The 230686-nt window shown below is 70.5% G+C and carries 220 protein-coding genes, 4 tRNA genes and 5 pseudogenes (2 of these 229 cut by a window edge); 155 read left to right on the top strand and 74 right to left on the bottom strand.

The window, feature by feature from the left end; genetic code table 11:
• Both NV348_RS03540 and NV348_RS03535 read right to left on the bottom strand, forming a co-directional pair.
• Nucleotides 1-861, bottom strand: partial view of a DUF7782 domain-containing protein gene (locus NV348_RS03540; protein ID WP_447145672.1) — the 5' portion only. 657 nt of this gene lie to the left of the window's left edge; only the first 861 of its 1518 coding nucleotides appear in the window; it begins with the start codon at nt 859-861; the stop codon falls past the left edge of the window.
• A 231-nt stretch (nt 862-1092) separates the two neighbouring features.
• Nucleotides 1093-1842, bottom strand: coding sequence for a VOC family protein (locus NV348_RS03535; protein WP_447145671.1), 750 nt, complete (start codon nt 1840-1842; stop codon nt 1093-1095).
• A 201-nt stretch (nt 1843-2043) separates the two neighbouring features.
• Between NV348_RS03535 and NV348_RS03530 the strand changes: the two genes are divergently transcribed.
• Nucleotides 2044-3420: an MFS transporter gene (locus tag NV348_RS03530; RefSeq protein WP_447145670.1), complete on the top strand. Its 1377-nt coding sequence runs from the start codon at nt 2044-2046 to the stop codon at nt 3418-3420.
• On the opposite strand, the gene NV348_RS03525 is transcribed toward NV348_RS03530, so the two are convergent.
• Nucleotides 3391-3750, bottom strand: coding sequence for a DUF3099 domain-containing protein (locus tag NV348_RS03525; RefSeq protein WP_218716952.1), 360 nt, complete (start codon nt 3748-3750; stop codon nt 3391-3393). The two genes, NV348_RS03530 and NV348_RS03525, sit on opposite strands and share 30 nt — an antisense overlap.
• A gap of 143 nt (nt 3751-3893) precedes the next feature.
• On the opposite strand from NV348_RS03525, the gene NV348_RS03520 reads away from it, so the two are divergent.
• Nucleotides 3894-4133, top strand: a complete 240-nt coding sequence (locus tag NV348_RS03520) for a DUF3039 domain-containing protein (protein ID WP_189024012.1) — start codon at nt 3894-3896, stop codon at nt 4131-4133.
• On the opposite strand, the gene NV348_RS03515 is transcribed toward NV348_RS03520, so the two are convergent.
• Nucleotides 4103-5080, bottom strand: coding sequence for a YihY/virulence factor BrkB family protein (locus NV348_RS03515; RefSeq protein ID WP_447150922.1), 978 nt, complete (start codon nt 5078-5080; stop codon nt 4103-4105). The genes NV348_RS03520 and NV348_RS03515 overlap by 31 nt on opposite strands.
• 445 nt (nt 5081-5525) lie before the next feature.
• On the opposite strand from NV348_RS03515, the gene NV348_RS03510 reads away from it, so the two are divergent.
• Nucleotides 5526-7169, top strand: a complete 1644-nt coding sequence (locus NV348_RS03510) for a DEAD/DEAH box helicase (RefSeq protein ID WP_495885078.1) — start codon at nt 5526-5528, stop codon at nt 7167-7169.
• A gap of 7 nt (nt 7170-7176) precedes the next feature.
• On the opposite strand, the gene NV348_RS03505 is transcribed toward NV348_RS03510, so the two are convergent.
• A complete protein-coding gene (locus NV348_RS03505; RefSeq protein WP_447145668.1) occupies nt 7177-7779 on the bottom strand; it encodes a TetR/AcrR family transcriptional regulator in 603 nt (200 codons plus the stop codon).
• Between the two features lie 146 nt (nt 7780-7925).
• Between NV348_RS03505 and NV348_RS03500 the strand changes: the two genes are divergently transcribed.
• Complete coding sequence (locus NV348_RS03500; protein WP_447145667.1) at nt 7926-8660, top strand: SDR family NAD(P)-dependent oxidoreductase; 735 nt, start codon at nt 7926-7928, stop codon at nt 8658-8660.
• A 39-nt stretch (nt 8661-8699) separates the two neighbouring features.
• Here NV348_RS03500 and NV348_RS03495 read toward each other — a convergent pair whose 3' ends face one another.
• Nucleotides 8700-9242 carry a hypothetical protein gene (locus NV348_RS03495; protein ID WP_447145666.1) on the bottom strand — a complete coding sequence of 181 codons (543 nt, stop codon included), beginning with the start codon at nt 9240-9242 and terminating at the stop codon, nt 8700-8702.
• Nucleotides 9242-10984 (bottom strand): DEAD/DEAH box helicase, encoded by a 1743-nt coding sequence (locus NV348_RS03490; RefSeq protein WP_447150921.1) that lies wholly within the window; start codon nt 10982-10984, stop codon nt 9242-9244. The genes NV348_RS03495 and NV348_RS03490 overlap by 1 nt, the downstream gene beginning before the upstream one ends.
• A gap of 125 nt (nt 10985-11109) precedes the next feature.
• Here NV348_RS03490 and NV348_RS03485 point away from each other — a divergent pair, with 125 nt between their 5' ends.
• The gene (locus NV348_RS03485) at nt 11110-11865 is read left to right on the top strand and encodes a TetR/AcrR family transcriptional regulator (RefSeq protein WP_447145665.1); all 756 of its coding nucleotides are present in this window, start codon (nt 11110-11112) and stop codon (nt 11863-11865) included.
• A gap of 94 nt (nt 11866-11959) precedes the next feature.
• Here NV348_RS03485 and NV348_RS03480 read toward each other — a convergent pair whose 3' ends face one another.
• On the bottom strand, nt 11960-12154 hold the full coding sequence (locus NV348_RS03480; protein ID WP_029903635.1) for a DUF7455 domain-containing protein: 195 nt from the start codon (nt 12152-12154) through the stop codon (nt 11960-11962).
• A gap of 402 nt (nt 12155-12556) precedes the next feature.
• On the opposite strand from NV348_RS03480, the gene NV348_RS03475 reads away from it, so the two are divergent.
• Genes NV348_RS03475 through NV348_RS03465 form a run of 3 tightly spaced genes read left to right on the top strand, consistent with a single transcriptional unit; the run spans nt 12557 to nt 14632 of the window.
• Nucleotides 12557-12928: a DUF952 domain-containing protein gene (locus NV348_RS03475; protein WP_447145664.1), complete on the top strand. Its 372-nt coding sequence runs from the start codon at nt 12557-12559 to the stop codon at nt 12926-12928.
• 37 nt (nt 12929-12965) lie between these two features.
• A complete protein-coding gene (locus tag NV348_RS03470) occupies nt 12966-13448 on the top strand; it encodes a cation:proton antiporter regulatory subunit (protein ID WP_218716935.1) in 483 nt (160 codons plus the stop codon).
• Nucleotides 13449-13453: 5 nt separating this feature from the next.
• Entirely contained in the window at nt 13454-14632 is a 1179-nt protein-coding gene (locus NV348_RS03465) for a cation:proton antiporter (RefSeq protein WP_447145663.1), read from the top strand.
• Here NV348_RS03465 and NV348_RS03460 read toward each other — a convergent pair whose 3' ends face one another.
• From NV348_RS03460 to ppgK, 3 genes are all read right to left on the bottom strand, one after another.
• Nucleotides 14633-15523 (bottom strand): MHYT domain-containing protein, encoded by an 891-nt coding sequence (locus NV348_RS03460; RefSeq protein WP_447145662.1) that lies wholly within the window; start codon nt 15521-15523, stop codon nt 14633-14635. It abuts the gene before it with no gap.
• Nucleotides 15524-15767: 244 nt separating this feature from the next.
• A complete protein-coding gene (locus NV348_RS03455) occupies nt 15768-17135 on the bottom strand; it encodes an RNA polymerase sigma factor (protein ID WP_447145661.1) in 1368 nt (455 codons plus the stop codon).
• Nucleotides 17136-17379: 244 nt separating this feature from the next.
• Entirely contained in the window at nt 17380-18138 is a 759-nt protein-coding gene (ppgK, locus tag NV348_RS03450) for a polyphosphate--glucose phosphotransferase (protein WP_447145660.1), read from the bottom strand.
• A gap of 95 nt (nt 18139-18233) precedes the next feature.
• Between ppgK and NV348_RS03445 the strand changes: the two genes are divergently transcribed.
• The gene (locus NV348_RS03445) at nt 18234-19130 is read left to right on the top strand and encodes an inositol monophosphatase family protein (protein WP_447145659.1); all 897 of its coding nucleotides are present in this window, start codon (nt 18234-18236) and stop codon (nt 19128-19130) included.
• A gap of 45 nt (nt 19131-19175) precedes the next feature.
• Here NV348_RS03445 and cei read toward each other — a convergent pair whose 3' ends face one another.
• On the bottom strand, nt 19176-19859 hold the full coding sequence (gene cei / locus NV348_RS03440; RefSeq protein ID WP_447145658.1) for an envelope integrity protein Cei: 684 nt from the start codon (nt 19857-19859) through the stop codon (nt 19176-19178).
• 374 nt (nt 19860-20233) lie between these two features.
• Between cei and NV348_RS03435 the strand changes: the two genes are divergently transcribed.
• Complete coding sequence (locus tag NV348_RS03435; protein WP_218716942.1) at nt 20234-20536, top strand: DUF4193 domain-containing protein; 303 nt, start codon at nt 20234-20236, stop codon at nt 20534-20536.
• A gap of 13 nt (nt 20537-20549) precedes the next feature.
• On the opposite strand, the gene NV348_RS03430 is transcribed toward NV348_RS03435, so the two are convergent.
• Entirely contained in the window at nt 20550-21086 is a 537-nt protein-coding gene (locus NV348_RS03430; RefSeq protein ID WP_447145657.1) for a DUF3093 domain-containing protein, read from the bottom strand.
• Between the two features lie 72 nt (nt 21087-21158).
• On the opposite strand from NV348_RS03430, the gene dut reads away from it, so the two are divergent.
• Both dut and NV348_RS03420 read left to right on the top strand, forming a co-directional pair.
• Nucleotides 21159-21629 carry a dUTP diphosphatase gene (dut, locus tag NV348_RS03425; RefSeq protein WP_447145656.1) on the top strand — a complete coding sequence of 157 codons (471 nt, stop codon included), beginning with the start codon at nt 21159-21161 and terminating at the stop codon, nt 21627-21629.
• Nucleotides 21630-21634: 5 nt separating this feature from the next.
• Entirely contained in the window at nt 21635-22540 is a 906-nt protein-coding gene (locus NV348_RS03420; RefSeq protein WP_447150920.1) for a DUF3710 domain-containing protein, read from the top strand.
• 125 nt (nt 22541-22665) lie between these two features.
• On the opposite strand, the gene NV348_RS03415 is transcribed toward NV348_RS03420, so the two are convergent.
• Nucleotides 22666-23394, bottom strand: a complete 729-nt coding sequence (locus NV348_RS03415; RefSeq protein ID WP_447145655.1) for an alpha/beta fold hydrolase — start codon at nt 23392-23394, stop codon at nt 22666-22668.
• Nucleotides 23395-23468: 74 nt separating this feature from the next.
• Between NV348_RS03415 and NV348_RS03410 the strand changes: the two genes are divergently transcribed.
• From NV348_RS03410 to NV348_RS03400, 3 genes are all read left to right on the top strand, one after another.
• Complete coding sequence (locus tag NV348_RS03410) at nt 23469-23876, top strand: OB-fold nucleic acid binding domain-containing protein (protein WP_447145654.1); 408 nt, start codon at nt 23469-23471, stop codon at nt 23874-23876.
• A 3-nt stretch (nt 23877-23879) separates the two neighbouring features.
• Nucleotides 23880-24617 (top strand): DUF3159 domain-containing protein, encoded by a 738-nt coding sequence (locus NV348_RS03405; RefSeq protein WP_447145653.1) that lies wholly within the window; start codon nt 23880-23882, stop codon nt 24615-24617.
• Nucleotides 24618-24743: 126 nt separating this feature from the next.
• Nucleotides 24744-25364, top strand: coding sequence for a sigma-70 family RNA polymerase sigma factor (locus NV348_RS03400; protein ID WP_447145652.1), 621 nt, complete (start codon nt 24744-24746; stop codon nt 25362-25364).
• Nucleotides 25365-25402: 38 nt separating this feature from the next.
• Here NV348_RS03400 and NV348_RS03395 read toward each other — a convergent pair whose 3' ends face one another.
• Nucleotides 25403-26074, bottom strand: a complete 672-nt coding sequence (locus NV348_RS03395; protein WP_316575472.1) for a potassium channel family protein — start codon at nt 26072-26074, stop codon at nt 25403-25405.
• A 5-nt stretch (nt 26075-26079) separates the two neighbouring features.
• Nucleotides 26080-26745, bottom strand: coding sequence for a potassium channel family protein (locus tag NV348_RS03390; protein WP_447145651.1), 666 nt, complete (start codon nt 26743-26745; stop codon nt 26080-26082).
• 172 nt (nt 26746-26917) lie between these two features.
• On the opposite strand from NV348_RS03390, the gene NV348_RS03385 reads away from it, so the two are divergent.
• Both NV348_RS03385 and NV348_RS03380 read left to right on the top strand, forming a co-directional pair.
• On the top strand, nt 26918-28915 hold the full coding sequence (locus NV348_RS03385; RefSeq protein WP_447145650.1) for an APC family permease: 1998 nt from the start codon (nt 26918-26920) through the stop codon (nt 28913-28915).
• The gene (locus NV348_RS03380) at nt 28912-30270 is read left to right on the top strand and encodes a class I SAM-dependent RNA methyltransferase (protein WP_447145649.1); all 1359 of its coding nucleotides are present in this window, start codon (nt 28912-28914) and stop codon (nt 30268-30270) included. The genes NV348_RS03385 and NV348_RS03380 overlap by 4 nt, the downstream gene beginning before the upstream one ends.
• Nucleotides 30271-30273: 3 nt before the next feature.
• On the opposite strand, the gene NV348_RS03375 is transcribed toward NV348_RS03380, so the two are convergent.
• Together NV348_RS03375 and glsA are read right to left on the bottom strand one after the other, a co-directional pair.
• Nucleotides 30274-30945 carry an SIMPL domain-containing protein gene (locus tag NV348_RS03375; protein WP_447145648.1) on the bottom strand — a complete coding sequence of 224 codons (672 nt, stop codon included), beginning with the start codon at nt 30943-30945 and terminating at the stop codon, nt 30274-30276.
• Nucleotides 30946-31012: 67 nt separating this feature from the next.
• Nucleotides 31013-32821 carry a glutaminase A gene (gene glsA, locus NV348_RS03370; protein ID WP_447150919.1) on the bottom strand — a complete coding sequence of 603 codons (1809 nt, stop codon included), beginning with the start codon at nt 32819-32821 and terminating at the stop codon, nt 31013-31015.
• Between the two features lie 304 nt (nt 32822-33125).
• Between glsA and dxs the strand changes: the two genes are divergently transcribed.
• Nucleotides 33126-35024, top strand: a complete 1899-nt coding sequence (gene dxs / locus NV348_RS03365; protein WP_447145647.1) for a 1-deoxy-D-xylulose-5-phosphate synthase — start codon at nt 33126-33128, stop codon at nt 35022-35024.
• Between the two features lie 49 nt (nt 35025-35073).
• On the opposite strand, the gene NV348_RS03360 is transcribed toward dxs, so the two are convergent.
• The 3 genes from NV348_RS03360 to NV348_RS03350 form a co-directional block, all read right to left on the bottom strand.
• Complete coding sequence (locus NV348_RS03360; RefSeq protein WP_447145646.1) at nt 35074-35913, bottom strand: class I SAM-dependent methyltransferase; 840 nt, start codon at nt 35911-35913, stop codon at nt 35074-35076.
• A gap of 180 nt (nt 35914-36093) precedes the next feature.
• A complete protein-coding gene (locus NV348_RS03355) occupies nt 36094-36771 on the bottom strand; it encodes a response regulator (RefSeq protein ID WP_447145645.1) in 678 nt (225 codons plus the stop codon).
• Nucleotides 36768-38696, bottom strand: a complete 1929-nt coding sequence (locus NV348_RS03350; RefSeq protein ID WP_447145644.1) for a sensor histidine kinase — start codon at nt 38694-38696, stop codon at nt 36768-36770. The genes NV348_RS03355 and NV348_RS03350 overlap by 4 nt, the downstream gene beginning before the upstream one ends.
• Nucleotides 38697-38863: 167 nt before the next feature.
• On the opposite strand from NV348_RS03350, the gene NV348_RS03345 reads away from it, so the two are divergent.
• The 3 genes from NV348_RS03345 to NV348_RS03335 are packed head-to-tail and all read left to right on the top strand — an operon-like array spanning nt 38864 to nt 41603.
• Nucleotides 38864-39670 (top strand): ABC transporter ATP-binding protein, encoded by an 807-nt coding sequence (locus NV348_RS03345; protein ID WP_447145643.1) that lies wholly within the window; start codon nt 38864-38866, stop codon nt 39668-39670.
• Nucleotides 39660-40547, top strand: a complete 888-nt coding sequence (locus tag NV348_RS03340) for an ABC transporter permease (protein WP_447145642.1) — start codon at nt 39660-39662, stop codon at nt 40545-40547. Before NV348_RS03345 ends, NV348_RS03340 begins: the two co-directional genes overlap by 11 nt.
• A 3-nt stretch (nt 40548-40550) precedes the next feature.
• Entirely contained in the window at nt 40551-41603 is a 1053-nt protein-coding gene (locus NV348_RS03335; RefSeq protein WP_447145641.1) for an ABC transporter substrate-binding protein, read from the top strand.
• 51 nt (nt 41604-41654) lie between these two features.
• Here NV348_RS03335 and NV348_RS03330 read toward each other — a convergent pair whose 3' ends face one another.
• Nucleotides 41655-42899 carry an HRDC domain-containing protein gene (locus NV348_RS03330; RefSeq protein ID WP_447145640.1) on the bottom strand — a complete coding sequence of 415 codons (1245 nt, stop codon included), beginning with the start codon at nt 42897-42899 and terminating at the stop codon, nt 41655-41657.
• Nucleotides 42900-42921: 22 nt separating this feature from the next.
• Nucleotides 42922-43473 (bottom strand): DUF3000 domain-containing protein, encoded by a 552-nt coding sequence (locus NV348_RS03325; protein WP_374104913.1) that lies wholly within the window; start codon nt 43471-43473, stop codon nt 42922-42924.
• A gap of 329 nt (nt 43474-43802) precedes the next feature.
• Between NV348_RS03325 and hemE the strand changes: the two genes are divergently transcribed.
• The 4 genes from hemE to hemQ all read left to right on the top strand — a co-directional run bounded on the left by hemE (nt 43803) and on the right by hemQ (nt 47670).
• On the top strand, nt 43803-44858 hold the full coding sequence (gene hemE, locus NV348_RS03320) for a uroporphyrinogen decarboxylase (RefSeq protein ID WP_447145639.1): 1056 nt from the start codon (nt 43803-43805) through the stop codon (nt 44856-44858).
• Nucleotides 44859-45028: 170 nt separating this feature from the next.
• The gene (locus NV348_RS03315; RefSeq protein WP_447145638.1) at nt 45029-46387 is read left to right on the top strand and encodes a protoporphyrinogen oxidase; all 1359 of its coding nucleotides are present in this window, start codon (nt 45029-45031) and stop codon (nt 46385-46387) included.
• 85 nt (nt 46388-46472) lie between these two features.
• Nucleotides 46473-46697 (top strand): hypothetical protein, encoded by a 225-nt coding sequence (locus NV348_RS03310; RefSeq protein ID WP_447145637.1) that lies wholly within the window; start codon nt 46473-46475, stop codon nt 46695-46697.
• A 277-nt stretch (nt 46698-46974) separates the two neighbouring features.
• The gene (gene hemQ / locus NV348_RS03305; protein ID WP_447150918.1) at nt 46975-47670 is read left to right on the top strand and encodes a hydrogen peroxide-dependent heme synthase; all 696 of its coding nucleotides are present in this window, start codon (nt 46975-46977) and stop codon (nt 47668-47670) included.
• Nucleotides 47671-47845: 175 nt separating this feature from the next.
• Here the strand turns inward: hemQ and msrB are convergent, their stop codons facing one another.
• The 4 genes from msrB to NV348_RS03285 form a co-directional block, all read right to left on the bottom strand.
• Nucleotides 47846-48286 carry a peptide-methionine (R)-S-oxide reductase MsrB gene (gene msrB, locus NV348_RS03300; protein WP_447145636.1) on the bottom strand — a complete coding sequence of 147 codons (441 nt, stop codon included), beginning with the start codon at nt 48284-48286 and terminating at the stop codon, nt 47846-47848.
• Between the two features lie 65 nt (nt 48287-48351).
• Entirely contained in the window at nt 48352-49758 is a 1407-nt protein-coding gene (locus NV348_RS03295; RefSeq protein ID WP_447145635.1) for a glycosyltransferase family 87 protein, read from the bottom strand.
• Nucleotides 49759-49776: 18 nt separating this feature from the next.
• Complete coding sequence (locus tag NV348_RS03290) at nt 49777-51330, bottom strand: alpha/beta hydrolase (RefSeq protein ID WP_447145634.1); 1554 nt, start codon at nt 51328-51330, stop codon at nt 49777-49779.
• A 32-nt stretch (nt 51331-51362) separates the two neighbouring features.
• Nucleotides 51363-52124, bottom strand: coding sequence for a pyrimidine reductase family protein (locus NV348_RS03285; RefSeq protein ID WP_447145633.1), 762 nt, complete (start codon nt 52122-52124; stop codon nt 51363-51365).
• 35 nt (nt 52125-52159) lie between these two features.
• Between NV348_RS03285 and zapE the strand changes: the two genes are divergently transcribed.
• On the top strand, nt 52160-53179 hold the full coding sequence (gene zapE / locus NV348_RS03280; protein ID WP_447145632.1) for a cell division protein ZapE: 1020 nt from the start codon (nt 52160-52162) through the stop codon (nt 53177-53179).
• Nucleotides 53180-53241: 62 nt separating this feature from the next.
• The gene (locus NV348_RS03275) at nt 53242-54042 is read left to right on the top strand and encodes a tyrosine-protein phosphatase (RefSeq protein ID WP_447145631.1); all 801 of its coding nucleotides are present in this window, start codon (nt 53242-53244) and stop codon (nt 54040-54042) included.
• Between the two features lie 3 nt (nt 54043-54045).
• Here the strand turns inward: NV348_RS03275 and NV348_RS03270 are convergent, their stop codons facing one another.
• Nucleotides 54046-54585 carry a GNAT family N-acetyltransferase gene (locus NV348_RS03270; RefSeq protein ID WP_447145630.1) on the bottom strand — a complete coding sequence of 180 codons (540 nt, stop codon included), beginning with the start codon at nt 54583-54585 and terminating at the stop codon, nt 54046-54048.
• Nucleotides 54586-54656: 71 nt separating this feature from the next.
• On the opposite strand from NV348_RS03270, the gene NV348_RS03265 reads away from it, so the two are divergent.
• Together NV348_RS03265 and NV348_RS03260 are read left to right on the top strand one after the other, a co-directional pair.
• Nucleotides 54657-56165 (top strand): flavin-containing monooxygenase, encoded by a 1509-nt coding sequence (locus NV348_RS03265; RefSeq protein WP_447145629.1) that lies wholly within the window; start codon nt 54657-54659, stop codon nt 56163-56165.
• A 67-nt stretch (nt 56166-56232) separates the two neighbouring features.
• Nucleotides 56233-57159 carry a LysR family transcriptional regulator gene (locus NV348_RS03260; RefSeq protein WP_447145628.1) on the top strand — a complete coding sequence of 309 codons (927 nt, stop codon included), beginning with the start codon at nt 56233-56235 and terminating at the stop codon, nt 57157-57159.
• A gap of 101 nt (nt 57160-57260) precedes the next feature.
• Here NV348_RS03260 and NV348_RS03255 read toward each other — a convergent pair whose 3' ends face one another.
• On the bottom strand, nt 57261-60269 hold the full coding sequence (locus tag NV348_RS03255; RefSeq protein ID WP_447145627.1) for a TrbL/VirB6 family protein: 3009 nt from the start codon (nt 60267-60269) through the stop codon (nt 57261-57263).
• A 383-nt stretch (nt 60270-60652) separates the two neighbouring features.
• Between NV348_RS03255 and NV348_RS03250 the strand changes: the two genes are divergently transcribed.
• Nucleotides 60653-61606, top strand: coding sequence for a hypothetical protein (locus tag NV348_RS03250; protein WP_447145626.1), 954 nt, complete (start codon nt 60653-60655; stop codon nt 61604-61606).
• Here NV348_RS03250 and NV348_RS03245 read toward each other — a convergent pair.
• The 5 genes from NV348_RS03245 to NV348_RS03225 all read right to left on the bottom strand — a co-directional run bounded on the left by NV348_RS03245 (nt 61572) and on the right by NV348_RS03225 (nt 64325).
• The gene (locus NV348_RS03245) at nt 61572-62762 is read right to left on the bottom strand and encodes a hypothetical protein (RefSeq protein ID WP_447145625.1); all 1191 of its coding nucleotides are present in this window, start codon (nt 62760-62762) and stop codon (nt 61572-61574) included. The genes NV348_RS03250 and NV348_RS03245 overlap by 35 nt on opposite strands.
• Nucleotides 62763-62824: 62 nt before the next feature.
• The gene (gene mraY, locus NV348_RS03240; RefSeq protein WP_447145624.1) at nt 62825-63898 is read right to left on the bottom strand and encodes a phospho-N-acetylmuramoyl-pentapeptide-transferase; all 1074 of its coding nucleotides are present in this window, start codon (nt 63896-63898) and stop codon (nt 62825-62827) included.
• A 168-nt stretch (nt 63899-64066) separates the two neighbouring features.
• Nucleotides 64067-64141, bottom strand: a tRNA-Val gene (locus NV348_RS03235).
• Nucleotide 64142: 1 nt separating this feature from the next.
• Nucleotides 64143-64213: transfer RNA gene (locus NV348_RS03230), tRNA-Cys, on the bottom strand.
• A gap of 40 nt (nt 64214-64253) precedes the next feature.
• Nucleotides 64254-64325, bottom strand: a tRNA-Gly gene (locus NV348_RS03225).
• A 389-nt stretch (nt 64326-64714) separates the two neighbouring features.
• On the opposite strand from NV348_RS03225, the gene NV348_RS03220 reads away from it, so the two are divergent.
• From NV348_RS03220 to NV348_RS03200, 5 genes are all read left to right on the top strand, one after another.
• Nucleotides 64715-64786, top strand: a tRNA-Val gene (locus tag NV348_RS03220).
• 142 nt (nt 64787-64928) lie between these two features.
• Complete coding sequence (locus NV348_RS03215; RefSeq protein WP_447145623.1) at nt 64929-66407, top strand: glyceraldehyde-3-phosphate dehydrogenase; 1479 nt, start codon at nt 64929-64931, stop codon at nt 66405-66407.
• Nucleotides 66408-66550: 143 nt separating this feature from the next.
• Nucleotides 66551-67981 carry a hypothetical protein gene (locus tag NV348_RS03210; protein ID WP_447145622.1) on the top strand — a complete coding sequence of 477 codons (1431 nt, stop codon included), beginning with the start codon at nt 66551-66553 and terminating at the stop codon, nt 67979-67981.
• Between the two features lie 44 nt (nt 67982-68025).
• Nucleotides 68026-69270, top strand: a complete 1245-nt coding sequence (locus NV348_RS03205) for an AAA family ATPase (protein ID WP_447145621.1) — start codon at nt 68026-68028, stop codon at nt 69268-69270.
• Entirely contained in the window at nt 69267-70481 is a 1215-nt protein-coding gene (locus NV348_RS03200; RefSeq protein ID WP_447145620.1) for a vWA domain-containing protein, read from the top strand. The genes NV348_RS03205 and NV348_RS03200 overlap by 4 nt, the downstream gene beginning before the upstream one ends.
• On the opposite strand, the gene NV348_RS03195 is transcribed toward NV348_RS03200, so the two are convergent.
• Nucleotides 70430-70915: a hypothetical protein gene (locus NV348_RS03195; RefSeq protein ID WP_447145619.1), complete on the bottom strand. Its 486-nt coding sequence runs from the start codon at nt 70913-70915 to the stop codon at nt 70430-70432. The genes NV348_RS03200 and NV348_RS03195 overlap by 52 nt on opposite strands.
• A 315-nt stretch (nt 70916-71230) precedes the next feature.
• Between NV348_RS03195 and NV348_RS03190 the strand changes: the two genes are divergently transcribed.
• The 4 genes from NV348_RS03190 to NV348_RS03175 all read left to right on the top strand — a co-directional run bounded on the left by NV348_RS03190 (nt 71231) and on the right by NV348_RS03175 (nt 77077).
• Nucleotides 71231-73462 carry a SulP family inorganic anion transporter gene (locus NV348_RS03190; protein WP_447145618.1) on the top strand — a complete coding sequence of 744 codons (2232 nt, stop codon included), beginning with the start codon at nt 71231-71233 and terminating at the stop codon, nt 73460-73462.
• Between the two features lie 246 nt (nt 73463-73708).
• Nucleotides 73709-75943, top strand: coding sequence for a SulP family inorganic anion transporter (locus tag NV348_RS03185; protein ID WP_447145617.1), 2235 nt, complete (start codon nt 73709-73711; stop codon nt 75941-75943).
• 31 nt (nt 75944-75974) lie between these two features.
• Nucleotides 75975-76451 (top strand): TIGR02611 family protein, encoded by a 477-nt coding sequence (locus tag NV348_RS03180; RefSeq protein WP_447145616.1) that lies wholly within the window; start codon nt 75975-75977, stop codon nt 76449-76451.
• Nucleotides 76448-77077: a (2Fe-2S)-binding protein gene (locus tag NV348_RS03175; RefSeq protein WP_447145615.1), complete on the top strand. Its 630-nt coding sequence runs from the start codon at nt 76448-76450 to the stop codon at nt 77075-77077. Before NV348_RS03180 ends, NV348_RS03175 begins: the two co-directional genes overlap by 4 nt.
• 73 nt (nt 77078-77150) lie before the next feature.
• On the opposite strand, the gene NV348_RS03170 is transcribed toward NV348_RS03175, so the two are convergent.
• The gene (locus NV348_RS03170) at nt 77151-77912 is read right to left on the bottom strand and encodes an HAD-IIB family hydrolase (RefSeq protein ID WP_447145614.1); all 762 of its coding nucleotides are present in this window, start codon (nt 77910-77912) and stop codon (nt 77151-77153) included.
• 745 nt (nt 77913-78657) lie between these two features.
• On the opposite strand from NV348_RS03170, the gene thrS reads away from it, so the two are divergent.
• From thrS to NV348_RS03100, 14 genes are all read left to right on the top strand, one after another.
• Nucleotides 78658-80724 carry a threonine--tRNA ligase gene (gene thrS, locus NV348_RS03165; protein ID WP_447145613.1) on the top strand — a complete coding sequence of 689 codons (2067 nt, stop codon included), beginning with the start codon at nt 78658-78660 and terminating at the stop codon, nt 80722-80724.
• Nucleotides 80721-81275 (top strand): ATP adenylyltransferase, encoded by a 555-nt coding sequence (locus tag NV348_RS03160; protein ID WP_447145612.1) that lies wholly within the window; start codon nt 80721-80723, stop codon nt 81273-81275. Before thrS ends, NV348_RS03160 begins: the two co-directional genes overlap by 4 nt.
• A 5-nt stretch (nt 81276-81280) precedes the next feature.
• Entirely contained in the window at nt 81281-81958 is a 678-nt protein-coding gene (gene pgsA, locus NV348_RS03155; RefSeq protein WP_447145611.1) for a phosphatidylinositol phosphate synthase, read from the top strand.
• Nucleotides 81955-82878 (top strand): phosphatidylinositol mannoside acyltransferase, encoded by a 924-nt coding sequence (locus NV348_RS03150; RefSeq protein ID WP_447145610.1) that lies wholly within the window; start codon nt 81955-81957, stop codon nt 82876-82878. Before pgsA ends, NV348_RS03150 begins: the two co-directional genes overlap by 4 nt.
• Nucleotides 82875-83999: a glycosyltransferase family 4 protein gene (locus NV348_RS03145; RefSeq protein WP_447145609.1), complete on the top strand. Its 1125-nt coding sequence runs from the start codon at nt 82875-82877 to the stop codon at nt 83997-83999. The genes NV348_RS03150 and NV348_RS03145 overlap by 4 nt, the downstream gene beginning before the upstream one ends.
• On the top strand, nt 83999-85045 hold the full coding sequence (locus NV348_RS03140) for an NUDIX hydrolase (protein WP_447150917.1): 1047 nt from the start codon (nt 83999-84001) through the stop codon (nt 85043-85045). The genes NV348_RS03145 and NV348_RS03140 overlap by 1 nt, the downstream gene beginning before the upstream one ends.
• 46 nt (nt 85046-85091) lie before the next feature.
• A complete protein-coding gene (locus NV348_RS03135; protein WP_447145608.1) occupies nt 85092-86291 on the top strand; it encodes a winged helix DNA-binding domain-containing protein in 1200 nt (399 codons plus the stop codon).
• Between the two features lie 337 nt (nt 86292-86628).
• Nucleotides 86629-87549 carry a pyridoxal 5'-phosphate synthase lyase subunit PdxS gene (pdxS, locus tag NV348_RS03130; RefSeq protein ID WP_447145607.1) on the top strand — a complete coding sequence of 307 codons (921 nt, stop codon included), beginning with the start codon at nt 86629-86631 and terminating at the stop codon, nt 87547-87549.
• Nucleotides 87550-87750: 201 nt separating this feature from the next.
• Nucleotides 87751-87957, top strand: a complete 207-nt coding sequence (locus NV348_RS03125) for a TetR/AcrR family transcriptional regulator (RefSeq protein WP_447145606.1) — start codon at nt 87751-87753, stop codon at nt 87955-87957.
• A gap of 42 nt (nt 87958-87999) precedes the next feature.
• Complete coding sequence (locus NV348_RS03120) at nt 88000-88734, top strand: sulfite exporter TauE/SafE family protein (RefSeq protein ID WP_447145605.1); 735 nt, start codon at nt 88000-88002, stop codon at nt 88732-88734.
• Between the two features lie 19 nt (nt 88735-88753).
• Complete coding sequence (locus tag NV348_RS03115) at nt 88754-89638, top strand: LysR family transcriptional regulator (protein ID WP_447145604.1); 885 nt, start codon at nt 88754-88756, stop codon at nt 89636-89638.
• 36 nt (nt 89639-89674) lie between these two features.
• Nucleotides 89675-90475 carry an inositol monophosphatase family protein gene (locus NV348_RS03110; protein WP_447145603.1) on the top strand — a complete coding sequence of 267 codons (801 nt, stop codon included), beginning with the start codon at nt 89675-89677 and terminating at the stop codon, nt 90473-90475.
• A 150-nt stretch (nt 90476-90625) separates the two neighbouring features.
• Nucleotides 90626-91345 (top strand): SDR family oxidoreductase, encoded by a 720-nt coding sequence (locus NV348_RS03105; protein ID WP_447145602.1) that lies wholly within the window; start codon nt 90626-90628, stop codon nt 91343-91345.
• Nucleotides 91346-91513: 168 nt separating this feature from the next.
• Nucleotides 91514-92011 carry a WKL family lipoprotein gene (locus NV348_RS03100; protein WP_447145601.1) on the top strand — a complete coding sequence of 166 codons (498 nt, stop codon included), beginning with the start codon at nt 91514-91516 and terminating at the stop codon, nt 92009-92011.
• A 75-nt stretch (nt 92012-92086) separates the two neighbouring features.
• Here NV348_RS03100 and NV348_RS03095 read toward each other — a convergent pair whose 3' ends face one another.
• Complete coding sequence (locus NV348_RS03095) at nt 92087-92584, bottom strand: nucleoside/nucleotide kinase family protein (RefSeq protein ID WP_447145600.1); 498 nt, start codon at nt 92582-92584, stop codon at nt 92087-92089.
• Nucleotides 92585-92663: 79 nt separating this feature from the next.
• On the opposite strand from NV348_RS03095, the gene NV348_RS03090 reads away from it, so the two are divergent.
• Nucleotides 92664-93485, top strand: a complete 822-nt coding sequence (locus NV348_RS03090; RefSeq protein WP_447145599.1) for an acyl-CoA thioesterase — start codon at nt 92664-92666, stop codon at nt 93483-93485.
• 108 nt (nt 93486-93593) lie between these two features.
• Here NV348_RS03090 and NV348_RS03085 read toward each other — a convergent pair whose 3' ends face one another.
• Nucleotides 93594-95084: an APC family permease gene (locus NV348_RS03085; protein WP_447145598.1), complete on the bottom strand. Its 1491-nt coding sequence runs from the start codon at nt 95082-95084 to the stop codon at nt 93594-93596.
• 106 nt (nt 95085-95190) lie between these two features.
• Here NV348_RS03085 and pdxT point away from each other — a divergent pair, with 106 nt between their 5' ends.
• Together pdxT and NV348_RS03075 are read left to right on the top strand one after the other, a co-directional pair.
• Nucleotides 95191-95811, top strand: a complete 621-nt coding sequence (pdxT, locus tag NV348_RS03080) for a pyridoxal 5'-phosphate synthase glutaminase subunit PdxT (RefSeq protein ID WP_447145597.1) — start codon at nt 95191-95193, stop codon at nt 95809-95811.
• 92 nt (nt 95812-95903) lie between these two features.
• On the top strand, nt 95904-96659 hold the full coding sequence (locus tag NV348_RS03075) for a YebC/PmpR family DNA-binding transcriptional regulator (protein ID WP_447145596.1): 756 nt from the start codon (nt 95904-95906) through the stop codon (nt 96657-96659).
• 63 nt (nt 96660-96722) lie between these two features.
• On the opposite strand, the gene NV348_RS03070 is transcribed toward NV348_RS03075, so the two are convergent.
• A complete protein-coding gene (locus tag NV348_RS03070; protein ID WP_447145595.1) occupies nt 96723-97223 on the bottom strand; it encodes an SRPBCC domain-containing protein in 501 nt (166 codons plus the stop codon).
• A gap of 105 nt (nt 97224-97328) precedes the next feature.
• Here NV348_RS03070 and NV348_RS03065 point away from each other — a divergent pair, with 105 nt between their 5' ends.
• The 6 genes from NV348_RS03065 (at nt 97329) to NV348_RS03040 (ending at nt 101314) form a co-directional block, all read left to right on the top strand.
• Nucleotides 97329-97838: an O-acetyl-ADP-ribose deacetylase gene (locus NV348_RS03065; RefSeq protein ID WP_447145594.1), complete on the top strand. Its 510-nt coding sequence runs from the start codon at nt 97329-97331 to the stop codon at nt 97836-97838.
• Between the two features lie 50 nt (nt 97839-97888).
• On the top strand, nt 97889-98380 hold the full coding sequence (locus NV348_RS03060) for an MmpS family transport accessory protein (protein WP_447145593.1): 492 nt from the start codon (nt 97889-97891) through the stop codon (nt 98378-98380).
• 112 nt (nt 98381-98492) lie between these two features.
• Nucleotides 98493-99062 (top strand): crossover junction endodeoxyribonuclease RuvC, encoded by a 570-nt coding sequence (ruvC, locus tag NV348_RS03055; protein WP_447150916.1) that lies wholly within the window; start codon nt 98493-98495, stop codon nt 99060-99062.
• Nucleotides 99059-99658 carry a Holliday junction branch migration protein RuvA gene (gene ruvA / locus NV348_RS03050; RefSeq protein WP_447145592.1) on the top strand — a complete coding sequence of 200 codons (600 nt, stop codon included), beginning with the start codon at nt 99059-99061 and terminating at the stop codon, nt 99656-99658. The genes ruvC and ruvA overlap by 4 nt, the downstream gene beginning before the upstream one ends.
• 2 nt (nt 99659-99660) lie before the next feature.
• Complete coding sequence (gene ruvB / locus NV348_RS03045) at nt 99661-100758, top strand: Holliday junction branch migration DNA helicase RuvB (RefSeq protein WP_447145591.1); 1098 nt, start codon at nt 99661-99663, stop codon at nt 100756-100758.
• A 43-nt stretch (nt 100759-100801) separates the two neighbouring features.
• Nucleotides 100802-101314, top strand: coding sequence for a GtrA family protein (locus NV348_RS03040; RefSeq protein WP_447145590.1), 513 nt, complete (start codon nt 100802-100804; stop codon nt 101312-101314).
• A 27-nt stretch (nt 101315-101341) separates the two neighbouring features.
• Here NV348_RS03040 and NV348_RS03035 read toward each other — a convergent pair whose 3' ends face one another.
• The 3 genes and pseudogenes from NV348_RS03035 to NV348_RS03025 form a co-directional block, all read right to left on the bottom strand.
• Complete coding sequence (locus NV348_RS03035; RefSeq protein ID WP_447145589.1) at nt 101342-101611, bottom strand: DivIVA domain-containing protein; 270 nt, start codon at nt 101609-101611, stop codon at nt 101342-101344.
• A gap of 113 nt (nt 101612-101724) precedes the next feature.
• A pseudogene (locus NV348_RS03030) lies at nt 101725-101874 on the bottom strand (DivIVA domain-containing protein); the annotation flags it as partial.
• Nucleotides 101875-101955: 81 nt separating this feature from the next.
• Nucleotides 101956-102399 carry a hypothetical protein gene (locus tag NV348_RS03025; RefSeq protein ID WP_447145588.1) on the bottom strand — a complete coding sequence of 148 codons (444 nt, stop codon included), beginning with the start codon at nt 102397-102399 and terminating at the stop codon, nt 101956-101958.
• Nucleotides 102400-102435: 36 nt separating this feature from the next.
• Here NV348_RS03025 and NV348_RS03020 point away from each other — a divergent pair, with 36 nt between their 5' ends.
• From NV348_RS03020 to NV348_RS02995, 6 genes are all read left to right on the top strand, one after another.
• Entirely contained in the window at nt 102436-103926 is a 1491-nt protein-coding gene (locus NV348_RS03020) for a flavin-containing monooxygenase (RefSeq protein ID WP_447145587.1), read from the top strand.
• Between the two features lie 108 nt (nt 103927-104034).
• Nucleotides 104035-104376 (top strand): preprotein translocase subunit YajC, encoded by a 342-nt coding sequence (gene yajC / locus NV348_RS03015; RefSeq protein WP_447145586.1) that lies wholly within the window; start codon nt 104035-104037, stop codon nt 104374-104376.
• A gap of 105 nt (nt 104377-104481) precedes the next feature.
• Nucleotides 104482-106191, top strand: coding sequence for a protein translocase subunit SecD (gene secD / locus NV348_RS03010; RefSeq protein ID WP_447145585.1), 1710 nt, complete (start codon nt 104482-104484; stop codon nt 106189-106191).
• Nucleotides 106188-107369 (top strand): protein translocase subunit SecF, encoded by a 1182-nt coding sequence (gene secF / locus NV348_RS03005; protein ID WP_447145584.1) that lies wholly within the window; start codon nt 106188-106190, stop codon nt 107367-107369. Before secD ends, secF begins: the two co-directional genes overlap by 4 nt.
• A 23-nt stretch (nt 107370-107392) precedes the next feature.
• On the top strand, nt 107393-109105 hold the full coding sequence (locus tag NV348_RS03000) for an ABC transporter substrate-binding protein (protein ID WP_447145583.1): 1713 nt from the start codon (nt 107393-107395) through the stop codon (nt 109103-109105).
• A gap of 47 nt (nt 109106-109152) precedes the next feature.
• Complete coding sequence (locus tag NV348_RS02995; protein ID WP_447145582.1) at nt 109153-109725, top strand: adenine phosphoribosyltransferase; 573 nt, start codon at nt 109153-109155, stop codon at nt 109723-109725.
• Here NV348_RS02995 and NV348_RS02990 read toward each other — a convergent pair.
• Nucleotides 109715-110326: a GNAT family N-acetyltransferase gene (locus tag NV348_RS02990; protein ID WP_447145581.1), complete on the bottom strand. Its 612-nt coding sequence runs from the start codon at nt 110324-110326 to the stop codon at nt 109715-109717. The two genes, NV348_RS02995 and NV348_RS02990, sit on opposite strands and share 11 nt — an antisense overlap.
• A gap of 257 nt (nt 110327-110583) precedes the next feature.
• On the opposite strand from NV348_RS02990, the gene NV348_RS02985 reads away from it, so the two are divergent.
• The 4 genes from NV348_RS02985 (at nt 110584) to NV348_RS02970 (ending at nt 115442) form a co-directional block, all read left to right on the top strand.
• The gene (locus NV348_RS02985) at nt 110584-112161 is read left to right on the top strand and encodes an ABC-F family ATP-binding cassette domain-containing protein (RefSeq protein WP_447145580.1); all 1578 of its coding nucleotides are present in this window, start codon (nt 110584-110586) and stop codon (nt 112159-112161) included.
• Nucleotides 112162-112417: 256 nt separating this feature from the next.
• A complete protein-coding gene (locus NV348_RS02980) occupies nt 112418-113365 on the top strand; it encodes a hypothetical protein (RefSeq protein ID WP_447145579.1) in 948 nt (315 codons plus the stop codon).
• A gap of 26 nt (nt 113366-113391) precedes the next feature.
• Entirely contained in the window at nt 113392-114696 is a 1305-nt protein-coding gene (locus tag NV348_RS02975; RefSeq protein ID WP_447145578.1) for an adenylosuccinate synthetase, read from the top strand.
• 116 nt (nt 114697-114812) lie between these two features.
• Nucleotides 114813-115442, top strand: coding sequence for an NUDIX domain-containing protein (locus NV348_RS02970; protein ID WP_447145577.1), 630 nt, complete (start codon nt 114813-114815; stop codon nt 115440-115442).
• A gap of 42 nt (nt 115443-115484) precedes the next feature.
• On the opposite strand, the gene NV348_RS02965 is transcribed toward NV348_RS02970, so the two are convergent.
• Nucleotides 115485-115949 carry a metallophosphoesterase family protein gene (locus NV348_RS02965; RefSeq protein ID WP_447145576.1) on the bottom strand — a complete coding sequence of 155 codons (465 nt, stop codon included), beginning with the start codon at nt 115947-115949 and terminating at the stop codon, nt 115485-115487.
• Between the two features lie 44 nt (nt 115950-115993).
• Complete coding sequence (locus NV348_RS02960) at nt 115994-116221, bottom strand: hypothetical protein (protein ID WP_447145575.1); 228 nt, start codon at nt 116219-116221, stop codon at nt 115994-115996.
• 9 nt (nt 116222-116230) lie between these two features.
• Between NV348_RS02960 and NV348_RS02955 the strand changes: the two genes are divergently transcribed.
• From NV348_RS02955 to NV348_RS02870, 18 genes are all read left to right on the top strand, one after another.
• Nucleotides 116231-117241: an alkaline phosphatase family protein gene (locus tag NV348_RS02955; RefSeq protein WP_447145574.1), complete on the top strand. Its 1011-nt coding sequence runs from the start codon at nt 116231-116233 to the stop codon at nt 117239-117241.
• 162 nt (nt 117242-117403) lie between these two features.
• Nucleotides 117404-119773 carry a RelA/SpoT family protein gene (locus NV348_RS02950; RefSeq protein WP_447145573.1) on the top strand — a complete coding sequence of 790 codons (2370 nt, stop codon included), beginning with the start codon at nt 117404-117406 and terminating at the stop codon, nt 119771-119773.
• Between the two features lie 278 nt (nt 119774-120051).
• The gene (locus tag NV348_RS02945; RefSeq protein ID WP_447145572.1) at nt 120052-121632 is read left to right on the top strand and encodes a cutinase family protein; all 1581 of its coding nucleotides are present in this window, start codon (nt 120052-120054) and stop codon (nt 121630-121632) included.
• A 55-nt stretch (nt 121633-121687) separates the two neighbouring features.
• Nucleotides 121688-122743 (top strand): DUF8176 domain-containing protein, encoded by a 1056-nt coding sequence (locus NV348_RS02940; protein ID WP_447145571.1) that lies wholly within the window; start codon nt 121688-121690, stop codon nt 122741-122743.
• Nucleotides 122744-122755: 12 nt separating this feature from the next.
• A complete protein-coding gene (locus NV348_RS02935; protein ID WP_447145570.1) occupies nt 122756-123610 on the top strand; it encodes a MinD/ParA family ATP-binding protein in 855 nt (284 codons plus the stop codon).
• Nucleotides 123607-124251 (top strand): hypothetical protein, encoded by a 645-nt coding sequence (locus NV348_RS02930; RefSeq protein ID WP_447145569.1) that lies wholly within the window; start codon nt 123607-123609, stop codon nt 124249-124251. The genes NV348_RS02935 and NV348_RS02930 overlap by 4 nt, the downstream gene beginning before the upstream one ends.
• Before the next feature lie 94 nt (nt 124252-124345).
• Nucleotides 124346-124642: a hypothetical protein gene (locus tag NV348_RS02925; RefSeq protein WP_022566424.1), complete on the top strand. Its 297-nt coding sequence runs from the start codon at nt 124346-124348 to the stop codon at nt 124640-124642.
• Nucleotides 124639-124893 carry a hypothetical protein gene (locus NV348_RS02920; RefSeq protein WP_218716423.1) on the top strand — a complete coding sequence of 85 codons (255 nt, stop codon included), beginning with the start codon at nt 124639-124641 and terminating at the stop codon, nt 124891-124893. Before NV348_RS02925 ends, NV348_RS02920 begins: the two co-directional genes overlap by 4 nt.
• Nucleotides 124894-124904: 11 nt before the next feature.
• Nucleotides 124905-125501 carry a DUF8175 domain-containg protein gene (locus NV348_RS02915; protein ID WP_447145568.1) on the top strand — a complete coding sequence of 199 codons (597 nt, stop codon included), beginning with the start codon at nt 124905-124907 and terminating at the stop codon, nt 125499-125501.
• Complete coding sequence (locus tag NV348_RS02910; protein WP_447145567.1) at nt 125498-126313, top strand: DUF8175 domain-containg protein; 816 nt, start codon at nt 125498-125500, stop codon at nt 126311-126313. Before NV348_RS02915 ends, NV348_RS02910 begins: the two co-directional genes overlap by 4 nt.
• Nucleotides 126314-126402: 89 nt before the next feature.
• On the top strand, nt 126403-127824 hold the full coding sequence (locus NV348_RS02905; protein ID WP_447145566.1) for a hypothetical protein: 1422 nt from the start codon (nt 126403-126405) through the stop codon (nt 127822-127824).
• Nucleotides 127821-129317, top strand: coding sequence for an SCO6880 family protein (locus NV348_RS02900; protein ID WP_447145565.1), 1497 nt, complete (start codon nt 127821-127823; stop codon nt 129315-129317). Before NV348_RS02905 ends, NV348_RS02900 begins: the two co-directional genes overlap by 4 nt.
• A gap of 7 nt (nt 129318-129324) precedes the next feature.
• Entirely contained in the window at nt 129325-131724 is a 2400-nt protein-coding gene (locus NV348_RS02895) for a hypothetical protein (RefSeq protein ID WP_447145564.1), read from the top strand.
• Nucleotides 131721-132029 carry a transposase gene (locus tag NV348_RS02890; RefSeq protein ID WP_218717193.1) on the top strand — a complete coding sequence of 103 codons (309 nt, stop codon included), beginning with the start codon at nt 131721-131723 and terminating at the stop codon, nt 132027-132029. The genes NV348_RS02895 and NV348_RS02890 overlap by 4 nt, the downstream gene beginning before the upstream one ends.
• A gap of 58 nt (nt 132030-132087) precedes the next feature.
• Nucleotides 132088-133755, top strand: a complete 1668-nt coding sequence (locus tag NV348_RS02885) for a peptidoglycan DD-metalloendopeptidase family protein (RefSeq protein ID WP_447145563.1) — start codon at nt 132088-132090, stop codon at nt 133753-133755.
• A gap of 68 nt (nt 133756-133823) precedes the next feature.
• Nucleotides 133824-134336 (top strand): hypothetical protein, encoded by a 513-nt coding sequence (locus NV348_RS02880; protein WP_447150915.1) that lies wholly within the window; start codon nt 133824-133826, stop codon nt 134334-134336.
• 40 nt (nt 134337-134376) lie between these two features.
• A complete protein-coding gene (locus NV348_RS02875) occupies nt 134377-136200 on the top strand; it encodes a type IV secretory system conjugative DNA transfer family protein (RefSeq protein WP_447145562.1) in 1824 nt (607 codons plus the stop codon).
• Nucleotides 136197-136622 carry a DUF4913 domain-containing protein gene (locus NV348_RS02870; RefSeq protein ID WP_447145561.1) on the top strand — a complete coding sequence of 142 codons (426 nt, stop codon included), beginning with the start codon at nt 136197-136199 and terminating at the stop codon, nt 136620-136622. Before NV348_RS02875 ends, NV348_RS02870 begins: the two co-directional genes overlap by 4 nt.
• Before the next feature lie 57 nt (nt 136623-136679).
• Here the strand turns inward: NV348_RS02870 and NV348_RS02865 are convergent, their stop codons facing one another.
• Both NV348_RS02865 and NV348_RS02860 read right to left on the bottom strand, forming a co-directional pair.
• A complete protein-coding gene (locus NV348_RS02865) occupies nt 136680-137222 on the bottom strand; it encodes a hypothetical protein (protein WP_447145560.1) in 543 nt (180 codons plus the stop codon).
• Between the two features lie 276 nt (nt 137223-137498).
• Nucleotides 137499-138404, bottom strand: coding sequence for a peptidylprolyl isomerase (locus tag NV348_RS02860; RefSeq protein WP_447145559.1), 906 nt, complete (start codon nt 138402-138404; stop codon nt 137499-137501).
• A gap of 85 nt (nt 138405-138489) precedes the next feature.
• Between NV348_RS02860 and hisS the strand changes: the two genes are divergently transcribed.
• From hisS to NV348_RS02845, 3 genes are all read left to right on the top strand, one after another.
• Complete coding sequence (gene hisS / locus NV348_RS02855; RefSeq protein WP_447150914.1) at nt 138490-139764, top strand: histidine--tRNA ligase; 1275 nt, start codon at nt 138490-138492, stop codon at nt 139762-139764.
• Nucleotides 139765-139835: 71 nt separating this feature from the next.
• Nucleotides 139836-140483: a hypothetical protein gene (locus tag NV348_RS02850; RefSeq protein ID WP_447145558.1), complete on the top strand. Its 648-nt coding sequence runs from the start codon at nt 139836-139838 to the stop codon at nt 140481-140483.
• A gap of 93 nt (nt 140484-140576) precedes the next feature.
• On the top strand, nt 140577-141584 hold the full coding sequence (locus NV348_RS02845) for a malate dehydrogenase (protein WP_447145557.1): 1008 nt from the start codon (nt 140577-140579) through the stop codon (nt 141582-141584).
• Between the two features lie 3 nt (nt 141585-141587).
• On the opposite strand, the gene NV348_RS02840 is transcribed toward NV348_RS02845, so the two are convergent.
• Nucleotides 141588-142601 (bottom strand): Rv2578c family radical SAM protein, encoded by a 1014-nt coding sequence (locus NV348_RS02840; protein ID WP_447145556.1) that lies wholly within the window; start codon nt 142599-142601, stop codon nt 141588-141590.
• A 248-nt stretch (nt 142602-142849) separates the two neighbouring features.
• Here NV348_RS02840 and NV348_RS02835 point away from each other — a divergent pair, with 248 nt between their 5' ends.
• Nucleotides 142850-143278, top strand: coding sequence for a HEAT repeat domain-containing protein (locus NV348_RS02835; protein ID WP_447145555.1), 429 nt, complete (start codon nt 142850-142852; stop codon nt 143276-143278).
• A gap of 335 nt (nt 143279-143613) precedes the next feature.
• Nucleotides 143614-144468 carry an SGNH/GDSL hydrolase family protein gene (locus NV348_RS02830; RefSeq protein WP_447145554.1) on the top strand — a complete coding sequence of 285 codons (855 nt, stop codon included), beginning with the start codon at nt 143614-143616 and terminating at the stop codon, nt 144466-144468.
• An 11-nt stretch (nt 144469-144479) separates the two neighbouring features.
• On the opposite strand, the gene NV348_RS02825 is transcribed toward NV348_RS02830, so the two are convergent.
• Nucleotides 144480-145454: an NAD-dependent epimerase/dehydratase family protein gene (locus NV348_RS02825; protein ID WP_447145553.1), complete on the bottom strand. Its 975-nt coding sequence runs from the start codon at nt 145452-145454 to the stop codon at nt 144480-144482.
• A 192-nt stretch (nt 145455-145646) separates the two neighbouring features.
• Here NV348_RS02825 and NV348_RS02820 point away from each other — a divergent pair, with 192 nt between their 5' ends.
• Both NV348_RS02820 and NV348_RS02815 read left to right on the top strand, forming a co-directional pair.
• Complete coding sequence (locus NV348_RS02820; protein ID WP_447145552.1) at nt 145647-145976, top strand: type VII secretion target; 330 nt, start codon at nt 145647-145649, stop codon at nt 145974-145976.
• The gene (locus NV348_RS02815) at nt 145973-147610 is read left to right on the top strand and encodes a hypothetical protein (RefSeq protein ID WP_447145551.1); all 1638 of its coding nucleotides are present in this window, start codon (nt 145973-145975) and stop codon (nt 147608-147610) included. Before NV348_RS02820 ends, NV348_RS02815 begins: the two co-directional genes overlap by 4 nt.
• A 72-nt stretch (nt 147611-147682) precedes the next feature.
• Here the strand turns inward: NV348_RS02815 and NV348_RS02810 are convergent, their stop codons facing one another.
• Both NV348_RS02810 and ypfJ read right to left on the bottom strand, forming a co-directional pair.
• A complete protein-coding gene (locus NV348_RS02810) occupies nt 147683-148183 on the bottom strand; it encodes a hypothetical protein (RefSeq protein ID WP_447145550.1) in 501 nt (166 codons plus the stop codon).
• Between the two features lie 41 nt (nt 148184-148224).
• Nucleotides 148225-149151, bottom strand: coding sequence for a KPN_02809 family neutral zinc metallopeptidase (gene ypfJ, locus NV348_RS02805; RefSeq protein ID WP_447145549.1), 927 nt, complete (start codon nt 149149-149151; stop codon nt 148225-148227).
• Nucleotides 149152-149334: 183 nt separating this feature from the next.
• Between ypfJ and aspS the strand changes: the two genes are divergently transcribed.
• Together aspS and NV348_RS02795 are read left to right on the top strand one after the other, a co-directional pair.
• Nucleotides 149335-151149, top strand: a complete 1815-nt coding sequence (gene aspS, locus NV348_RS02800) for an aspartate--tRNA ligase (protein WP_447145548.1) — start codon at nt 149335-149337, stop codon at nt 151147-151149.
• A gap of 75 nt (nt 151150-151224) precedes the next feature.
• Nucleotides 151225-152196 (top strand): DUF389 domain-containing protein, encoded by a 972-nt coding sequence (locus NV348_RS02795; protein WP_447145547.1) that lies wholly within the window; start codon nt 151225-151227, stop codon nt 152194-152196.
• 6 nt (nt 152197-152202) lie between these two features.
• Here NV348_RS02795 and NV348_RS02790 read toward each other — a convergent pair whose 3' ends face one another.
• Nucleotides 152203-153222 carry a DUF2189 domain-containing protein gene (locus tag NV348_RS02790; RefSeq protein ID WP_447145546.1) on the bottom strand — a complete coding sequence of 340 codons (1020 nt, stop codon included), beginning with the start codon at nt 153220-153222 and terminating at the stop codon, nt 152203-152205.
• Between the two features lie 193 nt (nt 153223-153415).
• On the opposite strand from NV348_RS02790, the gene NV348_RS02785 reads away from it, so the two are divergent.
• Together NV348_RS02785 and NV348_RS02780 are read left to right on the top strand one after the other, a co-directional pair.
• Complete coding sequence (locus tag NV348_RS02785; RefSeq protein WP_447145545.1) at nt 153416-154585, top strand: phosphotransferase family protein; 1170 nt, start codon at nt 153416-153418, stop codon at nt 154583-154585.
• Nucleotides 154582-154812: pseudogene (locus NV348_RS02780) on the top strand (SIP domain-containing protein); the annotation flags it as partial. The gene NV348_RS02785 and the pseudogene NV348_RS02780, both read left to right, overlap by 4 nt.
• 88 nt (nt 154813-154900) lie before the next feature.
• Here the strand turns inward: NV348_RS02780 and NV348_RS02775 are convergent.
• The 3 genes from NV348_RS02775 to NV348_RS02765 form a co-directional block, all read right to left on the bottom strand.
• On the bottom strand, nt 154901-156148 hold the full coding sequence (locus tag NV348_RS02775; RefSeq protein WP_447145544.1) for an RNA polymerase sigma factor: 1248 nt from the start codon (nt 156146-156148) through the stop codon (nt 154901-154903).
• Entirely contained in the window at nt 156145-156498 is a 354-nt protein-coding gene (locus tag NV348_RS02770; protein WP_447145543.1) for a YciI family protein, read from the bottom strand. The genes NV348_RS02775 and NV348_RS02770 overlap by 4 nt, the downstream gene beginning before the upstream one ends.
• 122 nt (nt 156499-156620) lie before the next feature.
• A complete protein-coding gene (locus NV348_RS02765; RefSeq protein ID WP_447145542.1) occupies nt 156621-158297 on the bottom strand; it encodes an alkaline phosphatase D family protein in 1677 nt (558 codons plus the stop codon).
• A gap of 86 nt (nt 158298-158383) precedes the next feature.
• Between NV348_RS02765 and NV348_RS02760 the strand changes: the two genes are divergently transcribed.
• From NV348_RS02760 to NV348_RS02735, 6 genes are all read left to right on the top strand, one after another.
• Nucleotides 158384-159760: a replication-associated recombination protein A gene (locus NV348_RS02760; protein WP_447150913.1), complete on the top strand. Its 1377-nt coding sequence runs from the start codon at nt 158384-158386 to the stop codon at nt 159758-159760.
• A gap of 123 nt (nt 159761-159883) precedes the next feature.
• Nucleotides 159884-162547: an alanine--tRNA ligase gene (gene alaS, locus NV348_RS02755; RefSeq protein WP_447145541.1), complete on the top strand. Its 2664-nt coding sequence runs from the start codon at nt 159884-159886 to the stop codon at nt 162545-162547.
• Complete coding sequence (gene ruvX / locus NV348_RS02750; protein WP_447145540.1) at nt 162547-163110, top strand: Holliday junction resolvase RuvX; 564 nt, start codon at nt 162547-162549, stop codon at nt 163108-163110. Before alaS ends, ruvX begins: the two co-directional genes overlap by 1 nt.
• Nucleotides 163107-164654 carry an endolytic transglycosylase MltG gene (locus tag NV348_RS02745; protein ID WP_447145539.1) on the top strand — a complete coding sequence of 516 codons (1548 nt, stop codon included), beginning with the start codon at nt 163107-163109 and terminating at the stop codon, nt 164652-164654. Before ruvX ends, NV348_RS02745 begins: the two co-directional genes overlap by 4 nt.
• Nucleotides 164647-165471 carry a shikimate dehydrogenase gene (locus NV348_RS02740; RefSeq protein WP_447145538.1) on the top strand — a complete coding sequence of 275 codons (825 nt, stop codon included), beginning with the start codon at nt 164647-164649 and terminating at the stop codon, nt 165469-165471. Before NV348_RS02745 ends, NV348_RS02740 begins: the two co-directional genes overlap by 8 nt.
• Nucleotides 165472-165848: 377 nt before the next feature.
• Nucleotides 165849-166295: a B-4DMT family transporter gene (locus NV348_RS02735; protein WP_447145537.1), complete on the top strand. Its 447-nt coding sequence runs from the start codon at nt 165849-165851 to the stop codon at nt 166293-166295.
• Nucleotides 166296-166351: 56 nt separating this feature from the next.
• Here the strand turns inward: NV348_RS02735 and aroB are convergent, their stop codons facing one another.
• From aroB to NV348_RS02715, 4 genes and pseudogenes are all read right to left on the bottom strand, one after another.
• Nucleotides 166352-167467, bottom strand: coding sequence for a 3-dehydroquinate synthase (gene aroB / locus NV348_RS02730; protein ID WP_447145536.1), 1116 nt, complete (start codon nt 167465-167467; stop codon nt 166352-166354).
• 587 nt (nt 167468-168054) lie between these two features.
• Nucleotides 168055-168540, bottom strand: a pseudogene (locus tag NV348_RS02725) (shikimate kinase); the annotation flags it as partial.
• A 161-nt stretch (nt 168541-168701) separates the two neighbouring features.
• The gene (gene aroC, locus NV348_RS02720) at nt 168702-169910 is read right to left on the bottom strand and encodes a chorismate synthase (RefSeq protein ID WP_447150912.1); all 1209 of its coding nucleotides are present in this window, start codon (nt 169908-169910) and stop codon (nt 168702-168704) included.
• A gap of 188 nt (nt 169911-170098) precedes the next feature.
• A complete protein-coding gene (locus NV348_RS02715; protein ID WP_447145535.1) occupies nt 170099-170572 on the bottom strand; it encodes a prepilin peptidase in 474 nt (157 codons plus the stop codon).
• 177 nt (nt 170573-170749) lie between these two features.
• Between NV348_RS02715 and NV348_RS02710 the strand changes: the two genes are divergently transcribed.
• The 5 genes from NV348_RS02710 to NV348_RS02690 all read left to right on the top strand — a co-directional run bounded on the left by NV348_RS02710 (nt 170750) and on the right by NV348_RS02690 (nt 174333).
• Nucleotides 170750-171871, top strand: coding sequence for a M24 family metallopeptidase (locus tag NV348_RS02710; protein ID WP_447145534.1), 1122 nt, complete (start codon nt 170750-170752; stop codon nt 171869-171871).
• Between the two features lie 48 nt (nt 171872-171919).
• On the top strand, nt 171920-172483 hold the full coding sequence (gene efp, locus NV348_RS02705) for an elongation factor P (RefSeq protein ID WP_218721637.1): 564 nt from the start codon (nt 171920-171922) through the stop codon (nt 172481-172483).
• Nucleotides 172484-172485: 2 nt separating this feature from the next.
• Nucleotides 172486-173001, top strand: a complete 516-nt coding sequence (nusB, locus tag NV348_RS02700) for a transcription antitermination factor NusB (protein ID WP_447145533.1) — start codon at nt 172486-172488, stop codon at nt 172999-173001.
• Entirely contained in the window at nt 172998-173264 is a 267-nt protein-coding gene (locus tag NV348_RS02695; RefSeq protein ID WP_447145532.1) for a YciI family protein, read from the top strand. Before nusB ends, NV348_RS02695 begins: the two co-directional genes overlap by 4 nt.
• A 139-nt stretch (nt 173265-173403) precedes the next feature.
• Nucleotides 173404-174333: a hypothetical protein gene (locus NV348_RS02690; protein ID WP_447145531.1), complete on the top strand. Its 930-nt coding sequence runs from the start codon at nt 173404-173406 to the stop codon at nt 174331-174333.
• Nucleotides 174334-174472: 139 nt separating this feature from the next.
• On the opposite strand, the gene NV348_RS02685 is transcribed toward NV348_RS02690, so the two are convergent.
• The 3 genes from NV348_RS02685 to NV348_RS02675 form a co-directional block, all read right to left on the bottom strand.
• Entirely contained in the window at nt 174473-177130 is a 2658-nt protein-coding gene (locus NV348_RS02685) for a nuclease-related domain-containing protein (protein WP_447145530.1), read from the bottom strand.
• Between the two features lie 114 nt (nt 177131-177244).
• Complete coding sequence (locus NV348_RS02680) at nt 177245-178396, bottom strand: serpin family protein (RefSeq protein WP_447150911.1); 1152 nt, start codon at nt 178394-178396, stop codon at nt 177245-177247.
• Between the two features lie 168 nt (nt 178397-178564).
• A complete protein-coding gene (locus NV348_RS02675; protein ID WP_447145529.1) occupies nt 178565-179530 on the bottom strand; it encodes a quinone oxidoreductase family protein in 966 nt (321 codons plus the stop codon).
• Nucleotides 179531-179627: 97 nt separating this feature from the next.
• On the opposite strand from NV348_RS02675, the gene NV348_RS02670 reads away from it, so the two are divergent.
• Nucleotides 179628-180203 carry a TetR/AcrR family transcriptional regulator gene (locus tag NV348_RS02670; RefSeq protein WP_447145528.1) on the top strand — a complete coding sequence of 192 codons (576 nt, stop codon included), beginning with the start codon at nt 179628-179630 and terminating at the stop codon, nt 180201-180203.
• A gap of 12 nt (nt 180204-180215) precedes the next feature.
• Here the strand turns inward: NV348_RS02670 and NV348_RS02665 are convergent, their stop codons facing one another.
• Together NV348_RS02665 and NV348_RS02660 are read right to left on the bottom strand one after the other, a co-directional pair.
• Nucleotides 180216-180839, bottom strand: coding sequence for an alpha-ketoglutarate-dependent dioxygenase AlkB (locus NV348_RS02665; RefSeq protein ID WP_447145527.1), 624 nt, complete (start codon nt 180837-180839; stop codon nt 180216-180218).
• Between the two features lie 36 nt (nt 180840-180875).
• Nucleotides 180876-182096: an erythromycin esterase family protein gene (locus NV348_RS02660; protein ID WP_447145526.1), complete on the bottom strand. Its 1221-nt coding sequence runs from the start codon at nt 182094-182096 to the stop codon at nt 180876-180878.
• A 114-nt stretch (nt 182097-182210) separates the two neighbouring features.
• Here NV348_RS02660 and NV348_RS02655 point away from each other — a divergent pair, with 114 nt between their 5' ends.
• The 3 genes and pseudogenes from NV348_RS02655 to NV348_RS02645 all read left to right on the top strand — a co-directional run bounded on the left by NV348_RS02655 (nt 182211) and on the right by NV348_RS02645 (nt 184596).
• The gene (locus NV348_RS02655) at nt 182211-182906 is read left to right on the top strand and encodes a MerR family transcriptional regulator (protein ID WP_447145525.1); all 696 of its coding nucleotides are present in this window, start codon (nt 182211-182213) and stop codon (nt 182904-182906) included.
• 164 nt (nt 182907-183070) lie between these two features.
• Nucleotides 183071-184062: pseudogene (locus NV348_RS02650) on the top strand (FAD-dependent monooxygenase); the annotation flags it as partial.
• A gap of 171 nt (nt 184063-184233) precedes the next feature.
• Entirely contained in the window at nt 184234-184596 is a 363-nt protein-coding gene (locus NV348_RS02645; RefSeq protein ID WP_447150910.1) for an aromatic-ring hydroxylase C-terminal domain-containing protein, read from the top strand.
• Between the two features lie 15 nt (nt 184597-184611).
• On the opposite strand, the gene NV348_RS02640 is transcribed toward NV348_RS02645, so the two are convergent.
• Nucleotides 184612-185502 (bottom strand): RNA polymerase sigma-70 factor, encoded by an 891-nt coding sequence (locus tag NV348_RS02640; protein ID WP_447145524.1) that lies wholly within the window; start codon nt 185500-185502, stop codon nt 184612-184614.
• A 127-nt stretch (nt 185503-185629) separates the two neighbouring features.
• Here NV348_RS02640 and NV348_RS02635 point away from each other — a divergent pair, with 127 nt between their 5' ends.
• The 3 genes from NV348_RS02635 to NV348_RS02625 all read left to right on the top strand — a co-directional run bounded on the left by NV348_RS02635 (nt 185630) and on the right by NV348_RS02625 (nt 187981).
• Complete coding sequence (locus NV348_RS02635; RefSeq protein WP_447145523.1) at nt 185630-186541, top strand: EamA family transporter; 912 nt, start codon at nt 185630-185632, stop codon at nt 186539-186541.
• A gap of 115 nt (nt 186542-186656) precedes the next feature.
• Nucleotides 186657-187163 (top strand): VOC family protein, encoded by a 507-nt coding sequence (locus NV348_RS02630; RefSeq protein WP_447145522.1) that lies wholly within the window; start codon nt 186657-186659, stop codon nt 187161-187163.
• A 29-nt stretch (nt 187164-187192) separates the two neighbouring features.
• Entirely contained in the window at nt 187193-187981 is a 789-nt protein-coding gene (locus NV348_RS02625; protein ID WP_447145521.1) for a MerR family transcriptional regulator, read from the top strand.
• A gap of 99 nt (nt 187982-188080) precedes the next feature.
• On the opposite strand, the gene NV348_RS02620 is transcribed toward NV348_RS02625, so the two are convergent.
• Nucleotides 188081-188254, bottom strand: coding sequence for a hypothetical protein (locus tag NV348_RS02620; protein WP_447145520.1), 174 nt, complete (start codon nt 188252-188254; stop codon nt 188081-188083).
• 12 nt (nt 188255-188266) lie between these two features.
• On the opposite strand from NV348_RS02620, the gene NV348_RS02615 reads away from it, so the two are divergent.
• The 9 genes from NV348_RS02615 (at nt 188267) to pyrF (ending at nt 197965) form a co-directional block, all read left to right on the top strand.
• Complete coding sequence (locus NV348_RS02615; protein WP_447145519.1) at nt 188267-188425, top strand: hypothetical protein; 159 nt, start codon at nt 188267-188269, stop codon at nt 188423-188425.
• The gene (locus NV348_RS02610; protein WP_447145518.1) at nt 188385-188804 is read left to right on the top strand and encodes a hypothetical protein; all 420 of its coding nucleotides are present in this window, start codon (nt 188385-188387) and stop codon (nt 188802-188804) included. The genes NV348_RS02615 and NV348_RS02610 overlap by 41 nt, the downstream gene beginning before the upstream one ends.
• Nucleotides 188805-189185: 381 nt before the next feature.
• Nucleotides 189186-189818, top strand: a complete 633-nt coding sequence (gene pyrR, locus NV348_RS02605; RefSeq protein WP_255588659.1) for a bifunctional pyr operon transcriptional regulator/uracil phosphoribosyltransferase PyrR — start codon at nt 189186-189188, stop codon at nt 189816-189818.
• 76 nt (nt 189819-189894) lie between these two features.
• Nucleotides 189895-190851 carry an aspartate carbamoyltransferase catalytic subunit gene (locus NV348_RS02600; RefSeq protein ID WP_447145517.1) on the top strand — a complete coding sequence of 319 codons (957 nt, stop codon included), beginning with the start codon at nt 189895-189897 and terminating at the stop codon, nt 190849-190851.
• Nucleotides 190848-192146: a dihydroorotase gene (locus NV348_RS02595; protein WP_447145516.1), complete on the top strand. Its 1299-nt coding sequence runs from the start codon at nt 190848-190850 to the stop codon at nt 192144-192146. The genes NV348_RS02600 and NV348_RS02595 overlap by 4 nt, the downstream gene beginning before the upstream one ends.
• Before the next feature lie 12 nt (nt 192147-192158).
• Nucleotides 192159-192665, top strand: coding sequence for a PH-like domain-containing protein (locus tag NV348_RS02590; protein WP_447145515.1), 507 nt, complete (start codon nt 192159-192161; stop codon nt 192663-192665).
• Nucleotides 192662-193777: a glutamine-hydrolyzing carbamoyl-phosphate synthase small subunit gene (gene carA, locus NV348_RS02585; RefSeq protein WP_447145514.1), complete on the top strand. Its 1116-nt coding sequence runs from the start codon at nt 192662-192664 to the stop codon at nt 193775-193777. Before NV348_RS02590 ends, carA begins: the two co-directional genes overlap by 4 nt.
• The gene (gene carB / locus NV348_RS02580; protein ID WP_447145513.1) at nt 193777-197139 is read left to right on the top strand and encodes a carbamoyl-phosphate synthase large subunit; all 3363 of its coding nucleotides are present in this window, start codon (nt 193777-193779) and stop codon (nt 197137-197139) included. Before carA ends, carB begins: the two co-directional genes overlap by 1 nt.
• 1 nt (nt 197140) lies before the next feature.
• On the top strand, nt 197141-197965 hold the full coding sequence (pyrF, locus tag NV348_RS02575; RefSeq protein ID WP_447145512.1) for an orotidine-5'-phosphate decarboxylase: 825 nt from the start codon (nt 197141-197143) through the stop codon (nt 197963-197965).
• 69 nt (nt 197966-198034) lie between these two features.
• Here the strand turns inward: pyrF and NV348_RS02570 are convergent, their stop codons facing one another.
• Nucleotides 198035-199129: a serine hydrolase domain-containing protein gene (locus tag NV348_RS02570; RefSeq protein ID WP_447145511.1), complete on the bottom strand. Its 1095-nt coding sequence runs from the start codon at nt 199127-199129 to the stop codon at nt 198035-198037.
• Between the two features lie 155 nt (nt 199130-199284).
• On the opposite strand from NV348_RS02570, the gene NV348_RS02565 reads away from it, so the two are divergent.
• The 3 genes from NV348_RS02565 (at nt 199285) to NV348_RS02555 (ending at nt 201855) form a co-directional block, all read left to right on the top strand.
• Nucleotides 199285-199932, top strand: coding sequence for a DedA family protein (locus NV348_RS02565; RefSeq protein ID WP_447145510.1), 648 nt, complete (start codon nt 199285-199287; stop codon nt 199930-199932).
• 151 nt (nt 199933-200083) lie between these two features.
• A complete protein-coding gene (locus tag NV348_RS02560) occupies nt 200084-201208 on the top strand; it encodes a sensor histidine kinase (protein WP_447145509.1) in 1125 nt (374 codons plus the stop codon).
• Nucleotides 201199-201855 carry a response regulator transcription factor gene (locus NV348_RS02555; RefSeq protein ID WP_447145508.1) on the top strand — a complete coding sequence of 219 codons (657 nt, stop codon included), beginning with the start codon at nt 201199-201201 and terminating at the stop codon, nt 201853-201855. The genes NV348_RS02560 and NV348_RS02555 overlap by 10 nt, the downstream gene beginning before the upstream one ends.
• 16 nt (nt 201856-201871) lie before the next feature.
• On the opposite strand, the gene NV348_RS02550 is transcribed toward NV348_RS02555, so the two are convergent.
• The gene (locus NV348_RS02550) at nt 201872-202219 is read right to left on the bottom strand and encodes a DUF6463 family protein (protein ID WP_447145507.1); all 348 of its coding nucleotides are present in this window, start codon (nt 202217-202219) and stop codon (nt 201872-201874) included.
• 30 nt (nt 202220-202249) lie between these two features.
• Between NV348_RS02550 and NV348_RS02545 the strand changes: the two genes are divergently transcribed.
• From NV348_RS02545 to NV348_RS02505, 9 genes and pseudogenes are all read left to right on the top strand, one after another.
• Nucleotides 202250-202840 (top strand): TetR/AcrR family transcriptional regulator, encoded by a 591-nt coding sequence (locus NV348_RS02545; protein ID WP_447145506.1) that lies wholly within the window; start codon nt 202250-202252, stop codon nt 202838-202840.
• Nucleotides 202841-203187: 347 nt separating this feature from the next.
• The gene (gene mihF, locus NV348_RS02540; protein ID WP_043653536.1) at nt 203188-203508 is read left to right on the top strand and encodes an integration host factor, actinobacterial type; all 321 of its coding nucleotides are present in this window, start codon (nt 203188-203190) and stop codon (nt 203506-203508) included.
• A 5-nt stretch (nt 203509-203513) separates the two neighbouring features.
• Nucleotides 203514-204098, top strand: coding sequence for a guanylate kinase (gene gmk / locus NV348_RS02535; protein ID WP_218721686.1), 585 nt, complete (start codon nt 203514-203516; stop codon nt 204096-204098).
• Nucleotides 204046-204405: a DNA-directed RNA polymerase subunit omega gene (gene rpoZ, locus NV348_RS02530; RefSeq protein ID WP_374104921.1), complete on the top strand. Its 360-nt coding sequence runs from the start codon at nt 204046-204048 to the stop codon at nt 204403-204405. The genes gmk and rpoZ overlap by 53 nt, the downstream gene beginning before the upstream one ends.
• A gap of 28 nt (nt 204406-204433) precedes the next feature.
• The gene (gene coaBC, locus NV348_RS02525; RefSeq protein WP_218721690.1) at nt 204434-205651 is read left to right on the top strand and encodes a bifunctional phosphopantothenoylcysteine decarboxylase/phosphopantothenate--cysteine ligase CoaBC; all 1218 of its coding nucleotides are present in this window, start codon (nt 204434-204436) and stop codon (nt 205649-205651) included.
• A gap of 246 nt (nt 205652-205897) precedes the next feature.
• A complete protein-coding gene (gene metK, locus NV348_RS02520; RefSeq protein ID WP_447145505.1) occupies nt 205898-207109 on the top strand; it encodes a methionine adenosyltransferase in 1212 nt (403 codons plus the stop codon).
• Between the two features lie 14 nt (nt 207110-207123).
• Nucleotides 207124-208581, top strand: a pseudogene (locus tag NV348_RS02515) (primosomal protein N' family DNA-binding protein); the annotation flags it as partial.
• 1083 nt (nt 208582-209664) lie between these two features.
• Entirely contained in the window at nt 209665-210480 is an 816-nt protein-coding gene (locus tag NV348_RS02510; RefSeq protein ID WP_447145504.1) for an acyl-CoA thioesterase domain-containing protein, read from the top strand.
• A gap of 89 nt (nt 210481-210569) precedes the next feature.
• Entirely contained in the window at nt 210570-211220 is a 651-nt protein-coding gene (locus NV348_RS02505; RefSeq protein WP_447145503.1) for a maleylpyruvate isomerase family mycothiol-dependent enzyme, read from the top strand.
• Between the two features lie 32 nt (nt 211221-211252).
• Here the strand turns inward: NV348_RS02505 and NV348_RS02500 are convergent, their stop codons facing one another.
• Complete coding sequence (locus NV348_RS02500; protein ID WP_447145502.1) at nt 211253-212098, bottom strand: SDR family oxidoreductase; 846 nt, start codon at nt 212096-212098, stop codon at nt 211253-211255.
• 75 nt (nt 212099-212173) lie between these two features.
• On the opposite strand from NV348_RS02500, the gene NV348_RS02495 reads away from it, so the two are divergent.
• The 7 genes from NV348_RS02495 (at nt 212174) to NV348_RS02465 (ending at nt 218700) form a co-directional block, all read left to right on the top strand.
• On the top strand, nt 212174-212764 hold the full coding sequence (locus tag NV348_RS02495; RefSeq protein WP_447145501.1) for a TetR/AcrR family transcriptional regulator: 591 nt from the start codon (nt 212174-212176) through the stop codon (nt 212762-212764).
• 151 nt (nt 212765-212915) lie between these two features.
• Nucleotides 212916-213572 (top strand): PadR family transcriptional regulator, encoded by a 657-nt coding sequence (locus NV348_RS02490; RefSeq protein WP_447145500.1) that lies wholly within the window; start codon nt 212916-212918, stop codon nt 213570-213572.
• 66 nt (nt 213573-213638) lie between these two features.
• Nucleotides 213639-214655: an esterase/lipase family protein gene (locus NV348_RS02485; protein WP_447145499.1), complete on the top strand. Its 1017-nt coding sequence runs from the start codon at nt 213639-213641 to the stop codon at nt 214653-214655.
• Nucleotides 214656-214732: 77 nt separating this feature from the next.
• Nucleotides 214733-215272 carry a peptide deformylase gene (gene def, locus NV348_RS02480; protein ID WP_447145498.1) on the top strand — a complete coding sequence of 180 codons (540 nt, stop codon included), beginning with the start codon at nt 214733-214735 and terminating at the stop codon, nt 215270-215272.
• Nucleotides 215272-216195 carry a methionyl-tRNA formyltransferase gene (gene fmt, locus NV348_RS02475; protein WP_447145497.1) on the top strand — a complete coding sequence of 308 codons (924 nt, stop codon included), beginning with the start codon at nt 215272-215274 and terminating at the stop codon, nt 216193-216195. The genes def and fmt overlap by 1 nt, the downstream gene beginning before the upstream one ends.
• 419 nt (nt 216196-216614) lie before the next feature.
• On the top strand, nt 216615-218102 hold the full coding sequence (locus tag NV348_RS02470; RefSeq protein WP_447150909.1) for an RsmB/NOP family class I SAM-dependent RNA methyltransferase: 1488 nt from the start codon (nt 216615-216617) through the stop codon (nt 218100-218102).
• A 253-nt stretch (nt 218103-218355) separates the two neighbouring features.
• Nucleotides 218356-218700, top strand: coding sequence for an MmcQ/YjbR family DNA-binding protein (locus NV348_RS02465; RefSeq protein WP_447145496.1), 345 nt, complete (start codon nt 218356-218358; stop codon nt 218698-218700).
• 30 nt (nt 218701-218730) lie between these two features.
• Here NV348_RS02465 and NV348_RS02460 read toward each other — a convergent pair whose 3' ends face one another.
• Nucleotides 218731-219606 carry an RNA polymerase sigma factor SigF gene (locus tag NV348_RS02460; protein WP_447145495.1) on the bottom strand — a complete coding sequence of 292 codons (876 nt, stop codon included), beginning with the start codon at nt 219604-219606 and terminating at the stop codon, nt 218731-218733.
• A complete protein-coding gene (locus NV348_RS02455) occupies nt 219606-220028 on the bottom strand; it encodes an ATP-binding protein (protein ID WP_447145494.1) in 423 nt (140 codons plus the stop codon). Before NV348_RS02455 ends, NV348_RS02460 begins: the two co-directional genes overlap by 1 nt.
• A 98-nt stretch (nt 220029-220126) precedes the next feature.
• Between NV348_RS02455 and rpe the strand changes: the two genes are divergently transcribed.
• Nucleotides 220127-220780, top strand: a complete 654-nt coding sequence (gene rpe / locus NV348_RS02450; protein WP_447150908.1) for a ribulose-phosphate 3-epimerase — start codon at nt 220127-220129, stop codon at nt 220778-220780.
• 13 nt (nt 220781-220793) lie between these two features.
• Here the strand turns inward: rpe and NV348_RS02445 are convergent, their stop codons facing one another.
• Nucleotides 220794-221267, bottom strand: coding sequence for a hypothetical protein (locus NV348_RS02445; RefSeq protein ID WP_447145493.1), 474 nt, complete (start codon nt 221265-221267; stop codon nt 220794-220796).
• A gap of 542 nt (nt 221268-221809) precedes the next feature.
• Between NV348_RS02445 and NV348_RS02440 the strand changes: the two genes are divergently transcribed.
• The 5 genes from NV348_RS02440 (at nt 221810) to NV348_RS02420 (ending at nt 225444) form a co-directional block, all read left to right on the top strand.
• Complete coding sequence (locus NV348_RS02440) at nt 221810-222433, top strand: riboflavin synthase (RefSeq protein WP_447145492.1); 624 nt, start codon at nt 221810-221812, stop codon at nt 222431-222433.
• Nucleotides 222434-222637: 204 nt separating this feature from the next.
• A complete protein-coding gene (locus tag NV348_RS02435; protein ID WP_447145491.1) occupies nt 222638-223882 on the top strand; it encodes a bifunctional 3,4-dihydroxy-2-butanone-4-phosphate synthase/GTP cyclohydrolase II in 1245 nt (414 codons plus the stop codon).
• A gap of 31 nt (nt 223883-223913) precedes the next feature.
• The gene (ribH, locus tag NV348_RS02430) at nt 223914-224390 is read left to right on the top strand and encodes a 6,7-dimethyl-8-ribityllumazine synthase (RefSeq protein WP_355281318.1); all 477 of its coding nucleotides are present in this window, start codon (nt 223914-223916) and stop codon (nt 224388-224390) included.
• Nucleotides 224387-224887 (top strand): PH domain-containing protein, encoded by a 501-nt coding sequence (locus NV348_RS02425; protein WP_447145490.1) that lies wholly within the window; start codon nt 224387-224389, stop codon nt 224885-224887. Before ribH ends, NV348_RS02425 begins: the two co-directional genes overlap by 4 nt.
• A 23-nt stretch (nt 224888-224910) precedes the next feature.
• Nucleotides 224911-225444, top strand: coding sequence for a GNAT family N-acetyltransferase (locus NV348_RS02420; protein ID WP_447145489.1), 534 nt, complete (start codon nt 224911-224913; stop codon nt 225442-225444).
• On the opposite strand, the gene NV348_RS02415 is transcribed toward NV348_RS02420, so the two are convergent.
• Nucleotides 225441-227387 (bottom strand): gamma-glutamyltransferase family protein, encoded by a 1947-nt coding sequence (locus NV348_RS02415; RefSeq protein ID WP_447145488.1) that lies wholly within the window; start codon nt 227385-227387, stop codon nt 225441-225443. The genes NV348_RS02420 and NV348_RS02415 overlap by 4 nt on opposite strands.
• 124 nt (nt 227388-227511) lie before the next feature.
• Here NV348_RS02415 and NV348_RS02410 point away from each other — a divergent pair, with 124 nt between their 5' ends.
• Nucleotides 227512-228216 (top strand): HAD family hydrolase, encoded by a 705-nt coding sequence (locus NV348_RS02410; RefSeq protein WP_447145487.1) that lies wholly within the window; start codon nt 227512-227514, stop codon nt 228214-228216.
• Between the two features lie 28 nt (nt 228217-228244).
• On the opposite strand, the gene NV348_RS02405 is transcribed toward NV348_RS02410, so the two are convergent.
• The gene (locus NV348_RS02405; protein WP_447145486.1) at nt 228245-228658 is read right to left on the bottom strand and encodes a hypothetical protein; all 414 of its coding nucleotides are present in this window, start codon (nt 228656-228658) and stop codon (nt 228245-228247) included.
• Between the two features lie 128 nt (nt 228659-228786).
• On the opposite strand from NV348_RS02405, the gene uvrC reads away from it, so the two are divergent.
• Nucleotides 228787-230686 carry the 5' portion of an excinuclease ABC subunit UvrC gene (gene uvrC / locus NV348_RS02400; protein WP_447145485.1) on the top strand. Its footprint extends 89 nt past the window's final position, so only the first 1900 of its 1989 coding nucleotides appear in the window; its start codon is at nt 228787-228789; its stop codon lies beyond the right edge, outside the window.

The raw sequence follows: 230686 nt of genomic DNA, 5'->3' as shown, positions 1-230686 counted from the left end.
CCAGTCCTGCCCCGCCACGTGCACCCAGGCGGCGAGCATGGCCGCGGTGCCGCCGGGCGCCAGCAATCCGGGCGCCTGGCCGATCACCAGCTCGCTGGCGCCGTCCAGTGCCAGCCCGGAGTCTCGATAGGTGTGTTCGATGCGTGCCGGGCCGACCACGAACGGCGGATTGGCCACGATCTGATCGAACTTCCGGCCGGTCACCGGTTCGAACCAGGATCCTTCGAGCAGTTCGATGTCGAGTTCGTTGAGCGCGGCGGTGGCCTGGGCCAGCCACAGCGCCCGCGCGTTGACATCGGTGGCGGTGACCCGGCCCGCGTAGCTCGCCGCGTGCACGGCCTGCACACCGCAGCCGGTACCCAGGTCGAGCAGGGTGCCGACCGGTTCGGTCGGCGTGGCCCGCAGCAGTGACAGCGACGCGTGCCCGACACCGAGCACGTGGTCCTCGGTGAGGGTGCGCCTGCGCATCGAATCGTCGAGGTCGGACAGGATCCAGCGGGTGCCCGCGCCGGTGTCGAGCGGGCGCAGATCCAGTGCGGCCCTGAGTTCGTCGCCGTCGCGGGCCAGCAGACCCGCCGCGACGGCGTCGTCGATCCGCACCGGCGACAGCGCGACGGCGACCTCGCGCTCCGGCAGCGCGTCACCGAGCAGCAGCAGCCGGATCAGCGTGCCGAGCTCCCCGGCCGCCCGCGCGGCCCGGCGCACCGGCACCGGCTCGGACCGGCCGAGCGCGGCGTGCACGTCGGGGCCGAGTGCTTCCACCAGCGTGTCGGCGTCGTAGCCGACCCGGATCAGCGCCGTGCGCAGGTCCGGGCACAGCGTGGTGAGCAGGGAACCGGTGGTGGCGGGGTTTGTAGACACCCGCCTACTCTGCCAGGGCGATGCGGGCCGGGATCGACCAGATACGGCCGCGTGTCGCGCAGGCCGGACCGGCGAGGTGTCTTGCGCCGCTCCGTGCCGGGGCACGCTCGTGGCCGAATTCACCGCCGCAGGTCGGCTCCGGCTGTGCTGGGCGTTCGAGTGGTGATGACGGTGTTCGGCCGCTGCCGGAGGGCAGATCCGGCTGCGCCGCGGTCCGAACCGTGGCGACGGTCAGCCGGTGTAAGGGTCGCGGCCGGTGACGCAGTAGAGCGCGGAACCGGGGTCGCGCAGCACGATCCAGCGTTCGGCGTCCGTGACCCGGGTCGCGCCCAGGGTTTCGTGCCAGGAGGCGGTGGCGGCGATGTCGGAGGAGGCCAGGTCCGGGTGGGCGCCTGCGGGGCGTGGCTCGTCGAGACGCTGGAGCAGGAAATGCAGCGGCTGGTCGGGACCGCGCAGGCGGGAGAATTCGGGACGGCGGCCCGGCTGATGGGTCCAGCCGGTCAGCGCACGCCAGAAGGCGGTGTCGGTGGCGATGTCGGCGGGGGACAGGTCGAGGCAGATCTGATCGAGGCGGGTCACGGTGCCGTCGGGCGCGGTCGACACGACGACCGGGGGCGGCGTCGCGTCCTCGGGCGCGGCGGCGACCTCGCGGACCGGGGTGAAGCAGAACGTCTGTCCGGCGGGGGATTCCAGCACGGTGTAGTCGCGCTCGACGGTGACGACCCGCGCGCCGAGAGCGGTCGCGGTCGCCACCGCGGCGGGGATGTCGTCGACATCGAGGTCGAGGTGGATGCCGCCGTCGTCACCGACGCGCTGCATCTTCAGCCAGGCGGGCCCGGTGGCCGGCAGCAGGGTGACGAATTCGCCCTGCGCGCCCCGGGGTTCGGACACGGTGGAGCCGGTGACCGTGGCCCAGAACCGCACGCAGTCGTCGAAACCGGCGGCGGGGCGGTCGAGGAAGGCCCACGTCCAGCGAATCATGCTGCCTCCGTTTCGGTGTGGATCGCGTTCGCGGCGCCGCCGACGGATCGTCGGCGGGCACCTGAGGTCCTGTCCGCACGGTAGGCGGCCGCGGGCGCGCTGTCGACCGCGATTGCGCCGCACCGCGCATTGGCAGGATATCGATGAAAGATGTCATCGCGGCCACTCGTTCGTGCCGCGAAGTTCCGGCACCCTGTTCCGGTGACCGATCTCCGCGCACCCCTGCCGCCCACCGGCGACGACCCGGCCGACCGCGCCACGCCCATCCCCGGCGGCGACGCCGCCGATCGGCTCGGCGACGCCGCCCGGCGCGGTCGCGCCCCGCACCCCGCGTGGATCGTGGCGGGCGTCGGCTTCGTCGCCCTGCTCGGCGCCGCCGCCTTCCGGTCGGTCCCGAGCGTCCTGATCGATCCACTGCACGCCGAATTCGGCTGGTCGCACGCGACGATCTCGGCCGCCGTCTCGCTGAACATGCTGCTCTACGGCGTGATCTCACCGTTCGCGGCCGCGCTGATGGATCGGTTCGGCATCCGCCGGGTGGTGTGCTCGGCGCTGGTGCTGATCGCGGCGGGCAGTGGGCTGACGGTGTTCATGACCCAGGCCTGGCAGCTGGTGGCGACCTGGGGCCTGCTGGTCGGGGTGGGCGTCGGGTCGATGTCGATGCCGTTCGTCGCCACCATCACCGGCCGCTGGTTCGTGCGCAGCCGCGGCCTGGTCACCGGCGTGCTCACCGCGGCGGGCGCGACCGGTCAGCTGGTGTTCCTGCCGGTGATCTCGATGCTGGCGCACGAGCACGGCTGGCGGCTGCCCTCGGTGATCGTGGCGGGTGTGGCGTTGGCCGTGGTGCCGCTGGTGTGGCTGTTCGTGCGGGACTACCCGAGCGATGTCGGGGTGCGGGCCTACGGCGCGGCGCCCGAGTCGGACCCGGGGGTGCGTGTCGCGGTCGCCGGTGGCGCGAGCCGGGCGCTGAAGGTGCTGGCCTCGGTCGCGCGCAGGCCCGGATTCTGGCTGCTGGCAGGTGGTTTCGCGGTGTGCGGCGCGTCGACCAACGGCCTGGTCGGCACGCACTTCGTGACCGCGGCTCACGATCACGGCATGCCGCCCACCACCGCGGCGAGCCTGCTGGCGCTGGTCGGGATCTTCGACGTGGCGGGCACGATCGCCTCGGGCTGGCTCTCGGATCGGGTCGATCCGCGCTACCTGCTGCTCGGGTACTACTCGCTGCGTGGGCTCTCGCTGCTGATCCTGCCCTCGCTGCTCGGTCCGCACACCCAGCCCAGCATGTGGGTGTTCGTGGTCTTCTACGGTCTGGACTGGATCGCCACCGTCCCGCCGACGGTGCTGCTGTGCCGGGAGCTGTTCGGGGCCGACGGGCCGATCGCGTTCGGCTGGGTGTTCGCCGCGCACCAGGTCGGTGCGGCGATCGCGGCCACCGGCGCGGGGCTCATCCGCGACCTGCAGGGCTCCTACGACCTGGCCTGGTACCTCGCCGGCGCGCTGTGCGGCCTGGCGGCACTGATGTCGATGCTGGTGCGGCGCCCGCGGACGTCAGCCGTCGATGGCCTTGTGCGGGCGTGAGTCCAGGGCGATCTGGTTGGCGCGGCCGTCCCAGCGGCTCGGCTCGTCCTTGGTGCGCGGCGGCCGGTCGTTGGCGATGAGCACGGCGATCCACGGCAGCGGCACCGAGGCCACGATGATCAGGATCGAGATCAGCGGGTTCTCGAACGCGCTGTAGGCGACCGCGGCCAGGATCAGGCAGGGGATGCGGAAGGCCATGATGATCGTGTAGCGGCGGACACGGGCGCGATGCTGGTCGTCGAGCGACGGCGCGGCCTCGGTGATGAGCACCGGGTGCTTGGCGTCGGCGCCGGGGAAATAGCCGCGCGAGGAACTCGGCGCGGCGGGCATCGTCACCTCCGGGTCCGGTGTCGGCTCGTCGGCGCCGGGGGTGTCGCCGTGGGACTGCATACCCCGAGTCTTCCACTCGGCGCCGGCGAACGCACACGCGGCTGGTCAGCGATGCGCGCCCGGGATACGGCATCATGGAAGGCGTGAGTACAGACACTCTGGTACGCCCGGAAACCACGACCGACGAGACGACCGGCGACGACGTCCCCAAGTTCTTCCACTACGTGAAGAAGGACCGGATCGCCGAGAGTGCCGTGATGGGCACCATGGTCGTCGCACTGTGCGGTGAGGTCTTCCCGGTGACGCGTTCGCCCAAGCCCGGCTCGCCGGTCTGCCCGGACTGCAAGAAGGTCTACGACGGCTTGCGCAAGGGCGGCGACTGAGCGGGTTCCGCGATCGGTGCGGTCGGCGCCTCCGCTGAGGCGTCGGCCGATTCGTCGCGTCCGTCGTCGTCGCCACGCACCTTGCTGAGCCATTCCTTGACCTGCTCGATCCGGGTGGCCCTGGCCGGCCAGAACTCCTGCACCACGGCGTTGAACTCCGCGCCGAGGATCACCGCGAAGCCGAGGAAATAGGTGAACAGCAGGAACGCGATCGGGGTGGCCAGCGCGCCGTAGCTCACGCCGGTGGCGGTGATCCAGGCCAGGTACCGGCGCAGCAGGTCACTGGCCCCCATGAAGAACACCCCCGCCACCAGCGCGCCGCCGAAGAGCCGGTGCCAGGGCAGCGATTTGTGCAGCGCCAGCTTGTAGAGCGTGGTCAGCCCGACGATCAGCAGCAAGCCCACGATCGGGTAGTAGAACGTGTCGATCAGGCGCAGGCCCGGTTCGCGCCAGGCCTCGGGCAGGACCCGGCCGATCCGGGTGGGCCCGAGCGCGATCACCGGCAGGATCAGCACCGCCGCCACCAGGAACTGCACGTACAGCAGCAGTGCGAAGATGCGCTGCCAGACCGGGTGCCGGGCGTCCTGCTGGTCGTGCGCCTCCACGATCGCGTCGACGAAGGTCGCCATCGCCGAGGACCCGGCCCACAGCGACAGCACGAAGCCCACCGACACCACCGCGCCGCGGCCACGGCCGAGCACGTCGTCGACGGTGGGTTCGATCAGGTCGGAGACGACCGACGGGCTGAAGAACTCCCGGCTGAACGCGATGATCTTGGCTTCCACGATCTGTACCGTGTCGGGCCCGAACAGCCCGCCCACATAGCCGAGGCTGCCGAGCAGGCCGAGCAGCAGCGGTGCGAGCGAGAGCGTCTGCCAGAAGGCGGCGGCGGCCGATTTGGCGAAGATCGAGTTGTTCCAGCACTTCTGGGCCACCCGGACCACCAGCCGCCACGCCATGAGCAGCCACCGCACCACCCGGGCGTGTTCGCGGGGACGTTGCCCGGCGGCCTCGGTCCGGGTCGCGGGCAGTGGGGGCGGACCGCCGGGCGGGGATGCCTGCGGCGGGTGTGCCGCGTCGGCTGCCCGGATCTGGTCGTTGCTCATCGTGTGTCCAGCATCCCGCACGACGGTGGTCCGTGTGGTGCGGGCCGGGCATCGTGTCGTCGGGTAACAGGTAAATGGCCGGTGACCTCGGGCTCGTTTGTGATGCCTGTCGCCCACCCCGCGTCGGTTTGGCGACACGCCGTGTCGGGCGGCTAGGGTCGTCTGCGTGACTGGGTCGGGTGGCGTCGCTGCGGCGAGAGAAGCGGGTACACCGGGCGATGCGGCCGCGGGGGGTGCGTCGGGGGGTTCCCTCCGCGCCTGGCAGCGGCGCGCGCTCACGAAATACCTGGCCACCAAGCCACGCGACTTCCTCGCGGTCGCGACCCCCGGTGCGGGTAAGACCACCTTCGCCCTGCGGGTAGCCGCGGAGTTGCTGGCCGATCGCACGGTCGATCAGGTCACCGTCGTCGCGCCCACCGAGCACCTCAAGCACCAGTGGGCCGCCTCGGCCGCGCGTTCCGGGATCCAGCTGGACTCCCGCTTCTCCAACAGCACCGGCGGCACCTCGGGCGACTATCACGGCGTCGTGGTGACCTACGCCCAGATCGCGGCCCATCCCGCGCGGCACCGGGTACGCACCGAGAACCGCCGCACCCTGGTGATCCTCGACGAGATCCATCACGCGGGTGACGCCAAGAGCTGGGGCGAGGCCACCGAGGAGGCCTTCGGTGACGCGACACGCAGGCTCGCGCTGACCGGAACCCCGTTCCGCAGCGACGATTCCAAGATCCCGTTCGTCACCTACGAGCCCGACGAGGCCGGTTTCCCGCGCTCGCGCGCGGACCACTCCTACGGTTACGCCGACGCCCTCGCCGACGGCGTCGTGCGCCCGGTCGTCTTCCTGGCCTACTCCGGTGACGCGCACTGGCGCGACAGCGCGGGCGAGGAGCACACCGCCCGGCTCGGCGAACCGCTCAGCGCCGAACAGACCGCGCGTGCCTGGCGCACCGCCCTGGACCCGGCGGGCGACTGGATCTCGGCGGTGCTGCGCGCGGCCGACACCCGGCTGCGTCAGTTGCGCGCCTCGGGCATCCCCGACGCGGGCGGCCTGGTGATCGCCACCGACCAGGAACGCGCCCGCGACTACGCCGAACTGCTGGAACACATCTCGGGGGAGCGGCCCGCGGTGGTCCTGTCCGACGACCCGCAGTCCTCGAGCCGCATCGACGAGTTCGCCAAGGGCACCCAGCCGTGGATGGTCGCGGTGCGCATGGTGTCCGAGGGTGTCGACGTGCCGCGCCTTGCCGTCGGCGTGTACGCGACGAGCGCGTCGACACCGCTGTACTTCGCCCAGGCGATCGGCCGGTTCGTGCGTGCGCGCAAGCCGGGGGAGACCGCCAGCGTCTTCCTGCCGTCGGTGCCGGTCCTGCTCGACCTGGCCGCTCAGCTCGAGTTGCAGCGCGACCACGTCATCGGCAAGCCGCACCGGGAGAAGAACGCGCTCGACGACGAACTGCTCATCGACGCCAACAAGACCAAGGACGAGCCGGGCGAGGAGGAGAAGTCCTTCGTCGCGCTGGCCGCCGACGCCGAGCTCGACCAGGTGATCTACGACGGCTCCTCCTTCGGCACCGCCACCATCGCGGGCAGCGACGAGGAAGCCGACTACCTGGGCATCCCCGGCCTGCTCGACGCCGACCAGATGCGCGCGCTCCTGCGCGAACGACAGACCCGTCAGCTCGCCGACCGCAGTGCCCAGGGGTCCGCGGCCCCCGCGCCCGCCGCGGTCGTCGAACGGATCGCGACGTCGGACAAGCTGGGTGAACTGCGCCGCGAACTCAACAGCCTGGTCGCGATGCACCACCACCGCACCGGCAAACCGCACGGCGTGATCCACGGTGAGCTCCGCCGCGAATGCGGTGGTCCGCCCACAGCATTGGCCACCGCCGACCAGCTGACCGAGCGCATCGCGGCCCTGCGGCGCCAGTAAGCCTGCGCTACGCCGTCGAGGCCGCGAGGACCCGCAGCGCGCTGTCGACGGCGGCACTGAGTTCGGCGTGGCCGACGTCGTCCCTGGCCTGGATCGAGAGGCCGTAGAGGACGGTGCTGTACAGCGCCGCCAGCGCGGCTGTATCGGTGCCGGGCCGCAGGTCACCCTCGGCGACGCCGCGGTCGAGGCGCGCGTGGATGTCGGCGGTGGTGTGGCGGCGGGCCTCGGCGAGGAACTCGCGGACCGAGGCGTTGCGTGTGGTGTAGGTAGCGCCCGCCAGGACCACCATGCAGCCGTGCGGCAGGTCGGGATCGGTGTAGGTGGTGATGTTGTCGCGCAGCATCGCCTCGATCGCGGCGTAGGCGGTGGGTTCCTCGCGCAGTGCCCGCGCCGTGCGTGACCCTTCGGTGCGGCCGTAGAGCTCGACCGCGGCGCGGAACAGGGCTTCCTTGTCGCCGAAGGCGGCGTAGAGGCTGGGGGAGTTGATGCCCATGGCGGTGGTGAGGTCGGCCATCGAGGCGCCGTCGTAGCCGCGTTCCCAGAACACCTCCATGGCACGCCGCAGGGCGACGTCGCGGTCGAAACCGCGCGGGCGGCCGCGTTCTGCCATGGCGAACCTTTCTGTGTCGACCGACAAATGTACCCCGGGGCCGGCCGCCGGGGAATTCTGTATCGGTCGGCAAGAAACTATTGACGTGAGACCGCGGCATGCGCTTGAGTATTTATGTATTGATCACTACATAAAGGAGTGAACCGATGACGAGCAGCACCGTGGCCCTGGTGACCGGCGGCAGCCGGGGGATCGGCGCCGCCATCGCCCGCACACTGGCCGGCGCGGGCGCCGACGTGGCGTTCACCTATCAGCGCGACGAGGCCGCTGCGAAGGCCGTCGCCGCCGACATCGAGGCGCTGGGCAGGCGGGCCGTGCCGATCCGGGCCGACAGCGCCGACGCCGGGCAGATCACCGCCGCCGTCGACCGGACCGCCCGGGACCTGGGCGGCCTCGACGTGCTGGTGAACAACGCGGGCATCTTCCCGGCCAAGCCGTACGGGGAGTTCGGCCTCGACGAGATCGACCGCGCGCTCGACATCCACGCGCGCGCCCCGTTCGTCGCCGGTCAGGCCGCGCTGGCGTACCTGGGCGAGGGTGGGCGGATCATCTCCATCGGCTCGAACCTGACCGACCGCGCGCTCTTCGGCGGGCTGGCGCTCTACAACCTCAGCAAGTCGGCGCTCAACGGCTACACCAAGGCACTGGCCCGCGAACTCGGCCCGCGCGGGATCACCGTCAACCTGGTGCAGCCGGGACCGACCGACACCGACATGAACCCGGCGGGCAGCGATCACGCGCCGGTGCAGCGGGAGTTCAACGCGCTGGGGCGATTCGGCGCGCCCGAGGACGTCGCCGATCTCGTCGCGTTCCTCGCCGGTCCCGCCGGGCGGACCATCACCGGCGCGATCATCACCATCGACGGCGGCACCAACGCCTGAGCGGGCCGGGACAGTGCGCGGCGGCGGTGCCCCGGTTCGTCACACCGCGAAGAACCGCGCCGGATCGAGGGCGTTGATGCTGGTCCAGCGGTGTTCCTGGACCGGTGCGTCGGCCGTGCCGGTCGCGTCGAAGTAGCCCTGGAGTTCCAGGGCGAGCCGCGGATTCTCGTCCACCTGCCGGGCGATCGTGTACAGCACCGCGAGCACGTGTACGCACCGGTCGGTGCGCGCCGAACACGAGCAGTCGGTGCTGGCCAAGGTCGGGGCGGGCGAGTGGCCCGCGTCGAGCAGCGCGCGGTGCATCTCGTCGGTGACCACCGAGGAGTCGGGGATCGTCCGCGCGATGAGGGTCACCGCGTCCCGCGTCAGCGGCACCACCTCGACGTGGGCGATCGAGGCCTGACCGCCCCGATGCAGGTGCGCGCGGACCGTGCGTGCCTCGATCTCGGTGCACACGCCGTGATTGCGGGCGATGCTGCGGGCGCGGGGCAGCAGCGGTTCCGGCTTGGTCTGGCGCAGCGGCTCGGCCAGCCGGACCCAGTCCCTGCCCCAGGGGGTGAACCCGAATTCGTCGTCGGCCATCAGTTCTCTCGCTTCCGGCGCAGGATGTCGACCAGGGCGTCGTCGTCGAGGCGGGCGAGTTCGGCGATACCGGCCGCGTCGGACAGATCGGTCAGCGCCGACTTGCGGGTGTGCATCGCGGCGATGTGTTCCTCGACCGTGGTCGAGCTGGTCAGCGTGGTGACGGTGACGGTGCGGGTCTGCCCGATCCGGTGCGCGCGGTCGGAGGCCTGCGCTTCGACGGCCGGATTCCACCAGCGATCGAAGTGGATCACGTCGGCGGCGCGGGTGAGGGTCAGGCCGGTGCCCGCGGCGCGCAGGCTCAGGACGAGAACCGGTGGGCCGTCGGGTAACTGGAACGCGGTGACGATCCCGGCGCGCTGGTCGGCGTCGAGGCCGCCGTGGAAGAACGGCGCGGTGACGCCGAACTGTTCGGCGAGATGACGCACCAGCAGCTCGCCCGTCGCGCGGTACTGGGTGAAGATGAGCGTGGGGTCACCCGTGTCGAGATTGGTGGCCACGATGTCGGTGCAGAGATCGAGTTTGCCGGAGCGTCCGGCGAGTTCGTCGAGGTCGCCGGAGACCAGTCCGGGATGGTTGCACACCTGTTTGAGCCCGGTGAGCGCGGCGAGCACGCGGCCCTGACGCTGCAGACCGGAACCGAAACCCTCGTCGAGCGCGGCGGCGAGCACCGCGTCGTACACCCGTTCCTGCTCGGCGGTCAGATCGCACAGCAGATCGCTGTGGATCTTCGCCGGCAGCGACGCCGCGACCTGGATCTTCTTGCGGCCGAGCACGACCGGCTCCACCGCGTCGCGCAACCGGGCCGCCGCCGCGGCCGAGCCCTCCTCGATCGGTTTCACGAACCGGCGCCGGAACTGGGTGCGGTGGGCGAACAGACGCGGCACGGTGAGGTGCAGTAGCGCGAACAGCTCGTCGAGATGGTTCTCCACCGGCGTTCCGGTCAGCGCGACCTTGGCGTCGGCGGGTAACGCCTCGGCGGCCCGCGAGACCTGGGTGCGCGGATTCTTCAGTGCCTGGGCCTCGTCGAACACCACGGTGGCCCATCGGGTCTCGGTCAGGGTCGCCCCGTGCAGCCGCAGCGTCGGATACCCGGTGACCACGATCGTGCCGGGCGCGGCGGGCACCGCACCGCCGCGCCAGGACACGGCGGTCAGATCGGGCGCGAACCGCGCGATCTCGTGCACCCAGTTGCCCACCAGCGAGGTCGGGCATACCACCAGTTGCGGTCCCTCGGTCCGGCCCCGCAGGAATCCGATGGTCTGCACGGTCTTGCCGAGCCCCATCTCGTCGGCCAGCACCGCACCGCCGTAGGCGGCGACGGTCTCGCGCAACCAGCTCACGCCCCGCACCTGATACGGGCGCAGCGTGGCGTCGAGCATGCCGGTGAGCTCGGCGGCGGCGGCTTCGGTCTCGCGCAGCACCCGTGCCGCCCGCTCCGCCGAGAAGATCGCGGTGCCGACCGCATCGGGCACGGCGTGGGCGGCGATGGGCAGGTCGGCGTCGGCCCGGGCGCCCGGGTCCTCGGCGAGCAGTGCGCGCCACGCCAGCGTCGACGGCGCGAGGTCGGCGTCGGCCAGCCCGGCCAGCTCGGCGGGGGTCACCACCGCGGCCGGGATCTCGGTCGGCTCGATCGTGCCACGCTCGCCGACCGGCAGCGCGAGGGTGAGCCGTTCCTGGTCGCCGAGCTCCGCGGGCGCGGGGCCCGCACCGTGGCCGGTCCAGGTCCACAGGGCGAACAGGTGACGGTCGGGGAGATAGGTGGCCTGGGTGGCGGGCAGAGCGGTCTCCTCTGATCGGGCAGCACGAACGACCTAACAACGTACACTGTACTGAGTTTGTTCCCGACTGCTGGAAAGGACCGCGCGTGCCCACCGACGACGAGCCCACCGCACCGGCCACCCGGATCCTCGAGCTGCTGTGGCGGCACGCGCTGCCCGCCAAACCCGCTGCGCGCGGCCCGAAACCCGGTCTCACGGTCGATGCCGTGGTCGCCGCGGGCATCGCGCTGGCCGACCGGGACGGCATCGAGAAGCTGACGATCCGTGCGGTCGCCGCCGAACTCGGGCTGCGCGCCATGAGCCTCTACACCTATGTCCCCAGCAAGGACGCGCTGCTGGTGCTCATGGTCGACGCGGTCGCCGCCGACGACCCGCCGATCCCGGCCGACCTGCCGATCCGCGACCGGATGATCGCCGTCGCCACCCGGATCAGGGCCGAGCTGATCGCGCACCCCTGGCTGCTCGAGGTCTCGCCGTGGCGGCAGGTTCTCGGTCCGGCCAGGATGCGTCGCTACGAACGTCAGCTCGCCGCGATCGAGGGCATCGGACTCGACGACCTCGCGATGGACCGCGCGATCGCGGTGCTCACCGATTTCGCCACCGGCAATGCCCGCCTCGCCATCGCGGCGGCGGGCGCGGCGGCCCAGCTCAGCGACGCGGACTGGTGGCAGGTGCACGGCCCCCTGCTGGCCCGGGTGATGCCCGCCGAGGAGTTCCCGCTGGCGGGCCGGGTCGGTACCACCGTCGGCGAGCACTACCAGGCGCCGGCCGATCCCGACGGTGCCTTCGCCTACGGCGTCGCGACGCTGGTCGACGGCATCCTCGCCGACGCGGCGGCCTGACCCGCAGACGACAACAGCGGGCGTCCGGATTCCGGATCGCCCGCTGTCGGGTTGTTCTGTTGTCAGATGTTGTTGTTTCGGACGCGAGGAGTGGTCAGAGGGCGGGAGCGGATTCCGTGTCGATCACGGCTTCGAGCTCGCGCAAACGGTCCATGTGTTCATTCGCGTGGTGCTGGCAGAAGAGCAACTCGCCACCCGCGGGAAGAACGGCACGCACTCGGGCAGCCGCCCCGCAACGATCGCAACGATCGACCGCGGTCAGTGGGGTGCTGGTCAGGGTTCCTGGCATGACTCCTCCGTCCCGGCTCCCGGCGCTGCGTGGCCGTTCGCCTAGGTGTGGGCCCCGTGGTCACTCCACGCGGCTCGCGTCCGCTACTTCCCAGCAGTGGTACGACTACTTTGTCAGACGTTCGGGGTTCAGGCTTTGTTCCCGGAAGTGAATCTTTGTGTTTTCGATAACACGACCTGCGGTTTCGCTGAAAGCGAACACGTGCTGGTCATGGTCTCGAGCCCTCGCCGACCACTCGCGGTGCCGTCGCTGCCACCTCCCACCAGCTCCTGTCACTCATCGACTGTGTCGCTCGCTGCGGTGTTGCCCGCTACGTACCGGGCGACCTCGCAGCGAGCCGTACCGACCAGCCTGTGACAGGGTCTTGAACGTCCGATCCTGTTGTCTACCCGGAGATTACCCGTGACGTCCGACACCCACACGCTTGTTCACCTGTGTACTTCCCAAGAATGGGACGACGCCCGACGGGCAGGCGAACGCAGGCCGCCCTCGCTGTCCGAGAGCGGGTTCGTGCACCTGTCCACGCCCGCGCAGGTTCATCTGCCCGCCAACCGGCTCTTCGCGGGGCGTAATGATCTGGTGGTGCTCTGGCTGGACCCGGCCCGGTTCACCGGCGAGGTGCGCTGGGAGCCGGGCGTGCCGACCGACCCGGCCTCGATGGTGTTCCCGCATCTGTACGCCCCGCTGCCCGTGGCCGCCGTGCTCGAGGCCGCCGCGTATGTGCCCGGCCCGGACGGGCGCTTCGAGACGCCCCGGCGCGGCACAGTGGCGTAGACCACATCCGTGGGGGCCGCGCGACTACTGTGGAGATGTGAACGTCGACGTCACAGCGCTACCGGGGATCGGAGTGCGCAAGGATTTCGAGGTCAAGTCGGGGCGCCGCGTCGGGGTAGTCGCCCACCGCGACGGTGACATCGACCTGATCGTGTCCAAACCCGACGACCCGGACGCGATCGCGGCCCAGGTGCCGCTGTCCACCGACGAGGCGTCGGTGCTGGCGAACCTGCTCGGCGCGCCACAGCTGGTCGCCAAACTCAACGACGACCATCGCGACCTGCCCGGCATCACCACCCGGCAGCTCGCGATCGGCGACGAATCGCCGTACGCGGGGCGCACACTCGGCGAGACCGCGATGCGCACCCGCACCAAGACCTCGATCGTCGCGGTGATGCGCGCCGGTCAGCTGCACCCTTCGCCGGGTCCCGACTTCACCTTCACCGAGGGTGATCTGCTCGTGGTCGTCGGCACCCCGGACGGCCTGGACGCGGCCGCGAAGATCCTCGCGCACGGCTGACCGCCGTGACCTCGCAGGCCCTGGCTCTGCTCGAGCTCGGTGTGATCTTGTTCGCGCTGGGGATCTGCGGGCGGGTGGCGGGCCGGTTCGGCATGTCGCCGATCCCGCTGTATCTGCTCGGTGGCCTGGCCTTCGGGCGCGGCGGCTACCTACAGCTGGAGGCCGCCACCGAGTTCGGGCATCTGGCCGGCGAGATCGGCGTCGTGCTGCTGCTGTTGCTGCTCGGGCTCGAGTACACCGCCCCCGAGCTGATGACCGGGCTGCGGCGCTCCTGGGCGGCCGGCGTGGTGGATCTGGTGGCCAACGCGCTGCCCGGCGCCGCGGTGGCGCTGATCCTGGGCTGGGGCGCGACCGGGGCCGTCGTGCTCGGCGGCGTCACCTACATCTCGTCGTCGGGAATCGTCGCCAAGGTGCTCGACGACCTCGGCCGCCTCGGTAACCGCGAGACCCCGGTGGTGCTGTCGATCCTGGTGCTCGAGGACCTGGCGATGGCGGTGTACCTGCCGATCCTGACCATGATGCTGGCCGGCCTGAGCCTGCTGAGCGGACTGGTATCGCTGGCCATCGCGCTGGCCGCGGTCTCGGTGGTACTGGTGGTGGCGCTGCGTTTCGGCCGGGTGGTCTCGGCCGTGCTCGACAGTGCCGACCGCGAGGTGTTCCTGCTGCAGCTGCTCGGCGGCGCGCTACTGGTGGCCGGCGCGGCCTCGGCGCTGAACATCTCGGCCGCGGTCGGCGCGTTCCTGCTCGGGATCGCGATCTCCGGTTCCACCGCGCACGAGGCGGCGAAGCTGCTCGAGCCGCTGCGCGATCTGTTCGCCGCGATCTTCTTCGTCGCCTTCGGGCTGTCCATCGACCCGACCGCGATCCCGCCGGTATTCGGCTGGGCGGTGGCGCTGGCGGTGGTCACCGCGGGCACCAAGATGGCGGTCGGCTGGTGGGCGGCGAGCAGGCAGGGGATTCGCCGGAGGGGGCGTGCCAGGGCGGGCGCCGCGCTGGTGGCGCGCGGGGAGTTCTCCATCGTCATCGCCGGTCTCGCGGTCGCCTACGGCAAGGTCGACCCCCGGCTGGCCGCGCTCGCCTCCGCCTATGTGCTGCTGATGGCGATCATCGGGCCGATCGCGGCCAGGGTCGTCGAGCCGGTCGTCGAATTCACCCGCCGCCGGGCGGGTCTGGCGCCGAGCTGATCAGTCCACGACCCGGCGCGGCCAGGCGCCGACGCCGTCGTAGACCAATTCCTCGGTGTGGTGCTCCATGTAGGGGTGCGGCGGCATCGGCGCCACCGGCGTGACCTCGCGCGCCGGGCGCGGCTGAGGCCGGCGCCGGGAGGTCAGCCACATCCGCGGCAGCGCCTCCTCGTTCTCGATCTCGGTGAGACTCACACTGATCAGCACCAGCATGGTGACGATGCTGCTCACTCCGATCAGCGGTGCCAGCAGATCCATCGCGCCCGAGCCCGCGGGCGGTGCCGCCAGATGATTCGAGTGGGCGTGCATGGCGGCCATACCCGTGTAGTGCATGCCGCAGACCGCGACGCCCATGATGACGGCCGCGCCGACCGTCGCGAGAAAACCCTTGACGCGCAGGGTGAACCAGAGCGCCACGATCGAGGCGGCCACCGCGATCACCATCGACAGGGTGACGAACTTCGCGTCGTAGGTCACCGTCGCCGTCGACTTCATCGCGTACATGCCGGTGTAGTGCATGGTGCCGACGCCGAGCCCGGTGATCGTCCCGCCCGCCAGCAGCGAGCGCACGGTGGGCTGGGGCTTGTTGACCATGAACAGCCCGATCCCGACGACGACCATCGCGGTGATCGCGCTGAACATCGTCAGCGGCAGGTCGAAGCGGATCTCCGCGCCGCGGATGGAGAAGCCGAGCATCGCGATGAAATGCATGACCCAGATACCGGTTCCGCCGATCGCGATCGCGGCTCCGACCAGCCAGCCGACCCGTCCCTCCACCGCGTTGCGGCCGCGGGCCGCGCACTGCAGACCCAGCAGGCATCCGGTGACGGACATGAAATACGCGAGAACGGGAGTGATCCAGCCGTAGCTGAAGTGATAGATGTCGAGCACGCCGCGAAAAACCCTCAATGCCAAGTACCGCAGACCGGCGGCGGTAGAACGAAAAGCTGGGTGTGACGATACGGCGCAGATCGCGAATCCGGGTCGTTCACAGTGCAATCCGGCACTGTGGGTTTGATCACGAAACGGTTACCGAGTCCGGCTTATCGGGAATACCGACCGATCGGAATGTTCATTCGGAAACACAAAGCCCGTGCCCATCCGAGGATGGACACGGGCTTCGTGTCGGGACGCGCTAGTCGAGGTAGTCGCGCAGCACCTGTGAGCGGCTCGGGTGGCGCAGCTTGCTCATCGTCTTCGACTCGATCTGGCGGATGCGCTCACGCGTCACGCCGTAGACCTGGCCGATCTCGTCGAGGGTGCGCGGCTGGCCGTCGGTGAGGCCGAAGCGCAACCGCACCACGCCCGCCTCACGCTCGGACAGCGTCTCCAGCACCGACTGCAGCTGATCCTGCAGCAGGGTGAAGCTCACCGCGTCGACCGCGACGACAGCCTCGGAGTCCTCGATGAAGTCGCCGAGCTGGCTGTCGCCCTCGTCGCCGATGGTCTGGTCCAGCGAGATCGGCTCACGCGCGTACTGCTGGATCTCCAGCACCTTCTCCGGCGTGATGTCCATTTCCTTGGCGAGCTCCTCCGGGGTGGGCTCACGGCCCAGGTCCTGGAGCAGCTCGCGCTGGATGCGGCCGAGCTTGTTGATGACCTCGACCATGTGCACCGGGATACGGATGGTGCGGGCCTGGTCGGCCATGGCGCGGGTGATGGCCTGACGGATCCACCACGTCGCGTAGGTCGAGAACTTGTAACCCTTGGTGTAGTCGAACTTCTCGACCGCGCGGATCAGACCGAGGTTGCCCTCCTGGATCAGGTCCAGGAACGCCATGCCGCGACCGGTGTAGCGCTTGGCCAGCGAGACCACCAGTCGGAGGTTGGCCTCGAGCAAGTGGTTCTTGGCCCGGTTGCCGTCGCGCACGATCCAGTTGAAATCACGGCGGGTGGTCACCGACAGCTTCTCGCCCGCCTCGGCGAACTCGCGCATCTTCTCCGCGGCGAACAGGCCGGCCTCGATCCGCTTGGCGAGTTCGACCTCCTCCTCCGCGTTGAGCAGCGCGACCTTGCCGATCTGCTTGAGGTAGGCGCGCACCGAGTCGGCGGAGGCGGTGAGCTCGGCGTCCTTGCGGGCCTGCCGCAGCGCCTCGGACTCCTCCTCGTCCCACACGAAATCGCCGGAGGCCTTGTCCTTCTCGGACGGCTCCTCGGTCTCGGCTTCCTCGGTGGTGTCCTCGGCCACCTCTTCGACCAGGGCGTCACCGTCGGTGAGCTCGTCCTCGGAGACCTCGAGGTCACCGAGATCGTCGAGTTCGATCGACTCGTCGTCGAGCTGCTCCTCGCCACCCTCGGCCGACGTCGCCTTCTTGGCGGCGGTCTTCTTGGCGGGCGCCTTCTTGGCGGCAGCCTTCTTGGCCGGAGCCTTCTTGGCGACGGCCTTCTTCGCCGGGGCCTTCTTGGCAGCGGCCTTCTTGGCCGGAGCCTTCTTGGCCGGAGTGGTGGCGTCGGCGTCGGCGTCGGCCGAGTCGGCGGTCTGACGGGTATTCGTGGCTACCACGTACGCCCTTTCGTGACGGTCTCGTGCGGCGTCACGCCAGAGTGGTTTTCCGGCGGAGCGGTCGGTCGGGTTGCACCGGCGGTGCGTCGGTCGGGTGGAGCCGGTCTGTTCACCGGTCTTCTCGCGACCGGCCGCGGCCGGAAGGTTTCACCGGCTCACCGCCGGACGTGTTCCATTGTAACGATCCAACCAGGGTACTCATGGCACGATGCCACCCAGGCGTTGCGCCGACCTCCGCGCCGGGCTACGGCGCGATGCCCTTGTCGATGGCCATGGCCGCGCCGACGATACCCGCCGTGTTCTTCAACACGGCCGGAATCACCGGAGTTCGGTTGGTGAGCAACGGGATCCACTGTTCGTGATCACGGCTGATGCCGCCGCCCGCCACGATGACGTTCGGCCAGAACAGGTCCTCGAGGTGCCGCAGCACCGTGCTCACCCGCTCGGCCCACTGCGGGTAGGTGAGCTCCTCGCGGTCCTTGATCGACGCCGCGGCCAGATGCTCGGCCTCGTCGCCGCCGACCACCAGATGGCCGAGCTCGGAGTTGGGCACCAAGGTGCCGTTGTACATCAGCGCCGAGCCGATCCCGGTGCCGAAGGTGAGCAGCAGCGTCAGCCCGGCGAGCTCGCGGGCGGCGCCGTAGCTGTCCTCGGCCAGCCCGGCGGCGTCGGCGTCGTTGAGCACGGTCACCGCGCGCCCGCCCAGCGCCTTCGAGAACAGCTCGCGGGCGTCGGTGCCGATCCACGCGTGGTCGATGTTGGCGGCGGTCCTGGCGTGGCCGTCGAGCACCACACAGGGCAGGGTGATCCCGACCGGGCCGTCCCAGTCCGCCAGCGCCACCAGTTCGGCCACCGCGCCTGCGACGGCGTCCGGTGTGGCCGGCTGTGGCGTGGCGATCTTGAGGCGCTCGTGGGTCAGTGTGCCGGTCGCCAGGTCGACCACGGCGCCCTTCACCCCGCTACCGCCGATATCGATGCCGAATGCGTGCCCCCGAGCGGACATGGTTCAACCCCTTGCTGACGCGCCGATGTGCCTGACAAAGAGTAGCGGTAGTCACCCTGCGCGCGAGGTGAGGCCATCTGTGATCCGATGGAGTGGTGCCCGAACCCATCGTGTCCGAGACCGTCCTCGCCCCGACCGCCGCCGACCACGAGGAGTTGCGGCTGCTGGCCGTCGAACTCGCCGAGGCGGCGGCCGCGCACGTGCGTGCCCGCAGGCCCCAGGTATTCGCCGCCGGTGGCCCGGCCGCGGGCGCCGTGGCAACGAAAGGCCACATCACCGATCCGGTCACCGTCGTCGACACCGAATCCGAGCAGCTGATCCGCGCGCTGCTGGCCGAGCGCAGGCCCGCCGACGCGATCCTGGGCGAGGAGGGCGGTGGCGATGTCGGCGCGACCGCGGCGGGTGCGATCACCTGGGTCGTCGATCCGATCGACGGCACCGTGAACTTCCTCTACGGCCTGCCCGGCTACGCGGTCTCGGTGGCCGCCGTGCGCGACGGCGAACCGGTCGCGGGCGCGGTCGTCGACGTGGCCGCGGCGACCACCTACAGTGCCGCGCGCGGCGGCGGCTCCTACGCCGTGCGCGCCGACGGCACCCGCACGAAACTGGCGTGCGCGCAGGAGGATTCGCTGACGGTGGCGCTCGTCGGCACCGGCTTCGCCTACGGCAGGCAGCGGCGCGCGCGGCAGGCGCGGTTCCTCACCGAGGTGCTCCCGGAGATCCGCGACATCCGCAGGCTCGGCGCGGCCGCCATGGACCTGTGCCACGTCGCGGCGGGCGAACTCGACGCCTACTACGAGCACGGCCTCAACGCCTGGGACTGGGCCGCCGGTGCGCTGATCGCCGCCGAGGCCGGTGCGGTCGTGCATGTTCCCGACGTCACCGTCGGCGGCGCGGAGGGGGAGCTGACGATCGTGTCCGCGCCGGGCGTGGCGGCCGACCTGACCGCCCTGCTCACCCGTGTCGGCGCGACGACCGCCCTGCCCGACTGACACGCACGCGCCGCGGGCCGATGGACCCGCGGCGCGTGGCTCAGCTCAGCACTTGACGGTGCGGGCGGCGTCCAGCAGCGCGGGATCGATCGAGGACGAGCTGGCGCCCGGGGCGAGGTTCTTCAGCGACCGCAGCACCTCCTCGGCGTCGGCGCCGGGGCGCAGCGATTCGCCGAAGGCCAGGCCGAGCACCAGATCGACGGTGTCGTCGGTGCGCGGATCCTCGATCAGTTCCGCGCACGGCGCGACCAGCTGCACCGAGGCGGCGGCGGGCCTGCCGTTGACGCCGTAGCGGATCTGGCCGGTGCAGTTGAGGTCACCGTTGACATAGACCGGATCGTTACCGACCTGTGTCCCCGGCGCGCCCGCGAACCCGAGGTCGCCCAGCGCGGCCGCGATGTTGCCCGCCTGACCGCTCTTGCCGTTGGCGTTGAAGACGCGCACCTTCGACTCCGACAGGGCCGCGGGGTCGACGTCGTCGAGCCGGGAGGGGCCCATCCGGGTGCCGAGCGGTGCGGGCTGGGCCGCGTTGGTGGCCGTCGGCGTGCTCGGTGCGTTGCACGCCATCGGCTCGTTGCTGTCGTCATGGGTCCGAAACGCCGTGATCCAGACGAACAGGCTCACCAGGGCCAGCACGAGGACGAGCGCGAGCCAGAGCTCGGGCCGCCGCCGCGGGAAGGGTTTGCCGTCGCGATCGGTCGCGCTGCCTTCGGTGATCAGTGAAACCACGCGCTCACTCTACGAGTCCGGCGCCGCCGCGCGAGTGCGGGAGGTCTCGGCGAGTTTCCCGCCAGGTGAAGATTCGTCGTCGGTTTCGACTCGGCCGGGTTTTGATTGCGACATTTGTCCGTAGGTCCGCTATTGTCTGGCCGCCCAGATCGAATAATCACCGGTGAAACGGTGGTCGGTCGCGGGAACAACAAGGGCATGTCCTGCGTTAACCGAACGCTGTCTGAGTCATCGATCCTCGATCGACGCTGATAGGCGACCGGTGTACGTGTGAGGTGCACCACCGGCGGGGCGGTACGAACGCCGGACCCCAGCGGGGTACGGCAATCGAACTGATCCGGGATATACGGAGTAAGGACTGAGGGGAAGACGACATGGCAACCGACTATGACGCACCGCGGCGCACCGAATCCGACGAAGTGTCGGAGGATTCGCTCGAGGAGCTGAAGGCCCGCCGCAACGAGGCGCAGTCCGCCGTCGTGGACATCGACGAGTCCGATACGGCGGAATCGTTCGAGCTTCCCGGCGCGGACCTGTCCGATGAGGTACTCAGCGTTCGGGTGGTCCCGAAGCAGGCGGACGAGTTCACCTGTTCGAGCTGCTTCCTCGTGCACCATCGCAGCCGACTGGCCAGCGAGAAGGGCGGCCAGCTGATCTGCATGGACTGCGCCGCCTAGGCGACGCGACGGGTCAGCCCGCGCTCGGGAGTCCGAGCGCGGCCAAGACCCGGTCCGGCCTGCGCGTACTGACCAACCAGTACGGCGTCGGGTCGTCCGGGTCGTCCAGAACGAGCAGCGCCATCGGGCCGATCCACGCCCGGTGCTGCACATACGCGGCGGGGTCGAGCTGTCGGCCCAGCGCCGCACTCTTGGCCGTCGGTGCGACGGCCGCGGCGCGCGCGACGAAGCTCACCGGCAGGTGGGCGCGGTCGACGCGCAGTTCCGCCGTACCGTCGGCGGCGACGGTGACCTCGAGGCGATGCCGCGACATCCACAGCAGGATCCAGACCGGGATCGGCGCCAGCAGCACGTAGGGCAGCCACGCCCGCAGCCCCTGCGCGCCCATGTGGATCTCGGCGGCCAGCAGGTCGGCGATGGCGAATCCGATCGGCCACCACCACAGCGGCACCCAGAGGCGTTCGCGGTAGGGCGAGACACCGTGTCCCGAGGACGCTGAGCGCTCGGTGTCGGCGGGGTCGGTGGTCGGCGAATGGGGCTGGTCGGGCACCCCTCAACACTAGGTCACCGCACCAGGGCGGCGACGAGAAGGTCCGGCGCCGACCGCGTAGGCTCGACCGATGTGAACGCACTTGCACCGATTCCGCTGCGGCGGCTCGATCCCGGCATCCCTGTGCCGACGCGTGCCCATCCGGGTGACGCGGGCGTCGATCTCTGTACCACCGAGGACGTGATCATCGAACCGGGCGAGCGGGTGCTGGTCGGCACCGGGATCGCGATCGCGCTGCCCGTCGGCACGGTCGGGTTGATCCATCCCCGGTCCGGCCTGGCCGCCAAGGCGGGCCTGTCGGTGGTCAACACTCCCGGCACGGTCGACGCGGGCTATCGCGGTGAGATCAAGGTGTGCCTGATCAATCACGATCCCCGCACGGCGATCGAGTTGCGGCGCGGCGATCGCATCGCGCAATTGCTGGTGCAGCGGGTCGAGCTGGTCGATTTCACCGAGGTCGACGATCTCGACGAGACCACCCGCGGTACCGGCGGATACGGGTCGAGCGGCGGGCATGCCAGCCTGGCCGGCGAGGAGGCGTAATGGGTCTGTTCGGGAAGAAGAAGCGCGCACCGCGTGACGACGCGGCCTACGCCGACGCGGAGTACGCCGACGCGGGCGATTACACCGATGCCGACGGCTTCGACGAGTTCGAGGACGAGTACGACACCGACGAGTTCCAGCGCCCCGACTTCGCGCGCCTGGACTTCGACGATGCCCCGACCGACGAGCGCATCTACGGCAATTTCGACCACGAGCCGGACGCCGCCGCGGGTCCGTACGACATCAGCGAAGTGTCCGAGGAGATGATCGCGCGCCGCCTCGATCTGGGATCGGTGGTCATTCCCGTCCCGGCGGGTGGACAGCTACAGGTCGAGATGAGCCCCGACGGCACCCCGCAGGCGGTGCACCTGGCCACCGAGCACGGCAGGCTCACCGTGGCCGCCTACGCGGCGCCGAAGTCGGCTGGGCAGTGGCGCACGGTCGCCGCCGATCTGGCCGAGTCGCTGCGTGGTGACGGCGCGAGCGTCGCCGTGGAGAAGGGGCCGTGGGGCCGCGAGGTCAAGGCCATCACCGAGGGTGCCGACCTGCGGTTCATCGGCGTCGACGGTCCGCGCTGGATGATCCGGCTGGTCGCCGCGGGTCCGTCGGGCGCGGTCGACGAGCGCAGTCCGCTGATCACCGCGGCCCGCGCGGTTCTGGCCGATGCCGTGGTGCGGCGCGGTGACGAGCCCCTGCCGGTGCGTGATCCGCTGCCGGTGGTGCTGCCCCAGGAACTGGCCGAACAGCTGGCCGCCGCCCATCAGCAGCAGGTGCTCGCCCAGCAGCAGGCGCTGGCCGCCCAGGCCGCCGCGGCGCAGGCCGCGCCCACCTCGGCGCTGCCGCCGAAGATGCCCGACGAGCCGCGTCGCGGTGCCGACGGCTCGGCCATGCAGCAGCTCGGCCTGAACTGAGAACCGAACGCGCACAGCCGGTTTCCGCGGATGCGCGGGCGAACCGGCTGTGTCGCGGGGAGGTCGGGGCAGTCGCCGGGGTCGCTCGGCGCCTCCGAGCGGCCCGTCCGCGGCGTGGTCTCGGCCTAGGTGCGCGCCGGGGTCGAATCGGCTTGCAGCGCTGCCAGTTCGGCGAATCCCGCCGAACCCAGCACCGCCGGATCGGCACCCAGTTCGGCGAGAGTCACCTGCCGCAGCCGCGCCTGCGGCAGCGTCGCGGCCCACTGTTCGGCGACGGCGATCGGGTGCACCGGGTCGTCGCTCGCGCCGACCACGGCCACCGGCACCGCGGTGCTCGCCAGCCGCTCGACCGTCGGCCAGGAGTAGGCGGCCGCCTCGTCGAGCGCCCGCGGCAGGTGCGGCCACTGACCGCGCCAGGACTGGGTGAGCGCGTCGGCCAGCCAGACCGGACTGGAGGCGCGCATCCGCTCGAGCACCGCGTCCAGTCCGTCGGCGCGCAGTTGCTCGGCGGTAACCGAAGCGCTCAGCGCGGCCGGGCAGGCGGCGGTTTCGGCACCCGTCCAAGCGGGTAATGCCGTGATGACACCGACCACCGCGGTCGGGTGCCCGGCTGCCCAGTCGAGTGCGATCGCGGCGCCGAGGGAGATCCCTGCGGCCAGGACGGGGCCGCGGGCCGCGGCGGCGTCCAAAGCCGCGGTACAGCTCGCGATCACGGCCTGGGGGTCCGGTTCGACGGCGACGAACGTCAGTCCGTGCGCGGCTGCGGCCGGTCCGAACGCGCGGGCGGCGAAATCGGCGTCGGAACCGGTTCCGGGCAGGGCGACCACGGTGACCTGGGATGGGGTGCGCAACACGGACCGAGCGTAGCGGCCGGTCGTTTGCCCATCTACAGTGGCGGTGTACGGCCAACTAGCGGGAGAAGCGTGCCATGTCGTCATCCACGGGCGGACACAAGTCGGGATCGGGTCCGGACTCGGGATATTTTCGTCGACTCGGTCGCCGCTTGACCGCCGATATCGACCAGCTCGACGCCGAGGAACTGGCGGAGACGGCCGATGCCTCCGGTGCCCGGCGCGCGGTGGATTGTTGTCGCGGTGAGGAAGCCACCATCCTGGGTAGGCTCCGCAGCGTCGAAGCGTGTCCCAAGGCCGCGGGCGCGACCGTGCAGGCCGAGTTCTACGACGGCACCGACGCGATCACCCTGGTCTGGATCGGCCGCAGGCGCATTCCGGGCATCGAACCGGGCAGGCGGATCCTGGTCCGTGGCCGCGTGGGCGATCGCGACGGCCGCAAAGTGATCTTCAACCCCTACTACGAATTGCGCGGGAACAGCTGACGTATGCCCTCCAGCGACGGTTACCGCGCCGATGCGGACCCCGAGCCCACCGTGGCGCTGCCGGTGGCGACCGATGATCCGGTCGACCCCGAGGTGGACGCCGAGGTCGAGCAGGCCGAGCAGACGTTGCTCGAGCAGCTCGGCGGCGTCAGCGGGCTGATCTACTCCACCCTGCCCGTGCTGGTGTTCGTCCCGGTGAACACCGTCGCCGGCCTGACCGCGGCCATCTGGGCGGCCCTCGGCGTCGCCGCGGGCGTGCTGGTGTGGCGGCTGTACAAGCGCAGCCCCGTGCAGCCCGCGATCTCGGGCTTCCTCGGCGTCGGCGTGTGCGCGTTCATCGCCTACCGGATGGGCGAGGCCAAGGGCTTCTTCCTGTTCGGCATCTACACCAGCCTGGTGTACGCCGGCGTGTTCGCGTTGTCGATCCTGTTCCGCTGGCCGCTGGTCGGCGTGATCTGGGGCGCCCTCAACGGGCACGGCACCGGCTGGCGCGCCGATCGGCGCATCCGCAGGCTCTACGACCTGGCCACCGTCGTGTGGGTGGTTGTCTTCGGCGCCCGCTACCTGGTCCAGTCCCAGCTCTACGACACCGACCACACCACCTGGCTGGCCGTGGCCAGGATCGGCATGGGCTGGCCGCTGACGGCGGTCGCGCTGGTGGTCACCGTGTGGGCGGTGCGCCGGGCCGGGCACCTGCCGATCGAGAAATCCGGCGCCGGAACGGATTCCGCCCGCGCCTGAGGGTGGCCACACCGCCGCCGGAGGTGGGGAAGTACCCACCCTGGGGTGCCTGGTAGCCCCGACGAGTTCGTCGCACGATCAATGCGTACCGAAAACGCAGTGATCGTGAAAGGACCGGCGACCATGATGGCTACCGAGCACCGCCCCGGCGCATCGAAGAAGTCGAACGCCTCCGTGCTGTCGGAGAGCAAGCGCATCGGAGCCGAGCTGGACGCGCTGATCGGGCCCGCCGCGGCCGGTGACCGCGACGCCGTCGCCGAGATCGTGCGCCTGGTGCACCCGCTGGTCCGGCGGTACTGCTCGGCCCGGATGGGCGCCACAGGGCATCTCACCGTCACCGCCGACGACGTCACCCAGGAAGTGCTGATGGCCACCGTGACCGCCATCCCGCGCTACCGCGACCAGGGCAAGTCGTTCCTGGCCTTCGTCTACGGGATCGCCGCCAACAAGGTCTCCGACGCGTTCCGCCGGGCCAAGCACACCGCGTACCCGATGGCCGAGCTGCCCGACACCGCGTCCGGTGCGGCGGGCCCGGAGGAGTGGGCGCTGGCGCTGGAGCGCCGCGCGGCCACCCGTGACCTCATGCAGGTGCTCGCGCCCAACCACCGCGAGGTGCTGGTGATGCGGATCGTGCTCGGCTGGAGCGCGGCCCAGACCGCCGAGGCCATCGGCACCAGCCCCGGCGTCGTGCGGGTGATGCAGCACCGCGCGCTCAACAAGCTGCGCGCGGAGCTGAAGGTCGCCTGACTCGGCCGCTGCCCGCGTCGCGAACCGTAGCGCCGGAGTTACGGTTTGATGCCGTGGGTGGCCAGCGTCAGGCGCAGGTCCTCCTCGGCTTCCACCGAGGTGACGAACAGCAGTTCGTCCTCGCCTTCGAACGGGTCGTCGGGCTGGGGCACGATCACCCGGCCGCCGCGCAGGATGGTCACCAGCGCGGTGTCGCGCGGCATCACCAGGCTGCGGACCGGCTTGCCCGCGAGCTGGGTGTCGGCGGGCAGGGTGATCTCGACCAGGTTGGCCTGGCCCTGCCGCAGCGTCATCAGCCGCACCAGATCACCGACCGACACGGCTTCCTCGACGAGCGAGGCGAGCAGCCGCGGCGTCGACACCGCCACATCGACGCCCCACGACTCGTTGAACAGCCATTCGTTGCGCGGATCGTTGACCCGCGCGACCACCCGGCGCACGCCGAACTCGGTCTTGGCGAGCAGGCTGTGCACCAGATTCGCCTTGTCGTCGCCGGTGGCGGCGATGACCACCTCGTAGGTCTCGAGTCCCGCGTTCTCCAGCAGCGACAGCTCACAGGCGTCGGCGTGCACCCAGACAGCGTCGGGGATGGCGGGCGGATCGATGTGGTCGAGCTGACGTTCCAGCAGCATCACCCGATGCCCGCCGCGTAGCAGTTCCCTGGCGATCGAGCGCCCGACGGCGCCCGCTCCGGCGATGGCCACCTTCATGTTGTTCAGTCCTCGCTTGTGGGAGCCTTGGCGGCCATCGCGACCGCCTCACCGACGCTGCCGGACGTCGCCGCGACATAGACCACATCGTCGGCCTGGACGATGGTCTTGGAATCGGGCAGCAGACCCTGGCCGAAGCGCAGGATGAACGCCACCCGCACCCCGAGGTCGCGTTCCAGATCGCGCACTGTGCGGCCGGACCAGTCCTCGTGCAGGGTGAGTTGAGTGACAGCCACCGCGCCCGTGGGGTCGCGCCAGGTGGTGGTGGAGTTGTCGCCGATGAGGGTGCGCAGGAACCGGTCGGTGGTCCACGGGACGGTCGCGATCGTCGGAATGCCGAGCCGCTCGTACACCTCGGCGCGCTTGGCGTCGTAGATCCGGGCGACGACCCGCTCGACGCCGAACATCTCCCTGGCCACCCTGGCCGAGATGATGTTGGAATTGTCGCCCGAGGACACCGCGGCGAAGGCGTCGGCACGTTCGATTCCCGCGCGGGTCAGTACATCCCGGTCGAAGCCGACACCGACCACTTCCTGCCCGGTGAACCCCTCACCCAGCCGGCGGAACGCGCTCGGATCGCGGTCGATCACCGTGACCTCGTGCCCCACCCGGACCAGGGCGCGCGCCAGCGACGAGCCGACCCGTCCGCACCCCATGATCACTACGTACACCGTGCACCCTCGTTCCTGGCCAACCCGTGGCATCCGGCTTGGACCGTACCCGCCGCATGCTCCCATCGCCCATTTTCCCCCGGGCGACGCGGCACAAACAATCACGACACCGGGCCGGTGTGCCGCCGATGTGCGCGCGAAGGCGCAGGCGTTCTCCTCTATGCTCAGCCCGGTGTCCAAGTTGACGACGGCAGCCAAGCGATTGCTGCTCGGCAGGCCGTTCCGCAGCGATTCGCTCGGCCACACGCTGTTGCCCAAACGTATCGCTCTGCCCGTGTTCGCCTCCGACGCGATGTCGTCGGTGGCGTACGCGCCGGAGGAGATCTTCCTGGTGCTCTCGGCTGCGGGCATCTCGGCCTACCTGTACGCCCCCTGGGTCGGCCTGGCCGTCGCGTTCGTGATGGCCGTGGTGGTCGCCAGTTACCGGCAGAACGTGCACGCCTACCCGTCCGGCGGCGGCGACTACGAGGTCGCGACGACGAACCTGGGGCCCAACGCCGGCCTGACCGTCGGCAGCGCGCTACTGGTCGACTACGTGCTCACGGTGGCCGTGTCGATCTCCTCGGCGGCGTCGAACATCGGCTCGGCCATCCCGTTCGTCGCGACCCACAAGGTCCTGTTCGCGGTGGTGGCGATCGCGATCCTCACCGCGATCAACCTGCGTGGTGTCCGCGAATCGGGCACCGCCTTCGCTATCCCGACCTACGCCTTCATCGCCGGCATGTTCGTCATGCTGGGCTGGGGCATGTTCCAGATCTTCGTGCTGGGCGACGACATCCAGGCTGAATCCGCCGGTTTCGGGCTCAACGCCGAGGACGAGCATCTCTACGGCCTGGCCTTCGCCTTCCTCATCGCCCGCGCCTTCTCCTCCGGCTGCGCGGCGCTGACCGGTGTCGAGGCGATCAGCAACGGCGTGCCTGCGTTCCGCAAGCCCAAGTCGCGCAATGCCGCGACCACGCTGCTCATGCTGGGCACCTTCGCGATCGTGCTGCTGATGGGCATCATCATCCTGGCGCAGAAGATCGGCGTCGTCTACGCCCACGACACCGCGAACCTGGTCGGCGCGCCGGCCGACTACCAGCAGAAGACCCTGATCGCGCAGATCGCCGAGTCCGTCTTCCACGGCTTCCCGATCGGCTTCTTCTTCATCACCATCGTCACCGCGCTGATCCTGGTGCTGGCCGCCAACACCGCGTTCAACGGCTTCCCGGTGCTCGGCTCGATCCTCGCCCAGGACCGCTACCTGCCGCGCCAGCTGCACACCCGGGGCGACCGGCTGGCCTTCTCCAACGGCATCCTGTTCCTGTCCGGCGCCGCGATCGCGTTCGTGGTGCTGTTCGGCGCCGAGGTGACCAAGCTCATCCAGCTCTACATCGTGGGTGTGTTCGTCTCGTTCGTGCTGAGTCAGACCGGCATGCTGCGGCACTGGACGCGACTGCTGCGCACCGAGACCGATCCGGCGCAGCGTTCGAAGATGAAGCGGTCCAGGGTGATCAACGCGGTCGGCCTCACCGCGACCGGCACCGTGCTGGTGATCGTGCTGGTCACCAAGTTCTTCGCAGGCGCCTACATCGCGATCATCACGATGGTGGCGATCTTCGTTGTGATGAAGCTCATCCGCAAGCACTACGACTCGGTCTCGCGCGAACTCGACGAATCCGATTGGGACGGTGTGCTGCCCAGCCGCACCCATTCCATCGTGCTGGTCTCCAAACTGCACCTGCCGACCCGGCGCGCGCTGGCCTACGCCCGCGCGACCCGCCCGGACACGCTCGAGGCGATCACGGTCAACGTCGACGACGCCGACACCCGCAGGCTCGTGCGCGAGTGGGAGAACAGCGAGATCAACGTGCCGCTGAAGGTGGTCGAATCGCCATACCGCGAGATCACCAAGCCGGTGCTGGACTACGTCAAGCGGGTCCGCAAGGACGCACCGCGCGATGTCGTCACCGTGTTCATCCCCGAGTACGTCGTCGGTCACTGGTGGGAGCAGGTGCTGCACAACCAGTCGGCGCTGCGGCTCAAGGGCAGGCTGCTGTTCGAGCCGGGCGTGATGGTCACCAGCGTGCCGTGGCAGCTCAGCTCCTCCACCCGGGCCAAGCAGCCCGCCGAGGTGAACGCGCCGGGATCGGTGCGCCGCGGCTTCGACGAGCCGGGTCGTCGACGATGAGCGATTGGCGCGGAGAGGAATTCGAGATCCGGCTCGGGCCACCAGGGCACGGCGGATTCTGCGTCGGCCGCCATGAGGGACGCGTGGTGTTCGTGCGCCACGGTCTGCCGGGCGAGCTGGTGCGCGCCCGGGTCACCGAGGACCGGGGCGGGTCGTTCTGCCGGGCCGACGCCGTCGAGATCGTCGAGGCGTCCGCCGACCGGGTGCCTGCCACCTGCCCGGTGTCCGGGCCCGGTGGCGCGGGCTGCTGTGATTTCTCCTTCGCCACCCCCGCCGCGCAGCGCGCGCTCAAGGCCACCGTGGTGGCCGAGCAGCTGCGCAGGCTGGCCGGGGTGGACCGGGAGGTGACGGTCGAGCCGATCGCCGGTGACTCCGGCGAGGCCACCGGCGGCTGGCGCACGCGCGTGCGGCTGGTCGTCGACGGCGCGGGCCGGGCCGGGGTGCACCGTTTCCGTAGCACCGCGGTGATCCCGGATCTGCGCTGCCCGCAGCCGGTGGCCGGCGCGCTCGACGGTGTCGCCGACCGGCTCTGGACACCGGGGTCGGACCTGGTCGTCGCCGTGGACGGTGACGGTGTGCGCCACATCGTGGAATTGGCGGCGGTGCCCGACACCGCGCAGCCGGGCGGCCGTCCGTCGACCCCGCGTGGCGCGGGCCGTGGTCGTGGCCGGCGGCCCACCCGCCGCCGGGAGTCCGGCGGTGACGAGCGCGGCGCGATCCGGGACCGGGCCGCCGCGCGTAAGTCGGCCACCAACGCGCCCCGCGAGGAGTGGGTGATGGCGGGCACCGGCCGGGCCGTGGAATACGTGGCGGGCCGTCGCTGGGAACTGTCGGCGACCGGCTTCTGGCAGGCGCATCGCGGTGCCGCGCAATGCTATTCGGATCTCGTCGCGGAATGGTCGGGCCTGGCTCCCGGCGGTTCGGGCTGGGATCTCTACGCCGGTGTCGGGGTGTTCGCGGCGCGGCTGGCCGAGCAGACCGGCCAGACCGGCGCGGTCGCCGCCGTCGAATCGGCGCGCGCGGCCGTCGCCGACGGCACCGCCGCCCTGCGCGATCTGCCCTGGCTGGACCTGCGCGCCGACCGGGTCGAACGCTGGGTGCGCACCCGCGCCGACGGGGCCGGACCCGATGTCGTGGTGCTGGATCCGCCGCGGGCGGGCGCGGGCAAGGAGGTCGTGGCCGCCGTCACCGACGCGGATCCGCGCCGGATCGTCCACATCGGTTGCGACCCCGCGTCTTTCGCCCGCGACCTCGGGTTGTATCTCGACGCCGGTTATCACCTCGCGGACCTGCGCGCCTTCGACGCGTTCCCGGCGACTCACCACGTCGAATGCGTAGCCCTGCTCGACCGCTGAGGATCAGTCCAGGGCCCAGGTGACCCGGACGGTGGCGCCGACCTCGGTCTCCCCGGGAACCACCGGTACCGGCGAACTTGCCCTGGCCATCAGCATCGGCGCGCTGTCCATCTCGGCGCTGATGTCGTAGGCGCGGGGGAGCGGCATGGCGGTGTCCTCGGTGATCTGCAGCACCTCGCCCAAGGTGACGCCGGCACGGGCGGCGTACTGCGCGGCTTTGGTCTTCGCGTCGTCAAAGGCGGCGTCGCGCGCTTGCGCGAGCAGTGGCTCGGGGTCGGCGATCCCTCGGGTCAGACCGCCGAGGCGGACATCGTCGCCGCCCGCGGTCACCGCGGACGCCACGGTCTCGGCCGGTTCGGTGCCCGTGCCGTCGCGAAGGGACACACTGAGCCCCGTGGTGGCGAGGTAGCCGGAGATCTCGCTGCGTCCCTGATCGGTGTAGACCGTCTCGGTGCGCACGCTCAGCCCGCTGGTCGCCATGTCGGCATCGCTCACCCCGGCCGCGCGCAGGGCGGCGACGACGGCGCTCACCCGGTCACCGGCGCGCCCGTAGGCGGCGGCGACGGTGTCGGCGCGCGACTCCACCGACAGGGTGACCCGGATCAGATCCGGAACCGCGCGCACCGTGCCGCGCCCGACTATCGTGGTGCTCGCCTGCCAGGATTTCTTGCCCACCGCGGTACTCCTGTCGGTCGAAGGATGCTGTGCTGCCCAACGTCTCGCGGCGGGCCCGAGTTCCCCGTCAGTAATTGCCCGCGTTGCCGGACAGGGTCCGCACCGCGGCTTCCATCTGTGCGTAGGCGGCAGCGGCGAGGCGCTGCAGCAGAGCCATTTTCAGTGCCGGATGGCCCTGGGTGAGCTGATCGAAGACCTCCGGCCGCATCACCGCCACCCGGACCGGCGTCTCGGCGATGATCTCGTTGACGAACGGTTTCCCGAGCAGCATCGGGATCTCGCCGAACGACATCCCCGCCGACAGCGTCACCAGCCGGTGCACGCGTCCGTCGGTGCCGGGGAAGGTCATGCGCACGCGGCCGTCCAGGATCAGGAACAGCCCGCAACGCGGGTCGCCCCGGTCGGCGATCATCTCGCCGCGCGCGAAGGTCCGTGGTTCGAAGTCCTTCGTCAGCAGGGTGCGTTTCTCGGGGTCCAGACCGGCCAGCAGCGGGTGCTCGTCGAGCGTGATCGTGCGGCGGTGCTCGGCGCCCGGCGGACGGTGCCTGGCCAGGATGATGTCCTCGCACCACTCGGTCGCGGTGTCGCGGTCGACGAACACCCGCCCGCGCGGATCGTCGGGGTCGAGGCTCGACGCCTCGTGCCCGAGCCGGGCCTCGGGATCGACCAGCGCGACCCGGCTGCCCCGCCGGACCAGTTCGTTCTGCAGCGCGTCGAGCATCTCCCGCGCCACCGCGCTCACCTCGCCCACCCGGCGCAGGTCGATGACCAGGGCGTCGAGCTCGCCGACTTTGCTCTCGATCGAGCGCACCGTCCGCTCGGCGCCCGCGAAGAGCAGGTCGCCGTGCAGTTCGTAGACCCTGGCCCGGTCACCGTGGTCGGCCAGCACGGCGGCGTCCTCGGGGGAGCGGCGCAGCCGCGAGGGCACCTGCGCGACCGTGTAGTCGGCCCGGATGGCGGTGCGGGCGGCGCGGGTCACGTGACAGAAGTGCAGTTCGAGCCGCCGCGACAGCTCCCGGCAGGCCGCGACGCCGCGCACGCTGTTGCCCTGGCCGTCCAGTCGCGGCGAGTACACCGAGATCCCGAGCTGGCCCGGCAGCACGGCGATGATCCCGCCACCGACACCGCTCTTGGCGGGCAGCCCGACCGTGGTCACCCAGTCACCGGCCGCGTTGTACATGCCGCAGGTCGTCATCACGCTGAGCACGCGCTCGGTCAGCGCGGTCGACAGCGCCCGCTCCCTGGTCTTCGGATTCACGCCGTTGTCGGCCAGCGTCGCCGCCATCAGGGCCAGGTCCGCGCAGGTGATCTCGAGCGAGCACTGCCGGAAGTAGCGGTCGACCGCGTCGTCGGGATCGACGTCGATGATGCCGACCGAGCGCAGCATGTAGCCGATCGCGCGGTTGCGGTAGCCGGTGCGCGCCTCGGACTCGTAGACCGCCTGGTTCATCGTCAGCTCGCGCCCGGCGAAGCGGGAGTAGCAGCGCCGGACCCGCTCGAACTTGTCGGCGGCGTCGCGGCCGTCGATCAGCGAGGCGGCGGTGATCGCACCGGAGTTGATCATCGGATTGCTCGGGCGCTGGGTGTCGGGCTCGAGGGCGATCTCGTTGAACGGCTCGCCCGAGGGTTCGACATCGATATGCGCGGCCACCCCGTCCAGGCCGCGATCGGCCAGCGCGAGCGCGTAGGTGAACGGCTTGGAGATGGACTGGATGGTGAACCCGATGTCGGTGTCGCCGACCTGGTAGATCAGCCCGTCCGCGGTGGCCAGGCACAGCCCGAACGAGTCGGGCGCGACCGCGGCCAGTTCGGGGATGTAGTCGGCGGGCGCGCCGGAGGTGTCCTCGCGGCAGACCGCGTACACCTCGTCGAGCATGCCCGTCACCACGCCGGGGTCGATCGTGCGCGCAACACCGTCCGGTTCGGCCACAGCGACACTCTAGGACGCGGTGTGGCCGGTCCCGTGGGGGCGCGCGGGGGAGATAGTCCTCACAGCCGATCGGGGCCCGTGGCGACGCCGCCAGGCGGCAGCGCGCCCTGTTCAGCGGCGTGCGGCGCGGACCGCCACGCCCGCTGTGATCTCCGCCGCGAGGCACCCGGAAGGGGCCGCGAGCCGGAGCTGCCCGCACGGCCAAATACACTGGGCGGATCACACAGTAGTCCGGAGGGAGCGAGTTCAGGTGGGAGTGCTGTCGCGGGTGGATTCACCCGAAGATCTGCGCCGGCTGAGCGTGCCGCAACTGCGGGATCTGGCGGACGAGATCCGCGAGTTCCTGGTGCAGAAGGTCGCCGCCACCGGAGGCCACCTCGGCCCCAACCTAGGCGTGGTCGAACTGACCATCGCGCTACACCGGATCTTCGATTCCCCGGCCGATCCGCTGATCTTCGACACCGGCCACCAGGCCTACGTGCACAAGATCCTCACCGGCCGCAAGGACCGGTTCGACTCGCTGCGCATGCGCGACGGCCTGTCGGGCTACCCGAGCCGGGCCGAGAGCGAACACGACTGGGTGGAGTCCTCGCACGCCTCGGCCGCGCTGTCCTACGCCGACGGCCTGGCCAAGGCCTTCGCGCTGAGCGAGCAGAACCGCACGGTCGTCGCCGTCGTCGGTGACGGCGCGCTCACCGGCGGCATGTGCTGGGAGGCGCTCAACAACATCGCGGGCGCGCCCGACCGGCCGGTGGTGGTCGTGGTCAACGACAACGGCCGCTCCTACGCGCCGACCATCGGCGGCCTCGCCGACCGGCTGACCGCGCTGCGCACCCAGCCCGCCTACGAGCACGCCCTCGACGCCGGGAAACGTCTGCTCAAGAGCATTCCCGCCGTGGGGGATTCGGCGTATTCGATGGTCCACGCGCTCAAGGCCGGGATCAAGGACGCGGTGAGCCCGCAGGAGCTGTTCTCCGATCTGGGGATGAAGTACGTCGGCCCGGTCGACGGTCACGATCTCGTCGCGCTCGAGGCGGCCATGCGGCGCGCCAAGGACTTCGGCGGCCCCGTCGTCGTGCACGTGGTCACCCGCAAGGGCAACGGCTACGAGCACGCCGAGAACCACGTCGCCGACCAGATGCACGCCTGCGACCCGATCGACCCGCTCACCGGCCGCCCGCTCGCGGGTAAGAAGGCCAAGGGCTGGACGGCGGTGTTCTCCGAGGAGCTCATCGAGCACGCGTCGCGGCGCGAGGACATCGTCGCCATCACCGCGGCCATGCCCGGCCCGACCGGCCTCGCGCCCTTCGGCGAGCGCTTCCCGAACCGCATGTTCGACGTGGGCATCGCCGAACAGCACGCGATGACTTCGGCGGCGGGTCTGGCGCTGGGCGGCATGCACCCCGTCGTCGCGATCTACTCCACCTTCCTCAACCGTGCCTTCGACCAGCTGCTGATGGATGTCGCGCTGCTGAAGCAGCCGGTCACGGTGGTACTGGACCGCGCGGGCATCACCGGCCCCGACGGCGCCAGCCACAACGGCATGTGGGACTTCTCGCTGCTCGGCATCATCCCCGGCATCCGGGTCGCCGCCCCGCGTGACGGCGCCACCCTGCGCGAGGAACTCGCCGAGGCGCTGGCGATCTCGGACGGTCCGACGGTGCTGCGGTTCCCGAAGGGCAGTGTCGCCGAGGACATCACCGCCGTAGAACGCCTCGACGGTGTCGACGTGCTGCGCCTGGCGGTCCCGGGCGCGGGCTCGGCGCAGGCCCAGCACGGCGATGTCCTGATCGTCGCGGTCGGCCCGTTCGCCGAGACGGCCATGCGGGTCGCCGAACTTCTGGAGCCCCAGGGCATCTCGGTCACTGTGGTCGATCCGCGCTGGGTCATCCCGGTGTCGGACACGCTGGTCAAGCTGGCCGAGAACTACCGGCTCGTCGTCACCGTCGAGGACGGCGGCCTGCACGGCGGCATCGGTTCGACGGTCTCGGCCCGCCTGCGCGATGCCGGTCTCGACGTGCCGACCCGCGATCTCGGTGTGCCCCAGCAGTTCCTGGATCACGCCTCGCGCGGGGAGATCCTCGAGGAGCTGGGGCTGACCCCCGACGCGATCGCCCAGCGCATCGGCGGCTGGCTGCAGTCGCGCTGAACCCGCGAGAACCTGCGCGCTCGGTGACGACACCGGGCGCGCAGTGCGTTCACTGCCCGGGGCGCCGGGCCACGACGGCGAAGTTCAGCGGGATCCGCGGTGTTCCCGGCGGCAGCGTCCAGCCCTGAGGACAGGGCACCAGCTCGTCGAACGGGCGCCAGTCCATGTAGGGCAGTTCGACGAGCGCCTCGATCCGCAATCCGGCCGCGAGCAGCGCGCCGACGACCTCGCCCAGGCCGTGGCGCCATTCGTGATTGGTGGTGTGCGCGATCGAGCCCGCGGAGTTCTCGGTGTAGGTGCCCGCGTCCGAGTAGGTGCGGGCGCCGCCACCGGCCAGATAGTCGTCGTCGATCTCCCAGGGCTCGAACTCCATGGCGCCCAGGATCGGGTGGTCGTCCCGGAGGACGAACACCCCACCGGGTGCGAGCAGGTCGTGGATCGAGCGGGCCCACGCCCTCAGCTCCGGCAGCCAGACGATCGTGCCCGCACTGGTCACGATGGTGTCGAACCGCCGGTCGAGCAGCGACGAGGCGAATCGGGCGTCGCCCTCGACCCAGGTGATGTCGCGTCCGTCGGCCGCGGCGATGCGCGCCGCGTGCCGCAGCGAGTTCGGCGACAGGTCGAGCCCGTGCACCTCGACCGCGCCCAGCCGGGCCCACGACACCATGTCGGTGCCGATATGGCACTGCAGATGCAGCAGCGAGCGCTCGGCGATCCCCGTGTCCGGCAGGTGCGGAGCCAGCACCGCCAGATCGTTGCGGACCACCGAGGAGATCGCGGCCGGGTCGGCCAGGAAGGCGTCGACGTCGTACATCCGCGAGCGCGCGTGGACATCGGCCCGGTCGTCCCAGTTCGCGCGGTTGGCGGCGATCGCCTCGGCTTCGGACACGGCGGTTCCTCTCGGCGGTGACGGGCGGGCGGGAAGCCACGCTAGCGTCGCGAGGTCGCCGGGTCGAGGGAATTTCGGTCAGTACCCGGGTCGTCGGTGGGCCAGCCAGCGCCCCGTGCTCGGTAGGAAGGTCAGCACCAGCAGCGCGATGGTGAACAGGAACCGGTGCGGTCGCGCCGCTCAGGGCGTGCGGCGGGTGGGGGAGTACTCCTGCTCAGGGCGCCCGGTCGCGCCGTAGCGCAACCGCATCCGTAGCTCACCGGTGGTGACGAGGGCGGCGAGGTAGCGCTGGGCGGTGGCGCGCGAGATGCCGATGGCGGTCGCTATCTCGCCCGCCGACATCGGCGCGTCCGCGCCCTGCGCCGCCCGCAACACCAACTCCCGGGTGGGAGAGGTCGCGGCGGTGGCACGGTCGGGTGCGGGCAGGGCCGGGCGCAGTGCGTCCCAGGCCGCGTCGACGTCGCGGGCGGTGACGTCCGGCGCCGCCAGGATCCGCCGGTAGCGTGCGTACCCGGCCAGTCGCGCGGCAAGCACGGTGTGATCGAACGGCTTAACCAGGTAGGCGAGCGCGCCCGCCGACGCCGCCGCCCGCACCGTGGCGGATTCGGTGGCGGCGGTGAGCATCATGGCGTCGCAGCGCAGTTCCCGGACCAGGTCGATCCCGGATCCGTCGGGCAGGTACACGTCCACCAGCGCCAGATCGAAGGCGGCCTCGGCCAGCGCCTGCCGCGCCGCGGCCACCGTGTTGACGACCGCGCCGACGGTGAATCCCGGGAGCGCCCCGACGATTCCGGCGTGCATGTTCGCCACCCGGAAGTCGTCGTCCACCACGAGCACGGTGCAGTGCGTCGAGCTCACGTCGGTCCTCCTTCGGTCAGCACGCCCGGCAGACGCGCGATGAACTCCGCCCCGCTCAGTTCCCCGTCCGGCGACCCCGCCGAGGCCAGCCACACGTCGCCGCCGAGCGCTCTGGCGACCTGCCGCGACAGGGCAAGTCCCACCCCGCGCCCGCCCGGCACCCCCACTCCCGGCTTGGTTGATACCCCATCCGCGAACAGCCCGTCCACCAGTTCCGGCGCCACCCCGCCGCCACTGTCGGCCACCGTGATGTGCAGGGTCGAACCCTCCTGCACCAGTTCGGCTTCCACCACCGCCGAAGCGGCGGAACGCGGACCGGATTCGGCGCGCCGACCACGCGATTCGGTCCCGGACCCGTTCGCGACCTCCCCGCCTCGATCACCGACGCCGCTCGGTTCCCCGCCGGACCGTGCTGCCGAACCCAGTCCGGTTTCGGCCGATCGGCGCGCCGCATCGATCGAGGGCAGTGAGGTCACCTCGCGGGTGGGTGCTGCTGTCGTATCGGGGTCGGCACCGGCACCATTCGGCGGGGTTCGGGCGTCGTCGTCGGGTGCCACCGGCGCGCCCCCCGGGCGGACGGCGTCGATCGCGTTGTCGAGCAGATTCCCCAGGACCGTCGTGACATCCACGGGCGCAGCCAGATTCGCGTCGACCCAGGTGCTCGGCCCCAACCGGAGCTCGACGCCGTTCTCCCTGGCATGCGCGGCTTTGGCGGCGAGGAACGCTTGCAGGTAGGGGTCGCGCACCGCGTCGATGCCCGGCAGGGCGGCGCCGAGGGGGCCGGAGCCGAGCAGTTCGTCGATGTAGCGCGCGGCCTCGCCGGGCCGGTCGCCGTGCAGCAGGCCACTGAGCAGGTGCAGCCGGTTGGCGAACTCGTGTCGCTGGGCGCGCAGGACGGTGCTCATCGACCGCACCGCGTCCAGCTGCCGGGTCAGTGATTCGACATCGGTGCGGTCGCGCACATCGAGCACAGCGCCAAGCGATCGCCCGTCACGGGTGACTGTCCGCGCGGTGACCACCACGATCCGGTCGCCGACCGCCGCCTGGACGGGGTGCCCGTCGGCGGTCCGGAACGCCGTGAGCACGCGTGGGGTGAGCCCGATCGTCTCCACCGGACGACCACTCTCGCCCTCGATCCCGAGCAGGGCGCGCGCCTCGTCGTTGATCACCGTGGTGCGCCACCGGTCGTCGACCGCGACCACGCCCACCCCGATGCCGTGCAGCACCACATCCTGTTCGCGCACCAGCTCGGCCAGTTCCGCGGGTTGCAGACCCAGGGTCAGCCCGTGCCAGCGCCGTGCCAGCAGCACCGATCCCGCGATGCCGGTGAAGAGTGCGCCGAGCACGAGCACCCCGGCTTTGCTCAGGTCGCTGCTCAGCTGCTCGCCCACCGCCGCGGTGGAGATGCCGACGCTCACCTCGCCGACCACCCGATCCGAACCCGGCGCGCGCACCGGCACTTTCGCGCGCACCGAGTCGCCGAGTGTGCCGTGCTCGCTGATCACCACCTCGGCCCCGCCCAGCGCCAGCGACGGATCGGTGCTCACCATCTCGCCCAGCCGGGTCGGGTCCGGATGCGCCAGGCGCAGGCCGGCGTCGTCGGTGATCACCACGAACAGCGCGCCGGTCCGTTGCCGTGCCGACTCGGCGGTCCGCGCGATGTCCCCGGCCACGAGTTCGGCGCGCAGCGACGGCCCCGGCGTGAGCGGCAACTCCGCGTACCGGGCGACCTCCGCGCGCACCACCGGGTCACTGGCCACGGCCCGCGCGATCGCCAGCGCCCGCTGCCCGTACTCGGCGGTGAGCCGCTGATCGCTGAGGTAGGCGAACACCCCGAACGCGAGCCCCAGGGTCAGCGCGACCAGCGCGACCTGCAGCAACACGATCTGCGTCCGCAGCCGGACGCCCCGGGGGAACAGCCTCACCGGCTCAGTGTAGGCACGCCCCGAGCGCGTGAGCACAATGCGCACAACCTGCCGAATCGCTGGTTGCGCTGGTTGTGCGCACAAGCGCGCGCGTTGTGACCCAGCCCACTTATCTTTCGACAGCGGCCGCACATCACATCCCGGCGGCGCCGGACACAGGAGCAGCAATGAGCAATCCACTCATCGAACTCCGGGGCGCGACGAAGCGCTTTCCCGGAACCGACGGTGGGATCCACACCGCGGTGAAGAACATCGACTTCACTGTCGCCCCAGGCGAATTCGTCGCCGTGGTCGGCCCGACCGGCTGTGGTAAGTCCACCACCCTCTCGTTGGTGTCCGGCCTGGAGCCGACCTCGGCAGGCCGCACCCTGGTGCGCGGCAAAGATGTCGACGGCATTCCCGACGGCATCGGCTACATGTTTCAGCAGGACGCCGTGCTGCCCTGGCGCAGCGTCCTCGACAACGTCGCGCTCGGCCCGCGCTTCCAGGGCGTGTCGAAGGCACAGGCCAGGGCGAAGGCCGCCGAATGGGTGCGCATCGTCGGCCTGGCCGGGTTCGAGGACTACTACCCGCACCAGCTCTCCGGCGGCATGCGCAAGCGCGTCGCGTTGGCCCAGACGCTGGTCAACGAGCCTGAGATCATCCTCATGGACGAGCCGTTCAGCGCGCTCGACGTGCAGACCCGCCAGCTGATGCAGGACGAACTGCTGCGCGTGTGGGCGGGCACCGACGCCGCGGTGATCTTCGTGACCCACGACCTGGAGGAGGCCATCGCCCTGGCCGATCGCGTCGTGGTGATGACCGCGAGCCCGGCGACGGTGTGCGGCGACTTCCGCGTCACCCTCGAGCGGCCGCGCAATGTCGAACAGGTGCGCCTCACCGAGGAGTTCCGCGACCTCTACCGGGAAATCTGGGAAACGCTGCGCGATCAGGTCGAGGCGGCTCGCACGAAGGGAGCGACCCGTGTCGCTTGAGACGATGGACAAGATCGCGGTCACCGCACCGGAGGTCGAGGCGGAGACCGAGGACCAGATCCTGGCCCGGGTCAGGGCCAAGCACCGCAGGTCCAAGCTGCGGGTGTGGGGTCTGCGGGTCGCGCTCATCGCGCTGTGGCTGGGCTCGTGGGAACTGGTCGCCAGCGTGTGGATCGACCCCTTCTTCTACTCCAAGCCCTCGCTGATCTGGGACCGGCTCGTCGAATGGTTTTCCGAGGGAACGCAGTTCGGCTCGATCTGGCTGCAGATCTTCACCACCGTGCAGGAAGCCGTGCTCGGTTTCGTGATCGGCACGGTCGCCGGTGTCGTCCTGGGCACGCTGCTCGGCCGCAGCCGCTACTGGGCGGACGTGCTCGCTCCGTTCATCAAGGCGCTCAACGCCGTTCCGCGCATCGTGCTGGCCTCGCTGTTCATCATCTGGTTCGGTCTCGGCTTGGAGTCCAAGGTCGCGACCGTGGTGGTGCTGGTGTTCTTCGCCGTGTTCTTCAACGCCTTCACCGGCGCCAGGGAGGTCGACGGCAATGTCATCAACAACGCCCGCATCCTCGGCGCGAGCAAGCGCCAGATCCTCGGTTCGATCGTGTTGCCCAGTGCCACCACCTGGATCCTGTCCAGCCTGCACACCGCCTTCGGCTTCGCGCTGATCGGCGCGGTCGTCGGTGAATACGCCGGTGCCAGTAAGGGTTTGGGCCTGCTGATCTCCAACGCGCAGGGCACCTTCGACGCGGCGGGCATCTACGCGGGCATGATCATCATCACCGTGGTCGCGCTGATGGCCGAATGGCTGATCGGCGTCGCGGAGAACCGGCTACTGAAATGGCGTCCCTCGCAGGCCCAGTCGGGACACGGGGTGTAGACGATGCGATACCGCAAGCCACTCGCCGTCGCCCTGCTCGCGATCAGCTCACTGCTGCTGGCCACCGGGTGCCGCGACTCCCGGACCATCCCGATGGCCGACGGCAGGCCCCAGATCACCATCATGGTCGGCGGTCTGGAGAAGGTGATCTACCTGCCCGCCATGCTGGCCCAGCAGCTCGGCGCCTTCGACGCCAACGATCTCGACGTGCAGCTGCTCGGCGAACAGTCCGGCGCCAGCGCCGAGACCGCACTGCTCACCGGCGATGTGCAGGCCGTGGTCGGCTTCTACGACCACACCATCGACCTGCAGGCCAAGGACCAGTGCCTGCAAACCGTCGTCCAGTTCGCCGACGTGCCGGGGGAGGTGGAGCTGGTCTCCACCGCCGACGCCGACGCCATCCGCACCCCGGCCGATTTCCGCGGCCGCAAGCTCGGCGTCACCTCGCTGGGCTCGTCCACCGACTTCCTCACCCAGGCGCTGGCCGGCCAGGCGGGCTTGAGCACCTCCGACTACACCCGGGTGAAAGTCGGTGCGGGCCAGACCTTCATCGCCGGCATGAACCACGACGGCATCGACGCGGGCATGACCACCGACCCGACCGTGGCCAAGATGGTGCAGTCCGGCGACGCGAAGATCCTGACCGACATGCGCAACGAGGAAGGCACCCGCGCCGCGCTGGGCGGTCTGTACCCCGCCTCCTCGCTGTACATGAAGTGCGACACCGTCGCCGCGCATCCGGAGGTCGTGCAGAAGCTGGCGACCGCGTTCGTCCAGACCCTGCGCTGGATCGACACCCACACCCCGGAGGAGATCGCCGCGAAGATGCCCTCGCAGTACGCGGGCAGCGATCCGGCGCTCTACGTGCGGTCCATCCGCGACTCGATCGGCATGTTCAACGGCGACGGACTCATGAAAACCGAAGGCGCCCAGAACGTTCTGCGCATCCTGGGCCGGTATTCGCGCAATGTGGCCCCGGTCCGCGACCGGATCGACCTCGCGGCCACCTACACCAACCGGTTCGTCGAGCAAGCGCAGTCCGCCCCGGCTCCCTGAACGGTGTCCGACACCTCCGGCCCTGCCGCGCGACGCGGTGGGGCCGAAGGTCTATTCGGGGGTCAGCGCCTTGGTCAGGGCGGGCACACCCAGCGCGCGCTGCCACCGACGGGCGCCACCGGCCCGGAGGAACTCCTCGATCGTGGCCGAGAGCTCGTCGGGTTCGCCGACGTTCTTGTAGTCGGGCAGCCCGTCCCAGCACAGCCGGCGGACCAGGTCGGGGGAGAGCAGGTTCTCGACGGGGATGGCGTACTCGGTGGACAGCTCACCCATCGCGCTGCGCGCGGTGGACAGGCGCGCCGCGGCGGCGGGGTCGCGGCGTTCCCAGCGGTTGACCGGGGGCGGACCGTCGAAGGGCAGCGTCAGCGGCGGGAGTTCCTTGTCCGGCAGGGTGCGGCCGCGTTCGACAGCGGCCAGCCAGTCGCGGGAGTAGCGGCGCTGGCGCGGCCCGCCGAAGACCGGCAGGGTGCGCAGCTGGGCGATGCTGCGCGGTTCGCCGGTGGCCGCGGCCACGATGGCCGAATCGGGCAGGATGCGGGCGGGCGCGACATCGCGGGCGCGAGCCAGTTCGTCGCGGGTGGTCCACAGCTCCCGCACGATCGCCAGCTGACGCGGTCGGCGCAGCGTGTGGATGCCGGAGGTGCGCCGCCAGCGATCGGCCTTCGGCGCAGGCGGTTCCATGGCGCGGACGTGCTCGAATTCCTCGGCGGCCCACTCGATCTTGCCCTGCTCGGTGAGATCGGCGGCGACGGTGTCGCGCAGTTCCAGCAGCAGTTCCACGTCCAGGGCGGCGTAGTTGAGCCATTCGTCGGGCAGCGGCCGGGTCGACCAGTCGGCGGCGCCGTGCCCCTTGCGCAACGAGCGGCCGAGCAGGTTCTCCACCATCGCGGCCAGGCCGACGCGCTCGTAGCCGGCGATGCGGCCACCGAGCTCGGTGTCGAAGAGCCGGGCCGGGCGCAGCCCGAGTTCGGCCAGGCCGGGCAGATCCTGGTCCGCCGAGTGCAGCACCCACTCCAGCGGGTTGATCGCCTCGGCCAGCGGGGTCAGCGCGTCGGTCACCGGGATCGGGTCGATCAGGAAGGAACCGGCGTCGGCGCGGCGCAGCTGGATCAGATACGCCCGCGCCGAGTAGCGGAAACCGGACGCACGCTCGGCGTCGACGGCCAGCGGACCGGTGCCCGCGGCGAGCTTCCTGGCGGCCGCGGCGACCTCGTCGGCGGTCGCCAGCACGGGCGGAACCCCCTCGGCGGGGGCGAGCAGGGGCTCTGCTGCGGTTGGATCCTCGGCGACCGGCATAAACGTGAACTCTACGTGGCGTTCAGGGGCGATCGGTGCGGGTATAGGACTCCGGTCGCAAATGGGTGATCCCGGCGGGTGGCAGCCCGGCGGCGAAGGCCAGTACCTCGCAGAACGCCTCGACGTGCCGGCGCATCTCGGTGTTCATCGCCGTCCAGGAGGCGCGCAGCTCCAGCTGGTGGGCCCGGGGCGGGCCCGCGATATCGCCGTAGCGGACCGAACTGGTGGCCGTGACCGTGCCGCCCAGGGCGGTGAACGGCTCGCCGCGCGACTCCAGGGAGTCGACCAGCCAGCTCCACGCCACCTCGGGCAGCAATGGGTCGGCGGCGAGCGCGGCGTCGATGTCGGCCTGGATGTAGGCGACCAGCCGGAACACGCCGTGCCAGGCCTCGTCGCCCTCAGGGTCGTGCAGCAGGATCAGCCTGCCGAACGCGTCCCCCTCGGAATCGATCGGCACGATGGCGCTGTCGGGGTGGGTGACCTCCGCTCCGAGCGCATAGGAGAACGGCGCCAACCGTTGCGGGGGACGGATAGGCGCCAGCTCGATTCGGGGGTGCACGGTTGCGGTGCCCATCGCATCGACCGCCGCCCGGAAAGAAGCAGGCTCGCGGGGCGTTCCCCCGGTCGGTGCGGCGCCGTCGCGGATGTCGAGCGGTGTCACGAGGAGAAACGGTAGACCGTGCGTGCCCGGCGCCGTCGGAGGCGCGCCGCCACACGCCGCCGGGTCCGGGCTGCGTTGCGCAGCGCGCATTCTCGGGCCCGGTGTGGTGCGCGATGTGCGACGAGGCCCGCCGCGGCGGCACCGGTGGACCGTTCGTCCGATTTCCGCGCGCGTACCGCTCGGGTGTCCGGCGGGGCGAGTGCTGACAGCGCGGTCCGGCCCGCCGCCTAGGATGAACACCGATGAGCACTTACACCCGCCGCCGGTTGATCGATGCCCCCTTCCTGGCCGCCGCCACCGGCGCGACGCCCAGCAGGCGCCCCGTGTGGTTCATGCGCCAGGCGGGCCGCTCGCTGCCCGAGTACCGGGAACTGCGCAAGGGCATCGGCATGCTCGAGTCCTGCTTCGATCCGGAGCTGGTGTGCGAGATCACCATGCAGCCGATCCGCCGCCACGGCGTCGACGCGGCAATTCTGTTCTCCGACATCGTCGTTCCGCTCAAGGCCGCGGGCATCGACCTCGACATCGTGCCGGGCGTCGGCCCCGTCGTCGCCTCGCCGGTGCGGACCGAGGCCGACGTGCGGGCCCTGCCGCGGCTGCGGCCCGAGGAAGTCGGCGCCGTCGCCGAGGGCGTGCGTCTGCTCACCGACGCGCTCGGCGACACCCCGCTCATCGGGTTCGCCGGCGCGCCGTTCACCCTGGCGTCCTACCTGGTCGAGGGCGGGCCCAGCAAGCAGCACGAGCGCACCAAGGCGATGATGCACGCCGACCCGAAGACCTGGCACGCCCTGCTCGGCGCGCTCACCGACATCACCATCGCGTTCCTGCAAGCCCAGCTGGCCGCCGGTGTCGACGCGGTGCAGCTGTTCGACTCCTGGGCGGGCGCGCTGTCGCTGGCCGACTACCGCGAGTACGTGCTGCCGCATTCGGAGCGGGTATTCGCCGAGGTCGCCGCCGCGGGCGTGCCGCGTATCCACTTCGGCGTCGGGACCGGCGAGCTGCTCGGCGCGATGGGCGAGGCGGGCGCGGACGTGGTCGGCGTCGACTGGCGGGTGCCGCTCACCGAGGCTGTGCGCCGCGTCGGCGCCGGAAAAGGCTTGCAGGGCAACCTGGATCCGGCGATCCTGTTCGCCGGGTTCGACGCGGTCGAGGCCGAGACCCGCCGCATCCTGCGCGAGGCCGACGACGCCATCACCCTCGGCGCGACCGGCCACATCTTCAATCTTGGCCACGGCGTGCAGCCCGAGACCGATCCAGGCGTGCTGACCGCGCTGGTCGACCTGGTGCACTCGCTGTAGTTCCCCGTCGCGCCCCTGCGCCCCGGTCGGTGGTGTCGGCCTGGATTCCGTGGCCGCGGCCCAGGGACCGCTCTGGCCGGTCCGGGGCCGCGTGCGCTGTGACGTGATCCCGGTGACAGCGCCGAGGGTGAGGGTTCCGGCGGTCGTCCCCGCACGACTACGGTCGAGGCATGCGGATCGCGATCATCGGTGGCGGCATCAGTGGACTCGTCGCGGCGTATCGACTGCGACAGCGGCTCGGTGCCCAGGCCGACATCGTGGTGCTCGAACAGCGCGCGCGCGTCGGCGGGGTGCTGCACACCGGTGAATTGGCCGGGGAGCCACTGGATCTCGGCGCCGAGGCGTTCGTCGGGCGCAGGCCCGAGGTGATCGAGCTGATGGCCGAGCTCGGCATCGACGATCAGCTCGTCCGCCCGGCGGGCAAGCGGCCGCTGGTGTGGGCGCAGGGGTCGGCGCACCCACTGCCCGGGCGCACGCTGATGGGGATCCCGTCCGACGCCGAATCCCTGCGCGGGCTCGTCGACGACGCGACACTGGCGCAGGTGGCGGCCGAGCCGCAGCGCGCCTTCGACTGGACACCGGGCGCCGATGTCGACGTGCACAGTCTGGTCGCCGATCGCTTCGGACAGCAGGTGGTCGAGCGCAGCGTCGATCCGCTGCTGGGCGGTGTCTACGCGGGCACCAGCGCCTCGATCGGCGTCCGGGCCGCGCTGCCCACCCTCGCCGCCGCGCTGGACCGTGGCGCCCGCAGCCTCACCGACGCGGTCCGCGACGCCCTGCCGCCGCCGAGCACCGCGCCGGTCTTCGGCGGCCTGCGCGACGGCTACGGCGCCCTGCTGGCCGCACTGACCACGGCGGCGGCCGCGCGCCTGGTCACCACCCTCGCGGCGACCCGCGTGGCTGCCGCACCCCGGGGCTGGGTGGTCGACCCGATCGGCCTGGTCGACGCCGTCGTCCTGGCAACCCCGGCGCCCGTCACCGCCCGCCTGCTCCACTACGTGTCACCGATCGCCGCCGACGCCGCCGCCGGCATCGAGCTGTCCTCCTCGGCGCTGGTCGCCATGGCGCTGCCCCGCACCACCGGCCTCCCGGACAACTCGGGCATCCTCGTCGCCACCGGAGAACCCTTGCGTGCCAAGGCTTTCACGCTGTCCAGCCGCAAGTGGCCGCATCTGGGCGCGCGCGAGGTCGCCCTGGTCCGCGCCTCCTTCGGCCGCTTCGGCGACGAAGCCCCGCTGTCCTGGTCCGACGACGACCTCATCGCGGCCGCCGTGGCCGACCTGACCACGGTGACCGGCGCCGAGATCGCTCCCCTCCAGTCCGTCGTCCAGCGCTGGCCCGGCGGCCTGCCCCAGTACGCCCCCGGCCATACCACGCGCATCGCCACCCTGGAAGCGGCCGTCGCCGAACTGGACGGCCTCGCGGTGGCGGGCGCCTACCTGCACGGCGTCGGCGTCCCCGCCTGCATCGCCTCCGGCACCGCCGCGGCCGACCGCATCGCCGGCGCGCTGACCTCGCGCGTCGAATGACATCGACGCCGACCGCGGCCCTGTCGACGGCTGCTGCGCCGGTGACTGTCGGCGGTCGCCGCGCCGACTGATGGCTGGTGAGCCGATGGCCGCCTCCTCGGCGGCGGGGCGGGTCCGGGCCGCCAATGCCGGCCGGGAAAGCGGCGAGGTCCGGCGGGCACGCCACCTGGCACGCGATGTCGAGCACGCGGGTGCGCCCGACGCGTCGCAGCTGGCCCGCGCGTCCGCGGCCATCGGCAACCGGGCGAATCCACGGGGCTGGACACGTCTCGTCGCGCCCACCCGGCGTGTCCCCGACCGGGTTCGATAGCGATGCTGCATGATCGCCCGCTGTGACCAGCACCGGCGACCAGCCCACCCGCACCCTCATCCTCGACCCCGACCTCGGCCCGGTCGAACTCCACGAGGGCGCGGCGACCACCGTCACCTCCGTCTTCGGCAGCGACGAAACCCTCGCCGTGGCGGGCTGTCCGGCCGACGACCGACTGACGGGACCGGACCGGACGCCGGGTCCGCCACGGAAACCGGCGGATCCCGTACCCCCGCCCACCCGGCGGGCGAAATCACCGCAGTGGCACCATGGATCCATGGCGCGACTCGACTATCAGGCCCTCAACTCCACCATTCGCTACCTGATGTTCTCGGTGTTCCAGGTGCAGCCGGGCGTGCTCGGCGAGGACCGGGCCGCGGCGATCAAGGAGGCGCAGGCGTTCTTCGACGGCCTGGCCGACAAGGGCGTCGTGCTGCGTGGCATCTACGACGTGGCCGGCCTGCGCGCCGACGCCGACTTCATGCTGTGGACCCACGCCGAGCGCGTGGAGGACCTGCAGGCCGCCTACGCCGACTTCCGTCGCACCACCGAACTGGGCCGGGCCAGCGCCCCGGTGTGGAGCAATGTGGCGGTGCACCGCCCGGCCGAATTCAACAAGAGCCACATCCCGGCGTTCCTGGCCGGCGAGGACCCGGGCAACTACATCTGCGTGTATCCGTTCGTGCGGTCCTACGAGTGGTACCTGCTGCCCGACGAGGAGCGGCGCAAGATGCTCGCCGACCACGGCAAGGCCGCGCGCGGCTACCCGGACGTGCGGGCCAACACCGTCAGCTCGATGGCCTTGGGCGACTACGAATGGATTCTCGCCTTCGAGGCCCCCGAACTGCACCGCATCGTCGACCTCATGCGTGACCTGCGCGCCACCGAGGCACGCCTGCACGTGCGCGAGGAGATCCCGTTCTTCACCGGCCCGCGGGTCGCGGTCGAGCAACTGGTCACCGCACTGCCGTAATTTTGGAGCGCTGGCGCGCTCGAGTTCGCGCCCCTGGTGGTCCCGCCGATCAGGTGCCGTTGCTTGCTCCTTCGTCGCGGACGCAACGGCACCTGATCGGCGGGACGGGCGCGAACCGCCGACTTCGTCGGCGGGACCCTCCTCGAGGTCGGGTCGTGCGGGGCCTGGAGTGTGCTCAGGCAGATTCTTGTGGCTGGGCCGGTGTCAGTCGCAGGGCGATCGAGTTGATGCAGTAGCGCTGGTCGGTCGGGGTCGGGTAGCCCTCGCCCTCGAAGACGTGGCCGAGGTGGCTGTGACAGTTGGCGCACAGTACCTCCACCCGGCGCATGCCGAGCGTGTCGTCGGCGCGCAGGATCACCGCGTCGGAATCGGCCGGATCGAAGAACGACGGCCAGCCGCAGTGCGAGTCGAATTTCTCGGTGCTGCGGAACAATTCGGCGTCGCAGGCACGGCAGGTGTAGACGCCCTCGGTCTTGGTATCGGTGTACTCGCCGACGAACGGGCGCTCGGTGGCGGCCTCCCGGAGCACGGCGTACTCCTGCGGATCCAGTTTCGCCCGCCACTGCTGCGGCGTCAGCTGGATGCGCGGCGTGGGCAACGAAGTATCGGAACTCATCACTCCACGCTAATGGTTGCGGCCGGTGCGTGCCGCGATCGTCGCGTCACAGCACCGGCCGTGCACTATTTCAGCGCGGGTTCGCGGTCGTCGACCGGCTCTTCCGGCGTGACCGGATCGTCGCGATCGGGAGTGGGGGAGACCGCCGCGGGTGCGGGCTTGCCGTCCTCGGTGCCGTCGCGCGAATCGGGCGCGCTCGCCATCCACGCGGGGTCGATGCCGAACCGCAGCCTGCCCTCGCGGCGGGCGGCCAGATAGCGGTCACCGAGCACGCAGAACACGACGACGAGCAGCAGACCCCAGCCGAAAGTCACCCGCAGGTACTCGAGCGTGCGCCCGGTGGACTGCCAGCGGTCCGAGAGCCACTTGTCGTAGGTCATGAACCCGAAGATCGCCAGCCAGGCGGGCCAGTTGCGCAGCACGGAATTGCGCAGCACCACCGACATCAGGAACGGGAACAGCATCATCGAGTAGTACATCTGGCCCAGCGAGAGCAGCAGGAACGACGCGGTGAGCAGCACACCGGAGAACGTGGTGACGAAGAACAGCTCGTCGTCGCGGTAGTAGCGCCACAGCAGCCACAGCGTCACCGCGACCACACCGGCCATCACGGCCTGTACCAGCAGGATCAGCCAGTGCGGCAGCCCGTAGTAGAGCCCGTTCCCACCGATCGAACTGTTGAAGTAGTCGCGCGTCTGCGCCAGGTACGGCACCACCCGGGTGAAGAACTTCTCGGGGTCCGCCGACAGCGGCCAGGCGATCGCGGTGAGCGCCACCGGCACGCCGAGCGCGGTGATGAAGACCTTCCACTGGCCGCGCACGGCCGCGACGAGCAGCAGCGGCGCCAGCGTGGGCTTCACCGAGATGCTCAACCCGAGTGCGACACCGGCCCACAGATCCCGACGGGCCAACAGCAGGTGGATGAACACCAGCTCGGCCAGCAGCAGGCAGCCGTTGACGTTGGTGAAGACCAGCGTGTTGGTCACCGTCTCGGAGGCGAACATCGCGAGCAGCAGCGCCGGCGCGGCGATCGACCCGAGCCCGAACTTGAACAGCCGGAGCAGCAGGTACCAGGCGAGCAGAATCGCCACCGCGTTGAGCCCGATGAACAGCCAGCGGGACAGTTCGTATTCGATGATCGCCACCGGCGCGATCAGCAGCGTGCCGCTCGGATAGTAGAGATAGTGCGGGTCGACCGAGGAGAAATCGGCGGTGTACAAGGGCCTACCGTTCAGGAACTCGAACGAGGCGTTGTACACGGGCCGGTAGTCGTCGGTGACGAATCCGTTGACCGCCTTGATGAAGACACGGTTCAGCACGGTCATGACCGCGAAGGGCCAGAGTGCGAACTTGATCACCTCGGCGGAGGTGCGAGCGGTGCGGGGCTCGAGCTGTCGGAACAACACTGGGGCACGGTACACCGGATCGGGTTGCGATGGTGTCGCCGGACCCGTCCGACGCGCCGGAATCATATGGTCGTGCGACCTGGATCAGGCCGGGCAGGCACCGCCGTCGGCGGGCAATTTCGCCGCCGCGAGGTAGTCGGCGACCGCCTTCTGCGCGCAGCCGGAGTGGGCGATCACCGGGTGTCCCCAGCCCTGCCAGGTCATCGTGGCGTGCCTGGCGCCCGCCGCCCCGAGCGCGCCGGTGACCGAGGCCGCGGCCCCGCCGACGACCGGGTCGGCGGCACCGGCGAACACCAGCACCGGCAGGTCGAGCTTCGTCGGCAGCGGCGGCGCGGTCGAGACCGGCCAGGCCGAGCAGACCATCAGCCCGATCGCGGCGGTGCGACCGAAAACCGGATATTTGCCGGCCCAGGTTCCGGCGAGCTCGCGGGCCTTGTCCGGGGTCGGGGGCTGCTGGCTGTCGGTGCACCGGTTGACGAACTCGCCGTCGGAGTTGATCGCCGCGGATTCGCGGGCCACCAGCGCGGCCAGCGGGGCGCGGTCGCCGCGGTCGGCGGCGGCGAGGATGTCGGCCAGCGCGGTAACCCGGCTCGCCTGGTCGCCCCGCGGGCTGGACAGGAACCCGGTGAGCGCGGTCGAGAGGTCTGCGGCCGAGATGTCGCCGAGGGCACCGGTGTTCGCCTTGGCCACCAGCCCGACGATGGTGGCCCGCGGGTCGGGGCCCAGCGCGCAGTCGGCGGCCCTGCAGCGCTGTGCGAACGCGGTCACGGCGGCCTCGGCGCCGGTCACGGCGGCTTCGGTCATGGTCGTCAGGTCGGCGCCGACCGGTTCGGGGGCGTCCAGGACCAGGCGGGCCAGGTGATCGCCGTAGCGGCGGGCGTAGCTGAGCGCGACCTTGCCGCCGTTGCCCGTGCCGAGCAGGTTGATCTTGTCGACCTGCCACTGCTTGCGCAGCTGTTCGATGTCGTCGGCCGCGTGCGGCGCGTCGAAGGTGCCCTCGTAGGGCTGCAGGAAGTCGCGGCAGGCGATGGTCGCGTCCTGGCTGTACCCGGCCACGGCACCGACCTGGTCGTCGCTGCCGATACCGAACTGGCCGAGATCGGTCATCACCGCGCGCAACTGGGCCGGGATGCAGTCGATGGGCTGGGACGCGCCGATCCCGCGCCGATCTACGGCGACGATCGGCTGCGCGGCCAGCAGCGCGCTGTTGGGCCCGACGGCCAGCCCGGCCAGCGTCGAGGCCGAGGATCGATCGGCGCCGGAGGTGAGCACCAGCGGCGCGGCGTCGACGGGCGTCTGCGGCAGCCGGGCACGCAGCGCGCCCGCCCGGAACGTGCCGAGCACGGTGCCCGCGGTGTCGATCGGGGTGGAGAAGTCGGCGCATTCGAGCACCAGCCCGGCCGGGGCCGGACCGAAGTCGAGCGAGCCCAGCGTCGCGGCGGTGCAGTCCTTCCAGGCCAGGTCGGTCTTGGGAGTCTCGGCCTTGGCCGGTTCGTGCACGGGGGGTGCCTCGGTCTGCGCGCCACCGACTCCCGGCCGCTCGACCGCGACGACGGGCCGATCCGACGGTCCGGCCCCACAGCCCGCGAGCATGATCGACAGTGTCGCGGCCGTCGCCGCGGCCCGAGTCCAGCGCATGGGCTACACACTGCCAGGTTCGGCGCCAGGTTTCATCGACGGGCCCAGCGGGCCAGCACGGTGCCGTCCTCGGCGAGCACCAGCTGCCTGCGGTGCATCGGGATGTCGAAACCGCTCGCCGACAGCGAGATTCGCCCGCCCGCCCCGCCCACCAGCACCGGCACGGTGCTCAGGCACAGCTCGTCGACCAGGTTTGCCTCGGCCAGCTGGCCGAACAGGTGCGGCCCGCCCTCGCACAGCACCCGCTGCAGGCCACGCTCGGCGAGCACCCGCAGCAGCGCGGTCGGCATGATCGCGGCCTCCCCGGCCACGACCACCTCCGCGCCCGCCCGTTCCAGGGCGTCGACCTGGTCCTTCGCCGCGTGGGCGGTGGTGATGATCAGCGGCGGGGTCTCGGCGTCGGTGAAGAACTTCGCGGCCGGATCGAGGCGCGCGGTCGCGGTGACGACGGCGATCGGCGGCGGCGTGCCGTCGGCCGACCCGCCGATCCCGTGCTGGAAATGCGCCCGGCGCCGGTCCGGATCGGGGTGTGCGCCGCCGTAGTCCTCCGCGCGCACCGTGCCCGCGCCGACGACGATCACCTCCGCCAGTTCCCGCAGCAGCCCGAACACCCGGTGGTCGGCGTCGGTACCCAACCCCGCCGACACCCCGTCGACGGTGAACGCCCCGTCGATACTGTTCACGAAGTTGGCGCGCACCCAGGGGCGTTCCAGGTGCCGCGGGTAGGCATAGCACCTGGCCAGTGCGTCGTCGTCGAGATCTGCGAGCTGGGTCACATTGTGGATACGCTGCATAGGAACCGATGCAACCACGTCCGTACGATTCGTTCATGCAAGAACGCCTCGTCGATCGCCATCCGGAGGTCCCGGCCGACCAGCTCGTCGCGCAGATGGTGCCCCCGCCCATGTTCGACGAGGTCAGCTTCGCCTCCTACATTCCCGATCCCCAGGAACCGAGCCAGGCCGCCGCGGTCGGCAAGGCCGAGGAATTCGCCGGTCAGGTCGCCAAGATCCACCGGGCCGCGTCCAAGAAGAGCCTGTTCGGCAAGAAGAAGGCAGTCTCCGGCGCGGGCCTGTACCTCGACGGCGGGTTCGGCGTCGGCAAGACCCACCTGCTCGCCTCGATCTTCCACAGCGCGCCCGCGCCCAAGTCGTTCGGCACCTTCGGCGAGCTGACCAACCTGGTCGGCGCGCTGGGCTTCGTCAACGCCGTCGAGCGGCTGTCCGGCAACAGCCTGCTGTGCATCGACGAGTTCGAGCTCGACGATCCGGGCGACACCACGATGGTCTCGCGCCTGCTCACCGAGCTCTCCGCCGCGGGCGTGTCGATCGCGGCCACCTCCAACACGCTGCCCAGTCAGCTCGGTGAGGGCCGTTTCGCCGCCCAGGACTTCCTGCGCGAGATCAAGAAGCTCGGCTCCATCTTCGAGCCGGTGCGCGTCGACGGCCCCGACTACCGCCACCGCGACCTGCCGCCCGCGCCCGAGCCGACCTCCGCGGACATCCTGGCCGAACGGGCCGCCACCACACCGGGATCCACCCTCGACGACTACGACGCGCTGCTGAAGCACCTGAGCACGCTGCATCCGTCGAAGTACGGCGCCCTGATCCACGGGGTGTCCTCGGTGTTCATCTCCGGCGTGCACCCGGTCACCGACCAGGCCGTCGCGCTGCGCATCGTCGTGCTGGCCGACCGCCTCTACGACGCCAGCATCCCGGTGACCGTCTCCGGCGCCAAGCTCGACGAGATCTTCTCCCAGGAGATGCTCGACGGCGGCTACCGCAAGAAGTACCTGCGCGCGATCTCGCGGCTGCTGGCGCTGTCGCGCTTCGAGGTCGCCGCCGCCTGACCGGCCGGCGCCGGGTACGTTCGTGCTGAACCGTGACCCGGCGTCGTCGAAGGAGCCCTGTCGTGACCCGTAGCCGTGCTGTGCGCGCGAGTCTGGCCGCCGCGACCGCAGCGGCGGTGCTGCTCGGTCCCGTCGTCGGCCGGACCGTCGCCGCCCCCGCGCCCACCAGCGAGACCGGGACCGCCGATCGGCTGCTCGGGCTGACCGGCGTGCAGAACGCCAGGGACGCGGGCGGTTACCGCACCACCGACGGGCACTGGGTGCGTACCGGTCTGGTGTTCCGCACCGGCGCGCTGGACAAGGCCACCCCCGAGGACCTGGCCCGGCTGAGCGCGCTCGGCGTCGGCGTGGTCGACGACCTGCGCACCGGCTACGAACGCGCGCTCGGCGCCGACAAGCTCCCCGCCGGCGCCACCGGGAACTCCTACGACGTGCTCGGCCAGGCGCCGCCGATGATCATGGCGGGCGCGCTGTTCGGCGGCGAGGGCCTCTACCGGGCCTTCATCACCGCGCCCGGCGCCAACGAGGCGTTCGCGGCGGTCCTGCGCGACATCATCGCCGCCGACGGCGCGGGCGTGCTCTTCCACTGCAGCGCGGGCAAGGACCGCACCGGCTGGGCCTCGGCGGTCCTGCTGACGCTGCTCGGCGTCGACCGGGACACCGTCACCGCGGACTACCTGGCATCCAATACTTACCGCAACGCCGCGCCCACCGATCCGCTCAACGGCGTGCAGCAGAGCTGGCTCGACGCCGCCTTCGACCAGGCGAGCCAGAGCTACGGCAGCTTCGACGGCTACGTCCGCGACGGCCTCGGCCTGTCCGATGCCGAGGTCACCGCGCTGCGGGCCGCGCTGCTCGGCTGAGGTTCACAGCGTCCGTTCGTACACGAAGTCGGAGTGCACCTGGTTGCCGACCGGGAAGGTCTTGGTCCCCACCTGCGTGAAACCGTGCTTGGCGTAGAACCTCTGGGCGCGTTCGTTGGCCTGGTTCACCCCCAGCCACAGCACCGTCGCGCCCGATTCGCGGGCGGTGGCCACCGCGGCGGTCATCAGCGCGGCGGCGACGCCGCTGCCGTGGTGTCCCGGCAGCACGTACATCTTGCTCAGCTCGACCACCGCGCCCGGGCTGACCTGGGTATCCACCTCCGGATCGGTCGGCCTGCCCGCGACGAGCATGGCGTAGCCGACGATCTCGTCGCCCTCGACGGCCTTGAGAACCGTCCGCTCCGGATCGGACAGGTACTCGCCGAACCGTTCGCCCGAGAGCATCTGCTCGAGGAATATCTCGATGTCGCCCTGCGTGGCCTCCGGCGGGCACGCCAGCGGGAAGGTCGCCGCGGCGACATCGCTGAGCTCCTCGGCATCCCAGAGGCCGGCCCGATCGACGACGACGGAACTGTTGGTCATAGTTCCAGTACAGCACGGGTCGGCCCGGCGGCGGTGGCACCGTCGCGCCGGTGCCGAGTACTCTCCTCGCCATGACGAGCGGTAGCCGCATCGGGATCGTCGGTGCGGGAGTTGCGGGTTTGGCCTGCGCGAAAGTGTTGAGTCGGGCGGGTTTCCCGGTCGAGGTGTTCGACCGGGCCCCTGATGTCGGAGGTGTGTGGAGCGCCACCCGGCGCTATCCGGGGCTGCGCGCGCAGAACAGCAAGTTCCGGTACCACTTCAGCGACTACCCGATGCCCGAGGACTTCCCGCGCTGGCCCGACGGCCAGCAGGTCCAGGCCTACCTGGCCGGGTACGTGCACGAGTTCGGCCTGGCCGAGCACCTGCGGCTGGGCACCGAGGTCGTCGCCGCCGACCCGGTCGACAGCGGCTGGCTGCTCGAGGTCCGCGACCGCGACGGCGTGCACCGCACGACCTGCGATCACCTGATCGTCGCCAACGGCGTGTTCAGCGATCCGGTCATGCCCGCGCTACCCGGCGCGGCGGCGTTCGCGGCCGCGGGTGGCCGGCTGGTCCACGTGTCGGACTTCCACGACGTCGAGCAGGCCCGGGATCGCTCGGTGGTCGTGATCGGCTACGGCAAGTCGGCCTGCGATGTCGCCGAGGCCGTCAGCCATCTGGCCGACGAGACCAGCGTCGTCGCCCGCAGGCTCACCTGGAAGATGCCGCGCAAGCTCGATGCCGGCCTCGACTACGAGCGGCTGCTGCTGACCCGGCTGGGCGAGGCGCACTTCCGGTCGCGGGAGCCGCGCCGCATCGAGCGCTGGCTCGACGCGCTGAGCCTGCGCCAGGCGAACCTGGACCTGCTGCAGGAGCGGGTGACGCGCAAGCTCCGGCTGCGCGAGCTCGATCTGGTGCCGACGGGCGGCATCGAGGAGATGACCACCAGCACCGCGAGTCTGGCGACCGAGGGCTTCGCCGAGCAGGTCGAGGCCGGCCGGATCACCGTCCACCGCGAGACCGAGGTCACCGAGCTGATCGGCGGGCAGCACGGGCCCGCGGTGCGCCTGTCCGACGGCACCCTGAAGCTGGCCGAGATCGTCGTCTGCGCCACCGGGTACCAGCAGGAGGTGCCGTTCCTGACGCCGTTCGTGCGGCGCAGCCTGACCGACGAGGTCGGCGATTTCCGGCTCTTCCGCAATATCCTGCCGGTCGAGGTGCCCAACCTGACGTTCGCGGGCTACAACAACTCCAACGTGAGCGCGCTCAGCGCGGAAGTCGGCGCGCACTGGATCGCCGGCCTGCTCACCGGGAAGTTCGTGCCGCCGATGCCCGAGCAGATGAACTCCGAGATCGACGAGCGGCTGCACTGGTCGCGGGAACGCACCGAGGGCTACCACGCCCAGGGCGCGTCGGTGGTCCCGTTCTCGCTGGCCAATATCGACGAGATGCTCGACGATCTGCGCACCCCGCTGCCGCTGACCAGCAGGCTGGCCCAGTGGGTGCGCCCGGTGCGGCCCGCCACCTACCGGCGGGTGCTGCGCGAACACCCCGCGACCGTTCCCGCGACGCCCACGCCCGCACCGGTTGCCGAGCGGTAGCCCGACACGCCGGATCGCCGTCGCCGCAACACTTGGCGGTGATCATTGCGTTGGTGATAATCCTCGCGTGGATGCGCTGGATCTGAACCTGTTGCTCGCCCTGGACGCGCTGCTCGAGACCAACAGCGTGACCGAGGCGGCCCGGCGTCTGCACACGTCGACCTCGGCGATGAGCCGCACCCTGACCCGGCTGCGCGCCGTACTCGGCGACCCGCTGCTGGTGCGGTCCGGCCGGCAGCTGGTGCCGACACCGCGGGCGCTGGAGCTGCGCCACGACGTCGCCGGACTGGTCGATCAGGCGCGGTTGCTGCTCACCGCCCGCGACGGGCACGGTGCGGGCCGCCATCGCGATTTCGTTGTCCGGGTGGCCGATTCGGTGGCCCCGCGCTTGGCCGGTCCGCTGCTGGCCGCGGTCCGCACCGAGCTGCCCGGCGCCACGGTGCGCGTGCTGGCCGCCGATGCCGCGGACGCGGCGGTCGCCCTGCGCGACGGCCGGGTCGACGTGGAGGTCGGCATGATCGGTCAGACCGATCCGGAGACGGTGGTCACCCGCCTGTTCGCCGACCGCTGGGTCGGCCTGGCCGCCGCGGGGCACCCGTTCGGCGCCGACCGCCCGACCGTGGCCGCCTACGCCTCGGCCCAACACCTGGAGGTCTCGGCCACCGGCCGCACCCACAGCCCCATCGACGATCGGCTGGCGCTGCACGGCCGCACCCGGCGCGTGGTCGCCACGGTGCCCGACCTGTCCACGGCGCTGTTCACCGTCGCCACCACCGAACTGGTCTGCCCCGCACCGGAACTGCTGTCCCGCCCCGCCGCCACCGCGCTCGGCCTGACGACGTTCGAGATCCCGCTGCCCCTGCCCGCCCCCGTCGTCGCGATGGCCTGGCATCCGCGCAACACCGCCGACCCGGGCCACCGCGCCCTCCGCGACCTCATCGGCACCGTCCTGCGCGACGCCCCCCACCCCGACCTGGTCGCCGCGCCCGCCTGACCGGCTTCCTGCGCCCGCTTGACCGGGTTGCGGTGTCGGTAGCCCGGATCGTGCCCAAAGACCACGGAGACCATCGCCAAGGCTGTTGCCGGCGTCGGTGCTCAGCCGGGTTCCGTTGTCGGCGGCCCGAAGACGTCGCGCGGCCCCGGCGGCAGCCCGGCCGACCGCTTCAACTCGTCCAGCATCGCCTGCAGCTTGTCGACCTGCGCGCGCTCGATATCGAAGGCGCGGAACGTCCCCGTCACGGTGATCCCCGCCGCGTCGGTGGCGGTCGGCGGAACCGGATCGGACACGACCCGATCGAGCGGGCTGGTCGCCGGCGCATCCGGTCCACTCGCGTCGGCGGCGAACCCGCCGGTCCGCGTCGGCTCGCTCCCGTAGCCACCGGCAGGCTCGAGGCCCACATTTCCGTGGTCGGTCGACGGCGCGTCGAAGCCCTCTGGTGCACCACCGGAGGTGTGTGCGACGGGGGTGGCCTCCTTCGGCGCAGACAGCCGCGCGGGCGGTGCGGACGGCAGGGTGTCACCTGAGGTGGTGAGGCGCTCGCGCGGGGCCACATCGTCGAAGATCGACCCGGCACGCTGGGCGTCGCCCGTGAAACCGTTGCGGGTGTGGCCGTTCACGCTCGGGCTGGACGGTGTGGTCAGGTCTTCGTCGGTGAAGGTCCAGTGGATACCGCTGGTGGTGGACCCGGAATTGGCGGACCCGGGTGTCCCGGCGGATCGTGGATCGAACCCGTTCGCCTGGTAGCCGTTCGTGGTCTCGCCGCGATCGCCGGCGGTGAGACCGGCTGACCGGGGATCGCTCACGACTCGCTCGGGTTCGCCGATCCGACTGCCGGACAATGCCTCCGATGATCCCGGCGCCGATCCGGCACCGACGACCGGCCCGGTCGTGCCTCCGGCGGGTTTGCCGACCGGCCTGGCCCGCTCCACAGCCGCCTCGGTGGGCGGTCGCACCCCGGTCTCGGTCGGCGGATCCGACATCGTATCGACGGCACCGGCATTCGCCTGCGGCGCGACGACACCGTTGATCACCCCGTCACCGCCACGTGCGGCGACGCCCGCCTCCGCACTACCCGGCAGGGTGAGCTCATCCCCGGCCCCGGCCCCGGCCCCGGCGACGTTCGACCCCGACAGCCCGGAGCCCGGCGACGTCCCATTGCGCCCGAGCGCCGATATCGACGCCGTCCGCCCGACGACCTCGGAGTCACGCCCCGAACCACCGGCCTCCCCGCCCCGGCTCGCACCGTTGTGCGGTAACCGCTGCGTCACTTGCCATTCCACGGCCTCGATCACACTGTCGTCCGACAGCTCCAGCGCCCGGCCGTTCACCGAACCCAACTGCGCGGCGACACCACCGGTCGCGGTGGCCGCCCCGGCACCATCGCTCCGCCCGGCAGACGCGGTGAGAGCACCGTCCCGCTCGGCCGCTGCCGCGAGGCGATCGGCCCATTCGCGGGCGGTAGCGGTGGGAACGACATCGTCAACCTGCTGTGCGGCTGCTGCCGCGAGGCGATCGGCCCACTCCCGCGCGGTCGCGGTGGGAACGACATCACCGGTCGGCTGTTCGGCCGCCGCCGCGGCGAGCCGATCGGCCCACTCCCGCGCGCTGTCCGTGGGGACGACATCGTCGGTCTGCTGTTCGGCACCTGCTGTGGCCAGACGGTCGGCCCGCTGTCGCCCGGTCGCCTCGTTGGCTTCCCGCTGCGTAGTGGCCGCCCCGGCTTCGTCGTCCTGCCGGCCAGTCGTCGCTGCCGAGGCGACGTGTCCTGTCTGCCGATCAGGGCTCACCGCGGCTGCGGCTCCGTCAGCCCGCTGGTGCGTTGTGGCCGCACCTCGAGTCTGTCGCTGTGCGGTGGCGAGCGGGTCAGCGTGCTGACGTGTGCCGGCCGCAGCGCCGAGGCCATCGCCTTGCGGCGCGCTGGCGGGATGGTCCGGACGCGCCTCCCCGTCGTCGGCCTGCCGACGGACGGGGGACGCCCCGGCGATGCCGCTGCCCTGCCCGGACACCGCGAGCCCCACATCGGCATGAGCTTGACCCTCCGGCGCGGCGACATCGTCGGTCCGCCCGTTCCGGATAGCCGCACCGGCGGTCCCATTGCCCCGCTGCGGCATGGCGAGCCGCCCGTCGCCACGCGCGGACACCGGCACCGCGGCATCGTCGGCCGATGCGGTCGGGTCGACGACGCCCGATCTGTCGACGCTCGCATCGGCTCCTGCCGGCAAGGCGCGAGAAGAACTGTTGGCGTCCGTCCGAGGAACAGCGATCGGGTCGTCGACGGCCACGTCTCCTCGAGTCCGAAGCTCGCGCAGCGCTCCCGTCTCGTCGACTGCCCGGACACCGTTGAGTGGCTTCGCACCGTTGACCCGGGACGCGCCGTTCAGCTGTGCCCGGCCGTTCACCGGCGGCACGCGATCCGTGCCGTTCAGCGGCAGTGCTCGTTGCGTGCCGTTCACCGGACCCGCATCATCCGACTCGGCAGTGTCCTCCGGCACCGTGCCCACAGCCGATCCGGTCGGCGACGCGACACCGCCTGCCGCATAACCTTCGGCCGACCGCCCCGCGCGACCCGATCGCACGGCCCGCGCCGTGTCGGCGATCGGCGCGGCCTCCGCGGCCGGCTCGCTCGCCGGTTCGAAGGTCGCCGAGGGGCGGGGGACCGGGGCGACGGTGAGTGGCCAGGTCGGGTCGCCGAGATGGTCGGTCCGGGAATGCCTGCGTTCCAGCGGAGGCCGGTTGCCTGCCGGGGCCGAGAGCTCTTCTCCCGCAGCCGGATCGGCGGCCGCGCGCTCGGCGGCTTCGGCGGCCTCCCGCACTTCCCGGCGGCTACGGGTGCCCCGGGCGCGCGGCGCCGGTTCGGGATCGCCACCGTCGAGGGCGTCGAGCCGGGCACTGAGCCGGGAAATGTCCTGTGACGCATGGAATGCCCAGGTCTCGAGCCTGCGGATCCTGGTCTGGTCGGGCAGATCCTCGTCGGCGGGGAAGGCGGGCACTTCCTGCCGGACCCGGGCGGCGACGACATCGAGCTTGTCACTGACCTCACGCAGCGCCGCGGCGATACTCGCCAGCATCGACCCGATGGATTCGTCGTGCTCAGCGTGGTTCATGCACACCCTACTTCCCGTGCTCGGCGAGCGTGCCCGCCCCGGCCGCAGCGATCATATCCACCGGGGGCTGCTGCCGTGTCGTCGCGATGTCCCGGTGACCGGATCCGCGACGCGCCGAAGCGTTTCGTAATCCGGACGAAATGGACGGGCAACAGGCCCGGTCTGTGTATCGAAATGATCAAGATCTCGGCGACGTTCTGCGACGTCGGCACAATGAAATAGCTTGATAGTCAAGTGGAGTCGCGTTTGTGATATCGATCACCGGTCGGTGACGCACCCGAGCGCGGGTCAAGGGGGCTGGCGGCCTCTCGGTGGCTGCGGGAACCTGGAGAACAGGGCGTGGGCGCGGGCACACGTCAGGGTCCCCGGTGAGGGAGTGTGGTGTGAGGACGAAGCGGCGAAGCGACACCCAGGTGGTGTGCGGACGACGGGCGCTGCTCGACGAACTCGGCATCTCCGAGGGCAGCAGGCGGGCGGCACCGGAACGCACCGGATACGGCTGTGGTTGCCCCGAATGCGTGGCGACCCAATGGAATACCCAGCGTCTCGAACATTGGATCTGCGGCAGGCTGACGGCGGCGGGCGCCGACGAGGCCGAGGTCGACGCCCGGGTCGACGACATCCCCGTCGACATCTACTGGCGTCGCGGCGACCGGCGCTGTGTCGTCGAAGTGCGCAGCGGCCCCCTCGACATCACCGCGGCCCGCGCGCACCGCAGACGACTGCAGGCGGCCGGCATCGATGACGTCCTGTGGGTCTGCCCGCAGGGGTACTGGGTGCCACTGGTCCCCGCGGTCGGTATCGCCGATTTCGCGCCCGCGGCCGCCGACTACCGCATCGATCAGGGCATGCTCGCCGCGGGTGCGACGGGTTTCGCCGGTCCGGTGCGGCCGGGCTGGGAACTGCGTGACTTCCTCGAGGGCTGGGTGACCGGCGATATCCATTGGGGTCACGCGGATTCGACGACAGGAGGGTGGGCCGAGGTGGGCACCTGGGAACGGCATACCGCGGCGCAGGCCGCCATGATCGAGCATCAGCGCAGGGAGCTGCGCGACCAGCGGGTCGAGCTGGCGGTGTCGCGACAGACCGTGCGCGACAAGCAGAAGCTGGTCACCCGCCTGCACCACCGGATCGACCGCGCGGGCGTGAACGCCGATGCCGAGGCGATCACCCTGGCCGGGGTGCGCAGCGAACTGGTCGCCCAGCAGCGGATCGCGGCGGGCCTGCGGGCGACGATCGGGCGGATGGACCGCACGATCAATCAGTGGCAGTGGCTCACCTGCTGCGCGATGCTGCTGGTGATCACCGTGATGGCCGGCGCGCTGGTGACGCGCTGAGCCGCATGGGGGTCCGGTCCCACTGCCACTCGTTGCGCAGCACCAGACCGGCCAGGTCGAGCAAGTCGAGGCCCGTCTCGGCGCGCACGCTCGCCAGCGCGCGGCCATCGTAGGGGCCTTTGTCCAGATCGGCGGCAATGCGTTCCTCGATCGCCGGGTCGGTGTCGCGGGCTCGCAGCCGGGCCGGGTCCAGCGCGCTGCCGGTCCAGGCCAGCCAGCCCCAGCCGTGGTCGTGGGCGTAGGCGCGCGCGAGCTCGCTCTGGATCCTGGTGTGGTGGAAGGCGATCCGGCCCAGCGGGACGACATCGACGAGCACCGTCCGGCCCTCGGTGAGCTGCGCGGCCACGGTCGGATAGTGCACGTGGTCCTCGCCGCCGAAGGCGTAGGTGAGCGCGGTCGGTTCCTCCTGGAACGCCGTCACCGCGGGGCTGGCGTCGAGCGTGCGCAGCAGCCGGGCCGCCAGTGCGGAGTCGTAGGCGACATCGCGGCCGACGGTGGCGAGGTAGAAGCGACCCCGGCCGTCGTCGTCGCCGTCGGCGACACGGGCCGAGGCGGTCGGCAGGGGAGCGGGGGTGCCGGTGGCCCACTCGACGTCGTCGAGCAGCGGCTCCAGCTCGTCGGTCTCGTCGAGGGGGTGCAGTTTGGCCAGGATGCTGGCGGTCTTCTTCTGCCAGCCCAGGATTCGCTGCATCACATACCCGGCGACGCGCTTGGCGTCGGCCTGGTCGTGCCCGGCCAGGCGCAGCTTCAGATACGACCATTCCATCGCCACCAGATCGGTGTCGGTGGCGTAGGTCTCGGCGAGCAGCTCCCGCACCAGCCGCAGATCGCCGGCGTCGCGCGGGTAGCGGTGCCCGAACACCGCGGCGCTGCGGTGCCCGGAGCGGGCGGCTTCGCGCACGAGCTGCCCGATCGCCTTGGCGTAGAGCTGGCGGACCCGGTCACGCGCCAGGTCGTAGCGGGCGCCGATGCGGGTGAGCGTTTCCGGGCGCTGCCCGCCGATGCCGAGGCGCAGCGCGACGATCCGCGCGTCCCTGGCCGCGCGTTCGGCATGCTCGGTGAGCAGTTCGGCGACCAGCTCGTCGAGTTCCTCGAGCTCGAAGGAGACATCGGTGGCGATGTCGTGATCGAGTTCCCGCCCGCTCCCGGCACTCACTGGGCCACCTCCCGCTCGCTCTGTGTCGGGTCAGCGTAGCGGGGGAGACCGACAGTTCCCGGCTACAGCGCGGTGATGTACTCGCCGTAGAACAGGCACAGCCCGATCGCCGACGCGATGCCGGCCAGCACCCAGAACCGGATGATCACCGCGGTTTCGGGCCAGTTGTTCAGTTCGAAGTGGTGATGGAACGGCGCCATCCGGAACAGTCGGGTGTGTGTGGTGCGGAAGACGACGATCTGCAGCAGCACCGACAGGATCTCCGCGACGAACAGCGCGCCGAGCACCACCGCGAGCAGCTCGGTGCGGCTGGTGATCGACAGGCCGGCCACCAGACCGCCGAGGCCGAGCGAGCCGGTGTCGCCCATGAAGATCTTGGCCGGCGCCGCGTTCCACCACAGGAACCCGATGCACGCCCCCGCGGCGGCAGCACTGACAACGGCGAGATCGAGGGGGTCGCGCACGTTGTAGCAGCCCCGGCCGGGGCTGAGCTCGCACGAGTTCTCGAACTGCCAGAGCGTGATCACCACGTAGGCGCCCAGCGTGAGACTCATCGACCCGGCCGCGAGACCGTCGAGTCCGTCGGTGATGTTGACGGCGTTCGACCAGGCCACCACCAGCAGGCAGATGAACGCGATGAAGATCAGCGATCCGAAGGCGATGGTGTTGATGTCGCGGACGTAGGAGAGGTTGTTGCCCGCCGGGGTGAGTCCGGTCGCGCCGGGGAAGCGCAGCGCCAGCACCGCGAAGACGACCGCGGCCCCGATCTGCCCGAGGTACTTGCCCGCCGCGGTCAGGCCGAGGTTGCGGTGTTTGCGCAGTTTGATCGAGTCGTCGAGGAATCCGACCATGCCCAGGGCCGAGGCCAGCAGCAGCACGAGCACGCCGGAGGCGCTGGGTCCGGGCGCGTCCCACAGCAGGCCGATCAGGTGCGAGCCGAGGAATCCGGCCCACACGCCCGCGCCGATCGCCAGCCCGCCCATGGTGGGGGTGCCGCGTTTGGTCTGGTGGCTGGCGGGTCCGTCGATCCGGATCTCCTGGCCGAAGCCGCGGCGCGCGAACACCCGGATCAGCACCGGGGTGAGGGTGATGGTGACGAACAGGGCGATCCCCGCCGACAACAGGATCTGCCTCAACTGCTCGCCCCTCCATGCCGCTGGTCCGCGTCGCCGTTACCGGCCCGGCGACGCCGAGTGCCGATCCTAGGGGAGCGCCGACGGAATCCGGGCCGGGAGTGACCTGGGTTACATGCTGTCCGGCCCCGGAAACGCAAGAAGGCCCCGGTCGAAACCGGGGCCTTCTTGTGGTGCGCGATACTGGGATTGAACCAGTGACCTCTTCCGTGTCAGGGAAGCGCTCTCCCGCTGAGCTAATCGCGCGAGGTGGAGACGGGAATCGAACCCGTGTGCACGGCTTTGCAGGCCGTTGCCTCACCACTCGGCCACTCCACCGCGCAAAGGAGGATGGCATTACTGCCTAACCTACCTCTCGAGCGGATGACGGGATTTGAACCCGCGACCCTCACCTTGGCAAGGTGATGCGCTACCACTGCGCTACATCCGCATTCGCACTTCCGGAGGCTGTCGGCCTTGCGGCTTGGCTGCTCTCCGTGGTGCGAGGAAAACATTAGCCGACGGTCGGCGCAGACTACAAATCGGCTGGTAGATGGGCCTAAATGTGAATTACAGGGGTGTTGTTCGGGTGGTCGGCGGGGGTGCGGGGCGGTGGATGTGCGTCGAATCGTCCGTGACGGCTGCGGTCGGGGACTCGGGCGTCCCCGAGTGGTCCGAGCTCGCAATCCCAGCTGACTCCGGGCGCGCGGGTGACGGTCTACAGAACAGGCCACGGACCCCGAAGCCCCCGTTCACGAGGCGATTTGGTGTGACCCGGGGGCGCCGTGCTAATGTTCCATCTCGTTCGAGAGGCCCTCCAAAGCCCCTCGCGCGGTGTTCGGTCCCATAGCTCAGCGGGAGAGCGTCCGCCTCACACGCGGAAGGTCGCTGGTTCGAAACCAGCTGGGACCACAGCATGACCAGGACTGTCGTCCTGGTCATTTTTCGTTGGTGGAGTGGCGTAAACCTCACTGGTGGGTAGCCGGTCTCGGTGAAAACTCGGCGCTCCTTAGCATCGGTAGGGACTACTTATCGAGAACCCTGAGGACGTGTGGTGACCACCGAACAACTTGACCGCTGGAACGCTCAGGAAGCCGCTGCCGAGGCGATGATCCCGATCATCGGCACGCTGTACCGCGGCAAGGGCGTGACGATCCTGCTGCACAGCCGGTCGCTGGTGAACAAATCGGTGATCAGCATTCTGCGGACGCACCGGTTCGCGCGGCAGATCGCCGGCGAGGAACTGTCCGTGGACGAGACCCTGCCTTTCCTGCAGGTGCTCAGCGAACTGGACCTGGGGCCGTGCAAGATCGACCTCGGACAGCTGGTCATGGCCTATCGCGCCGATGACCGCGGGCTGTCGATTCCGGAGTTCACCGCGGCGGTGCTGACCGAGGTGATCGACGGCAACAAGGCCGAGCCGCAGGGCCCGCGCGATGTCGTGCTCTACGGTTTCGGCCGGATCGGGCGACTGGTGACCCGGCTGCTCATCGAGAAGGCAGGGTCGGGCAACGGGCTGACCCTGCGCGCCGTGGTGGTGCGCAAGGGCGGCGACGACGATCTGGCCAAGCGCGCGTCGCTGCTGCGTCGCGACTCGGTGCACGGCCACTTCAACGGCACCATCAAGGTCGACGCCGACAACGACACGATCACGGCCAACGGCAACGTCATCAAGTTCATCTACAGCGACGATCCGACTGCGATCGACTACACCGCCTACGGCATCGACAACGCCATCCTGATCGACAACACCGGCCGGTGGCGCGATCGCGACGGCCTGTCCCAGCACCTGCGCCCCGGCATCGCGAAGGTGGTGCTGACCGCGCCGGGCAAGGGCGACGTCCCCAACATCGTGCACGGCGTCAACCACCGCAGCCTGGACCTGTCCCAGCAGATCTTCTCCTGCGCCTCGTGCACGACCAACGCGATCGTGCCGCCGCTCAAGGCCATGGACGACGAATTCGGCATCCTGCGTGGACATGTCGAGACGGTGCACTCGTTCACCAACGACCAGAACCTGCTCGACAACTACCACAAGGCCGACCGCCGCGGCCGGTCCGCGCCGTTCAACCTGGTGCTCACCGAGACCGGCGCCGCGTCCGCCGTCGCCAAGGCGATGCCGGACTTCAAGGCCAAGATCACCGGTAACTCGATCCGGGTGCCCACCCCGGACGTCTCGGTCGCGATCCTGAACCTGCAGCTCGAGCAGGAGACGACCAAGGAGGACGTGCTCGCGTACCTGCGTCAGGTCTCGCTCGCGGGCCCGTTGAGCCGCAACCTCGACTACACCGCCGCCAACGACGTGGTCTCGAGTGACTTCATCGGCTCGCGCGCGGCGTCGATCATCGACGCCAACGCCACCATCGTCGAGGGTGACACCGCGATCCTCTATGTCTGGTACGACAACGAGTTCGGTTACTCGTGCCAGGTCGTGCGCACCGTGCAGTACATCTCGGGCATCGAGTACCCGACGTACCCGCAGATCGGCGCGCCGTCCGCCGAGCCCGCGCTGGCCGCCGCCGACGCGCGGTAATCCGCACCGCGACCTGCGGATCAGGCGGGCGATCGACCTCCGGTCGGCGCCCGCCTGCCCGGTGTCCACGTTGTCGGGCCGGGCCGTGTTGTGCATACTGGGCACATGACGACTAGTCGAAAGGGCGTACGGCGCCCGGGCCGTTGAGCCTCCTGCCGGTCATCGCACCGGCTTCCTTCCCGCTCGATCGAGCGGAATTTCCGCAATACCCGCAGTACCTTCGCGCGTCCCGACCACCCGGCGACGATGCCCGCCTGGCCTTCTGGTCGCGGGTCCGCGAATTCGCGGTGCCACCCACCATGATCGATCTGGCCACCGCACGCCGCCGCGTCGGTGACTGGGCGGGGGCCTGCGCCGCGGCCCACGTGGACGTCGATCTCGATCTCCGTGCGTTCGCCCGGACTCACGGCGGGGAACTGGCCGCGCGGATTCGGGCCGATCTGCGTCACCTGGCACCGGATCTGCTGCGCTGGCATCTGCCCAGGGTCGCGCCCGACGGCCTGCTCCGGCCGGGGCTGACGATCACCGTGGCGCGCTACGCGTCAGCGATCGCCGGAACCCGTGGTGGCAGTGGGGGATTCGTGCACCTGGTGGTGCGGACCGCGCCGGCCTGGGCCGATGCCGGTCAGCGGCTCACGCTCGCGCTCTGGGACGGCTCCGGGACGAGCCCGCATCCGCATGCGCGGCCGAACCGGCGCTTCCGGCTCGATCTGCACCGTCACCTGTGGGACGCGCGCAGGACCGATGAGCTGCCGAGCCGGTGCGGGGCACCACGAAGCGCGGCCGACGAGCTGTCCGCGCAGCTGCCACCCGAATGCGCGGTGGATCGCTGGGCCGACGAAGCCGCGATCCTGCTGGGGGCCGAGAAGTCCACGGCCGGAATGGTGCTGGTGCGCTGCGGCGCCCGGCGGCAGGTCGTCCTCGACGTGGGCGCGCAGGTGCGGATCACCGAGCAGTACCGGCGCGGCGAGGTGTCCGCATTGCCGGTACTGCCCGACGCCGCGACCTGGGTGCTGCCCGATCTGGCGCTGCTGCGGGCCGGTGCGATCTCGGTCGATCAGCTGCATCCGCTGGTCGCCGCGGCACTCGACCCGGCCTGGTCACCGTCCGCCGCCGCGCGAGGTGCCGAGCGGCCGGATCGGCCGCGGCTCGTGGAGTGCCGGGGGCAGTGGCACCGGATCGGGTTCGTGGACGGGCGGCTGGCCGCGCTGGATCACGACCCGGCCGAGATCCGGCGCGAGGAACTGCTGGTCGCGCTGACCGGCACCCCGCTGCCCTGCCTGCGGGTCATCGATCAGGCGCACCGTCGCCCGGAGGCGCTGGCGGGCATTCGCGAACGGCTCGACCACGGTGACACCGCCGGTGCGCTGGCCGAGGTCGAACGGCTGCTCGGTCCCGCGGCGCTGCTGCGCGACGGTCCGCTCCGCGACGACCTGGAGTCCGCCGCGCGACGGCGGATCACCTATGGCCTGTTCCGGGCGGGGCTGTCCGAGCCCGGTCGCGGCGCCCGTCAGCCTGCCGGACGCCCCCGCCGCGAAGACGGCGCCCGTCCACGTCACGCGGTCGAGCGCTGACGCGCTCTTCCTCCAATTCCTCTGAACACCAAGGTGATACACGCATGTCTGTACGCACTCCCGTTGCCCTCCGCCCGGTCCGAACCACCGGCTCCCCACTCGACATCGCGGCCGAACTGCTCGCCCTGCTCGGCGAATCGACCACCGAACCCCGGCCCGACATCCGGCTCGAGGCGCTGACGCTGGCGGTCGCCGCCGACCTCCCGGTCCTGCTGTGGGGTGAGCCGGGCATCGGCAAGACCGCCGCGCTGACCCAGCTCGCCGAGTCCCTCGACCTGCCGCTGACCACGGTGATCGCGAGTGTGCACGAACCGTCGGACTTCTCTGGCCTGCCCATCCTCGGCGACGACCCGGCGACCCACGGTGTGCCGATGGCGCCGCCGGATTGGGCGGTGAAGCTGGTCCAGGCCGGACGCGGTCTGCTGTTCCTCGACGAACTCTCGACCGCGCCGCCCGCCGTGCAAGCCGCCCTGCTGCGCCTGGTCCTGGAACGGCGCGTCGGTGCGCTGCGATTGCCGCCCGGCGTCCGCATCGTCGCCGCCGCCAACCCGCGCTCCTCGGCCGCCGACGGCTGGGAACTGAGCCCGCCGCTGGCGAATCGCTTCGTGCACCTGCAGTGGGCCCACGACCACGAGGTCGTCGTGCGTGGTCTCGGCGGGACCTGGCCGCGGGCGACGCTGCCGCGCCTCGCGCCCGAAAAGCTCCCGGAGGCGGTGTCTTTCGCCCGGCGCGCGGTGTGCGAGCTGCTCGCGGGCCGGCCGAAACTGGTGCATCAGCTGCCCACCACCGAGACCCGGCGCGCCGGTGCCTGGCCCTCGCCGCGCAGCTGGGAGATGACCGTCCGGCTGATCGCGTTCGCCACCGCCGCCGGTGTCGATCGCGATGTGCTGTCGATGCTGGTGCGCGGCACCGTGGGTGACGGTCCCGGCTTCGAGCTGCTGACCAGCATCGATCGGATGGATCTGCCCGACCCCGAGGTGCTGCTGGCCGACCCGGCGGCCGCCGACCTGCCCCAACGGGGCGATCTGCGCCAGGCCGTCCTCGACGCGGTGGTGGCCGCGGTGCGCCGCCGACCGGAGAAGGCGCGCTGGGACGCGGCGTGGGCGCTGCTGGCCGGGGCGGTGGCGACCGGGGCGCCGGATCTGGTGGTGGTCCCGGCGACCACGCTGGCCACCCTGCGCCGGGACGACTGGGAGATCCCGGCGTCGATCGAGCACCTCGCCGCCACGGTGTCGGTGTCCCGGCAGGCCGAGCAGGCCACGGCCCGCGTCGCCGAGGCGCGCCGATGACGGCGGGACTGGATCACGAGAAGCTGTATGCCGCACGGTTATACGCGGTATCGGCCCGGCCCTACCTCGCCACCGCCCTGTACGCGCTGCACATCGTCGAGTCCCGGCAGGTGCCGACGATGGGGGTCGACAAGCACTGGCGCTGCTACGTCGCACCCGCGTTCGTAGCCTGCACGTCCGTGGAGGAACTCGCCTCGATCCTGGTGCACGAGGTGTCGCATCTGCTGCGCGACCATCATGCTCGCAGCGACCGATACGCCCGGGCGCACGACCTGACCGGCGCGGCGGAGCGCCTGCGGATGAACATCGCCGCCGACGCCGAGATCAACGACGACGCGTTCGGCGACGGGCTCGTCCGGCCCGCGGGGGCGGTCCTGCCCGCCGACCTCGGGCTGTCCGCGGGCGAACTGATGGAGGACTACCTCGGCCAGTTCCGGCTGGGCCGCCTGACCGAGAACATGGCCTGGCTCGACTGCGGCAGCGGCGCCGACGGACTCGATCGCGCCTGGGAGCTGGGGCCCGACGGCGCGGACGGCCTCAGCGAGCAGGAACGCGACGCGGTTCGCTTCCGGGTGGCTCAGGGCATCGTCGGCAGGCCGGGCGACGCGCCACAGGGCTGGCGGCGGTGGGCCGAGGAGGCGCTGCATCCGTCGCAGCCGTGGCGGGATCTGCTGGGCGCCGCCCTCCGGTCGGCGGCCTCGGCCCCGGGTGTCGGTGCGGACTACACCTACGGTAAGCCGGCGCGGCGCTCGGCCGCGCTGCCCGGGGTGGTGCTGCCGAGCCTGCGCCGCATGCCCCCTCGGGTCGCGGTCGTCATCGACACCTCGGGGTCGGTCAGCGATGTCGAATTGGGCAGCGCGCTGCTGGAAGTCGCCGCCATCACCCGCGCGGTCGGTGGCCGCCGCGACCTGGTCACCGTGCTGTCGTGTGACGCCGCGGTCTGGATCGCCGACCCGCTGTGCCGGGCCGAGGGCATGACCTTGATGGGCGGTGGCGGCACCGATCTGCGCACCGGTTTCACCGCGGCCCTGCGCACCCGCCCGGAGGTGATCGTGGCGCTGACCGACGGCCAGACGCCGTGGCCGACCACTCCGCCCCCGTGCCGGACGGTCGTGGGGGTGTTCCGCCGGGTGGGTTCGTGGCGCGAGGCCGATCCGGACTACGTGCCGGACCGGCCGCCTGCCTGGGCGCGGGTGGTCGAGATCGGGTGAGACGCCGCCGCGGCGGCGACGCTGCGGCGGGCCGAAAGACGCTGCGTCACCAGCAGGTACAGCCCGGAGAACAGCAGCCCGGCGAGGGGGATCAGCGGCAGGTAGGACACCCAGACGATCGGCTCCGGCAGGGACAGGGCGACGACCGTGGCGACGACGGTGCCGACGAACACCGCGGCCGACCAGCGGTGCAGCCGGCGGGTCTTCGCGTGCCCGCCGCTCGCCCCGGCTCGGCGTGCCGCGCGTGATCTGCCGGCGTAGTACCGGACGAACAGGAAGCTGCCGGAGAGGAAGAGCCCGGCGAGCGGGAACAGCGGGAGATAGGACACCCAGACCGGGCCGCTCAGCGCCACCACGAGCACCGTGAGGACCACGATCGCGGTGAAGGCCATGGCGAGCCACCGGTGGGATCGGCGCACCCAGGTGCTGGTCATCGGAAACCCTTTCGTTGTGCTGGTCTGCGGAAACGATGTTTCCACCGACCCCGGTCGCCGCGCTTCTCGATTCCTGATCGTTCCGGCCGGTGGGCTTTCCGGCCGGGCTGCGCGGGCCCCGACGTATTGCATGTGGTGCACGTCACAGTTGAGTCGCGATCCGTCCCATTCGCCTCGAGAACTTTCCATACGCTTGGGTAATTCTTTACTATTGGCCCGACCCTGTGTCTCGGGTCAGTTCTCGCAGCTCAGCATCTATTGCCAGTGCATGTTCGACCGATGAACCGGGCGCCTGCTGCCCGGCGAAGGAGAATGATGGCTACCGACAATGATCCGGGCGTGCCCGTTGCGACAACGCTCTCGTCGCCGCACGAATTTCTGAAATCTGTTCTCCGGCATGATCTTCCCGCTTCGGTGGTGGTGTTCCTGGTAGCGCTGCCCTTATCGATCGGCATCGCGGTGGCGTCCGGGGCGCCGGTCGCGGCGGGGTTGATCGCCGCGGTGATCGGCGGTGTCGTCGCCGGGCTGCTCGGTGGATCGGCGCTCCAGGTGAGTGGGCCGGCCGCCGGGCTCACCGTGGTCGTCGCCGAGACGATCGCCCAGTTCGGCTGGCGGGCGACCTGTTTCATCGTGGCCGCGGCCGGGGTGTTGCAGATCGTGTTCGGGCTCAGCCGGATAGCGCGGGCCGCGCTCGCCGTGGCGCCGGTGGTGGTGCACGCGATGCTGGCCGGAATCGGCATCACGATCGCGCTGCAGCAGAGCTTGGTGCTGCTCGGCGGGGTGTCGAGCAGTTCGAGCCTGGCCAACCTTGCCGCGCTGCCCGAAGGGATGCGCACCGCACGGTGGGGCGACGTCGTGGTCGGCGGCACCGTGATGGCGATCCTGCTCGGCTGGAAGCGCATGCCGCAGAAACTGCGGGTGGTTCCCGCGCCGCTGGTCGCGATCCTCGCCGGCGCGGTGCTGGCGATGGTCCTGCCGACCGACGTCGAGCGGATCATGTTGAGCGGCTCGCTCTTCGAGGCCATGTCGCTGCCCGAACTGCCGTCGGGCGACTGGTGGCACGTGGCGTTCACGGTGCTCACCGTCGCCCTCATCGCCAGCGTCGAGAGCCTGCTCTCCGCGGTCGCGGTGGACCGCATGAAGGGTGGAGGGCGCGCCGATTTCGATCGCGAGATGCTCGGCCAGGGCACAGCCAACCTGCTCTCCGGCCTGGTGGGCGGACTGCCGATCACCGGCGTGATCGTGCGCAGTGCCACGAATGTCAGGGCCGGTGCGCGCACCAGGGCCTCCTCGGCGCTGCACGGCTGCTGGATCCTGGTGTTCTCGGTGGCGCTCGTCGGTGTGGTGGAACAGATTCCGAAGGCAGCGCTGGCCGGTCTGCTCATCGTCATCGGCATGCAGCTGATCAAACTCGCCCACATCAAGCGGGCGCTGCGCACCGGTGATCTGCTCGTCTACGTCGTGACGGTGGCGGGTGTCGTATTCGCCAACCTGCTCGAAGGAGTCGTGATGGGCCTCGGGCTGGCGTTCGCGCTGCTGCTGTGGCGAGTCGTCCGGGTGACGATCACCGCCGCACCAGTGGCGGGCACCGACCGCTGGCTGGTCACCGTCGACGGCTCGTGCACCTTCCTCGCCCTGCCGAAGCTCTCGGCGAAGCTGGCCGAGGTGCCCGACGGGGTCGACGTGACGGTCGAGATGACCGTCGACTTCCTCGACCACGCGGCCTGCGAGGCCATTGCCGAATGGGCCGACCGCCGCGAATCCGGCGGCCGCATCGTTGATTTCGTGGAGATGGGCACCGCTCGGATGGCCCGTGCCGGCGCAGCGCCGCCCGAACGTGGTCAGGCACGCAAGGTGATCGATGAGGCGATCGGGCCGTGGCGGCGCACCGGTGGCGGCGTCGACCCGATCGCGGCGGGCATCGCGGCCTACCATCGCGGGCACGCGCATCTCATGCGCCCGCACCTGGCGGGCCTGCGGCACCGGCCCGACGCCGACACCTTCTTCCTCACCTGCGCCGACGCCCGCATCGTGCCCAATGTCATCACCAACAGCGGGCCCGGTGACCTGTTCACCGTCCGCAATGTGGGCAATCTCGTGCCGGTCGGCGGCAGCGACGTCTCGGTGGAAGCGGCGCTGATCTACGCGCTCGACAAGCTCGACGTGCGCGCGGTCGTGGTGTGCGGGCACAGCGGGTGCGGGGCCATGGAGGCCCTGTACGGGCAGGTCCAGGCCGGTCCGGGCCTCGACGACTGGCTCGCGCACGCCGCGCCGACCCTGACGGCGTTCCACGCGGGTCACCCGGTCGCCGAGGCGGCCCGGCGGGCGGGCTTCGGCCCGGTCGACCAGCTCGGCATGGTGAACGTCGCCCGGCAGGTCCAGACACTGATGGACTACCCGGCGGTGCGCGACGGGATCGAGGAGCGCGGTGTCGCGGTCTCGGGTCTGTTCTTCGATCTGGCGACCGCGCGGGTCATCGAGGTGACCATCGACGGGATCGCCGAATTCGACGACAGCCACCGCCGTGTCGCGGCCGAACCGGTGTGAGCGCCCAGATCCGGTGTGGGCCACACCACAGCGGGCCTGCGGTTATGGCGACACCCACTCTTCGTGCGGCACACTGGTTTTGCCAAGTCTTTACCAATACGGTGGTTGGCACCCCGCCCCGGTTCGCCGACGCACCGGGGCGTTCGACGCTTCATCGCTGGAAGCTGTTCCGCGGTCACCCGACCGCCCACGACACGTAGATCGTCCATCGACCACGGCCGCGCGCCGCGTCGCCGAAGGAGAACCATGTCTGTCGCGAACGACCTAGCTCCACCCGCCGCACCGGCGGCGCCCTCGCCGGAACCCCCGCCGCCGTCCTGGCGGCAGACCCTGCTCCGCCACGATCTGCCCGCCTCGATCGTGGTCTTCCTCGTCGCCCTGCCGTTGTCGCTGGGCATCGCCGTCGCCTCCGGCGCCCCGGTCGCCGCCGGTCTGGTCGCCGCGGTGATCGGCGGCATCGTCGCCGGGCTGCTCGGCGGTTCGGTCCTGCAGGTCAGTGGCCCCGCCGCGGGCCTGACCGTCGTCGTCGCCGAATCCATCGCCCAATTCGGCTGGCGTGTCACCTGTTTCATCGTCGTCGCCGCGGGGCTGTTACAGATCCTGTTCGGGCTCAGCCGGATCGCGCGCGCCGCGCTCGCGGTCGCTCCCGTGGTGGTGCACGCGATGCTCGCCGGTATCGGCATCACCATCGCGCTGCAGCAGGTCCATGTGCTGCTCGGTGGGTCCTCGCACAGCACCGCCTGGCGCAATCTGATCGAGCTGCCGGGTCAGCTGCTGTCGCTGCACGGTGGCGACGCCCTCGTCGGCGCCGTCGTGATCGCGGTGATGCTGGGCTGGAAATATCTGCCGCCGAAGCTGCGCGCGGTGCCCGGTCCGCTGGTCGCGGTCGTCGCGGGCACCCTGCTCTCGCTCGTGCTGCCCGCCGAGGTGGAGCGGATCGTGTTGAGCGGCTCGCTCTTCGACGCGCTGCAGCTGCCCGAACTGCCGTCGGGGAACTGGTCGGCGATCGCCATGATGGTGCTCACCATCGCGCTCATCGCGAGCGTCGAGAGCCTGCTCTCCGCCGTGGCGGTGGACAAGATGCACACCGGTCCGCGCACCGACTTCGACCGCGAGTTGATCGGTCAGGGTTCGGCGAACGTGCTGTCCGGCCTGGTCGGCGGCCTGCCGATCACCGGCGTCATCGTGCGCAGTGCCACCAATGTGCAGGCGGGCGCGCGCAGCCGGGCCTCGGCGATCATGCACGGCTGCTGGATCCTGCTGTTCTCGGTCGCGCTGGTCGGTCTGGTCGAGCAGATCCCGAAGGCCGCGCTGGCCGGCCTGCTCATCGTCATCGGCATCCAGCTGGTGAAGCTGGCCCACATCCGGCTGGCCCGGCGCACCGGCGACCTGCTCGTGTATCTGGTCACCGTGCTCGGCGTGGTGTTCCTGAACCTGCTCGAGGGCGTGATCATCGGTCTCGCACTGGCTTTCGGCCTGCTGCTGTGGCGCGTGGTGCGCGTGCAGGTCACCGCGATGCCGCTGCCGGGCGGCGAGCGCTGGCTGGTCCGCATCGATGGGTCGTGCACCTTCCTGGCCCTGCCGAAGCTCTCGGCCGAGCTCGGCAAGGTGCCCGCGGGCGCCGAGGTCACCGTGGAGATGACGGTCGACTTCCTCGACCACGCCGCCTTCGAGGCCATCGAGAGCTGGCAGCATCAGCAGGAAAGCAGCGGTGGCAGCGTCGATTTCGTGGAGATCGGCAGCGCCAGGATGGCCGACACCCTCGGCGCGCCACCGGCCCGCGGGTTCGGCCGCGCGACCTGGGACGAGCTGCTCGGACCGTGGCGGCATCAGAAGTCCGGCAGCGATGCCCTGACCGCCGGGGTCTCGGCTTTCCACCGCAGCCACGCCCACGTCGTGCGCCCGCACCTGGACGAGCTGCGCGACCGGCAGGACCCGGATTCCTTCTTCCTGACCTGCTCGGACTCGCGGATCGTGCCCAATGTGATCACCTCGAGCGGCCCCGGTGACCTGTTCACCGTCCGCAATGTGGGCAATCTGGTGCCGACCAGTGGCGACGATTCGGTCGAGGCGGCGCTGGTGTTCGCGCTCGAGGAGCTGGCGGTGCGCTCGGTCGTGGTGTGCGGGCACTCCGCCTGCGGCGCGATGAAGGCCGTCTACCGGGGCGCCGAGGCCGACGGCGGGCTGAGCTCGTGGCTGCGGCATGCCGAGGCGAGCCTGGACCGGTTCCGCGCCGACCATCCGGTCGCAGCGGCGGCGCGGGCCGCGGGCTTCGACGAGGTCGACCAGCTCAGCATGGTCAATGTCGCCGTGCAGCTCGAGACGCTGCACCGGCATCCGGCCGTGCGCCGCGCGGTCGCCGAGCGCGGGCTGGCGGTGTCGGGACTGTTCTTCGACATCGCGGGCGCGCGCGTGATCGAGGTCACCGCCGAGGGCGTGCGCACCATCGACGATCGAGACGATGCCCCGGTCACCACGTGATCGCGGGGTCGGCGGCTCGTAGGCTGGAACGATGACGCGCAAGCCGACCGTCGACCCCACCGACGCCCCGGCGGATTCCACCGCCGGGGCGTCGGCGGCCGAGCCGTCCTTCAAGCAGCGCTGGCGCGCCTTCCGGGCGAGCATCGAGCACCGCCCTACCCTGAACCTCGGCTACCGCATCGCCGTCGGCGTGGTCGGTGGGCTGGTGTTGCTGATCGGGATCGTCACGATCCCGTACCCGGGACCCGGCTGGGCGCTGGTGTTCGCGGGCTTCGGCATCCTGGCCACCGAGTTCGTCTGGGCCCATCACACCCTGAACTGGGTGCGCGGCAAATACCGGATCGTCATGGGGTGGTACACCTCGCGCGGGTGGACGATCAGGATCCTCGGCGCGGTGGCCACCTTCGCCCTCGTCGTCGCGACGCTGTGGCTGCTCGGCACGTTTTCGATGGTCGGAGGGTGGATCGGAGTCGAATGGCCATGGTTGCGCAGTCCCCTGATGTCGTGAACACCGTCCCCGGCCGCCTGCTCACCGATCCCACCTGGGTCTCGGCCCGGATCGGCGAGATGAGCCGTGTCTGGGGCACCGAGACGCCCCGCGTCGGCGGCACGCTGTGGTGGTGCATGGTCGCCTCCGCGCTCGTCGACCAGATCACCGCCGCCTACACCGCGGGCGTCCCGGCCCCGATCCCGGCGCTCGACGAGCTCGACTGCGAGATCCGGCCCGATGGGGGAGTCGAGCGCGTGCGCTTCCGGTCGACGGTCGCCCTCGCCGCGGCCGCCGACGGCGCGGCTGCCGCCGAGGCGGTCGGCGCCGCCCTGCGCGAGACTTTGACCGCGGTGATCCTGCAGGTCGCCGCCGTGTCCGGCGCCGGGGTGCCCGCTCTGTGGGCCGTGGTCACCGACGCGATCGGCAACCGCGCGCTGGACGCGGGCGCACCGGAAGCCGCGACCCGGCTGGCCGGCGAGGTGGGCTCGCGCCTGCTCGCCCCCCGTTTCGTCACCGTCGGCGACCGCACCTTCGTCCGGCGCCTGTCCTGCTGTCTCGTCTACGAGGTACCGGGCTGCCAGATGTGCACCAGCTGCCCGAAACGCCCGGCAGCCGAACGCGCGGCCCTGCTGGCTCAGGCGTGATTCCAGGAGCACAGATGCGGCGAGGACAGGGGTTCGTCGCCGTCACGCAGGCCCGAACACCCAGCAGCGATGCCTAGAGCGCAGTAGCGAGCAGCGAGATTTCAGCAGCCACGGCCGCCGGATCCGCGCTGATAGTGACATGCGCGACGGTGTCCAGGCTCGAGTGCGATCCGACCCGTACTGCCCGCTCCGCGTTTTTCAGCAGGTCGAAGTCGTTGAGGTCGTTACCAAATGCCACGTAGTTCGTGTGCCCCAACGATTCCAGGGCCTCCCACTTGGTGGTGGATCCCGGCGCGAAGTCGATGATCCCTTCCTCGAGGTGGTGGTTGACCGTCAGTCCCAGATCCCGACCGGCCGCCGCGAGAGCCGGCATGTCGTTCGCGCCGAGAACCAGGAACTTCACCACCTCGGGCAAGTCCGTGAGTTCGACCATCTGCGCGAGACTGCCTTGGTCGACCCGTCCACGGATCGGATGGTCGTGCGCTCCGGTGTAGGCGTAGTCCCAGGGCCCGTCTGCGAGATACGTCGCATCGAACTGTTCGACGGCGTCCATCAGCGCTCGCAGTACAAAAGCGTCGAACGCGGCGCGTGCCTGTACCTGTCCGTTGGCTGACACCAGACTTCCATTCCCGCCGATCAGGGTCGCGGACGCAAAGGCGCCGTCAAGGACAGGCAGGAGGTCGCGGATTGGGCGCGCAGACGCGAAAACTGGATGGTATTCAGCTCGTTCGCATTCCTCGATTGCTGCCAGGATTCGGTCATCAATCGTTCGTCCGTCGAAGCAGAGCGTGCCGTCGATGTCGAAAACTACTGTCCGGGCGTTGAGGGTGAGCACCGGAACATCCTACTGACCACGGATGGTCCCACCGAAAGGCAAAGCGGTGCCGCGCTGTCCTGAACGGCCGCCGAGAGTTTCACTCAGAGTTTCGTATGACCCTTCAACGCGCCCAGCAATTTCCAATGGTGCCGCAACAATCAGCTTGGTTACGAGCACGGGGCATGGCGGGTGTGGCGTTGATCGCTGGTGCTGCGAGCGGGTGGAGGTGGGTGATCCTTGGTGGTTGCTGCAACCGTGTGGGCGTGTTTCCCGGTCTGCTCGCCGTGCTCGTGCCAGCCCCTTACTCATGCCGGCTCCTGCCGCCGTGCTGTGACATGAGATTCCACACCCCACCCGGACCCCGCCGGGCCCGGGTGGGGCGTTCGGCGGGCTGGTCGGCGGCGTCGTGGCTGTAGGATGCCGGTACTGTCGGTGGGTCCGGGGTGCTGCACGGGATGGTTTGTGCCGGGGTGTGGCACGTGGGCAGGTTTTTCGCGACCGAATGTCGATCGCACGCCGGTTGCCCGACAGGTTAGAGGTCATGACCAGCGGGGACATACCCGGAGAGTGCAGAGGTAACTCACCTGGGACGGACTGACGCACCCGCTCGTCGGACCGTCGGCCGCGCGCGATCCGCGACACGAACACGAGTCTGGCCAGAATCGCGGGGAGGCGGAACAGCTAGCATGGTCGCGTTCGCAGGAATCCAGCCTGCGCCGCGCGGGACATCCCCGCCGGACGTGACGTCAAGGAGAGCATCCCCGTGACCACCTCTGCACCGATCAGCCCTGTCGCCCTCGTCCGGGTGCCGGCCGGGACTACCGCGGGCGCGGCGGTGCGAGAAGCGGGCTTGCCGACCAAGGGACCCGACACGATCGTGGTGGTCCGCGACGCCGAGGGCGCGCTCAAGGACCTGTCCTGGACCCCGGACGAAGACGTCGAGGTCGAGGCCGTCGCCGCCAGCACCGAGGACGGCCGCAGCGTGATCCGGCACTCGGCCGCGCACGTGCTGGCCCAGGCGGTGCAGCAGGAGTTCCCCGACGCCAAGCTGGGCATCGGCCCGCCGATCAAGGACGGCTTCTACTACGACTTCCGGGTCGACCGGCCCTTCACCCCCGAGGATCTGGCCAAGCTGGAATCGCGGATGAAGAAGATCATCAAAGGCGCGCAGCGCTTTTCGCGTCGCGTCGTCGAGATCGACGAGGCTCGGGCGGAACTGGCGAAGGAGCCGTTCAAGCTCGAGCTGATCAGCGACAAGTCGGGCATCGACGATCCGGAGATCATGGAGGTCGGCGGCAACGAGCTGACCATCTACGACAACCTGGACCCGCGCACCGGCGAGAAGGTGTGGGGCGACCTGTGCCGCGGCCCGCACATCCCCACCACCAAGTTCATCCCCGCCTTCAAGCTGACCCGCAGCTCGGCCGCCTATTGGCGCGGTGACCAGGACCGCGAGGACCTGCAGCGCATCTACGGCACCGCCTGGGAATCGACCGAGGCGATGGACGAGTACCTGCACCTGCTGGCCGAGGCCGAGCGCCGCGACCACCGCAAGCTGGGCCTCGAGCTCGACCTGTTCAGCTTCCCCGACGAGCTCGGCTCGGGCCTGCCGGTGTTCCACCCCAAGGGCGGCATCATCCGCAAGGAGATGGAGGAGTACTCGCGCCAGCGCCACATCGACGCGGGCTACGAGTTCGTCAACACCCCGCACATCACCAAGGGGCACCTGTTCGAGGTCTCCGGTCACCTCGACTGGTACCGGGACGGCATGTTCCCGGCCATGCACCTCGACGCCGAACTCAACGAGGACGGCACCGTGCGCAAGCCCGGCCAGGACTACTACGTCAAGCCGATGAACTGCCCGATGCACAACCTGATCTTCCGCGCGCGTGGGCGCTCCTACCGTGAGCTGCCGCTGCGGATGTTCGAGTTCGGCTCGGTGTACCGCTACGAGAAGTCCGGCGTGGTCCACGGCCTGACTCGCGTGCGTGGCATGACCCAGGACGACGCGCACATCTACTGCACCAAGGAGCAGATGCACGCGGAGCTGACCACCACGCTGCAGTTCGTGCTGTCGCTGCTCAAGGACTACGGCCTCGACGACTTCTACCTCGAGCTGTCCACCAAGGACCCGAAGAAGTTCGTCGGCTCCGACGAGCTGTGGGAAGAGGCCACCGAGACCCTGGCCAAGGTCGCCGAGGCCTCGGGTCTGGACCTGGTGCCGGATCCGGGCGGCGCCGCGTTCTACGGCCCGAAGATCTCCGTGCAGGCCAAGGACGCGCTGGGCCGCACCTGGCAGATGTCGACCATCCAGCTCGACTTCAACCTGCCCGAGCGGTTCAACCTGGAATACACCTCCTCCGACGGCACCAAGCAGCGTCCGGTGATGATCCACCGCGCCCTGTTCGGCTCGATCGAGCGGTTCTTCGGCGTGCTCACCGAGCACTACGCCGGTGCGTTCCCGGCGTGGCTCGCCCCGGTGCAGGTCGTGGGCATCCCGGTCGCGGAGAACTTCGCTCCGCACCTGGACGCGGTGATCGAGCGGCTGCAGGACGGGGGCGTGCGCGCCCAGGTCGACCGCAGCGACGACCGGATGCAGAAGAAGATCTTCAACCAGACCGCGCAGAAGGTGCCGTTCATGCTGCTGGCGGGCGCGCGCGACGTGGAGGCCGGCGCGGTCAGCTTCCGGTTCCGCGACGGCACCCAGGTCAACGGCGTGCCGGTCGACGACGCGGTGGCCACCATCCTGAGCTGGATCGCCAACCGGGAGAACGTCTCGCCCACCGCGGACGGGTTCGAGGTCGTCACCGCGGCGAAGGCGTCCTCATGAGTGAGAGCATCGCCTCGGAGGCCGGGTCGATCGTCGACGCGGGCGCCGGCCAGCCGGACCGGTTGCAGCGGCTGTGGACGCCGTACCGGATGTCCTACATCACCGGCGAGGTCAAGCCCAAGGACGCCACCGGTCACCCGTTCACCGACATCCCGAAGATGTCCGACGAGGACGGGCTGATCATCGCCCGCGGTGAACACGTCTATGCGGTGCTCAACTTGTACCCGTACAACCCAGGGCACATGATGGTGGTGCCGTACCGCCGGGTCGCCGACCTGGAGGATCTGACGCCCGCCGAGAGCGCGGAGCTGATGGCCTTCACGCAGCGGGCCATCCGGGTGATGAAGCGGGTCTCGCGGCCCGCCGGATTCAATGTCGGGCTCAACCTCGGCGGCGTGGCCGGTGGTTCGCTGGCCGACCACCTGCACCAGCACATCGTGCCGCGCTGGGGTGGGGATGCGAACTTCATCACCGTGGTCGGCGGGGTGAAGGTGATGCCTCAGTTGTTGCGCGAGACGCGGCAGCTGCTGGCGGAGGCGTGGGAGGAATAACAACCGTGCTCAGCTTCTTCGGCCGCCAGACGTTTGCGAAAGCGACTGCGCCGCTGGGCAAAGCGCTCGTCGGTACCGGGCTCACCCCGGACGCGATGACACTGATCGGTACCACCGCGACGATCGCGGCCGCGGTGACGCTGTTCCCCTCCGGACACCTGTTCTGGGGAACGATGGTCATCTGGCTGTTCGTCATGTTCGACATGCTGGACGGAGCGATGGCGCGGGCCCGCGGCGGCGGCACGAAGTACGGCGCCGTCCTCGACGCCACCTGTGACCGGGTCGCCGACGGCGCGATCTTCGGCGGTCTGGCCTGGTGGGCGGTCTACCACGAGCAGAGCAAGGAACTGTTCGCGGCGACGCTGATCGTGCTGGTCACCTCGCAGGTGATCTCGTACGCGAAGGCGCGCGCCGAGGCGAGCGGCCTGTCCGCCGACGGCGGGCTGATCGAGCGGCCGGACCGGCTGGTCATCGTGCTGGTCGGCGCCGGGCTCACCGGCATCGGTGGGCACTGGGGCATCGAATGGCTCACCTGGGCCGTCTACGTGGCCATGTGGATCCTGGTCGTGGCCAGCGTGATCACGGTGTTCCAGCGGGTGCTCGCGGTGCGGAACTCGCCGGGCGCGCGGACCGTCATCCCGCCCACCCCGCAGCCCGACGCGGCCGGAGGTGCGGCGTCGTGACCCTCACCGATCGGATGAGCGACCTGGGCTACGCCGCGGGCTGGCGGTTGGTGCGGTCGGCGCCGGAACCCCTCGTGCGCAAGGTGTTCGATCTGGGCGCCGACCGGGCGGTGAAGGCCGGCGGACCGGAGCAGTTGCGGCGAAACCTCGCCCGGGTGCTCGGGGTGCGCCCCGATGCGGTCCCGGCCGAGCTGATGCGCGCGAGTATGCGCTCCTACGCCCGGTATTGGCGCGAGGCGTTCCGGCTGCCCAGCATGGACCACAGCACGATCGACTATTACGTCGACGGCCTGGAACACCTCGACGCGGCCCTGGAGCGGGGCCGCGGCGTCATCTTCGTGCTGCCGCACTCGGGCAACTGGGATATGGCCGGCGTATGGCTGGTGCAGCACTACGACAACTTCACCACGGTGGCCGAACGGCTGAAGCCGGAGTCGCTGTTCGAGCGGTTCGTCGCCTACCGGGAGAGCCTCGGCTTCGAGGTGTTCCCGCTGACCGGTGGTGAGCAGCCGCCGTTCGGGCAGCTCGCGGACCGGTTGCGGCAGAACCGGATCATCTGCCTGATGGGCGAGCGCGACCTCACCGGCAAAGGCGTGCCGGTGGACTTCTTCGGCGAGCGCACCTGGATGCCCGCCGGCGCGGCCAAACTGGCCATCGAGACCGGTGCCGCGCTGATGCCGGTGCACGGGTGGTTCACCGTCGAAGCCGACGGCACCGAGGGCTGGGGTCTGAAAACCGAAGCGCCGCTGGATGTCTCCGGCGGCGTCGCGGCCGCGACCCAGGCGCTGGCCGATCGGTTCGCGGCCAATATCGCCGAGCATCCGGCCGACTGGCACATGCTGCAACCGCTGTGGGAAGCCGATCTGTCGCCCGAGCGGCGGGCGCGCATCGCGGCCGCGCAGACAGGGGGACCGCGGTGAAGATCGGCATGGTGTGCCCGTACTCGTTCGACGTTCCCGGCGGTGTGCAGGCCCATGTCGTCGAGCTGGCCCGGGTCTTCCTCGAACGTGGACACAAGGTGAGCGTGCTCGCGCCCGCCTCCGACGACACCCCGCTGCCCGATTTCGTGGTGTCGGCGGGCCGCGCGGTGGCGATTCCGTACAACGGGTCGGTGGCGCGGCTGTCGTTCGGCCCGATGGCCTACACCCGGATCCGGCGCTGGATCGAGAGCAACGACTTCGACGTGCTGCACATCCACGAGCCCAACGCGCCGAGTCTGTCGATGCTGGCGCTCAAGATCGCCGAGGGACCGATCGTCGCGACCTTTCACACCTCGACCACGAAGTCACTGGTGCTGAGCACTTTCCAGGGGGTGCTGCGGCCGTACCACGAGAAGATCAACGGCCGCATCGCCGTCTCGGAGCTGGCCAGGCGCTGGCAGGTCGAGGCGCTCGGCTCGGACGCGGTGGAGATCCCCAACGGTGTCGATGTCGCGGCGTTCGCCCGGGGGCCGCTGCTCGACGGCTATCCGCGCGTGGGCGCGACGGTGCTGTTCCTCGGTCGCTTCGACGAGCCGCGCAAGGGCATGGACGTGCTGCTGGGCGCGCTGCCCACGCTGATCGACCGGCATCCCGACGTGCAGATCCTCATCGTCGGGCGCGGCGACGAGGACCGGCTGCGCCGCGAGGCGGGCGCGCATGCCGGGCACCTGCGTTTCCTCGGCCAGGTCTCCGACGAGGAGAAGGCCGCGGCGATGCGCAGCGCCGATGTCTACGTCGCGCCGAACCTGGGCGGCGAGAGCTTCGGCATCATCCTGATCGAGGCGATGGCCGCGGGCACCCCGGTGGTGGCCAGCGAGCTCGACGCGTTCCGCCGGGTGCTGCGCGACGGGACCGCGGGCCTGCTCACCCCCGTCGGTGATTCGGCCGCCCTGGCCACCGCGATCGACACCGTTCTCACCGACGACGAGACCAGGCAGCGGCTGGTGCGCACCGCGACCCAGGTGGTCGCCGCCTACGACTGGCCGGTGGTGGCCGAGCAGATCCTGCGGGTATACGAGACCGTCACCGTCGGCGATCTCCGGGTGCGGGCCGCCGGATGATCACCTTCTCCGCGACTTCGGTCCTCGTTCTCGGGCTGATCGCCGTGCTCGTCCTCGCGCTCGGTGTCTGGGCGTACTCCACGGCCAACCGGCTCGACCGGCTGCACGTGCGCTCGGATCAGTCCTGGCAGGCGCTCGACGCGGCGCTGGCCCGGCGCGCGGTGGTGGCGCGTGCGGTGGCCATGGCCATCGCAGGCCCGGTGAGCACCGACTCGCGCCGCGGTGAACGGGCCGCTCAGCTCGCCGCCCTGGCCGATCGCGCCGAGCGGGCCGATCGCGGTGACCGGGAGACCGTCGAGAACCAGCTCTCCGCCGCACTGACCCTGGTCGACATCGACCTTCTCCGGCCGCAGCTGGTCGCCGAGCTCGCCGACGCCGAGGCTCGGGTGCTGATCGCGCGCCGCTTCCACAACGACGCCGTTCGCGACACCCTCGCGTTGCGCACCCGCCGGCCGGTGCGGGTGCTGCACCTGGGTGGTACCGCGCCGCTGCCGGACTATTTCGAGATCACCGAGCGGGCCACACCCGCCGCGGCGACCGGACTCGACGTGCACACCACCCGCACCTCCGCTCGCGTGGTGCTGCTCGACGAGCACGACCGGGTGCTGCTGCTACGCGGCCACGACCCGATGCTGCCCGAGGTGGCGTTCTGGTTCACCGTCGGCGGTGGCGTCGAGCCCGGGGAGAGCCTGCGCGATGCCGCGGTGCGTGAGCTGTACGAGGAAACCGGTCAGCGGGTCGATCCGGCGGCGCTGCGCGGTCCGCTGTGGCGCCGGGTGGCGGTGTTCCCGTTCAACGGTGAGCTCATCCGCTCCGAGGAGCTGTTCTTCACCCTGCGGGCCCCGAGCTTCGAGTGGCGTCCGGCGGCCCTGAACGCGCTCGAGCGTCGCACCATCACCGACCACCGCTGGTGCACCCCCGCCGACATTCGCGCCCTCGACGATCAGGGCGAGGCGGTGTACCCGTACCACCTCGACGAACTGCTGACCGAGGCGGCCGCGGCTGCCGCCGACGACGCCGAGCACGTCGTACGCTCTATCCGCTGAGTCGATCGGGCGGCCGATCGTCGGGGAACGCGGCGGGAGGCGATCGGTGGCGGCTCGGAGTCCGGTCAGCGTGGCGACCGGCGATGTCGTCGGATTCCGGCTCGGCGCCCATCACCTCCTGACCCGACGCCGGGATCTGCTCGTGGTGGCAGGCGCGTGTGCCGTGCAGAACAGTCCGCCGGGATCGGCGCTGCTCGCCCTCCACGCACGCGTCGAGGACGTCACCGCCGAGCGGGTCGAGCACCTGGTCGGCGTGGAGAAGTCCCTGGTGCAGACCTGGTGCATGCGCGGGGCGCCGCACTTCTTCCCGACCGCCGACCTGCCCGTCTTCACCTCCGGTGTCCTGCCGACCACCGAAGCGGCGCGACTGCATCTGATCGGCGGGGTCGAACCGGCCTTGCGCACCCTCGAACTCGGTCTGGACGACATCGTCGACCGCACCGCCGAGCAGATCGGACCGGCGCTCGCGCACCGTGCGCTGCCGATCGATGCCCTCGGCCGGGAACTGGCCGCGCGCATCGCGAGCACACTGTCACCCGCCCGGCGGGAGGCCTGGCAGGCATTGGGCCCCTATGGTGCGAACCAGCCGCTGGGGGAGGCCGTCGTGCACTTCTGTCTTCGGATACTGGCCCTGCGCGGCCTAGTCTGCCTGGCACCGCGCAGCAACAACACCGCGCCGTTCGTCCTGCTCGGCGAATGGCTGGACGCGCCGCCGCGGACCGACCCCGATGCCGCCCGCGCCGCGCTCCTGCGCCGCTACCTGCGGTGCTACGGGCCGTCCACACGGCAGGATTTCGCCGCCTGGCTGGGGATCAGGACCGGTGACGTCGACCCGTGGTGGAACGCTGCTGAGCTCACTCCGGTAGAGGTCGAGGGGAAGCGGGCGTGGATCCACGCCGACGACCTGAACGACCTGCGATCCCCGGCCACCACCGCGCACGGGGTGCGGCTGCTCCCACCGAGCGATCCCTACCTCCAGCTGCGTGATCGGGCGACCATCGTCGCTCCGAAATATCAACGTGCAGTGTGGAAGGCGGTCGGCGCGCCCGGCGCGGTGCTGGCGGACGGGGACGTCGCCGGAATCTGGCGGCCGCGTAAGAAGGGGCGCACGCTGACGCTGACCGTCACGCCGTTCCGGCCGATGAGCGCTCGGCTCCGCGCGCAGCTGCGGGCCGAAGCGGTTCCCCTGGCGGAGCTGCGCGGCGCCGCGGACGTACACGTCGAGTTCGACGACGCCGCACACTGATTCGGACCGCGATCGGCGGTCTCCGGCGGAAAACCGCTGGCGCGCGGAGAATTGCTGACCGCGGTGTACGCGGTCGGTGTGGTGCTCGGCGGGGTGACGGTGGCCTGTGTCGCGGAGTGCCCGCGGGCACCGTGCTCGGCCGACTGTGGCGCCGGCACCGACCGCGGAACCGGCCCGCGCGTGCTGAGCGGCGGGCCACCGGAGCAGGCCAGCGGTGGGTGGCGGCGGTATCGTCGCTGGTCGTGGCAAGGCCAGTGGACCTCAACTGGCTATGAAGCCCGATTTCGGACGGTTCTAGAATCGACGGTGTCCATAACGAGCGACCTGATTGGCGCACATGACACAGGAGACAGCCGTGACTACGCCTGAGACCACCAACACCGTCGGCACCGCCCGCGTGAAGCGCGGCATGGCCGAGATGCTCAAGGGCGGCGTGATCATGGACGTGGTCACCCCGGACCAGGCCAAGATCGCCGAGGACGCCGGCGCGGTGGCCGTCATGGCGCTCGAGCGGGTTCCGGCCGACATCCGTGCCCAGGGCGGCGTCTCCCGGATGAGCGACCCGGACATGATCGACGGCATCATCGCCGCCGTCTCCATCCCGGTGATGGCCAAGGCCCGCATCGGCCACTTCGTGGAGGCGCAGATCCTGCAGAGCCTCGGCGTCGACTACATCGACGAGTCCGAGGTGCTCACCCCCGCCGACTACGCCAACCACATCGACAAGTGGAACTTCACCGTCCCCTTCGTCTGTGGCGCCACCAACCTGGGTGAGGCCCTGCGCCGCATCACCGAGGGCGCGGCCATGATCCGCTCCAAGGGCGAGGCGGGCACCGGCGACGTGTCCAACGCGACCACCCACATGCGCACCATCCGCGCCGAGATCCGCCGCCTGACCTCGCTGTCGGAGGACGAGCTGTTCGTCGCCGCCAAGGAGCTGCAGGCCCCGTACGAGCTGGTCCGCGAGGTCGCCCAGACCGGCAAGCTGCCGGTCGTCATGTTCACCGCCGGTGGCATCGCCACCCCGGCCGACGCCGCGATGATGATGCAGCTCGGCGCCGAGGGCGTGTTCGTCGGCTCCGGCATCTTCAAGTCGGGCAACCCCGAGCAGCGTGCCGCCGCCATCGTGAAGGCCACCACCTTCTACGACGACCCGGACGTGCTGGCCAAGGTCTCCCGCGGCCTGGGCGAGGCCATGGTCGGCATCAATGTCGAGGAGATCCCGCAGCCGCACCGCCTCGCCGAGCGCGGCTGGTGAACTGACCCCGAAGACCTGCGGTACCGGCGGGCGTCGTGCGCGAGCACGGCGCCCGCCGTCGCGTCTGATCGGCGCCCGAGAGCTTTGGTGACGGCGTCGAGCTCGTCCCAGTGGCACCGGTCCGGCCCGCCGTCACCCGCGCCGCAGGCTCGACGCCGCCCGGACCAGGTTCGCCGCACCGGGTTTCGACGGCACGACCAGGTGCGCGCCCAGCTCCGCGACGGCTGTCTCCAGGAGTTTGCCGGCCGCCTCGACGGACCCGATCCCGAGTTGCGGGCGGAACTGCTCGGCCCGCTGCTGGTGGGTCTGGGTGCCCTGCGGTCGGCGCTCGGCACCCCGGTGCTCACCGCCGCGCCCGCCGATCGCCCCCGAGCGCTGGTGGCCCGGATGGTGAGTGCGCCGGCCTGAGGCCCGAGTTACTGCCGTGTGGGCATACCGTACAGTCGGTCCGTGACCGCGCTCGACTTCTTCTTGCTGGTCGTCGCGGGATTCTTCACCGGCCTGGTGGGGTTCGTCACCGGGATGGCCTCGATCGTTTCCTATCCGGCACTGCTGGCGGTCGGGTTGCCGCCGGTGGCCGCCAATGTCACCAACACGGTCGCGATGGTGGCTGTCGGGGTGGGGGCGACGGCCAATTCCGGGCGGGAACTCGTCGGGCGCGGGCCGACGCTGGTGCGCTGGGCGGTGCTCTCGGCGATCGGCGGGCTACTGGGTGCGCTGGCGTTGCTGGTGGCGCCCGACGGCGCGTTCGAAGTGGTGGTGCCGTTCCTGGTCGCGATCGCCTCGATCGCCCTGCTGGTGCAGCCGCTGGTGCGCCGCCACGTCGGTGAGCTGAGCGCACCCTGGATCGTTCCACTGGGGATCGTGCTGATCTCCACCTACGGCGGCTATTTCGGGGCGGGCGCCGGTGTCATCTACCTGTCGATGATGCTGCTGTGCACCTCCGAATCGCTCTGGAGCGCTTCGGTTCTGAAGAGTTTCCTGCTCGGCATCGCCAATCTGGTCGCCGCCGTCGGCTTCGCGGCCTTCGGGCCGGTGCACTGGGGCGCGGCGCTCGCGCTGGCGCTGGGAGCGCTGGCCGGCGGCTGGTGCGGTCCGCCGGTGGTGAAGGTGATCCCGCCGACGCTGCTCCGGGTGACCGTCGGCGTCCTCGGCCTCGGTCTGGCCGTCTACCTGGCCCGCTGACGCCGGTAGGGTCGAGCGGGTGGAGCTTCGGCAGTTGCGGTATTTCGTCGTGCTCGCCGAGGAACTGCACTTCCGGCGCGCCGCCGAGCGGCTGTTCATCACGACGCCGACGCTGAGCCAGCAGATCCGGGTGCTCGAACGCGAACTCGGCGGTCCGTTGCTGGTGCGGGAACCGCGGGTGGAGCTCACCGCGGCGGGAGAGGTCCTGCTGCGCACCGGCCGCGCCGTCCTGTCCGCCGCCGAGACCGCCGTGCGGGAGACCCGGCGCGCGAGTGCCGACGGTGCCCAGGTGGTGCGCTTCGGCCTGCTCAACGGCGCGCCGTCGTGGCTGCCCGCGCGGTTCGACGCGCTCGCCCGGGCGATCGGCGCGCGCCTGGTCCTCACCGGCGGCACCACCGCCGACCAGCTGCGCATGCTGGCCGCCGACGAGGTGGACCTCGCACTGGTGCGCGGTCCGATCGAGCTTCCCGAGCACTACACCGCCCGGCCGGTCGCCCGCGAGGGTCTCGGTGTCGTGGTGTCCGCGCGGCATCCCCTCGCCGAGCACGCCGAGATCACGCCCGTGCTGCTCGACGACCACGAACTGGTGCTCTTCGCTCGCGACTCCGCACCCGGCCTGCACCGCGCGCTGCTCGCCGAGCTGGCCGGGCGCGGCGCGCGAATCCGGTTGAGCGACAACGCGATGGGCCACGCGCAACAGCTCGCGGTGCTCCCGCATCGCACCGATCTGATCGGTCTGAGTTCCGATCGGGTCCGCGACCATCCCGGCCTCGCGTGGCGCCCGCTGAGCGACGGCCCGATCGCCGTCGACTACATGGCGGTGTGGCGGGGAACGAGCGGGCATCCGATCCACGCCGCGCTGGCCGACACGACCGCGACCGGCCCGTGGCGCGCCCCCCTGTGACCGCCGGTTCGCGTTCGCCCGCAGTCGATCTCCGCGGTGCGTAGCCTGGCGGCGGTGCACCACTCGGATATTGAAATCGCAGTTCACGCAACGCAAGTCGCTTCGGGAGTGATCCGGTCCGCGTTCCACGCGCCGCTCACCCGGTACGCCAAGGAGGGCGACGATTTCGCCACCCAGGCAGACCTCGCGGCCGAACAGGCCATTCTCGATGTGCTCGCGACCGCCTGTCCAGGTGATCGCTTTCTCGCCGAGGAGTCCGGGGTGACCGGCTCGGCTCATAGTGACCGCACCTGGCTGGTCGACCCCCTGTGCGGGACCCGGAATTTCGCGGTCGGCACGGAATTCGTCGCGGTGAATGTCGCGCTGCGGACCGGCGCCACGATCGGGGTCGCCGCCGTCGCCGACCCGTTCGCCGACGAGGTGTTCTGGACGGCGGGCCAGGGCGCCTACCTACGCAGCGACGGTGCGGATCAGCCGCTCCTACCCCGGGCCGACAGCCGGCTCGTCGATGTCGATCTGGATCACGAATTCCCCTGGTCGAGACCCTCGCGCCTCTTCGACGCCCCCGGCTTCGCAGGGGAGTTCCACGCGCGGGTGCTGTCGACCTCGCTGGCCCTGGCCTGGGTGGCGGCGGGCCGCCGGGCGGCCTACGTCACCGGCGGAGACCTACGCGACAGCGTGCACTTCGCCGCCGCCATCGCCGTATGTGAGGCCGCGGGCTGCGCGGTCACCAACCTGGCCGGCGGGCCACTGCACACCGGTCCGCACGGGCTGATCGCCGCCGCCGACACGCAGACCGGCGCCCAGCTCGTCGCCGCGGTCGCCGCATTGCGCTGATCGGCGCGTGGGCATCGAGCGCGCCGTGCGGAATCGGTGCGCTCGTGTCCGGCGCGAATCCCGTTGTGAGCAGGACTGTTAGGGATCGTCGAACGCCGGTTCGGCCGCCGGACATGGAGTTTCCCCCGGGTGCGGTGCTGAGCTGGCCGCATGAGTGAGAACAGCACAGTGATCATCGGCGGCAGCTCGGGCATGGGTCTGGCCCTGGCGGGCCGCTTGCTCGCCGAGGGCGCGGAGGTGACGATCGCGGGCCGGTCCGCGGATCGACTCGCCCTGGCGGCGAAGGAACTCGACGCGCACCCCGGCACCCTGCGTACCGTCGTCGCCGACATCACCACCGAAGCCGATATCGCCCGCCTGTTCGGCGCGACCGGCACCGTCGACCACGTCGTCGTCACCGCCGCCGACATGACCGGCGCCTACCAGCCGATCACCGCCTTCGACGCCGGCATCGCGGCGAAGATGGTGGCGGCCAAGATGATCGGCCCCGCGCTCGTCGCCAAACACGCCAGGGTCGCCGACCACGGCTCGATCACCGTCACCTCCGGCATCGCCGCCTATCGCCCCGCGCCGGGCGGATCCCTGGTCGCCATGGTCAACGCCGCGCTCGCGGGTCTGGTCGCCGCCCTCGCCCTGGAACTCGCCCCGATCCGCGTCAACGCCGTCTCGCCGGGCTGGGTGGACACCCCGATCTGGAATGCCTTCGCCCCCGATGACAAAGCCGATCGGCATCGCGCCATGGCGGCCCGCCTCCCCGCGGGCCGGCTCGGCACCCCCGCCGATATCGCCGAATCCTTCCTCGCGGTCCAGCGCAATCGCTTCATCACCGGCACCGTCCTGCACGTCGACGGCGGCCATCGCCTGGTGTGAGGTCGTGCGCGCGGCCACCTCTCACAGACCACCGTTGCCGGGTTCTCAGAGTTTCCTCACCATCGCTGGGTAGCGTCCGGGCCGTGGCATCGAGGCCTGCGTCGTGTGCGCGGGTCCGGGCCGTCGCCCGCAGGGCGAAGACTCCTGACCCGACGTAAGGACGAGTGGATGAAGTTTGGCAAGACCGGACGTGTCGCGATTGCGGGCCTGGCGGTTGTCGCGGCCCTTGGCCTGAGCGCGTGCAGCGACGACAAGGGTGACAAGCCCGCCGCGAAGACCACCACCAGCGCCAAGGCCGTGGCCACGAACGCCGCGAACCTGCCGGCCGTGCCGACCGTCCCCCAGCTGAGCGAGCAGTTGACCACCGCGCTGGACCCCTCGATCCCGAACGAGCAGAAGCTGGACTTCGTGCAGGGTGGCGCGGCAGATCCCGAGCTGCCGAACCGGTTGGCCGTGGCGGCCAAGGACGCCGGTGTGCAGGTCGAGGTCACCGAGGTGACCTCGTTCGGTGACAGTGTGAACGCGAAGGCGAACTTCACCCTCAACGGTCAGACCAATGTCGTGGATGTGCCGTTCGTGGCCGAGGACGGCAAGTGGAAGGTCCAGAAGACCTGGGCCTGCGGCATGCTCACCAACCTGGGGCAGCAGTCGGTCGCCTGCGCCTGATCGCGTGACCGAAAGCCCCGGCCGGAAGGTGAATCCCGGCCGGGGCTTTCGTCTGTCCGGGGGAGAGTGCGCGGGCTACGGGCCGACGCGCAGCGCCGCCTGCTCGCTCAGCTCCAGTCGCACGGTGAGATCGAAGTCCAGGCCCCGGCCCAGCAGCATCGGCCCGGCCAGCACCAGCACCAGGTCGGCCTGCGCCGGGCGGATCGCGGCCCTGGCCGATCGATCGCGGGCCTTGTCCCAGAGCGCGGGCAGCCAGCGACCGGCGCTCCGGACCGCGTCGAGGATCTCGCGGCGCACCGCGTCGTAGTCGAACCAGGCTGTGCGATAGGACCATTCGTCGTCGCGACCGTATTCCATCCGCAGCGAGGCCGGGCGGACGAAATCGTGCAGCGCCACCACCTCGGCCGAGCGCCCTCGCGCGGTGAGCGTGCCGGCGATGCGGCGGGCCAGCTCGACCGGCGCCGCCGCATCGGCGCCGTCGACGGCGAGCACCCGCCGCCCCGGCAAGGCGGCCAGCCGGTCGGCGACGAGCCCCGCCACAGCCGTGGGGGAGGTGGGCGTGAACGACGGCACGGCACTATCACAGCAAATTCCGGCGCGCGGTGCCGAGCCGGACAGATCAGCCGGTCGGCGACGGGATAATCTCGAGCGCATGGCGACTATCGAAGAGGCGCTCGAGATCGAGCAGCTGGAACGCGACATCTTCCGTGGTGCGGCCACCGAATCCCAGCTGACGCGCACCTTCGGCGGTCAGGTCGCGGGCCGGGCGCTGGTCTCGGCGGTGCGGACCGTCGACCCGTCGTTCCAGGTGCACTCGCTGCACGGCTACTTCCTGCGACCGGGCAATCCGGAGGAGCCCACCGTCTACCTGGTGGAGCGCATCCGCGACGGCCGCTCCTTCTGCACCCGCCGGGTCACCGGCGTGCAGGACGGGCAGGCGATCTTCACGATGTCGGCATCGTTCCACCGCGGCGACGAGGGTCCGGAACACCAGGACGTGATGCCCGAGGTCGAAGGTCCGGATCTGCTGCCCGACGCCAGCGTCACCATGAGCCCCGAACGGCTGTGGGCGATGCGGGAGTGGGAGCACTGGGACATCCGGACGGTCCCGTCGGAGCAGGTCGCCCAGCGCGAGGGGTACGTCTCCCAGCAGCAGGTGTGGTTCCGGTACCGCCACAAGCTGCCCGACGACCCGCTGTTCCACGTCTGCACCCTCGCCTACATGAGCGATATGACGCTGCTCGGCTCGTCCAAGGTGGCCCATCCCGATGAGCCCACCCAGGACGCCTCGCTCGACCACGCGATGTGGTTCCTGCGCCCGTTCCGCGCCGACGAATGGCTGCTCTACGACCAGTCCTCGCCCTCGGCGGGCTTCGGCCGCGCGCTGACCGGCGGCAAGATCTGGGACCTCGAGGGCAACCTCGTCGCCGCGGTCGTCCAGGAGGGTCTGATCCGCACGCCGCGCCACAAGTAGACGTGCGCCGGACCGGTGCGGGTGGCCGCCGCACCGGTCCGGCATTCCACGGCCGCCGGCCGGGATCTCAGCTCACCTGCACACGCAGGTGGCACACCACGGTGTCGGTCATCTTGCGCAGGACGCGTTCGAGTTCGTCGCTGCGGTGAGCTCGCACACCTCGGCGATCGGCACGATGATCGCGGTGCCCGTGCGGCGTGGCTGCGCGGGCACGACCCCGACCGTCCCGCGGGAGCACCCGATCTTGGTGTAGGCGTGACGGATTCGCTCCATCCCGAGCATCAGCGCGGGCAGGACCAGCACGATCAGCCAGGCGCCCTCGGTAAGCTTCATCGCGGTGGTGACGACGGCGGCGACGAAGGTCAGCACCGCGCCGAAGCCGTTGAGCGCGATCCGCCATCGCCAGCCGTCGGACCTGGTCCGCCACCAGTGCCGGACCATGCCCGTCTGGGCGATGGTGAAGCCGACGAACACGCCGATCGCGAACAGCGGGACCAGCGCGTTCATCCGCCCCCCGGCGGCCACCAGCAGCACCGCGGCACTCACCCCGAGGGCCAGCACGCCGTAGCGGTAGACCTGGCGCGGGGTGGCGACGGCGAAACGGTGTGGCAGGCAGTTGTCGTCGGCGAGCACCCGGGTCAGTGTCGGCAGGCCGCCGTAGGAAGTGTTGGCCGCCAGCGCCAGTAGCACCACCGTCGTGAACTGCACGACGTAATAGCCGACGCCGTGCCCCAGCGCCGCCTCCGTGAGTTGGGAGAGCACCGTGGTGCCCTCGATCGGGCGCAGCGAGAACTTCTCGATCAGGACAGCCAGTCCGATCAGCATCGTGCCCAGCAGCAGGCTCAGCGCGACCTCGGCCCGCTGGGCGCGCCGCACCCGGGGTTCCCGGAAGCTCGGCACCGCGTTGGCGATCGCTTCCACACCGGTCAGCGCCGCGCACCCACTGGAGAACGCCTTGAGCGACAGCAGCACCCCGACGGTGTGGATATCGCTCACCGCCGCCGTGCCCGCGGTGACGGCGGCGGGCTCGGAGCGCAGCAGCCCGCCGATGATCACCACGAAGATGCCGGCGACGAACACCGCCGTCGGTACCATGAACGCGCGGGCGCTCTCGGTGATGCCGAGCAGGTTCAGTGCGGTGATACCGACCAGCACCGCCAGGCAGATCCCCACCGTATACCCGTGCAGTGCGGGGAACGCCGAGGTCAGCGCGGCGACGCCGGCGGCGAGCGAGACCGCGACATTCAGCATGTAGTCGACGATCAGCGAGGCTGCCGCGAGCAGGCCGGTGCGATGCCCGAGGTAGCGCTGGGCCACGGCGTAGGCGCCGCCACCGTTCGGAAACGCCGCGATGACCTGGCGGTAGGACGCGACGAGGACCGCGAGCAGCGCCGCGATCGCCAGCGTGACCGGCAGGGTCATCCCGAGGCCGAGACCGCCCGCGGTCGCCAGCACCAGCACGATCGCCTCGGGGCCGTAGGCGACCGACGCCATCGCGTCCAGGGACAGACCGGCCAGCCCGGTGGAGACGGTGAGCCCGCGTGGGCGCGGGACGATCGGCGCAGGTGCGGGACTCCGGCGCGGCAGTAGTGCGATCACCCTTGTGGGTGTCGGCCCGGCCCGCCGGAACGCACCCGGCGTTGACGCAACCTTGACGGCGACCGTGAGCGGGCGCACATCGGACCGGCTCGTAAGCTCAGCGCCTGTGAACGCATCCTCCGCTGCCGCCCGGCCGACCATCGGCGTCCTCGCGCTCCAGGGTGACGTGCGCGAACACGTTGCCGCGCTGGACCACTGTGGTGCCGACGCGGTGCTGGTGCGGCGCGAATCCGAGCTGGCCGCCGTCGACGGGCTGGTGCTGCCCGGTGGCGAGTCGACCGCCATCTCCAAGCTGCTGCAGGCCTTCGATCTGCTCGAGCCGCTGCGTGCCCGGCTGCGCGACGGGCTGCCCGCCTTCGGCTCCTGCGCGGGCATGATCCTGCTGGCCTCGGAGGTGCTCGACACCAGGGCCGACGCCCAGCATCTGTCCGGCATCGATATGACGGTGCGCCGCAACGCCTTCGGCCGTCAGGTCGACTCCTTCGAGACCGACCTCGACTTCGCCGGCCTCGACACGCCGGTGCGGGCCGTGTTCATCCGCGCCCCGTGGGTCGAACGAGTCGGCGCCGGTGTCGAGGTGCTGGCCCGGGTGCCGCACGGTCCGGCGCAGGGCCGCATCGTCGCCGCCCGGCAGGGCAATGTCGTGGCGACCTCGTTCCACCCCGAGGTGACCGGCGATCTGCGGGTGCACGAACTGTTCGTCGACCTGGTTCGTTCGGCACGGTAACGCCCGCGGCCACTCCGCGTGCGCGGTCCGAGTAGGCTGGATCGAGCTTGTCCGCCCGGGCAGACGTGCAACCGACCTGAAGGAAGTAGGGCATGAGCGGCCACTCCAAATGGGCCACCACCAAGCACAAGAAGGCGGGAATCGACGCCAAGCGCGGCAAACTCTTCGCCAAGCTGATCAAGAACATCGAGGTGGCGGCCCGCACTGGTGGTAGTGACCCTGCGGGTAACCCGACGCTGTACGACGCCATCCAGAAGGCGAAGAAGTCGTCGGTCCCCAACGACAACATCGAGCGCGCCCGCAAGCGTGGCGGCGGCGAGGAAGCCGGCGGCGCCGACTGGCAGACGATCATGTACGAGGGCTACGGCCCCAACGGTGTCGCCGTGCTGATCGAGTGCCTCACCGACAACCGCAACCGCGCCGCGGGCGAGGTCCGCGTCGCGATGACCCGCAACGGCGGCAACATGGCCGACCCGGGTTCGGTGGCGTACCTGTTCGGTCGCAAGGGTGTGGTGACCCTCGAGAAGAACGGTCTGACCGAGGACGACATCCTCGAGACCGTGCTCGACGCGGGCGCCGAAGAGGTCAACGACCACGGTGAGGCCTTCGAGATCATCAGCGAGCCCGGCGATCTGATCGCCGTGCGCAGCGCGCTGCAGGCCGCGGGCATCGACTACGACTCCGCCGAGTCCGGCTTCCAGGCCTCGGTGTCGGTCGCGGTCGACGCCGAGGGCGCCCGCAAGGTGCTGAAGCTGGTCGACGCGCTCGAGGACAGCGACGACGTGCAGAACGTCTACACCAACGTCGACATCTCCGACGAGGTCGCCGCCGAGCTCGACGACGAGTAGACCCCGCGATCGCACCCGCACCGCCCCGGCCGGGACTTCGGCCGGGGCGGTGCGGGTTTCGGGCTAGGCCGCGCGTTCGGCGTAGTAGGCCGCCATCGACGGGTAGTAGTCGGCGAAGTTCGGTCGTTCGGTCTGGGTGCAGGCGGCGACGAACATGTCCGCGTAGTACTCCCAGCCGGGACCGATCTGCGGGATCTCGGTCAGCTGGTACTCCGAGGTGAGGTGGTGGACCAGGCGCACGTCGGTGGCCGCCCCGGTGTCGAGCAGGGTCACCTCCAGGCGCCACACGCCGATCTGGTCGGTCGAGGACAGGCCCAGGTGGATCGGCGGGGTGCAGTCGTCGATGTTCATGCCCGTCCACGGCTCGCCCTCCTCGAACCGCAGCTGCACCCGGATGGTGTTGCCGGTGCCCGCCTCGCCCTCCCAGGTGCCGTACCAGCCCGCGGTCAGGTGCGGATCGGTCAAGCGGGCCCACACCTCCTCGATCGGCAGGCCCAGCGACCGCGTGATCACCAGATCACGACCGTCGGGCGTCGGCTGGATCTCGCCGGTGGGTGTGGGCATGCGCGGTTCTCCTCGGCTCGGGTGGAGCGACGATCTGCGACGGTGTCGACGGTACGCCGCGATATCCGCTGGTGTCGCACTCGGCGCGGCCAGCACAATGGACCGATGACACGGATCGCGGCAGTGCGCGGGGACATCACCGAACAGCGGGTCGACGCAGTGGTCAACGCCGCCAACTCCTCGCTGCTCGGCGGTGGCGGCGTCGACGGTGCGATCCACCGCAAGGGCGGACCCGAGATCCTGTCCGCGTGTCGTGACCTGCGCGCCTCGCACTACGGGAAGGGCCTGGCGACCGGGCAGGCGGTGGCGACAACCGCGGGACGGCTGCCCGCGCGCTGGGTGATCCACACCGTCGGCCCCGTCTGGTCGGCCGCCGAGGACCGCTCGGCTCTGCTGGCCTCCTGCTACCGCGAATCCCTGCGCGTGGCCACCGAACTGGGCGCTCGCACGGTGGCGTTCCCGGCCATCTCCACCGGCATCTTCGGCTGGCCGATGGACGACGGCGCCCGGATCGCCGTCGAGACCGTACGCGCGGCCGACCCGGCCGTCGACGAGGTGCGGTTCGTGCTGTTCGACGATCGGGCGCTGACGGTGTTCGTCGCCGCCCTGGTCTAGCTCCGTCGGGTAGTGTCCTGGCTCTATCCGCTTGTGCCCGAGGGGGACCGATGACCTATCAGCCGCCACCGCCGCCGTATCAGGGTGGATATCCGCAGGGCGGCTACCCGCCGAACTACGGATATCCGCAGCCGCCGAAGAAGAAGCCGATCTGGCCGTGGATCGTCGGCGGTGTCGTGCTGGTGCTCGTGCTGCTCGGCGGCGGCTGCGCGGCGATCATCGGTGTGGCGGCCTGGCAGGTCGACAAAGAGGTCAACAGCAGCGCCGACCTCGTCTACGAGGTGAACGGTACCGCCTCGCAGGTCGACATCACCTACTACAGCGGCGATTTCGACCAGAACACCGCCAACGGGTCGATGGTGCCCTGGCGCAAGAACGTCACCGTCTCCGGCTTCGCCAAGATGGGCAGCATCACCGTGACGACGACGGGCACGGAGGAGGGCACCGTCAGCTGCCGGATCCTGCGCGACGGCAAGGTTCTCGACGAAGACACTTCGACCGGCTCCTTCGGCTTCGTCACCTGCAGCGCGACCGTCGACTGACCGCGCGGTCCACCGGCCCGGCGGCCCCGCGCCGTCCGTGTCGCTGGTCGGGCCCGGCGGGGGAATGCTCTAGACTTTCGAACAACTGTTCGTGTCTTCGAAGGGGTTGCCGGTGCGGGTGATGGGCGTCGATCCCGGGCTCACCCGGTGCGGGCTCAGCATGGTGGACAGCGGGCCGGGGCGGAAGGTCGTCGCGCTCGACGTCGGGGTGGTCCGGACACCGCCCGAGGCGGAGCTGGCGCACCGGTTGATGGCGGTGGCCGACGCCGCCGAGGAATGGATGGACACGCATCGGCCCGAGGCCGTCGCGATCGAGCGAGTCTTCGCCCAGCACAACGTGCGTACCGCGATGGGGACCGCGCAGGCAGGCGGGGTGATCGCGCTGGCCGCGGCCCGGCGGGGGATCAAGGTCGCCTTCCATACGCCCAGTGAGGTGAAGGCCGCGGTCACCGGTAACGGCACCGCCGGCAAGGCACAAGTCACCGCCATGGTGACCCGGATCCTCGGACTGCAGGTCGCCCCGAAACCCGCCGACGCCGCCGACGCGCTCGCCCTGGCGATCTGTCATTGTTGGCGGGCGCCGCTGATGGACCGGATGGCGGCCGCGCAGGCGCAGGCGGACGAGGTCCGCCGCCGCTACGAACAACGGCTGGCCGAACAACGGAAGGTGGTGCGCGGGTGATCGCGTCGGTACGCGGCGAGGTACTCGAGATCGCGCTCGACCATGTGGTGATCGAGGCCGCCGGCGTCGGTTACCGGCTCAACGCCACCCCGGCGACGCTGGCCGGCCTCAGCCGTGGTGAGGAGACCCGCCTGTACACGGCGATGATCGTGCGCGAGGACTCGATGACCCTGTTCGGCTTCGCCGACACCGAGGCCCGCGACCTGTTCGGCCTGTTGCAGACGGTGTCCGGCGTCGGCCCCCGGCTGGCGATGGCGGTGCTGGCGGTGCTCGAGCCGGAGGCGCTGCGGAAGGCGCTGGCGGAGAGCAATGTCGCCGCGCTCACCCGGGTGCCCGGCATCGGCAAGCGTGGCGCCGAACGCATGGTCGTCGAACTGCGCGACAAGGTGAACCTGGTGCCGGTGCCCGCCGGTCCGCCCGGCGCGCAGGTGCCGGTCACCCCCGTGCGCGACCAGGTCACCGAGGCGCTCGTCGGGCTCGGCTTCCCCGCCAAGCAGGCCGAACCGGCCGTCGACGCCGTCCTGGCCGACCAGCCCACCGCCACCACCTCCGCTGCCCTGCGTGCCGCTCTCGGCCTGCTCGGCAAGAACAGGTAGCCATGGACGACGATTTCGAGCTCGAGTCCGGCGAACCCGACGAATCCGCCCTCACCGCGCGGTATCTGCCTACCGACGGCGAAGCCGAGACCGGCCTGCGCCCCACCTCGCTCGACGGCTTCATCGGACAGCCCCGCGTCCGCGAACAGCTAGCCCTGGTGCTGCGCGGCGCCAGGCAGCGCGGCGCCACGCCCGATCACGTGCTGCTCTCCGGCCCGCCCGGCCTGGGCAAGACCAGCATGGCGATGATCATCGCCGCCGAACTCGGCACCGCCCTGCGCATCACCTCCGGCCCCGCGCTGGAACGCGCGGGCGACCTCGCCGCCATGCTGTCCAACCTGGTCGAAGGCGATGTGCTGTTCATCGACGAGATCCACCGGATGGCCCGCCCCGCCGAGGAGATGCTGTACCTGGCGATGGAGGACTTCCGGGTCGACGTGGTGGTCGGCAAGGGCCCCGGCGCGACCTCGATCCCGCTCGACATCGCCCCGTTCACCCTTGTCGGCGCCACCACCCGCTCCGGCGCCCTGACCGGCCCGCTGCGCGACCGTTTCGGCTTCACCGGCCATATGGACTTCTACGAGCCCGCCGAACTGCTGCGGATCCTGCAGCGGTCGGCGCGCATCCTCGGCGTGCAGATCGACCACGACGCCGCCGCCGAGGTGGCGGGCCGCTCCCGCGGCACCCCGCGCATCGCCAACCGCCTGCTGCGCCGCGTCCGCGACTTCGCCGAGGTCAGGGCCGACGGCGTGATCACCCACCCGATCGCGATGGCCGCGCTGGAGGTCTACGACGTCGACGCGCTCGGCCTGGACCGGCTCGACCGCGCCGTGCTCGGCGCGCTGGTGCGCGGCTTCGGCGGGGGACCGGTGGGCGTGTCCACGCTCGCGGTCGCCGTCGGCGAGGAAGCGGCCACCGTCGAAGAGGTGTGCGAGCCGTTCCTGGTGCGCGCCGGGCTGGTCGCCCGGACACCGCGCGGCCGGGTCGCGACCGCGGCCGCGTGGGAGCATCTCGGGCTGGTGCCGCCGCCGGATCTGGTCATCGGCGCCATCGAAGTGCGTGGGCGCGAACCGCAACCGAGCATGGACCTGCTCGACTGAGCCAGGTGGGCGAGGCACGCGATCGTCGTCTACTGTCGGCCGGGTGGCAATCCATGCGGTGGTGCAGCGATTCCCCGAGCCGTTGCGTTCCCTGCTCCTGAAGCATCGGGAGCTCCTGAAGTTCGCGGTCGTCGGCGCGATCACCTGGTTCATCGACACCGGTGTCGTGTACGCGGTGAAGCTGACCGTGCTCGGCGACAAGCCGCTGACCGCGCGCCTGCTCGGCGCGCTGATCGCGACCATCGCCTCTTACATCCTCAACCGCGAGTGGTCCTTCCGCACCCGCGGCGGCAGGCAGCGCAGCCACGAGGCGGCGCTGTTCTTCACGGTCAGCGCGCTGGGCATCGGCGTCACGATGATTCCGCAGGCGATCTCGCTGTACGTGCTGAATCTGCGGGTGCCGCACGTGGATCCGGTGGTGCAGGCGGTGGCCAACTTCGTGTCCGGGCAGATCCTGGGCGTGCTGCTGGCGATGGCGTTCCGGTTCTGGGCGTTCCGCCGCTACGTCTTCCCCGACGACCTGCGCGAGGCCGAACTGCACAGCATCCAGGGCTGAGCAGGGCTCTCGGCGGCCGGGAACCGGTCAGTGCCCGCGTTCGGGGTGCTCGAGCGCGGTGATCACCAGGTCGATGAAGGCGTCGACCTCCTCGCGGGAGTAACCGCGGGTGCCGAGGCGGGTGTCGGTGAATCGCACGTCGCGCACGTCGGCCGCGGTCAGGCTGCCCGGACCGTTGTGCGCCAGCGTCGCGGCGACCAGGTCGAGGAAGGCGTCGACCTCTTCCTCGTGATAGCCGCGCCGGCCGATTGTCGACTGGCTGAACCGCATGCGGTGCACGTCGTCGGGGGTGAGCATCTCGGCCACGTCGTCGCCGGGCCGGGCCGCGGGGACGGGGGCGCCGCCCTTCTGACGGTACTCGGTTCGGTCCTGACCCGGTCGAGGAAGTCGTCGACCTGATCGGCCTGATAGCCGCGGCCGCCGAAACGCGGTGCGCCGAAGTGCACGTGACGGATGTCGTCGGCGGTGAGCACGCCCTGCCCGTCCAGGGTGGCCGAGACCAGTTCGAGGAACGCGTCGACCTCGTCGGCGTGGTAGCCGCGATGGCCCAGGGTCGGCATGGCGAAGTGGGTGCGGCTCACATCGTCGGGCGTCACAGCGGTCATTGTGTCAGGATTGCCCTTCTATCCCACGGGTTTTCGTCATCGCGCAGCAACTCGGACGCCGTCGATGAACAGCCGCCGTACCGCGTGACTGTACACCGCAAGCAGCGCCGGATCCGGGGTTCGCATGCCGTGCACGATGCCCGCGACCGCCATCCCCAGCGCCGCTTTCGCTGTGGTGGGAGTATCCAGATCGGGGCGCCGATAACCCCATCGGACGCCGTGGTCGAGGTGGCCGGTGATGACGATCTCCGTGGAGTCGAGCAGCACGCGATCGAGCGAGTCGCCGATCCGGTCCAGCAGTGCGGTGTACTCGTCGAGCGTGGTCGCGGTCTCGGGGCTGAGCTCGTTCGCCAGTGAGGTGAACACGCGCCCGGTCACGTCGTCGATGACGTGAAGTTCGGCTTTGCGCTGTTCGACGTGGGCGGATGGCTTCGTCACCGGGTCGATGTCACGGTCGCCGACGGCGGAATAATGTGTCATTCTGTAACAGACACCTGAGGTATGTGGAGGTTCGGCGTGGCACCTCAAATGGACGCGGTCGTGGTCGGGGCGGGTTTCGGCGGTATCGGTGCCGCCATCGAGCTCGACCGGCTCGGACTGCGCGATTTCGTGATCCTCGAGCGCGAGGACGACCTGGGCGGCACCTGGCACGTGAACCGGTATCCCGGCCTGGCGGTCGACATCGCCTCGGTGACCTACTCCTATTCCTTCGAGCCGAATCCGCACTGGACCCGGCTGTTCGCCCCCGGCGCCGAGCTGAAGAAGTACGCCGAGCACGTCGCCGACAAGTACGACCTGCGCAGGCGGATGCGATTCGGGACCGTGGTCGACGGCGCCCGCTGGGACGAGGACAACCAGCAGTGGGTGGTCTCGATCGCCGGCGGTGAGACCGTCACCGCGCGCTACCTGCTCACGGCCACAGGGTTCCTGTCCCAGCCCTACACCCCGCCGTTCCCCGGTATCGAGTCCTTCGCGGGCAAGATCATCCATACCACCGACTGGGACGACAGCTACGACCTGACCGGGCGCCGGGCCGCCGTCATCGGCACCGGCGCCACCGCGGTCCAGCTGGTGCCCGAGGTGGCCGAGAAGGTCGACGCGCTGACCGTCTTCCAGCGCACCCCCATCTGGGTGGTACCCAAGGTCGACGCCCCGATTCCCGGCGCCGTCCAGAGACTGTTCGCCAAGGTGCCGCTCACCCAGAAGGCGGCACGGCTGGCCAACACGAGCATGCTCGAGGCTCTGATGGTCGTCGGTGTGCTGCACTACGCGCAGGCCAAACCGCTGAACAAGGCGGCGGCGGCACTGGCCAAGGCACACCTGTTCGCTCAGGTACGCGACCCGGAGACCCGGGCCGAGCTCACCCCGCACTACGACTTCGGCTGCAAGCGCCCGACCTTCTCCAACACCTACTTCAAGACGTTCAACGAGCCGCACGTGCGGCTGGAGACGAATTCGATCGACCACATCGAACCCGACGGCATCGTCACCGCCGACGGGCACAAGACCGAGATCGACACATTGCTGCTGGCCACCGGCTTCAACCTGTGGGACGTGAACTTCCCGGCCATCGAAATAGTCGGCCGGGACGGGGTGAATCTCGGAAAGTTCTGGCGCGACAATCGCTTCCAGGCCTACGAGGGCATCACCGTGCCCAAGTTCCCCAACTTCCTGAGCCTCAACAGTCCCTACTCCTACAGCGGGCTGTCCTACTTCACCACGATCGAGGCCCAGATGAAGCACATGGGCAGGCTGTTCACCGAGCTGTTCCGGCGCGGCGAGCAGACCTTCGAGGTCACCGAGCGGGCCAACGCCGAGTTCCTGGACCGGGTCACCGGCAAGCTGGGCTCCTCGGTGTTCTACGGCGGCGACTGCGCCACCGCGCGCAGCTACTACTTCAACCAGCACGGTGAGGCGGCGCTGTTGCGCCCGACCAGCACCGCCAACGCGCACCGTGAGGCGGTCACCTTCCCGCTCGACGACTACACCTACGGCCGCTCCGCCTGAACGGCGCGCGGAGGTCGTGACGGTGTCCGGTGTGTCGCCGAGGCGGGGAACTGGCAGACTGTCAGGCGTACTTGCACGTCCACCACTGACTAGGGACTGACTTCGACGATGGACTTCCTGTTTCCGCTGCTGATCCTCGCCCTGCTCGTGCCGATGTTCTTCGGTATCCGCAAACAGAAGCGGGAGGCCGAAAAGGTCTCGTCGATGCAGGAGGGTCTGAAGGTCGGTGACCAGGTCGTCACCACGTCGGGCCTGTACGGCACCGTCGTCGACCTCGACGACACCACCGTCGACCTGGAGATCGCCGAGGACGTCGTCACCACCTGGCTGCGTCAGGCGATCCGCGAGGTGCGGGCCGAGGAGCAGGCGGTCGAGGAGGCCACCCCCGCGACCGACGCCGCCGTCGAGGAGTCCGCGGAGCAGACCGAGACCCGGCTGACCAAGGACTGATCGCACTCCCTCGTCGCCGGTGCCCCGCGCCGCGGACCGCACCGGCGCGGGCATCGTCGTGCCCACCCGTTCCGACCTCGACTTCCGCCTAGGAGATGACCTGCTGTGCCACCTTCCCAAGGATCGGCGCATCCGTACCGGTTGCTCGGCGTCTACGCCGCGCTGCTGGCCGTGATCTACGCGCTGGTGTTCTTCACCGGTGACCATTCCCCCACGCCCAAGCTCGGCATCGACCTGCAGGGCGGTACCCGCGTCACCCTGACCGCGCGCACCCCCGACGGCAGCAGGCCCAGTCAGGACAGCCTGAAGAAGGCCCAGGAGATCATCGAGAACCGCGTCAACGGTCTCGGCGTCTCCGGCTCCGAAGTGGTCATCGACGGCGACAACCTCGTCATCACGGTGCCCGGTGAGGACAGCCAGCAGGCCCGCGCGCTGGCCACCACCGCCAAGCTGTACATCCGGCCGGTGCTGGCCGCGACGCAGCCGCAGGTCGGTGGCGCCGCTCCGCAGGTGCCGCCGACCCAGGGCGGGACGCCGACAACGAGCGCGCCCGCGCCCGGTGAGACGCCCGCCCCCGCGACCGGTGAGACCACCGCTCCCGCGGCGGGCGAGCCGACCACCCCGGCCCCGCAGTCGCGGGTGTTCCCGGCGCAGGCACCGCCGACGCCGACCCCGGCCCCCGGTGGCACCTCCACCCAGCAGCAGCAGGCCAAGGAGATCGCCGACGCCAAGGCGCTGCGGCAGAGCACGGACCAGTCCGTGCAGCAGATCGCCATGGCGAGCATGGACTGCACCAAGCCCGACCCGCTGGCAGGCAACGACGACCCGACGCTGCCGCTGGTCACCTGCTCGCAGGACGGCACCGAGGTGTTCCTGCTCGGCCCGAGCCGCATCGACGGCCAGGAGATCGCCGACGCGACCTCCGGCCTGAACTCCCAGCAGGCCCGCCACGAGGTGAACCTCGAGTTCAAGTCCTCGGGTGCGGACGCCTGGTCCGCGCTGACCGGTGAGTACGTCTACAAGCGGGTCGCGTTCGTGCTCGATTCGAAGGTCGTCAGCGCGCCGCAGGTGCAGCAGGGCCCGCAGCTGGGCGGCCGCACCTCGATCTCGGGCAGCTTCACCGCCGACAGCGCCGCGGAGCTGGCCAACACGCTCAAGTACGGTTCGCTGCCGCTGTCGTTCCAGACCTCGGAGGCGGAGACGGTCTCGGCGACGCTGGGCCTGTCCTCGCTGAAGGCGGGTCTGCTCGCCGGGGCGATCGGCCTGATCGCGGTGCTGCTGTACTGCCTGCTCGTCTACCGGATGCTCGGCCTGCTGGCCGGATTCTCGCTCATCGCGGCCGGTGCCGCCGTCTACGGCATCATCGTGCTGCTCGGGCGCTGGATCGGGTTCACCCTCGACCTGGCCGGTATCGCCGGTCTGATCATCGGTATCGGTCTCACCGCCGACTCGTTCGTCGTGTTCTTCGAACGGATCAAGGACGAGATGCGCGAGGGCCGTAGTTTCCGCTCGGCCGTGCCGCGTGGCTGGGCCAGGGCGCAGCGCACCAACCTGTCCGGTAAGACGGTCAGCCTGATCGCCTCGGTCGTGCTGTACCTGCTCGCCGCCGGCCAGGTGAAGGGCTTCGCCTTCACCCTCGGTATCACCACCGTTCTCGACGTGATCGTGCTCTACCTGGTTACCGCGCCGCTGATGATGATCGTCTCGCGCTCGCCGTTCTGGGCGAAGCCGTCGGTGAACGGTCTCGGCTCGGTGCAGCAGATCGCCAGGGAACGCGCCGCGGGCCAGGCCAGGCCGAAGGAGATGTCACGATGACCAACGCCCATCCCACCGACGAGTCGGTGTACCTGGACCAGGCCGAGGCGTCGCAGGCCCCGAAGCACGGGTTCTTCGAACGGCTCTACACCGGTACCGGCGGGTTCCCGATCGTCAGCCGCCGCAAGCTGTTCTACGGCATCGCGGCCGCCCTGCTGCTGATCTCGGTGCTGAGCATCGGGGTGCGCGGCTTCACCCTCGGCATCGACTTCGCCGGCGGTTCGCGCATCCAGATCCCGGCCGCCGACATCTCCACCCAGCAGGTGGAGGACGTCTACGCGCAGACCCTGGGCCACGGCCCGGTGTCGGTGCAGAAGGTCGGCTCCGGATCCTCGGCCACCATCCAGGTGCGCTCGGAGACGCTGGACGTGGCGCAGACCGAGCAGGTCCAGAGCGCGCTGTTCGACGCGTTCCAGCCGAAGGATTCCGACGGCCAGGTCAGCCGCAACGCGATCAGCATCGCCGAGATCAGCGAGACCTGGGGCGGGCAGATCACCAACAAGGCGCTGCTCGCGCTGGGGGTGTTCGTCGCGCTCACGATGATCTACATCGCGATCCGCTTCGAGCGGGACATGTCGATCGCGGCGATCGTGTCGCTGTTCTTCAACCTGATCGTCACGGCGGGCATCTATTCGCTGGTCGGGTTCGAGGTGACCCCGGCCGCGGTGATCGGTCTGCTCACCATTCTGGGGTACGTGCTCTACGACAACGTGGTCGTCTTCGACAAGGTCGAGGAGAACACCCGTGGCGTGCTGCACCTGAACAAGCGCACCTATGCCGAGCAGGCGAACCTCGCCGCCAACCAGACGCTGATGCGCTCGATCAGCACCACCATCATCGGCATCCTGCCGATCATCGGCATGCTGGTGATCGCGGTCTGGCTGCTCGGTGTCGGCACGCTCAAGGACCTCGCGCTGGTGCAGCTGGTCGGCATGATCGTCGGCGCCTACTCCTCGATCTTCCTCGCCGTGCCGGTGCTGGTGTCGATCAAGGAGCGCTGGGGCCCGGTGGCCGCGCACACCAAGAAGGTGCTGGCCAAGCGCGCCGCGGGCCCGGCCGGTGCCCGGGTGCCGGTCGGCGCCGCCGCGGGTGTGCCGCGTGGTCCGCGTCCGAGCGACGCGGGTGCGCCGCGGCCGGGTGCCCGGCCCAGCGGGAAGCGGCACAAGAGAAGGAACTGACGGCGACAGCAGGGGGTCTCATCATGCGACGCGGCACGATTCGGCTGATCACCGTGCTGGCCACGGCGGCCGTGAGCACCGGCCTGGTGGCGGGGTGTTCGAGCAAGAACCAGGTGCCCTCCATCGGGTACGCCGTCGACGCGGCGGTCGCCAGCTACAACGGCGGCAGCACGCTCGGGGCGAGCAGTGGCGCGGCCGCGGTGTTCGGCCGGGTGCTGACCGGGTTCTTCTACACCGGACCGGACGGTCAGCAGGTCGCCGACACCGACGCGGGTACCGCGAAGGAGGTGCCGGGCGAGACGCAGACCGTGCAGTACCGGCTCAACCCGGACGGGGTGTACTCCGACGGGGTGAAGACCTCCTGCGACGATCTGGTGCTCGCCTGGTCGGCGCGCTCGGGCCGGTTCACCCGGCCGGGTGACCGCGGCCCGGTGCCGCTGTTCGACGCGGCGAGCACCGCGGGCTACGCCGACATCGAGCGGGTCGACTGCCAGCCGGGCTCCAAGGACGCGACCGTGGTGTTCCGCCCCGGCAGGCACTACCTGCCGTGGCGAACCCTGTTCACCGCCGCCGAGCTGATGCCCGCGCACGTGGTGGCGCAGGCGGTCGGCGTGCCGAACCTGGTGAACGCCCTGCAGACCGGTGACGGCGCGGTGCTCGGCCGCGTCGCCGACTTCTGGAACGTGGGCTGGACCATGAAGGCGGGTTCGCTCGACCTGACCAAGTTCCCGTCCTCGGGGCCGTACCGGATCGAATCCTTCACCGCGAAGGACGGTTTGGTCCTGGTCGCGAACGAGAAGTGGTGGGGCAGTCCGCCGTCGACCAGCCGGATCGTGGTGTGGCCCAAGGGCACCGACTATGCGGCCAAGGCGAAAGAGAACGCGGTCGGTGTGGTCGATCTGGGTGCCGGGTCGGTCGCCGACCTGACCCTCGACGGCTTCGACGAGCAGACCGTCGCCAGCCGCAGCGCCGAGCAGCTCGTGCTCGCCACCGGCGGGGTGTTCGGCCCCGTCGAGGTGCGCCGCGCGTTCGCCCAGTGTGTGCCGCGCCAGGCGCTGTTCGACACGCTGGGCAGGACGGGCGAACCGCCGAAGAGCGGACTCGGCGCCGGCCCGTTGAACGCCCATGTCGTGCAGCAGGATTCGCTGTACTACCCGGCGGTGATCGGTGCGGCCGATCGCTACCAGGGCGCCGACATCCCGGCCGCGACGGCGACCTTGGCCTCGGCGCGCGCCGCGCAGCCGACCGTCCGGATCGGCTACCAGGCCCCGGACGCGCGCCGGGCGAAGACGGTCGCCATGATCGCCGAGTCCTGCCGCGGGGCGGGGATCACCGTGGTCGACGCGGGCGCACCGGATTTCACGCCGACCAGGCTGGCCGAGGGCGCGGTCGACGCGGTGCTCGGCGGCACCGCATCGGTCCCCGGCCCGGCCGGCTCGACCACCGGCGTGGCCGCGTTCGCGGCGTTGCGGGCCGGTAGCGGCCTCGATGTCGGTGGTTTCGCCAACGGTCGCTACGATGCGATCACCGATCAGCTTGCGGGCGAGACGAACTCGACCGTGACGCTGAATCTGCTGACCGAGGCCGAGAACCTGCTGTGGGCGCAGCTGCCGAGCATTCCGTTGTTCGCGACGCCGCGTCTGATTGCCTTCGGCAACGGCATGCAGAACGGGATCGCCGGGCCGACCCAGGCCGGAACCGGATGGAACATGGATCGCTGGGTGTTGCAGCGATGAGCAGTGGTGGCAGTCACGCGGGGCGTGACCGTGAGGGAGAGATGTCGATGAGCAAGCACGCGGTGGTCGAATCCGACGACCAGGTGAGCGCGCGGTCAAGCAAGGCCGCCGACGCGGTGTCGCGGTTGACCCGCTGGCACGACGACTTCCCCACTCCGGGTGTGCGTTTCGCCGATCTGACCCCCGTGTTCGCCGACGCCGAGGGCTTCCACGCGGTCATCGATTGCTTCGCTGCCGTGGCCCCCGACGCCGACATCGTCGCCGGGGTGGACGCGCGGGGCTTCCTGCTCGGCGCCGGCGTCGCGGCCACCCTCGGCACCGGCGTGCTCGCCATCCGCAAGGGCGGCAAGCTGCCGCCGCCGGTGGTGTCGCGCGAGTACCAGCTCGAATACGGTTCCGCCGCACTGGAAATCCCGGCCGACGGGGTCGAGCTCGCGGGCAAGCGCATCCTGCTGCTCGACGACGTGCTCGCCACCGGCGGCACGCTCGCCGCCGCGGCCGCCCTGTTCCATGAGGTCGGCGCCGAGGTGATCGCCGCGGCCGTCGTCCTGGAACTCGAGTTCCTGCAGGGCCGCGAGCACCAGGGTGCCTACCCGGTGACCTCGATCCTCACGCTGTAGCCGCGCGCCACATCAGCCACAGCGGCGGGCCGCCGGGGATGCGGATCTCGTCGGTCACGGTGAATCCGAAGCGTTCGTAGTACCCGACGTTGTCGGGGTTGCTGGATTCGAGATAGGCGGCCGCGCCCTCGGCGTCGATCCGGTCGAGCCGGGAGCGCAGCAGGGTGTGGCCGTAGCCGGCGCCGCGATCATCGGGGCGCGTACCGATCATCGCCAGGTACCAGTGCGGGGTCGAGGGATGGTGCTTTTTGAGCAGGTCGCCGACCGTTTTGCCCGCACCGGCGCGGCGCCCGAAGGCGTGGATCAGGCCGGGCACGACGCGCAGCTCGGCGCTCGCGGCGGGCTGCCGATCCGGCGGCGTCCAGAGCGCGGCGCCCGCGACGGAACCGTCGGGGCGGACCGCGAGGTCGGAGGCGTCGGCGGGGAAGAAGATGTGGCGGGCCATGGTCGCGAAGAACCGGGGCAGGCCGGTGGCGCGCTTGTGCTCGTCGGGCAGGATCCAGCTCATCACCGGGTCGTGCTGGAACGCCGCGCCGAGCGCGTCGGCGGCGGCACGCACATCTCCCGGCTCGGCGGCGCGTACTCGTCTGGGCTCCGTCATCGCGGTCCTCCGGGTCACTGGGCCCAGCCTCCGATGGCTGGGAATCGCCCCGGCGTCCAGGCTAGCGTCGTCTCGCGGGGTGGGTGATCGGGCTCACGGTGCCGGAAAAAGGGGTGGCGCACGGGCGCGGGGGAGTGTTATCAATGAATGGTCTTGTTCCCGGCGATCGGAGTCATGCGTTGATTTCTTGAGGTAGCGCTCCCGGACGGTCCGCATTCTGCGCACCGTGTATCCGTCGCACCTCACAGGGGATCCGCATGACCTCTCTTTCTATTTCCGATCTCTCCTTCCACTGGCCGGACGGCACCGTCGTGTTCGACGGGCTCGACGCCGTCGTCGGACCCGGCCAGATCGGCCTGGTCGGTAGCAACGGCGCGGGCAAATCCACCCTGCTGCGGCTGATCACCGGTGCGCTGCGCCCGAATCGTGGCTCGATCACGGTGCCGGGGCGGATCGGCTACCTGCGCCAGGACCTCGGCATGCAGACCGGGCAGCGGGTGGAGACCGTGCTCGGCATCGCCGAGGTCCGGGCCGCGCTGCACCGCATCGAACGCGGCGAGGGCGAACCCGAGGACTTCGACACCGTCGGGGTGCACTGGCAGATCGAGGACGAGGCGATCGCGCTGCTCGGCAAGCTGGGCTTGGACTATGTCGCCGGTTCCGTCGACGACCTCGACCGCACCCTCGACACGCTCTCCGGCGGTGAGACGGTGCTGCTCGGGCTGGTCGCCGAACTGCTACGCGAGCCCGACGTGCTGCTGCTCGACGAGCCGACCAACAACCTCGACGCGGTCGCGCGCACTCGCCTCTACGAGGTGATCCGGCAGTTCCCCGGCACGGTCGTGGTGGTCAGCCACGACCGGGAACTGCTGGACCGGATGGATGGCATCGCCGAGCTGCGAGCCGGTGAGATCCGGTCGTTCGGCGGCAATTTCAGCGAGTACGAGCGGATCGTCGAGCAGGAACAGGAGGCGGCGCGCGCAGCGGTGCGCGACGCCCGCAGCGATGTCCGCAAGCAGGCCCGCGAACTGGTCGAGGCGCGGACCAAACTGGACCGCAGGCAGCGGTTCGCGCAGAAGATGCAGGACAACAAGCGGGTGCCGAAGATCGTGGCGGGGCTGCGCAAGAACGCCGCCGAGGTGTCGGCGGGCAAGCTGCGCACCTCGCACCTCGAGAAGCTCGACTCCGCGCGCGAAACCCTCGACCAGGCCGCGGAACTGGTGCGCGCCGACCGGGAGATCCGGATCGACCTGCCCGGTACCCGGCTGTATCCGGGCCAGGACGTCGTCACGCTGGAGCAGGCGCGGCTGGCCAACGGTCCGGTGGTCGACCTGCGGGTGAGCGGACCGGAGCGGATCGCGCTGACCGGGCGCAACGGTGCGGGCAAGTCCACGCTGCTGCGCCGGATCGTCGACGAGCGGCCGAAGGTGCCGTGGCGGCTGCTACCCCAGCGGCTCGACGTGTTCGACGAGACCCGCAGCGTGTTCGACAACGTCGCCGACGCCGCGCCACACGCGAGCGCCGAGCAGATCCGGGGTCAGTTGGCGCGCTTCCTGTTCCGCGGTGGCGATGCCGATATCGCGGCCTCGGCGCTGTCGGGGGGTGAACGGTTGCGGGCCGCGCTGGCGACCCTGCTGCTCGCCGAACCGGCGCCGAAACTGCTGATGCTCGACGAGCCGACCAACAACCTCGACCTGCCCAGCCTGGGGCATCTGACCCAGGCGCTGGCGAGTTTCGAGGGCGCGCTCATCGTGGTCAGCCACGACGCGCGCTTCCTCGACGACATCGGGGTGACCCGCACCCTCGAACTCACGCCCGAGGGGCTGGTCGAGTAGCGCGGTGATCGCGAGCCACGGACGCAGATGCGGACGCAGCCGCCGGATGCTGCCGTCGGGGTCGAGGTCGAGCACCATCGCCCCGGTCCTCCGGAGCGGACCGAACCTGGTCTCGCCCAACAGGATCCGTGGCATCTCGGTCCCGGCGGAGTGACACTCGATGTTCGGTGGCGCCGCGGGATCTCCCTGGGCCCTTGACGATCGTTGTTTTGGTTGAATAGACTAAAACAACGAAAAATGAGAGGGAGTGGTTCTGATGGGGTACGGGCATTGGGATGACACCGCGTACCGGGCGGGCAAGACGTTCCGGGCGCGGGCGGGAGAAGACGACTTCGGCTACACCGCGCAGATGCGGGAGCAGCCGTACGACACGTGGTGTGCGCATCCGCTGCTCGATCCGTTCGGCGTCGGGGTGCGGGAGTGCCGGGACTCGGCCGAGCACGGGAATTCACTGCCGGTGGCGGTGCTGTTCGACGTCACCGGGTCGATGGGGCGGGTGCCGCGGATCATGCAGGACAAGCTCGGGAAGTTGCACGGGCTGCTGAAGAGCAAGGGGTACGCGCAGGATCCGCAGATCCTGTTCGGGGCGATCGGGGACGCCGACACCGATCGGGTGCCGTTGCAGATCGGGCAGTTCGAATCCGACAACCGGATGGACGAGCAGCTGCGGGCCATCCTGCTCGAAGGCGGCGGTGGTGGGCAGAAGTCCGAAAGCTATGAGCTGGCGGCCTATTTCCTGGCCGAGCACGTCGCGACCGACGCGTGGGACAAGCGCGGGAAGCGGGGTTACCTGTTCATCATCGGCGACGAGCTGAACAAGCCCCGCCTGGCCGCGCGGCACATCAGAGCGGTCATCGGCGATCACGTGCGGCGCGATGTGTCGGTCGAATCGATCTATCGCGAACTCGAGCAGCGCTGGCACGTCTACTACATCCTGCCGAATCAGTCGTCGTACTACCGGGATCCGGAGATCGCCGATCACTGGCTGGGCCTGCTCGGCCAGAACTTCCTGAAGCTCGACGATCCCGGCGCGGTGTGCGAACTGATCGCGCTGACCATCGGGCTGGGCGAGGACCGGGTCGACGTCGACACCGGCCTGGCCGACCTGCGAGATGTCGGATCGGTCGACGAGGCCGACGCGGTGAGCCGGGCCCTCGGCGCGAAGCCGCCCAGGGGAGTCCGCGCGCTGCCGCCGGGCAAGTGACACACGGAAAAGGACGGGGCACAACCATGTCGGGTGCGGAGCACCTCGTTGTCGTCGATCTGGGCTTCGGTGACGCGGGCAAGGGCGCGACGGTCGACTGGCTGTGCGCACCGGCGGCGGGCCTCGGGGTGTCGGCGGTCGTGCGGTTCAACGGCGGTGCGCAGGCCGCGCACAATGTCGTTGCCGACGGCCGCCACCACACCTTCGCCCAGTTCGGCGCGGGCACCTTCCACGGCGTGCCGACCGTGCTCTCGCGGCACATGCTCGTGGAACCGATCGCGCTCGCCGCCGAATCCGAGCGGCTCGCGGCGCTGGGGGTGCGCGATCCGCTGGGGCTGCTCGCCGTCGACGGCCGGGCCCTGCTCACCACGCCGATCCACATCGCGGCGAACCGTGCCCGCGAGGACGCGAGGGGTTCCTCGCGGCACGGCTCCTGCGGTCGTGGCATCGGTGAAACCGCTTGGTACGCGCTGGAACACGACGCTCCGACGGTCGCCGACTGCCGGACGCCCGCGCTCCTGCGCGACAAACTGGACCGGCTGGCCGCGCACTACGACGCGCTGATCGGGCCCAGTGCGCACGGCTACGAATCGATCGACGCGCTGGTGGCGATGTACCGCGATTTCGCCGCGGCGGTCCGCGTGACCGATGACGGCGAGCTCGCACGGGCGGCGGCGCGGGGCAGGCTCGTGTTCGAAGGCGCGCAGGGTGTGCTGCTCGACGAATGGCGCGGACTGCACCCGCACACCACCTGGTCGACGGTGGAACCGCGCCACGCCCGCGCCATGATCGCCGGGATCGGCGGCACCGCCACCGTGCTGGGTGTCACCCGGACCTATATGACCCGGCACGGCGCGGGCCCGCTGCCGACCGAAGCACCACTGGGAAACCCGGAGCCACACAACGGCACCGGTCCCTATCAGGGCGCGTTCCGGCAGGGGCACCTCGATCCGATCCTGCTGCGATACGCCGTCGAGGTCTGCGGTGGGATCGACGGGTTGGTGGTCAACCACCTCGATGCGCCCGGAAGCCGGTGTGCCGCAGCGGCATACGACACCACGGCGGGTCCGGTCACCGCGCTGGCCCCCGGCCGGTGGCGTGATCTCGAGCACCAGCAACGGCTCACCGACCGGCTGTCGACGGCGACACCGATCCTCGAACCGGTCGTCGGCGACCCGGCGGACTGGCTCGCCCGCCGTCTCGGTGTGCCGGTGGTGCTGACCGGCCACGGACCGGATCGGCGGGACCGCATCGTGCGCCGACCCGTGCTCGGCGCGGGCTCGGTGCCCATCGGGGACCGCGTCGTCGCGACTGCCGCACGGTCCGCGTGAGCGGACCCGAAGCGCCGGGCTGGGCCTGGAGCGGGCGTGGCGGCGGTTCACGCATCGAGAACGCGACGGCAGCGGAGGTTCCCATCGGGCGCGCGCTTGCGGCAGGATGGGACGACGTGGAGCAATCCGTCGTATCGATCGATGTTGTCACGTTGCGGTGCTGGGCGGCCGACAGCGCGGTGCGCATCGGGATCGCCGCTCGCGAGTTCGAGCCGTTCACCGGCGAACTCGCGCTGCCCGGCGTACTGCTGGGCCGGGGTGAGCGGCTGGCCGAGGCCGCCCGGCGGGCGGTGCACACCAAGCTCGGCGTGCCGGTCGAGGCGATCGGCGCGGTCGGTCAGCTGGTCACCTTCGACGAACCGCATCGAGATCCGCGCGGGCCGACGCTGTCGATCGCCATGTGGGCGGTCGTCGCCGAGCACGAGGGGCCTGCCGAGTGGGTCGAGTTCGACGCCGTGCCGCCGCTGGCCTTCGACCACAACCGGATCGTCGAGACCAGTCGTGGTCTGCTCGCCGGCCTGCTGTGGAAGGACCAGGCGCTGACCAGGGCGCTGGCGGGCGAGGAGTTCCCCGCCACCCGCGCGGTCGACCTCAGCACCTCGCTGCACGGCACCCGCCCCGACCCGGCCAACCTCAACCGCACGCTGGCCGCGATCCCGGGTCTGGACCGCACCGGCGAACGGCGGCGGGTGAAGGCCACCGGTCGGCCCGCGGTCGTATGGGCCTTCGGCGACACGGAGCGATAGGACCCGTACCGGCATGCCCCGGGTGACGTGTCGTCGGTCGGGCTAGGTCGCGGGGACGGGCAGGTCGTAGACCGCGTAGGTCCGGCGCAGCACCGGGTAGGAGACATTGCGCACGGGAATACCGCCAACGGTCTGCCCGCACTCGCTGCCCGCGTGCGCATGGCCGTGCAGCGCGAAGGTGGCGCGGCCCGCGTCGATCGCCTCGCCCGTGGCATGACACCCCAGTCCCGGATAGATGGACGTGGGCTCACCGACGAGCGTGTCGATGACGGGGGAGAAGTGGGTGAGGGCGATCCGGGTGGCGCAATCCAGGCCCTCGAGCGCCGCGCGCAGGCGTGCGGCGTCGACCGGGCCGCGGCGCATCCTGGCCCGATGCTCGGCCGATCCGGAATCGGGATCTCCCGGGTGGCCGGGGAAGCCACCGGATCCGCCCATCACGCCGGCGACGGCGGGTCGCAGATGCAGGTCGGCGGTGGCGGCGAGACGGATCGGCGCGAAGTTCCCCACTCGCCAAGGAGGCCACAGCGGGGTGCGGCTGTCAATGCGATCATCTATCCGGCGGTCCCCGAAGACCTCGCGCGGCTGCGCTTCTTCGTCACCGCCTGCCACACCGAGGCGTAGATCCGCGCGACCGTCGCCGTGCTCGCCGCGTCGGCCTGGGCGAAGCGGCAAGGCGCTGTTGGCTTCTCGTTCAGCGGGGCGACCGGGACGCGCGGAGCCGGTGAAACGTCGATGAACACGGCCGCGCCGCCCTCGCCGGACCGCCCGCGTTGCCGCACCGTGAGGGCATGCGTGAGATGTCGGCTCCGGCGCGCGTGCTCGTCGCGCTGGCCACCGCCCTGCTGACCATCCCGCTGCTGTGCTCGGCCGCGGGCTCCGGCACCGACTTCGACCAGCCCGTCCCCGCCGTCGACGTGGCCGCCGCCTTCGGCGTCCCGCGTCCCGGCGGGCCGGTCGCGAAGGTCGTCGTGATCGGGATCGATGGGCTGCTGTTCGACAAGGCCGACCGTGTCCAGGCGCCACGCCTGCGCCACCTCGCCGCGCAGGGACTGCTCTCGCGCGGCAGCATCGCCGGGCACATCACCGTCTCCGGCCCGTCGTGGGCGAGCGCGCTGACCGGGGTGTGGGACACCGAGCACGGCATCACCGACAACGGTTTCGACGCGAGCCCGTTCCTGGCCCACCCCAGCGTGTTCACCCGGATCGAGCGGGCCGACCCCGCCCGGCACACCGTGTCGATCGGCACCTGGGACCAGATCGCCACCATCGCGCGCAGCGGCGACCGGCGCGCCGACCTCGCGCTCACCACCGCCCCCGACCCGCGCGATCTCGACGAATCGGCCACCGACGCCGGCACCGCCACCGAGGTGGCGCGCGCGATCGAGCGCGCCGGGCCCGATCTGCTCGTCACCCACCTCGACCAGATCGACCTGGCCGGGCACCGGCACGGCGGCGCCTCCCGCGCGTATCTGGCGGCGATTCGCCGGGTCGACGTACTGGTCGGGCAGATCGTCGCCGCGGTCGATCGCAGGGCCGCGGACCACCCGCGCGAGCAGTGGACCGTCCTGGTCACCACCGACCACGGTCACCGCCCGACCGGTGGGCACGGCGGCCAGACCCCGGACGAGACCGCCAACTTCGTCATCGCGCGCGGCGCCGACTTCACTCCCGGCGCCGCGACCAGCGCGTACACGCTGATCGACATCACCCCGACCGTCCTCGACCTGCTCGGCGCACCGCCGGGCCGGCTCGACGGGCGCAGCCTGCGCACCCCGCGGACGCCGGTCGACGAACGCTGAAGAATTCGCAGGTCGCGGCCGGTTTTCCGGCCGAGTCGGTACCGTCGCACGCCTGTGACCGCAGGGAATCGAACACCAGGTCGGTGTGGGGACTAAAGTTGGTGGTCCGGGCGGTTGCAGCACTCGGCCGACAGGTCCGAATGCAGCGTGAGAGGCGGTGGCATGACTCGACAACTCGGCGAGGCGAAGGTTGGGCAGGATTCCACCGGCGCCCCGCGGAACGACGGTGCCCCGGCGACCCCCGAACCGGCCAAACAGTCACCCACCGCCTCCGTGCCCAGCTCTGCCTCGCGGCGCGTGCGGGCCAGGCTCGCGCGCCGGATGACCGGTCAGCGCGGCATCGCGGCGGTCAAACCGGTGCTGGAACCGCTGGCCACCGTGCACCGGGAGCTGTACCCGAAAGCCAATCTGGCGCTGCTGCAGCGCGCCTTCGATGTCGCCGACGAGCGGCACGCCAAGCAGTTCCGCAAGTCCGGCGACCCCTACATCACCCACCCGCTGGCGGTCGCCAACATCCTCGCCGAACTCGGCATGGACACCACGACGCTGGTCGCGGCGCTGCTGCACGACACCGTCGAGGACACCGGCTACTCGCTCGAACAGCTCAAGGAGGAGTTCGGGCAGGAGGTCGCCCACCTGGTCGACGGCGTCACCAAGCTCGACAAGGTCAACCTGGGCGCGGCCGCCGAGGCCGAGACCATCCGCAAGATGATCATCGCCATGGCGCGGGATCCGCGCGTGCTGGTGATCAAGGTCGCCGACCGGCTGCACAACATGCGCACCATGCGCTTCCTGCCGCCGGAGAAGCAGGCCAAGAAGGCGAAGGAGACCCTCGAGGTGATCGCGCCGCTGGCGCACCGCCTCGGCATGGCCACCGTCAAATGGGAGCTCGAGGACCTCGCCTTCGCGATCCTGCACCCCAAGAAGTACGACGAGATCGTGCGCCTGGTCGCCGACCGCGCGCCCTCGCGCGACACCTACCTGGCGAAGGTGCGGGCCGAGATCGTCAACACGCTGGCCGCCTCGCGGATCAGCGCCGTCGTCGAGGGCAGACCCAAGCACTACTGGTCGATCTATCAGAAGATGATCGTCAAGGGTAAGGACTTCGACGACATCCACGACCTGGTCGGCATGCGCATCCTGTGCGACGAGGTCCGGGACTGCTACGCCGCCGTCGGCGTCGTGCATTCGCTGTGGCAGCCGATGGCCGGCCGGTTCAAGGACTACATCGCCCAGCCGCGCTACGGCGTCTACCAGTCGCTGCACACCACCGTGGTCGGCCCCGACGGCAAGCCGCTCGAGGTGCAGATCCGGACCCAGGACATGCACCGCACCGCGGAGTTCGGCATCGCGGCGCACTGGCGGTACAAGGAGACCAAGGGCAAGCACTCCGGTGACGCCGCCGAGGTCGACGACATGGCGTGGATGCGCCAGCTGCTCGACTGGCAGCGCGAGGCCGCCGACCCCGCCGAGTTCCTCGAATCGCTGCGCTTCGACCTGAAGTCGCCGGAGATCTTCGTGTTCACGCCCAAGGGCGATGTGATCACCCTGCCGCAGAAGTCGACCCCGGTCGACTTCGCCTACGCCGTGCACACCGAGGTCGGGCACAAGTGCATCGGCGCCAGGGTCAACGGCCGCCTCGTCGCGCTGGAGCGGCAGCTCGAGAACGGCGAGGTCGTGGAGGTGTTCACCTCCAAGGCGCAGAACGCGGGCCCGAGCCGGGACTGGCAGAACTTCGTCGTCTCGCCACGCGCGAAGGCCAAGATTCGCCAATGGTTTGCCAAGGAACGTCGCGAGGAGGCCCTCGACAGCGGCAAGGAACAGATCTCCAAGGAGGTCCGCCGGGTCGGGCTGCCGCTGCAGCGGTTGATGAGCGTGGACGCGATGACCGCGGTCGCGCACGAGCTGCACTACTCCGACATCTCCGCGCTCTACACCGCCGTCGGCGAGCACCAGGTCTCCGCGCACCACGTGGTGCAGCGGCTCATGGCCCAGCTCGGCGGCATCGGTGACGTCGAGAACGAGCTGGCCGAACGGTCGACGCCGTCGACCACGCCCAGCAGGCAGCGGGTCACCGGGGACGCGGGCGTGCTCATCCCCGGTGCGCCGGGCACGGTGGCGAAGCTGGCCAAGTGCTGCACGCCGGTGCCGGGCGACGAGATCATGGGCTTCGTGACCCGTGGCGGCGCGGTGAGCGTGCACCGGACCGACTGCACCAATGCCGGATCGTTGCAGGAACAGTCGGAGCGGATCATCGAGGTCGAGTGGGCGCCGTCGCCGTCGTCGGTGTTCCTGGTCGCCATCCAGATCGAGGCGCTCGACCGCACCCGGCTGCTGTCCGACGTCACCAAGGTGCTGGCCGACGAGAAGGTCAACATCCTGTCCGCCTCGGTGGCCACGCACGGCGACCGCGTCGCGATCAGCAAGTTCACCTTCGAGATGGGCGACCCGAAGCATCTGGGCCATCTGCTCAATGTCGTGCGCAATGTCGAAGGCGTCTACGACGTCTACCGAGTGACCTCCGCGGCCTGACCCGAACCCCGGCCCGGGCACTCTCGTTCGCGAGGGTGCCCGGGCCGCTGTCTGCCCGGACATAGCTGGTGGATCGCCAGAAGATTGCTGGGACAACGGGGTTTGCCGGGGGCAGTGAAAGGGCCATTTTGGGCAGGGGTTCGGGGTCCCGGAATCTGTTACGGTTTACTGCGTTTCAACGCTCCACTGGTCAGCCGAAACGGACTGTGATGCGGATCGATATGGCTCGGTGCACGACACGACTCACGGGGACGATCATCGCGTTCACCGTCGCTTCGGTGACGGTATCGGCAGGCGTGGCCACGGCGGACGAGGGCGCGCCCGGCGCTCCGTCCACTCAGGTATCGATCTCGGCGTGTCCGGCACTGTACGCCTTGGGGATTCAGGGCACAGGAGAATCGTCGCCGGACGCCGCGCCGAGTACCGACACCGGCATGCTGTCGACGGTCTTCCGGCCGATGTTCGCCAAGGCCGCTGAGCCGGGGCTGGTCGATCGCGCGTACGTCCCGTACGAGGCCGGATTCGGCGGCGCGGTACCGGGTGGGGCGGTGCCCTACACCCAATCGGTCGACGGCGGACTGGAGCGGCTGCGGTCGATGGCCGCCCAGGTCGTGCAGCGCTGCCCGGACTCGCGGATCGCGGTGGTCGGGTATTCGCAAGGCGCCCACGTGGCCTCGCTGTTCGCCCAGGAAGTGGGCGCGGGCACCGGCACGGTACCCGCCGACAAGGTCGCCGCGGTCGCGCTGTTCGCCGACCCGACCCGCGGCGCGAACGCCCCGGTGTTCCCCGGCGCGCCCGACCGGACGACGCCGACCGCGGCCCCCGGCACCTCGGGTGACGCGCTCGACGCGGTTGCCGCGGTACGCCAGGCTCCCGCGCCCGGCGGCGGGCTCGGCTCGAGCGGTGCTCAGCCCGCCGATTTCGGCAAGCTCACCGGCCGGGTCGCGAGCTTCTGCGCGACAGGTGATCTCGCCTGTGACGCGCCGCAGGGCGCACCGCTGCTGCGGGCGGTGACCAATCTCGTCAGCCAGGTGAAGCTCTCGGGTGGGGACCCGATCGGCTCGCTGGTCTCGATCGCGCAGGCGCTGGCCTTCACCTCCATCAAGACGGCCTCGACCGTGGTCAACGAGGACATCTCCGGCAGCACGCTGGCGGATGTCTCGCTCTCGCCGAAGAAGTCGATCTCCCAGCGCATCGCCGACGCCTCCGACCCGCGCGGTCAGCTCGATGTGAACGCCGCCTACCAGGCGCTGCTGAAGGTCGGGATGATCGGGCTCAACGCCGTCGCCACCGTGGTGAAGGCCGTGCTCAATCCGGCGAGCATCGCCGAATTGGCCACCGCGACACTGTCCAATCCACTGGTCGGGCTGACCCTGCTCGGCACCAAGCTCGTCGGCGCCGTGCCGCAGCTCGTGCCGCCGACCACCGGGGTCCGGCTGGTCAACGAGGCGTACGCGGCCGTCCAGCAGAACATCACCGACAACTCCGAGCTGCTCGACGTGACCACCTGGGTGCGCTACTGGGACACCACGCAGCGCCATGACGCGTACTCGCGGATGGGCGTCGGCGCACAGGGCGCGACCCCCACTCAGTACGTCGCGGACTGGTTCGCCGCGGTCGCGCGGGACGCGGCGGGCGCCTCGGGCCGGGGCGCGGTGCCGGTCGGCGGATCGGACAAACGCAGTGCCGGAATCTTCACCAGCCCGACCGGCGCGTCTACGACACCCAAACCTTCCGGTGGGGGACAATTTCCGTTCGGGACAGGAGCCGATGGCGCCTCATCCGGCGGCGCGACGACTCCGCCTGCCGCGTTACCCGGAACCACCGCTCCCACCACCCGTCCGTTCTCTGTGAACTGATCACCGAGAGGTCTGCAATGCGAATCCTTGTGCCCGGCGCCGCGGAAAGGGGGGAATGTTGAAGTCGTACAACGAACTGTCGCGCTGGTACTCGGCGCTCGAACCGGAGACCGAGGCAGTCGACCCCGCGCGCCAGGACACCGCCGACCCGGCGGCGGGCGAGGACGACGGTCCCGCCCGATATTCGCAGCGCCCCGAGCGCGCCCCGTCCGCCGTTCCGGCAGTCGAGCCCGCCGGGCCCGCGCCGGCTACCACGGCGGCGGACGAGCCGAGCCGGGCACCCGGTGACGTCGACCGCGACGACTACTACGGTGTCGCCGCCGACTACGACCGCTCGGCCGCCGCGGCGCAGCCCTACCCGATCGATGTCGAACCGGAGCCCGCGCCCGCGCCACCCGCCGAACTGGCCGCGCGGCGCAGCGAATTCACCGGCGGGTGGTCGGACTGGGTCGCCGAGCCCGCACCGGGCCCCGACGACGAATACGACGCCGAACTGGTCCAGTTCCCCTGGACGGACGCCGCCGACGACGAGTACGACGAGGCTCGGGTACTGGAGCCCTCCGGCGCGCTGCGCGGCCGCAACCGCGACCGGACCTGGATCGTGCTCGCCGTGTCGGTCCTGGTGCTCGTCCTCGCCGCCACCGGCGTGTTCTTCCTGCTGTTCGGCCGTGACGGCGACACCGCCAAGCACGCCGCGCCGCCGCTGCACTTCACGGCGGGCAACCTGACCGCCGACGCGGCGGGCTCGTGCCCGACCGAACGCACCGGTGCCGTCGTCCGCAGTGCCGAGGCCGGGGGCACCGACTCCGGCCCGGACGCCGTGCTCGCCTTCCAATACGCCTACTACGTGAACCGATCGGGGGAGCAGGCCCGATCGGTCGTGACCCCCGACGCCGATGTCTCGCCGGCCGCCGTGATCCAGCGCGGTATCGATTCCATCCCGGTGGGGACCACCCACTGCGTGCGGATCACCACCGTCGCCGCCGACCGGTACACGGTGGAGGTCACCGAGTTCCGGCCCGCGGGCGCACCGGCCACCTACACCAAGCAGTCGGTGCGCACAGCGCTGGTCGGCGATCGCACGCTCATCACGGGCATCGCGGCAGGGTAAGGAGCAGAGGCGATGACAGACGACTGGAGCCGATGGCTCGACGACGCCCCCGAGGGGGAGCCGTCGGGTGACGCGGCGCGTGACCCGGCTCCGGTGGTGCGGTTGCGGCGCAAGACCGGCGAACGTGCCGAGGGCGCGCGCAGACCGATCCTCGTCGTCGGCGGCTGCGGCGGTGCGGGCACCACCACGACCACGCTGGGCCTGGCCGCGGAGCTGGCCACCGAGGCCGCGGCCGCGGTGGCGGTCGACGCGACCGCCGCGGGCAGCGATCTCGCCCTGCGCGGTGCCGACAAGCACCTGCACCCGGTGAACCTGCAGTCGTGGGTGTACGGCCGCGGTGACGACGAACCGGCGCCGATCGAGGACTGCCTGTCCCGCTCCACCTCCGGGTTCGGGCTGCTCTGGCGCGACGCGACGCCGCTGCGCCGCCGCGCGACATATCTCACTGTCGCCAGGGCTTTGGGCACCGGCGGGTACACCGCGGTCTACGACGGCGGCAGCCCGATTGCCGGTCGGCAACTGCGCCCGCTGCTCGACGACGCCGATATCGCACTGGTCCTGACCATTCCGGCCCGCGTCGACGCGGCCAACCGCCTGCGGGTGACGCTGGAATGGCTCGACGACCACTACGGCGACGACGGTGCCGGTGTCGTGGCCGACACGACCATCGTTGTCTCCCACCAGTATTCGCACGACGACTCGCGCGTAGCCGAGCATTTGCGTGAGCATCTGTCGGGCTGGGTGCGCGAGGTCGTCGAGATCCCGTACGACCCGCATCTGGCCCGCGGTGAGCTGGTTCGGCACAGTGAGCTGGCCGAACCGACGCGTGCGGCATATGGGCGGTTGCTCGCCGGGGTGGCATCATGACGGCCGCTATGAATCTTCGTCGTCGTCGTGAACCGACGCCCACCGGCGTCGGTGTCGTCGCGCCGCCCGAGACGCTGCGCGCGCCGATCTGGGAGCGTCCGGTGCCCGGAGTCGGCCGCGCGCCCCTGGTGTGGCTGCTCGGCGTCCACGGTGGCTCCGGTGCCACCACCCTCGCGCACGTGCTCGCGCCCGCCGCCGATGCCCGCGGCAAGTGGCCCGGTGTGTTCGAGCGCGAATCCCCCTACGTCGTCCTCGTCGCGCGCGAGACCATCTCCGGTCTCACCCGCGCGCACGACCTGCTGCGCCAGCATCACGCGTTGCTGGCCGGTCCGGCGCTGGTGCTCGGCCTGATCACGGTCGCGGCCCGCCCCGGCCGGGTACCGCCGGAGATCCGGCGCTACCGGGACGTGGTCGGCTCCTTGGCCGGGCACGTCTGGCAGGTGCCGTGGATCGAGGAATGGACGCTCGTCGAGTCCGAGGCGCTTCCGGTGTGGTCGCCCGGGGACGAGATCGTGCCCAGGAAACGGCGGGCCGATCCGCTCGACGAGGTACCGGCAGAGATCGGTGAGCTCGGTACCGATCTGATCGCCGCGATCCGCGCGAGCATCGACGATCCCGCACCGCGGGAGGGTCGATCATGATCGCCGGGCGAGCCGGCCGCCGGTGGTGTACAAACGTGTGTCGGCGTCGAAGTGTTTGTGGCACAACACCTTTACAGTGGGAGAAAGGCACCCGATGAGCATGATCCTCCTCGCCGTGCAGGACACGTACGGCACCGTCCTGGCCCAGGTGGGTAATCCGACACCGGAAGCTCCTCCCGGCTCGGAGAAGATCCTGCAGCTGGTGCGGTATCTCACCTGGTTCGTGCTGCTGTCGGGCATCTGCGGTATCACCTACGCCGGCGGCAAGTTCGCCTGGGAGCGCTGGACCGGTGGCGGCCTCGAGTCGCCGAAGATGGTGGCGGGCGCCATGATCGGCGGCGTCGTCGCGACCAGCGCGGGCACCATCATGAACGCGGTCATCGGTACGTGATCACCGTGTTCGCCTACAAGCAGATCCCGGCCGACGTGCTGGCGCCGATGATGCAGCTGCTCAACTGGCTGCTCTGGTTCGTCCTGCTGTCGTGCCTGGCCTGGATGATCCTGTCGGCAGGTCGGCTGTGGATCGCGTTCCGCTCCGACCTGGCCGTCAACGACGCCTCGCACGGTGTCCTGATGAGCCTGCTCGGTGCCGCGGTCGCCAGTACCGCCTCCGCGATCGCGCTGGCGTTCCTGCCGGCGTGAGGGGGAGCACCATGACACGGCCGGTCGCGGTCGGTATCGCGTTGCTGGCCGCGGCGGTGGGCTGCGGCCGCGGTGGTGATACCGGCCCCGATCTGTCCGCCGCCCCGACCGGGGTGCGCTGGCAGGACTACCAGGGCATCGCCCTGCCCCAGTCCGACCAGGGGCCGACCTCGGTGACCCAGGGCGCCGCGACGGGTTTCGAGCATTCCCCGCGCGGCGCCGGGCTGGCGGCGCTGACGCACACCATCCGGTTGTCGGTGGCGCCCGACAACCAGTGGGCCACCGTGGTGAATCAGGAACTGGTGCCGGGTCCGGCCCGCGACGAGTGGGCGATCAACCGGGTGCAGTTGTCGATCACCGGGCCCGCCGCGCCGGAGTACGCGCCGAGATTGTTGGGCTACAAAATTACCGAATACCGTGACGAACAGTCCCGAGTCGATGTGTACACCGAATATTCGGACAGCTCACGCGCCGTGAACCACACCACGGTCGGCTGGTACGGCGGCGACTGGCGGCTGCAATTACCCGATCCGCAGTCCACCGACCGACCCGTCGACGCGATCGACGAACTACCCACCGACATCGTGACATTGGAGGCACCGAAGTGAGCGTGAAGGAGCCGGGCGCGCGCGACCGCGCTTCTTTCGGCATGATCGCCTCGGGTGCGCTGCTCGCCCTGATCCTGGTCGTCGGCGCGGTCGTGTACTTCACCAGCAGTGGTGGCGCCGAGGAGGACGTCGCCCCGCCGCCCGCGCAGGCCGCGGGCGGAACGGGTTTCGCCGATCCCGAGGTCGATCTGTTCGGCAGGCGCGTCGACGTGCCGAACAATCCGGCGGGCCAGCCGCTCGCGCAGGACCCGTCGACGCAACGGTCGCCGGTGGATTCGGACTGGCTGACCGGGGCGCCGGAGGGCACGACGAAACCGCACGGCTGGCAACGGGTCTACGGCGCGTCGGTGCCGTTCTCCACCTCCGACGGCCCGGCCCGGATCGAGGACGGTCTGGCCGTCGGCTACGCGCGCACCCCGCAGGGCGCCGCGCTGGCCGCCGCGCAGATCACCTACCGGCTCAACGCCAGGCCGGCCGACCGTTCGCTGTACGTGACACAGGTGCGGGTCAGCACCGCGCAGCTGGCCGCCTACGACTCGGCGCTGTCGAGCGACCGGCTGCCGAAACAGCAGCCGGAGAAGGTGACCCGCTATTTCGTGGCGTCGGACGCGTTCAAGATCGATGACTACGCCGACGACATGGCGATCGTGCGGCTCGCCTCGCGCGGGCCGGTGATCGACGGAAAGCAGTTGTATGCCGCCATGCGGATGATCGTGGTGTGGGACGAGGGCGACTGGCGGCTCAAGCCGTCGTCGACGACCAACACCCAGACGGAGTACGTGGAATCGCTGGCGGGGTGGACGAAATGGTGAGCATCGGTGTACAGCACAGCCCGGATCGATTCCCTGCGGACCATCGAGGGGTGCCAACAATGCTGAGGCGAATACTCACAATCTTCGCGGTGATCTTCACCGTGATGATCGCGACGCCGACCGTGGCCTACGGCCAGACCTACGGCTTCGACCAGGCATGCAACGAACTGCACGACACGCTCGACGGTGTCGCCATCCCCGGTATCTCCCTGGGCGACGCGGCCTCGGCGGTGTGCAAGGCGGGCAACGCCGCCTCGCATCCGGGCGACGCGGCCACCGCGGTCAAGGACAAGGCCTGGGACTCCACCTTCGGCAAGGTGGTCGACTCCCTGATGAAGGGTCTCGGTGAGGCCCTGATCCTGGCGCTGACCTTCTGGATGAAGGTGCCCAACGAGGCGGTGAGCGACTCCGGCGCCCTGTTCACCAAGATCAACGACTACACCTATCAGATCCAGATGCTGTTGCTGATCGCCTCGGTGATCATCACCGGCGGCCGATTGGCCGAGGCCAGACGCGGGGCGGCCGTGAGCGAGGCCGCCGAATCGTTCCGGTTGTTCGCCCGGGTCGTGTTCAGCTCGTGGATGCTCGGCGCGGTGATCGTCGCGGGCACGCGGGCCTCGGACAAGTTCTCGGAGTGGATCATCGAGGACGCCACCGGCGGCAATGCCAAGAACATGGCCGAGCTGATGGTGAAAACATCCAAGTTGCAGGCGTTCTCGCCCGGCCTGGTACTGATCATCGCGATCGTCGGCCTGCTCGGCGCGCTCGCCCAGATCGTGCTGGCCATCGTGCGGCAGGGTCTGCTGGTGGTCGCCGCGGGCGTGCTGCCACTGGCCGCGGCCGCGTCGGCGACCGGGACCGGCAAGCAGTCGTATCAGAAGCTGGTCGGCTGGATCATCGCGTTCATGCTGTTCAAGCCGGTGGCGGCGATCGTGTACATGATCGCGTTCACCACCGCCGGACACGTCGACGAGACCACCACCTCGGGCGGGCTGCCGGAAGGCGAACAGGCACAGCGGATGCTGGTCGCGCTGGTGCTGCTGTGCAGCGTCGCGTTCGTGCTGCCCGCGCTGATGCGTCTGGTGGCGCCCGCTGTCGCCACGGTCGGCACCGGTGGTTCCGGTCTGATGGTGGCCGGTGGTACCGCGGTCGGCGCGATGGCGCTCGGCGCGATCGGCACCAAGGCGGTCGCCACGCGGCCCGCCGCGGCGCCCGGCTCGGCAGGCTACTTCGGCAGCGCGGGCTCGGGTCCGCGGCCCGGCGGCGCGGGCCCCGGCGGCGGTGCCCCGCGCGGCCCGGCGCCGACACCGCCACCACGCGGTGGCGGGGGTGGTGCGGCCGCGGCGGCACCGAGTTCGGGCTCGGTACCCTCGGGCGCGGCCCGCAATGTCGTGGCCGCGCGCGCCGCGGCGGGCAGCGCGGCGCGGGCCGACCAGGCGGCAGGCGATCTCGCCGGTGACCGCTGGGCGAATCGTTCACCCGACCTCGGCAGGAGCACGATTCCGCGATGAGCACCATCTCGACCGACACCTACGAGCGGCGCTCGTACGGGCTGTGGCAGAAGCCGCGCAGCGCGGGCCTTTTCGGCCTGCGCTGGGAAGAGACCGTGATCGGTTTCGTCGTGGTGATCACCGCCCTGATCAGCGCCATGGTCGGTGGGTTCAAATGGGGTTTCGTCGTCGGCGGCCTCGGCGCGCTGGTGATGGTGCCCCTGGTGTGGCGGACGGGGGGCCGTTCGGGCTACGAGACGGGATTGATGATGTTCAACTGGATGCGCTCGCGCAAGAACGGCGAGCACGTGTATCGCGGCGGCCGGTTCTCCCGGATCCCCGGCGGCGTCACCAAGCTGCCGGGGCTGCTCGCTCCGTCGAAGCTCTACGAGGGCATCGACGCGGGCGGCTACCACTTCGGGATGATCCACCTGCCCGCGTTCGCGCAGTACACCGTGGTGCTGCGGGCCTGGCCGCAGGGCCACGAGGCGGTCGACCAGCCGGTGATCGATCGCTGGGTCGCCGCGTGGGGCACCTTCCTCGCCTCGGTCGGCCAGACCAGCGACATCGTCGCGGTGGTGCCGGTGATCGACACCGTGCCCGAGACGGGTAATCGGCTGCTCAACGAGGTCTCCACGATCACCCGCCCGGAGGCACCGGATCTGGCCCAGCAGGTGATGTACGAGCTGGCCACCGAATTGCCGCAGGAGCGCGTGCAATTGCTGCCGCGCGTGGCGATCACCTTCAAGGCCACCACCGCCGAGCGGCGCAAGAACCCGGCCGAGGAAGCGGTGGAGATCGGGCGCAGGCTGCCCGGTATCTGCGCGGCGCTGGCGGAGGCGGGCGTGCGGGCGCAGCCGATGTCGGCCGAGGAGGTCATCTCCTTCATCCGCCGCAGCTACGACCCGGCCGCCCAGGCCGATCTCGAGGTCGCCGCCGCCGATCCCGGCGGGCACGGCCTCGGCTGGGACGACGCGGGTCCGGTCTCGCACGACGAGAAGTGGGATCACCTGATCCACGACGGTGGCCGCTCGGTCACCTGGGAGATGGACGCGGCGCCGGAGGGCGCGGTCGACGAGCGGGTGCTGCAGCGGCTGCTCGCGCCGAATCCCGAAGTGCCGCGCAAGCGCATCGCGATCGTCTACCGGCCGCACTCGGCCGCCGACGCCGCCGAGATCGTCGACGACGACTTCAAGAACGCGCTCGTGGCGCAGCAGAGCGAACGCGGTGTCGTCTCGGCCGCCGCGACACTGCGGGTCGGCGCGACCCAGCAGGCTCGCGAGGAACAGGCCCGCGGGCACGGTGTGACCCGCTTCGGCGCGCTGGTGACGATCACCGAGCCGCTGCGCGGTGACCTGCCGCGCATCGAGGCCATCACCCGCGACCTCTCGACGCAGGCCCGGCTCAAGATCCGGCGTTGCTACCGCTACCAGGCCGCGGCGTTCGCGGCCTCCCTCGGTTGTGGCGTCATCCTGCCCGAGCACGCGACCATTCCGAAGGCATTGGCGGGGTGAGGCGATCATGGGACGCGACTTCGACGACATCGCGCTACGGCCCGTGCACCGGCCGCCCCGAATCCGCGGGGAACGCGAACCACGACCGGCCGGGAGCGCGTCGCGCGTGAGCGACGACGTGCTCGGCCTGGAGGAGCGCACCGAACGCGCCGAACGTGAGTCGGCGCGCGGTAGTTCCGTGGCCGACGAGCACACCGAGCGCGAGCGCCGTCCGCGCGAGGGCAGGCCGCGCACCGGGGAAGCTGGCGGCCGGTCCCGCGCGGACGAGCCACGTCGTCCGGCCGCCGAGCGCGCGCCACGCGACGAGGACCACCGCAGGCCACGCGCGGACGAGGACCACCGCAGGCCGCGCACCGGTGAGAACCGCAGGCCGCGTGAGGAAGACCCGCGCGGCAGGCGCGAGGAACCGCGCGCGGGCCGTGGCGAGCGGCCCGCGTCGGGGGAGCGCCGCCCACGAGGTCCGCGCCCCGATATCGATCGCGCCGCCAAGGCCCGGATCGACCGCGGCCTGCGCGCCGAGGACCACGGACCACGGCTGAACCACGAACGCGCGATGGATCCGCGCCGCAAGCCACGCCCGGCCGAGCCTGGCCCCTTCGCCAAGGCACCGCGTCCGCCGCGGGCCGACCGGCCCGACGACGCCGCCGACCGGGCGATGGGCGCGGGCCGCTCGGCCAAGTCGCGCAATCGGGCCGACCGGCGCGGCCAGTCCGGCCCCTCGCTGCTCGACGACGCCACCCGCGCCCGCTACGAGATGATCGCCCGCGAGCAGTCGGGACTGCGCGCGGCCTGGGCGACCTTCCGCATCCACACCGACGACCTGCGCCGCAACAACGCGCAGGCGCGCAGCGAGGCCGTCGTCAACGACGGATTCGACCGCACCACCGCGGAATTGACCGATCGCGGCTACTCCGGTCCCGGCGGCGGCAAGATGAACGTCGTCGGCCGCCCGGTCGAGTACCGGGCCACCACCGCCCAGGTCGCGGGTCTGTGGCCGTGGTCGGTGGGCGCGGGCGCGCCGCTGATCGGTACCCCGCTCGGCTCGCACCTGCACACCGGCGCCCCGGTCTGCTTCGACCCGATGAACTGGTTCATGCGAGGCAGCTTCATCACCGCGCCGAGCCTGTTCGTGCTCGGCCTCAACGGTTTCGGCAAGTCCTCGCTGGTGCGCCGGATCGTGCTCGGCGGCATCGCCCAGGGCATCACCCCGCTGATCCTGGCCGATGTGAAGCCCGACTACCGCAAGATGGTCGAACTCGTCGGCGGCCAGGTGATCGACCTCGGCTACGGTCACGGCAAGCTGAACCCGCTGGCGGCGGGCGTACTCGGCTCGGTGGTGCCCCGTCTCGAGGAGTTCCCCGCGCTGCAACGCCAGGTGCTGCAGGACCTGCGGGCCCGCCAGGTGACGCTCATCGCCGGCCTGGTGGAGCTGGTCCGCGGCGCCAGGGTGGCCGACTTCGAGGAGACGCTGATCGCGACCGCGCTGCGCATCCTCTACCAGCCGGGCAGCGGCTACGCCCCCGACAAGCCGCCGATCATGGAGAACCTGCTCGAGGTGATCGTCGGCGGCGGCGCGGAACTCATGCTCGACGCGGGCGCCGACAACGACGACGAGTACCAGAACGCGATCAAGAACCTGCGGCGATCGCTGCGCGCGCTCACCCAGGGCCCGTTCGGCGCGATCTTCAACGGCCAGACCACCGTGCCGATCGACACCGGCGCCGTCGCGGTGTGTATCGACGTCTCGCACATCCCCACCGGCGACAAGAAGCTCAAGGCCGCGGTGATGCTGGCCTGCTGGGCCGACGGGTTCGCCTCGGTCGAGGCCGCGCACGTGCTGGCCGACGCGAAACTCGGTCCGCAGCGCTACTTCCAGGTGGTGATGGACGAGCTGTGGCAGGTCCTCGGCCTCGGTGACTTCATGGTCGACCGCGTCGACGAACTGACCCGCCTGCAGCGTGGTCTGGCCACCGCGCTGATCATGATCAGCCACACCATCAAGGACCTGCAGGCGCTCGGTTCCGACGCCGCCATCGCCAAGGCGATCGGCTTCCTGGAACGCGCCCGCGCCAAGATCTTCGGAGCCCTGCCCGCCGAGGAGATCAGCAGGCTCGACTCGACGGTGCCGTTCACCGCCGCCGAGCAGGAGATGGTCACCGGTTGGTCGGCGCCGCAGGCGCTCACCGGTGAGGCCCTCAAGCCCGGCCAGCAGCGGCCGTCGCCGCCCGGTACCGGCAAGTTCCTGCTCAAGATCGGTGAGGATCGCCGTCCCGGTATCCCCTTCCACATGGAGTTCACGGTGTCGGAGAAGGAAAGCGGAATCCACGACACGAACCAGCGGTTCAGCGAGTTCGGCGACAATCCACGCGGAGCACCCGACCCGTCGGTGGACGGGGGCGCGCAATGATGCCGCACCGGTCCTACCGCCGGGTCTCGCCCGAGGTGCGTGACGCCGCGGTCGCGCAGGTCGTCGCGCTGACCGACAAGCTGCGCAGCGAGTCCGAGGCGTGCCGGGTGGTCGCCGAACAGATCGGCGTGCACGCCAATTCGGTGCGCAACTGGGTGCGCGCGGCCGAAGGCCCGAGCCTGGAGCGGATGGACGCGACCGCGCTGCGCCGCAAGGTGGCGCTGCTGCAGCAGCAGCTCGCCGCCGCGGCCGAGATGAACCGCACGCTCGCCGACACGCTCAACGAAACCCGGCGCCGCACGTGATCACCGCCGCGGCGGACCCGGATCCCGGCGCCCGGCGCGGAACGCCAGGAGGCGGCCGGTGAACGCCCGCACGATGCTGATGTCGGCGCTGGGCTCGGTCATCGGGCTGATCGCGCTCGTGCTGGTCATCGTGCTGCCCTCCTCGGACGAGACCTGTGAGACCACCGATGTGCTGAGCGGTTCGGCGGCCCCGACACTGCCGCCGCTGGGTGGCGAGTCGACCGGCGATTCGCGGGCCGCCGCGTCCGTCACGCCGACCGCGACGTCGAATCCGGCCGTCACCGGTACGCCGTCGCTGGCCGCGGGCGTCGGTCCGCTGCGCCGCACGCTGCCGCTCGAGACCGGCACCTTCACCGTCTCCGACGTGTTCGGTTCGCGCAGCGGTGGTCACAAGGGCATCGACCTGGCCGCCGCCGACGGGACCACGATCTATTCGGTGTCCGACGGCCGGGTCGTGGCCGCCGGTCCCGCCTCGGGTTTCGGCAACTGGATCGTCGTCGATTCCGTCGACACCAACGGCCGGGCCTTCTCCGCCGTCTACGGTCACATGTGGGATGGCGGCGTGAAGGTGCGCACCGGCGAGACCGTGACCGCCGGACAGCCGATCGGGATGGTCGGTTCGGCGGGCGAATCCAGCGGCCCGCACCTGCATTTCGAGATCGTGCCCGGTGGCCGCTTCACCGGTGGCCGCCAGATCGACCCGATGCCGTGGCTCGACGGCGCGCCGACCCCGGATGTCGGTGGCGCGCGGGCCTTCTCGACCGACGCCAACTGTGTGCGCGGCTTCGGCAGCGCCGGTGGCGCGCTCGCCGACGGGAAGGTGCCCGCGGAGCTGGAGATCTGGTATCGCAGGGCGGGCACGGTGTGCCCGGAGATCTCGTCCTCGCTGCTGGCCGCGCAGGCCAAGCAGGAGTCGGGTTTCCGGCGCGGACTCACCTCGCCCGCAGGTGCGCAGGGCCTGGCCCAGTTCCTGCCCGGCACGGCGGTGAGCATCAATCCCGACGACGGCAAACCGTACGTCATCGACGCCGACGGCAACGGCACGGCCAGCGTCTGGGACGACGGTGACGCGATCATCGGCCAGGCCCGCTACATGTGCGCGATCGCGCACAAGATCGCGGGCTGGATGGCCGCCGGCAAGGTCTCCGGTGACCTGCCCGCGCTCACCCTGGCCGGATACAACGCCGGTGAGGGTGCGGTACTGGCCTCGGGCGGGATGCCCAATCAGGTTGCGGCGCACTACTCCGAGACCCATCCGTATGTCACCAACATCCTGTCGATGGAGCCGCAGTACCGCGCTCCCGGCGCGCAGGGCCGGTTCACGCCCGAACAGGGCGGTGGCGGCGCGCAGATCGTCGAGGCCGCCCACGACTGGCTCGGTACGCCGTATGTGTGGGGTGGCGGCGGCGTCCAGGGCCCGAGCAGCGGCGGTTTCGACGCGCCGGGCCTGACCGCCGCCGCGGTGTTCGCGGCATCTTCGGGTGCGGTCATCTTGCCGCGCACCGCCGAACAGCAGTGGGAATCCGGTCGTGAGGTGCCGATCTCGAAGATGGCCGCCGGTGACCTGGTGTTCAGTGGATTCGGGCCGAAGGGCCCGTCGAAGGTGGGCATCTACGCGGGCGACGGCCAGGTGATCCAGGCGGTCCCGCCGTCGAGCAGCGGTGGCGGCGGTGGCGTCACCGAGGTGGCGGTGCCGGGCGACGCGCGGGCGAGGAGGGTGTTGTGACCACACGTCCCCCGGCACCGGGGATAACCTGGTGGAAGAGAACACGAATCCGCACAATTCCGGCGGTGATGCTCGTGGCGGTCCTGCTTCCGGTCGCCGCTTGCGGCGGCGATCCCGATGCCGCGCGCCCGGACTCGGCGGCTTCGACCACCCGGCTGCTCGAAGCCGCGGCCACGGTCGACCCGACGACGGCCGACGGCGTCGCGGTCGTGGCCCTGCGCGAGATCTACACCTGGAACCCGGCCACCGAGCAACCGGGCGAGTCCCTGCAACGCGCGCGAAAATGGCTGGGGCCCAGCATGATACGTATGCTGGACAGTTCGGCGGGGACCACCGACACGCCGAAACCGTCGCTGCAGTGGGCGGACTGGGCGAAGGCGAAGGCACACGTGGAGGCATTCGCCTTCGCCTCGGGGGAGAAGGCACCGGCCAGCGCGGATCCCGCGGTGGCGCAGTACAAGATCGGCATCGAGCAGACGGTCGTCTATCCGAACGGGCGGTCCGAGGCCCTCCCGCCGAGCACGGTCATCGCGACCGTGGTGCAGACGCCGCAAGGTTGGCGCCTCGACGCGTTCCGCTGAGCACCCACCACCATCCGACAAGGTCCACAAGGAGGCACACGTGGCGAAGAAGAAGGTGACGGATCCGGCCGCGGTCGGACCCGACACGACGCTGATCCTGATCGTGTTCGGCTTTGCGACGCTGATCACCCTCGCCGTCGCGCTGCACCTGGGCAACGCGTTGGCGGTGGTGCCGCAGAACATTCCGGCCAACCCGATCGCGGTGGTCGCCGATCTGGCGCGCGGCAAACTGCACTGGCCGCGGGCGTCCACGGTGATCGTGCTGCTGGTGATCGCCGCGGCCATCGCCTACGTGGTGGTCCGCAAGCAGATGAAGAAGCGCGCGGTCAAGGGCAGGCTGTCGATCGACGACAAGGCCGATCACATGGGCACCGGCAGTGCCATCGCCTCGATCACCGAGGCCGGGGTGCGGCAGAAGGCCCTCGATCTCGGTGTGCGGCTGGGCACCAACGACGCGCCCGGCGTGCCGATCGGCGTCGCCGTCGCCGACGGTTCCCCGCTCTACGGCTCCTACGAGGACCTGCACCTCGATATCTGGGGCCCGCGCCAGGGCAAGTCCACCTCGCGCGTGATCCCGGCGATCCTGTCGGCCATCGGTCCGGTGCTGACCACCTCGAACAAGCGCGACGTGGTCGACGCGACCCGGAATGTGCGCGAGGCCAAGGGCAGCGCGACCTTCGTGTTCGACCCGCAGGGCGTGGCAGGCGAACATCCGGTGTGGTTCTGGGATCCGCTGGCCTGGGTCGATCACCGCAAGGAAGGTTGCGAGATGCGGGCGGCCCGGCTGGCGGGCCACTTCGCCGACGCCGAGAGCGGCGGCGCCGATAACACCGACAGCTTCTTCGACCCCGAGGCCGAGGACCTGCTGGCGGGGCTGTTCCTGGCCGCGGCGATCGCGGGCAAGCCGATCACCCAGGTGTGGGAATGGGTGACCAACCCGCAGAACAGTGAGCCGATCGAGCATCTGCGTGGCGCCGGGCACGACTTCACCGCCTCCGGTCTGGCCATGCAGTACAACGCCGAACAGCGCACCAAGAGCGGCATCTTCGGCACGGCCAAGAAGATGGTCCGCTGCCTGCAGATGTCGAACGTGCACCCGTGGATCACCCGCGGCAGCGGCGACCGGCTGCAGTTCGACGAGCTCGAATTCATCGAGCGCAACGGCACGCTCTACTGCCTGTCGCTGGAGGGCCGTGGGTCGGCCGCGCCGCTGGTCAGCGCGCTGACCGAGGCCGTCATCGATGTGGCCATGCGCAAGGCCTCGCTGTCGTCCGGTGGCCGGCTGCCGATTCCGCTGCTCGCGGTGCTCGACGAGGCGGCCAACGTGGTGCGCTGGAAGGATCTGCCCAAGCAGTACAGCCACTTCGGCTCGCGCGGCATCGTAGTGATGACGGTGCTGCAGTCCTGGGCCCAGGGTGCGCGCTGCTGGGGCGACGCGGGCATGAGCGCGCTGTGGTCGGCGGCCAACATCAAGGTGCTCGGCAGCGGTGTCGACGACATGGCGTTCCTGCGTGACCGGTCCGAGGCGATCGGCGAGTACGACTCCATCTCGCAGTCGATGTCGCAGTCGGGCACCAGCAAGAGCTACTCGCGCTCGCTCAGTTCCTCGGTGACCTTCTCCGCACAGGGCCTGGCCACGTTGCCGCGCGGACGCGCGGTGGTGTTCACCTCGGGTCAGCCCGCGGTGCTGGTCCGGACCGTGCCCTGGTGGGAGGGGGAGTACGCCGAGGCGGTCAAACAGTCGATCGAGTACAACGATCCGACCCGCAAGACCCGCATCGACGATCTGATCGGAACGCCGGTGCTGTCGAATACCACTCCGCCGGAGCAGTACGGCGACGTCGAGGAGGTCAAGCCGCTGTGAATCAGCAGAAGCCCGGAACCAACGACCTCACCAACGGCTATCCCAATGTCGTGGAGTTCGTCAACGGCTACCTGAGCAAGGTGTACCGCAGGCAGGTCACCGACATCAGCGACACCGTGTGGTGCCCCGAATGGTGGCGCCACACCGAGGCGGTCATCCGGCTCGACGCGCTGTGGCAGGCCTGGGAGCACTACCGGCTGGAGGGCGGGCCGGGGATCAGCGTGTGGTTCCTCGACCACGCCGACAACCACATGGCCAAGCTGTTCGATCCCCGTGGGCCGTTCAAGTACTGCAGCGTGCGCAACGGGCACAAGAGCATGCTGGATCCGTTGCCGTTGCGCGATCAGGAAGGCGCGGAGCAGGAGATGTTCTCCGATCCGGAGGTCACCGAGCCGTGGCTCAAGACCAAGCCGACGCTGTAGCCAGGCGGTGATCGTCGCGGGCGGCCGGTCCTCCGGCCGCCCGGCGGCGACGAGCGGTCAGCGGCCGCGTTCGAGGCCGCGCGGATCGATGCCGCGTTCGAGACCGGTGCGGCGGGCGCCCGCGTTCGTGCGGCGGATCGCCTCATCCGGCGAAATGCCCTGTCCCATCTCGACGAGCATCCGCACCTCGGCCAATTCCGGTGCCACGCCCGCCCGTTCGAGATGGGCGGCGATGGCCGCGCGGCGCTCGACGGAGTCGTAGCCGAGCTGGGGCGCCTGCGCGGCGCCCGCGGTGGCGCCCGCCGCGAACGGGGAGGACGGGTCCTTCTCCAGGGTGAGTCCCCGCGGCTGGGTCGACTTGGCGCCGACCGACATCATCTGCACCAGTTCGAGATTGCGCGGGTCCTTGGCCTTCAGCTCGCGCGCCTCGCGGACCTGCAGCTCGCGGGCTTCCTTCATCTTCGCCTCGACCGCCTTGGCGCGGGCCTCGGCCTCTTTCTGGCCGTGCTCACGCGACTTGAGGGCGACCAGGGTGGCCATCTGCAGCATGGTGCGCATCATGGACGCCGTTTCGCTGCCGATGTCGTCGAGTTCCGCCATGACTGCTCCCCGATGCTGCTGTGGAAGTGGACATCTGAGCCTACCGCGCGAAGGACACGACTGTATGTCTGGCAGAGCCACGCAAGGGAGGTGTCGAGAAGTTTCGGTGGACGTGGAGTGGCGAGGGAGAAAATACGGCGGGCGAGGCGGTCGGCCGGATGAACAATAGGATTGGCTTGCCTCTGATGATCTTCTGGCGGTGTCGGGGCCGGAAAACCGGAAACGGGCCGGACGCCGTGCTGGCGTCCGGCCCGTCGTCTGCCGTGCGAGCGGGTGTCAGCCCACCTTGACGGTGTTGAAGCTGATCGGCATCTTGGGCTTGCCGCCACCGGCCGACATGGAGCCGTCGTCGCCCGCGGCGCCGACCTTCTCCAGCGTCGCGAGTCCCGCCTCGTCGATGGTGCCGAAGATCGTGTACTTCGGCGGCAGGATGGTGTCGCCGTAGACCAGGAAGAACTGGCTGCCGTTGGTGCCCTCGGGGGTCAGACCCGAGTTGGCCATCGCGATCACGCCGCGCTTGTACTTGATCGGGCTGTTGAGCGCCGGGTCGTTGTCCGGATCGGTCGTGGGGAACTGATCGGTCGGGTACTCGTTGGCGAAGCTGTAGCCCGGTCCGCCCATGCCGCTGGCGGTGGGGTCACCGCACTGCAGCATCTCGAAGCCTTCCTCGGCCGAGATGCGGTGGCAGCTGGTGCTGTCGAAGTAGCCCTGCTGCGCCAAGCTCACGAAACTGTTGACGGTGCACGGCGATTCGGCATTGTCGAGCTCGAGACCGATCGGGCCCTGGGTGGAGTCGATGGACACCTTGGTCTTCGGCGCGTCGGGGCCGGAGGCGACCGTGGTGGTGCTCGGCGGCGCCACCGGCTTGCTCGCGGGCTCGGCGCCGACAGGGTAGGCGCAGGTGACGGTGGCCGGCTTGGCGGCGACCGCGGGCGCGTCGGCGGCCGGGGGTAGCTCCCGCTTGCTGGTGGCCGAGGTGCTCGCCGTGGCCGAGGAATCCGCCTCGTCGCCGCCCTTGGTGAGGAAGTACACGCCGGTCACGGCGGCGGCGACCGCGATCACACCCAGTACCGAGCCCGCGATCACCAGGCGCTTGCGCTTCTTCTCCTGCTCGGCCCGTCGTGCCAGCTGGCGCTCCAGCTTGCGTTTGGCCGCCGCCCGTCGCTGTTCGTTACTCGGCACTACCGCGTTCCTCCCGTGTCGTCAGGTTCGTCTAGAGGGTAACCGGTTGGACTCGAGGGGCGCCCGTGGGGAAAACTGGATGATCGTGACCAAGACCAGCAGCTTCACCGCCCCGAAGGGGGTCCCGGATTACGTGCCGCCCGGCTCGGCCGAGTTCGTCGCCGTGCGCGACGGCTTGATCCACGCCGCCCGACTGGCCGGGTACGGGCACATCGAGCTGCCGGTATTCGAACAGACCGCCCTGTTCGCGCGTGGTGTCGGTGAGTCGACCGACGTGGTCAGCAAGGAGATGTGGACCTTCGCCGACCGCAACGGCGAGAGCTTCACCCTGCGTCCCGAAGGCACCGCGGGCGTGATGCGCGCGGTGATCCAGCACGGCCTGGACAAGAGCGGCCAGCTGCCACTGAAGCTGTGCTACGCCGGTCCGTTCTTCCGCTACGAGCGCCCGCAGGCCGGCCGATACCGGCAGTTGCAGCAGGTGGGCATCGAGGCGATCGGCGTCGACGACCCCGCGCTGGACGCGGAGGTCATCGCGATCGCCGACGCCGGCTTCCGCGGTCTCGGCCTGGACGGCTTCCGCCTCGAGATCACCTCGCTGGGCGATGAGACCTGCCGCCCGCAGTACCGGGAACTGCTGCAGGAGTTCCTGCTCGGGCTGCCGCTCGACGAGGAGACCCACCGTCGCGCCCAGATCAACCCGCTGCGCGTCCTCGACGACAAGCGGCCCGAGGTGCGCGAGCTGACGGCGAACGCGCCTCTGATGATCGACCACCTCTCCGAGTCGGCGAAGACGCACTTCGAGCAGGTGCTCGCCCACCTCGACGCCCTCGGTGTGCCGTACGTGGTGAATCCGCGCATGGTCCGCGGCCTGGACTACTACACCAAGACCACCTTCGAATTCGTGCACGACCAGCTGGGCGCGCAGTCCGGCATCGGTGGCGGCGGCCGCTACGACGGGCTGATGGCCGAGCTCGGCGGGCAGCCGCTGTCGGGCATCGGCTTCGGCATCGGCGTCGACCGGACCGTGCTGGCCCTGGCGGCCGAGGGCAAGACCGCGGCCGATCCGGCGCGCTGCCAGGTGTACGGCATCGCGCTCGGTGATGTCGCCAAGGCGCGGCTGGTCACGCTGGCAGGCGCGCTGCGTGGCGCGGGCATCAGCGTCGACCTTGCCTACGGCGGGCGCGGGATGAAGGGCGCGATGAAGGGCGCCGACCGCTCCGGCGCGAAGTTCACCCTGGTGCTGGGCGACCGCGATCTCGAGCAGAACTCGATCGGGGTCAAGGAGATGGCGACCGGCGAGCAGCGGCAGGTGCCGCTCGGCGAGGTCGTCGGGGTGCTGCGCACCGCGCTCGGCCACTGAGCCCGGCGGTCCCGGGCGCGGTAGTCTGACCGCGCCTGGGGACCGGACGGGCCGGACCGGTGGAGAGGGACATGGTGGACGGGGAGTCGGGGCGGGCGGCGACGGAACCGGTCGGCATCGACCTGGTCGCGCCCGAGGTGTTCGCGCCGATGCTGCGCAGGCTCGCGCTGGCCGCGATCGGTGTCGGCGTCGGGGTGACGCTGCTGTCGGCGGTCTGGTTGAGCTGGCCGTACGCGATCGTCCTCGGACTGGTCGTGGCCGTGCCGACCATCGGCTACGTGTTCGCGTTCCGGCGCAGGCGGATGTGGTTGAGCGGCACCGAGATCCGCGCCCATCGGCTCTTCGGCGAGCGGCGCATCGACCTCGCGGGCGCGACCGGCGTGCAGTTGCTGGTGTACCCCGGCAGGCTCAGCCGGATCGTGCTGAAGGTGACCGTGGGCGCCGACACCCAGGTGGTGCCGCTGGCGATGTACACCGACGCAGGCAGCGGACGCGAACTGCATCTGCTCGGCTTGCGCAAGCTCGCCGACGCGCTCGCCGCCAGTGAGCTCGCCGCCGCCGTCGCCGTGTCGGAGGTGCTGGTGCAGCAGCTGCGGGCCGAAGCACGCGATGCCGGGCTGGGGGAGCGGCCGCTGTATCGCGGCGTGCGACTGGTCCGGGCCAAGGACGCGGTGTCGCCGGTCGTGCTGACCGATGCCGAGGTCGCCGAGCTCGTCTGAGCCGCGTCGTGTTCTGCCTCACGGATACAGGTTCCCGGCCGGGTGACTGATTAGCGTGGGAGACGCCAAGTCGTCCAGCGCGAGGAGTCGGTCGTGAGCAACCCAGCCAGCAGCACTCCGGTCACCGTCAGCGTCACCGGTGGTGCGGGACAGATCGCCTACGGACTGCTGTTCCGGATCGCCGCGGGCGCGATGCTCGGGCACGACGCCCCGGTGCGGTTGCGGCTGCTCGAGGTGCCTGCCGCGGTGCGGGCGCTGGAAGGTGTCGCGATGGAACTCGAGGACGGCGCGTTCCCGCTGCTGTCCTCGATCGAGATCACCGACGACCCGGCAGTCGGATTCGACGGCGCGAGCGTGGCGCTGCTGGTCGGTGCGCGGCCGCGCGGCCCCGGCATGGAACGCGGCGACCTGCTCGCCGCGAACGGGCCGATCTTCACCGGTCAGGGCGCCGCGATCAACGCGGTCGCCGCATCGGACGTGCGGGTGCTCGTCGTCGGGAATCCCGCCAACACCAACGCCTACATCGCGATGCGCAACGCCCCCGACGTGCCCGCCGACCGCTTCACCGCGCTCACCCGCCTCGACCACAATCGCGCCATCGCCCAGCTGGCCGCGCACACCGGCGCCCCGGCGGCCGACATCGCCCGGATGGCGGTGTGGGGCAATCACTCCGCCAGCCAGTTCCCCGACCTGACGCACGCCACCGTCGCGGGCAAGCCCGCGCCGGAACTGGTCGAGCCGGAGTGGGTGCGCGAGGTCTTCGTACCGACCGTGCAGCAGCGCGGCACCGCGATCATCAAGGCCCGCGGCGCGTCCTCGGCCGCCAGCGCGGCCAGCGCCGCCATCGACCACATCCACGACTGGGTCCTCGGTACGCCCGCCGACGACTGGACCTCGATGGCCGTGCCCTCCGACGGCTCCTACGGCGTGCCGGCAGGTCTCGTCAGCTCGTTCCCGGTCACCTGTGTCGGCGGCGGGTACCGCATCGTCGACGATCTCGACCTCGACGATTACGCGCGCGCCAAGATCGCCGCCAGTGTCGCCGAATTGGTCGCCGAGCGGGACGCGGTCATCGACCTCGGGTTCGCCGCGGCGGGCTGACCCTCACCCGAACAGAGCGAGTTGCTCGCTCGGCGGCACCGGCACCGGCGTCGCCGGAATGGTCCGGCCCTGCGGGCGGCGCAGATCGTAAGCGGTCAGCAGCGGGTCGACCCGCTCGCGCAGCCAGGTGCTGTAGGTGGGCGCGACATTGCCGCCGCGACCGTAGAGCTGACGGTAGCGGCGCAGCAGCGCCGGGTGCTCGGTGGCCAGCCAGCCGAGGAACCAGTCGCGGGTGCTGCCGCGCAGATGCATGGCGAAGGCCGTGGCGCTGTCGGCGCCCGCGTCGGCGATCGCGGCGAACAGGGCGTCGAGGTGGGCGCGGCTGTCGGTGAGGCAGGGGATGACCGGCGCCACCATGACGTGGACGGCGAAGCCGGCGTCGGCCAGGGCGCGGACCAGATCCAGGCGCGCGCGGGGTGCCGGGGTGCCCGGCTCCAGGCTGCGATGCAGTTCCTGGTCGAGGATGGCGATCGACACCGCCACGCTCACCTCCACCCGCCGCGACGCCGCGGTGAGCAGCGGCAGATCCCGGCGCAGCAGCGGCCCCTTGGTGAGGATGGAGAACGGCGTCCCGGAATCGGCGAGGGCGCCGATGATGCCCGGCATCAGCCGGTAGCGCCCCTCAGCCCGCTGATACGGGTCGGTATTGGTGCCCAGCGCCACCGGCTCGCGCTGCCAGGACCGGCGGGTCAGCTCCTTGCGCAGCACCGCCGCCACATTCGTCTTCACCACGATCTGCGAGTCGAAGTCCTCGCCCGCGTCCAGCCCCAGGTACTCGTGACTGCCCCGCGCGAAGCAGTAGCGACAGGCGTGCGAACACCCGCGCATCGGGTTGATCGTCCAGCGGAACGGCAGCGACGAACTCTCCGGCATCTTGTTCAGCGCGCTTTTGCACAGCACCTCGTGGAAGGTGATGCCGTCGAACTCGGGCGTGCGGACGGTGCGGACCAGCCCCGCCCGGGTCAATCCGGGCAGGGCGCCGTCCTCGGCATCGAGAGTCTGCGCTTGCCACCGCATCTCTTGAGTCGAACATGTGTTCGATATGGTGTCAAGTCGCCGTACCCGGTGTCTCTGGGCTCGCCGGGTCGCTGACCACCATATCTGTCCTTGATCGGCGCATCTGCCACTGCGAACGGGCGGTATGCGGCAGTACAGGATGTTCAGTGAATGGTCAGTCCGATGGCTCTCGACACATCGTCAAGCCCTACCAGGTGTGGCCAGTTGCTCGATACTCCGCGGGTCAACCCTCTCCCTATAGTCGAGCTATGCCTGCCGAGCTGACAGCCCGCGAACTGATCGACTGCTTCGGCCAACTGACCGCTGACGATCGTTTCCAAGCGTTGCGGCTGCTGATCCCCAGCACGGCAGATTCGCCGGTGCTGGGACCGTTCCTGCTCACGATCGCAAACAGCATCGCCGAGGACGACCTGGTTCGGGTCGAAGCAATTCAGGCGATTCCGTTGCTGGACTTCTCCGAGCCGACCCTCGCCGAACAGTGCCGGGAGGCGCTGTTCCGACTCGTTCGAGAAGACGGCGATTGGGACGTTCGCAACGCTGCGGGCTGCGCCATCTTCGCCCTGCCAGGCGCCGAAAGCAGCGTCGAACCAATGCGTACGGTGCTGGCCACCGAACCGGAAGAACTTGTTCGGAGCAACGTGTCTGCCGCACTCAACCTGTTCTTGCGCCGGTCCTAGCCTGTCGCTCCGTCGGATATCCGCGTGTCGAATACGGTGTCATCGAATCGGGCCGCGCACCGGGCCGTCGATAGCTCGGTCGATCGCGCGGCCGACCGCAGGCGGCAACGGCACCCAATGCGATCTTGGAGCCCTTACCTTTGGTGTGCAGGAGTCCCTGAGGCCGGGTTCTTCTCCGAGGTCCGTGACGTCCGATCTTGCCCACCTCCAGGACAGATACGAACGCACCGCGGAAACTGGCCCGCGTGGGGAGTCACGCGATCGCTCCAGCGGTAGAATCGCAGGTGGCGGACCGGCGGTCCCGCGATCCGCGGTGACTCGGTGAGAAGTGTTCGATGGTAGGACCGTTGCTCGGTGCGGTCGTCGCGCAGCTCGTGCTCGGGCTGCTGTTTCCGGGTGCTGTCTCTGCGCCCGCGGTGAGCTATGTCGCGCTCGGTGACTCCTATACCGCCGCGCCCGGTCTGCTCGATCCCGTGCCCGGTAGCCCGCCGCTGTGCACGCGGTCGGCGCAGAACTTTCCCCATCGGCTGGCGGCGGCGACCGGGTGGGAACTGACCGATGTCAGTTGCGCCTCGGCGGCGACCGTACACATGACCACGGCCCAATATGCCGATCAGCCACCGCAATTCGACGCGCTGTCGGAGCGGACACGGATCGTCAGCTATCAGGCCGGTGGCAACGACGGGAATCTGTTCCAGACCATGGTCATCACCTGTTCGGCGCTGAACGCGGGAAATGCCGGCGATATCGGGGCGCCGTGTCGTGACAGCCAGGGTTCGCGGTTCAGCGACGAGATCGCGGCCGGGGAGCCCGCGATGGGCGCGGCGATCGGGCGGATCCGGGAGCTGGCGCCGAACGCGCGGGTGTATGTGGTCGGCTATCCGGCGGTCCTGCCGGAGGCGGGGAACTGCTATCCGCAGATGCCGCTGAGCACGGCCGACGTCGAGTACGCGCGGGGTGTCGAACGTGAACTCAATGCCGCGCTGCGGCGCCAGGCCGAGGCCAACGGCGCGGTCTATGTCGACATCTACACCCCGGCCATCGGGCACGACGCCTGTCGGGATCCCGCGACCCGCTGGGTCGAACCGGTCCTCCCCGCCCAGGCGAACGCGACCCCGGTGCACCCCAACGCCGCCGGTCAGCAGGCTACCGCGGAGATGCTCCGCGCGGCCATGACGGCGCCGGGGTGAGGTGGCTCGGACTACGCGTTGCGCGGTGCGCGCAGGAACTCGGCCAGGTCGGCGACGGTTTCCTCGGTCGGGCGCGGGTGGTAGCCCAGCTCGCGTTCGGCCTTGCCGTGGTCGACGATCGGGGCCGACAGGATCGCGCCCAGTGCCGCCTTGGACAGGATGTCGGAGCCGAGCCGCTTGCTGATCGGCTCGACCACCGGCAGCACCGCGCCCAGCGCCTTGGCCGGAATCGCGAATCGCGGACCCTTGGCGCCGGTGTGCGCCGCGGCCATCCGGCACAGGTCGATCAACGCGGTCATGTAGCCACCGAGCAGGTAGTTCTCGCCCGTGCGGCCCTTCTCACCGGCCAGGATCAGACCGTGCGCGACATCGCGCACGTCGACCAGGTCGAAACCGCCGCCGATCATCACCGGCATGCGGCCGCGCATCGCCTCGGCGGCGGTGCGGTTGAGCCGGGACAGGTTCTTCGGGTGGTCGGCCGGGCCGTACACGCCGGTCGGGTTGACGATCACCGCGTCCAGGCCGCGCTCGATCACCGGCCGCAGCGCCTGCTCGCCCGCCCACTTGGACCGGTCGTAGACCGGGAGGCCCGGATCGGTGGAGCGCAGCGTGGTCTCGTCGATATGCCCGCCCGCTCGGTACTGATCGAAGGCGTGGATGGAGCTGGTGTGGACGAACCGGCGCACGCCCGCCTCGAGCGCGGCCTCCGCGGTGACCCGCACACCCTCGGTGTTGACCCGCCAGGCCAGGTCGTTCTTCTCGGCGAGGGTGATCAGTGCGACCAGGTGGTAGACCACCTCGGCGCCCGCGAGGGCGCTGCGCATCGACGCCGGATCGAGCACGTCACCGGAAACCCAGGTGACGGCCGGATCGGACGTGGTCGGCGCAGCACGATCGATGGCCACCACTTCGTGGCCACGTTCGAGGAGCTGCGGGATCAGGTTGGTACCGAGGTAGCCGGCTGCGCCGGTCACTGCGACCTTCATTCCGCCGAGGATATAGAACATGTTCTAGTTTTGAAAGCGGATGGTGCGGATCGAAGCCGACACGGCTCGATCGAGGTCGGGGTGTTCGGCTATATTTGGCGCACTGCGCCCTCGCGCGGGCGCGTAGGGAGTTCCGCGGCCGCCGATCGCGCTCGCAGAGCAGGACTTTCACGACGAGTTGGGGGGTTTCGCATGACCGATCTCTCGGTCAATACCGATGCCGTCACCGCGTTCGCGGCGACGAACGCGACCGTGGCGGGGGATATCGCCGCGGCGGGCATCACCGATGCGGCGGGCAACGTCGCCGCGATGACCCCGGTGTTCGGGCTCATCGGCGCCGACTACCTGGCCATGTTCGCGGCCGCGCAGGCCTTGCAGGCCAAGGACATCAACGATCTGTCGGCCAAGTTCGCCAAGCTGTCCGACGCCGCCTTCACATCGTCGGTGACCTTCGACGCGACCGACGCTGCCAACGCCGCCGACCTGGCGCGCCAGGCCGCCGGGCTCGGAGGCCTGGCATGAAGCCGCTGAGCACCGGTGACGCGGGCGTCATCACCCCCGACACCGCACTGGCCACCGCCGATGCCGCCACCCAGTCTGCGCTGGGTGTCGTCCCCGTCGACTACAGCGCCCAGGCGATCCTCGACGTTCCCTTGATGCAGCTGCCCGAGGATCTCGAGGCAGGTACGGAGCCGGTCTTCACCCTCGCGCAGAAGATCACCGAGGATGCCCAGAACGCCGCGGTCTCCCCGGCCGGGCTCTCCGGACTGTCCGGCCTCGGCACCGGCGGCACCGTTGACGCGCAGGACATCCTGTCCGGCATCTCGACCGATGCCTCCGCCGCGCTGAGCGACGCGCAGAGTGCGGTCAACCTCGTCGCCGGGCCCGCGCTCGCCACCGCGCAGACGGCCTTCGACCAGGCCAAGAGCGCGCTCACCAGCGCGGCCACCGGCGGCACCGCGAGCACCGCGAATTCCACCAGTTCGTCGGCGGCGTCGACGACACTGACCGAGGACCCGGTCTCCGCGCTGCTCAACGGGGTCTCGATTCCGGCGCTGCCGGGCATCGACTCGTTGTTCGATCCGATCCTGCAGCTGCTGAGCAGTTTCGGCACCGGTGTCTTCGGCTCGCTCGATCCGACCACCCTGCTGAGCAACTCCTCCTCGCTGATCGAATCGGCGATGAGTGTCGCCCAGGGCGGCCTCAAGACCGTTCAGCAACTGTGGGAAGGCGAGGCCTCCGACGCGGCGACCACCGCCAGCCAGCAGGCGCAGACCGAGGGCCAGGAAACCAGCCAGCGCGGCTTCGACATCTCCGCGCTGACCGAGCAGGCCGCCGCCGTCGTCCAGTCGGGCAACGCGCAGCTGTCGGCGATCGCCACCACCTTCGCCGCCCAGGCCACCGCGCTCGCGCCGACGATCATGCTGCCGCCGACGCAGGCCACCCTCATCGGGCTGGCCACCGAGCACCTCGGCTCCGCGGTCACGGTCGTCAACACCACCCGTGGCGAGCTGGCAGGCTACACCGGACAGCTCAGCGGCGTCGTGCAGAACCTGGTCGCTCAGAGCGGCCTGCCTTCCCCGGAGGAAGTGCTCTCGGCGGCTTCGGAGAACATCGCCGAGCCGCTGCTGACCCAGGCCGAGGAAGCGCTGTCGGGCACCACCGACGACTCGACCACCGCCGCGAGCACCACGCCCGGCAGCACCACCACCACGCCGGGATCGACCACCTCCGCGGGCCTGAGCACCGGCGGATCCGGCGGCAGTACCGGCGGCGCGCTCGGCGCGCTCGGCACCGCGCGGGGCGGTGCCGGCGGCAGCACCGGCGGCACCCCGAGCGCGGGGACGCCCAAGGCCACCACCGCCGTGCCCGGGTCCGCCATGCCCGCCGGACGCGTCATGTCCACCGCCCTGGGCACTACGGGTCTGGGCGCCACGTCCACCACCGGCACCAGCGGTTCCGGCTTCATGGGCGGCGGCGGTGCCGCGGGTGCGGGCGGCAAGGGCAACAACGACGAGGAACACGGCCGTACCGTGCAGCCCTACCAGAGCCGCACCGGCAACGACGACCTCACCGGCCCGCTCGGCGAGTCCACGCCCGAGGTCATCGGCGCGGTCCACGAGGACGAACGCGACGCCGACGAAGACCGGTTCTAGACACCGGGTCCCCGGCGAAAACCACCGTGCCCCCCGACTTCGGTCGAGGGGCACGGTGATTCGGCAGTCGGGTCAGCGCTTTTCCTTGAAGGCGTCGACCAGTTTCTTGTAGAGGTCGGTGAAGCGCTTGCGCGCGGCCTTCTGGTCGTCGTTGAGCCCGTCGGACGCATCGGGGGAGTAGACGACGAGGTGGGTCTCGCCCTCGACGTCGGCAGGCATCAGATCGATGATCGTGGTGCCCTTGCCCTCACCGGCCGGGATGCCGAAATCGACCTCGCGCAGCGCGGTGATCTCCTCGCGCGCGGCCGCGAGCACGTCCTCGGGCACGGTGCCGTCGACCCGCTTGGCGGCGGTCTCGGGCTTGCGATCCTTGCTCACCGCGTCGGGGGAGTGCACCGCCGTGCCGTCGGGGAAGACCTGCAGCACCGGCCGCAGGTCGGTGCGCTGGGACCAGCCGTCGGGAATCGAGGTCACGCTCACCAGGGGTAGCGGCGCCGGCTCGGCCTGGGCGAGGGCGCTCGCACCGGGCAGTGCGAGCGCGCAGACGAGCAGTCCGGTCATGGTCAGGCGCATGATTCCCCTCGAAAGACGATGTGACGGTATCGCGTTGGGGGTCAGCGTAGCCCGGGCGGGTTGTTGAGGTCACGGGCGGAATAGGTATCGCACGACGTGACCGATCCGGTCTTGTAACCGGTGAGGAACCACTTCTGGCGCTGCTCGGAGGACCCGTGCGTCCACGACTCCGGGTTGACGCCACGACCGGCCGCGCGCTGGATCCGGTCGTCGCCGACGGCGTTGGCCGCCGACAGCGCGTCGCGGATGTCGTTGTCCGACAGCGGCTTCAGGAACGGCTGGCTGCTGCCCGGCGCGGGCTGCTTGTCCGCGTAGTGGGCCCAGATGCCGGCGTAGCAGTCGGCCTGCAGCTCGGTGCGGACCGCACCGGACTGGGCGCCCTGCGGGTCGCGCTGGGCGCGGCCGATATCGCCGAGCTGGTTCTGGATGTGGTGGCCGACCTCGTGGGCCACCACGTACTCCTGGGCCAGTGGTCCGGCGCTGGCGCCGAAGCGGTCGGTGAGTTCCTGGAAGAAGGCGGTGTCGAAGTAGGCGGTCTGGTCGGCGGGGCAGTAGAACGGGCCGACGTCGCTGGTGGCGTTGCCGCAGCCGGTCGACACCGCGCCGGAGAACAGCACCAGTTTCGGCTCGATGTAGCGCTTGCCGGTCTGCTCGGGCAGTTCCTGCGACCACACTCCGTCCAGGCTCTGCGCGGTCGCGACCACCCGGCAGTCGACGTACTTGTTCGCGTCGGCGCCGGTCTTGCAGTGCGATGGGGTACCCGCGGTGCCCGGCTGGCTCTGCTGGGTGTCCTGCGCGCCGGTGAAGTTGCCGAGCACCGAGCCGGGGTCGCCACCCAGGAGCAGGGTGATCACCAGCAGGATGAGACCGCCCGCACCGCCGCCGATGGCGAGCTTGCCGCCCATGCCGGGCCCGCCGCCGGACGACGCCCGGCCGGGATCGATCTGCATACCTTCGTTGAAGGTCATCGCGGTACTCGCCTTCGCTCGGATGTCCAGCTGTCCTGCAGCATGATTCACCGCCCCGGACGCGGCTCACGGCGGGCATGCGTCACAAGCTTGACATGGCGACCGAGATATCGGTTTCCACTCGGGGATCGTGTCTCACTACGATGGCGGGGAGTCCCCAGGAAGTCTGTCGAAAGGAATACCGTGCTGCGCACCCACTTGGCTGGTTCGCTGCGAAGCGAGCACGCCGGTCAGACCGTCACCCTCACCGGCTGGGTGGCCCGGCGTCGTGACCACGGTGGTGTGACCTTCATCGATCTGCGGGACGCCTCCGGTGTCGCGCAGGTGGTCTTCCGCGAGGGCGAGGCGGCCGAGCAGGCCCACAAGCTCCGCGCGGAATACTGCGTGCAGGTCACCGGTGTGGTGGAGCAGCGCCCCGACGGCAACGAGAACCCGGAGCTGCCGACCGGGCAGATCGAGGTCGACGTCAAGGAACTGGTCGTGCTCAACGAGAGCGCGCCGCTGCCGTTCCAGCTCGACGAGACCCCCGGCGACGAGGCCCGCCTCAAGCACCGCTACCTCGACCTGCGCCGGGAGGGCCCCGGGCATGCCATCCGGCTGCGCTCCAAGGTCAACGCCGCCGCGCGCGAGGTGCTGGCCCACCACGAGTTCATCGAGGTGGAGACCCCCACGCTGACCCGCTCGACCCCCGAGGGCGCCCGCGACTTCCTGGTGCCCGCGCGCCTGCAGCCGGGCAGCTTCTACGCACTGCCGCAGAGCCCGCAGCTGTTCAAGCAGCTGCTCATGGTCGGTGGCATCGAGCGCTACTACCAGATCGCGCGCTGCTACCGCGACGAGGACTTCCGCGCCGACCGGCAGCCCGAGTTCACCCAGCTCGACATCGAGATGAGCTTCGTGCGCCAGGAGGACGTGATCCTGCTGGCCGAGGACATCCTGGTCGCGCTGTGGAAGCTGGTCGGCCACGAGATCACCACCCCGATCGCGCACATGACCTACGCCGAGGCGATGCGCCGCTTCGGTTCCGACAAGCCGGACCTGCGCTTCGGCGTGGAGATCACCGAGCTCACCGACTACTTCAAGGACACCCCGTTCCGGGTGTTCCAGTCCGAGTACGTCGGCGCGGTCGTCATGCCGGGCGGCGCGAGCCAGCCGCGGCGTCAGCTCGACGCCTGGCAGGAATGGGCGAAGCAGCGCGGCGCCAAGGGCCTGGCCTACATCCTGATCAATGAGGACGGCACCCTGGGCGGCCCGGTCGCCAAGAACCTGACCGACGCCGAGCGCGACGGTCTGGCCAAGCAGGTCGGCGCCGAGCCGGGCGACTGTGTGTTCTTCGCCGCGGGTACGACCAAGTCGAGCCGGGCGCTGCTGGGCGCCGCGCGCGGCGAAATCGCCCGCAAGTGCGACCTCATCGACCCGAACGCCTGGGCGTTCGTCTGGATCGTCGACGCGCCGATGTTCGAGCCGACCGCCGACGCCACCGCCAGCGGTGACGTGGCGCTGGGCTACTCGGCCTGGACCGCCGTGCACCACGCCTTCACCTCGCCCAAGCCGGAGTCGATCGACACCTTCGACACCGACCCGGCCTCGGCGCTGGCCTACGCCTACGACATCGTCTGCAACGGCAACGAGATCGGCGGCGGTTCCATCCGTATCCACCGCCGCGACGTGCAGGAACGCGTGTTCAAGGTGATGGGCATCGGCCACGACGAGGCACAGGAGAAGTTCGGCTTCCTGCTCGACGCCTTCGCCTACGGCGCCCCGCCGCACGGCGGCATCGCCTTCGGCTGGGACCGGATCACCGCGCTGCTGGCCGGTGAGGACTCGATCCGCGAGGTGATCGCGTTCCCGAAGACCGGTGGCGGCGTCGACCCGCTCACCGAGGCGCCCGCTCCGATCACCGCGCAGCAGCGCAAGGAAGCAGGCATCGACGCCAAGCCCGAGGTCAAGGGCGAGGGCAAAGCCGCCGACGCGCCGAAAGCTGTTGCCGCCGAGAAATAGCGGTCCCACGGGGTAGCCCGGTACCTTCTGGTCAGTTCTCGCACCGTGCCGCGGTGCCGACCAGAAGGGCTACCGGTGCTACACCTGCGTGTGATCTCGCCGCCCGAGCAGACCGACGCGGTACTGGCGGTGCTCGAGGACGACCCCGGCGTCACGCATGTCACGCTCGCGCGGGGCAGTGCGGTCGCGCCGGTCGGTGACCTCGTGCAGGCCGATGTCGCGCGCGAAGCCGCCAACGCGGTGCTCGCCGACATCAAGAAGCTCGGCATCGTGCACACCGGCGGCATCACCCTCGACCCGGTCGAGACGGTGCTCTCGGATGCCGCCGAGGTCGCCGTGCACGAGGCGCCGGGCGACCCCGACGACGCGGTGGTCTGGGAGCAGCTGCAAGCCGAGACTCACGAGGAGTCCTCGCTCAACGCCACTTTCGTGGCGTTCCTGACGATCGCCTGTCTGCTGTCCTCGATCGGAGTGGCGACGAACTCGGCCGTCACCATCGTCGGCGCCATGGTCGTCGGCCCCGAATTCGGGCCGCTGGCGGCGCTGTCGGTGGCGCTGGTCCGGCGCGAGTGGCGGCTGGCTCGGCGCTCGCTGATCGCGCTGGTCGTCGCGTTCCCCATCGCGATGGGGATCACTGCGGGGGCCACGATGCTGTGGGAGAGGATCGGCTGGATCACCACCGAGGGAGTACTCGACGCGCACAACGTCGACTTCATCTACCAGGTCGGGCCGTTCTCCCTGGTCGTGGCGTTGCTGGCCGGTGCGGCGGGCATGCTGTCGCTGGTCACCTCGAAGTCGGCGGCGCTGGTCGGCGTGTTCATCTCGGTGACCACGGTGCCCGCCGCCGGATACGCGGTGGTGGCGGCCACGATCGGCGAATGGCACCGCGCGTTCCAGTCGATCGGCCAGATCTCGGTGAACCTGACCGGCATCGTCATCGCCGGTGTCGCCGTGTTGTGGATGCGCCCGCGCGCGGGAAGCGACGGTGGGCCGGTCGAACGCTTCAAGGCAGCGATCGGCATGCGTACGCTGCCGGGGCGCCCCTGACCTCGCTCAGATCCGGGCGACCGGTCCCGCGGTGAGCATCCGGTACGCGTAGGTCACCGCGATCGCGCACACCGGACCCGCGATGAACAGGCCGAGCCCGCACGCCGCCGCGCCGACGACGGTCACCAGGGTGACCGTGAGCGCCACCAGCAGCGCGGCCCACAGGTTGGCCAGCACCAGCAGCGCGCTCGCCTTGATCGCTTCCAGCGGACCGTAGTCCTGATCGATCACGAAGTGCAGCGAGAACATGCACAGGAAGCCGACGACCAGGCCGGGTAGCAGGCACAGCGAGGCGGCGAGCAGGGTCGCCGCGAACGCCAGCAACGCCGTCAGCAAGACATTGCCCGCGTTCACGAATCGGAAGAACGACCCGAAAGCCGGTGGATAGCCGTCCGTTTCGTACAGCGCGCCGCGGATCATCACCGCCTGCAGCAGCCACAGCGCCACCATCACCACCAGGAACAGGAACAGCACGGTGAACAGGGAGGTGGGCTCGAAGATCTGGACGATGGCGAGGAACGCGAGATAGATGAGCACACCTACCGCGGTGACCCCGAGCCACGGACCCGGATTGGCGCGGAAACGCTCCCAGCCGTAGCTCAGCGAGCGGCCCACATCGAGGGCCTGTGCTCCCGAATGGTAGTAACCCGGCGTCTGCCCGCCACCGGTGGCCGACACGCCGGGTGCGGGTGCGGCAGCATACCCGGGGTTGTCCGGTTTCGCCCGGGGCGCGGGGTAACCGGGCCCGGTGCCGGCGGGTCCGTACTGCGGTGTGCTGTGGGGCGGCCCGGCAATCGGGGGCGCGGGTTCGAGCGGCTCCTCGCCGTACTGCGCGGCACCGGGACCCTCGAATTGCGGATACCCTGCGCCTCCGGCCATTCCATGCCTGCTCGGCCCCGGGCCCGCGGCACTCGCCTGGCCCGGTGTCTCGTGCCTGCCCGTGCCCTCGGCGAACTGTCCGCCACCTCCGGGAACCGGTGGCCCACCGGGTGAATCGCTCGATGCGGCGTACGGCGTGTCGGTCACTGTGGTAGACCTTTCGACTCAACCGGTTTGCGGTGTGGCGCACTGCAGTTGACGATGAGAAAACCCGACGACAGTCGGGTGTGTCAAGCGAACAGTGACACTCGCGCAACCACGGTGCCAACACGCCGAGCGACGCGGAAAGGTTGTGTAACCGCTCGCTAGAAGTGACCAGGTACGAGTAGCTTGAGAGGCGATGACCGCACTATTGGCCGAACGCGCCGCCGACGTCGTATCCGCAGCACAACAGTTGCTCACAAAGCGAATGGGTGCTCCGGTGAAGCTGAGCGATCCGATGGAGCTCAGTGGCAGTGGTAGGACGACAGTCCTACGTGTGCGTGTTGCGGAGAACGCATTTTCGTTGCCGCGCACGCTGATCGTGAAGCAGGTGCGCGGTTCCGCACAGGACCGCCGCACCGGTGGCATGGCGCCCGGAGTCGCCAGCATCGATGCGGCATTCCTCCGCGAAGCGGTGTCCTACCAGTTCACGACCGCGCTCAGTCGCGAACAGCGCCCGGGCGCCTACCTGATCGCGCACAGCGTGCCCGACCGGCTGCTGGTGCTCTCCGATCTGGGCGACAACGCGCTGCTCACCTCCGTGCTGCAGACCCGCGCCGAGCCGGGCACCCGCAATTCGCTGATGGCCTTCGCGCAGGCGCTGGGCCGGATGCACGCGGCGACCGTGGGCCGCGAGCCCGACTTCGTGGCGCTGATGCGCCGGGTCGACTCGGTGCATCGCGTCGACGGGATCGCCCAGCAGGCCCAGGCCGCGATCGCCGATGTGCCGGGACTGCTCGAGACCGAACTCGGCATCGAGGTGCCGGGCGAGATCGCCGAGCGGATCGTGCACGGCAATCGCCTGTTCACCGGTGGCCGGTACCGTGCGTTCAGCCCGTCGGATCTGTGCCCCGACAACGTGATCATGAACGACGAGGGCGCCCGCTTCCTCGACTACGAGTGGGGCGGTTTCCGCGACGCCACCCTCGACATCGCCTACGCGCTGGTCTCGTTCCCGGGCTGCCTCTGCGATTTCGAGCTCTCGCGCAGCCGCGCCAGGGAGATGGTCGAGGCCTGGCGGTCGGCCGTGGTCGGGGTGTGGCCCTCGCTGGCCGACGACACCGTGCTCGCCGAGCGGATCCTCGAGGCCCGGCTGATCTGGGTGTGGCTGTCGACGTACTGGTTCCTGCCCGCCGATCACACCCGCATCGCCACCGCCCGCGAACACGGCCTGTCCGTGCCACGCTCGGAGGCGCTGATCAACCGATGGTCCGCGCTGGCCGAGGACGCGCGCGTCACCGGCGACGACGCGGTCGGTGACTTCGCCGAGCAGGTGTCGGCGATGCTGGAAGAGCGCTGGTCGGAGTAGCCGCGCGGCGCAGGCTCCCCACTTCCCGGTCCGACGGGCTGCCCGGCCAGGTCCAGGCGTTCGTGCCCGGCGAGGCCGAGGCCGTGATGCGGCAGCTGCGCCCCTACCTGCGCAAGGAACGCGGTGTCGCGCCGAAATGGCTGTCCGTCTCCGGGTATTGGCGGCGCGGCCGCACCGAGGAGGGTTTCCGGGAGTGGAAGCGGGAGCTGGCCGCCGAGGGCGCGTGATCCCCGCGAGGACGGCTCGGTGCGGCTCGACGGCGATCGGCGGCCACGGCGTACAGCGGCGAGAGACCCGCGGTCGGTGCCGTTCGCGTCAGCCGGTCAGTGCCGTGAGCCTGCCGCGCAGATGGGCGCGTTCGACCGCGTTGTCGGTGAGCAGCAGGGCCGCCTCGTACGCGGCGACGGCTTCCGCGACGCGGCCCACGTCGGCGAGGAACGCGGCTCTGGCGGCATCGAGGTAACCGTAGGTCGCCAGGGCGGGTTCCGCGCCCAGCGGTCGCAGCAGGTCCAGGGCGCGGTCGGGATCGCCGGCGAGTCCCACCGCGATGGCGTGGTTGAGCCGGGCCACCGGCGACGGCCACACTCGCAGCAGCAGCCGGTAGAGGCCGATGATCTCGGGCCAGTCGGTGTCGGCCCAGCTGGGCGCCTCGTCGTGGACGGCGGCGATGGCGGCCTGCAGCGTGTATCGATCCACGTGGGGCAGCGCCTGTTTCACCAACGCGATCCCCTCGGTGATGGCGGCGCGGTCCCAGCGTGCGCGGTCCTGATGCTCGAGCGTGCACAGCTCGCCCGCCGCGTCGATACGTGCGGCGCGGCGCGCGTCGGTGAGCAGGATCAGCGCGAGCAGTCCGGTGACCGACGGGTCATCGGGGACCAGCGCGTGCATCATCCGCGCGAGTTGCAGGGCCCGCTCGACCAGATCGGTGCGGACCAGGCGATCGCCCGCGGGTGCGGTGTGACCGGTGGTGAACAGCAGGTGGATGACCGCGCAGATCGCGTCGAGACGCTGCGGCAGCTCCCGCACCGACGGCACCCGATACGGGATGCCCGCGACGGCGATCTTCTTCTTCGCCCTGGTGATCCGGGCGGCCATGGTCGACTCGCTGACCAGGAAAGCCCTGGCCACCTCGGCGGTGGTGACGCCGCAGACGAGCCGCAGCGTCAACGCGATCTGGGCCTGGGGCGCGAGCGCCGGGTGGCAGCAGGTGCTGATCAGGCGGAGCCGGTCGTCGGGGATCGCGGGGTCGTCCAGGTCGGCCAGGGCGAGGTCGGCGGTGTCGTCGACCGATTCGTCGACGACGAGCCGGGGCAGCGTCCGGCGGAAGGTGCTGTCGCGGCGCAGCAGGTCGAGGCCGCGGCGCCGGGCGACCGTCGTCAGCCAGGCGCCGGGTGCCGCCGGGACACCGTCGCTCGCCCAGGCGGTCAGCGCCGTCGCGTAGGCGTCCTGCACGCATTCCTCGGCCAGGTCGAAGTCGCGGACCAGCCGCACCGTCGCGGCGAGCACGAAGGCCCACTCGCGACGGTGCGCCTGCTCGACGGCGGCGGCCGTCGTCGTGGTCACTGCTGCGGGAAGACCTTGATCGGGCGGATCTCGATGCCGCCCACCGGGGCGGGCACCTGCGCGGCGAGCGCGATCGCGGCGTCCAGGTCCGGTGCCTCCAGCAGGTAGTAGCCGCCGAGGGCTTCCTTCGCCTCCGCGAACGGACCGTCGGTGATGACGACCTCGCCGTCGGCGGTACGGCGGATCGAGGTGGCGGTGCCGGTGGGCTGCAGGGCGTGCCCACCGAGGTTGGCGTCACCGGCGACCTGCTGGAACGTGCGATGCGCGCTGAGCACGTCGTCGAATTCGGTCGGGGACAGGGCGGCGTAGGCGGCTTCGTCGCCGTAGATCAGGACCAGGTACTGGCTCATGACGGTGCTCCTTCGTGTGGGGCTGCCCGCGGGTCGGGTGGCCGTACTCACCCGACGAGTGGCACCGGCCGCGATCGACAGCCGCACCGAAGATTCTGCGCCGATTTTCCGTGGCGCGTTTGTCAGTACACCGGGTTCGGCCGCGGTTCCAGCCGACCGCCCGCGGGCACGGCGAACGAGGCGCCGTGGCGCACGCCGGTCGCCGGGTCGTTGACGTCGAGTACGTAGAACCAGTCCATCTGGGTCTGCGTCGGCGTCACCTCGACCACGCCGAAGCCGTGCGAGTCGAGCTCGATGTAGCGCAGGTGATGGTTGGCCGCCTTGATGGCCTCCTCGGCCACGACCGACGCGGTGCGGGCGGGCACCTTCAGCAGGTCGCCGACGCTGGACGAGGTGACCGACGGGATGACGAACTCCGCGCCCACGGTCGGTCCGCCGGGGTAGTTCGCGGCGTCCAGCGGTAGGTCGGCGGCCCAGGAGGTGTGGATGTCGCCGGTGAGGAAGACGACGTCGCCCACGTTGTTGTCGGCGATGGTCCGGAACAGCGTGCGCCGGTCGGCGGTGTAGCCGTCCCACTGGTCGCCGTTGACGGTCAGACCGCCCTGCGGCACGCCGATCGCCTCGGTGATCGCCTGGGTGGTGGCGGGCTCGAGCGGCGGGAACAGCAGCGGCGCGATCATCACCGAGTTGCCGATCAGCTTCCATCGGGCCGGCGAGGAGCTCAGGCCCGCGGTCAGCCAGTCCATCTGGGCGCGGCCGGTGATGGTGCGGGCCGGATCGTCGGCCTGGCGCCAGCCCGCGCCGGGACCCGCCTCGTGGTCGCGGTAGCTGCGCAGGTCCAGCATCGACAGCTCGGCCAGCGTGCCGAACCGCAACCGGCGATAGATCTGCACTTCGGTGCCGGTGCGGGTGGCGCGCACCGGCATCCACTCCAGGTAGGCCTGCGCGGAGGCGGCCCGGCGGGCGCTCCACGGGCCGTGCACGGCGGGATCGTGGTCCTCGGACCCCTCGCGCCAGGAGTTGTCGGCCGACTCGTGGTCGTCCCAGGTGCAGATGAACGGCACCGACGCGTGCAGCGCCATCAGGTCCGGGTCGGTCTTGTACTGGCCGTGCCGGGTCCGGTAGTCGGACAGGCTGACGATCTCGTTCGCCGGATCGTGCGCGCGCACCGCGCCGGTGCGGCCGGTGTACTCGCCGCGGCCGTACTCGTAGAGGTAGTCGCCCAGGTGCACGACGGCATCGAGGTCGGTGCGCGCGGCCAGGTGCCGGTAGGACCCGAACCAGCCGGCTTCCCAGTTGGCGCAGGAGACCAGGCCCAGGCGCAGCCGGTCGATCTCGCTGTCGTTCGCGGGCGCGGTGCGGGTCCGGCCGACCGCCGAGGTCTCGCCGAGGGCGGTGAAGCGGTAGTAGTAGTCGGTGGCCGGCGCCAGGCCGGTCGCGTCGACCTTGACGGTGTGGTCGGCGTCGGCGGTGGCGGTCACCGTGCCGGAGGCGGCGATCCCGGCGAACGACTCGCTCGCGGAGATCTCCCAGCGGACCGTCGTGGGGGCGCCGAGGCCGGAGCCGGGCACCGCGTCATCGGCCACGCTGACCCGGGTCCACAGGATCACCGCGCCGGGCAGCGGGTCACCGGAGGCGACACCGTGGCGGAACACCGCGCTCGCCGCGTGCGCCGTCGCGGTACTCAGTACCACCACCGCGGCCGCCGCTGTCCCGCCTTTGAACAGGGTGCGCCGGGCGAACTGCCCTGTCGCGGAGGTGATGACACCGTTGTTTTCGACCACGAGGAGCGATCTCATCCCACGGACATGGTTACGCGCAAGTCCTGTTCGTAAAGTTGGTCAATCGTTCAATTCGGCGTCGGGTCGCCTCCGCCGTCGCGGACCTGTCCGACCGCCTCGGTACCCTGCTGGACGTGAGCGAGAGCCTGTTCGACGTGCCCGGAGAACACGCCGCGCCCGAGCACGGCCTCGACGCGGTGATCCGGCGCGATTCCGGTGCGCCGCTCGCGGTCCGGATGCGGCCGCAGTCGCTCGACGAGGTGATCGGTCAGCAGCACCTGCTCGGGCCGGGATCGCCGCTGCGCCGCCTGGTCGAGGGCTCCGGCGCGGCCTCGGTGCTGCTCTACGGTCCGCCGGGCACCGGCAAGACCACCCTGGCCTCGTTGCTGTCGCAGGCCACCGGCCGCCGCTTCGAGGCGCTGTCGGCCCTGTCGGCGGGCGTCAAAGAGGTTCGCGCCGTCATCGACGTGGCGCGGCGCAGGCTGACGGTGGGCGAACAGACCGTCCTGTTCATCGACGAGGTGCACCGCTTCTCCAAGACCCAGCAGGACGCGCTGCTGGCCGCGGTCGAGAACCGGATCGTGCTGCTCGTCGGCGCGACCACCGAGAACCCCTCGTTCTCGGTGGTGTCGCCGCTGCTGTCGCGCTCGCTGGTGCTGCAACTGCAGTCGCTCACGCCCGACGACATCCGCCAGGTCCTCGTCCGCGCGATCGCCGACCCGCGCGGGCTCGACGGGCAGTACACCGTCGCCGAGGACGCGCTCGACCACATCGTCCGCATCGCCGGCGGTGACGCCCGCCGCGCGCTGACCGCGCTGGAGGCCTCGGCCGAGTCCTCGCTCGACGGCATCGTCGACATGGCACTGGTCGAGGCCAGCGTCGACAAGGCCGCCGTCCGCTACGACCGGGCGGGCGATCAGCACTACGACGTGATCAGCGCGTTCATCAAGTCCATCCGCGGCTCCGACGTCGACGCCGCCCTGCACTACCTGGCACGGATGCTCACCGCGGGCGAGGACCCCCGGTTCATCGCCCGCCGCCTGATGATCCACGCCAGCGAGGACATCGGCATGGCCGACCCGATGGCCCTGCAGACCGCGACCGCCGCCGCCCAGGTGGTGCAGCTGGTCGGCCTGCCCGAGGCGAAGCTGGCCCTGGCCCAGGCCACCATCCACCTGGCCACCGCGCCCAAATCCGGCGCGGTGACCTCGGCACTGGGCGCGGCCATGGCCGACATCGCCGCGGGCAAGGCGGGCGCGGTGCCCCCGCATCTACGCGACGGCCACTATGCGGGCGCCGCCGCGCTCGGCAACGCCAAGGGCTACAAGTTCCCGCACGATGCCCGCGACGGTGTCCTCGCCCAGCAGTACCCACCCGACGACCTGGTCGGCACCGACTACTACGAGCCCACCGACCACGGCTTCGAGCGCGAGGTCGGTCCCCGCGTCAGCAAGCTGCGCCGCATCGTCCGAGGGAGCTAGCTGCGCACCACGCGATCGGGCCGCAATCCGCGCGGTCCCGCGCGCGTGCGGCACCAGGTGTAGCGGTACCGCCACCGACTCCGGCGCAAAACCGGTGGATTGCAGGCGGTAAGCTGGACAGCTGTGCAGACCCACGAGATTAGACGGCGTTTCCTGGACCATTTCGTCCGTGCCGGACACACCGAGGTGCCCAGCGCCTCGCTGATCCTGGCCGACCCCAACCTGCTGTTCGTCAACGCAGGCATGGTCCAGTTCGTGCCGTATTTCCTCGGTCAGCAGACCCCGCCGTACGCCACCGCGACCAGCGTGCAGAAGTGCGTGCGCACCCTCGACATCGAGAATGTCGGCATCACCACCCGCCACAACACCTTCTTCCAGATGGCGGGCAACTTCAGCTTCGGCGACTACTTCAAGCGTGAGGCCATCACCCTGGCCTGGACGCTGCTCACCAGCGGCGTCGAGGACGGCGGCTACGGCTTCGACCCCGAGCGTCTGTGGGTGACCGTCTACCTCGACGACGACGAGGCCGAGCGGATGTGGCTCGAGATGGGCGTACCCGCCGACCGCATCCAGCGTCGCGGCATGGCCGACAACTACTGGTCGATGGGTATCCCCGGCCCGTGTGGCCCGTGCTCGGAGATCTACTACGACCGCGGCCCCGAGTACGGCGTCGAGGGCGGCCCCGAGGCCGACGAGGACCGCTATATCGAGATCTGGAATCTCGTGTTCATGCAGAACGAGCGCGGTGCCGGCATCGGCAAGGACAACTTCGAGATCCTGGGCCCGCTGCCCAAGCAGAACATCGACACGGGCATGGGCGTCGAGCGCGTGGCGTTCCTGCTCCAGGGCGTGGACAACGTCTACGAGACCGACCTGATGCGCCCGATCATCGACAAGGCCGAGCAGCTCACCGGCCGCTCCTACGGCGTCGAGCACACCGACGACGTGCGGTTCCGCGTCATCGCCGACCACGCCCGGACCGCCGCGATGCTCATCGCCGACGGCGTGAACCCCGGCAACGACGGCCGCGGTTACGTGCTGCGCCGCCTGCTGCGCCGCATCGTGCGTTCGGCCCGCCTGCTGGGCGCCGAGAAGCCGGTGATGGGCGAGTTGATGAAGGTCGTCTCCGAGCTGATGTCGCCGTCCTACCCGGAGCTGGCCGCCGACTTCTCCCGCATCGAGACCGTCGCGGTGGGCGAGGAGACGGCGTTCCTGAAGACGCTGAACACCGGCGAGACCCTCTTCGACAACGCCGCCACCGCGGTGAAGTCCAAGGGCGGCAAGCAGATCACCGGTTCGGACGCCTTCGCGCTGCACGACACCTACGGCTTCCCGATCGACCTCACCCTCGAAATGGCCGCCGAGGCGGGCCTGTCGGTGGACGAGGACGGCTTCCGTTCGCTGATGGCCGAGCAGCGCAAGCGTGCCAAGGACGACGCCCAGGCCCGCAAGCACGCGCACGCCGACCTGACCGTCTACAAGGAACTGGTCGACCGCGGCGCCACCGAGTTCACCGGCTTCGACGAGCTGACCTCCGAGGCCAACGTGCTGGCCCTGATCGCCGATGGCGTGCGGGTGCCCGCCGCCCAGGCCGGCTCCGATGTCGAGGTCATCCTCGATCGCAGCCCGATGTACGCCGAGTCCGGCGGCCAGATCGCCGACCGCGGCACCATCACCGCCGCGGGCCTGAAGCTGCGCATCAACGACGTGCAGAAGATCGCCAAGAAGCTGTGGGTGCACAAGGCCACCGTCGAGCAGGGCCAGATCACCGAGGGCGATGTCGTGCTCGCGCAGGCCGATCCGGCCTGGCGTCGCGGCGCCACCCAGGGTCACTCCGGCACACACATGGTGCACGCCGCGCTGCGCCAGGTGCTCGGCCCGAACGCCGTGCAGGCCGGTTCGCTGAACAAGCCCGGCTACCTGCGGTTCGACTTCAACTGGCAGGGCGCGCTGTCGGAGCAGCAGAAGGCTGATATCGAGGCCGTCTCCAACGACGCCGTCGGTGCCGACTTCCCGGTGAACACCTTCGTCACCGACCTGCCCAAGGCCAAGGAGATGGGCGCGATGGCCCTCTTCGGCGAGAACTACGGCGACGAGGTGCGCGTCGTGGAGATCGGCGGCCCGTTCTCGATGGAGCTGTGCGGCGGTACCCACGTCGAGCACTCCTCGCAGATCGGCCCGATCACCGTGCTCGGTGAGTCCTCGGTCGGTTCCGGCGTGCGCCGCGTCGAGGCCTTCGTCGGCCTGGATTCCTACAAGTACCTGGCCAAGGAGCGCGCGCTGCTGGCCGGTGTCGCGTCCTCGCTGAAGGTGCCCTCGGACGAGGTGCCCGGTCGCGTCGAGCAGCTCGTGGAGCGGCTCAAGGTGGCCGAGAAGGAACTCGAGCGCACCAAGGTCGCCGCGGTGCTGTCCTCGGCGGGCACGTTCGTCGAGCAGGCGGAGCGGGTCGGCTCGGTGCTGCTGGTCGCGGCCGCCGCGCCCGAGGGCGTCGCCGCGGGCGACCTGCGCACCCTGGCCACCGACATCCGTGGCCGGTTCGGCAGCGAGGCCGCGGTGGTCGTGCTGCTCGGCAACACCGACGGCAAGGCGCCGTTCGTGGTGTCGGTCAACAAGGCCGCCCAGGACCTCGGCTTCAAGGCGGGTGACCTGGTGGCCAGCTTCGGCCCGAGCATCGCCGGTCGCGGTGGCGGCAAGCCGGAGATGGCGCAGGGCTCCGGTTCGGATCCGTCGGGTATCCCGGCCGGTCTGGCCGCGGTCCGTGCCCGGGTGGCCGAACTCGCCGGCTGATGCCCCCTACCGCAGGTCCAGCCGAACAGGAACCGGCCGACCGACCGGATCCGGCGACCGACCCCGGCAGGGGCCGCCGGATCGCGATCGATGTCGGCAGCGTCCGGATCGGGGTCGCCTCGAGCGACCCCGACGGAATCCTCGCCACTCCGGTGGAGACCGTGCCGCGCGCCAAGCCGTCGAAGTCCGGCGGGCGCGCGGCGGGTCCACCCGCCGACATCTCGAGAATTGCCGACATTGTGCGAGAGTACGAAGCCGTCGAAGTCATCGTCGGGCTGCCCCGCACCCTGCGCGGTGAAAACGGCACGGCGGCGGGCATCGCGCGCCGGTTTGCCCGGGAGTTGCGCCGGGTGGTCGACCCGATTCCGATACGCCTTTCCGACGAACGTTTGACTACGGTGTCTGCTGCACGTGCGCTGCGCGACAGCGGAGTTCGCGCACGTGGCCAGCGGCAGGTGATCGATCAGGCGGCAGCCGTGTCGATTCTGCAAGGATGGTTGGACGAGCGGAGTTCGGTGTTGAAGGACGCAGCAGACGCGAGCGTGGTCGGAGACGATGCATGACCGACCGATGGGCCAGGGCCGAGGAACGCTACCGGGCGCGGGAAGCTGATCGGCGCTATCCCCGCCGCGACGACTGGGGTCTGGACGCCCGTGAGGCGCGCGAGGAGCCGCAGCCGGCCGGTGGTCCCCCCGGCTGGGACGACGATGACGACACCAACGTCATCCCGCGCTATGAAGACGAGCTCTACGACGACGAGCCCGAGCCCGAGCCGGTGGCTCCGCCGCGCCGGGTCGGTCAGCGGGCTGCCCCGGTGGGTCGCGCCCCGGGCGGACGAAACGCGGCCGACCGTGACCGGGGCAAGCAGCCGTCCGGTCGCGACAAGCCGGAAGGCCGCGGCAAGTCGGCGTCGGGTCGCAAGCGGTCGCGGATCGCCTCGCGCAAGGCCGCCGAGCGCAAACGCCGTCGCCGCAACCTCTGGGTGGTCGGTGCGCTGCTCGCTGTGCTGATCGTTTCCGCGGCCGGTTTCGCGGGCTACGAACTGATGGACCGGTTCGCCCCGGCCGAGGACTTCGCCGGTCCGCCCGGTGCCCTCGTCGTGGTCCAGGTGCACCCCGGCGACACCGCGTCGCAGATCGCCGGTGCCATGCACGAGCGCGGCGTGGTCGCCAGCCGCGAAGCCTTCTACGAAGCGGCCGTGCGCAATTCGGGGATGAACAGCGTGCAGCCCGGGTACTACGCGATCGGGGTGAACAGTCCGGCCGCCACCGCCGTCGCCACGCTGGTCGGCGGGAAGTCGCGGGTCGGCAACGTGACCGTCTCCGAGGGCAGGCTGCTGCACGACAAACACGACGCCAACACCGGTGGCCGCTACGACGGCATCTACCGCAAGGTCGCCCAGGCCAGCTGCTTCGGCGCCGAGCAGAAGTGCGTGACCTACGAACAGCTCGACGCCGCGGGCGCGAGCGCGGACCTGGCCGCCCTCGGCGTGCCCGATTGGGCGATGAAGGGCGTGCGGGAGTCCCCGGACCGGTCCCGGCAGCTGGAAGGCCTGATCGCCGCGGGCACCTGGGATTTCGATCCCAGTGGGACGCCGCAGCAGATCCTGCGGCAGCTGGTGAGCTCGAGCGTGCAGCGCTACGAGTCGACCGGCCTGCTGCAGTCGGGCACCACCACGAGCCTGACGCCGTATCAGACCCTGGTGGCCGCGTCGCTGGTGGAGCGTGAGGCGAAACCGCAGGACATGAGCAAAGTGGCCAGGGTGATCGTGAACCGGCTCGAGGCCGACCAGATGCTGCAGTTCGACTCGACGGTCAACTACACCCTGGACACCACCGAGGTGGCGACCACCAACGCCGACCGTGCCAGGGAAACCGCCTGGAACACCTACGCGATGCGTGGTCTGCCCGTGACGCCGATCTCGGCACCGTCGCTGGACGCGTTGCGGGCCATGGAGAATCCGGAGCCGGGGGCGTGGCTGTACTTCGTCACCGTCGACAAGGAGGGCACCACCCTGTTCACCGACAGCTATTCGGAACACCTGCGCCTGGTCGCCCAGGCGCAGCGCAGCGGCATCCTCGACAGTTCCAAGCCCTACGGTGGCTGAGCCCCGCAAGGCCGCGGTGCTCGGCAAGCCGATCGCGCACTCGCGTTCGCCGCAGCTGCATCTGGCCGCCTACCGCGCGCTCGGGCTGGACTGGACCTACGAGCGCGTCGAGTGCACGGCCGAACAGCTGCCCGGACTGGTCGACGGGCTCGGACCGGAATGGGTCGGTCTCTCGGTGACGATGCCGGGCAAGGAAGCGGCACTCGCCCATGCCGACACGCGCACCGACCGGGCGGTCCTGGTCGGCTCGGCCAACACCCTGGTGCGCACCGAGGCGGGCTGGCTGGCCGACTGCACCGATGTGGACGGCGTGCTCGGCGCGCTCCGGGGCGGTGGCGTCGACCGGGTGCGCGAAGCCGTGGTGCTGGGCGCGGGTGGTACCGCCCGCCCGGCCCTGCTGGCGCTGTCGGAACTGGGCGCGGAGTCGGTGACCGTGGTCGCGCGCGACGCCGGGCGGGCCCGCGACGCGCTGGATCTCGCCGAACGCCTGGGCCTGGCCGTGTCGACGATCGGCTTCGAGCCCGACGCCCTCGCCGCCGTCTGCGCGACGGCGGGCGCGGTGGTCAGCACCATCCCCGCGACCGCGGCCGCCGCGGTCGCGGCTCAGGTCGCGGCGGCGCCGGTGGTTCTCGACGCGATCTACAACCCGTGGCCGACCCCGCTGGCCGAGGCGGTGGCCGCGGCCGGGCACACGGTCGTCAGCGGTCTGCAGATGCTGCTGAACCAGGCCTACGGTCAGGTCGAGCTGTTCACCGGGCAGCCCGCGCCCCGCGCAGCGATGGCGGCCGCGCTCGACGAGGCCCTTCCGTCGGTCTGATCGCCGTATTACCCTGGTGCCCAACACAATCTACGGGGAGGGGTTGGCTGTGTTCGGTCGAATCGGGGTAGTCGTGTCGGCGGTCGCCGCGTCGGCGGTCATCGTCGGGGGTCCAGCGGCGGCGCAAGCCGGTGGTTGCGCCTCGCCGCAGCCGTCCTGGGGATTTGTCTGCGTGCCGTCGGCATCGAACGTCATGTTGGCCAGCTGTCTGAAGGACGCGCCGCTGTGGAGCGATCGGGCACGCTGCGAAGCGCGCACCGACGGCAGCGGCAGATACGACCTCTGGGTGCCGTCGAACTGACACCGAGGACATCGGGGATCCGCCGATCCCGCGGAATTGATACCTGTTCTAGTTTTTTCCGGTTAAGGTGTTGCTCATGACCGCTTGGGTGTTACGAGCCACCGTCCTGGGCGCGCTGGTCGTCGGCTTACGGCTGCTGCTCGGCTTCGCGATGGCGTTCTGGCCGACCTACGGCACGATCTGGCGGGTAGCCTGCCTCGTCGTGATCGTGGGTGTCGTGGTCGTCTGGGGGATGCGCGACGGCCGGTCGGGCACCACCGCCGATCTCACCGTGCGCTGGCTGGCCGCCGGGGCCGTCGCCGGCCTCGCCAGTGGGGCCGTGTGCCTGGTCCTCGATCAGGTGCCCGGCATCGAACTCGGCGACTCCGGCGCGCTGTTCGAGCTGACCTCGGCGGCGTCGTTCATCCTGCTGCTGATCTTCCTGCCGGGGCTGGCCGGTGTCGCTCTCGGTCGCCGCCGCGCGCGGCGCACCCCCGAATCCACCGCTCCCGCCACTCAACCGGAGTTCGCTCCGGCCGTCTGAGTCCATCAATCGGTGCTGTGCCCGGCGAGCGCTCGCTCGCCGGGCACAGTGCCGTCTCAGAGCAGGATCGGGCCGCCCGTGGACGCCTCGCGCGCGATCGCGGAGTAGGCCGCCGCCAGCAGCGACGGATCGGGACCCTCGAGCCGTCCCGGCTTGGCCAGCCCGTCGAGCACCACGAACCGCAGCACCCCCGAGCGGGTCTTCTTGTCGGTCTGCATCGCGTCCATCAGCTGCGGCAGCGCGTCACCGTCGTAGCTGACCGGCAGGCCGACGCTCGCCAGGATGGTGCGGTGCCGGTCGGCGGTGGCGTCGTCGAGACGACCCGCCAGCCTGCCCAGCTCGGCCGCGAACACCAGGCCGACGGAGACGGCGGCGCCGTGCCGCCAGCGGTAGCGCTCGCGACGCTCCACGGCGTGGCCCAGGGTGTGGCCGTAGTTCAGGATCTCGCGCAGGCTCGACTCCTTGAGGTCGGCCGCCACCACATCGGCCTTGACCTGGATCGCCCGCCGGACCAGTTCCGGCAGCACGTCGCCGGTGGGATCGAGCGCGGCCTCGGGGTCGGCCTCGATGAGGTCCAGGATCACCGGGTCGGCGATGAAACCGGCCTTGATGATCTCGGCCATGCCCGCCACGATCTCGTTGCGCGGCACCGTCTCCAGCGTGGCCAGGTCGACCAGCACCGCGCTCGGCTCGTGGAAGCTGCCGACGAGGTTCTTGCCCGCCTCGGTGTTGATGCCGGTCTTGCCGCCGACCGCGGCGTCGACCATCGCCAGCAGGGTGGTCGGCACGTGCACGATGCGCACGCCGCGCATCCAGGTGGCGGCGACGAAGCCGGCCAGGTCGGTGGCCGCGCCACCACCGAGGCTCACGATGGCGTCGTTGCGGGTCAGCCCGATCCGGCCGAGCACCTCCCAGCAGAACCCGGCAACGGCCAGGTCCTTGCCGTCCTCGGCATCGGGGATCTCGATGCGGTGCGCGTCGATTCCGGTGTCGGCCAGCGCTTTCCGCACCACCTCGGCGGTCTCGGCCAGCGGCGGCTGATGGAAGATCGCCACGGTCCGCACGGCATTGCCCGCGGTGACCGCTTCGACGAGATCGCCGAGCAGCCCGCGTCCGATGATCACCGGGTACGGGTCGGCGGTGCGGACCTGGATGGTGGTCGGCTCTGTCACGTGCGCTGCTCCGATTCTTTCTGGTCGTTGGTCTTGCGTCTGCCGCTGCGTCGTCGCGGCCGGTTGCGTCGCGTGCGCTCGCCCTGGGCGGTCGCGCGGTCCGCGTCACCGGTCTGGCCCGATCCGGACCGCTGCCCGGTCGGCGCCGGGGTGCCGGTGCGCTGGCCCGCCGGGCGATCCGGTGAGGTCGCGCCGGATGGTGTCGCGGGCTCGCCGGTGGCGCGGGTCGCCGCCCTGCCGTCGGCGTCGCGGTTCGTGGCGGTCGAGCGGATGCGGACCCCGCCGCGGCGGGACCTGGTGCGGCGGGACCGTCGGGTGCCGGATGTGCGCGCCTCGCCCTGCGGCGTGCCGGTCGCGTCACCACCCGGTGCCGTGTCGGACCCGGGTCGGGGTGCCGCCGAACCGGTCCGGTCGATCGTGGCCTGCTCGTTCGCCCGGCGCGCGGCCGCCGCGCGTGCCCTGGCGCGTCGCCGCGCCCTGGACCGATTGCTGCCGATCCCGGGCCTGCTGGTGACCGAACCCGAAGCGGCGGTACCGGGTCCGCCGGTGCGCTCGGCGTCGAGGTCGGTGCGCACCGATTCCAGGCCGAGTTTGGTGAGGATCATCCGTACCACCCGGCCGGGGCTGCGTCCGTCGGTGCGCACGCGCACCGTGGCGACCTCGCGGTAGAGCGGGCGCCGGATTCGCATCAGCTCCCGGTACTTGGCACCGGGATCGGTGCCGTTGAGCAGCGGGCGGGCATTGCTCGAGCCGGTGCGCCGAAGTCCTTCGGCCACACTGATTTCCAGGTAGACCACGGTCGCGGTACGCAATACCTCGCGAGTCCGCGCCGACAGCACCGACCCGCCGCCGAGCGACACGACACCGTCGTGCTCGAGCACAGCCCGCCGCACCACCAGTTCCTCGATCCGGCGGAACTCCGGTTCACCGTCGGTCGCGAAGATCTCCGGGATGGTGCGCCCGGTGTCGGCCTCGATCCCGGCGTCGGTGTCGTAGAGCTCGACCCCGAGCTCCCTGGCGAGCTTGCGCCCGATGGTCGATTTTCCCGACCCCGGCGGCCCGACCAGGACCACACGGGCGCGAGGCGCGGTCGCCGACTCGGTGTCGGAGGCCGCCTCGGCGGTTCCGGTCGCGTCGACGGAGCCGGTGATTTCGCCGGCCCGCCCGTCGGTGTCGACAGTCGAGGGGGGACCCGCGTCGTTGTCCTCCGCGGCCCCCTCCTGTCCCTGCCCGGTCACGGCGTACGGCTGTCCGCGGGCACGTGCGGGCGGTTGCCGATCCGCTTGGTGTAGCTCGTGATGTTGTCGAGAGTCTCGGCCAGCGAGTCGCCGCCGAACTTCTCCAGCGCGACCTGCGCCAGCACCAGCGCGACCATCGATTCCGCGACCACGGCGGCTGCGGGCACCGCGCACACATCCGAGCGCTGGTGGATGGCGACGGCTTCCTCGCCGGTGGACATGTCGACGGTCGACAGCGCGCGCGGCACGGTCGAGATCGGCTTCATCGCGGCGCGCACCCGCAGCGCCTCGCCGTTGGTCATGCCGCCTTCCAGGCCACCCGCGCGGTTGGTCGAGCGCAGCACACCGTCGGGACCCGGACGCATCTCGTCGTGGGCCTGGCTGCCGCGCCTGCGCGCGGTCTCGAAGCCGTCGCCCACCTCGACGCCCTTGATCGCCTGGATACCCATGAGGGCGGCGGCCAGCCGCGAGTCCAGCCGCTGCTCGCCGCTGACGAACGAGCCGAGCCCGATCGGCAGACCGTCGACGATCACCTCGACGACGCCGCCGAGGGTGTCGCCGTCCTTCTTGGCGGCCTCGATCTCGGCGATCATCGCCGCCTCGGCGTCGGCGTCGAACGCGCGAACCGGGCTGGCATCGATGGTGTCGAGGTCGTGCGGGCCCGGAGTGACACCGGTGGTGTTGGCCGCGGTGCCGATCGACACCACGTGCGAGATCACCTCGACGCCGAAGGCCTGACGCAGGAAGTTGCGGGCGACCGTGCCCGCCGCGACGCGGGCCGCGGTCTCGCGGGCGCTGGCCCGTTCGAGCACCGGACGGGCGTCGTCGAAGTTGTACTTGAGCATGCCGGAATAGTCGGCGTGGCCGGGGCGCGGACGGGTCAGCGGCGCGTTGCGCGCCATCCCGGCGAGCGCGTCCTCGTCGACCGGGTCGGCCGACATCACTTCGGTCCACTTGGGCCACTCGGAGTTGGCGACCTCGATCGCGACCGGACCACCCATGGTCCGGCCGTGGCGCACGCCACCGACCAGGGTGACCTTGTCGGCCTCGAACTTCATCCGGGCGCCGCGCCCGTAACCGAGCCGACGGCGCGCGAGTTGTGCGGAGACGTCGTCCGATGTCACCTCGACTCCGGCGACCATCCCTTCCAGGAGGGCGACGAGAGCGGGACCATGGGATTCTCCGGCAGTTATCCAGCGCAACACGCCGACCATCTTCCCATGTCGACGCGCGTGGTCGGGCATGTGGGCCGACGTGATGAGTGGCACGTCGCCGCCGCGCCGGGCCGCGCGGTGGCGGCCACCGGCCCGATCGTGCTGCACCGACCCGGTCCGGACCGGCATCGGGGCACCGGTGCCGGGTGCGTGATCGGCCCGGCGCGTCGCGCTGCCGGTCATGCCAGGGCCATCGCGGTGACGGTGGCCAGGCACATGGCCGGACCGTGCGGCACCGGTCGCCGCGACGGGATCGACGGCACGCCGTCGGCGCCGCGACACAGCGCCGTGCGCAGCCGGTGCCCGCCGAGCAGGGTCACGGCGATCGCCGCGGTGAGCGCGGGCGCGGTGATCGCCGCCCACACCCACGCGGGCGGTCCCGCGAGCGCGGCGGCGGCCCCGAGACCCACGGCCAGTTTCACGTCACCCGCGCCCAGCGCGGCGGGGGCGAGGAGGTGAACCACCAGATACGGCATCGTCAGCAACGCGGCTCCGATGACCGCGGTCGCCGGATTCCCCGTGCACCACGCGTAGAGGAACACCGCCGCCGCGCCGACGCCGGTGAGGGCGTTGGGTAGCCGGCGGGCATGGACGTCGATGACACCCAGCAGTAAGCACCAGGCGATGAGCAGGCAGAACGCGGCAGTGGTCATGCGTTCGATCGTGCGCGGCGACGGCCGCCCGATCGAGGTCCGATCGGCGAATGTGGACAACTCCGCGCGATGTGGACAACGCGGTGTCCAGTCGGGTCGGGGAGCGGGCCCGCCGACGCCGGGAAAAGTCCCGCGTTCGGTGCCGACGTGTCGGACGTCGAGCGGTAGCGTTGACCCATGTGTGCTGATACCCCGCGTCCCGATCACGCGGCACGGCGTGGTGCTCTGCGGAGCCTGCTGGTGGAGAACGGCGTCGACGCGCTGCTGGTCACCGATCTGGTCAATATCCGCTACCTGACCGGATTCACCGGATCCAATGCCGTGCTCCTGGTGCACTCCTGGGATATGCGCGGTGCCGAGGACCGCACCGTCATCGGCACCGACGGCCGCTACTCCGCGCAGGTGGCCGTGCAGGTCCCCGATCTGGGCGCCGAGATCTCCCGGGCCACCGCGCGGCGGATCATCGAGCTGGCCGGCGAATGGCAGCTGGGCCGCGTCGGTTTCGAGAGCCATGTGGTGACCGTCGCCGAGCACACCTCGTTCCAGGAACTGCGCACCGGACTGCAGCTGGTGCCGACCAACGGGCTGGTCGAGCAGCTGCGCATGGTCAAGGACGACTACGAGATCGCCCAGCTGCGCGCGGCCTGTGCGGCCGCCGACGCGGGCCTGGCGAGCCTGCTCGAGCGCGGACTGATCCGGCCCGGCCGCACCGAACGCCAGGTCGCGCGTGACCTGGAGTGGGCCATGTTCGAGCACGGCGCCGAAGCCGTCTCGTTCGAGACGATCGTCGCCACGGGTGTGAACTCCGCGGTTCCGCATCACCGCCCGACCGGCGCGGTGCTGGCCACCGGTGACTTCGTCAAACTCGACTTCGGCGCGGTCGTCGACGGCTACCACTCCGACATGACCCGCACCCTCGTGCTCGGCGCGCCCGAGGGCTGGCAGCGCGAGATCTACGAGCTGGTCGCCCGCTCCCAGCGGGCCGGGCGCGAGGCGCTGAAACCGGGCGCCGGGACCGCCGAGGTCGATGCCGCCGCCCGGGTCGTCATCGAGGAGGCGGGCTACGGCCCGCAGTTCGTGCACGGCCTCGGACACGGGGTCGGGCTGCAGATCCACGAAGCGCCCGGAGTGGCGAAAACGAGTACCGGTACACTACTTGCTGGCGTGGCGGTGACCGTCGAACCTGGTGTGTACCTTCCCGGCCGCGGCGGGGTCCGGATCGAGGACACGCTCGTGGTACGCGAGGCGGGCCCGGACCTGCTCACCCTCACCAGCAAGGACCTGACCGTCGTCGAGTGACGCCGGTCCCCAGAGACCGCAGTAAACGAACGAGGAGATCCGAGGACAGTGGCGGACACCAGCGACTTCAAGAACGGCCTTGTGCTGAAAATCGACGGTCAGCTCCAGCAGATCGTCGAGTTCCAGCACGTCAAGCCGGGTAAGGGCCCCGCCTTCGTGCGGACCAAGCTGAAGAACGTCGTGTCCGGCAAGGTCGTCGACAAGACCTTCAACGCCGGCGTCAAGGTCGAGACCGCGACCGTCGACCGTCGCGACATGACCTACCTGTACCACGACGGCACCGACTACATCTTCATGGACGGTGACACCTACGACCAGATCTCCATCCCGGAGTCCACCATCGGTGACGGTGCGCGCTTCCTGCTGGAGAACATGGGCGTGCAGGTGGCCGTGCACGAGGACGCGCCGCTGTTCGTCGAGCTCCCGGTCACCATCGAGCTGGTCGTGCAGCACACCGACATCGGCCTGCAGGGCGACCGCTCCACCGGCGGCACCAAGCCCGCCACCCTGGAAACCGGCGCCGAGGTGCAGGTCCCGCTGTTCATCAACACCGGTGACAAGCTGAAGATCGACTCGCGCGACGGCAACTACCTCGGCCGCGTCAACGCCTGATCGTGACGGACTCCCCGGCAGACAAAAAGGGCTCGTTCAAGAAGCTCGGCGCACGCCACAAGGCGCGTCGCCGCGCCGTGGACCTGCTGTTCGAGGCGGAGGCGCGTGACGTCGACGTCTCCGACCTGCTCACCGAACGCGCCGACCTGGCGACCCGTGACCAGAGCGTGGCTCCCGTGCACGCCTACACCTCGGTCCTGGTCGAAGGCGTCGCCGACGACCTCGACCGGGTCGACGGCACCATCGAGGGCTACCTGCAGGACTGGACGCTGTCGCGCCTGCCCGCCGTCGACCGGGCGATCCTGCGGATCGCGGTGTGGGAGCTGTTCCACGCCACCGACGTGCCCCCGGTGGTCGCGGTCGACGAGGCCGTCGAGCTGGCCAAGGAGCTGTCGACCGACGACTCGCCGTCGTTCGTGAACGGCGTGCTGGGCCAGGTTGTGCAGGTCGCGCCGCAGGTGCGTGCCGCCGCGGCGGCCACCAGGGCCGCGCGGCCCGCGCCGGAGGACCGGTCGTGACGAACAAGTACCTCGTGATGGTCATGCGCACCCCGGCCTTCGATCAGTCCGTGGTCGAACCGCACCGCGCGTTCCTGCAGGAGCTGCTCGCCAAGGGGCAGCTGCAGGAGAGCGGCCGGTTCACCGGCGGCACCGGTGGCGCCTACGTCGTCCTGGCCGAAAGCCTGGACGCCGCAACGGCTATCGCGCACGCCGATCCGGTCCACACGACCGGAGCGTCGGAGCTGACGATCTACGAATGGGAGATCACCGTCTCGGCGTGAGACCTCCGGCGACAGCCGCGCATCCCACCCGGGTGCGCGGCTGTTGTCGTTCCTGGCCGCTTCCGGTGCGAATCACCGTGGCGTGCAGGAGAATGCAACCAGCATCGAACGCCGTCGGATCGGCGGGCTGGGGGAGACCGTGAGTGAGCATCCATCGCTGAGCAGCTGGCACCTGACCCGGGCGCAGTTGCTCTGGGCCGCACTCGGTTCGGCGGTCGTGTTCGCCATCCTGATCATGGCGCGGGGCAGTGTGCGCGAGATCTTCAAGGTGCAGCCGGATTTCGTGCTCGGACTGTCGCTGTCGATCAGCACGATCTTCTTCACCAAGGCGTTCTCCCGGTCGGGGATCGCCTCGGCGGTGCACCACATCCACGAGCCGCGCGATCCGAATGTGCTGGCCGCCTTGGATTCCGCGGTCGACCAGCGACTGCACGCGATGGGGTTGCACGAGAACGTCGCGCTGCTCAGCCGCGATATCGCGGTGGCCAGCAAGCGGATCAACGAGTTCTACGACCTGCAGGCAATGGAGCCGCGATTCCACGCGACGGCACCGTTGCTCCGGGTGGCGCTCACCGATCTCGACGACGCGCTGGCCGTCGTGAGCCGGGTCGCCGACCGCATCGGCACCACCGAAACCACGCAGGTGTACCGCATTCCGGAGGCGACCAGGTCGCATCTCAACGACGCGCTCCGCGATGTCATGGAGGCTTCGGCGCGGCGCAACGAGACCTATGAGGCGTTGCGCGCGCAGGTGGCCGGCGAATCGGTCGACGATCTGTGGGGCGTGTTCGCGGTGCTCACCTCCGACACGCTCAAAGCGCAACGTGATCTGGAATCGCTGGTGAGCAAGACGATCCAATCGGTGCCCGCCGACCGCATCGCCGTCCTGCAGGGCTATGTCGCGGCGTCGCTGAGCCGATTGGACACCGTCGGTGACCTGATCCGCGTACGTGGACTCGCCGCACCGCCCGCCCTGCAGATCATCGCCGAGGATCTGCGGCGTGCGCAGGCCAAGCTGACCCTGGCGCAGGAAACCGATGGCGGCCGGCCCGCGGCGGCCGTGGCTTGAGCCGGATCCCGACGGCCTCCGCCGGTGGGTGTACGGGAAACCGGCGGAGGCGCGACCGACGCTGGGTGGCGTGGTGTCGGGTGTGCGCTGGGCACGCAGGTGATCTTGCTACCTCGAGTGCACTCGAGGTCAAGCCGGTTCAGCGATCGGCGTGCACCAGCGGCGCGAGGAAGCCGGTGACCTGCGCTGTCGACGGTTGGCCCAGCCTGCGGCCGAGGACGTCCGAAGCGTCGGCGACGGCGCGGCACCGATCGGGGTCGGTGTTCGCCGGGTCGGCGGAGTAGCGTTCGCCGACCATGATCGCGCGCCCCGCCTCCCGTCCGGTGCGCAGTTCGTAGACGGTGATCTCGTAGGTCGCCCGGAACAGGTTGACGGTGCGGCCGATGGGCGCGCCCTGCGCCGCGGGGAGCTGGCAGGTCTGGACGAGGTCGCCCAGGCTGGTCTGGCGCATGCAGGCGATGAGCTGGACCGTGGACGTGTCGCTCGGATGCCAGGCGGGCGAATCGTTCGTCGCGACCATGGTGGCCAGGTCGCCCGACAGGTAGATCGGCCGCGCACCGTCGCGCTGGTACTCCGCGGCGTTCGGGAACGGCTTGCGGTCACCGCACATCCGGTCGTAGTCCGCCATCTCGAACCGGCTCGCCTGCACCGCGGTGATGGCGAAGAAGCCCGCCCCGAACAGGGCGATGAACAGCAGCAACCCGATTCCGGGCCCGATCCGCAGTCGCCGTCGCTCGCGAGGGCGTCGCTCGCGCACCGGAGTGTTGCGCCACCGTTCGAGCAGGGACGGCCCGCCGGACCTGCTCGATACCCGCTCCCGTGATCGGCTCGATGCGGCCGGGCGGGCCGGGGTCCGGTCCTGATCGACCCAGTCGCTCCAGTGTTCGCTGTCGTCGAATTGCTCGGCGGCGTGCTGTGTGGAATCGGGCCCGCCCGAGGGTGGCGACGACGACCATGCGGAACCGGCCGCGACGGCGTATCCGGGTGCCGCGAAATCCGGATGGTCGGGATCATCGTCCTCGGGCCAGGATTCGTAGTCCGTGTCGTCGTCCTCCGCCGGCTCCAGTTCGGCATCGCCCGAAATCTCGACGTCCGGAGCACCGCTCGGCACGGATGGGCTGCTCGCGGCTACGCTCGGTGCATAGGCGGCCGGGTCTAGCGGCGGCCCGGCGGAGCGATCGTCGGTCGACTTGACCAGTGACACAGCATCTCCTGCCTCCTCGCCGGAGGCGGTCGCCGCTGCGGTGGAGTCCTCGCCGGTGACAGGTTCGTTCGGCTCCTCTGGGACAGTGGCCGTTTCGTCGGGTGACGGATCGTTCTCGGCTGCGCCGCTACCGGAAGCCTCGACCCTCGCGCCCTCCCGGTCCGCGGACCCGGCCGGTCCTTCGTCCGCGGGATCCCCCGAGTGATCAGTTGTGCTCTCGGGCAGCTCCGCATCGTGACCGTCGTCATCTGCCCGCTCCGACGCAGTGTCGGTGGTGAACGGCGCTATCGGCGCATTCGTGGCAGTGTCCGGCGTGGGTTCGGGAGCTCCGGTTTCGGTGGAGGAGGTCTCGACCGTGGTGTCCGCGTGCTCGGCAGCGTGTCCGGCATCGTCCGCACCGTCGAGCGCAGTGCCGATGACGGGCGACGTCGGTGGCGTCTGTCCGGTTTCCCCGGCGGGGGCAGGGAAGTCGTCTGATGTGTGTTCAGAAGTCCCGGTGTCGGGAGACGAGTCCGTCGCGGGCAGTTCCACGGCCTGTTTCTGCTCACCCGAGGTGCCCTCGGGAAGCTCGGCTGAGACCTCGGCGCTCGGCGACGACGTATTCGGCGAGTCGTCCTCTGTGGCAGCCATACTCACCAATCCCGCCAACGGCGCGGCAGCACCGATCGTGTTCTCGCTGTGTGCCGGGGTGCCGTCCGCGGTCGCGGCGACCGAGCTCGACACCTGCTCGGCCGGTTCCCGCTCGGATGCCACGGCAGCCGACTCGTCAGCTCCGGCGGACTGCCACGGCCGATGGGTGAGCCGATCGATCGCGGCGAGAAAGCCGGGTGTGCTCGCCTGTGTCACCCGGGTACCCGCGCGCGAAGAACCACCCGCCCCGGAACCCGCGGCGGTCTTGCCCTCGTCGGCCTGCCCGAGTCCGACCGAGGCCGGCGCGGGCTTGCTCGAGGTCGACGGTTCGAGCCGCGCCGGAAAGCCCTGGTCCGCCAAGGCGACCCGGGAGGGCAGCAGGCGGCTGAGGTTCAGCGCCGCGAAGACCCGGCGCACGTCGTTGACACTGAGCCGGACCGTGCGCCCGGTCTCGGCGTGGAAGTAGTCGCGCAGCGACGAGGAATCGTCGCGTTCGATCAGCACCGCCCGGTACCCGTCGGCGATGCGGGCTTCCTCGAGGGTGATCTGCGAGCCGGGCTGGGGGACCAGCGCGACCACCGCGTTCACCCAGCCGAAGATCCCGGACTGCTGCAGCAGGTTCTTGGCGGCGAACACCTGCCTGCGCACCTGGACGAACGGATTGGGCACCCGCACCGCGTGGTAGAGCGCGGCCTCCTCGCCGTCGACCGTCCACGGACCGTTGGGTGGGGTGGCGAGTACGCCGTCCTGGCGCGCGGTGAACCCCTTCACCTCCACGACGGTGGCGCCCTGTGGCGTGCACACCAGCGCGTCGACCTCGACCGATCCGCCACGGCTCTCCGGCACATGGCAGCGGAAGATCGCCACGCCCCCTACCTCGGACGCGGCCCATTCCCGGATCGCCGCCGCGACGATCTCTTCTGCGCCTTCGAGTTCGGTTTCGTCCGCGACAACGACGATCACCACGACCCCCTGAGCAACCGATTGCGGACCCCTACCAGGATACGACCTCCGTCAGCCACATCGAAACCGAATCCTGTTGCCGAGCAACAGGATCGGCAATATCGATTACCGGTCTCACCGGGCACCGCCCGGGGCGGGCCCGGCAGAGGACTCGGCGTGGGACGAGGATTTCCATTCCAGCGGCGGGCGGGTCACCTGACCTGCGACAACGGCCGTTCCCGTCGGCCGGTGCACCGCGAGGAAGCCGAACGGCCGGTCGATGTGCACGGCGGTGATCGTCGACCACCGCTGCCTGGGTGCGCTGCCCGTGCGCATCGCCACGGCGGTGACGGCGGCGGCTTCGAACCCGGCGGCGTCGAACCGGGCCATCACATTCTGCCCGGCCGTGCTCACGGCCAGCGGATAGTCGGAGATCCCGGGAAACCCGGACTCTGCGCCGCTCGCGGCGGCCAGGCCGAACAGCGCGGCATGGCGGGCGAGGTCGTGCGCGCTGCGGACCTCGAACGGCGGAAGCTGCACCTCGACGCTGTCGCCGCCGCCGAAGGTCTTGCGCCGCGTCACCGTCAGGCACGGGGCCGTCGTGTCGGTGGTGGGCGCGCTCGGCCAGGGAATACCGTCGTCGAGCGCGGCCAGGCCGGCGGCCAGCGCGTGCCGTGGCCCGTCCGCGCCGATCAGCAGATGCACGTCGAGATCGCCGGTGCCGGTGACGATCACCCGGGTCACGTCGGCGCCGAGGACCGAGACGCTGCCGTCGGCATGGCCGTGCCGGTACAGGCCCGGTCCCTGATGTCCCCGCCACGGCCCGGATTCCGGCGTCCATCGGATCGGCTGGAACGGCGTCACCCAACGCGTCCGGGCGACCAGCGCCGTGGCCACCGCGAACACCGTCGAGGCATCGATGGTGACCGGGAACTTCTCGATCAGTCCGTCGGTGTGCTCGCTCGCCCAGGCATCTAGGGCGGCCTGATCCACGAGGATGCCCGCCGTGCCCGCGGGCATGCTGCGGACCCACTCGTCCCGCAGCGAGATTCCTGGCCGCACCCACGCGCCGGTCGCCACCGCGACCTCGGCCGAGGAATCGAGCGAGCGCAGCAGCTCCACCCCGGCCTCATGCGCCGCCTCGGCCGAAACCCCTACCGCCGCCGCCAATTCTGCCCGAGCCGACCCCTGTGCCGCACCGGCCAGCACCGCGAGCAACGACCACGCGCCCGCCCCCGACACCACGGCATCATCGTCGGCGAAGGTCGAAGTCCATCGTGCGGTCAGCGCATTCGACGAACGAACGGGCAACGCCAATCGACTCCCCATGCCCCGAATCCTACGACCAGCGTCCGGCCTCCGGCCGCGGCCGCCTCCTCATCGCCCGCCCAGGAGTCCGAATCCCCGGACTCGAATCGGGCTCGGCCGGTGGCTGATCGCCCCTGGCCGACGGGATTACGGTCGCAGCAGGATCGTGCCGAGCGCGGTCCGCTCCTCGAGTGTGCGGTGGGCATCGGCGGCGCTGGTCAGCGGCAGGACGGAGTCGATGCCGATGGTCAGCCGGCCCTGTGTGGCGGCGTCGAGGGCGGCCGATCGCTGACGGGCCACCTCGGCGAGCCAGGCTGGGCCCGCGCAGCCGGTGAGGGTGAGGCCGCGCAGGATGAGGTCGACGGCGGTGAGCTGGGCGGGGGTGCCTGCGAGCCAGCCGTAGCTGAGGATGCGGCCGGTGCGTGGGGTGATCAGCTCGAGCAGGGGGGTCAGGGAGTCGCCGCCGATCGAGTCGAAGACGACGTCGACGGTCTCGGCGGCCAGGACGGTGCGGAGCTGCTCGGGCCAGTCGGGCGCGGTGTGGTCGATGACCTCGGCGGCGCCGTATTCGCGGGCCAGCCGGGCCTTCTCGGCGCCGCCCGCGGTGGCGATCACGCGCACCCCGCGGGCCGCGCACAGCTGGGTCAGTGCGCTGCCGACCCCGGTGGCGGCCGCTTCGACCAGGACCGTCTCGCCCGGTGTCAGCGCCGCGGTCGCGACCAGTGCCAGGGCGACCGAGCCCGGCATCTGGGTGGCGGCGGCGAGGTCGGTGCTCAGCCCGTCAGGGATGACGGTCAGCGAATCCGCCTCGGCCACCACGAGTTCGGCGTACGCGCCGTAACCGCTGGTGGCGGCGACGACCCTGGCGCCGAGCAGCGCCGGATCCACACCGGCGCCGAGTTCGGTGACGGTGCCCGCCGCCTGGAACCCGAAGACCGCGGGCAGCGGGGCGGGGAAGGGGAAGGCGCCCGCCCGCACCTTGGTCTCCGGGTAGAGCACCGGGATCGCCTCGGCGCGGACGAGGACTTGTCCGTCGCCCGGTCGCGGTGCGTCGACCGCGCGCGGAACCAGCACCTCGGGTGCGCCGGTCTCGGTCATTACGATTGCCTGCATCAGAACTCCATAAGTTGACTGCCGGTCCAGATATCCGAACGATATGGACCGTCGGTCAACTTGTCAACGGATCGGCGGACGCCGAGGAAGCGATGCGATGACAGGCCCACGCCCCACCGAACGCGCCGACGCCGCGCGCAACCGTCGAGCGATCCTCGACGCCACCGCCGCGCTGCTGGCCGAACACGGTGCGGCGGGGGTGACGATGGATCGGGTCGCCGCCGCCGCGGGCGTCGGCAAGGGGACCATCTTCCACCGCTTCGGCAGCCGGGCGGGGTTGCTGTACGAGCTGGTGGCCGAGGGGGCGATCGCGCTGATGGCGGCGGTGACGGGCGGACCGCCGCCGCTGGGTCCCGGCGCTCCGGCGACCGACCGGCTACTGGCCTTCTTCGACGCGATGACGAGCATGGTCACCGACGACATCGAACTGATCGCCGCCTACAAGGCGATGCCGCCGCACCCCCGCAGCGCGGAATTCCACGCCTTCTGGGCCGAACACATCACCACGCTGCTGCGCGAGGTGCGCCCGGAGATCGACGCCGAGACGGTCGGCGCGCTGCTGCTGTCGACCCTCGGTGGGGAACTCGCGCAGCAGCTGGCCAGGGCCGGTGAGGTCGACCGATTGCGCGCGGGGGTGCGGGAACTCGTGCGCTCGGTGCTGAGCGCGACGTAACCGGCGAAGCCGTCACCGCACGTTGCGCGGGCGGAACTGGATGCTGATGCGCGGTCCGACCGGTCGTGCGGTCTTGGGCACCGCGTGCTCCCAGGTGCGCTGGCAGGCGCCACCCATCACCAGCAGATCGCCGTGTCCGGCGGTGAACCGCACGCTGGCCCCGCCGCCGCGCGGACGCAGCAGCAGGGCGCGTGGCGCGCCGACCGAGACGATCGCGACCATGGTGTCGTCGGTGGCGCCGCGCCCGATCGTGTCGCCGTGCCAGGCCACGCTGTCGCGGCCGTCGCGGTAGAAGCACAGGCCCGCGGTGCGGAAGGGTTCGCCGAGTTCGGCCGCGTAATGGCTGGTCAGCGCGTTGCGGGCGGCGACGAGGATCCGGTCGGGGAGTGGATCGTGCTCGCCGAAGAACGACACGAGGCGTGGCACGTCGACGACCCGGTCGTACATGGGCCTGCGCTCGGCGTGCCACGGCACCCGCTCCGCCAGCCGGTCGAATACCACGCTCGCGCCGCTCAGCCAGCCGGGCAGGACATCCACCCAGGCCGTCGCGTCGAGGTGCGTGCGCCGGATCGTCTCGATCGAACCCAGAGCAACCGCATCACCGTCGAACAGTGAACCTTGCAGGGGGAGCGACATGGCGACAGTCTAGCGCGTGTTCGAACACATGTTCGGTCAGCGCCAGTATTCGTACCGCGTGCCATCGGTATCGGCGACGAAGACGATCGCGTCGGCACCCTCGAGCCTGGCCGGCTCGAACGGCAGGTGACCGGGCACGATCGGCTCGCCCGCGCGGATCGAGACCGGGAGCGCCGCGCGCAGGGCGGGCGCGGGGAACAGCGCGCGGCGGGTGGTGGCCGCGGCCAGCTCGCCTTGGAGGGTGCCCGGTTCGCTGTTCGGGTTCGCGTCCGTCGCCACGAACGCGTACCGCTCGCCGAGGGTGAGCGCGACGAGCGCGCCCGCGCCGCACCAGTGCGCGTCGTCGCCACCCATGGTCATGGTGGACCCGGCGCGTTGCAGGTGCACGTTGTGCGCGAAGACCAGCGTCGGTCCGCGTCGCTGCTCTTCGGCGACGATCGCGAGCAGGTTGTCGGCCATCATCTCGGCGCGCACGCTGAGCAGGGTCGCGATGCGATCGGGGCCGGGTGTGGCCATGGCCGCGTGATAGCGCAGCAGGCCGAGGGCGGTGCGCGCGTAGGCGAGGGCGAGGTCGTAGCCGGCCGGGTCGGCGGGCCGCAGTGACGGTGCCGCGCGACGCAGCGCGCTCGCGATGTCGTCGGCGACCAGGCGCAGCGCGCGGGCGCGGTCGGAGCCGCCGATCGAGACGGCCGGGTCGTACACGGCCGCCGGGTTCGACCAGTCGGCGTCCGCGCCGAGCAGGGTCTCGAGATCGCGCATCGATGCCGGTCGCAGCGGTTCGGACAGGTATTCGCCCGCTGTGGTCAGGGCGTGGCGCGGGCTGGGCACGTCGGTCTGGTCGAGCGGCGCGTCGAAGCCGTGGAAGCGAATGCGGTCCGCGGGAGCGCGGCCCGCGTTGTACGCGCGCAGCCATTCGACGAGTTCGCGATTGCCGGGCACGCCACCGAACCGGTGGCTGAATCCGGTCGCCAGGACCGTCTCGATATCGGTCGTCGCTCCGTTGATGTAGTCGTCGACGATCGGTGCGGCGAAGACGTCGGACTCCAGCGCGATCGACCGGAACCCCCGCTCGGCCAGCTGCGCCAGGAGTTCGTTGCGCAGCAACGGAAATGCCGCGATTCCGTGGGTGGGTTCGCCGAGGGCGAGCAGGACCGGCGCTGCGGCGCGGGTGGCGAGCAGGTCGTCGATGGCGCGGCCCAGGCTCGCGGAGTCGTCGAGCTGGCGGCCGAGGTCGCGCGGCGTGGTGGCGATAGGCATGAACTCTCCTTTGTCGGAAGGGCACTGCCTTCGACAGTATCGTTGAAGAATCGAGTGAAACTTTCTCGAAAATGTGCTGGTAAGAGTCGAGAAAAGTCTCAAAGGAGGCACGACTTGCGGCCGATCGATCTGGCCCGGGAACACGGATTGTCCGCACAGGCGATCCGCAACTACGACGAGGCGGGCATCCTCCCGCCGGCCGACCGCAGCGAGTCCGGATACCGGCGATACACGCCCCGGCACGCGCAGGCGCTGCGGGCCTTTCTCGCCTTGCGCGGGGGACACGGGCATCAGCAGGCGACCGCGATCCTGCGGGCCGTCCACCGCGGTGACCGCGAATCCGCGTATCGGCTCCTCGATGTCGCGCACGTCGCGTTGCTCGACGAGCGCGCCACCCGCACGGAGGTCGCCACCGCGCTGGGGAGTCTGTCGACCACCGCGCCCGCCCCGCTCGCCGGTCGAGCGTTGACCGTCGGCGAGCTCGCGCGCCGCATCGGCGTGCACCCGGCGACGTTGCGCACCTGGGAAACCGCGGGCATCCTGCGCCCCGCCCGCGACCCGGGCACGGGCTATCGCCACTACGGAGCAGAGGGTGCGCGTGACGCCGAGATCGCTCGCCAGCTGCGGCGTGGCGGATATCGGCTGCCCCAGGTCGCGCAGTTCGTGGAAACACTGCGGGCGGCGGGCGGGACCGATGCGTTGAGCGTGTTTCTCGAGGATTGGCAGGATCGGCTCACCGCGCGCAGCCGGCACCTGCTCGCCGGGGCGGCCCAGCTCGACGCCTATCTCCGCATGCTCGATGAGCCGTAGCGGCGGGGGAATTCGGCGAAAGCCGGAGTGGGCGAGCGGGAAACGTTCCGCGCCCCTTCCAAGGTATAGCCGACCCGGGGGCTTGTGGCAAGACCCCGGTCGTCCTGCAGAATCGCTCCTCGACGTTCGGACCGGCGACAGTGGGAGTGACGCAAGTGCGTGAAATGAAGACCGACGTGATCGTTGTCGGCGCCGGACCTGCCGGACTGATGCTGGCCGGGGAACTGTCCCTGGCCGGGGTGCGCCCCGTGGTGCTGGAGCGGCGCGCGGAGCCGGGCACCGCGCACAAGGCCAGCGGCCTCGGTGGCCGGATTCTGGACATGCTGCGCTACCGGGGCCTGCTGGACCGCTTCGCCGCCGTCGGCAGCCCGATCCCGGCGCCGATCTTCCCGTTCGGCGGCATGCACGTCGACTTCACCCCGCTGGCGGACGGGCCGATGGACGCGATGGGGATTCCGCAGGCGCGGGTCGAGCAACTGCTCGCCGAGTGGGCCGCCGAGCTCGGCGCCGAGATCCGCCGCGGGCACGAGGTGATCGCGCTCGACCAGGACGACGACACGGTGACTGTCGAGGTCTCAGGGCCGGACGGCCGTACCGGGTGCGGGCGCAATACGTCGTCGGCTGCGACGGCGGTCGCAGCCGAATCCGGGAACTGGCCGCGATCCCGTTCCCCGGCAATACCTTTCCCGAGATCAATCGGCTCGGTGTGGTCGCGCTGCCGGACTCGGTCGCCGTGCTCGACGACGGCGGCATCGATGTGCCCGGCTTCGGCCCGATCGCTCCCGGCTTCACCCGCACCGAGCGTGGCGTCTTCGCGATCGGTCCGGTGCAGGCCGACGAGCGGGTGATGTTCTTCCAGACCACCGAGGAAGAGTTCACCGAATACGACAACGACGATCCGCTGACGCCGGCCGAAATCGGTGCCAGCGCCCAGCGGGTCCTCGGCGCCGAGTTGCCGCTGGGTGCGCCGGTCCGGTTGTCGCGCTACCAATTCCAGGCCCGCCGGGCGCAGCGCTACCGGTCCGGCCGGGTCCTGCTGGCCGGCGATGCCGCGCACCTGCTGCCCGCCACCGGCACGGCGCTCAACGTCGGCATGCTCGACTCGGTCAACCTGGCCTGGAAGCTCGCCGCCACCGTGCGGGGCACCGCCCCGGCCGGTCTGCTCGACACCTACCACGACGAACGGCACGTCGCGGCGGGCCGGGCGCTGCAGCAGACCCGCGCTCAGGCCGCGCTGCGCCGCGGCCAGGACGAGGCCGCCGACGCCCTGCGCGCGGTCTTCGGGGAACTGTTCGCCGACGAGCCCGCGCTGCGCAGGCTGGCGGGCATGATCTCCGCCAACGACGTCCGCTACCCGGTTCCCGGCACCGACCCGCACCCGCTGGCGGGCGCCTTCGCGCCCGACCTCACGCTGCTCACCGAACAGGGCACGACCAGCGTCGCCGAACTGATGCACGCCGCGCGCCCGGTCTTCCTCGACCTCGCCGACCGCGCGGAGCTGCGCGAACTCGCCCTGGCACGCGAGCCGCGGATCGTGATCGTCACGGCCGAGGCCGAGGACCGGCCCGCCGACGCGCTGCTGCTGCGGCCCGACGCCTACGTCGCCTGGGCCGCGGGCCTCGACGAGTCCGCCGACACCGCGACGCCCGCACTGCGCGCCGCGCTCGACACCTGGGTCGGCCTGCCCTGACGAGGCCGTCGCGGATCAGCGGGCGACGGTGGTCGGCTGCTGGATCCGCGACAACTTCTCGGGATTGCGGACCACGTAGAGGCCGGTGATGGCCCCGTCGTCGAGCCGGACGGTGACGATGCTGTCGAGCTTGCCGTCGAGCCGCAGGATCAGGGCGGGCGCGCCGTTGATCCGGGTCGGCTCCGTCGACACCACACCGGGGAATCGGGGCAGGCCGCCCGCCATCAGCCGCGCGACCTTGTCGGCCCCCGTGATCGGCCGCACGACCGCCTTGACCACGCCGCCGCCGTCGGCGAGCAGCACCACCTCCGGTGCGAGCAGATCGAGCAGTCCCTGCAGGTCGCCGGTCTCGACCGCCCGCGCGAACGCCGCGAGCGCGTCGCGGCTCTGCGCCGAGGACACCGTGCCGCGTGGCCTGCGCGCGGCCACGTGGGCCCTGGCCCGGTGCGCGATCTGGCGCACCGCGGCCGGGCTCTTGTCCACCGCGGCGGCGATCTCGTCGTAGGCCAGGTCGAAGACCTCGCGCAGGACGAAGACGGCCCGTTCTATCGGCGCGAGCGTCTCGAGTACCAGCATCATCGCCATCGAGACGCTGTCGGCCAGTTCGACGTCCTCGGCGACATCCGGCACGGTGAGCAGCGGTTCGGGCAGCCACGGCCCGACGTAGGTCTCCTTGCGCCTGCCCAGGGTGCGCAGCCGGGTCAGTGACTGCCGGGTGGTGATCCGGACGAGATACGCGCGCGGGTCGCGGATCTCGGCCTGGTCGACATCGGCCCAGCGCAACCAGGTTTCCTGCAGTACGTCCTCGGCGTCGGCGGCCGAGCCGAGGATCTCGTAGGCGACCGTGAAGAGCAGGTTGCGGTGCGTCACGAAGGCCGCGGTGGCGGCGTCGGTTCCGTCGCTCATGGGTGGTCCTGTCTGTCGGTGCCGGTCTTCCTCATGAGACGCCGCCGCCCGCCCCGGTGTGACAGTGGGGTCGGTCACGTCGCGGTTCCGCGTTGAAATCCGCGGTCGGCTGTGGATTACTCCTGGAGTGGATGCGATCTCGACGACCGAGCGGCCGACCCGCGCCCTGCTGCCCGGCTGGTCGGTGCCACTGGTGTTCGTCGTCGGCGCGACCTCGCAGTATCTCGGCGCGGCCCTGGGCGTGTTCCTGTTCGACACCACCGAACCGGCGACCGTGGCATGGTTGCGCGCGGCCGCGGCCGCGGTGGCGTTGCTGGCCTGGCGGCGACCGTGGCGCGGCCGGTGGACCCGGCGGGGCATCGCCGTGGCGGCGGGCTTCGGCGTCGTCACGGTGTCGATGAACATCGTGTTCTACGAGGCGATCGCGCGGATTCCGCTCGGTACCGCCGTCGCCATCGAATTCCTCGGCCCGGTGGCCGTGGCCACGCTCGGCTCGCGCCGGGCCAGGGATGTGCTCGCGGTCGTGCTGGTCACCGTCGGGGTGCTGTTGCTGGCCGGGGTGCAGTTCGACGTCGAGCCGGTCGGGGTGGCGTTCGCGGTCGCCTCGGCGGTGCTGTGGGCCGGCTACATCCTGGTCGGTAAGCGGGTCGCCGACGCGGGCGACGGCCTGGACTCGCTCGCCGTCGGCATGGCGGCCGCCGCGGTCCTGCTCGCGCCGTTCGTCCTGATTCCGCAGCTCGCGATCGACGCGTCCGTCTTCGCCGATCCCCGCACCTGGCTGCTCGGGCTCGGCGTCGGCGTGCTGTCCAGCGCGGTCCCGTACGCCCTGGACCAGGTCGTCCTGACCGCGGTCGGCCGCGCCCGCTTCGCCCTGCTGCTCGCCCTGCTCCCCGCCACCGCCGCCGTGGTCGGCGCCATCGCGCTGGCCCAGCGCCCGACCGCCCTCGAACTGACCGGCATCGCCCTGGTCATGCTGGCGCTGACGGTCAGCGCCCTACCCACCCGCCGGCCCGTCCCGGAACCACCCGCTCCGCTGTAGCCCTCCCGGCAGGAGATCTTCGCGAGGAAACGACCGCGACAGCCGTTGCGGCGACTCGCCGTGCGTGATCGATCGCATTTGACCCTGACGTAGCGTCAGGGTCGACCATGCCCGTATGAACACATCATTCCCCGCTTTCGAGATCAGCCCGGTCCCCGTTCCCGGCCCGGATGCTGTTGCGCCCGAACCGTTCCGCGGTATCTACGGCATGCCGATGTTCGTCATCGTGCCGACCGCGGATCTCGCCGCGTCGGTCGACTTCTGGGTCCGTGGGCTCGGGTTCTTCGACCTTTTCTCGGTGCCGGAGCAGCTGACCCATCTGCGCCGCTGGGCATTTCAGGACGTCCTGCTGGTGCCGGGGGAACGTCCGGCCGACGCGCCCACCACGACCGTGAGTTTCTCGTGTGTCCTCGGGGAGATCGACGGGATCGTCGCCGCGTGCGAGGCGGTGCTGCCCGGCTGCACGACCGGGCCCCGGCTCATGCCCTGGAACTCCGTCGAAGTGGAGGTCCGCACCCCGGAGAATCTTCGCGTCATCATGACGGCCGCCCAGCCGTGGGACCCGGACAGCCCGGCGGCCGCGCACCTTCGGTCGATCGGCATCGAGGCGCCTGAGCAGTGACGAGCGCCGGACACGGCACACTGGAGGCCGTGTCCGAACCGCTCACCGTCGGCGTCGCCGCGGAACTGCTCGGCGTCACGACGCGCACACTGCACCACTGGGACGCGGTCGGGCTGGTGCACCCGTCCGGCCGCACCGGCGCCGGCTATCGCCTCTACACCGCGGCCGACCTGGTCCGCGCCCAGCGGGTGGTCGTCTACCGCGAGCTGGGGGTGCCGTTGGACGAGATCGGCGCGTTGCTGGACGCGCCGGCCGCCGACGCCCTGGCCACCCTGCGCAAGCAACGCGACGCGCTGCACGCCAGATTGCGCCGGTTGCGGCGCACGACCGAGGCGATGGACCGGATGATCGAGGCCAGGGAGTCGGGCATCCGGCTCAGCCCGCAGGACCAGGTCGCGATCTTCGGCGGGGACTGGCAGCCCGCCTGGGTGGCGCAGGCCCGCGAGCGGTGGGGTGATACTCCGCAGTGGACCCAGTACGCCGAGCGCGTGGCGGACCGGTCGGCGCAGGACTGGCAGCGCATCGCCGAGGACACCGCCGCCCTGCACGCCGACCTGGCCGACGCCCTCCGCGCGGGCGTCGCGCCCGGCAGTTCCCGGGCCGACACGCTGGCCGAACGGCATCGCGCGTCGATCGCCGTCTACTTCGACTGCACGCACGCGATGCACGTCTGTCTCGGGCGCCGCTACGTCGGCGACGCGGAGTACACGGCGTTCTACGACGCCATCGAGCCCGGCCTGACCAGCTGGCTGAGCGCGATCATCGACGCCAATGCCAGCGCGCACGGCGTCGATCCGGAGACCGCCACCTGGGACTAGTCCGGCGCCGAACGAGCTGTCACAGTGATGATCCGGCGGTTACCCGGACAATGCGGCGGGCTCGGTGCGCGCGGCCCGTCGTGATCCGCTCGACGCACCTCACCCCGTGAAGCCGAATACCAGCGCGGCGACCACCAGCGTGGCGAGCGCACCGGGACCGATCGCCACGGTGAGCACGAGAAACGAACCGGTGCTGAGGTTTCCGGCCGCGATGGCTACCGGGCGCACCGACGCCACGACGCGCCGACGAGCAGCCCGACCCCGGGCGCTCACCCCGAGGCCTCGATGACCGAGGTCGCGGCGACCCACGCCGACGCGCTCGATGTCGAGGTCCGGGCATTGTGGGTGCGTCGAGCGGTGCTGCGCGCGGTGGCCACCCGGGAACCCACCACTCCGGAGATGGATGGAACTCGCGGAGCTGTTGCACGACAACGACTTCCGTGACGCGGTCCGGGAGATGGCCGAGTATCGGGCCAGGGAGCGCGCCGCGGGCGACACCACCGGTCTGCACCACGAGCTGACCGAGGTGGCGCGGGCGGAGGTCGCTGCGGCCGTCGCCGCGGGTGTGGTTCCCGGCAGCGCGGCGGCGGCGCGGGTGCTCGACGCGCTCACCGCCCGCTACGCGAGCACGTTCGAACGCCCCGACGACCCGGCGCTGCGCCGATGGATCCGCGAGGTCGCGGATGATCCACGCGTGCACCGTTATCGGCGGTTGCTCGCCATCGTCAACGGCTGGCCCGAACAACCGGACCCGACCCCGGTGTTCACCTGGTTCGCGCAGGCCCTGCGGGCGGCCACGCCTGACCCCGCTCTCCGGCCGTGACCCGGCGCCACGGTCGGCGAGCAGTTCAGCCCCGCGTCGTAGAGTTGTCGACCTCGTGGATCGTGATGGTGGGCTCCGTGCTCATGCCGACCTCCTGATTCAGCGGCGGGAAGTGGACGGCGATGTCGCATCGGTCGACTCGTGAATACCGTCACGTGCGCTCGCGGCCGAGCGGCCGGGCCGGGAGGTGAAACCGCAGCGCTCACACAGGTTTCGGTTCGGGTGTGATCGGTGACGCACATCCCGGGGCGGTGTGGGGCTTCGTGGCCGCGCTCACAGGTGGGCCTACCTGGTCAAAGGCCGGTCGGGACGCTGATAGGGTGGAGCGCGAGTAAGGCATCCTTTAACGGACCGTCCGGTGAGGCGGGGAAGGAGGTCGGCATGGCTGTGCCCGAACGGGCGGCCAAAACCGGCGCGGGCGAAACATCGCAGCGGCACACTCCCGAGTGGGTGGCAGCCGGCCGCGAGCTGTTGTCGCCATCGGACGTGAACCGGACCGTCGCGCGCATCGCGCATCAGATCATCGAGAAGACCGCCCTGGATTCCGGCGACGCCGACGCACCGCGGGTGGTTCTCATGGGCATCCCGACTCGCGGCACCACGCTGGCCAACCGGCTCGCCGCCAAGATCGAGGAATTCTCCGGCGTGCGGCCCGCGCTGGGCTCGCTCGACATCACCCTCTACCGCGACGACCTGCGCAGCCGTCCGCACCGTCCGCTCGAGCGGACCTCGGTGCCCGACGGCGGCATCGAGAACGCCCTCGTCGTCCTCGTCGACGACGTGCTGTTCTCCGGTCGCACCGTCCGCTCGGCCCTCGACGGCCTGCGCGACCTCGGCCGCCCCCGCGCGGTCCAGCTCGCGGTGCTGATCGACCGCGGCCACCGCGAACTGCCGATCCGTGCCGACTACGTGGGCAAGAACGTGCCGACCTCGCGCGCCGAGGACATCTCGGTCCTGCTGACCGAACACGACGGACACGACGGTGTGTATCTGCACCAGGAGGCGCAGGCATGAGGGCGCGCAGCGACCGAACAGTGAACACAGCCATCCGATGGTTCACGTCGGAGCCGAGCGCCGGCGAGGTGGCGGCGTGAAGCATCTGCTGACGGTCGCCGACCTCGATCGGGGCACCGCCACCGAACTCCTCGACGAAGCCGAGCGCTTCGAACAGGCCCTGCTCGGCCGCGAGGTGAAGAAGCTCCCGACGCTGCGCGGGCGCACCGTGATGACGGTGTTCTACGAGAACTCGACCCGCACCCGGGTGTCGTTCGAGGTCGCGGGCAAGTGGATGAGCGCCGACGTGATCAACGTGAGCGCGTCCAGCTCCTCGGTCTCCAAGGGCGAATCGCTGCGCGACACCGCGCTCACCCTGCACGCGGCGGGCGCCGACGCGCTGATCGTGCGGCACCCGGCCTCCGGTGCCGCGCACCAGATCGCGCGCTGGATGGAGCAGTGGGCGCGCGAGGAGAACCGCGTCGCGCCCTCGATCATCAACGCCGGTGACGGCACCCACCAGCACCCCACCCAGGCGCTGCTCGACGCGCTGACCCTGCGCCAGCGCCTCGGCGACATCGAGGGCAAGCGGATCGTGCTGGTCGGCGACATCCTGCACAGCCGGGTTGCCCGCTCGAATGTGGTGCTGCTGAACACCCTCGGCGCCGAAGTCGTGCTGGTCGCCCCGCGCACCCTGCTGCCGGTCGGCGTGGAGTCCTGGCCGTGCCGGGTCGCCACCTCACTCGACGCCGAACTGCCCGGCGCCGACGCGGTCATGATGCTGCGGGTGCAGGCCGAGCGGATGAACGGCGGCTTCTTCCCGTCGGCCCGCGAGTACTCGATCAACTACGGACTGTCCGAGCGCAGGCTCGGCCTGCTCGGCGACGACGCGGTGGTGCTGCACCCCGGTCCGATGCTGCGCGGCATGGAGATCGCCTCGGCGGTCGCCGACTCGCCGAAAGCGGCGGTCCTGCAACAGGTGACGAACGGAGTGCACATGCGAATGGCCGTGTTGTTCCGGCTGCTCGTCGGCACCCAGGAGGAAGTGGCGTGAGTGAGCTGCTGATCAAGAACGTCCGGCCCTATGGCGAGGGCGAGCCGGTCGACGTGCTGGTGCGCGACGCCGTCATCGCCGAGATCGGCACGGGCATCGAGGCTCCGGCGGGCGCGGAGGTGATCGACGGCGAGGGCCAGATCCTGCTGCCCGGCTTCGTCGACCTGCACACCCACCTGCGCGAGCCCGGCCGCGAAGACACCGAGACGATCGAAACCGGTTCGGCCGCAGCCGCGCTGGGTGGCTACACCGCGGTCTTCGCGATGGCCAACACCAGCCCGGTCGCCGACTCGCACGTCATCACCGATCACGTGTGGCGGCGCGGCCAGGAGGTCGGCCTGGTCGACGTGTTCCCGGTCGGCGCGGTCACCGTCGGGCTCGAGGGCAAGCAGCTCGCCGAGATGGGGACCATGGCCGCGGGTGTCGGCCAGGTGCGGATGTTCTCCGACGACGGTCACTGCGTCTACGACCCGCTGATCATGCGCCGCGCGCTGGAGTACGCGAACTCGCTGGGCGTGCTCATCGCCCAGCACGCGGAGGAGCCGCGGCTGACCGAGGGCGCCGTCGCGCACGAGGGCCCCAACGCCGCGCGCCTCGGCCTGGCCGGCTGGCCGCGCGCCGCCGAGGAGTCGATCGTCGCGCGCGATGCGCTGCTGGCCCGCGATGCCGGCGCCCGCGTGCACATCTGCCACGCCTCCACGGCGGGCACCGTCGAACTGGTGAAATGGGCCAAGTCCCAGGGCATCTCGATCACCGCCGAGGTCACCCCGCATCACCTGCTGCTCGACGACTCGCGCCTGGAGACCTACGACGCGGTCAACAAGGTGAACCCGCCGCTGCGCGAGTCCGCCGACGTCGCCGCCCTGCGCCAGGCGCTGGCCGAGGGTGTCATCGACTGTGTCGCCACCGACCACGCCCCGCACGCCGAGCAGGACAAGTGCTGCGAGTTCGCGGCCGCCCGCCCCGGCATGCTCGGGCTCGAGACCGCGCTGTCGATCATCGTGCAGACGATGGTGCAGCCCGGTCTGCTCGACTGGCGCGGGGTCGCGCGGGTGATGAGCGAGAAGCCCGCCGCGATCGTCGGCCTCGACGACCACGGCCGCCCGATCGCCGTCGGTGAACCGGCCAACCTCACGCTGATCGACCCCGACGCCGAGTGGACGGTGCGCGGCGCCGAACTGGCGAGCATCTCGAACAACACCCCGTTCGAGGACATGACGTTCCCGGCCCAGGTGTCAGCCACCGTGCTGCGCGGCCGGGTAACTGCCCGCGAGGGCAAGGCGGCCGGGATCTAGGAGGCCAGGAACGTGGAAAGAATTCTGTGGGTACTGGGGTGTCTGGTCTTCTTCCTGGCGTGCCTGTGGCTGATGTACCGGGCCTGGCAGAAGAAGGCCGCGCGCCAGCAGGCGCGCATCGGCGAGCTGCCGACGGTGCCCGCCGAGCTCGGCGCGCAACTACTGGAACCGACCACCGGCCTCTACCTGGGCAGCACCATCGCGCCCAGCTGGCAGGACCGGATCGCGGTCGGTGACCTGGGATTCCGGGCGACCGCCGAACTGACGCGGTTCGAACGCGGAATCCTGCTCGAACGCGACGGGGCGACGCCGATCTGGATTCCGCAGGAATCCGTGGCGGCCGTGCGCACCGAACGCGGACACGCGGGCAAAGTGATGACAGAGAATGGTGTGCTGGTAATTCGCTGGACACTGCCGACCGGAACCGAGATCGATACCGGATTCCGGGGCGACGACAAGACGGTGTACCCGGCATGGACAGCGGACGTGACCAGGGCGAGGACGGGAGACGACGAATGACGAAGACTAAGGCAGCCCTCGTGCTGGAGGACGGCCGCGTGTTCCGCGGTACCGCCTTCGGCGCGGAGGGTCAGACCCTGGGCGAGGCGGTGTTCTGCACCGCGATGACCGGCTACCAGGAGACCCTGACCGACCCCAGCTACGACCGCCAGATCGTGGTGGCCACCGCCCCGCAGATCGGCAATACCGGCTGGAACGACGAGGACGACGAGTCCGGCAAGATCTGGGTCGCCGGCTACGCCGTGCGCGACCCCTCGCCGATCTCCTCCAACTGGCGCGCCACCGGCACGCTGCAGGACCAGCTCGACAAGCAGAACGTGGTCGGCATCGCCGGCATCGACACCCGCGCGGTCGTGCGCCACCTGCGCACCCGCGGGTCGATGAAGGCCGGCATCTTCTCCGGTGCCGCCCTCGCCGCCGACGACGAGCTGCTGGCCCGGGTCAACGGGCAGCCCTCCATGCTCGGCGCGGATCTGGCCGACGAGGTCAGCACCGACGGCATGTACACGATCGAGCCGGTGGGTGACCACCGCTTCACCGTCGTCGCGGTGGACCTGGGCATCAAGACCAACACCCCGCGCATGTTCGCCGAGCGCGGCGTGCGCACGCACGTGGTGCCGTCGAGCACCTCCCTCGACGACATCCTGGCGCTGAACCCCCACGGTGTCTTCCTCTCGAACGGCCCCGGCGACCCGGCCACCCAGACCGGCGCGATCGCGCTGACCCAGGGTGTGCTCGAGCGCGGGATCCCGCTGTTCGGCATCTGCTTCGGCAACCAGATCCTGGGCCGGGCGCTGGGCCGTGACACCTACAAGATGAAGTTCGGCCACCGCGGCATCAACATCCCGGTGGTCGAAGCGGGCACCGGCCGTATCTCCATCACCGCGCAGAACCACGGCTTCGCCCTCGAGGGCGAGAAGGGCGAGGTGTTCGACACCCCCTTCGGCAAGGCCGAGGTCTCCCACATCTGCGCCAACGACGGCACCGTCGAGGGTGTGCGACTGATCGACGGTCGCGCCTTCTCGGTGCAGTACCACCCCGAGGCCGCCGCAGGCCCGCACGACGCCGCATACCTGTTCGACCGTTTCGCCGGTCTCATGGAAGGAGCCTGATGCCTCGCCGCGAGGATCTGAAGCACATCCTGGTGATCGGCTCTGGCCCGATCGTGATCGGCCAGGCGTGCGAATTCGACTACTCGGGTACCCAGGCGTGCCGGGTGCTGCGGTCCGAAGGACTGCGCGTATCGCTGGTGAACTCCAACCCGGCGACCATCATGACCGACCCCGAATTCGCCGACTCCACCTACGTGGAGCCGATCACCCCCGAATTCGTCGAGAAGGTCATCGAGAAGGAGCGTCCCGACGCCATTCTCGCCACCCTGGGCGGCCAGACCGCCCTCAACACCGCGGTCGCGCTGCACGAGCGCGGGGTGCTGGAGAAGTACAACGTCGAGCTGATCGGCGCCGACTTCGACGCCATCCAGCGCGGTGAGGACCGGCAGAAGTTCAAGGACATCGTCGCCAAGGTCGGCGGCGAAAGCGCCCGCAGCCGGGTCTGTTACACCATGGACGAGGTCCGCGAGACCGTCGCCGAACTCGGTTTCCCGGTCGTCGTGCGCCCGTCGTTCACCATGGGTGGCCTCGGTTCGGGCATGGCCTACAACGACGAGGACCTCGACCGCATCGCCGGTGGCGGCCTGGCCGCCTCGCCGACCGCGAACGTCCTGATCGAGGAGTCCATCCTCGGCTGGAAGGAATTCGAGCTCGAGCTCATGCGCGACGGCCGCGACAACGTGGTCATCGTCTGCTCGATCGAGAACGTCGACCCGATGGGCGTGCACACCGGTGACTCGGTCACCGTCGCCCCGGCCATGACGCTCACCGACCGCGAGTACCAGAAGATGCGCGATCTCGGCATCGCCATCCTGCGTGAGGTCGGCGTCGACACCGGCGGCTGCAACATCCAGTTCGCGGTCGACCCGAAGGACGGTCGCCTGATCGTCATCGAGATGAACCCGCGCGTCTCGCGCTCCTCGGCGCTGGCGTCGAAGGCCACCGGCTTCCCGATCGCCAAGATCGCCGCCAAGCTGGCCATCGGCTACACCCTCGACGAGATCGTCAACGACATCACCGGCGAGACCCCGGCCTGCTTCGAGCCGACCCTGGACTACGTCGTCGTGAAGGCGCCGCGGTTCGCGTTCGAGAAGTTCCCCGGCGCCGACGCCACGCTGACCACCACCATGAAGTCGGTGGGCGAGGCGATGTCGATGGGCCGCAACTTCTCCGAGGCGCTCGGCAAGGTGCTGCGCTCGCTCGAGACCAAGGCCGCCAGCTTCTGGACCCTCGAGGACGGGCAGTGGGCGCCGCAGGACCCCAGCGATCCGGCGTCGGTGCGCGAAGCCATCGAGGCCATCCTCGCCGACCTGCGCGTGCCCACCGAAGGCCGGATCTACCAGGTCGAGCGGGCCCTGCGCTACGGCGCGAGCATTGAGGAGACCGCGCTGGCCTCCGGCGTGGACCCGTGGTTCGTGGCCGAGGTCGCCGGCCTGGTCGCGCTGCGCCAGGAAGTGCTCGACGCGCCGGTCCTGGACGAGGACCTGCTGCGCCGCGCCAAGCACTACGGCCTGTCCGACCGCCAGCTCGCCGCCCTGCGGCCCGAGCTCGCGGGCGAGTCGGGCGTGCGCTCGCTGCGCCACCGTCTGGGCGTGCGGCCGGTCTACAAGACCGTCGACACCTGTGCCGCCGAGTTCGAGGCCAAGACGCCGTACCACTACAGCTCCTACGAGCTGGATCCCGGCGCGGAGTCCGAGGTCGCGCCGCAGCGTGAGCGCGACAAGGTGATCATCCTGGGCTCGGGCCCCAACCGCATCGGTCAGGGCATCGAGTTCGACTACTCGTGCGTGCACGCCGCCCAGACCCTCTCGGCCGCGGGCTACGAGACCGTCATGGTCAACTGCAACCCCGAGACCGTCTCCACCGACTACGACACCGCCGATCGCCTCTACTTCGAGCCGTTGACCTTCGAGGACGTCCTCGAGGTGTACCACGCCGAAACCGAGTCGGGCACCGTCGCCGGTGTGATCGTGCAGCTCGGCGGCCAGACCCCGCTGAGCCTGGCGCAGCGGCTCACCGACGCCGGCGTGCCGGTCGTCGGTACCTCCGCGGCCGCGATCGACCTGGCCGAGGACCGCGGCGAGTTCGGTGACGTGCTCGTCGCCGCCGGCCTGCCCGCGCCCAAATACGGCACCGCCACCACGGTCGAGCAGGCCAAGAAGATCGCCACCGAGATCGGCTACCCGGTGCTGGTGCGCCCGTCCTACGTGCTGGGCGGTCGCGGCATGGAGATCGTCTACGACGAGACCTCGCTCGAGGGCTACATCTCCCGCGCCACCGAGCTCAACCCCGAGCACCCGGTGCTGGTCGACCGCTTCCTGGAAGACGCCATCGAGATCGACGTCGACGCCCTGTGCGACGGCGAGGAGGTCTACCTCGGCGGCGTCATGGAGCACATCGAGGAAGCCGGAATCCACTCCGGTGACTCCGCCTGCGCGCTACCCCCGATCACCCTGGGCCGCAGCGACATCGAGGCCGTGCGCCGCTCCACCATCGCGCTGGCCAAGGGCATCGGCGTGAAGGGCCTGCTCAACGTGCAGTACGCCCTCAAGGACGACATCCTCTACGTGCTCGAGGCCAACCCGCGCGCGAGCCGCACGGTGCCGTTCGTCTCCAAGGCGACCGCGGTGCCGCTGGCCAAGGCCTGCGCGCGCGTCATGCTCGGCGCCTCCATCGCGGACCTGCGCAAGGAAGGCATGCTGCCGCCCGAGGGCGACGGCGGCCACGTGCCGCTGGACGCGCCGGTCGCGGTGAAGGAGGCCGTGCTGCCGTTCCACCGGTTCCGTCGCGCCGACGGTTCCGGCGTGGACTCGCTGCTCTCCCCGGAGATGAAGTCCACCGGCGAGGTCATGGGCATCGACGCCGACTTCGGTACCGCCTTCGCCAAGAGCCAGGCCGCCGCCTACGGCTCGCTGCCGACCGAGGGCACCGTGTTCGTCTCCGTCGCCAACCGCGACAAGCGCGCCATGGTGTTCCCGATCAAGCGCCTGCACGACCTGGGCTTCCGCATCCTCGCCACCGAGGGCACCGCGGAAACGCTGCGCCGCAACGGCATTCCGTGCGAGCAGGTGCGCAAGCACTCCGACCCGGAAGCCACCGATCCGGCCACCGGGATGCCGGAGGCCTCGATCGTCGAGCAGATCCGCGACGGCGAGATCGACATCGTGTTCAACACCCCCTACGGCAACTCGGGCCCCCGTGTGGACGGCTACGAGATCCGCACCGCCGCGGTGGGCGCGAACATCCCGTGCATCACCACCGTGCAGGGCGCGGCGGCGGCGGTGCAGGGCATCGAGGCGAGCATCAACGGCGGCATCGGCGTGCGCTCGCTGCAGCAGCTGCACTCGGTGCTGCGGGGCTGACATGCACAGCTTCGGTTACCGGTTGCAGCACGCGATGCGGGAATTCGGCCCGCTCTGCGTCGGCATCGACCCCCACCCCGGCCTGCTCCGGGCGTGGGGGCTCACCGAAGACGTCGACGGGCTCGAGGCGTTCGCCGAGATCTGCGTCGAAGCCTTCGACGGCCGCGTCGCCCTGGTCAAGCCGCAGGTCGCGTTCTTCGAGACCTACGGTTCCGGCGGTCTCGCGGTGCTCGAGCGCACCATCGAGGTGCTGCGCGCCTCGGGCACCCTGGTGCTGGCCGACGCCAAGCGGGGCGACATCGGCTCCACCATGGATGCCTACGCGCACGCCTGGCTCGGTGACGGCCCGCTGGGCTCCGACGCCGTGACGGTCTCGCCGTATCTCGGTTTCGGGTCCCTGGACCCGGCGCTGAGCCTGGCGCACGCCAACCACCGCGGCGTGTTCGTGCTCGCGGCGACGTCGAATCCCGAAGGGGCGCAGCTGCAGCGGATCACCGCCGCGGACGGCCGCACGATCGCCCAGACCATGGTCGACGAGGCGGCGGCGCGTAACGCGGGCCCCGGCTTCGGCTCCGTCGGCGTGGTCGTCGGCGCGACGCTCACCGAAGCGCCGGACCTGTCGGCCCTCAACGGCCCGATCCTGATGCCCGGTGTCGGCGCGCAGGGCGGGGGAGCGGACTCCATCCGCGCCCTGGTCCCCGCGGCGAACCTGGCGGCCGTGGTGCCCAATGTGTCGCGCGAAGTTCTCAACGCGGGCCCGTCGGTGACGGCGCTGTGCGACAAGATGACTCAGCTGCAAGAGGAGTTCGCCTTCCTGCAGGCGTGACGACAACGATGGGCCGGGGTGGCGACAGGCTGCCCCGGCCTCGTCGTTTCCACCGGTCTCGTCCCACGGTCAGGCGAGGCAGTAGGTCGCTGTGACCGTCGCGAACAGCGACAACGCGTCCGACGACGCCGCCGAGCCGAGGACCATCGTCAGCGAGCGGCCATCAGTCGACCTGAACGCGTACGAGACGTATCCGAGCAGCTCACCGCCGTGCCCCCACAGCTCGTCACCACACGGCGGAGCGAAACGCTGCAGGCCCAGACCGTAGTGGAAGCCCATGCCCATCGGGACGGTCTCGCGCATCCGGTCCAGCGAGGCGGGGCTGATCAGCCGCCCGCTCAGCAAGGCGGCGAAGAACGCGTCGAGATCGGCGGTGGTGGAGATCATTTCGCCCGCGGCCCAGTCCAGCGACGGGTTCATCTCGGTCACGTCCACGCGGCCCGCGCCGTCGATGTCGCGATGTGCGGTGAGGGCGGGTGCGGGGAGGCGGGGGTCGTCGCCGGGCACGGTGGTGGCGGTCAACCGCAGGGGAGTGAGAACGCGGTTGCGGATCTCGTCGCCGTAGCGGTGGCCTGTCACGTGCTCGATGAGCAGGCCGAGCGCGATGTAGTTGGTGTTCGAGTACCGGAAGCGGGCGCCCGGCGCGAAATACGGGTCGTGGCGCACCGCGGTGGCGAGCAGATCGCGGGGCGCGTGACTGCGAAATCGATCGTCGCCGCGCCACCGGTTCGTCGACATGCCGGGCTCCTTCATGTAGTCGTAGAGCCCGCTGGTGTGATTCATCAACTGCCGCACCGTGATCCGGTCCCCGTCGGGAATCGGGTCGGGTAGCTGTGCTGCGATCGAACCATCCAGGTCGACCTTGCCTTCGTCGACCAGTTGCAGCACCACGGTGGCGACGAAGGTCTTGGTGATGCTGCCGATCCGGAACCTGCTGTGCGGGTCGGGCGCGGACTGCCCGGTGCCGCCGTACTGCCACTCCCGCTGCCGTTCCCCCTCGGAGATCCGAAGCACGACGTCGGTATCGGTCCACCGCGCCGCGGCCTCGACCGTGTCCCCGACCACCCGCCAACGCGCCGTCACGAGGACGGTGGCGGCCACCAGCACGGCCGTCAGCACGGTGCCCAGAACGACCACAGAGGCACGAAACAGTTTCTGTCGCATAGGGTTCGACGCTAGGCGCGCTCCGTGCCGCCAACGAGGGTGCAGGCCCCGCGACCTAGGTGCGGAAAACCCCACCTCTCGACTGCGGTCGCACCCCGCCGACCGGATGGTTGGCGCTACTGATCGCCGAGCGCCGGGTTCCTAGCGTCGAAAGCATGCAAACGACAGGCACTTCGACCGAACTCACCGGGATCGCGGGATGGGCGGTCCAGTTGATGGAACAGCTCGGCGGACTCGGCGCCGGCATCGCCATCGCACTCGAGAACCTCTTCCCACCGCTGCCCAGCGAGGTGATCCTGCCGCTGGCGGGGTTCACGGCGAGCCGCGGCCGGTTCGGCCTCGCCGAGGTGCTGCTGTGGACGACGCTCGGTTCGGTCCTCGGGGCGCTGGCCCTCTACGGCCTCGGTGCCGCCCTGGGCCGCGACCGGCTGCGCCGCATCGTCGACCGGCTGCCCCTGGTGCGCCTGTCCGACCTGGACCGCACCGAGGACTGGTTCGCCCGCCACGGCGACAAGGCGGTGTTCTTCGGCCGGATGATCCCGATCTTCCGCAGCCTGATCTCGATCCCGGCCGGGGTCGAGCGGATGCCGATGGGGCGCTTCACCGTGCTGACCACCGCGGGCAGTCTGCTGTGGAACGCGGTCTTCGTGTTCGCGGGGTACTTTCTCGGAGAGAATTGGCACGTCGTGGAGACCTACGCCGGTGTGCTGCAGAAACTGGTGATCGCCGCGGTGCTCGTGGCCACGACGTGGTTCCTGGTCGGCCGCCTTCGTCACCGACGCGCCCGGATCGACGTCCGATGACGACGGCTATCGCACCGCCCATGTCGGAGCGCCGGGATCGGTACTCCGCCAGGCGGCGGGTCGAGACTGTCATGTCCTCGCCGTTCGCCCCGTACGGTGCTGTGACCGCGCGGCGGTCGTCGATGTGGCTAGGACACGGGAGGATCGGGTGATGGGTTCTTCTCCGGCGCGATCATCGCGCGGTGCCGCGGCGGTCGCGGGGTATCTGCTCGGCGTCGTCACCGCGCCGCTCGACCTGCTCGGTGTGCTGGCCGCGCCGGTCGCGATGCCCGTCACCGACCGGATCGTGGCGGTCGAGCGGTGGCGGGTGACGCGCCTGCTCGGGGTTCGCGCGAACGCCGCTCCCCGGGGTGCGCGGGCAGCCGGATACCTGGCGGTCCGCGCGGTGATCGGGTCGGTCGGGGCGGTGGTGCTCGCGCTGTGTGCTGCGGGCGTCGTGGTCGCGGCGGCCCTGGTGTACGGGGCGAGCACCGGCGCCGCGGTGCCGATCGTCGACGCCACCGCACCGGGGCAGATCACCTGGACGACGGTGGCGGTGGTCGTGCTGCCCGGCGCGGTGCTGTGCTTTCTCGGGGTGCAGGGGCTGGTCGGAGTGGTGCGGGCCGAGGCGTGGGCGCTACGGCGCAGCGTGCGGCCGGGCTCGGGCGAGCTGGCCCAGCGAGTGGCGCAGCTGACCACGACCCGGGCCGAGGTGGTCGACATCATCGACGACGAGCGCCGCCGCATCGAACGCGACCTGCACGACGGCGTGCAGCAGCGCGTCGTCGCCCTGTCCATCCTGCTCGGGCGGGTGGAGCGCGAATCCGACGGCGCCGCCAGGGCCGAGCTGCAGCGGCGCGCGATCACCGAGACCGGCCACATCCTCGACGAATTGCGCGAGGTGTCGTGGCGCATCTACCCGGCGATGCTCGCCCGCGACGGACTCCACGCCGCGCTCGAGGCCCTGGTCGATCGGACCCCGCTGCCGACCCGGCTCGACTACGCGCTCACCGAGCGTGCCCCGCACCGGGTCGAATCGGCCTGCTACTTCGCCACCAGCGAGGCGATCACCAACGCCATCAAACACTCCGGGGCCGCGGCCGTCGCGGTCGGCGTCGAGCGCGACGGGCCGGTCGTGCGCCTGCGGGTGCGCGACGACGGCATCGGTGGCGCCGACCCCACCGGCCACGGGCTCGCGGGGATGGCCACCCGGGTCACCGCGATGGACGGCACGATGAGGGTGGACAGCCCGCCGGGCGGCCCGACGACCATCACCGTGGAGGTTCCGTGCGAATAACCCTGGCCGAGGATTCCGCGCTCCTGCGCGAGAGCCTGGCCCAGCTGCTGACCGCCGAGGGCCACGAGATCGTGGACTCCGTCGGCACCTCGACCGAGCTGCTCGCCGCCGTGCGGGTCCGGCCGCCCGACCTGGTCATCGCCGATGTCCGGATGCCTCCCGATCACGTCGACGAGGGCATCAGAGCGGCACTGGAGATCCGCCGGGACCAGCCGGGGATCGCGGTCCTGGTGCTCTCGCAGTACGTCGAGCGCAGGCACGCCGCGGAATTCCTGACCGGCACCGGCGGCATCGGCTACCTGCTCAAGGACCGGGTCGCCGCGATCGGCGCGTTCCTGGACGCGGTCGAGCGGGTCGGCGCGGGCGGCACCGCCTTCGATCCGGAGGTGGTGCGTCAGTTGCTGCTGCGCAATCGCGCTGATGCGCCGCTACACCGGCTGACCGAGCGTGAGCGCGCGGTGCTCGAGCTCATGGCGCAGGGCCTGAGCAATGCCGCGATCTGTCAGCAGCTGTTCGTCACCCGCAGCGCCGTCGAGAAGCACATCAACGCGATCTTCACCAAGCTGGACCTCCCCGCGGGCGAAGCGCACAACCGGCGCGTTCTCGCGATCCTGCAGCACTTGCGCGCGGGTGCGGTCGACGCCTAGCCGGTCGTCGTCGCGGTCAGGCCTGCGCCGCGGCGGGAGCCCGGCCGCGCCACCAGCCCAGCGCGCCGACGCCGAGCGGCACCAGCATGGTGAGGAACCCCGACAGCGGCATGTACACCAGTCCGGCGACGGTCGTCACGGCGAGGGCGAGAAGGACCGGCCCCGGAACGACACCGCGAGCGCGCTCCAGCTCGATCATGGCCAGGCCGAGCCCGATGCCGACGACACCGAACAGGGTGAACCAGAACGACAGCTCGGTGTCCTGATCACCGGCCGCGAGCAGGACGACACCCATGATCGTATGCACGGTCGCGATGAACACCAACGAGGCTCCGGCCAGCGGAAATCTAGTTCTTGAATTCATATTCATAAACTGTGCCACTAGGCTGAGCCGGTGGCAAGACCCCGTCTCTTCACCGACGACCAGGTGCTCGACGCGGCACGTGACCTGCTGGTCGATCCGGCGATCACCCGGCCCGCCATCACCGCGATCGGCAAGGCCGCCGGCGTGCACACGGGGTCGATCTATGTGCGATTCGCCTCACGTGACGAACTGCTCGCCCGGCTCTGGCTGCGCTCGATCCGGCGCTTCCACGAGGGCCTGCTCGACGCGCTCGCCGGGCCGTCGCCGCTGCTGGCCGCGGCGACCTACCTGCCCCGGTACTGCCGCGAGCACCCGACCGAGGCCAGGGCGATGAAGATGTTCCATCGCGACGAACTGCTCGCGGTCGGTCCCGACGAGTTGCGGCACGAGATCGCCACGGTCAACGACGCCATGAACGCCGCCCTGCTGGCCGCGGTGGTCACCGAATTCGGCACCGCCGACACCGAGACCACCGCCGTCGCGGAGGCCGCGGTGAAGGCGATTCCGTACGGCCTGGTGCGTGACTACATCGCCCGCGCGGCGCCGATTCCGGCGTGGATCGACGAGGTCGCCGCGACCGCCACCGGCGCGGTTCTGGATCGTTTCCGTTCCCGATCTTGACGACACGCTGTACGAAATCCTGCGACACGCGGGGATTTTCCGGAAACCCGCTGGTCGCGCGCCAGCGGGTTTGCGGGGCCGGTTACCGCCACGGGCGCAACCGAATGGCTAACATCGCCCAAATCGGTATAACCGCAGGTGGGGGTGTATTTTCTGAATTCGGCGGTACGATCGGGGCGGAAGAATCGCCGGTCACCGCATCGGGCCCGCGCGCCCCATACGGCATGCGTAATCCGGCCCTGACCTGGGGGTCGGGTTCGCAATCGGCGGGCGTCGTGGGTACGGTCGCACAGACCGTCCGGGTAACCGGCGGTAGATCTAGCAATGAACGATGAGACGGAGGAACCGTGGCCCTTCCCCAGCTGACTGACGAGCAGCGCGCCGCTGCTTTGGAGAAGGCGGCTGCCGCTCGCCGTGCTCGGGCGGAGCTCAAGGAGCGCCTGAAGCGTGGCGGTACCAACCTGAAGCAGGTCCTCACCGACGCCGAATCCGATGAGATTCTCGGCAAGATGAAGGTCTCTGCGCTGCTCGAGGCTCTGCCGAAGGTGGGCAAGGTCAAGGCTGCCGAGATCATGACCGAGCTGGAGATCGCCCCTACCCGGCGGCTCCGTGGCCTGGGCGACCGTCAGCGCAAGGCGCTGCTGGCTCGCTTCGACTTCGACGCCTGATTCAGGTGGTCGAACACACGCGGAAGGGTCGGCTGGTTGTACTGGTCGGCCCCTCGGCCGTGGGTAAGTCCACGGTCGTGCGGTGCGTGCGGGAACGCCTGCCCGAACTGGTTTTCAGCGTGTCGGCGACGACCCGGGCCCCCCGGCCCGGGGAAGTCGACGGCCGGGACTACCGTTTCGTTTCCCGAGCCGAGTTCGACGCCATGATCGAGGCGGACGAACTGCTCGAATGGGCAGACATCCATGGGGGGTTGCAGCGCTCGGGCACCCCCGCGGCCCCGGTGCGCGAAGCACTGGAGGCCGGACATCACGTCCTGCTCGAGGTCGATCTGGCCGGTGCGCGATCGGTTCGGCAGGCGATGCCCGAAGCACTGCTGGTGTTTCTCGCACCGCCGAGCTGGGAAGAACTGGTCTCGCGCCTGCGGTCACGCGGCACCGAGACGCCCGAGGTGATCGAGCGCAGACTCGAGACCGCCCGGGTCGAATTGGCGGCCTGTGACGAGTTCGACACGGTCATCGTGAACAGCGAGGTGACGACTGCCTGCGAGCAGTTGGTATCGTTATTCGTTAGCACAAATTCGAGTTCTTGACCCACTAACCCCGCAGGAGCCTCCCCTAGTGAGTACGGACACCGCAGCCGCGCCCGCGTACGACACCCCGATCGGCCTCACCAACCCGCCGATCGACGAGCTGCTCGAGCGCACGTCGTCCAAGTACGCCCTGGTGATCTACGCGGCCAAGCGCGCGCGTCAGATCAACGATTACTACAACCAGCTCGGTGACGGCATCCTCGAGTACGTCGGCCCGCTGGTCGAGCCCGGCCTGCAGGAGAAGCCGCTGTCGGTCGCCATGCGTGAAATCCACTCCGACCTGCTCGAGCACACCGAGGGCGAGTGACTATCTCTTTTCCGGAGGCGTAGAGACCATGCGGATCGTCGTCGGGGTCGGCGGGGGCATCGCCGCCTACAAGGCGTGTGCCCTCGTTCGCCGGTTCACCGAGACCGGCCATCAGGTGCGGGTCATCCCCACCGAGTCGGCCCTGCAGTTCGTCGGTAAGGCGACCTTCGAGGCACTGTCCGGCCAGCCGGTGCACACCGGTGTGTTCGCCGACGTGCCCGAGGTGCCGCATGTCCGGATCGGCCAGGAGGCCGATCTCGTCGTCATCGCCCCCGCCACCGCGGATCTGATGGCGCGCGCCGCACAGGGGCGCGCCGACGATCTGCTCACCGCCACCTTGCTGACGGCTCGATGTCCGGTGCTGTTCGCGCCCGCGATGCACACCGAGATGTGGGAGCATCCGGCGACGGTGGCCAATGTCGCGACGCTGCGCGCGCACGGCGCCAATGTCATGGAACCCGCGTCGGGCCGGCTCACCGGCACCGACACCGGTCCGGGCAGGCTGCCCGAGCCGGAGGAGATCTTCGGGCTGGCCTCGCTGCTGCTCGAACGCCCCGACGCGCTGCCCCGCGACCTGACCGGTCGTCGCGTGGTGATCACCGCCGGTGGCACCAGGGAACCGCTCGATCCGGTGCGTTTCCTCGGTAACCGCAGCTCGGGCAAGCAGGGCTACGCCCTGGCCAGGGTCGCCGCCCAGCGCGGTGCCCAGGTGACCCTGATCGCGGGCAACACCATCGAGCTCGCGCCGCCCGCCGCCGTGGACCTGGTCCACATCACCACCGCCGACCAGCTCAAGACCGCGGTCGACAAGCACGCGCTGGGCGCGGACGCGGTGATCATGGCGGCCGCGGTGGCCGATTTCCGTCCGACCCATGTCGCCGCTGCGAAGATCAAGAAGGGCGCTGACGAGCCCGACGTGATCCCGCTGACCAAGAACGAGGACATCCTCGCCGGCTTGGTCGACGCCCGCACCGACGGCAGGCTCGCCGGCACCGCGATCGTCGGCTTCGCCGCCGAGACCGGCGACGACAACGGTGACGTGCTCACCCACGCGCGCGCCAAACTGGCCAGAAAAGGCTGCGATCTGCTCGTGGTCAACGCGGTCGGGGAGGGCAAGGCGTTCGAGGTCGATACCAACGACGGCTGGTTGCTCGGTGCCGACGGCACCGAACAGGCTCTCGACCACGGCTCCAAGGCGCTGCTGGCCAGCCGGGTGCTCGACGCGCTCGTCCCCCTGCTGCGCTGACCGGGTACGGTCGCCGAAAGCTTCGCGAGATCTGTTGCGCTGCAATGATCGTCGCGCAGTGTACTGCGTACGGACGCCGTTCGGGGGCGCCTTCGCCGGTTCGGTGAACAGTCCGGGACAGTCTGTGTGCACTGCGCCACCTCGTCGGTGGTTTGGAATAGTCTGAGAAGAAGGGTTGTGCGGTAGCACCGAGAAGTTACCGTCACAAGCCGACACGAGTAACCCGTTGAGGGAGAGGGAATAACTGTGCGTACGACAGGTAGTCGGCTATTCACCAGTGAGTCCGTGACCGAGGGGCATCCGGACAAGATCTGTGACGCGATCAGCGATTCCATCCTCGACGCGCTGCTCGCGGCGGACCCGCGCAGCCGGGTCGCGGTGGAGACCATGGTGACCACGGGTCAGGTCCATGTCGCGGGCGAGGTCACCACCTCCGCCTACGCCGACATCCCGCGGATCGTCCGGGAAAAGGTCCTCGAGATCGGATACGACTCCTCCGCAAAGGGTTTCGACGGCAACTCCTGCGGTGTGAACATCGCGATCGGTGCCCAGTCGCCCGATATCGCGCAGGGCGTCGACACCTCGCACGAGGCGCGCGTCGACGGATCCGACGACGAGATCGAGCGTCAGGGCGCCGGTGACCAGGGCCTGATGTTCGGCTACGCCACCACCGACACCCCCGAGCTGATGCCGCTGCCGATCGCGCTCGCGCACCGGCTCTCGCGCAAGCTCACCGAGGTCCGCAAGTCCGGCGTGCTGCCGTACCTGCGTCCCGACGGCAAAACCCAGGTCACCATCGAATACGACGGTGACAAGCCGGTCCGGCTGGACACCGTGGTCATCTCGACCCAGCACGCGGCCGATATCGACCTGGACAACCTGCTGGCCCCCGATATCCGGTCGAAGGTCGTCGACGCCGTCATCGGCGATCTGAACCTGCCGACCCTGGACACCTCCGACATCCGCCTGCTGGTCAACCCGACCGGAAAGTTCGTGCTCGGCGGCCCGATGGGCGACGCGGGCCTGACCGGCCGCAAGATCATCGTCGACACCTACGGCGGCATGGCCCGCCACGGTGGTGGCGCGTTCTCCGGCAAGGACCCGTCGAAGGTCGACCGCTCGGCCGCATACGCCATGCGCTGGGTCGCCAAGAACGTCGTGGCCGCCGAGCTGGCGGAGCGCGTCGAGGTGCAGGTCGCGTATGCGATCGGCAAGTCGGCCCCGGTCGGCCTGTTCGTCGAGACCTTCGGCACCGAGAAGGTCGACCCGGCCCGCATCTCGGCCGCCATCTCCGAGGTCTTCGACCTGCGTCCGGGCGCGATCATCCGCGACCTGGACCTGCTGCGCCCGATCTACGCGCCGACCGCGGCCTACGGTCACTTCGGCCGCACCGATGTCGATCTGCCCTGGGAGCACACGGACCGCGCCGACAAGCTGCGCGCGGCCGTCGGTCTGTAAGACTCACCGCCCGCGTGGCAGCGGACGAGACAACGACAGCAGCGGGACACCCGATCGCTCGGGTGCTCCCGCTGCTGTCGCCTGCGCACCTGGACCGTGACTTCGACTACCTGGTGCCCCCGGAACTGGACGAGATCGCGCAGCCGGGCGTGCGGGTCCGGGTCCGTTTCGCGGGTCGCCTCGTCGACGGCTACCTGCTCGAACGTCTCCCGCGCAGCGAGCACACCGGCAAGATGGTGAAGCTCGAACGCGTCGTCTCCCCGGAGCGGGTCCTCACCCCGGAGATCCTGCGCCTGGCCACCGCCGTCGCCGCCCGCTACGCGGGCACCCGCGCCGACGTCCTGCGCCTGGCCATCCCACCCCGCCACGCCCGCACCGAGATCGGTGGAACCAAGAAGCCCACTGCCGCAGCGCGATCCGGTATCGACGAGGCGGAACTGGAAGCGGCTGAATCTGATTCGACGCCGACACCGACGCCGACGTCGGGTGCGGTGCGTCCGTATGCAACCATTCCCGAGCCGGGCGATGTATCGAATGAGTCTGCCGAAACGGTTGTGCACGTAGCAGTTCCGGGTGGCGGGGTGGGCAATCCAACCGAACCCGGTGCGGCCGTGACCGCGCCGGATGGAGTGGTGAGCAGCGATCCCGCCGAACCGGGTGCGGCCGTCGCGGTTCCGGGCCGGATCGCAGATGAGCGTGCCGAACCCGGTGCGGCTGTGACGGCTACGGATGCGGTCGCGGGCAATCGAGCAGAGGCTGCCGAGGACCGGCTCGCGGGTACGTCTGCCCACTCTGCGGCCACGGCGCCGGAGGACGCTACCGGGCTGCCCAGCGACGTCGACACCACCGCTTGGAGCAGATACCAACACGGTGCCGCCTTCGTCGCCGCGCTGAGCGACGGGCGCGCACCGCGAGCGGCCTGGCAGGCGCTGCCGGGGGAGGACTGGGCGGCGCGGTTGGCCGAGCTCGCCGCGACGGTGGTCGCGAGCGGTCGCAGTGCCGTGCTGATGGTGCCGGATCAGCGGGATCTGGATCGGTTGCTCGCCGAATGTGTTCGGCTGGTGGGGGATTCGGCTGTCGGGCTGTCGGCCGGGTTGGGGCCCGCCGCCCGGTATCGGCGGTGGCTGGCGGTGCTGCGTGGACAGGCGCGCATCGTCGTCGGCACCCGCGCCGCCGTCTTCGCGCCTGCGCGCGATCTCGGCCTGATCGCCCTCTGGGACGACGGTGACGACACCTACGCCGAGCCGCGGGCACCGTATCCGCACGCCAGGGAAGTGGCGATGCTGCGCGCCCACGAGACCGGCGCCGCCTTCGTCGCGGCTGGTTTCGCCAGGACCGCGGAGGTCCAAGCCGTCGTCGAGTCCGGCTGGGCACGGGATCTGCTCGCCGAACGCCAGGTGCTGCGCGAGGTGATGCCACGGATCAGCGCGCCGGGCGACACCGACTTCGCGCTGGAACGCGATGCGCTGGCGCGGGCGGTCCGGATGCCCGGCGTCGCGTTCGCCGCCGCGCGCGCGGCGATCAAGGAGAACGCCGCGGTGCTGGTCCAGGTGCCCCGGCGCGGTTACGTCCCCTCGCTGGCCTGCGCGAAATGCCGGACCCCCGCGCGCTGCCGGCACTGCAACGGGCCGCTGGCGTTGCCGCAGTCGAGTACGGGCGAAGCCGCGAGCCCGCAGTGCCGCTGGTGCGGCATCACCGAGGCCGCCTTCCGCTGCCAGGCGTGCGGTGCGCGCGCACTGCGCGCGATGGTGATCGGTGCCGCCCGCACCGCCGAAGAACTCGGCCGCGCCTTCCCCGGCGTCCCGATCCGTGGCTCGGGCGGTGGGGAAGTGCTCGACAGTGTCGAACCGGGTGCGCAGGTCGTGGTCGCGACCGTCGGCGCGGAACCGCTGGTGCGCGGCGGCTACGGTGTGGCGCTGCTGCTGGACGGCTGGGCGCTGCTCGGGCGGGCCGACCTGCGCGCGACCGAGGACACCCTGCGCCGGTGGATGGGCGCAGCCGCGCTGGTCCGCCCGCGCGGCCAGGTGATCGTGATGGCCGAGCCGTCACTACCCACCGTGCAGGCGCTCGTCCGCTGGGATCCGGTCCATCACGCCGCCGCCGAGCTGGAGGCTCGCGCCGAGGTCGGCTTTCCCCCCGGCCGTTCGGCTGGCGGCGATCGACGGCACCACCGCCGCCATCGCCGAATTGCTCGATGCCGCGCAGCTTCCGGACCGGGTCGACATCCTCGGACCGGTACCGCTGCCGCCGACCGCCCGCAAACCCTTCTCCGGCTCCGACCAGCCGGCCGAGGTCGAGCGCATGCTGCTGCGGGTGGGTCGCACCGAGGGCGGCCCGCTCGCCCGTGCGCTCACAGCGGCCCAGGCGGTGCGCAGCTCGCACCGGTCGGACGCGCCGTTACGGGTTCAGATCGACCCGGTCGACATCGGCTGACGGGGTGGTCTCGCGGTCGGACCGGGCCGGCGAGACCGCGCAGCTCGGTCGTCGAGCGCCTGCCGCAGCAGTGGTCCGCTGCCCTGTCCTACCATGACCTCGGGTGAGCAGAGAGGATCGTGGTGGAGTTCTTCACGACACGCGACGGGACGTACGTGGCGAGCGATCTGGCGGTGAGCCGCTGGTCGCCGAACCAGTTGCACGGCGTCGCGGTGTGCGGCCTGCTCGCGCTGGAAGCCGAGAAGCACAGCCCGGGAACGGGATTCATCCCGGCGCGGCTCTCGGTCGACCTGTTCCAGCAGGTCACCCGGGACCCGATCACGCTGCACAGTGCGGTGGTGCGGGCCGGCAATCGCATCAAGGTCGTCGACTCGTGGCTCGTCCAGCAGGACCAGACGCGGGCCAGGGCGACGGTGACCTTCCTGGCCGCCACCGACGACCCGCCGGGCACGGTCTGGCAGCCGCCACGGGCGTTGCCCGCCCCCGCGGAACGCCGCGACGATCCGCAGGGCGCCCTGCCGCTGTTCAAGTCCGGTGATGCCGACTGGATCGCCGACTTCGGCGCGGCGCGCGACGCCGAGCGCAAAGTCACCTGGCAGAACCTGCCCCCGCTGGTGGCCGGGGAGCCGTTCACCCCGTTCCAGCGGGCCGCCGCCACCGGTGACCTCACCAACCTCGTCTGCCACTGGGGTTCGGGCGGCGTCGGCTACATCAACGCCGACATGACCCTCACGCTGTCCCGCCTGCCGGTGGGTCCGGAACTCGGCATGCAGGCCCTCGATCACATCGGCAACGCCGGCATCGCGGTGAGTACCGCGACCATGTACGACCGCGAAGGCCCGCTCGGCACCTGCGTGATCACCGCCGTGGCCAACGACCGGCGCCGGTCGGCCCCGGCCCACCGGGGCGAACCGGTGCCCGCGACCGCCGAAGGCTGACCCGGGCCCGATGAATTCGCCCGGTCGGCGTCGTCTGCACTGACGACGGCGCGCGCCCGCGCGTCCCCCGACTGTGCCTGGAGGTCCCTGTGGCGACAACCCCCGCTCACGACGAACTGTGGGCGATGACCCACGCCGAACGGGCGGTCTTGGCCGACGACCTCGCCGGTCTGGACGACGACCAGTGGGCCCGGCGGTCGCTGTGCGGGAACTGGGTGGTCGAGGAGGTCGTCGCCCACCTCACCGCCGCGGCGAGCATCGGGCGACTGCGCTGGCTGGCCAGCGTCCTCGGTGCCCGCTTCGACTTCGATCTGCACAATGCCCGGCGGCTCGCCGAACACCGTGGCGCGACGCCCGCCGAGACGCTCGCCCGGTTCCGCGCGGTCGGCACCAGCACGACCGCGGCATCCGGGCACACCGCGGCCTGGCTCGGCGAGGTCGTCGTCCACGGCCAGGACATCCGCCGACCGCTCGGGCTGTCCACCACCCCGTCGACCGAGGCCGCCACCGCGGTCGCCGGCTTCTACGCGAGCCGCGATTTCACCGTGCCCAGCAAGACCACCATCGCCGGCCTGCGCCTGGAAGCCACCGACGGGCCGTTCACCGCGGGCACCGGTCCGCTGGTCAGCGGTCCGACGATCGCGCTGGTGATGGTCATGGCGGGCCGCACCGCCTTCGCCGACGAGCTCACCGGGCCCGGCCTGCCCACCGTGCGAGCCCGGCTGAACGACAAGGCGTGAGCTGAGCCGGATCGCCCGGTGCGCCACCCCGCTCAGCGGTACATCGCGCGGTGTCGCAGTGCCCACTCCGCGTATGAGGTCGCCGGGCGGCCGAGTACCCGTTCGATGTCGCCGCTGACCTGCTGCTCCGCCGCGGTCGGCGTGCCGAGGATGGTCAGCGTGTGGTCGGCGACCGCCTCCGGCATGAACCGCAGCATGTTCTCCTTCGCCTGGGCCGCGGTGAGTTCGACGAAGCCGATGGGCTCGCCGACGGCCGCGGCGAGCGCGGCCGCCTGCTCGCGCGGGGTCACCACGGCCGGACCGGTCAGCGTGTAGGCGCGACCGGCGTGCCCGTCCCCGCGCAGGGCGACGGCCGCGACCGCCGCGATGTCGCCCGGGTCGACCGCGGGCAGGCCGACCTCGCCGAACGGCGCGGCGACGGTGCGCGCGGTGCGCACCGGCTCGATCCAGGCATAGGTGTTGGAGAAGAACGCGCCCGGCCGCAGCGCGGTCCAGGCGAGGTCGGACTCCGCCAGCGCCCGCTCGAAGGCGATGGTCCGCGCGTAGCCGGCGGACTCGGGGCGGGTCACCGCGCCCTGCGAGGACACGAACACCACCCGGCGGATACCGGCGGCGGACGCGGCCTTCAGCAGCTGGGCCGGTTCGGGTCCGGTCATCAGCTGCTCGCCGGTGATCAGCAGGAACAGGGCGTCGGCGCCCTGGAACGCGGGGGAGAGGCTGTCGAGGTCGCCCAGATCGGCGACGACGTGGTCCACGCCCGCGGGCAGGTCGACGGGACTGGCACCGCGCGACACGGCTTTGACCCGCTCGCCCGCCTCGGCGAGCAGGCCGACCAGCTGGCGGCCGATATTGCCGGTGGCACCGGTGACGACGATCATGTGAACTCCTTGTGAGTTAGTTGGCTGACTAACTCACCGTAGCAACGCTCGACCGGGCTGTCTATAGTTAGTTGTATGACTGACTCAGTGGCGCAGGTGCGGCCGAAGATCGGGAAGCGGGAGCGGCTCGTCGAGGCGGCCGCGCGGGTCTTCTACGAGCAGGGCATCGAGAAGACGACCATCGCCGACATCGCCGCGGCGGCCGACGTGCCGGTCGGCAACGTCTACTACTACTTCAAGACCAAGGACCAGTTCGTCCAGGCCGTGATCGACACCCACGCGGGGGTGCTGGCCGAGATCGTCGCCCGGCTCGAGCCGCTGCCCGGACCCGCCGAACGCTTGAAGGCGATGGTCGCGAGCTGGGTGGATCAGCGCGACCTCGCCGCCCGCTACGGCTGCCCGACCGGCTCGCTGGCCGCCGAGCTCGACAAGCGTCCCGACGCCTTCGGTGGCGAACCGGCGCGGCTGATGAGCCTGCTGATCGACTGGGCGCGGGGCCAGTTCACCGAACTCGGCAGATCCGACGCCGCCGAACTCGCCGTCGCCTTCGTCGCGGCCTATCAGGGAATCTCCCTGCTCGCCAACACCTTCCGCGACCCCGGCCTGATGGTGACCGAGGGGGCGCGGCTGGAACGCTGGATCGACGAGCTGGCCGCGCGGGGCTGAACTCACCCGGCGGGCGGCCGGTCCGAGCGCAACAGATCGATCGCGGTGGGCTGGCCCGCTCGGTCGTCGTCGGAGCACTCCTCGCCTTCGATGCATTGACGATATATCGTCGATAGAGTCAAGAGCATCGAGGGAGCCCGAGGAGGCTGTCATGCACAACGCAGAGAATCGAGAATTCGGACACTTCGGTCGCGGTCGTGGACCCGGCCATGCGGAATTCGGTCCCGATCGGCGGCAGTTCCGCCGGGGTGGGCGACATGGGCACGGTCCCGAGTTCGGCCCCGGGTTCGGCCCGGGTTTCGGTCCCGGCTTCGGTCGTGGACGCGGCCGCGGTGGCCGGGGCAGGCGCGGTGACGTGCGGGCCGCGGTGCTGTTGCTGCTCGTCGAGCGGCCCATGCACGGCTACGAGCTGATCCAGCAGATCCGCGAGCGTAGCGACGACGTCTGGCGTCCGAGCCCGGGTTCGATCTACCCGGCATTGGCCCAGCTCGAGGACGAGGGTCTGGTGCTCATCGAGAAGGTGGCCGGTCGCAAGACCGCCCAGCTCACCGACGAGGGCAAGGCCTACGTCGAGGCCAACCGCGAGGAGATCGGTGACCCGTGGGCCGAGGTCAAGCAGGATATCGGCGCCCAGGCGCTGGATCTGCGCGGCCTGGTCGGGCAGGTCATGGGCGCGGTCGGTCAGGTCGCTCAGGTCGGCACGGCGGAGCAGGCGGCCAAGGCTGCCGAGGTGCTCACCGAGACCCGGCGGGCGCTGTACCGCATCCTCGCCGAGGACGATGTCACGCCCGGAGGCGACCCCCGATAATTCAGGGCACTCTTACCCCCTTCGTGGGGGTGCGAAACCCACGCGGACGGTGTAATTCTTTGGGATATGGAACAGCCGCGGCGCAGGTGGGTTTGGGGAACGGCACAACGGCGACGAATCGGCGTGCTCGCCTTAGCCGTCGCGGCGGTGATCGCGGCCGCGGTGGCCTCGCCCGCCGCCGCCGAACCGGCCGGATACCGGCCCGCCATCGTGCCGAACGAGCCGGGCCCCCGCCAGCAGGACCATCTCGCCGCCGCCCGCTACCTCGACACGCATCCCGGCGCGGTTCCGTTGGGGGTCAACAACTTCGGCTGTAAGCCGACCGCCGAACATCCGCGTCCGGTGGTCCTCGTGCACGGTACCGACTCGAGCGCCTACTCCGATTGGGCGGGTATCGGACCGCAACTCGTCGACGCGGGCATGTGTGTGTTCGCCCTGAACTACGGCGGCGCGCCGGGCGCCGACACCTACGGCACCGAGGACATGCGGGTCAGCTTCGCCCAGCTCGCCGCGTTCGTCGACGACGTGCTGGTCGCGACCGGGACCACGAAGGTCGACCTGGTCGGTTTCTCCCAGGGCGCCACGGTCAGCCGCTTCTATGTCAACAAGCTCGGTGGCGCGGCGAAGGTCGGCACCTGGGTCGGGCTCGCCTCGCCCAGCTACGGCGGGGTGATGTACGGCCTGGTCCCGGTGGGGCAGGCCGTACCCGGCATGATGGACGTCTTCGCCAAGGTCACCTCGACGGCGGCGGTCCAGCAGGCACAGGGCGAACCGCTCATGGTCGAGCTCAACGCGGGCGGCGACACCGTGCCCGGCGTCCGCTACGTCACCGTCGGCAGCCGCGTGGACGAGATGATCCAGCCCTTCGACAACATCGCCCTGCACGGTGCGGGCGCCGAGAACCTGGTGCTGCAGGACCTGTGCTCCGACGACCTGACCGGCCATTTCCACATGGTCTACGACCCGTTCGTGCAGCAACTGCTGCTGCGGGTGCTGGATCCGGCGCACGCGCCCGCTCCCGTGTGCACACCCGTCGCCCTCGGCACCGGCATCCCCCAGGTGATCATCGCCGGGAACTCCTGACGACCACGCCGGACGGGAGCACCGGCCGCGGTCACTAGAATGGGACGACCGCACTTCGTCCAGCCGGGAGCCGCCGCGTGACCATTCAGCCCGTTCGCCTGTTCGGCGATCCGATTCTGCGTTCCCGTGCGGATGCGGTCACCGAGTTCGGTGCCGAACTCGGTCAGCTCATCGCCGATCTCACCGAGACCATGCACGACGACGGCGGTGTCGGGATGGCGGCGCCGCAGATCGGTGTCGGGCTGCGGGTGTTCGTCTACGACACCGGCGACGCCGCGGGTCATGTGGTGAACCCGGAGTGGTCGGCGATCGGCGACGAGGAGCAGGTCGGGCCGGAAGGCTGCCTGTCGATTCCCGGCGTGCGCTACGACGTGCGCCGGGCCATGCGGGTCGAGGTCGTCGGCGTCGACAGTGCCGGTGCGCCGGTGGAATTCGAGGCCGAGGGGCTGCTGGCGCGGTGCGTGCAGCACGAGACCGACCACCTCGACGGCGTGCTGTTCGTCAACAAGCTCGAGCCCGCCGACCGCAAGGACGCGATGCGCACCATCCGCGAATCCGACTGGTTCCGCGCCGGTGTCACCGTGCGCGAGTCCAGCGGTGTCGGCGGTGGCCGCTGATGCGCGTCGTCTTCGCAGGCACCCCCGAACCCGCCGTGCCGTCGCTGCGGCGGCTGATCGACAGCGATCGCCACGAGGTGGTCGCGGTGGTCACCCGGCCCGACGCCGTCGCGGGCCGTGGCCGCAAGCTGCTGCGCTCGCCGGTCGGGCAGCTCGCCGACGAGCACGGCATTCCGGTGCTCACCCCGCGCAAGCCGTCCGAGCCCGAGTTCGTCGCCGCGCTGACCGAGCTCGCACCGGACTGCTGCCCGGTGGTCGCCTACGGTGCGCTGCTGCCCCAGCAGGTGCTCGACATTCCCGTGCACGGCTGGATCAACCTGCACTTCTCGCTGCTGCCCGCCTGGCGCGGCGCGGCGCCGGTACAGGCGGCGATCGACGCCGGTGACGATATGACCGGCGCGTCGACCTTCCTCATCGAGGCCGGACTCGATACCGGCCCGGTGTACGGCGTGATGACCGAGAAGATCAACGTCACCGACACTGCGGGTGAATTGCTCGGCCGGCTGGCCGAAGCGGGCGCGGTGCTGTTGGAGAAGACCATGGACGGGGTGGAGGACGGGACGCTGCGCGCGATTCCGCAATCCACCGACGGAGTGTCGTACGCGCCGAAGGTGACCGTGGAGGCGGGCCGGATCCGGTTCGACGAGCCCGCGCTGGCCATCCACCGCCGCATCCGCGCCGTCACCCCGGCGCCCGGCGCGTGGACCGAGATGAACGGACTGCGCCTCAAGCTCGGCCCGGTAGAGATGGTGGAGGAAACCTTGCCCGAAAGCGAGATCGAGGTGCGCAAGTCCGGCGTCTTCGTCGGCACGTCGACCACGGCGATCCGGCTCGGCCAGGTCCAGCCACCCGGCAAGAAGATGATGAACGCCCTCGACTGGGCTCGCGGCGCGCGGCTGGCACCGGGCCAGGTGATCGGATGAGCGCCTCCGATCGCCGGCGTCGCCGGGAAGCCGACGCACGCGGCGGCACTACGCCACGTGACGAGAAGAAGGTGTCGGGCAAGGACGTCGACGGCGGCTGGGCGGCCCGCGCCGCCAAGGGCGGTGGCACCGTCCGCGCGGGCGGCGGGACTCCGCAGCGCGCCGGTGGTTCGCGCTGGTCGGACGACCGCGGCGACACCGGAGACCGACGGTCCAGTGGGTCCGCGCGCGACGCGGGTGACCGGCGCGAAGGTGACAGCGGCCGCGGCGCGAGCGGCTGGCGGCGTGACGACCGGGGTCGTGGCGCGAGCGATTCGCGTGACGAACGGTCGGGTGGTCCGCAGGGCCGGGGCGGTGCCACCGGTGGTCGGGCTGGTGCGGATCGTGGTGCGCGCGCCGGGGATACACGGGGTGGCGCGGTGGGTGGCTCGCGCGCGGGCGGCGATGCCGCGCGCGGTGGCAAGCGGCCCGCGAGTGAGCGCGGTGGTAGTCAGGCCGGGCGGGGCTCGGAGCGCAGGAGTGCGGATCGGCCGGATCCGAGTGTGCCGAGTCCGCGTAAGCGGCGCGGTGAACCCGTCGATCCGGCCCGGGAAGTAGCTCTCGATGTGCTGCGGGCGGTGCGCGATCGCGACGCCTACGCCAACCTGGTGCTGCCGAAGCTGTTGCGCGAGCGCAAGATCACCGGACGCGACGCCGCGTTCGCGACCGAACTCACCTACGGCGCCAGCCGGTCGCAAGGGCAGCTCGACGCGGTGATCGCGGCGTGCGCGGGCAGGCCGGTCGCCGAGATCGACGGACCGATCCTCGACATCCTGCGCCTCGGCGTCTACCAGCTGCTGCGCACCCGGACGAGCGCGCACGCCGCCGTCGACACCTCCGTCGACCTGGCCCGCGCCGAATTCGGCCAGGGCCGAGCCGGTTTCGTCAACGCCGTGCTGCGCCGGGCGGGGGAGAAGACCGTCGAGGAGTGGGTGGCCGAACTGGCCCCCGCCGATCCCGTCGGCGGCCTCGCCTTCGAATACGCCCACCCCACCTGGATCGCCCAGTCCTTCGCCGACGCGCTCGGCGCGCACGCGGGCGAGCTGGGTGCGCTGCTGGCCGCCGACGACGAGCGCCCGGTCGTGCACCTGGTCGCGCGGCCCGGTGAGATCACCGCTGAGGAACTCGCGCTGGTCACCGGTGGCGAGGAGGGTCGCTGGTCGCCGTACGCCGTGTACCTCGACGGCGGCGACCCCGGTCAGCTGGAGCCGGTGCGCGAAGGAATCGCGGCCGTGCAGGACGAGGGCAGTCAGCTGGTCGCGCTCGCTCTGACCAGGGCACCCCTGGACGGCCCCGATCAGGGCCGCTGGCTCGACCTCTGCGCGGGTCCGGGCGGCAAAGCGGCCTTGCTGGGCGCACTGGCCGCGATCGACCTGTTCGCCGTCGACGCCGTCGAACCGGCCGAGCACCGAGCCGAACTGGTCCGCAAGTCCACCCGTGGCCTGCCGGTGACCGTGCACGTCGCCGACGGCCGCGACAGCGGGCTGGCTCCCGGCTACGACCGCATCCTCGTCGACGCACCCTGCACCGGGCTGGGCGCGCTGCGCCGCCGTCCGGAGGCCCGCTGGCGGCGGACCCCGGCCGACGTGCCGGAACTGGTCACCCTGCAGCGCGAACTGCTTGCCGCCGCTTGGGACCTGCTTCGTCCCGGCGGGGTGGTCGTGTACTCGACCTGCTCCCCGCATCTGTCCGAAACCGTCGGCGTCGTCGGCGATTTCGTCCGCCGCTCCGGGGCCGAGCAACTCGACACCCGCGAGTACCTGCCCGGCGTCACCGATCTCGGCGACGGCCCGGCGGCGCAGCTGTGGCCGCATCGCCACGGCACCGACGCCATGTTCCTCGCGGCCCTGCGCAAACCGCTCGGCTGACACCGTCCGTGGCCGGCGACGGGCCGCCGGCCACGGACGACATCACACCGGTACAGCTCCGGCTCGTGCCGGATCAGTTCGTCGTCGGCGCGACCGAGCTCCGAGGGCGCAGCGGTATCGACGTCCGGCCAGGTACCCGCCGCGCTGCGTTACCGCAGGCCGCGCTGCTGCCTTCGTCGGAGTTCGACCGGCGACGGGCAGACACGCGACATTCGTCCAATCGTCCCGCCCCGCAGCGGCGCAGAATCGGTCCATGGCGATGACATGGGAACAGGTGGTGGCGGTGGCGACGGCGCTACCGGGTGTCGAGGAAGGCACCTGGTGGCGCACTCCGGGACTGAAAGTCGGCGGCAAGGGCTTCGCGCGGTTGCGAGTCGAAGCCGAGGGCGGCCTGGCGCTGCTGTGTGAACCGGCCGAGAAGGAAGCCCTGCTGGCCTCCGGTGACCCGGTGTTCTACACGACACCGCACTACGACGGGCATCCGTTCATCCTGATCGATCTCACGGCGGTCGATCCCGGACAACTCGCCGAACTCATCGACAGTGCCTGGTGGCTGCGGGCGCCCGCCCGGATGCGGCGCGAGCGGCAGGGCGCATAGGGGACGTCATTGTCCCGGCGCGACGGGGATTCAGTCCCGCTCGGACAATTCGCGCAGGCGAGCAAGGGTTTTCGCGAGGATGCGCGAGACATGCATCTGGGAGATCCCCAGCTGGGCGGCGATCTGGGTCTGGGTCATCGATTCGAAGAAGCGCATCGTCAGGATGCGGCGTTCGCGTTCGGGCAGCCCGGCCAGCAGCGGGCGCACCGCGATGTATTCCTCGACCCGGTCGAACTGCGACTCCTCCTCGCCGAGGGTGTCGAGCAGCGACGCGTCGCTGTCGCGGCCGACCGACGCGGCATCGATCGAGGTCGGCTGATACGCGTTGCCCGCGATGACCGCCTGGGTCACCTCGTCGGGGTCGACCTCGAGCTCGGCCGCGATCTCCTTCGCGGTGGGGGAGCGGCCCAGCCGTTGCGACAGCTGGTCGACCGCGGCCCCGATGCGTAGGTGGGTCTCCTTGACCCGGCGCGGAACTCGCATCGCCCAGGTGTTGTCGCGGAAGTAGCGCCGGACCTCGCCCATGATCGTCGGCACCGCGAACGACAGGAAGTTCGAGCCGCGGCTCAGGTCGAACCGGTCCACCGCGTGCACCAGGCCGACGCGCGCCACCTGCGACAGATCGTCGAACGGTTCGCCGCGGCCGCTGAACTTCCTGGCGATGTGATCGGCCAGCGGAATGCAGCGGTTGATCAGCGCGTCGCGCGCCACGGCGTGCTCGACGCTGCCGGGCGCGGTCGCCGCGAGACGCTCGAACAGGGCGCTGACGTCGTCGTAACCGGAGACCGGCTCCTCGGTCTCGGTGTCGTCGACGGTGTCCTCGGCAGGGTTCTCCGGTTCGGTGACGGTGTCGGCGCGGGTTTCCTGGTCGGGCTGCTGGTCTTCGGTGGTGTCTTCGCCGTGCACTACGCCTTCCCCCGGACCCGACGGAATCGGACCGTCGTCGGAAAACCGGACACGGCCGCGTCGAAGCCCTGCTGGTCGGCGCTCACCTCGTCGCTGAGCGTGCGCAGTACATGCCAGCCGAAGCTGCGCTGGTCGGGCATGCCCTCGGCCGCGGCCACGCCGTCGACGCGCACCAGCAGTTCGGTGTCACCGACGACGAATTCGCAGGTGAGCGCCGAATCGGGCGCGGCGATCGCGATGAGTGTCGAGCAGACCTCGTCCACGGCCAGGCGCACGTCGGCGACCTCGTCGAGGGTGAAATCGCTGAGTAGGACCAGGGTTTCGGCCAGTCCGCGCAGGATCGGCAGCTGGGTCAGCGATGCTGCTACGCGAATCTCCACCGGGGCGCTGAACAGCCCTTGTTCCGCCGAAAAATTGGTCACCCTACGGAGGCTACCCACATCCCGGCAGGGCAATCACCATTTGGTCGCTACACTTGCGCGCTGTGTCCACACCGACGTTCACCCGCCCGGCCGTGCCGATGATCGCCCCGTCCATCCTGTCTGCGGACTTCGCGAATTTGGCCGCCGAGGCCGCCGCTGTCGAAGGATCCGACTGGCTCCACGTCGATGTGATGGACGGCCATTTCGTGCCGAACCTCACACTCGGCCTGCCCGTCGTGCAGAGTCTGCTCAAGGCCACCGACATCCCGTTCGACTGCCACCTGATGATCGACGACCCGGGCCGCTGGGCGCCGGGCTACGCCGAGGCGGGCGCCTACAACGTCACCTTCCACGCGGAGGCGACCGACGACCCGATCGCGGTGGCCCGCGATATCCGCGCCGCCGGCGCCAAGGCCGGGCTCTCGGTGAAGCCGAACACCCCGATCGAGCCGTACCTGGAAATCCTGAAGGATTTCGACACCCTGCTCGTGATGAGTGTGGAACCCGGGTTCGGCGGGCAGTCGTTCATCCCGAGTGTGCTGGAGAAGGCGCGGATCGTGCGCAATCTCGTCGACGCGGGTGAGCTGCGGCTCATCGTGGAAATCGACGGCGGCATCAATACCGACACGATCGAACAGGCCGCCGCGGCGGGTATCGATTGTTTCGTCGCCGGCTCGGCCGTCTACAACACCGCCGATCCCGGCGCCGCCGTGCAGACATTGCGCAGCATGGCGACGTCGGCCTGGCTGTAGCACGCGAATTCGGTTAGAGGGAGCGGAGTTTGCGGGTGCCCAGCGCCCGCGCCGCGTCGATCACGGCGTGCAGCGGGGGCCGGTTGTCGGCGGCCTCCGGTGCCTGCACCCAGGTGCGGTAGCCGGTGCGCTCGTCATCGGGCGAGGGCAGCACGATCTGGCTGCCGTTGCACGCGACCGTCGCGTAGAGCCGGAACAACTCGGCGGACGCGGTAGCGGTCAGCAGGGTGTCGGGGCGGCACGGGCCGGTCAGGAATGTCCAGCGCCTGGCTCGTGGATGGTCGACGACCGGGCCCGCGATGGCGGCGCCGCGCAACCGGGCCTGCACCCGCTCGCCGAGATCACCCGGCATGGTGACCGCGCCGTAGTGCGCGCCGATCTGGAGCAGAATGCGACGGGAGTCCGGATCTATCGTCGCGGGCAGGTGGAGTTCCCGCCGATAACGGACGCAACGAATTTCCAGCGTGGAATCGACCAATGTGCTCACGCAGCACCCCCACATCTTTCGAACCTGTTGTGACCCACAGTGTTGTCTGACTTCCTGGAGTGGTGGACTATCCCTGGGTCGAACTCCCCGCGGCTGCGCCGCAGGTCGGATGCGCCGCCGACCAGCCCATGATCATCAGTTGAACGGCAAGAATCGGTGACGTAACAATGTTGCGTCAATGGCGTCATCGGCGCAAGCATTCGAATCATCGTGTTTCGAGTTCGGAATTCCGGGGTAAAGCCAGGTTAGAGCCGTCGAGTGAATTGCCGCGACCGGTTCGCTGAAAATTCGATTGAACGATTACCGCCGGAATGATTAACGGTGGGGTTGCGTCATGTCGATCTCTGTTTGCCGTCCGTTCGATGCGCCGGGCTCGTTTCCCCGGACTCGATCGTGCTCGCGGTCCGATTCGACCCCGACTCGTCGGGGCTCACTCGCCCCGCCACTAGGCTGTGCGGCGAGCGGGTACCGCCGGGAATAGCGGCCACGCACCTGCTTGTTGGGCCCAACGGGTACGGATGACGCGACAAGGGAGTGCAGGCATGTTCACAGGGATCGTCGAAGAGCTGGGCGAGATCGTCGCCACCGAACAGCTGGCCGACGCCGCCCGGTTGACGATCCGCGGCAAGCTGGTGACTTCCGATGCCGGCCACGGCGATTCGATCGCCGTCAACGGCGTCTGCCTGACCGTGGTCGACGTGGTCGACGGCGACAGCTTCACCGTGGACGTCATGGCGGAGACGCTGAACCGGTCGAGCATCGGCGCGCTGGTGACCGGGTCCCGGGTCAACCTCGAGCGGGCCGCGGCGCTCGACAGCCGCCTCGGCGGCCATCTCGTCCAGGGCCACGTCGACGGCACCGGCACCGTGCTCTCGCGGACCCCGTCGGAGAATTGGGAGGTCGTACGGATCTCGCTGCCCGACGCGATCGCGCGCTACGTGGTGGAGAAGGGCTCGATCACCGTCGACGGCGTCTCCCTCACCGTCTCGGGCCTCGGCATCGCCGACGAGCCCGCCGCCGACGGCCATCGCGACTGGTTCGAGGTGTCGCTGATCCCGACCACACTGGCGCTGACCGTGCTGGGCACCGCCCCGGTCGGCGCCACGGTGAATCTCGAGGTCGACGTGATCGCCAAGTACGTTGAACGACTCGCCCAACGCGGATGACCCGGCAGACGGGACGCGGTCGGCGGAACTCCCGATCGCACGCCGTAATGTAGTAGTCGATGCCAACCCCCGGTTTCCCGGCCGCCTCGATTCTGGACCGACCAGAGGATGCGACGAAGGAGTGCCCGGCGGGAGGGAAGAATCGAGGCCGCGAGGCCGAGAAAACCCGCGGCGCCAGCCGCTAAGAATACGGAGCAAGCAGACGTGACCAGGTTGGACAGCATCGAGCGCGCGGTCGCCGATATCGCGGCCGGTAAGGCTGTCGTCGTCGTGGACGACGAGGACCGTGAGAACGAGGGCGATCTCATCTTCGCGGCCGAGAAGGCCACCCCGGAGCTGGTCGCGTTCATGATCCGCTACACCTCCGGCTACATCTGCGTGCCGCTGACCGGCGACGACTGCGACCGCCTCGGCCTGCCGCCCGCCTACGCGATGAACCAGGACAAGCACGGCACCGCCTACACCGTCTCGGTCGACGCGCGCGAGGGCATCACCACCGGGATCTCCGGCGCGGACCGCGCGGTCACCATGCGCCTGCTGGCCAGCGCCCAGACCAAGGCCGACGAGTTCACCCGGCCGGGCCACGTGGTGCCGCTGCGCGCCAAGGACGGCGGCGTGCTGCGCCGCCCCGGCCACACCGAGGCCGCGGTCGACCTGGCCCGGATGGCCGGTCTGCGCCCGGCGGGCGTGATCTGCGAGATCGTCAGCCAGAAGGACGACGGCCACATGGCCCGCACCGACGAGCTGCGGGTCTTCGCCGACGAACACGACCTGGCGATGATCTCGATCGCCGACATGATCGCCTGGCGGCGCAAGCACGAGAAGCACGTCGTGCGGGTGGCCGAAGCGCGGATCCCGACCGCGCACGGCGACTTCAAGGCGGTCGGATACCAGAGCATCTTCGACGAGGCCGAGCACGTCGCGCTGGTGCGCGGCGATATCTCCGACGGCGAGGACGTGCTGGTGCGGGTGCACTCCGAGTGCCTGACCGGCGACGTCTTCGGTTCGCTGCGCTGCGACTGCGGTCCGCAGCTGGACGCGGCGCTGGAGATGGTCGACCAGGAAGGCCGCGGTGTCGTGCTCTACATGCGCGGGCACGAGGGCCGTGGCATAGGCCTGATGCACAAGCTGCAGGCCTACCAGCTGCAGGACACCGGCCGCGACACCGTCGACGCCAATCTCGATCTCGGCCTGCCCGCCGACGCGCGCGATTACGGCACCGGCGCGCAGATCCTGGTCGACCTGGGAATCCGGTCGATGCGCCTGCTCACCAACAACCCGGCCAAGCGCGTCGGGCTCGACGGCTACGGCCTGCGGATCACCGAGCGGGTGCCGATGCCGCTGCGCGCCAACGCCGAGAACCTGCACTACCTGCGCACCAAGCGGGACCGGATGGGCCACGACCTGATCGGCCTGGACGACCTGGATCTGGGCGAAACCGCGCAGTGATCACCACGCACACTCCCGAAAGGCGGCAACGATGAGCGGCACGGGTGTCCCGTCCTTCGCGCTGGCCCAGGCCAAAGACGTCAAACTCGGCATCGTCGCCTCGCGCTGGCACACCGAGATCTGCGACACCCTCGTCGCCAACGCGCAACGCGTCGCGAAGGAAGCCGGCGTCGAGCAGGTGACCGTGGTGCGCTGCGCCGGTGCGATGGAACTGCCGGTGGTCGCCCAGGAACTGGCCCGCACGCACGACGCCGTCGTGGCGCTGGGTGTGGTGATCCGTGGTGGCACACCGCATTTCGAGTACGTGTGTGACGCGGTGACCGCGGGCCTCACCCGGGTGTCGCTGGACGCGGCGACCCCCGTCACCAACGGCGTGCTGACCACGAACGACGAGGAGCAGGCGCGCGACCGCGCCGGGCTGCCCGGTTCGGCGGAGGACAAGGGCGAGCAGGCCTGCGCCGCCGCCCTCGACGCCGCGCTCACCTTGCGCGCGCTGCGATCGGCGTGACCGTGCCGGTGGTGCGGACCTGGCGGCGCGGTTCGGGTGCCCCCGAACCGGAGTCGGCCTGGGAGTTCGAGGTGCGTCCGCGCCGGGCGATCCGGACCTCGGTGGTCGTCGCGATCGTCATCCTGGTCTTCTTCACCTTCGGCGGGCTGCTGCTGCGCACCGGTTCGACCGGCGTGAACTTCCGGTTCGCCGACCAGATCGCGATGATCCTGATCGGTGTCCTCGGCGCGGGCGCGGTCCTGCTGCTCACCCGCCCCCGGGTGCGCGCGGGCGCCACCGGCGTCTCGGTCCGCAACATCCTCGGCGACCACGAATACCCCTGGTCCTACGTCCGCGGCGCGACCTTCCCCGACCGCAAGTCCTGGGCCCGCCTCGAACTCGCCGACGACGACTACGTCCCCATGCTCGCGATCCGCGCCAACGACAAGGCCCACGCCGCCGACGCCATCGAGCGACTCCGCGAACTCGGCGCGAAGTACACCACCACCCAGGACTGAGCCGCGTCGGTAGTCTCGCGGGCATGACGCCCGCGCAGGTCCTGGCCGCCGCCTTCGCCGACGATCCGTTGATGAGCTACGTCTGGCCGGACCCGGCCCGTCGCCGAAAAGCGTTGCCGCTGCTGTGGGAATCGCGTCTCGCCTCCCGGCAGCGGCACGGCGCGGTCGACCTCGCCCATGACGACGACGGCACCGTCGCGGCCGTCGCGATGTGGGAGACGCCCGGCGTCGAATCGGCGCTCGCCAAGCGGATCACCCTGCTGCGTGCCCTCGGCCGGAGCCTGCCCAGGGCACTGCCCGCGCTGCGCAGCATCGACAGCACCCGGCCGCACGAGCCGCACCTGTATCTCGCGACCATCGGCACCCGCCCGGATCGGCAGGGCCGCGGGTTCGCGGCCGAGCTGATCCGGCGGCGGCTGGACACCGGCACCGCACCCGCGTTCCTGGTGGCGACCAGGGCGTCGAATGTGCCGTTCTACGAGCGGTTCGGATTCCGGGTGACCGAGCCCGTGCAGGTGGCCGAGGTCGAGCTGTATCCGATGGGGGTGCAGCGCTAGCGGGTATCGCCGAGGACGGCGCCTTCGCGGCGGGGGTCGGCGCCGCCGATCCAGCCGTCCTTGCCGTCGCGTTGCAGGGCGCTCAGGCCGCTCGATTGCGGTGCTACCGAGACCTGGTGGCCCATGGCGCGCAGGCGCTGGACGAGGGGGTCGTGGTCGCCGTTGTCGGTGGCATCGATGTCGGGGTGTTCGCCGCCGATGCCGGTCACCGGGGTGTTGCCCGCGCCGAAGGAGACGCCGGAGACCGCTTGCTGCGGGTCGAGGCCCCAGTCCAGGGTGTTGATCAGGGTCTTCACCACGAACTGGATGATCACCGAGCCGCCGGGGGAGCCGGTGACGAGGGCGAGGTCGCCGCGGTTGCCCGCGTCGTCACGGTCGAAGACCAGGGTGGGGGCCATCGAGCTGCGTGGGCGCTTGCCGGGCTGCAGGCGGTTGGCGACCGGGGTGCCGTCCGGGTCGAGCGGGTCGGCGGCGAAGTCGGTGAGCTGGTTGTTGAGCACGAAGCCGTCGACGAGGTGGAACGAACCGAAGGCCGACTCGACGGTCGTGGTCATGGCGGCGGCGTTGCCGTACTTGTCGACGACGGAGATGTGGCTGGTGCCGTGCTCGGGCGGCTGCGGGCCGTTGCCCAGCGGGACCGGACCGAGGTCGCCCGGCTTGGCGGTACCCATGCTGCGCTGCGGGTCGATCAGCGTCGACCGCTGCTTCAGGTACTGCGGATGCACCAGCGACAGCACTGAATTACCCGGCAGCGGAACGAAATCCGGGTCGGCGACGTACTTGTTGCGATCGGCGTAGGCGAGCCGCTCGGCCTCGGAGATCAGGTGCACCGCCTGGGCGTCGGGCCGCCCGCCGTTGGCGTCGAGCTCCTGCGGGCGCAGCGACGGGATGTCGAAGTTGGCCAGGATGCCGAGGGTCGCGGCGACGGTGCTGCCGCCCGAGGACGGCGCGGGCATGCCGCACAGCTCGAACTTGCGGTAGCCGGTGCACAGTGCGGTGCGCTTCTTGGCCTGGTAACCGGCCAGATCACTGGCGGTCAGCAGGCTCGGCGTGCGCCCGCCCGCGGTGCTGCCCGCCGCCTCGACGATGTCCTGCGCGATGGCGCCGCTGTAGAACGCCTGCGCGCCGTCACCCGCGATCGTGGCCAGGGTCTTGGACAGGGCCGGGTTGGTCAGGACGGTGCCGGACTTCTTGGGCGAGCCGTCGGCTTCGAGGAAGTACCCGCGGGCGCCCTCGTCGGCGGCCAGATCCGCGGCCGATTCGGCGATCTGGCCCGCCAGCCGGGGGCTGATCTCGAAGCCGCTGTCGGCCAGGCTGATCGCGGGGTCGAACAGTTCCTTCCACGCGGTCAGCCCGTGCTCGCGATGGGCGAGTTCGAGCATCCGCAGCACACCGGGCACACCGATCGAGCGCCCGCTGGCGCGGGTGTTCGGGGCCGGTTCGCTGTGGTCGGTGTCGCTGACCCAGCGCAGGTAGTTCTCGGTGGCCGCGGCGGGCGCGGTCTCGCGGCCGTCGTAGGCCTCGACGGTGCGCGACTTCGCGTCGTAGTGCACCAGGAAGGCGCCGCCACCGATACCGGAGGCCTGCGGTTCGACCAGCCCGAGCACCGCCTGCGCGGTGACCAGCGCGTCAGCGGCCGTGCCGCCGGCCCGCAGCACCCGGCAGGCGGCCTCGGTGGCCAGCGGGTTCGCGGTGGAGACCGCGTAGGTGCGGGTGCGCACCGCGGTCATGTCCGAGCGGTAGCCCGACGCGATCTCCGGGTTGGTACCGAGGTTCTGCGAGGTCGGGGCGTTCGTCGCCGGAGCGGCCGAGACGGGCGTACCGTTCGGCGTGCTCGTGCACTCGGCTGCCGCGGTGCCGTCGGACGAGCAGCCCGTCAGCAGACCCACCGTGAGGACTCCGGCCGCCGCGGCCCCGATCCACGTCTGTCGCCTTGGCGTCATCCTGGCAGCGTAACCCCGCGCGGGGTAACCCGGCCGATTATTTCTCGGTGACGGCGGCACGAATGTTCGGTTGACGAAACAATTTCCGCCCGGCGACCGGCCGCGTCCTCGCTACCCTGGCGATATGGACATCGACGCGGTGCTGTTCGACTTCTCCGGCACGGTCTTCCGGCTCGAGGACGACCGGACCTGGGCCGACGAACTGATCGACGACGACGGCACCCCCTTCGACGTCGCGGCGAAAGCCGAAGTGCTGCGCCGGATGACGGCCCCCGTAGAACAGTTCATGACTTTCGACGCGGCGGGCCAGCACGCCTGGGACCACCGCGATCTCGACCCGTCCCTGCACCGGCACGCCTACCTCGAGGTGCTGCGCGGCTCCGGCGTCCCCGGCACCCAGGCCGCCCGCCTCTACGACCGCCTCATCGACCCACTGGCGTGGACCCCGTATCCCGACACCGGCACCGTGCTGGAATCCCTGTCCGCCCAGGGCATTCCGATCGGCATCGTCAGCAATATCGCCTTCGACATCCGCCCCGCCTTCGCGAAACACGGCTGGGACGGCCTGGTCGGCGCGATGACCCTGTCCTACGAGGTCGGCGCCGTCAAACCGAGCGCCGCGATCTTCCGCGACGCCACCGACCGCCTCGGCGTCGACCCCGGACGGGTACTGATGATCGGCGACAGCGCCGAGGCCGACGGCGGGGCCGCCGCGCTCGGCGCCCGGTTCGCCCTCGTCGAACCACTGCCGACCACCGACCGCCCGCGCGCCCTGATCGAGGCGGTCAGCGCGCACGGCATACGTCTCGACGGCGCCGCGACCGCCTGATCGGGAACCGGAGCGCTCGTGCGCTCGCTCAGCGCTCGCGGGTGAACCAGGCCGCGGCCGTGGGACGCAGCAGCAGGGCGACGATCGCGCCGTTGGCGACGATGCCGACCGCGCCCGGCGGCAGTCCGGTGAGGATCCCGGTGCACGAGACCAGGCCCGCGACCCCGGCGACGCCGATCGCGGCCTTCCTGATCGTGTCGCCGCCGCTGCCGAACAGCACCACCAGCGGGACCAGCGCGAACGTCGGCAGATAGCCCGCGATCAGGGTGCCGAGCGAGCCGTCGGTACCGAGTGCCACGGTCACCGCGATCAGCACGATGCCGACCAGCGTCGCGACACCGGCGATCAACCGGGCGCCGCGCACGCTGCCCGGCATCACCCCGGCCGGGGTCGCCTCGTCGTCGAACAGGTCCGCGGCGGGGGCGGTGGGCGCGTTGGTCATCGATGGTCCTTTCCGGCACGGAGTCCGGGCACCCACGCTACACAGCGGGTTTTCCCGGCCCGCCCACGGCGGTGCGCGGTCGCGGTCGGCGGTGCCGGTCTGTCGGACGCGCTCGCTAGGCTGGATGGGTGGCAGATCCCGCGACGTACCGGCCGGCGCCGGGCACCATTCCCGTCGAACCCGGTGTGTACAAGTTCCGGGACGTGCACGGGCGGGTCATCTACGTCGGCAAGGCCAAGAGCCTGCGCAGCCGGTTGAACTCCTACTTCGCCGACGTGTACTCGCTGCACCCGCGGACCAGGCAGATGGTGACCACCGCCGCCAGTGTCGAGTGGACCGTGGTGTCCACCGAGGTGGAGGCGCTGCAGCTCGAGTACAACTGGATCAAGGAATTCGATCCGCGGTTCAACGTCCGCTACCGCGACGACAAGACCTACCCGGTGCTCGCGGTGACGTTGAACGAGCAGTACCCGCGGCTGTTCGTCTACCGCGGCGCGCGCAAGAAGGGCGTCCGTTACTTCGGTCCCTACGCGCACGCCTGGGCGATCCGCGAGACCCTCGACCTGCTGCTGCGGGTGTTTCCCGCGCGCACCTGCTCCAACGGAGTCTTCAAGCGGCACAACCAGATCGGGCGGCCCTGCCTGCTCGGCTACATCGACAAGTGCTCGGCGCCGTGCGTCGGCCGGGTCAGCGCGGGCGAGCACCGCCAGATCGTCGACGACTTCTGCGACTTCCTCTCCGGCCGGACCGACAAGATGGTGCGCGCGCTGGAACGGCGCATGCACGAGGCGGCCGACGACCTCGACTTCGAGACCGCGGCCCGGCTGCGCGACGATGTGCAGGCACTGCGCCGTGCGCTGGAGAAGCAGGCCGTCGTCCTCGGCAGCGGCACCGACGCCGACGTGATCGCCTTCGCCGCCGACGAACTCGAAGCCGCCGTGCAGATCTTCCACGTCCGCGACGGTCGCGTGCGCGGCCAGCGCGGCTGGGTGGTCGACAAGTCCGGTGACGCGCTCGATGTCGCCGAATCCGGCACCGAACTCGCGGCGCTGGTCGAGCAGTTCCTCACCCAGTTCTACGGCGAGCAGGCCGCGCTGGCCGACCAGAACGCCGACGGCGACGTGGTGGTCGTTCCGCGCGAGGTGCTGGTCCCCGAACTGCCCGCCGACGCCGCCGAGATCCAGGACTGGCTGAGCCGGCTGCGCGGCTCGGCCGTCTCGCTGCGCGTGCCGCAGCGTGGCGACAAGAAGGCGCTGGCCGAGACCGTACAGCGCAACGCGGGCGAGGCCCTGGCCCAGCACAAACTCAAGCGCGCGGGCGATCTGACCTCCAGGTCCCAAGCGCTGCAGGATATTCAGGACTTCCTCGACCTCGACAGCGCGCCGCTGCGGATCGAGTGCGTCGACATCAGCCATGTCCAGGGCACCGATGTCGTGGCCTCCCTGGTGGTTTTCGAGGACGGCCTGGCCCGCAAGTCCGACTACCGGCACTACGCGATCAAGGAGGCGGCCGGTGACGGCCGCTCCGACGATGTCGGCAGCATCGCCGAGGTGACCCGCCGCCGCTTCGCCCGGCTCGCCCGTGACCGGCAGCAGGTCGTCGACGTCGAGGTCGACGAGGCCGACGAGCCGACCTCGCGTCCCGGTGTCGACCCGGCCACCGGCAAACCGCGCCGCTTCGCGTACCCGCCGAACCTCTACGTCGTCGACGGCGGCGCGCCGCAGGTCGCCGCGGCTGCCGAGGTGCTCGACGAACTCGGCATCACCGATGTCGCGGTGATCGGTCTGGCCAAGCGACTCGAAGAGGTGTGGGTGCCGGGCGAACCCGACCCGGTGATCATGCCGCGCAACAGCGAAGCGCTCTACCTGCTGCAACGCGTGCGCGACGAGGCGCACCGCTTCGCGATCACCTTCCACCGCAGCAAGCGCTCGCGCCGGATGACGGCGTCGGCGCTGGACTCGGTGAAGGGACTCGGCGAAGCGAGGCGGACGGCGCTGGTCACCCACTTCGGTTCGGTCGCCCGGATAA

The sequence above is a fragment of the Nocardia fodinahabitans genome (genome assembly GCF_052983615.1).
Note: the sequence above shows the minus strand (reverse complement) of the source record. Positions and strands in the feature narration are given on the sequence as shown.

Excerpts from the sequence above, each read along its gene's own strand:
- NV348_RS03535 (WP_447145671.1), bottom strand. The coding sequence starts at position 1,842 with ATGATTCGCTGGACGTGGGCCTTCCTCGACCGCCCCGCCGCCGGTTTC.
- NV348_RS03525 (WP_218716952.1), bottom strand. The coding sequence starts at position 3,750 with ATGCCCGCCGCGCCGAGTTCCTCGCGCGGCTATTTCCCCGGCGCCGAC.
- NV348_RS03505 (WP_447145668.1), bottom strand. The coding sequence starts at position 7,779 with ATGGCAGAACGCGGCCGCCCGCGCGGTTTCGACCGCGACGTCGCCCTG.
- NV348_RS03500 (WP_447145667.1), top strand. The coding sequence starts at position 7,926 with ATGACGAGCAGCACCGTGGCCCTGGTGACCGGCGGCAGCCGGGGGATC.
- NV348_RS03495 (WP_447145666.1), bottom strand. The coding sequence starts at position 9,242 with ATGGCCGACGACGAATTCGGGTTCACCCCCTGGGGCAGGGACTGGGTC.
- NV348_RS03480 (WP_029903635.1), bottom strand. The coding sequence starts at position 12,154 with ATGCCAGGAACCCTGACCAGCACCCCACTGACCGCGGTCGATCGTTGC.
- ppgK (WP_447145660.1), bottom strand. The coding sequence starts at position 18,138 with ATGTCCGCTCGGGGGCACGCATTCGGCATCGATATCGGCGGTAGCGGG.
- NV348_RS03435 (WP_218716942.1), top strand. The coding sequence starts at position 20,234 with ATGGCAACCGACTATGACGCACCGCGGCGCACCGAATCCGACGAAGTG.
- NV348_RS03410 (WP_447145654.1), top strand. The coding sequence starts at position 23,469 with ATGTCGTCATCCACGGGCGGACACAAGTCGGGATCGGGTCCGGACTCG.
- NV348_RS03405 (WP_447145653.1), top strand. The coding sequence starts at position 23,880 with ATGCCCTCCAGCGACGGTTACCGCGCCGATGCGGACCCCGAGCCCACC.
- NV348_RS03400 (WP_447145652.1), top strand. The coding sequence starts at position 24,744 with ATGGCTACCGAGCACCGCCCCGGCGCATCGAAGAAGTCGAACGCCTCC.
- NV348_RS03395 (WP_316575472.1), bottom strand. The coding sequence starts at position 26,074 with ATGAAGGTGGCCATCGCCGGAGCGGGCGCCGTCGGGCGCTCGATCGCC.
- NV348_RS03380 (WP_447145649.1), top strand. The coding sequence starts at position 28,912 with ATGAGCGATTGGCGCGGAGAGGAATTCGAGATCCGGCTCGGGCCACCA.
- glsA (WP_447150919.1), bottom strand. The coding sequence starts at position 32,821 with ATGCTCGACGAGGTGTACGCGGTCTGCCGCGAGGACACCTCCGGCGCG.
- NV348_RS03345 (WP_447145643.1), top strand. The coding sequence starts at position 38,864 with ATGAGCAATCCACTCATCGAACTCCGGGGCGCGACGAAGCGCTTTCCC.
- NV348_RS03335 (WP_447145641.1), top strand. The coding sequence starts at position 40,551 with ATGCGATACCGCAAGCCACTCGCCGTCGCCCTGCTCGCGATCAGCTCA.
- NV348_RS03330 (WP_447145640.1), bottom strand. The coding sequence starts at position 42,899 with ATGCCGGTCGCCGAGGATCCAACCGCAGCAGAGCCCCTGCTCGCCCCC.
- NV348_RS03325 (WP_374104913.1), bottom strand. The coding sequence starts at position 43,473 with ATGGGCACCGCAACCGTGCACCCCCGAATCGAGCTGGCGCCTATCCGT.
- hemE (WP_447145639.1), top strand. The coding sequence starts at position 43,803 with ATGAGCACTTACACCCGCCGCCGGTTGATCGATGCCCCCTTCCTGGCC.
- NV348_RS03315 (WP_447145638.1), top strand. The coding sequence starts at position 45,029 with ATGCGGATCGCGATCATCGGTGGCGGCATCAGTGGACTCGTCGCGGCG.
- NV348_RS03310 (WP_447145637.1), top strand. The coding sequence starts at position 46,473 with ATGGCCGCCTCCTCGGCGGCGGGGCGGGTCCGGGCCGCCAATGCCGGC.
- hemQ (WP_447150918.1), top strand. The coding sequence starts at position 46,975 with ATGGCGCGACTCGACTATCAGGCCCTCAACTCCACCATTCGCTACCTG.
- msrB (WP_447145636.1), bottom strand. The coding sequence starts at position 48,286 with ATGAGTTCCGATACTTCGTTGCCCACGCCGCGCATCCAGCTGACGCCG.
- NV348_RS03295 (WP_447145635.1), bottom strand. The coding sequence starts at position 49,758 with ATGATTCCGGCGCGTCGGACGGGTCCGGCGACACCATCGCAACCCGAT.
- NV348_RS03290 (WP_447145634.1), bottom strand. The coding sequence starts at position 51,330 with ATGCGCTGGACTCGGGCCGCGGCGACGGCCGCGACACTGTCGATCATG.
- NV348_RS03285 (WP_447145633.1), bottom strand. The coding sequence starts at position 52,124 with ATGCAGCGTATCCACAATGTGACCCAGCTCGCAGATCTCGACGACGAC.
- zapE (WP_447145632.1), top strand. The coding sequence starts at position 52,160 with ATGCAAGAACGCCTCGTCGATCGCCATCCGGAGGTCCCGGCCGACCAG.
- NV348_RS03270 (WP_447145630.1), bottom strand. The coding sequence starts at position 54,585 with ATGACCAACAGTTCCGTCGTCGTCGATCGGGCCGGCCTCTGGGATGCC.
- NV348_RS03265 (WP_447145629.1), top strand. The coding sequence starts at position 54,657 with ATGACGAGCGGTAGCCGCATCGGGATCGTCGGTGCGGGAGTTGCGGGT.
- NV348_RS03255 (WP_447145627.1), bottom strand. The coding sequence starts at position 60,269 with ATGAACCACGCTGAGCACGACGAATCCATCGGGTCGATGCTGGCGAGT.
- NV348_RS03205 (WP_447145621.1), top strand. The coding sequence starts at position 68,026 with ATGTCTGTACGCACTCCCGTTGCCCTCCGCCCGGTCCGAACCACCGGC.
- NV348_RS03200 (WP_447145620.1), top strand. The coding sequence starts at position 69,267 with ATGACGGCGGGACTGGATCACGAGAAGCTGTATGCCGCACGGTTATAC.
- NV348_RS03195 (WP_447145619.1), bottom strand. The coding sequence starts at position 70,915 with ATGACCAGCACCTGGGTGCGCCGATCCCACCGGTGGCTCGCCATGGCC.
- NV348_RS03190 (WP_447145618.1), top strand. The coding sequence starts at position 71,231 with ATGGCTACCGACAATGATCCGGGCGTGCCCGTTGCGACAACGCTCTCG.
- NV348_RS03185 (WP_447145617.1), top strand. The coding sequence starts at position 73,709 with ATGTCTGTCGCGAACGACCTAGCTCCACCCGCCGCACCGGCGGCGCCC.
- NV348_RS03180 (WP_447145616.1), top strand. The coding sequence starts at position 75,975 with ATGACGCGCAAGCCGACCGTCGACCCCACCGACGCCCCGGCGGATTCC.
- NV348_RS03160 (WP_447145612.1), top strand. The coding sequence starts at position 80,721 with ATGAGTGAGAGCATCGCCTCGGAGGCCGGGTCGATCGTCGACGCGGGC.
- pdxS (WP_447145607.1), top strand. The coding sequence starts at position 86,629 with ATGACACAGGAGACAGCCGTGACTACGCCTGAGACCACCAACACCGTC.
- NV348_RS03105 (WP_447145602.1), top strand. The coding sequence starts at position 90,626 with ATGAGTGAGAACAGCACAGTGATCATCGGCGGCAGCTCGGGCATGGGT.
- NV348_RS03100 (WP_447145601.1), top strand. The coding sequence starts at position 91,514 with ATGAAGTTTGGCAAGACCGGACGTGTCGCGATTGCGGGCCTGGCGGTT.
- NV348_RS03090 (WP_447145599.1), top strand. The coding sequence starts at position 92,664 with ATGGCGACTATCGAAGAGGCGCTCGAGATCGAGCAGCTGGAACGCGAC.
- NV348_RS03075 (WP_447145596.1), top strand. The coding sequence starts at position 95,904 with ATGAGCGGCCACTCCAAATGGGCCACCACCAAGCACAAGAAGGCGGGA.
- NV348_RS03070 (WP_447145595.1), bottom strand. The coding sequence starts at position 97,223 with ATGCCCACACCCACCGGCGAGATCCAGCCGACGCCCGACGGTCGTGAT.
- NV348_RS03065 (WP_447145594.1), top strand. The coding sequence starts at position 97,329 with ATGACACGGATCGCGGCAGTGCGCGGGGACATCACCGAACAGCGGGTC.
- NV348_RS03060 (WP_447145593.1), top strand. The coding sequence starts at position 97,889 with ATGACCTATCAGCCGCCACCGCCGCCGTATCAGGGTGGATATCCGCAG.
- ruvB (WP_447145591.1), top strand. The coding sequence starts at position 99,661 with ATGGACGACGATTTCGAGCTCGAGTCCGGCGAACCCGACGAATCCGCC.
- NV348_RS03035 (WP_447145589.1), bottom strand. The coding sequence starts at position 101,611 with ATGCTCACCCCCGACGACGTGCACCGCATGCGGTTCAGCCAGTCGACA.
- NV348_RS03025 (WP_447145588.1), bottom strand. The coding sequence starts at position 102,399 with ATGACACATTATTCCGCCGTCGGCGACCGTGACATCGACCCGGTGACG.
- yajC (WP_447145586.1), top strand. The coding sequence starts at position 104,035 with ATGGACTTCCTGTTTCCGCTGCTGATCCTCGCCCTGCTCGTGCCGATG.
- secF (WP_447145584.1), top strand. The coding sequence starts at position 106,188 with ATGACCAACGCCCATCCCACCGACGAGTCGGTGTACCTGGACCAGGCC.
- NV348_RS03000 (WP_447145583.1), top strand. The coding sequence starts at position 107,393 with ATGCGACGCGGCACGATTCGGCTGATCACCGTGCTGGCCACGGCGGCC.
- NV348_RS02995 (WP_447145582.1), top strand. The coding sequence starts at position 109,153 with ATGAGCAAGCACGCGGTGGTCGAATCCGACGACCAGGTGAGCGCGCGG.
- NV348_RS02990 (WP_447145581.1), bottom strand. The coding sequence starts at position 110,326 with ATGACGGAGCCCAGACGAGTACGCGCCGCCGAGCCGGGAGATGTGCGT.
- NV348_RS02985 (WP_447145580.1), top strand. The coding sequence starts at position 110,584 with ATGACCTCTCTTTCTATTTCCGATCTCTCCTTCCACTGGCCGGACGGC.
- NV348_RS02980 (WP_447145579.1), top strand. The coding sequence starts at position 112,418 with ATGGGGTACGGGCATTGGGATGACACCGCGTACCGGGCGGGCAAGACG.
- NV348_RS02975 (WP_447145578.1), top strand. The coding sequence starts at position 113,392 with ATGTCGGGTGCGGAGCACCTCGTTGTCGTCGATCTGGGCTTCGGTGAC.
- NV348_RS02955 (WP_447145574.1), top strand. The coding sequence starts at position 116,231 with ATGCGTGAGATGTCGGCTCCGGCGCGCGTGCTCGTCGCGCTGGCCACC.
- NV348_RS02950 (WP_447145573.1), top strand. The coding sequence starts at position 117,404 with ATGACTCGACAACTCGGCGAGGCGAAGGTTGGGCAGGATTCCACCGGC.
- NV348_RS02940 (WP_447145571.1), top strand. The coding sequence starts at position 121,688 with ATGTTGAAGTCGTACAACGAACTGTCGCGCTGGTACTCGGCGCTCGAA.
- NV348_RS02935 (WP_447145570.1), top strand. The coding sequence starts at position 122,756 with ATGACAGACGACTGGAGCCGATGGCTCGACGACGCCCCCGAGGGGGAG.
- NV348_RS02930 (WP_447145569.1), top strand. The coding sequence starts at position 123,607 with ATGACGGCCGCTATGAATCTTCGTCGTCGTCGTGAACCGACGCCCACC.
- NV348_RS02925 (WP_022566424.1), top strand. The coding sequence starts at position 124,346 with ATGAGCATGATCCTCCTCGCCGTGCAGGACACGTACGGCACCGTCCTG.
- NV348_RS02915 (WP_447145568.1), top strand. The coding sequence starts at position 124,905 with ATGACACGGCCGGTCGCGGTCGGTATCGCGTTGCTGGCCGCGGCGGTG.
- NV348_RS02900 (WP_447145565.1), top strand. The coding sequence starts at position 127,821 with ATGAGCACCATCTCGACCGACACCTACGAGCGGCGCTCGTACGGGCTG.
- NV348_RS02895 (WP_447145564.1), top strand. The coding sequence starts at position 129,325 with ATGGGACGCGACTTCGACGACATCGCGCTACGGCCCGTGCACCGGCCG.
- NV348_RS02890 (WP_218717193.1), top strand. The coding sequence starts at position 131,721 with ATGATGCCGCACCGGTCCTACCGCCGGGTCTCGCCCGAGGTGCGTGAC.
- NV348_RS02880 (WP_447150915.1), top strand. The coding sequence starts at position 133,824 with ATGCTCGTGGCGGTCCTGCTTCCGGTCGCCGCTTGCGGCGGCGATCCC.
- NV348_RS02865 (WP_447145560.1), bottom strand. The coding sequence starts at position 137,222 with ATGGCGGAACTCGACGACATCGGCAGCGAAACGGCGTCCATGATGCGC.
- NV348_RS02850 (WP_447145558.1), top strand. The coding sequence starts at position 139,836 with ATGGTGGACGGGGAGTCGGGGCGGGCGGCGACGGAACCGGTCGGCATC.
- NV348_RS02840 (WP_447145556.1), bottom strand. The coding sequence starts at position 142,601 with ATGCGGTGGCAAGCGCAGACTCTCGATGCCGAGGACGGCGCCCTGCCC.
- NV348_RS02835 (WP_447145555.1), top strand. The coding sequence starts at position 142,850 with ATGCCTGCCGAGCTGACAGCCCGCGAACTGATCGACTGCTTCGGCCAA.
- NV348_RS02830 (WP_447145554.1), top strand. The coding sequence starts at position 143,614 with ATGGTAGGACCGTTGCTCGGTGCGGTCGTCGCGCAGCTCGTGCTCGGG.
- NV348_RS02825 (WP_447145553.1), bottom strand. The coding sequence starts at position 145,454 with ATGAAGGTCGCAGTGACCGGCGCAGCCGGCTACCTCGGTACCAACCTG.
- NV348_RS02820 (WP_447145552.1), top strand. The coding sequence starts at position 145,647 with ATGACCGATCTCTCGGTCAATACCGATGCCGTCACCGCGTTCGCGGCG.
- NV348_RS02815 (WP_447145551.1), top strand. The coding sequence starts at position 145,973 with ATGAAGCCGCTGAGCACCGGTGACGCGGGCGTCATCACCCCCGACACC.
- NV348_RS02810 (WP_447145550.1), bottom strand. The coding sequence starts at position 148,183 with ATGCGCCTGACCATGACCGGACTGCTCGTCTGCGCGCTCGCACTGCCC.
- ypfJ (WP_447145549.1), bottom strand. The coding sequence starts at position 149,151 with ATGACCTTCAACGAAGGTATGCAGATCGATCCCGGCCGGGCGTCGTCC.
- NV348_RS02785 (WP_447145545.1), top strand. The coding sequence starts at position 153,416 with ATGACCGCACTATTGGCCGAACGCGCCGCCGACGTCGTATCCGCAGCA.
- NV348_RS02770 (WP_447145543.1), bottom strand. The coding sequence starts at position 156,498 with ATGAGCCAGTACCTGGTCCTGATCTACGGCGACGAAGCCGCCTACGCC.
- NV348_RS02765 (WP_447145542.1), bottom strand. The coding sequence starts at position 158,297 with ATGAGATCGCTCCTCGTGGTCGAAAACAACGGTGTCATCACCTCCGCG.
- ruvX (WP_447145540.1), top strand. The coding sequence starts at position 162,547 with ATGCCCCCTACCGCAGGTCCAGCCGAACAGGAACCGGCCGACCGACCG.
- NV348_RS02745 (WP_447145539.1), top strand. The coding sequence starts at position 163,107 with ATGACCGACCGATGGGCCAGGGCCGAGGAACGCTACCGGGCGCGGGAA.
- NV348_RS02735 (WP_447145537.1), top strand. The coding sequence starts at position 165,849 with ATGACCGCTTGGGTGTTACGAGCCACCGTCCTGGGCGCGCTGGTCGTC.
- NV348_RS02715 (WP_447145535.1), bottom strand. The coding sequence starts at position 170,572 with ATGACCACTGCCGCGTTCTGCCTGCTCATCGCCTGGTGCTTACTGCTG.
- NV348_RS02710 (WP_447145534.1), top strand. The coding sequence starts at position 170,750 with ATGTGTGCTGATACCCCGCGTCCCGATCACGCGGCACGGCGTGGTGCT.
- NV348_RS02675 (WP_447145529.1), bottom strand. The coding sequence starts at position 179,530 with ATGCAGGCAATCGTAATGACCGAGACCGGCGCACCCGAGGTGCTGGTT.
- NV348_RS02670 (WP_447145528.1), top strand. The coding sequence starts at position 179,628 with ATGACAGGCCCACGCCCCACCGAACGCGCCGACGCCGCGCGCAACCGT.
- NV348_RS02665 (WP_447145527.1), bottom strand. The coding sequence starts at position 180,839 with ATGTCGCTCCCCCTGCAAGGTTCACTGTTCGACGGTGATGCGGTTGCT.
- NV348_RS02660 (WP_447145526.1), bottom strand. The coding sequence starts at position 182,096 with ATGCCTATCGCCACCACGCCGCGCGACCTCGGCCGCCAGCTCGACGAC.
- NV348_RS02645 (WP_447150910.1), top strand. The coding sequence starts at position 184,234 with ATGATCTCCGCCAACGACGTCCGCTACCCGGTTCCCGGCACCGACCCG.
- NV348_RS02640 (WP_447145524.1), bottom strand. The coding sequence starts at position 185,502 with ATGAGCGACGGAACCGACGCCGCCACCGCGGCCTTCGTGACGCACCGC.
- NV348_RS02630 (WP_447145522.1), top strand. The coding sequence starts at position 186,657 with ATGAACACATCATTCCCCGCTTTCGAGATCAGCCCGGTCCCCGTTCCC.
- NV348_RS02615 (WP_447145519.1), top strand. The coding sequence starts at position 188,267 with ATGACCGAGGTCGCGGCGACCCACGCCGACGCGCTCGATGTCGAGGTC.
- NV348_RS02610 (WP_447145518.1), top strand. The coding sequence starts at position 188,385 with ATGGAACTCGCGGAGCTGTTGCACGACAACGACTTCCGTGACGCGGTC.
- pyrR (WP_255588659.1), top strand. The coding sequence starts at position 189,186 with ATGGCTGTGCCCGAACGGGCGGCCAAAACCGGCGCGGGCGAAACATCG.
- carA (WP_447145514.1), top strand. The coding sequence starts at position 192,662 with ATGACGAAGACTAAGGCAGCCCTCGTGCTGGAGGACGGCCGCGTGTTC.
- carB (WP_447145513.1), top strand. The coding sequence starts at position 193,777 with ATGCCTCGCCGCGAGGATCTGAAGCACATCCTGGTGATCGGCTCTGGC.
- pyrF (WP_447145512.1), top strand. The coding sequence starts at position 197,141 with ATGCACAGCTTCGGTTACCGGTTGCAGCACGCGATGCGGGAATTCGGC.
- NV348_RS02570 (WP_447145511.1), bottom strand. The coding sequence starts at position 199,129 with ATGCGACAGAAACTGTTTCGTGCCTCTGTGGTCGTTCTGGGCACCGTG.
- NV348_RS02565 (WP_447145510.1), top strand. The coding sequence starts at position 199,285 with ATGCAAACGACAGGCACTTCGACCGAACTCACCGGGATCGCGGGATGG.
- NV348_RS02560 (WP_447145509.1), top strand. The coding sequence starts at position 200,084 with ATGGGTTCTTCTCCGGCGCGATCATCGCGCGGTGCCGCGGCGGTCGCG.
- NV348_RS02550 (WP_447145507.1), bottom strand. The coding sequence starts at position 202,219 with ATGAATTCAAGAACTAGATTTCCGCTGGCCGGAGCCTCGTTGGTGTTC.
- coaBC (WP_218721690.1), top strand. The coding sequence starts at position 204,434 with ATGCGGATCGTCGTCGGGGTCGGCGGGGGCATCGCCGCCTACAAGGCG.
- NV348_RS02500 (WP_447145502.1), bottom strand. The coding sequence starts at position 212,098 with ATGATCGTCGTCACCGGTGCCACCGGCAATATCGGCCGCCAGCTGGTC.
- NV348_RS02495 (WP_447145501.1), top strand. The coding sequence starts at position 212,174 with ATGACTGACTCAGTGGCGCAGGTGCGGCCGAAGATCGGGAAGCGGGAG.
- NV348_RS02490 (WP_447145500.1), top strand. The coding sequence starts at position 212,916 with ATGCACAACGCAGAGAATCGAGAATTCGGACACTTCGGTCGCGGTCGT.
- NV348_RS02485 (WP_447145499.1), top strand. The coding sequence starts at position 213,639 with ATGGAACAGCCGCGGCGCAGGTGGGTTTGGGGAACGGCACAACGGCGA.
- fmt (WP_447145497.1), top strand. The coding sequence starts at position 215,272 with ATGCGCGTCGTCTTCGCAGGCACCCCCGAACCCGCCGTGCCGTCGCTG.
- NV348_RS02465 (WP_447145496.1), top strand. The coding sequence starts at position 218,356 with ATGGCGATGACATGGGAACAGGTGGTGGCGGTGGCGACGGCGCTACCG.
- rpe (WP_447150908.1), top strand. The coding sequence starts at position 220,127 with ATGATCGCCCCGTCCATCCTGTCTGCGGACTTCGCGAATTTGGCCGCC.
- NV348_RS02440 (WP_447145492.1), top strand. The coding sequence starts at position 221,810 with ATGTTCACAGGGATCGTCGAAGAGCTGGGCGAGATCGTCGCCACCGAA.
- ribH (WP_355281318.1), top strand. The coding sequence starts at position 223,914 with ATGAGCGGCACGGGTGTCCCGTCCTTCGCGCTGGCCCAGGCCAAAGAC.
- NV348_RS02420 (WP_447145489.1), top strand. The coding sequence starts at position 224,911 with ATGACGCCCGCGCAGGTCCTGGCCGCCGCCTTCGCCGACGATCCGTTG.
- NV348_RS02415 (WP_447145488.1), bottom strand. The coding sequence starts at position 227,387 with ATGACGCCAAGGCGACAGACGTGGATCGGGGCCGCGGCGGCCGGAGTC.
- NV348_RS02410 (WP_447145487.1), top strand. The coding sequence starts at position 227,512 with ATGGACATCGACGCGGTGCTGTTCGACTTCTCCGGCACGGTCTTCCGG.
- NV348_RS02405 (WP_447145486.1), bottom strand. The coding sequence starts at position 228,658 with ATGACCAACGCGCCCACCGCCCCCGCCGCGGACCTGTTCGACGACGAG.